The organism is Brucella pecoris (assembly GCF_006376675.1).
GTDB lineage: Bacteria > Pseudomonadota > Alphaproteobacteria > Rhizobiales > Rhizobiaceae > Brucella > Brucella pecoris.
This window is the reverse complement of record NZ_VEWK01000004.1, coordinates 54399-285084: the sequence shown is the minus strand read 5'-3', so window position 1 is coordinate 285084 and position 230686 is coordinate 54399. Positions and strand designations below refer to the sequence as shown.

Sequence of the window (230686 nt, the reverse complement as noted above, 5' to 3'; positions counted from 1 at the left end):
TTGCGGCGCAGGCGAACGATAATATCCACATTGACGATTTCCATGCCCTGTGGTGCTTCCGGCATGTTGGCAACCGTCGGCTGCCCACGCTCGCCATGCGGAATATCGAACACGACATTTTCGCCTTCGAGGAAGAAATGCTGGTGATCCGAGATATTGGTATCGAAATAAGTTTTCGAGCCCTCAACCGCGATAATACGCAGCATACCGGCTTCCGTGAACTGGTGCAGCGTGTTGTAAACTGTCGCCAGAGACACCGGCACGTCAGCCATCACGGCCTCTTCGTGGAGGTCTTCGGCAGCCAGATGGCGATCGCCCCGGGCAAAGATCAGGTTCGCAAGCGCAACGCGCTGACGCGTCGGGCGCAAGCCCGCATGGCGGAGCCGCTCTTCCATCGAGACCGTCGAGTGGGTATGTGAAGATTGCATATTCACCGTTGGTTCCGTCACAAGCTTGTAGCAAAATCATCAATCGTCAAACGGGCTGTTGCCCATTGCATACTGACATTGATATATGCCGTTGCGAAATAACTATCAATAGCTTTGGGAATTGCCCGCTTTTTCGGATAACCCCCCGAATAAACCCATTGCATGATTTTACTGCCGGAAACAGTCTGTGGTAGGGATGTTCCGGTGAAACCTACAATCTGGCCGGATTGCCGGTCGATACAGAATGAACCTCAAGGGAGGCGTAATGGCAGAACAGAAATCAAGCTACGGGTATGAAGAACTCCTGGCCTGTGCACGCGGCGAGATGTTCGGCCCCGGCAATGCTCAGCTTCCCCTGCCTCCGATGCTGATGGTCCATCGCATCACCGATATTTCCGAAACTGGCGGCGAGTTCGACAAGGGCTATATCCGTGCCGAGTATGACGTGCGCCCCGACGACTGGTATTTCCCGTGCCACTTCATGGGCAATCCGATCATGCCGGGCTGCCTCGGCCTCGACGGCATGTGGCAGTTGACCGGTTTCTTCCTCGGCTGGCTCGGCGAGCCGGGCCGCGGCATGGCTCTGTCCACCGGTGAAGTCAAGTTCAAGGGCATGGTGCGTCCGCATACCAAGCTTCTCGAATACGGCATCGACTTCAAGCGTGTCATGCGCGGCCGCCTCGTGCTCGGCACGGCTGACGGCTGGCTGAAAGCCGATGGCGAAACCATCTACCGGGCGACCGATCTGCGCGTCGGCCTGTCGAAGGACAACGAGGGCCAATAAGGCGCCTCAATCACCATCATCCACGAGCGCGACTGCAAAAAAGTGAACAGTTTTCATGCGGCCGCGCTCAAAACATGCGAAGATCGCACCTATGTAACCGCGAACAGGCGGCAGTCCGTATGACGGACACGTCGCTCACGGATCAGGTGTAAAGGAGAACGCGATGCGGCGTGTGGTCGTAACGGGTATGGGGATCGTATCCTCGATTGGTAACAACACCGAAGAGGTCACTGCTTCGCTGCGTGAAGCAAAGTCCGGCATCTCCCGCGCTGAGGAATATGCCGAGCTCGGTTTCCGTTGCCAGGTGCACGGTGCCCCGAATATCGACGTCGAAGCGCTGGTCGACCGGCGTGCGATGCGTTTTCATGGCCGTGGCACGGCCTGGAACCACGTCGCCATGGATCAGGCCATTGCGGATGCTGGACTTTCCGAAGAGGAAATATCCAACGACCGCACCGGCATTATCATGGGTTCCGGCGGTCCTTCGACCCGCACGATTGTCGATTCTGCCGACATCACCCGCGAAAAAGGCCCGAAGCGCGTCGGCCCGTTCGCCGTGCCGAAAGCCATGAGCTCGACCGCTTCCGCGACGCTGGCAACCTTCTTCAAGATCAAGGGCATCAACTATTCGATCTCTTCGGCCTGCGCGACGTCCAATCATTGCATCGGCAACGCGTTCGAAATGATCCAGTATGGCAAGCAGGACCGCATGTTCGCAGGCGGCTGCGAAGATCTCGACTGGACGCTTTCGGTTCTGTTCGACGCCATGGGCGCCATGTCGAGCAAGTATAACGATACGCCATCCACCGCATCACGCGCTTATGACAAGAATCGCGACGGCTTCGTGATCGCAGGCGGCGCCGGTGTCCTGGTACTGGAAGACCTCGAAACCGCACTGGCCCGCGGCGCCAAGATTTACGGTGAAATCGTCGGCTATGGCGCGACATCTGACGGTTACGACATGGTGGCTCCGTCTGGTGAAGGCGCGATCCGCTGCATGAAAATGGCGCTTTCGACCGTCAAGGGCAAGATCGACTACATCAACCCGCATGCAACCTCGACGCCTGCGGGCGATGCGCCGGAAATCGAAGCGATCCGCCAGGTCTTCGGCTCGGGCGATGCCTGCCCGCCGATTGCTGCAACGAAATCGCTGACCGGCCACTCGCTGGGTGCAACCGGCGTGCAGGAAGCGATCTATTCGCTTTTGATGATGCACAACAATTTCATTTGCGAAAGCGCACATATCGAAGAACTGGACCCTGCCTTCGCGGACATGCCTATCGTTCGCAAGCGCATTGACAACGCTCAGCTCAACACCGTGCTCTCCAACTCCTTCGGATTTGGCGGCACCAATGCGACGCTGGTTTTCCAGCGCTACCAGGGCTGAGGGAGAGGGAAATATGGAAGGTTTGATGAAAGGCAAACGCGGCCTCATCATGGGGGTCGCGAATAATCACTCACTCGCTTGGGGAATTTCAAAACAACTCGCAGCACAGGGCGCTGAACTGGCCTTTACCTATCAGGGCGATGCGCTCGGCAAGCGCGTAAAGCCGCTGGCCGAGCAGGTCGGCTCTGATTTCGTACTGCCTTGCGATGTTGAAAATATCGATTCGGTCGATGCGGTCTTTGCCGAAATCGAAAAGAAGTGGGGCAAGCTCGATTTCGTCGTTCACGCCATCGGCTTTTCCGACAAGACCGAACTGAAGGGTCGCTACGCAGACGTCACCACGCGCGAAAATTTCAGCCGCACCATGGTGATTTCCGCCTACTCCTTCACGGAAATGGCACAGCGCGCCGAAAAGCTCATGAAGGACGGCGGTTCGATCCTGACGCTGACCTATGGCGGTTCAACCCGTACGATTCCGAACTACAACGTCATGGGCGTTGCCAAGGCCGCGCTTGAAGCCATGGTTCGTTATCTTGCTGCCGATTACGGCCCGCAGGGCATCCGCGTCAATGCGATCTCGGCAGGGCCGGTGCGAACACTGGCCGGTGCCGGCATCGGCGACGCCCGCGCGATCTTCAGCTATCAGCGTCGTAACTCGCCGCTGCGCCGCACGGTCGATATCGACGATGTGGGCAAATCGGCACTCTATTTGCTGTCCGATCTTTCGAGCGGTGTCACCGGTGAGGTCCATTATGTGGATTCCGGCTACAACATCGTCTCCATGCCGACGCTTGAAGAGCTGAAAAGCTCGGATGCGGAACGCGGCGAATAAGCGTTACACGATTGGAGCGTCGTGCGTCCTCCCACCAGGCATACGGCGCTCTGACAATTTAAAACTGCTGCATAATTCCTTAGAGCGGTTCCGGTTTAAACGGAATCGTCGGAACCGCTCTATCTATTTGTTTTCACGCACTATCCGACGCAAAACCGCTTCGCACTTTTGCTGGAAATGCTCTAAACTGATTCAAGTTTAAGGAATTATGCTGTAAAAAAGCCGCCTTTCGAGGCGGCTTTTTTGTTTTATTTCTTTGCATCGAATATTTTGAAGCCGCTTGCCTCTTCGAGAAGCGTTACATTCTTGAACAGCCCCTTCAGCGTTGTCTCATAAGGCAATTGACGGTTTGCGACCATCAGCAGACGCCCGCCGATCTTAAGCCGCGAAGCAGCGGCGGCGATAAACGTCTGCCCAAGCGACAGGTCTGCCGCGCGCCCTTCGTGAAACGGCGGATTCATGATCACGGTGTCATAAATACCCGTCATTTTTTCACTGGTCACATCGAACCAGTTGAAGCCAATAGGAACCGATGCCCCTAACCGCTCCAGATTGCCGCGTGCGGCCTCCAGTGCCTCATAATCGGCCTCGAAAAGATCGATGGACTTGATGCGATCCGCAAACTTCAGGCATTGCGCAGCAAGATAGCCCCAGCCAGCGCCAAGATCGGCGACATTGCCAAAGACGATCTTCTCCATATGCGGCACGAGCAGCGCCGAGCCCTTGTCGATAACACCGTGCGAGAACATGCCGGGCTCGGTGCGAAACACATCGTCAATATCAGCCGCAAGCGGCTTCAATGCCGCGATGAAGTCATCGGTGAGATCGGCGGGCCTTCTCAGCCAGAAGACCACGGCATGGTTCTTCGACATGCGGTCGCTGATCTCGGCAATATTGCCGACCCATTTGCGGAAACTGTCGATGCCGAGCTTCTTGTCGCCAGACACTGCAATCCATCCGCCCGGCTCAACACGCGCCAGAAGCTCCGCAAACCACGCCTCATTGCGTCCGCGATGTTTTCCGAGCAGAAGTAGCCCGCCGGAAAAACGCCGCTCCTCGTCCAATCTGGAGCCCAACCTGGGAACGACATTGAGGTCTTCCTTATTGAGTGCCAGCCAGTCCGGGCGCCAGGGCTGCAGGAAGGTCAGCGCCTGCTTCCATTCATCCTCAAGACGCCGATCCGCAGAAAGACCGCAGGCGAGGAAGGATTGTCCTACTTCGGGCATGTCCAGAATGCCCTGATCGAAGGGGAGAAAGAGTGTTTGTTGTGCCGGTGTCATCATGCTTCACCCATGCCGATCAATTGTTCTACGCGCAACAAAAAAGCGCGCCCCAAAAACACCTTGGGGCGCGCTCTTTCTCAATTGATTACAGAGTACAACGCTTATTCAGCGTCTGCTTCTGCCTTCTTTTCAGCAACGACTTCCTTGCCAGTTTCCTGATCGACGACCTTCATCGACAGGCGAACCTTGCCACGTTCGTCGAAGCCCATGAGCTTGACCCAGACCTTCTGGCCTTCCTTGACCACATCGGTGGTTTTGGCAACGCGGTCGGAAGCGAGCTGCGAGATGTGAACCAGACCGTCACGCGGACCGAAGAAGTTCACGAAAGCGCCGAAGTCAGCGGTCTTGACGACCGTGCCTTCGTAGATTTCGCCGACTTCCGGCTCGGCAACGATCGAATGAATCCACTTCTTGGCGGCTTCGATTTCCTTGCCGTTCGACGATGCGATCTTGACCGTGCCGTCGTCTTCGATGTTGATCTTCGCGCCAGTCTTCTCGACGATTTCGCGAATAACCTTACCGCCCGAACCGATAACATCACGGATCTTGTCGGTTGGGATGTTCATCACTTCGATGCGTGGAGCGAATTCGCCCAGTTCTTCACGCGACGTGGAAAGAGCCTTGCTCATTTCGCCGAGGATGTGAACGCGACCGCCCTTGGCCTGCTCCAGCGCGACCTTCATGATCTCTTCGGTAATACCGTCGATCTTGATGTCCATCTGAAGGGCAGTGATACCGCTTTCGGTACCGGCTACCTTGAAATCCATATCGCCGAGGTGATCTTCGTCGCCGAGAATGTCAGAAAGAACAGCGTAACGCTCGCCTTCCTTGATCAGGCCCATGGCAATACCAGCAACCGGACGGGTAATTGGAACGCCTGCATCCATCAGCGCCAGCGACGTGCCGCAAACGGTTGCCATCGACGAAGAGCCATTCGATTCCGTGATCTCGGAAACAGCGCGGATCGTGTAAGGGAACTGTTCAGCAGCAGGCAGCATTGGATGGATTGCACGCCATGCGAGCTTGCCATGACCAACTTCACGACGGCCTGGCGAACCCATACGACCGGTTTCACCGACCGAATATGGCGGGAAGTTGTAATGCAGCATGAAGGATTCTTTGTACGTACCGGTCAGAGAATCGATCATCTGTTCGTCTTCGCCGGTGCCGAGCGTGGCAACAACGATTGCCTGCGTCTCACCGCGGGTAAACAGCGCCGAGCCGTGTGTACGTGGCAGAAGGCCGACTTCCGAAACGATTGCGCGAACGGTCGACAAATCACGGCCATCGATACGATTGCCGGTGTCGAGGATGTTCCAGCGAACAATCTTTGCCTGCAGGTGCTTGAAGACAGTTGCAAATTTTTCAGCCGAGAATTCCGGCTCTTCAACACCCTCTGGGAAGAAATGAGCCTTCGCCTTGGCCTTTGCAGCGTCAACAGCGACGTAGCGAGCCTGCTTTTCGGTGATCTTGTAGGCGTCGCGCAGGTCGTTTTCGACAACTGCGAGCATCTTGGCTTCGAGGTCCGACAGATCTTCCGGCTGGAAGTCACGCGGTTCCTTGGCAGCAACTTCAGCGAGCTTGATGATCGCATCGATAACGGGCTGGAAGCCCTTCTGACCGAAAACAACGGCGCCGAGCATAACTTCTTCGGAAAGTTCCTGTGCTTCTGATTCAACCATCAGAACAGCGTCAGCCGTACCGGCAACAACCAGGTCGAGCTTCGATTCCGGCATTTCGTCGATATTCGGGTTCAGAACGTATTCGCCGTTGATGTAGCCAACGCGCGCGCCACCGATCGGGCCCATGAAAGGAACGCCGGAAATGGTCAGCGCTGCAGAAGCTGCAACCATCGACAGAACGTCTGGATTGTTCTCAAGGTCATGCTGAATGACAGTCAGAACAACCTGTGTGTCGTTCTTGTAGCCATCGACGAAGAGCGGGCGGATCGGACGGTCGATCAGGCGCGAAACGAGGGTTTCGTTTTCGCTCGGACGGCCTTCACGCTTGAAGAAACCACCAGGGATCTTGCCGGCGGCATAGGTCTTTTCCTGATAGTTTACGGTCAGCGGAAAGAAATCCTGACCCGGCTTTGGTTCCTTGGCAGAAACGACAGTCGCCAGAACGACGGTTTCTCCATAGGTTGCCAGAACTGCACCGTCAGCCTGACGGGCGATCTTGCCGGTTTCGAGCGTAAGCGGACGACCGCCCCATTCGATTTCCACTTTATGGGTATTGAACATATCTTGTCCTCATATGGAGACGCCGCGCAAAGCGCTAGGGCATCTCCTGGGTTGGCAGACAGGCCACGGGCAAGACAACGGGAAGTTCGTTATGTGTCAGAACATTCATTCCCGAATATTCCCTGACACGAACTGCCTGCAATCCTGCCCCATGACTGGTCCAGGTCATGAGCCGTATGGCTCTTCATCGGCATGACGGAATGCACCTGGTGCGCCGTCTCATGCCAGCGGGCATTCGCCCGATAGGCGGGATGCACTCACATACGTTCGCGCTTCCGTTCTATCTGTTGGTTTTTCGCATGTCTTCGCCCCAAAACCGGTTCCCACTTTTGGGAGACATGCTCAAGTGTCGCATTTTGATCTGTCAGCGGCTATCCGCACGACAAAATGCTCGATAAATCAAACGGGCGACGTTTGAAGACGTCGCCCGATTTTACCGTTAGCGGCGCAGGCCGAGACGGCCGATCAGCGCCTGGTAACGTGCCTGGTCGATGCCCTTGACATAGTCAAGAAGACGACGACGCTGCGAAACCAGCTTCAGAAGGCCGCGACGCGAATGATTGTCATTCTTGTGGCCCTTGAAATGATCCGTAAGGTTGGCAATACGCTCGGAAAGAACGGCGACCTGTACTTCAGGAGAACCGGTATCGCCTTCCTTGGTGGCGTATTCCTTGATAAGTGCTTGCTTGCGCTCAGCAGTAATCGACATCGTACACCCTTTCTTGATGAGAGGAAAAAGAGACGCCCAGGCCGGGATGTCGTCCAGCGCGGGCCATTTACACGATCTGACATGCTTTCAGGCATGATCGATGAGGGGCATATAGTGTAAAATTGGCAGGAATGCCAGTCTCAATTCAATTGGCCGCCTCATCGCGATCTTCTGACGAAACGTCAGCTCGTCGTGAAAACGCGCTTCGGTTTGAACTGTCCATGCTCGATATAGCCGATGGCGAGCAATTTTCCGCGTGTCGTGACACAGGCTTCCTCGGCCTCCAGAGGCGCGTCGCGCCCACGCAGGATCACCGGATTGCCGAGACGCACGCGTTGCGCCTGATCGTCGGAAAGCGGTATCTGCGGTAGGCAGTCCAGTGCGGCGCCTGTGTCGATGACCAGCGCGTCAATCGCCGAAAAGTCGCGACGCGGTGCTGGTTCCACGATATTGCCGTCCTCATCCTTCGGCGGAAGCGGCGGCCATGCCTGTTCGAGTTCTGCCAGGGTGACGGAATCCTCTTCCGTGAACGGTGCCACTTCGATGCGGCGCAGTTCCGAAATATGCCCGTAGCATCCAAGATCGCGGCCCATGTCGCGGGCCAGAGAACGCACATAGGTGCCCTTGGAGCATTCGACCTCGAATTCGGTGCGGTCGGCATCCGGAATGCCTACAATCTCCAGCCGGTCGATCTCGACTTGGCGGGAGGGTATTTCGACGGTCTCACCTTCGCGGGCAAGATCGTAGGCCCGTTCGCCGTCGATCTTGATGGCGGAAAACTGCGGCGGCACCTGCGAAATGACGCCGGTATAATTCGGCAGCAATGCCTCGACATCCGCACTTGACGGGCGCTTGTCAGAGATTTTGGTCGGCTGGCCTTCCAGATCGTCCGTCGAACGTTCTTCACCCCAACTGACCGTAAAACGATAGATCTTGGTCCCGTCCATGACATAAGGTACAGTCTTGGTGGCTTCACCCAGCGCTATGGGCAACATGCCGGAAGCAAGCGGATCAAGCGTACCGGCATGACCGGCTTTTTCGGCGTTGAACAGCCACTTGATCTTCGAGACCGCCTCGGTCGATCCCATACCTTTCGGCTTGTCAAAAATGACCCAGCCGGAAACCGGACGGCCTTTTTTCTTGCCCCGTCTTGCCATGCTTTATTCGTCTCCATTGCGGGAAGCCTTGTCTGCCTCCCGGTCTTTTTCATCGTCATGCCCAAGATCGCGTGCGACTTCCGGCGAGCGGAGCAGTGCATCGATCTTGGAAAAATTGTCAAAGCTGGTATCTGCCCGGAAGCGGAATTCCGGCATGTACTTCATCTGGCTGAGGCTCGGAGCGATACGACCACGAATGAATTTCGCATTCGCAGCCAGCGCCTTGATAACGGCCTGCGTATCGGCATCGCCAAGAGGGGTGATGAAGCAAGTTGCGATCTTGAGGTCGGGTGACATACGCACTTCCGAGACGGAAATCACGGTGCGGGCGATAAGGTCGTCGCGGATTTCTCCACGCTGAAGCACCTGTGCCAATGCGTGACGCACCTGCTCGCCCACGCGAAGCTGGCGTTGGGAAAGGCCACCTGAGCCTTTTGGATCCGGAGAACGTGCCATAGCTATATCCTCGATAAACAGCCATTAATCGGCACCCAGCCCAATTGGCTGCCCGAAGAAACGGCTAAAACTGAACGGTGCAATTTACCACAGTTCAGACGGGAGTCAGACCCTCGGAACCGGGTAATGAAAAACCGGACCGCCCATGACAGGACGGTCCGGCATATAGGTATTAGAGAGTGCGCGTAATATGTTCGACGCGGAACGCTTCGATCGTGTCGCCTGCGCGAATGTCGTCGTAGTTTTCGAACGCCATACCGCATTCCTGGCCCATCGGCACTTCCTGCACTTCGTCCTTGAAGCGCTTGAGCGTCTTGAGCTTGCCTTCGTGGATAACCACGTTGTCACGGATGAGGCGGACGCCTGCACCACGTTCAACCTTGCCGTCGATAACCCGGCAACCGGCAACCTTACCAACCTTGGTGATGTTGAAGACTTCAAGAATCTCAGCATTACCGATGAAGGTTTCGCGGCGTTCTGGCGACAGAAGACCCGACATCGCTGCTTTCACATCTTCGATCAGATCGTAGATGATGTTGTAGTAGCGGATTTCGGTGCCCTGCTGGTCGGCTGCATCGCGTGCCTGCTTGTTGGCACGAACGTTGAAGCCGATGATTGCTGCATTGGAGGCTTCGGCCAGCGACACGTCGCTTTCCGTGATACCACCGGCGCCCGAATGGACGATGCGTGCACGCACTTCGTCGGTGCCGAGCTTGTCGAGAGCCGTAATGATCGCTTCGACCGAACCCTGCACGTCACCCTTGATGACGAGCGGGAATTCCTTCAAGCCGTTCACCTGAAGCTGGCTCATCATCTGCTCAAGCGAGCCACGCTGGCCAGTCTGACGGGCAACAGCCTTATCGCGAGCAAGGCGCTGGCGATAATCAGCAATTTCACGAGCTTTGGCTTCGTTAGCGACAACTGCGAAGCGATCGCCTGCCTGTGGTGTACCCTGGAGACCAAGGACTTCAACCGGCATTGCAGGTCCTGCTTCCTTGACGTGTTCGCCATGGTCGTTGACCAGAGCGCGCACACGGCCCCATTCGTTACCGGCAGCGATAATATCGCCCGGATGCAATGTACCCTTCTGAACCAGAACGGTTGCGACCGAACCACGGCCACGATCGAGCTGCGCTTCGATGACAACGCCTTCAGCGGTACGGGTCGGATCTGCCTTGAGATCAAGAATTTCTGCCTGCAACAGGACTGCTTCAAGCAGCTTGTCGAGGTTGATCTTGTTCTTGGCCGAAACTTCGACGTCGAGAACTTCACCGCCCATCGATTCCACGAAGACATCGTGCTGCAGAAGGGCAGTGCGAACCTTCTGCGGATCGGCAGCAGGCTTGTCGATCTTGTTGATCGCCACGATGATCGGAACACCAGCCGCCTTGGCATGGTTGATGGATTCAATCGTCTGCGGCATCACGCTGTCGTCAGCGGCAACCACCAGAATGGCGATGTCGGTCGCCTGCGCACCGCGGGCACGCATTGCGGTAAAGGCAGCGTGGCCCGGCGTATCGATGAAGGTGATCTTCTGGCCGTTCTGCTCGACCTGATAAGCACCGATATGCTGGGTGATGCCACCGGCTTCGCCTGACACCACATTGGCGTGACGGATCGCGTCGAGCAGCGAGGTCTTGCCGTGATCGACGTGACCCATGATGGTCACGACCGGAGGACGGGAAACCAGCGCGGCCTCGTTATCGGCGACACCGAAGATACCTTCTTCAACGTCCGATTCCGCAACGCGCTTGACGGTGTGGCCGAATTCCTCAGCAATGAGCTGTGCCATATCGGCATCGATCACATCGCCCGGCTTCATCATCTGTCCCTGTTTCATGAGGTACTTGATGATGTCGACAGAACGCTCGGCCATACGCTGTGCGAGTTCCTGAAGCGTGATGGTTTCAGGAACAGTCACTTCGCGAGAAATTTTCTCGCGTGTTTCCTGCATCTGCGAACGCTTGAACTTTTCCTGACGGCGACGCATCGCCGAAAGCGAACGCGAACGGCCTTCGTCTTCCAGATTGCTGGAGATGGTCAGCTTGCCACGACGCCGATCATCTTCGGTCTTAACCACTTTCGGTGCGCGGACTTCCGGCTTTGCCGGGACGCCACGACGAGCGGTCGACGGACCACGACGATCATCCTCATCACCCGTGGAACCAGGCTTGCGCTGCTGGCTCTGTGGAAGAGGCTTGTTTGCCGTTGGAATAACGTCTGCAATCGCTGGCGATGCAGGACGCTGTCCCTGACCGGGACGACCGCCCTGCGGAGGACGACCCGAATGCTGGGGGCGACCGCCCTGCGGTGCAGGACGGGAATCGCCGCGCTGCTCCGAACGGCCTTCCGACTGCGGCATGCGCTTGTTTGCTTCCGCTTCTGCGCGAGCCTTGGCCTCCGCTTCTGCCTTCAGACGTGCTTCTTCTTCTGCCTGGCGGCGAGCGGATTCTTCACGTTCCTTGGCACGGCGTGCATCTTCTTCTGCGCGGCGCTTTGCTTCTTCAGCAGCGCGAACGCGATCAGCCGCATCACGAACCTGCGCTTCTTCAAGCGCGCGGCGACGCGCATCCATTTCAGAGCGCGACAGCGTATTCAACACCATGCCGGAGCGATCAGACTGGCGTGGACGCTGCGACTGCTGGCCGGAACGCTGCTGATTACGCGGTTGCTGCTGCGCAACATGCGGCTTTGGCGTTGTCACAGGAGTTGCCGGAGCAGGTGCCTTTGGCTGTTGCGGTGCAGGCGCTGCTGGCGCAGTTGCCTGTGGAGCAACAGCCGCTGGAGCTGCCGGCGCGGGCGCCGATACAGCAGCCGCTGGTGCCGGGGTGGAGGCCACAGGCGCAGGAGCTGCTGGTGCCGCAGCTGCAGGCTGTGGGGCCGCTACCTCGACTTCCGACTTCTCGTCAGGCCGCGAGAATTTGCGCTTCTTCGTTTCAACGACGACAGCCTTCGTGCGGCCGTGGCTGAAATTCTGGCGCACGGTGCTCTGCTCGACGCCTGGCCGCTTCATGGTCAGCGTCTTCTTCGTATTAACGCTCAGCGTCTTGTCGTCGTTCGTTTTATCGCTCATTACGTTTCCGTTTCCTTCGCGGCTCCGGCCGCTCTACTCGAGCATTATCCAACGCGACCTAGTCATGTTGGATAAAGCTCCAGTCATCCGCTTCAACGCGCAATCCGATCCAGGGTCTGCCAAGCCCCTCTACAGTTGCGCTCTAATCCAGGCTCGATGCGCTTTCACCGCGATAGCGATGCAACATAAGCGCCCGCTTTACGAACCCGGCCGCCGCCTTTCCTTCAAGTACGGCTGCATGTATCACATTTCCGCCCCCAAATGCCAAATCCATTTCTTCCCCCGTAAAAAGGGTGAAGGCCGGGATTTCGGGGCCATCAAGATGCACCACAGCGCGGCGGGCCTGATCGAGCTTGCGCACGCCATCGGCTGCGGCTTCCTGAGCGTGCAGCACCATGGCGGCCGCCCCGGTGCGGATCGCCTGATCCACCTTGGTCGAACCTGTTACCACAGCGCCAGCCTTGCGAGCCAGAGCGAGGCTACCGAGAGCAGATTTCGTCAGCAACTGGTCCACCAGCGCGCCAAGATCCGCCTGCGGCGTCACACCTTCTTTCAGCGCTCGCGCAAAGAGTTTGCGCTTGACCGCTTCATCCACCAGACGACGCTCGGCTTTGACCCAGCATCCTCTGCCTGGCAGATTCCTTTTCAAGTCCGGCACCACGGAACCGTCGGGACCGGCCACGAAACGGATCAGATCATCGGCAGAACCGCTTTCGCGCGTGACGATACAGGTTCTGTCATTCATATCCTGCTCCACGCGAACTCCAGTTTTGCCATAACGGCAATATCGGGCGGCCATATCGGGGCCGCATTCCGAACTTGTACCAATGTCATAACCGGCTCGACTGCATCGCTCTTGCATGAGCGACGAAATTGCTGCGCGAGCACCAGTTTGGACCATATCCAACGCATCAGACCTGATGCGTGGCGCTGTACCAGAGCAAAAGCCCCACCACAACCCGTAAGATGGCCGGAACTTCATTCGAAACCCGAACTGGCCGATCAATTCAGATGAACGACGACCATTTTTCAGGGATCAATTGCGAGAGCCGCACAGCTTACGCCTGAATTGCCTCAGACGTAAGAAGCCATGCGGCTCTGCTATTCCAGCGCGCTTCTTAGGAAGCGGCTGCCTCTTCACTGGCTTCAGCTTCGGCTTCTTCTTCCTGAGCCGATGCCAGTTCTTCCTCCGTGATCCATCCTGCCTTCAAACGCGCAGAAAGGACCATCTGTTCCGCATCGACACGCGAAACGTCGAAGGAAGAGAAGATGCCGCTATGAGCGACGGTTTCGCCGTCCTTGCGTTCACGCCAGCCGACCAGATCATCGACGGCATAACCGGCAAAATCATCCATCGTCTTGACGCCGTCTTCACCAACTGCCACCAGCATCGCCGTGGTGATGCCCGGCAGTTCACGCAGTTCGTCCTCGACGCCCAGTTCCTTGCGGCGGTCATCCTGTTCGCTTTCGATGCGATCCAGATATTCCCGGGCACGTTCCTGGATTTCGCCGGCCGTATCCTCATCAAAACCGTCAATGGAGGCGATTTCACCCGACTCGACATAGGCCAGTTCTTCAACAGATGCGAAACCTTCGGAGGCCAGAACCTGACCGACCATCTCGTCAACGTTGAGGGCATCCATGAAGAGGGTCGAACGTTCGGTGAATTCCTTCTGGCGACGTTCGGATTCTTCGTCTTCCGTCAGGATGTCGATGTCCCAGCCGGTGAGCTGGGAAGCAAGGCGCACATTCTGACCGCGACGACCGATTGCAAGTGATAGTTGGTCATTCGGAACGACAACTTCAATACGCTCGGCGTCTTCATCGAGCACCACCTTGGCAACTTCAGCCGGCTGAAGCGCGTTGACGATGAAGGAAGCCGCTTCCGGAGACCACGGAATGATGTCGATCTTTTCACCCTGCAATTCGCCGACAACGGCCTGAACGCGGGAACCGCGCATACCGACGCAGGCACCAACCGGATCGATGGAAGCGTCACGCGACACGACCGCAATCTTGGCTCGGGAACCCGGATCGCGGGCAACGGACTTGATTTCGATGATGCCGTCGTAAATTTCCGGCACTTCCATGGTGAAAAGCTTCGCCATGAAGGACGGATGGGTGCGCGACAGGAAAATCTGCGGGCCACGCTGTTCGCGGCGCACATCGTAGACATAGGCGCGAATGCGGTCGCCGTAGCGGAAAGCTTCGCGCGGGATCAGTTCATCGCGGCGCACGATGGCTTCACCACGACCGAGATCGACAATCACATTTCCGTATTCGACACGCTTCACAGTACCGTTGACGATTTCGCCAACGCGATCCTTGTATTCGTCATACTGACGGTCACGCTCGGCTTCACGCACTTTCTGCACGATAACCTGCTTTGCCGACTGGGCGGCGATACGACCGAAATCCATCGGCGGTAGCTGATCGGCGATGAAGTCACCGACCTGCGCATCCGGATTGCGATCGCGAGCGGTGAAGAGCGAAATCTGCGTCGCGTAATCCTCGACATGCTCAACAACTTCGAGCAGGCGCTGCAGCTTGATCTCGCCAGACTTCGCATTGATGTCCGCGCGGATGTTGCTTTCCTGGCCGTAACGCGAACGCGCCGCCTTCTGGATCGCATCGGCCATGGCCGCAAGAACGATCTCGCGGTCGATCGACTTCTCGCGTGCGACCGCGTCGGCGATCTGCAGAAGCTCCAGCCTGTTAGCACTGACTGCCATTGGACTCTCCTTGGTGTCGCATCCGGCTCCTCAAGATACCGGACGCCTGAAACTTATTTCTTCTTTTCGGCTTCGCCCGATGTGGCTTCGTCAGACCCAGCTTCGCCGGACTGTTCGTCCATTTCGGCTTCCTGATCATCACCCAGATCGTCGCCGGGAATGCGGCCCTCGCGCAGGGCCTTGTCCTTACGCAGCGCATCGCGGATCAGGTCATCGGTCAGCACGAGACGTGCGTCCGAAATCAGATCGAATGGAATACGCACGACAGGTTCGTTGCCGTAGGAAATCTGATCGCTTTCAATGACAACGGTTTCCGCATCGCCCAGAACGATACGCCCGCGGAATTTCTTGCGGCCCTCGTGCACGATAGAGGTTTCCACCTTTGCGATATGACCGGCCCAGTCGGTAAAGTCCGACTTTCGGACCAGCGGTCGGTCGATACCAGGAGACGAAATCTCCAGATGATATTTTCCGCTGAGGGGGTCTTCCACGTCGAGAACCGGCGCAACGGTGCGGCTGACCAGTTCGCAATCGTCGACGGTCATCGTGCCATCGGGACGCTCGGCCATGATCTGCAAGGTCTGACCGTTCAGCCCCGAAAGGCGCACACGCACCAACCGGAAGCCCAGCGTATTGATGATGGGCTCGATGATAGAAGCCACTTTCGCATCGATGCCCGTCTCGCGAATGATGCGATCATTCACGCCTGCTGCTAGCGCCTCTGCTTCGTTTGCCTGAACCTGTTCCGTCAACCTAAAAACCTTTCGAGAGGCAGGAAAAGCCTCTTCAAGCAGGCCGTAAGTAACAAAAAAGAGCGGGACCGGGTGGACCCACTCTTGTTCAAACGACCAAGAATTTGAGACATATATACCAGTGGAAGCTGATTTTTTCAAGACCGCTTCTGACGTTCGATTGATGCGTTCTCTGCTGGCTGCTTCAACGGCGAATGAAAGTCAAATAGGCAGCGCGCCGACCTTCGCGAAAAGCCTTTGCTTCATAGCGCGTGCCTGGCCAGGCTTCATAAGCTTTGTTCCAGTCGGACGGGCCTTCGGCCTGCCAGTCGAATGCCGGATGACGGCGACAATGCTGGAGCGTCCAGTTGACATAATGCTCGATGTCGGAAGCAAAGCGAAATTTTGCACCGGGCTTCAACACGCGGGCGAAGCGGTCGAGATTGGCATCGCTGACGAAACGGCGTTTCCAGTGACGTCGCTTGTGCCACGGATCGGGATAAAAAAGATCAATGCCGGAAAGGGACGCATCCGGTAGCCAGTCGAGGACCGCCGTCGCATCCTCGTCATAGAGACGCAGGTTCGGGCGCGGTTCTTCATCGAGTGCCGCAAGCATCTTTGCCATGCCGTTGACGAAGGGTTCGACACCGATGAAACCCGTCTGCGGATAGCGACCTGTCTCATGGTGCAGATGCTCGCCGCCGCCGAAACCGATTTCCAGACGTACAGCGTCGACCTTCGTTTCAAAAAGCGCATGCAGATCCTGCGGTGCCGGGCTTTCGATGTCGATCTTGATACGCGGCAGAAGATCCTCGAACAGATTCTTCTGATGGCTCCGCAGGGGCTTGCCGTGACGACGGCCGAAAAAATTTCCGGCACCGCGCAGAGGATGAGATTCTTCGGTCATATTTTATCCGTCGGCGTCATAGTGAATAATAGAGCGCGTTTCGATCTGATTGAAGCAGATCGGCGCTCTATCTCTTTGTTCAGACGCACATCTTGTCCGAAAACCGTTTCACATTTTTCGGGATGCGCTGATAGCAGAAGAGCGCGATCCAAGACCGCGCTCCTCGAAATTTGTCGGGACACATAACGCCAAGCGGCGTGCGATGCAACTTTCCGGGGGAGAAGTTACGCCACTGCTGCCTTCAGCACCTTGGTGAGGTCGGTCTTCTCCCAGGAGAAGGAACCGTCGCGACCCGGCTTGCGACCGAAATGGCCATAAGACGAGGTCTTGGCATAAATCGGCTTGTTGAGGTCGAGATGCTTGCGGATGCCCGTCGGTGACAGGTCCATGACTTCGCGAAGCGCTTCCTCGACTGCGGATTCTGCCACTTTGCCGGTACCATGCAGATCGACGTAAACCGAAAGCGGCTGCGCCACGCCGATGGCATAGGAAAGCTGGATCGTGCAGCGGTCGGCAAGACCGGCGGCAACGACGTTCTTGGCGAGATAGCGCGCGGCATAGGCTGCGGAGCGGTCGACCTTGGTCGTGTCCTTGCCGGAGAATGCGCCGCCACCATGAGGAGCGGCACCACCATAGGTATCCACGATGATCTTGCGGCCAGTCAGTCCGGCATCACCGTCCGGTCCGCCGATGACGAACTTGCCGGTTGGATTGATATACCAGTTGCAGGTGGCTGCAATCGGGAGCTCGCCGAGCGCTTCCCGGATATAGGGTTCGACAACCGAACGGACTTTCTTTGAATCCCAGCTTGCATCCAGATGCTGCGTGGAAAGAACGATCTGCGTAACCTCAGCGGCTTTGCCGTTCTCGTAACGCACCGTGACCTGGCTCTTGGCGTCGGGGCCGAGCTTGCCCGCATCGCCTTCGCCCTTGTGGCGGGCTTCGGAGAGCTTTTCGAGGATCTTGTGCGAATAGTAGATCGGTGCCGGCATAAGGTCCGGGGTTTCGCGGCAGGCATAACCGAACATAATGCCCTGATCGCCTGCACCTTCTTCGCCCTGACGGTCAGCGGCATTGTCCACGCCCTGCGCGATATCGGCGGACTGCGGATGCAGAAGCACGTCGATCTTCACCGTCTTCCAGTTGAAACCGTTCTGTTCGTAACCGATTTCACGGATCGCCTTGCGGGCTGCCGAGCGGAAGCGCGAAGGATTGATCAGCGGATGTCCGGCCGCATCGTGGGCGACAGTGCCGTCCTTATTCTTCTTCAGGAAAGTATCCGGAACACGCACTTCGCCGGCAATGACCACGCGATTGGTGGTGGCAAGCGTTTCGCAGGCAACACGGACAGACCATGGATCGACGCCGGTACGGCGCGCTTCCTTGTAGATCATGTCCACGATTTCATCGGAGATGCGGTCGCAAACCTTGTCCGGATGTCCTTCGGACACAGATTCGCTGGTGAAGAGATAAGAACTGCGCGACACGGGTAACCCCTCTTGAAAATCCAACGGAGAATATCTCCGCCATGGAAACACAGTAGCGCCCGGAACAGGTTCCAGCGTTCCGGGCACAGTAATGTGTTAGCGAAGTTGGGATTAAACCGTCAATGCATATTCTTGTTGCGACAGCGCCTCAGCGGGAAAATTCGTTTCAGACAGCATTTCCTGCCGGTTCGGGTGCCGCAAATCGTAAGAACCCGGCGAGGCACGCCTATGTCCCGCTTTTTCTGCGCTTCTCAAGAACTGAAATCAGTCAGCGTCCGCAGCGAGCGACTTCACGAGATCGATGATCTTGCGGCGCACTTTCGGATCTGAAATTTTCGTGAACGCGCGAGTCAACTGCACGCCTTCATTGGAATTCAGGAAATCGACCACATAGGTCGCTTCATTGTCCTCTGCAAATCCAGCCTGGGTTGAGGAGCCTGGTGCATCTTCAAAAAAGAAGGAAACCGGGACATTCAGAATTGACGAGATCGCCTGAAGCCGGCTTGCACCGACGCGATTGGTGCCTTTCTCGTATTTCTGGATCTGCTGAAACGTAATTCCGAGGCTTTCGCCAAGCTTTTCCTGACTGAGGCCCAGCATGTTGCGGCGGAGACGGATGCGGCTGCCGACATGCACGTCAATGGGATTGGGCTTCTTTTTATTCTCAATCATACAATTGTCACTCCTCGCAACTGCGAGCTTTCATTCATGCTCTGTTCATCTGAACAGCGATAACAATAAGTTTTGGGAGGTAGTCTGACGATTTTTCCGCAAAAACCGTCGCCGCAGGGCCATAACAGCGTAACAATATTAGTCTGTCAATGAAAACGCCTGCCGAATGGCAGTCGGAAAGCCATGCTCACCACGAGTAAGGTTAACAGCGCTACCAGAGATTGCCGTGCACCCTGTGGCGTGCCCCAAAATGGTGCACGAGATGACGGTAGGTAAGCGTCGATTACCCCGACGGCATCATGGGCCAGCCCATCAGTGATTCGACCATAAGCATCAACGACAGCCGAAAGACCATTATTAGCTGCACGAATGAGCGGCAGGCCCTGTTCCACGGCGCGCACCTGCGCCTGTCGGAAATGCTGGTACGGGCCCGGTGTATCACCATACCATGCATCGTTTGTCACATTGAGGATGGCGCTGGCTTTTGGGCCCGTATATCCAAGCTCATCGGGAAAAATTGCTTCGTAGCAGATCAGCGGCAGAAAAGTCTGGCCGTCCTTCACGTTCAACGCGCGACGCGATGCGCCAGCGGTAAATCCACCGGGCATTTCCACCACTTCCTGAAGTCCGAGCCTGCGCAAGAAACTCTCGTAAGGGAGATACTCGCCGAAGGGGACCAGATGCACCTTGTCGGCAGCGTCGACAATGACACCACGGTCATCGATCGTATAAATCGAATTATAGTAGCGCGGTTCACCGCCGCCGGTCGCCTTCTCTTCGCGAACGGCGCCGGCCAAAAGCACCTGCCCGTCCTGCAAAACTTCACCTATGCGCGACAGAGCCTCGGGCGTCGAGGTGAGGATATAAGGAACCGCCGTTTCCGGCCATATGATCACGTCCGGCTTTGGCTTGCCTTGGGCAGGTGCCTCCCCCGTCAGCGACACCAATGTGTCGAAGATCGAGCGGCGCTCGGCATTGTCCCATTTCATGGTCTGGGCGATGGAAGGCTGTACGATACGAATCGCGAGCGTTCCTTTTTCCGCATCGATCGCCGGTGCTTGTGAAAGCGTCCAGGCACCAAAGCCGACGTGACCGGCGATAAGTAACAGGGCAAATGCGATGCCCGTCTTTGCAAACCGTCCACCGATCAACAGAGCCGGTGCGGCGAAGACAAACACCGCCAGGGCGCTCATTCCGATCAGGCCCAGCACGGCAACCGATTGCATCAGAAGCGGCGTCGGCATGACGGCATAGCCGATGGCGTTCCAGGGGAAACCGGTGAACAGGAAAAGGCGCAGCCATTCCGCCAATGCAAAGCCGAATGCAAGCGCGAAGATGCGCCCTAAGCCGTCCGACCAGAATATGCGCGCAACCATGGTTGCAAATGCATAGAACAATGCGAGAAATGCAGGCAGGCCCAGAACTGCGAGCGGCAGGGCCCATGCGAACTGGTCCGCATCAACCAGCAGCGCCGTACCGATCCACCACAGCCCGGAAATGAAATAGCCGAACCCGAACCACCAGCCAACCATGGCTGCGGGAAGAAGGCGGCGAACCGGTCCAGCGTTCGCTTTAGCAATAGCACCGTCGATCAGCCAGACAAGAATGGGGAAGGAGATGAAGCCCGCGACGAAAACATCAAATGGCGGCTGGGTCAGCGTGGCGAAGGCACCGCTCAGAAAAGCGGCCAGCGCCCGACGCCAGCCGCTCGAAAGAATGATCCTCCCCGCGAGCCTTTCGATCATCAGGCCTCTTTGGGATTGTCGGTTGCAGCTTCTGTCTCCGCGGACTGTTCTCCCGGCTTGGCCGATACGACCGCGCGCTGCTGGCGGCGGCGGTCAGCCGCGGAAAGCGGTACAATGCGCACTTTCTTCACCCGGCGCGGATCGACTTCCAGCACATGGAATTCATAGCCAGGAATAGCCTGCACGACTTCGCCGCGAACCGGAATACGCCCCAGAACCGAGAAGATGAGGCCGCCGACCGTGTCGACATCCTCGCCATGCTCGCCCACTTCGAAGGACGGGCCGATTTTTGCGGTCAGTTCCTCCAGATCGGCGCGCGCGTCGACAACGAACACGCCATCGGCCTCTTCGGCGATCATGATTTCTTCGTCATCATGTTCGTCTTCGATATCGCCGACAACCATTTCGACGATATCTTCCAGCGAAACCAGACCGTCCGTGCCGCCATATTCATCGATGACCAGCGCCATCTGGATGTGGGTCGCCTGCATGCGCGCCATCAAGCCGCTTGCCATCATGGATGGCGGCACGAACAGGACCTTGCGCATCAGATTGAGTTCACCGATCGTCTTGGTAAGATCGATACGGCTCATGTCGAATTTGGCGGCTTTGTCTTCCGCAGTCGCCTTGCGCGTGCTGCTGCGGCGCGTGGTCTTCTGACGGGCCTGCTTGGTGATAAAGTTCAGCACATCGCGGATATGGATCATCCCGCGCGGGTCGTCCAGCGTCTCGGCATAGACCGGCATACGCGAATGGCCGGATTTCTCGAAAAGTTCCAGCACTTCCCAGAGCGGCGTGGAAATTTCCACGGCCTCGACATCGGCGCGCGGAATCATCACGTCTTCGACGCGGATTTCGCGCAGGCGAAGGATGTTATGCAGCATCGCCTTTTCTTCAGGCGAGAATGCTGAATCCTGCTCGCTTGCCGTGCTGGAAAGGGCATCGGCCAAATCTTCGCGCAGCGAAGATGACTGGCGCGAGCGCATGAACGGGAAAATATTAGACAATAGGGAACGCTTCTCGGCCACTACGGGCCGCTGCGTACTTTGCCCTTCGGCGTCTTGGGTCTCGCTGCGATTCTCGCCAGCGGACGGAGGATGCGATGTTTGATCAGCCATGGTCAATCGTTGTTAGTGTCTTCATCGGATACAGCATAAGGGTCGGGGATGGCAAGAGCATGAAGGATTTCACGCTCGCGGCCTTCCATCACTTCCGCTTCCGCATCGGTTTCGTGATCGTAACCCAAAAGGTGCAAAAAGCCATGCACGACGAGGTGAGCGAGGTGATTTTCGAGCGGCTTTCCCTCTTCACGGGCCTCGCGCTCGACAGTCTCCCGCGCGATGATGATATCGCCCAGCATCGGCCCCGGCTGCGCTCCGGCTTTGAGCGGAAACGCCGGAAATGACAGCACATTGGTCGGCTTGTCCTTGCCGCGCCATTCTGCGTTCAAGGTCTGAATAGAGGGATCGTCGGTGAAAACCACACTCAGTTCGCTTTCAGCGTCCTTAAGGTTCAAATTGGCCCAAGCGGCCTCGACCGACTTCCTGACGAGACCTTCAAGGCTCGCTTCGTCCGGCCAGTTGCCGGCTTCAATCATGATATCAATGTGGATCGCGTTGTCTGACACGTTATGCAGCGGTCGCCTTCCAGCAGACCGCTTCGTCCTTTCAATTGTATGAAAGCTGCCTGCCCAAAGGACAGACAGCATTTTTTAAATCGTGATTCCGATAGGCAATTGCAAGATCAATCCGCGTGCTCGCATCATTCGGAACGGGCGTGCTGCTTGCCGTCGCGATCGTAAGCCCCGACAATGGCAGCCACCAGAGGATGACGAACGACATCCTTCTCGGTGAAGCGCACCTTGATGACGCCTTCGACATCGTCCAGCACACGAAGCGCTTCCACGAGACCCGACTTCTGGCCCGGTGGAAGATCGATCTGGCTCGGATCTCCGGTCACGATCATGCGTGATCCTTCGCCGAGGCGGGTCAGGAACATCTTCATCTGCATGGAAGTCGTGTTCTGAGCTTCATCGAGAATGACTGCAGAATGCGCCAGCGTGCGTCCGCGCATAAAGGCCAGCGGCGCGATCTCGATCACGTTCGCAGTGATGGCACGCTCGACTTTATCGGCGGGCATCATGTCGTAAAGTGCATCGTAGAGCGGACGCAGATAGGGATCGACCTTCTCCTTCATGTCACCCGGCAGGAAGCCCAATCGTTCGCCTGCCTCGACAGCCGGACGCGACAGGATGATACGCTCGACGAGGCCGCGTTCAAGCAACATCGCCGCATGGGCGACGGCAAGATAGGTCTTGCCGGTACCGGCAGGTCCGACGCCGAGCACCAGCTCCGACCGATCGAGCGCGCGCATATAGGCGTCCTGCGTCGGCGTGCGGGCAAAGATTGTCTTCTTGCGCGTGGAAATCTGGGCTGCCGAAAGCTTGCCCTTGTTTTCCATGGTCGGTAGCGTCAACTGGTCATCGGCAGCGATTGCCATGCGCAATGCTCCGTCGACATCCGACGTCGTCAGCTCATGACCCTTTTGCAGCGTTTCATAAAGATGATCGAGCGTACGCCGCGCCTGCTCGGTCGCGGTCGGCTCGCCCCTGATCGAAAGCTGGTTCCCCTTGGAGCGGACATCCACGCCAAGCTTCTGTTCGATACGGGCCAGATTCTCATCGAACTGACCGTAAAGCGCGCTGGCAAAACGGTTGTTGTCGAAGGTGAGCACGATGTGGGCCATATCCGAGGCGCCGGTCGTCGGGCTTTTTTGCGTTTGATTGGTTGGCTTGGCAGACTTCAGCTTTTCCGTAGCGCTCAACCGTATCTCCTTAAAGCAGAATCTTGAAAAGTTGCAGACTTTTCAGACCAGATTCTGCGTGAACACAAACCGTTCACGCATTGCAATCACCGTCTCGACAGGATTACCGGCAAGCGACTCAAAACGCCGAAATTTTCTGCCTCAACACCATCATGCCTTCAGGTCAGTTTTTGCGCAATAAGGCTATTGGTGCCTGTGGACGTGATTTTCACATGAATTATGTCGCCAACGCTGTCGCTGCTGCCGTCGATGACGACCGGCAGAAGCCAGGGCGAGCGCCCTACCATCTGGCCCGCCTCACGGCCCGGCTTTTCGATGAGCACGTCCATCTCGCGACCGATCATGGAAGCTTGAAACGCATATTGCTGCTCGGACAGAAGCGCCTGGAGGCGCTGGAGGCGCTCATCCTTGACCGCTTCCTCCACATGACCATCAAGATCGGCACCCGGTGTTCCGGGGCGCGGCGAATATTTGAACGAATAGGCTTGCGCATAATTGACCGCGCGCACCAACTGCATCGTATCTTCGAAATCCTGATCGGTTTCGCCGGGGAAACCGACGATGAAATCACCCGACAGCGCCATATCCGGCCTGACTTCGCGGATGCGTTCGATCAGACGTACATATTCATCCGCCTTGTGGCGACGGTTCATCGCCTTGAGAATGCGGTCCGAGCCGGATTGCACCGGCAAATGCAGATAGGGCATCAACTGGCGCAGGTCACGGTGGGCGGCAATCAGACTGTCGTCCATGTCGCGTGGATGGCTTGTCGTGTAACGAAGACGGGCAACGCCCGGGATGCGCGCTAAGCGAAACAGAAGCTCGCCCAGTCCCCATTCGCGACCATCGTCGCCAGCACCGTGCCAGGCATTGACGTTCTGGCCAAGCAAGGTCAGTTCGCGCACGCCGCTATCAGCGAGACGCTCGGCCTCAGCCACGATCTGCTTCACGCTGCGCGAAACTTCGGAACCGCGCGTATAGGGCACCACACAGAAGGTACAGAACTTATCGCAGCCTTCCTGCACTGTCAGGAAAGCAGAAACACCGCGCTTGCGGGTTTCCTCACGCTTTGGCGACGGCAGATGCTCGAACTTGTCCTCCAGGGCATATTCGGTCTCGACAACCTTTTCGCCGCCGCGAACCCGTGCAAGCGCGTTCGGCAGCCGGTGATAGGTCTGCGGACCGATGACGAGATCGACATTTGGCGCGCGGCGAAGGATTTCCTGTCCTTCAGCCTGCGCCACGCATCCTGCAACGCCAATGGTCAGTTCCTTGCCATTCGCTTCGCGCGCGTCCTTCATCTTGCGTAGCCGGCCAAGCGCGGAATAGAGCTTTTCCGACGCCTTCTCGCGAATATGGCAAGTATTGAGCAGAACCAGATCGGCATCGTCCGGCGTATCGGTTGCGACATAGCCTTCCGCTGCAAGGCTGTCGGCCATACGCTGGCTATCGTAGACGTTCATCTGGCAGCCATAGGTTTTTACGAAAACCTTGCGCACATTGGGGCGCTCTGCCGTTGGTTCAAGATCGGTGATATTGTCGCTCATGCGCGGCTATCTACAGCTTTTGTCGTCATTTTGAAAGGTGACATTCTAGCCAAGCGGCTGAACGCCTGATCGAGCGGCTGTTATTCTTCCGGAATCTCGCGCCCCAGCAACGCACTTTGCAAAAGTGCGCGCACCCGGTTTTCCATCGTACGGGCCAGTGCCTTGCGGTCGGTCTTGGCGGTCACGACGACCGGTTCGCCGAAACGCACCTCGACATCGATGGCGCCCTCGCGCAAAATACCTTTCAGGTGCGGCATCAATTCGACGTCGCCCGGCCAAGAGGCGATCGGGCGGAAATAACGGCCCATCGCCATGCCGTGAACACCCGTATAGGCAACGGCAACCGGCTGAACCACGACTTCGGGTACATTGGCTTCCTTGATCGCAGCGTGTGCGGCACCGAAAAGCGCCGTCTTGAATGGCAGGACGCGATTACCATCCGATGTCGTGCCTTCTGCAAACAGCACCATCGCATCATCGGTTGCCAGCCGTTTGGCGATTTCCGATGTTTGTTCAGCCGTCTTGCCCCGCCGTTCCCGTTCCACGAAAACGGTCCGTTGCAAAACGGCGAACATACCGAAAACAGGCCACTTTCTGACTTCCGACTTGGCGATGAAGGATACCTGACCGACCGTCGATAGAACGATGATATCACTCCATGAGGTGTGATTGGCAACGAGCAGAAGCGGGCGTCCCTCATGCATCTGGCCGACAGTCTTGATGCGGAAGCCAAACAGGCGCGCGACGGTACGATGGAAAAAAGTCGGTAGACGTCGCTTCCAGCCATTCTTCAGTTTCAGGAATAGATACTGGAGCGGAATGAGCGACAAGCTCAACAAGGCCATAGCCGCAACAACGAGAAAGATGCGGATCGCTCCGATCATCGCGGCCCCGCCGATGCACGGCTCAGGTCGCGACGCAATATCAGCGCGGCCGAATGCCCATTCGCCGTTTCGTAATAAGCGGGTCTGTCGCCAACTTTCTGGAAGCCAAGACGGCGATAAAGCGCCTGTGCGGCAATATTCGCCTCATCCACTTCCAGAAAAAGCGTTTCAGCGCGCTCCTGATAGAGATGCCGCAACACAGCATCCATCAGCACGCGCCCGACGCCCTGACGCTGTAGATCGCGAGCAACGGCAATCGTCAGTATTTCCGCTTCTCCCGCAACCAGACGAGCCAGTACGAAGCCACAGGCGTCTTTCGGCTTACCTTCCAAACGAGCAACGAAGCCGAAAACCGTATCCTGCGCGATCAGCGACCTGAAATCATCGGAACTCCAGCCATGATGGAAAGCAACGGCGTGGATGCGCTGGATCGCATGACTGTCCTGTGCGCTCAGCGGTTCGACTGAAACCTGTCTGCGGCCAAAACGACCGAACGGCAAGCCCATCATCGGCTATTCTCCAGCCTGCCGGCGTGGCAAGGCAAACCCGACCTGCGGCTTCGCATCGGGTCCGCGCATATAAAGCGGCTTCGGTGCATCGCCCGGCTGGCGCGTGTATGCCAGACGCGCATAGATGCCGATTTTCGCCGTCGGTTCCACCGGACCTAAGGCGAAACGACTGCCGATGGCTTCATTGATCGCCGGTGCTGCAGAACCCGCGAGAACCGTGTTCTCCGCTTGGGACACTGCAAGCGCCTCGGCCTCTTCCCGCGACAGGACCAGAGGCTTCAGGTTCGGCCCACCTTCCGCATCGAATGCTTGCGCATAAATCTCGCCGCGATGCGCATCGAGGAGGATCAGCGCCGGCTTCCCCGGCCATAGGGCCTGCGTTTCCGCCGCCAGCGCTTCGAAAGCTGTAATACCGATGGCGGGAACACCCAGCGCCAGTGCAAAACCACGTGCCGCCGAAACACCGATACGAACACCGGTAAACGATCCCGGACCGATATTGACCGCCACTCGATCCATATCGCGAAGCGATAGTCTCGCCTCTGTCACTGCACGTTCAACGTAGTCCATCAATACTTCCGCATGCCCCTTGCCGATGTTTTCGCTCACATCGGCAAGCACGACATCGCCATCGGAGTTGTAGACGGCAACGGAACACCACGAAGCGGCAGTATCAAGCGCAAGTATCTTCATGTGCAACCGGGTAAATCAGATTTTGCGTCGCGACAAGCCAAGTCTTGCCCAAAGGCCGGATCGTGTTCGTTTTTAGCCATTCTCTTGGAACAAAAGCCGGCGATATGCATTTCGTCATCGGGTGCGGGAATGTTTTTGTGTTGTCCTGACGGCGACAAAGGCCCATCCGGCAATCGAACCTCATAAGGATCTGGCGGGTTCGTTTGCGTTTGGAATAGCTGCCCGTGACTATGAGCGATACTCCCCCAGTCGCTTCAAGCCGGATCGAGCAAAAGGATATGAGGATAAAATGTCCAAGAAGTCGATGCATGCAACCCGCAACGATCTTCCTTCCAACACGAAGACGACAATGATCGCGCTGTTGAATGAAAACCTCGCCGCGACAATCGATCTTGCCCTCATCACAAAGCAGGCGCACTGGAACCTCAAGGGGCCGCAGTTCATCGCCGTCCATGAGATGCTCGACGGTTTCCGCGACGATCTCGACGAACATGTCGATACGATTGCCGAGCGCGCCGTACAGATCGGCGGGACGGCCTATGGCACCACGCAGGTCGTGGCCAAGGAAAGTAAGCTCAAGCCATATCCGACCGATATCTATGCCGTTCACGACCATCTGCTTGCCCTGATCGAACGCTATGGCGATGTTGCCAATCTCTTGCGCAAATCGATCAAGGATGCGGACGATGCAGGCGACGACGATACAGCGGATATTTTTACCGCCGCATCCCGCAGTCTCGACAAGGCATTATGGTTCCTGGAAGCCCATGTTCAGGAAAAGAACTGACCTCACAAATGCAATGAAAAGGCCGGGCAATTCCCGGCCTTTTCTGTTCCTCGATAGTTAGAGCATTTCCTGTTTTGATTGAATCATTGGAAATGCTCTATCCATTTGTTTTTACGCATGTCTTTATCCCGAAACCGGTTCCCACTTTCGGGAGACATGCTCTAGTTAGCCCATTCGCCGCTTCGCATCACCGGTTCGCGAGTTCCATTCGGGTTGATGCCATCGACGTCGATCTGGCCAGAGCCGATCATCCAGTCGATATGGATGAGACTTGAATTGCCACCTTGCGCCTTGATCTGTTCCGGCGTGAGGTTTGCGCCATCGACAAAGCATTTGGAATAGCACTGGCCGAGCGCAATGTGGCTTGCAGCATTTTCATCGAACAAGGTGTTGTAGAACAGAAGCCCGCCCTGCGAGATCGGCGAGGAATGCGGCACAAGTGCCACTTCACCCAGACGACGGGCGCCTTCATCCGTATCCAGCACTTTGTTGAGAACTTCTTCACCGCGACTGGCCTTCGCCTCGACGATCCGTCCGCCTTCAAAGCGAACCGCAATATTCTCGATCAGGGTGCCCTGATGCGACAGAGGTTTGGTACTCGTCACATACCCCTCGACACGCAGTGCATGAGGCGTGGTGAATACCTCCTCCGTCGGAATGTTCGGATTGCAGGTGATACCATTTTTCGCGGTGGAAGCACCGCCGTGCCATTCATGACCATCAGCAAGTCCGACCGTCAGGTCGGTGTTCGGGCCTTTGAAATACAAGGCGCTATAAGTCTTGCCGTTCAGGAAGCGGGTGCGCGTACGAAGCGCTGCATTGTGTGCCGCCCAGGCGCCGACCGGATCGCCAACATCGACACGTGAAGCCGCGAAGATTGCTTCGGCCAGCTCGTGGGTCGCAATGTCTTCCGGTTCGTTTGGAAACATGAGCTTCGCCCATGCCGGGTTGGGATAGGAGACGATGTTCCAGTTGATGTCGAAACCGGCGATCTTCTCGAGTGCCGGCTGATAAGCCTTCGAATTGGCGCGGTTGGCACGTGAAACCTTGGCCGGATCCTGGCTGGAAAGGAGCATGGGATTATCGGCTGCGATGGCCAGTCGAGCGGCACCATCCGAATAGGCCTTTGCCATGCCTTCATAAAGCCAGTTTGCTGCGCGGTCGAAACTCGCGTCAGGTGCGTTCTCGTAACGAGCGAGCGCCATTTCATCGTCCGCGAAGAATGGCGTTACCAAACCGGCGCCAGCCTTGTAGGCATGTTTGGCGATGAGGCGAACCAGCGGCAGCGCGACGACCGGTGCCGTGATGACGAGATCTTGTCCCTCGCGCAATTGCAGGCCAACGCGAACAGCGACTTCCGCCAGACGTTCAAGTTTCACCGGGTCGATGATTGGGTTCAGCTTTTCATGAGCCATGGGTGGAAGACCTCTTTGGATATGGAATCACTGATAGTTTATCAGACGGCATAATTTCACCACCTTTTTTCCTGCCATTGCGCTATAGTATTCATGCGGCCAGTTGCAGAAGAAAGCAGTTAGTAATGAATAAGAAAGTGCTTATCTTGCTGGGCATTACAGGTCTGCTTGCAGGCTGCGTGACCATGACGCCCGAACAACGCCGCGCCGCCGACGAACAGACCTGCCGCAGCTATGGTTTCAAGGCCAAGACCGACGCTTTCGCCAATTGCCTCATGCGATTAGACCTCGATCGCAGAGCCGATCGGCGCGCCTGGCAGAACCAGGTCGATTTCTACGACACACCGATGGTGATCTATCGTCCAATCTACCGGCCTTGAATCCAGCACCGGAAAGCGACGGCAGCCAGCCATGAAATCAAAACGCCGATCTGAATGAAATCAGACCGGCGTTTCAGTTTATCCGAGTATAAAAATGCTTCTTATAACGGTGCTTCCGGGCGGTCCTGAGACAGAAGGAGCGCGCCGATGGCGTCAACCTGCTTCTGGCTTGCAGGGGCATAGCCGAGTGATGTCGCCTGCGGAGCAGTCGTATCGAATTGCGACTGGTAGGAGGCCATCTGCACAGGCTGTTCCTGTTGAGGCGCTGCAACACCGCGATGGCGCGCCAGGCGGTCGCCACGAGCCTGCGGACCAGCACCGACATTCTGTTCGACGCTTTGAGCCTTTACAGCTTCCGCGAGCGCCACCTGAACGGTTGGTTCCGTTCCCGGAACCGGGCCAGTCTGCCGCAGGGTCACGTCATAAGACGGATCCTGCGGAAGGGACGGCGATTGTGGTGAATAGGCCAGAGCGAGGTTGTATGGATCCTGCGGAACCGGGCTTTGCAGCGAGCCGTCGCGATTACGCTTCTCGTAGAAGGAATTGCCACCCGCAACGAGCACATAATGCATGTTGTTATAGGGGAATTTCAGGCCAGCCGTGTGGAAGAACATGGCATTCTTCAACTTTGGATGCCGTTCTCCTTTGAGGACTGCGTCGGCGGCGGCCTGGACGTCCGGCAGCGCTTTGGAATTCATTTGGCGTGAAAGAACACCAGGTGCAAACTGGTTCTTCTGACCGACGACACCACAAATCGTATCCGGATAACGGCCCGATGCGAGGCGGTTCATGACAACCGTGCCGACAGCCAGAAGGCCATCGGAACTCGAACGGTTAGATTCGAAGAACATCGCACGCTCAAGACAATTCTTGTCCCGTGCGGTGTAGGTATAGGTCTTCACGCCATTGACGGTCTTGACGTGGCTTGCCGCCGTCTTTTCCGAATTGGCTTTTCCCGAGGTTCCGGTCGTCGTGCAACCGGTCACCACGAAAGGCGCAACCACTAGCCCGATAAGAACGGGCAATTTCCACTTCGCGGCGCGCGTCAATGGCTTAGTCTCATATTAGGACCCTTAACTGATCCAGTCATCCGTTCGGGCAAACACATCTGGAACGATGCGCTCGAACGTTTGACTGCGGTGCAAGTCAAAGAGGACGAAGATCAAAATCACACGCCCTACTGTCGCTCAATCGAATTCAAGGTTTTGGAATTTTTAGGCCAAAAAAAGGCGAAGGGTCAAATCCCAACAATGCTGAGAACGGCTGAAACGTCCGAAAACAATTCCGAATCGAGAGTGCGAATATGCCTACAAGCCCTTTAAATATATTAACAATTTCTTAACGTGACCTATCAATTCAGATAAGATATTGATTTAATGAGATTCAAAGTCTCGCAATACACGCCATATCGCTGCCTTAATTCGCTTTTGCTTGCGCAGTTTTTGCAAGCACATTCGTGGTGTTTCAAATGATCTACGGAATTTCTGTTCAGAGAGAGGTTCCGTTGCTCCATGTCAACTTTGGAAACAGATGTGTAACATCGCGTGAGATCGGGTTTTCGACGCCTGTTTCGACCGTCCCAATGCGAATCGGACGAGCCCGATCTGCGCATCACAACGCTTCGCCGCAAGCAAAGACGGTCCACCACGAGAGCCGTGGCGGACCGGATAAGTTCAATTCCTGAAATCGTGGATGACAGCGTCGATCAGCCGAAAGAATAACCGGCGCCGCGGACCGTGCGGATCAGATCAAGTGCGCGACCAACATTGATCGCCTTGCGCAACCGTCCGACATGAACGTCCACAGTGCGATCGTCCACATAGATATCCGGTCCCCATACTCCATCGAGAAGCTGGCTTCGCGAGAAAACACGACCAGGCGACATCATGAAATATTCGAGCAGGCGGAATTCCGTCGGCCCAAGGCGAACTTCCTTTTCCTTGCGATAGACACGATGCTGCTGGCGGTCGAGAACGAGATCCCCCACTTTCAGCACGTGAGAAAGAATGCTTGGATTGGACCGGCGCAGCATCGCCTTGACGCGCGCCAGAAGTTCCGGTGTCGAAAATGGCTTCACGACATAATCGTCCGCGCCGACGCTCAAGCCGCGAACACGCTCGCTTTCCTCGCCACGCGCCGTCAGCATGATGATCGGCAGACGCTCCGTTTCAGGCCATTGACGCAGGCGGCGGCAAAGCTCGATGCCCGATACGCCTGGCAGCATCCAGTCCAGAATGAGCAGATCCGGCACGTTCTCGCGCAAGGCGATTTCGGCCTCGTCGCCGCGCAGCATCGTATCGACCTGGTAGCCCTCAGCCTCGAGATTGTAGCGAAGCAGAACGCTCAGCGCCTCTTCGTCTTCTACCACAGCGATTTTGGGTGCCTGTGACATCCAGTATTTCCCTATCCAAATTCGGCGGGCGGTGGATACAATCCCCCAATCGACCGCGTGCCGCCGCGCTATTCACTCATTCTCAACCGCCGGACCGAAGTTCGGCCGACTGTGGTTCAGGGTTTACGCGCCTCATCCACGACTATGCCGTGGCTCAGGTCTTCCTTGGGCCGTTCGGCCGGCATTTGCAGGCCGGTCACAATGTAATAGACGGTCTCCGCGATGTTGGTCGCATGATCGCCGATGCGCTCGATGTTCTTCGCGCAGAATAGAAGATGCGTGCAGGCGGAAATATTGCGCGGATCCTCCATCATGTAGGTAAGCAGTTCGCGGAACAGCGACGTGTACATGGCGTCAATCTCGTCATCACGATCGCGAACGACATTGATCTGCTGCACTGACCGCGACGCATAGGCGTCGAGCACATCCTTGAGCTGGGTCAGCGCCAGTTCGGCCAGCGTTTCAAGCCCGCGATAGAGCTTTACCGGCTGGCGTGATTCCGAAACGGCGGCAACGCGCTTGGCAATGTTCTTACCCAGATCGCCCACGCGCTCCAGATCGGCGGAGATACGGATCGAGCCGATGATCTCGCGCAAGTCCACAGCCATGGGCTGACGCTTGGCGATAATCATCACGGCCTTGTCGTCAATCTCGCGCTCACTGGCATCGAGGATGAGATCGTCGGAGATAACGCGTTGTGCAAGCGCATTGTCCGCATTGACGATAGCGGCGACCGACTGCTCGACCATACGTTCCGCATGTCCGCCCATTTCGGCGATCTTATGGGTGAGAAACTTCAATTCCTCATCGTAGGAGCGAACGGTATGCTGAGACGGCATAGTAGACCTCGTAATATAAATTGCGGGGAAGCCGCACTGTCTATCTGTTTGAGCGCAGTTCCGGATTAGCCAAAGCGTCCGGTGATGTAGTCCTGCGTGCGCTTTTCGGTCGGCGCGGTGAACATGGTTTCCGTGTCGCCCACTTCGACCAGATTGCCGAGATGGAACATGGCAGTGCGCTGCGAAACGCGGGCGGCCTGCTGCATGGAGTGGGTGACGATCACGATCGTGTAGTTCTGGCGCAGTTCGTCGATCAGCTCCTCCACCTTGGCGGTAGCAATCGGGTCGAGCGCCGAGCAAGGTTCGTCCATGAGAATGACTTCCGGGCTCACTGCAATCGCGCGCGCAATGCAGAGGCGCTGCTGCTGGCCACCGGAAAGGCCCGTGCCCGCATCGTGCAGACGGTCCTTCACTTCCTCGAACAAGCTTGCCTTCTGCAGGCTCGTCACGACGATTTCCTCCAGATCGGCCTTGGTACGGGCCAGACCGTGAATGCGCGGGCCGTAGGCGACATTTTCATAAATCGACTTCGGAAACGGATTCGGCTTCTGGAACACCATGCCAACGCGGGCGCGCAATTCGACGACATCGATCTTCGGATCGTAGATGTCCTCATTGTCGAGCGTGATCTTGCCGCCGACCTTGCAGCCTTCAATCGTATCGTTCATGCGATTGAGCGAACGCAGGAAAGTAGACTTGCCACAACCGGAGGGGCCGATCAGCGCCGTGACCATCTGTTCCTGGATTTCCAGATCGACGTCGAACAGCGCCTGCTTCTCACCATAAAATACGCAGACCTTGTCGCCGCGCATCTTTATGGAATTGGCGTTGGCGTTCATTTTTTCTCCTACGGCTTTCTCGAGAGATCGTTCGGTCATCAGATTCATAGCTTTCGACTCCCGTTTACCAGCGGCGCTCGAAGCGGCGGCGCAGAATGATTGCTGCAATGTTCATCACGGCAAGGAACAGAAGCAGGACGATGATAGCGCCTGACGTGCGTTCCACAAAGGCACGTTCTGCTTCGTTTGCCCACATATAGATCTGGACCGGCAGAGCGGTCGAAGGGTCCATCGGTGTCGACGGAACGTCGGCAACGAAAGCCACCATGCCGATCAGCAGAAGCGGCGCGGTTTCACCAAGCGCATGGGCGAGGCCAATAATGGTACCGGTCAGAATGCCAGGTGCGGCAAGCGGCAGGACATGGTGGAACACCATCTGCGTTTTCGAGGCGCCAAGGCCAAGAGCCGCAGAGCGGATCGATGGCGGCACGGCGCGAAGGGCAGCGCGGGTCGCGATGATGATGGTGGGAAGCGTCATCAACGTCAGCACCAGTCCACCAACCAGCGAAGCCGAGCGCGGCAGGCCGAAGAAATTGATGAAGACCGCAAGTCCAAGCAGACCGAACACGATGGACGGAACCGCTGCCAGATTGTTGATGTTCACCTCGATCATATCGGTGAACCGGTTTTTCTTGGCGAACTCTTCCAGATAGATCGAAGCAGCAACGCCGATAGGCAGCGACAGGCCGAGAACGATCAGCATCATGTAGAGCGAACCGACCAGCGCAACGCCAAGACCAGACGTCTCCGGACGGCTGGAAGCGCCGAAGGTGAAGAGACCGGTGTTGAAGGCCTCCTTCATCACGCCTTCTTCCGAAAGCGTCTTCATCCAGCCAACCTGACGGTCCGAAACCTTGCGGCTCGTCTCTGGCACGGAGAGGTCGATCTGCCCTTTGAAGGCGGAATCGATGTCGGCGCCCGCCAGAACCGGAACGGTCTGGGTCGTGCCGATGAGCGACGGATTATCCATCACTATTCTGCGCAACTGAATGCGTACGCCGTCGGAATAGAAGCGGCCCAGATCGCGCATTGCCGGACGATCTGTGGTCGAAACACCGAGCTTTTCCGCAAGGGCGTCGCGCACCAGCAGCGGATAGTTGGCCGTGATCAGCACATTCGGATCGGTTGCGCGCTTGTTGCCCGGGTCGATGACCTGCTCGTTGAGCTTGACCGGCAGATAAAGCGTTGTCTGCCAGAAGGCCGTATAGCCCTTGGAAAAGACCGAAAACAGGAGCGCGCAGAGGAAGAACACGCCGATGGAAATCGCTGCAATACCGTAGTAGCGGAAGCGACGTTCAGCGGCATAGCGACGTTTGATTCCGATATCGCGGCGTGCCGGTCGTACCGTCGTGCCGCTGGTGTTGAGGGTCGTATCGGTCATTATTCGTACTGCTCCCGGTACTTGCGCACGATATGCAGCGCAAAGATATTCATAATCAGCGTCAGGACGAAAAGCGTGATGCCGAGCGCAAATGCCACCAGCGTTTGCGGCGAGTTGAACTCAAGGTCACCGGTGAGCTGGTTGACGATTTTCACCGTGATGGTGGTCATCGCCTCGAAGGGGTTGATGTTGATACGGGCCGCAACGCCTGCCGCCAGAACCACGATCATGGTTTCACCGATAGCGCGGGATGCAGTCATCAAAAGCGCACCGACGATGCCGGGCAGAGCAGCCGGAAGGATCACGCGCTTAATGGTTTCAGAGTGGGTTGCACCGAGACCGAGCGAACCGTCGCGCAACGTCTGCGGCACGGCGGTGATGATGTCATCGGAAAGCGACGATACGAACGGGATCAGCATCACGCCCATCACGAGACCTGCGGTGAGAACGCTCTGCGCCATGATAAAGCCCTGCCCTCCCGCAATGGCAATCGAAAGATCGCGCAGAAATGGCCCGACAGTCACAAGGGCGAAGAAGCCGTAGACGATGCTGGGAATACCGGCCAGAAGTTCGAGGACCGGTTTTACAACCGTGCGCACTCTTGGTGACGCATATTCTGCCATATAGATGGCCGAAAACAATCCGACAGGAACCGCGAACAGCATGGCCACAAGCGCGATATAGAGCGTACCGGCCAGAAGCGGGATGAGACCGAACTGGCCCGTTTCGCCACCTGAACCGGCAGCGGCAAAGCGTGGGTCCCAGACTGTGCCGAAGAAGAATTCCCACGGCGAAACGGATTGGAAGAAGCTGATCGTCTGGAACAGCATCGAGCAGATGATGCCGACGGTCGTCAGGATGGCGATGCCGGACGCGGCGATCAGGCCCCAGAGAACGATCCGTTCGACATTGTTGCGCGCGCGCATGCGGCGGCTGATCGTGGAAAGGCCGAAGATCAGGCCTGCAATGGCGATCACCAGGGAAACAGCAGAACCGATGGTGTGCGTCAGCGCTGTTGCCTTTTTCAGATAAAGCGCGATCGGCACCATGTAATCCTGGCCTTCGGTCGCGAGCGCCACGCCCTTGGATGCCAGAAGTGTGCGGGCGTCCTGATAAGTCGACGGAAAATTTTCCAGTTCGGCAGGCGTCAGCCGGTCAAGCCCGTTGGCGAGGCCCCGCACCATGCCGAGCTGCAGGCTGCGATTGGTAAAGGAACCGCCCTCGACGGCGTCCGGCAGACGCGCGGTCGCACTGTGATCGAGATAAACCGACGTTCCAACGGCCCAAACAGCGAGAAACAGAACTGCAGGCAATGCAGAAACGAGGAAAACCCACCAGCCATGATAATGCGGGCGGGAATGCATTTTCTCGGTCCGCGAGGCTTGCGCGGAAGCAGACTGGATCTTGTCCAGCGCAACGGCACGCTGCCGGCCTATGAAGAATCCAATCAGCCCGATTGCAACGATACTGACGAGAACCAGAAAGAAGGACATTCAATTTCCCCGGTTGCCCTGATGATTTGGACCAGCAGCAGGTGCAGCTTCCACCCTTATGCCGTTCCACGCGGATGCGCCTGTCTTAGTGCAAAGGCGCGAAAGGAGAAGAACGCGGAGATTTGTCATCCCCGCGTTCCACAGATTAAAACTTACTTCGCAGCCATCGTCTTGCCGTCGGAGAAGGCAGCGCGCTGTGCTTCACGTTCTGCATCCGGAGCTGGAACCAGGCCGTATTCGGCAAGCGGGCCGTCAGGACCGATCATCTGATCGTTCAGGAAGAACTCAACATATTCCTTGAGACCCGGGATAACGCCGAGGTGAGCCTTCTTCACGTAGAAGAACAGCGGGCGCGACACCGGATATTCACCCGAAGCGACGGTTTCAGCCGACGGCGTGATGTCGTTGACGGTGGCAACCTTCAGCTTGTCGGCGTTGTTTTCGAAGAAGTAGAGGCCGAAAATGCCAACGCCGGTCTTGTTGGAGTCGATGCGGGCCAGAGTTTCGGCATAGTCGCCGTCGATGTCGACAGCCTTGCCGTCCTTGCGCACTGCGATACAGGCGGAAGCGGCAGCCTTGTCATCGAGACCGGCCTTCTTGATTTCATCCAGAGCGCCGGAGTGCTCGCAACCATCGGCGAGAACTTTTTCTTCGAACACTTCACGGGTGCCGTGCTTTTCGCCCGGGATATACGCAGCGATATCCCAATCCGGAAGGTTCGGGTTGACCTGGTTCCACTTGGTGTTCGGATTGTCGACCAGCTTGCCGTCGACGACCAGCTTGGCTGCGAGAGCCTTGTAGACATCTTCCGGCTTCAGCTTCCAATCCGGACCCTTGGCGTCGGTCGCGAAGACGATACCGTCATAGCCGAAGCGCACTTCCTGAACGTCCTTGACGCCAGCGTCGATGCAGGACTTCAGTTCTGAGTCCTTCATGGCGCGCGATGCATTGGCGATATCGATGGTGTTTTCACCGACGCCCTTGCAGAATTCCTTGATGCCTGCGCCCGAACCGCCCGATTCAACAACCGGCGTCTTGAAGTTCGGGAAGGTTTCGCCGAACGTCTCGGCAACGATTTTTGCATAAGGCAGAACGGTCGAGGAACCGGCAACCTGAATCTGATCGCGCGCCTGAGCGGCGGAAACCGACATAACGGCAGCGATGGCAAGCGCTGCGGTCGAGGAAATCATCTTGTTCATGAGCTGCGGCTCCTGTTGTAAAAGACATATGACGATGTGGCGTCGTTAGCCCTCTACGCGCTCTATATTACATTCATATGACACTATTGTTACAGGTTTGTATCAGAGCCGCTTGCCAGTGATTTTGTGGGGTTTTGCCGGGCTTTGAACCGGCAAAGATTTCAACCTCTAGAAATGCGGCAAACGCGCACCCAGAGCCTCTATGCCGGAAACATCGACATTGGCGAAGGCAAAGCGTAGAAATGCCTCCTGCTCCTCACCGAAGAACTGGCCTGGCAAGGTGACGATGCCAAGCGACTTTGCAAGACGTTCGGCAACCTCGACGGACGAGACATCCGGATAGGGATGACGAACGAAAGCGAAATAAGCGCCGACCGCCTCCACATGCCAGCCTTCGAGATTAGCCATGACCGACCGCAACGCCGAGGCACGCCTTGCGATCTCGCCACGATTATCGTCACGCCAGCCGCTCAAAGGTTCTAAGGCGCGCGCGACAGCAATCTGCGGCGCGCGGCTTGCGCATATCTGCAAATTGTCCATGACTTTTGCGACATTCTCGACCATCGCCTCGCCCGCGACAATCGCGCCAAGCCGGTGCCCCGGAATGCAGAATGATTTTGAAAAGCTGTAAAGCTGGATCAGATGCGACGGCCAGTCCGCCTCGTCAAAAAGCCGGTGCGGGGGCTTATTGGCGTTGGCCAGAAAATCACGATAAGTCTCGTCAAGAATAAGCCATGTCCCATTGTCGCGGCAAAGCCGATAAATCTCGGACAAAAGCCCGACTGGATAAATCGCCCCGGTTGGATTGTTGGGAGAAACGAGCGCCAGTGCCGCGATGCCCGGACGGAGCGCAGCCCGGACGTCCTCCACGCTGGGGATGAAACCATTCTGGGCATGGCAGGGTACCGAGCCCGATGTGACGCCGAGCATTTCCAGTGACGAACGATGGTTGAAATAGAACGGATCGGTCGTCAGAACCGTATCACCGCTTTGCGCCACACACATGATGGCGGCGATAAAGGCCTGATTGCAGCCAGATGTAATGTGGACGTTGGATGGGGCAATCTGCGCACGATAAAGCTGGCCGACATGTGCTGCATAGGCTTCGCGCAGAATCCGTTCGCCCTCGATCGGACCGTAACCGGCGGAAGCGACCGAGCCTGCCGCCTCGCCGAGAAAGCGCAGCATATCGGGATGTGGGGGATAGCCGGGGACTGCCTGCGACAGATCAATCAGCGCACCATGCGAACCGTCATAGTTCCGCGCCCAGGCTTGTACCGCGGGAATGGGCGGCACGGAAAGACGATCGATCAGCGGATTGACGACAGGCAAAGACATTGGCGGCTCCCATTTTTGTTAGCCACTCTTATCGTGAACGCTTGCATGGTTGAAGGTATTAATCGCTTGGACGCGAAAGTACATAAGCAGCGGAACCGAGCATGAAGACCGTAACAACTGTGGCCAGCAGCCAGCCGGGTTTCGCCCCCCACCAGAACAGGCCATAACCGACCGTCATGCCGATACAGGCATAAAGCTTTGCGCGCGGCGGGATGGCTCCACGCTCGCGCCATTTAATGACCAGCGGACCAAAACGCTGATCGGCAAGCAGACGCGCTTCTAGTTTCGGCGATGATCGCGCAAAGAACCACGCGGCAAAAATGATGAAGATCGTGGTCGGCATAACCGGCAGGAAGGCACCGATAATACCAAGCCCCAGCATGAGGAAACCAAGACAAAGATAGAGTATCCGCTTACCCGTTGAAATTGCGGGCGAAGCGGTTTCGATCCTGTCTTTTTCCTGGTGATCCTGCATGGCGTTCCGTCGTCTGATCCGCACGCTTATAGCAGGAATTTCGCGCTTTCGTGCAGGTTCACAGCAGTCAAAGAAACGTCATCGCACCGTCACTCAACCCCTGTGGATAACTTTTGAGGCTCGGTAAGAATTTATGAAACACAGTCATAAATTGCAATCTTCCCCCAAAATGCCTTATTTCGTCAACTTTGGCACAATATCCCAAAACTTGCCTTACAAATAGAAATTGCAATTCGAACGCGCCAGACCGGCAACCGGCCAAGCAGATTTTCTTGCAATCAGCATGCGAAAACAAGGCATAGCAAAGGCTTATCGCTGATTCCTAACGAATCGTAAACGATTTTACAGCAACGAAGCTGAATCTTTCCTAATATTCCTTGGTTATGTTTATGTCTTTAAGTAAACAACGCTCAGTATAGGATGATTTTCCCGACGCGATATAGATTCAGATATCGTACAATGTTCTCATTCGAACCACGCCATCGCCACATTTAGATTCCAGTTCGCAATTGTCTTTCTCAGTAACAACTGTGGGACACCCCGTTAACAACTAGTGGATCTGGCATGACTTTCAAGACCCGTATGGCTATGCTTGCCGTTGCGGCAACCGGTCTTCTCGCGGCCACCGCAATCGAGGCTTCAGCACAGCAATGCGGCGGTGCCTCCTGGTACGCCCTCACTTCCCGCACGGCTTCAGGTGAACGTATGAACCCGTCCGGTCTGACCGCAGCGCACCGCACCCTGCCGCTTGGCAGCAAGGTCAAGGTTACCAATCAGAGAAACGGCAAGTCGCTCGTCGTGCGCATCAATGATCGCGGCCCGTTCATCAAAGGACGCGTCCTCGACCTGTCCAAAGGTGCCGCAGGCCGTCTCGGCTTCATCGGCGCAGGGCACACCAAGGTCTGCTTCACGCCTCTGTGATTTCAGCGAGGCTTCACCCGGCTGCTGGATCTAGAGCGGTTCCGGTTTAAATGGAATCGTCGGAACCGCTCTATCTATTTGTTTTCACGCATTATCCGACGCAAAACCGCTTCGCACTTTTGCTGGAAATGCTCTATTTTCGATCCAGCCGGTCGGTGAACCAGCGGGTCAGCTTGATCCAGACCTCGTCCTTTTCGGCGGCATCCTCGATCCCATGTTCAAGATTGGGATTGTCGTTGACCTCGATCACCACCACGCCATCATCCGTTTCCTTCAGATCGACGCCATAAAGTCCGTCGCCTATGCAGCGCGCTGCACGCAGCCCGGTTTCCAGAACCGGTGGCGGCGCATCTCCCAGGGCGTAGGAACGAAACCCGCCTTCCAGCGGCTTGCCGCCCGTATCGTGCTTGACGATCTGCCAGTGGTTCTTCGCCATCATATACTGGCAGATGAAAAGCGGTTTGCCATCGAGAACGCCGACACGCCAGTCGAACTTCGTCGGCATGTATTTCTGTGCCAGCAGAAGATCGCTATCCTCCAGCCATAATGTGGCGAGTGCTTTCAGCTCGGCAAAATCCTTCACCTTCTTCACGCCGCGCGAAAATGACGAATCCGGTATCTTGATGACCAACGGAAAGCCGAGCGTGTCGGCAGCCCGCTCCAGATCCTCCTCGCCCGCGATCATCACCGTCGGCGGAACCGCCACGTCGTTAGCCTGCATCAATTCGTGCAGATAAACCTTGTTGGTGCAGCGGATCATGGAAATCGGATCATCGATCACCGGCATGTTTTCCTGCTGCGCCCGCCTGGCGAAACGGTAGGTATGATTGGAGATCGACGTCGTCTCGCGGATGAACAGTGCATCATAATTGGCAAGTCGCGGCAGATCACGCTTGCCGATCGGTTCCACTTCCACACCAAGCCGGGCCGCAATCCTCGCCCAATGCTTCAACGTCGACACGGTCGATGGCGGCATCGCTTCCTTCGGATCGCACAGCGTCGCGAAGGAATAGCGTGCCGGGACCTTTGGGCGCGCCGCGCGCCACTCGCGCTGTGTATAGCGATCAAGCGCCTCTTCGAAGCGTTCCTTCTGAGTTTTGGAGAACTTGGTGATATTCGCAAAGGCGATCTTCTGGATCCGCGCCCATTCACCCGGCTTGACTGTGACCTCCAGCGACGGAGCGCGGAACCAGTCGAAGAGCAGCCGGCCAAAGCGCTCAAAATCAGGATTTTCGGCAAGGCCGAAATGCACATGGATCGTTTCCGGTGCTTTTTCCGGATGCTTGCCAAGTGCCTTGTTCAGCATGTCTTCGAGCTCGGGAATGGCGTTTTCATAAAGCCGCCGTTCCGACAGATCGATCATGGTTTCCACGGAGGGAATGATGCGATGTCCCCGCGCTTCGGCCAGAAGCGAAGCGTAATAGCCGCGGCTCTGATAGGCGTAGGAGCGCGACAGGTTGATGATGCGCGGGCGCAACTGTCCATTGAACAGCGCAGGATGCGCGAGATAGTCGCGCGTGGTCATGACCTTGTGCGGCGTCGCCCCATTATCGATATCCGAGAGGCGCCCTACCAGAATGACGCAGATCGTCATCAGTCCGTCCTTTTTTCCAGAATAACGGCTGCCCTGAGCCCATCACTGCCGAACCGCGCGATGCGGTCGAAAATATGGAAGGGAACAGGGACGTTTGCAGCATCGGCGATGGTTTCGCCGAGCTCTTCCTCCACCCAGGGGTCGTGAATGAGAATGTGGCGCCCGTCTTCACCATGGGCAAGCACCCAGTGCGGCACTTTCTTGCCGAACATAAGATAGCCGCTGATCAACACGATTACTGCCGCCCCGCGGCGCAGAGCGTCCAGAATGTCGTGCAGCGTGAAACCACGATAGTCCACCGCGATGGCATAGGCTTCCGTGCGCTGGCGAAAGTCGGTCTGGGCCAGTTGCATGATCTTGCGTTTTTCTTCCGAACGCACCGATTGCAGGAAAAGCATGTCCTCGATGGATACGATGATCGACGCTTTCAGACCGCGCTCATGCGCAGCGACCGCAAGTCCGAAAGGCTCGCAACCGCCCGGCCCCGACATCATATAGATCGTCGTTGCATCGCGCCAAAGGCGGACTTCCAGCACGGGATCGAGCCGCGTCTCCCGATTGTGTCGGGCAAGCACCATCATCAGGCAAGCCGCACCGCAGGTAAAATCGGTCGTCTGCTCGTAATAGGGAAAGGCTGTGACCGGTGAAATGTCGCCGCGAACCGTCTTTTCGAAACGCAGCGCATCCGAATGGTCCGCGTAGTAATCGAGATAGCGTCCGATGGGGCGGTAATCGTGCCGCTTGTAAAGCGAAATGGCACGTTCATTATCCTCGCGCACTTCCAGCCGCAGCAACGGACGATCGTGGTCGTAAGCTGCCGTTTCCGCCGCCTGCAGCAGGAGAGAGCCGACGCCCTTGACCTTAGCCTCCGGATCGACGGCTATCGAGTAAAGCCGTGCAAGCGCAGTGCCATGACGAAACAAGATCATCGCATAGCCGATGACCGTCCCGTCCATTGTTGCAACGATGGTTTCTGCGGTCGGTCGCGCGATGAGGGCGCGAAATGAACGGCGGGAAATTCGGTCTGTCTCGAAACAGCGCTCTTCGATGCGCAGGAGCGCATCTATGTCGTCTGCCGTGGCCTTGCGCGTGGTTGCGCCTGTCATCTTTTGGCCTTTGCAAAGGGATCGTTACGACCCGGTCGAACACCAACAATTGGCTTATTCGAGGCAAAAGACAAGCGCCCGGACCGTGGCAAAATTATGAGTGATTTTCACCGCCCGATCCGCTTCGAAAGGCTTATAAATTCAATTACTAATTGCATTTTTTAAGAGTACCCTCATTAACCATTAATTAAGAAGTCGGATGGTCCCGAGGCGAACTGAATTGACTCCGGAGTATTTCAGCCATTAACGTTTCGTTAATAAATGAGTAACTGGCGAAAGCCAAAGGGCGTTGAGTATGTTTTGCGTTGTTCGCTCGACCACAAAGATTATGGCAGCCGCCGGTTTCGCGGCCTCGCTGCTGATGGCAAGCTTTGGTGCACAAGCCGCCTCCGGCGACTTCATGCAGACCGGCAAGCTGACATCGCAGCCGATCGGACATTATGAATTCTGCAAGCGCGAAGCCAAGGAATGCGGCATCACCAGCCGCGACACCCGCGCGCTGCAACTCAACCATTCGAATTGGCAGCGCATCGTCGAGATCAATCTTGCGGTCAATGAAAGCATCAAGCCGATGACCGACATGGAAATCTACGGCGTTGAGGAATACTGGGCTTATCCGACCACCGTTGGTGACTGCGAAGATTACGTATTGCTGAAGCAGCGTGAATTGCAGAAGGCAGGCATCCCGATTACCGATCTTCTGATCACTGTCGTTCGCAAGCCGGACGGCGAAGGCCATGCGGTCCTCACCGTTCGCACGGATCGTGGTGACTTCGTTCTCGACAATCTGACCGACGAAGTCATGCGCTGGAACGAGACGGATTATACCTATCTGAAACGTCAGGCCGCCAGTGATACCGGTCGCTGGGTCACGATCGAAGGCCCGGACAATCTTCTCGTCGGCGCAGTGCACTGATATCGAAACGTCCCGATTGATTTTGAAGATGGTCCCGGAATGTGTTATTCATTCCGGGTCTAAAAAGGAGAGGTCGGTGCGGTTAGCCCGATCCCCGTTGCAAAGCGGGTCCTGGCCTTCGCAATTGCTTTCATTTCGGCACATGCGTCGAGTCCCTTGACCTTCCACTCCGATGCAATGGTGCATTGGAGAACAAAGGTCTTGGTCATGAAACAGCAAATCTCCGTCATTACACTTGGTATCGTCGATCTTGAGCGCTCGCGTCGCTTCTACGCCGAGGGTTTCGGCTGGGTGCCCGTTTTCGAGAATGAAGAAATCATCTTCTACCAGATGAACGGTTTCGTTCTCGGAACCTTTCTGAAAGCCTCCCTCGAAGTCGATATGAACCGCGGCGGTCTTCTGCAGCCCGGCGCATTTTCCCTAGCGCACAATGTGGAACAGAAAGCGGATGTTGCGCCGCTGATAAACCGGCTGGTTGAAGCCGGTGGCAAACTGTTGCGGTCTGCCGATGCACCAGTCCATGGCGGCTTTCGTGGCTATGTCGCCGATCCCGACGATCACGCCTGGGAAATTGCCTGGAACCCCGCCTGGGCCATAGACGAGAATGGCTTGGTAACATTCGGGATATAAACCCGATGAGATGACCACAGGGCGCTTTTCGCGCCCTGTGGTTCATAAAGATGCGACTATTGGGGACCGCATGACAAAAATCTATTTCATCTCGCATCCGGAAGTGGTGATCGATCCCGCAAAGCCTGTTCCGTCATGGAGCCTGTCGGAGCGTGGCATTGAACGCATGCATTTCTTTGCCAGCCAGCCAGAGCTGCAATCGATCAAATCGATCTGGTCCAGCAGCGAAACAAAGGCGATTGAAGCGGCTGAAATTCTGGCTGGCGCATTGGGACCGAGCCCATCAACGGACCACCGCTTTAACGAGATCGACCGCAGCGCCACCGGCTTCCTACCTGCCGAACAACACGAGATTGTCGCCGACCAATTCTTTTCAGCGCCTGAAACGAGCATTCGTGGTTGGGAGCGGGCCATTGATGTGCAAAGGCGCACCGTAGAAGGTTTCGAAGCATTGAAACGACCGACAGCCTCCGGGGATATCGCTATTGTCGGCCATGGCGGCGCCGGGACGATCCTTCTTTGCCATCTGGCCGGACTTCCGATCAGCCGCCAGTATGACCAGCCCTTTCAGGGTCATTGCTGGTGCTACTCATGCGAAGACAATGCCATCCTCCATCACTGGGTGCCGATAGCGCCACGCTGACTGCTCTGACCCCAGTTCAGGCTGCAGAAACCAGCCTCTCCGCGCCCATGCGATAGGATATGGCGCTGGCCAGATGGATGCGGCCGACTTGGTCGCACCCATCCAGATCGGCCAGCGTGCGGGCGACCTTGAGAATGCGATGATAGGCGCGGGCGGAAAAACGCATCTGCTCGCTTGCGTCGCGCAAAAGTGTGAGACCGCCTGCATCCGGCTCGGCGACTTCCTCTATCAGCTTCGCCGAACAATAAGCGTTGGTCATGGACGGTTCCAGACCACGCGCGGAATAACGCGCGGTTTGTATTGCGCGGGCACGGGCGACGCGTTGCGCGACCGTCTCGCTCGATTCCGATCGGGATGGCTTGATGAGATCGAAGGCGGAGACAGCAGGCATGTCCACACGCAAGTCAATACGGTCGAGAAGTGGGCCTGAAATGCGCGCCTGATAGTCGGCCTGACAACGCGGCCCGCGTGCGCAGACATGTCCGGGTTCACCGGCCATTCCGCAGCGGCAGGGATTCATGGCCGCGATCAGTTGAAAGCGCGCTGGATAGCTGGTGCGATGATTGACACGGGCGATGAGGCATTCGCCGGTTTCGAGCGGCTGGCGCAGCGAATCCAGAACCTGCGGCGAAAACTCTGGAAACTCGTCCAGAAACAACACGCCGCTATGCGCAAGCGATACCTCGCCGGGCCGCGCGCGCAGTCCGCCGCCAACCATTGCCGCCATCGAGGCCGAATGATGTGGCGCTCGGAACGGTCGGCGATCCGATAGTTTTCCACCCGAAAGTTCACCTGCTATTGAGGCGACCATCGACACGTCCAACAACTCGCGCGGGGAAAGGCGGGGCAGAATGGATGGCAATCGCTGGGCAAGCATGGACTTGCCTGATCCCGGCGGCCCGACGAGCAGCAGATTGTGATTGCCCGCTGCCGCGATTTCAAGCGCACGCTTGGCGGTCTCCTGCCCCTTTATGTCGGCAAGATCGAGTTCCGTTTCACCGGAAATCCGCATGGATGGTTCCGGCCGGGTCAGGACCTGCGTACCACGAAAATGATTGGCGAGGGCGATCAGGCTGCGCGGAGCCAATATGTCGATACCAGCGCCCGCCCAGGCCGCCTCCGGCCCGCAGGAATGCGGGCAGATGAGCCCTTTCTCATCCCGGTTCGCGCCGATTGCAGCAGGCAGAACACCTGCCACTGATGTTATCGAACCGTCGAGCGAGAGCTCACCCAGAACGAGATAGGACTGGATCGCATCCGCCGGAATGGCGCCGATTGCCGCCATAAGACCGACAGCAATGGGCAAATCATAATGCGACCCTTCCTTCGGCAGATCGGCAGGCGCCAGATTGACCGTCACCCGCTTGGTCGGCATCGACAGGCCAGAAGCATGCAATGCCGCTTGTACACGCTCACGGCTCTCTGCCACTGCCTTGTCTGGCAGTCCGACGATGGACATGCCCATCTTGCCCGGCGCAACCATCACCTGCACGTCGACAGGCACAGCCTCTATGCCTTGAAAAGCAACCGTTCCAACCCGCGCGACCATGTGCCCCCGCTCGCCACGCACCACATCTCTTAAGTGAGTAAATCCTCAAATACAACTTAAAGAGTTAAGCACGGACGAGCGGCAAGTTCAAGAACGTTAGGAGAACAAATTAACGCTTGGATTCGACCGCGTCCCAGAACAGGGCTGCAATATTGGTTCCGTCAAAGCGCTGGATTTCGCGGATACCGGTTGGAGAGGTGACATTGATTTCGGTCATGTAGTCGCCGATCACATCGATGCCGACCAGAATGAAGCCACGCTCTTTCAGTGATGGGCCGATGCGTTCGCAAATCTCGCGTTCCCGCGGCGTAAGCTTGCTCTGTTCGGCACGCCCACCGACATGCATGTTGGAACGGGCATCCGTTTCCGAAGGCACGCGGTTAATTGCGCCGACAGGTTCGCCATCGATCAGGATGATGCGCTTGTCACCAGCGCGCACGTCTTTCAGATAGCGCTGTGCAATGAAGGGTTCCCTGAAGAGCTGACCGAACATTTCCAGAAGCGAGGTGAGGTTACGGTCACCATCGGCCAGATGGAAGACGCCCGCACCGCCATTACCGTAAAGCGGCTTCAAAATGATGTCGCCGAACTCGCGACGGAAATCCATGACTTCCTGCGGATCCTTGGTGATGAGCGTTTCCGGCATCAGGTCAGGAAACTCCGTCACGAAGATTTTTTCCGGGCTGTTGCGCACCCATGCCGGATCGTTGACCACCAGTGTTTTCGGGTGAATCCGCTCCAGAAGATGGGTGGTGGTGATGTAGTTCATGTCGAACGGCGGGTCCTGACGCAGAAGCAACACATCCATTTCCGACAGATCACGGCGCACCGCTTCGCCCAGCGTATAGTGATCACCCTTTACGTCGCGCACTTCCATTTTTTCAACACGCGCGGAAACGACACCATCGCGCATTGAAAGCCGGTCGGGCGTATAATGATAAAGCTCATGCCCGCGTTTCTGCGCCTCGAGCGAAAGGGCGAATGTGGTATCGCCAGTGATATTCACCGTGCTGATATGGTCCATCTGGACCGCGACTTTGAGAGCCATGATTTCCTCGCGATTCGAAGTTGCGGGAAATCTAAAACGGAATGATCAGGCAACATAGTCCTTTCTCTCAATCCGCCTTGGACAGCGGCTGTGCTTTTCCAATGTGTGAAGTTCAACTGGATCGGCTTTCATCCGTTGTCTATGCTGGTTGTAATCGGTTCGTCCGTTTCGGGAGGAAAAATTGACCGTCGTTAAAACTACCCTGTTTGCTGATCATGTAGCGCAACTCGGCGAAGGCCCCGGCTATGATCCTCTGAGCGGAAACGTCTGGTGGTTCGACATCCTCGGCCAGAAACTGATCGAGAAAAACTGGGACAGCGGCGAAATCCACATCCACGCCCTCGGCATGAAAGCCAGCGCCCTTGCCGTCATCGATCGCGACCGGCAGTTGATCGTCAGCGAGCATGGATTGTTCATTCGCGAGCGCTCCAATGGGCGATTGTCCCTTCATTATCCGCTTGAAGCCGATAATGAAGTCACCCGTTCCAACGATGCGCGCGTACATCCATCGGGATCGTTCTGGATCGGGACAATGGGCAAAAAGGCCGAGACCGACGCAGGCTCGATCTGGTGGTATCGCGAGGGCCAGGTAAAAAAGCTTTTCTCCGGCATTACGATCACCAATTCGATCTGCTTTTCTCCCGACGGAAAAATCGCCTATTTCGCCGATACGGATCGCAATATCATCTGGCGGGTCGACACTGATCCAGAAACCGGATTGCCGATATCGGACAAAAGCGTCTTCCATCACCGGGCCGAAGAAGGTGGCGTCGACGGATCGGTTGTGGATGGAGAAGGCACGCTGTGGAATGCCTGCTGGGGCGGCAGTTCGCTCAATGCCTATTCACCGCAGGGGCACCTGATCCGTTCCGTTTCGCTGCCTGTCCGGCAGCCCTCCTGCCCGGCATTCGTCGGACCGGATGCAACGGTGATGATCGTGACGAGCGCCAATGAAGGGCTTGATGAAGAGGCCCGCCGTTCGGACCCTCATGCTGGGAAGGTGTTGCTGCTCGATCTCACACTTGCCGGGCGGCACGATCCGCCGGTCCGGCTTTAGAGTGCAATTAGAGCGCGTTTCGATCTGATATGATCAGATCGGCGCTCTAACTTCTTCTATTTCAAGCATAATCTTATCGATCCTCGTTTCACTCCGGTCGGATTATGCTCTAAAAAGGGCCCTTCCGGGCCCTATGATTTCAAACACCCTCGACGATCATGATCTCGCCGTCGGCAACCGTCTGGCGGATCGCCTTCGCCGCCTGATATTCCGGCGAATTGTAGCAATCGAGCGCGTGTTGCATGGTCTCGAATTCGATGATCACATTGCGAGCGCGGCCCTGCCCCTCGACCGCCTCAGCCTTACCGCCGCGCGCGATGAAATTTGCACCATAACGCTCAAACGCAGGTTTCGCCGTCGAAACATAGTCCTTGTATCGCTCGGGATCACGGACATCGACACGGGCAATCCAATAGGCTTTCGTCATACTCTCTCCTCCGATTTCTTTCACGCAACCGAGCGCATTTCGTCGAGAATGGCAAGGGCTGCGGCTTTGCGATCAACCGCACCGACGATCGGGCGGGCAACGACCAGATGGCTGGCACCGGCCTTCAAGGCGTCGGCAGGGGTCATGACCCGTTTCTGGTCGCCGACTTCTGCACCTGCCGGACGAATGCCAGGCGTCACGATAGCCATGTCAGACCCCACTGCCTGCCGAATGGCTGCCGCTTCGACGGCGGAAGCAACGATGCCGCCCATACCCGCCTCGCGCGCTTGGCGGGCGCGTTTCAGCACCAGCGTTTCCGCATCGTCAGAATAACCGGCTTCCTGCAGGTCGGCATTGTCCATCGAGGTCAGAACCGTCACGCCCAGAAGGCAGAGGTCCGATCCCTTTGCGGCTTCGACCGCTGCCCGCATCGCTTTCGGATAAGCATGCAGGGTGAGCATGGAAACACCCATCTTCGCAACATTCTCAACGCCCTTTGCAATGGTGTTGTCGATGTCGAGCAGCTTCATGTCGAGGAAGACTTTCTTCTTCGCCGCGACAAGGCTCTTTGCAAAGTCGAGACCGCCCGCAAAAACCAACTGATAGCCGATCTTGTAGAAAGAAACGGCATCGCCCAGCTCTTCGACGGCCTTCTCAGCCTCGGCAATGGTCGGCACGTCGAGGCCCACGATCAAATGATCGCGCAAGTGTGTCGTCGTCATGAGAGTCTCCGTGGTGATTTTTACTCTCTTCGCACAACAATGCCCGATACGAAAGATGACGGTGTGGCGAATCCGAAATTCGTATCACTTTAGAGCCGTGTTACGAAAGAAAGGGCATCAGTTTTTTGCTTCTTCCACCCGCTCGATAAGACTGCGGCAGACGGCAGAGAGCATTCTGGCGCTGCGCTCTTCTTTCAATGTTCCATCCTCGTTGAACGCTGCGGACGCATGCCCCACCGAGCATTGCTCGGTGACGATCTGCACACCGACATTCATCAGAACCGCACGCAAATGGTAAAGTCCACGCATCCCGGCGAACATGCCGTCAGAGCTGGAGCACAGACCGACCGTCAGACCGGCATAGGGCTTGAACGGCCTATCCCCGTCCCTGGAAATGCGGCTCACCCAATCGATGGTGTTTTTCAGAAGTGGCGGGATCGAGGCATTATATTCCGGCGAGCAGATCATCAGCCCGTCCTGTTCCGCGAACAGGCGTCCGAGGCGCATGGCGTTCTCGGGAACGCCATGCTCATTCTCCAGATTCTGATCCATGATCGGCAGCGGATAATCGGCAAGTGTGATGCGCGTGACCTGCGCCCCCTGTGCCTGCAGTTCCTTTTCAGCAGCATCCGCCATATGGCCGGAGAAAGCGCCTATGCGAACTGAACCCGCAAAAACGAGAATACGTGCGGTCATACCGGAACTCCGCAATGAAAAATCTAGACCAACGGACTGCGATAAACCCAAAGCTGAGCCGGTGGCACGTTCCGCACCACGAAATCATAGTGCTGGACAATATAATTGCCACGCCCAGCGGGAACCGGCGGCAAGGGACCATAGGTGATCTGTATCAGCGGACGTCCGCGCGGAACACGCGAAAGCAGGCTTTCCACCAGCTTAATGCGCTGATCCATCGGGAAATTGAGCATCGGCACAGCAGAGATGATGCAGTCGAATTTCTGGTCCTTCTTCTCGCCCAGCGCAGTGTCGAGATCGAATGCATCACCCTGAATGATATTGACCTCTGGAAAGGCCGTATTCAGGTGATCCACGAAGTCCTGCGAATATTCGATGGAATAAAGGTCGGCCGGTTTGACACCCTGTTTCAGGATCGCCTTGGTAATAACACCTGTGCCGGGTCCAAGCTCCAGAACCGGAAGACCGGAGCCGGTGTCGATGACGCTTGCCATACGGCGCGCGGTAATGGAGCTCGTCGGCAAAATAGCGCCGACCGCTTTCGGCCCGTCTATCCATCCCTTGAAAAAACGGATCTCCTCATCGAACTTAGCGGCCAGTTTCCTGCCGAGCTGTCCTGCCATGCTTGCTGCTCCCATTGTCGTTATTGGACAAGTTTATGCCGCTTTGAATTCCCTAAGCAAGGCGGGAATAAGGAAAAGAACAAAAAAGGGAGCCCAAAGGCTCCCTTTATTACTCTCCGATACCTTCGAAGAACTCTTTCATCCTTGAGAAGAACCCGGCTGATTTCGGGCTGTTCTCTTGCGAAGAAAGTTTTTCGAACTCTTCCAGCAGTTCACGCTGGCGTTTTGACAGGTTCTGCGGCGTCTCTATGTCGATCTGTATATAAAGATCGCCGACTGCCGCCTGTCGCAAAACCGGCATGCCCTTACCCTTGAGGCGGAACTGCTTGCCGTTCTGCGTGCCGTCCGGAACTTTGACCCGCGTCTGTGTGCCATCGAGTGTCGAAACTTCGAACTGCCCACCCAGCGCCGCTGTCGTCATCGAGATCGGCACCTTGCAATAAAGGTCGGAGCCGTCGCGCTGGAAAAATTCATGCGGCTTGACCGACAGGAAGATATAAAGATCGCCCGACGGACCACCGCGCGTTCCAGCTTCACCTTCGCCTGCGAGACGAATACGGGTTCCATCTTCGATACCAGCCGGAATGTTGACCGAAAGCGAGCGCTCCTGAGTCACACGGCCCTGACCATGGCACTTGCCGCAAGGGTCCTTGATGATCTGTCCGCGACCGTTACAGGTCGGGCAGGTACGTTCCACCGAGAAAAAGCCCTGAGCAGCGCGAACACGGCCCGAACCCGAACACATTGTACAAGTGGTCGGCTGAGAACCGGCTTTGGCACCGGAGCCAGAGCATTCGTCGCAAGTGATGGAGGTCGGAACGCGGATCTGCGCAGTCTTGCCGGAATAGGCTTCTTCCAGCGTCACTTCCATATTGTAGCGCAGATCGGCGCCGCGTTCGCGTCCACCATTGGAGCGACGGCGACCGCCGCCCATCATCTCGCCAAAAATATCTTCGAAAATATCGGCAAACCCACCGGCTCCACCGAAACCACCACCGCCAAAGCCGTTGCCCATGCCGCCATTTTCAAAGGCAGCATGACCGAAACGGTCATAGGCTGCGCGCTTTTGCGGGTCTTTCAGCGTTTCATAGGCTTCGCCGATTTCCTTGAACTTGCGTTCCGCATCCGGATTGTTCGGATTGCGATCCGGATGGTACTCCATGGCGAGCTTGCGAAAGGCGGTTTTGAGCACCTTATCGTCTGCAGTTCGCTCCACACCCAGAGCTTCGTAGTAGTCGATCTTCATCAGTTCGTTATCCCGGCGACAGGAACGCGCCTTTTGCTTTCACGGACATCGTATCCCGAAACCGGTCCCCAGATTCGTGCGACACGCCCCGAAGCGTTCAACACTTGTCAGGGGCCAGCGTTTCCAATTGTTCATTTATCGAAGCACCATCCGACACACTATGTCGGAGCGACACTCCGGGTTCCAGCATCAACACCCACTTTGCCCGAAACCGTCTCATGCTCATCAAGATGTATGCAGGCCAGAGCGACTTTTCAAACAGAAGCTGATTTTCCCGATACTTCCATCGGTCTTTTCACTGACACCGGCCAACATGCAGGCTTATACAAAACCTGCGAATATAAACATCTCAAAAATTGGCAAAAGCCCGGGGCAGAGCCCCGGGCTTGAGCGTATTGAGCTTAGAATTACGACTTCTTCTTGTCGTCGTCGATTTCTTCGTAATCGGCGTCGACAACATCGTCGTTCGAAGCCGCCTCTTCGCTACCGCCGGCAGTGCCGGTTTCAGCAGCCTGAGCGGCTTCATACATGGCCTGCCCGAGCTTCATCGAAGCTTCGGCGAGCGTCTGCGACTTTGCCTTGATGTCCTCGGCATCCTCGCCTTCAAGCGAGGCCTTGAGGCTTGCCAGAGCATCCTCGATGGCCTTCTTGTCGTCGGCCGAAACCTTGTCGCCATATTCGCTCAGCGACTTTTCGGTCGAATGAACGAGGCTCTCGCCCTGGTTCTTGGCTTCAACGGCATCACGACGCTTCTTGTCCGCCTCGGCATTCGCTTCGGCGTCCTTGACCATCTTTTCGATGTCGGCATCGCTCAGACCACCAGACGCCTGAATGCGGATCTGGTGTTCCTTGCCGGTGCCCTTGTCCTTGGCCGTCACGTTGACGATACCATTGGCGTCGATGTCGAAGGTCACTTCGATCTGCGGCACGCCACGCGGCGCGGGCGGAATGCCGACGAGGTCGAACTGGCCCAGCATCTTGTTGTCGGCGGCCATTTCACGCTCGCCCTGGAAGACGCGGATCGTCACGGCCGACTGGTTGTCCTCGGCGGTGGAGAAGGTCTGCGACTTCTTGGTCGGGATCGTGGTGTTGCGCTCGATCAGACGAGTGAACACGCCGCCCAGAGTTTCGATACCCAGCGAAAGCGGGGTCACGTCGAGCAGCAGAACGTCCTTGACATCGCCCTGCAGAACGCCTGCCTGAATGGCCGCGCCCATGGCGACGACTTCATCAGGATTGACACCCTTGTGCGGTTCCTTGCCGAAGAAGGCCTTCACGACTTCCTGAATCTTCGGCATGCGCGTCATGCCGCCGACCAGAATCACTTCGTCGATTTCGCCAGCCTTGAGACCGGCATCCTTCAGCGCTGCCTTGCAAGGCTCGATCGTGCGCTGGACGAGATCGTCTACCAGGCTTTCGAACTTGGCACGTGACAGCTTGATGGCAAGATGCTTCGGACCAGTCTGGTCAGCCGTGATGAACGGCAGGTTGACTTCGGTTTGCTGCGACGACGACAGTTCGATCTTGGCCTTTTCGGCAGCTTCCTTGAGGCGCTGCAGAGCGAGCTTGTCGTTCTTGAGGTCGATGCCGCTTTCCTTCTTGAACTCGGAAACCAGATATTCGACCAGACGCATGTCGAAGTCTTCACCGCCGAGGAAGGTGTCGCCGTTGGTCGACTTCACTTCGAAGACACCGTCGCCGATTTCAAGCACCGACACGTCGAAGGTGCCGCCGCCAAGATCATAAACAGCGATGGTCTTGCCTTCGTTCTTGTCGAGACCGTAAGCGAGTGCAGCAGCGGTGGGCTCATTGATGATGCGCAGAACTTCAAGACCGGCAATCTTGCCGGCATCCTTGGTTGCCTGACGCTGTGCATCGTTGAAGTAGGCCGGAACGGTGATAACCGCCTGCGTAACCGTTTCGCCGAGATAGGACTCAGCGGTTTCCTTCATTTTCTGAAGAATCATCGCAGAGACCTGCGACGGGGAATATTTCTTGCCGTGGACTTCAACCCAGGCATCGCCATTGTCGCCCTTGACGATCTGGTACGGAACCAGGTCCTTGTCCTTGGTAACCATCGGGTCATCAAAGCGGCGACCGATCAGGCGCTTGACCGCAAAAATGGTACCTTCCGGATTGGTGACGGCCTGACGCTTTGCAGGCTGACCGATGAGACGTTCGTCACTATCGGAGAACGCAACGATCGAAGGGGTTGTACGCGCACCTTCAGCATTTTCGATGACCTTCGCGTTCTTGCCGTCCATGACGGATACGCAGGAGTTGGTCGTTCCCAGATCGATACCAATTACTTTAGCCATATTTCTCTCCATTCAGCAAACCGCCAAGACCTCTACCGAGCGTTCCACGGGCGGTTCCTATAGGTTTCACAATGCTTGCTTCCAGATGCATGTCCAGACACCGAACCGGTTTCTGGCCTGACATCAATGCCCTGTGCGTGGCGTATATAAGAAACGCGGTTTTTTACTGCAAGTCACAAGAGCCAAGCTAATGCAGATTCCACACCCGGAAACCCTGACAGGGACCGTTCACTGTACAAAATTGGGGCCGCAGCACAACATAGTGCGCACCGGCCATCATACCATAGTCGATCCACCGTCTTTTGCCGCACGATAGATCGCGTCGATGAATTTCTGGTTCGCTTTCGAATTTTCAAGCGAGAAAAGCCGCGCATCTTTGTCGCCGCGCGCCGCCCGCACAAAGCTTTCGGCCTGAAGTTGATAATGATTGGCGTCACTGAACGACCATTCCGTCGCCTTCGTATGACCGGCATCGAAAAGCGCGATACTGCCATGACCGTATTTGCCGGTATTGAACGGTGCATAAACTTCGATGAAGCCTTTGTCGCCGTGGAAAACCATCGTCTGGCGAGCGCCAAGCTGCGTGGCGACGTAGAAGGTCAGGTCAAAGCCGTCGAAGCGGGCTGAAACATTGGCATAACGATCAGTGCCAAAAGCCGGGTCATATTCGACCGACGCCTGGACCGATACGGGTTCCAGGCCGGTGACCATGCGGGTTACCACGGTCGGATAGACGCCGATGTCCGGCAGAGCGCCACCACCCAGTTCCGGCTGGTTGCGCATATTGCCCGGATCGACATTGAAATAGGAAAAAGCGCCCTGCACATGGCGAAGCTTACCGATAGCACCTTCGGCCAGAAGTTGCTGCAGCTTGATCCACTGCGGATGATAATAGACCATGAAGGCTTCGGCCAGCGTGACCTTATGCTTGTCGCGCGCTGCGATGAGTTGGTCGATATCGTCGGCCTTGAGCGCGATCGGCTTTTCGCACAGGACATGCTTGCCCGCTTCAGCCGCCTTGAGGCTCCATTCGATATGCTGTGACGTCGGCAGCGGTATATAGACGCCATCGATGGCGTCGCTTGCCAGCAGTTCTTCATAGGAACCAAAGGCCAGCGGTGCACCAAAACGGTCGGCAACGGCGCGCGCCCGCGACTGGTCGCGGCTCGCAATGGCATGAACGACGCCATTATCGGAGGCGCAAAGTGCTGGAATCACCTGGGTGACACCGATCTTGGCGGTTGAAAGAATACCCCAACGAAACATGCTATTCCCTCTTTTATTCAAAGCAAAGATCCGGGCTCATTCCGGCGTATCCCAGCCCTGAACGATCAGTTCCGGCCAGAATTTCAGCGCGCGTTCCGCCTTGATTTCATGCGTTTCGCGGTTATCGATGGCACGATTGGGCCGAATGCGAAACGAAAAAATATCATCAAGGCCGAAAGGAGCGTGGATGAGCAGCCTGTAATCTGCCGGCTCGTTGTCTTTTGCCAGCCGTGCGCCCACGCAATGGGCAATCGTCGCATAGCGCTCTATCGATTCGGTCGCGGAACGAAGCGGAGCGTAGGGTTGTCCGAAGCGCTTTTCGAACCACAGATGCACCCGCGCCTGATTGCGAATCTCTACCGGAAGCGGAAAATCGCGGAAGACGTCTGCCCCGCGCGAGATGACCGCATCCTCCGCTTCCCAGGAAAGATCGCTGCCGTCGAAATAGATGATATCGAGATCCTTGAGCCCGTGTAGCACCGGTCGCCCGGTTAGCTGATTCCAAATGCTGTTGTAGAGCGCGCCTGAGACGAGCCAGAATTCGGATGCCTCTCCCTCCAGTTCTTGCAACCGTTGCAGTGCATCAGCCAGCATCGGATTTTCCAGAATCATCTGTGAAAAGATATTCCGCTGTTCCGCGAGCGACAAACCCGCATGACGCAAGTGATCCGGCATTTCCTTCACTGACCTTGTCCCGATACGTGGCGATAAAAATCGATGAATGCGCGCAGCGCCGGGCGCATCTGACGACGGCTTGGATAATAGAGATGAAGCCCGGCGAAGGGCTGGCACCAGTCTTCCAGAACCCGGACAAGCCGCCCTTCCGCCAACGCTTCGTGAACATAGTCTTCGAACAGATAGGCAAGCCCGGTACCGTTCAGAGCTGCTTCCAGAATAACCCTGTCGTCATTGACGATCAGCGGCCCCTCGATAGCGATTTCCTGCGCCTCGCCCACTCTTTCGAACTCCCATCGATAGGTTCGTCCGCTCGGGAAACGGTGGCGAATACAGGTGTGATGCAGGAGATCGCGCGGCTCGACCGGAACCGGGTGGTTCTCAAAATAAGCCGGTGCCGCGACGATTGCCGCACGAACATGCCCGGTGAGCCGCGTTGCTATCATATCCGCTTCAAGGCTTTCACCGAGACGCACCCCGGCATCGAAGCCCGCTGCAACAATATCGGTGAAGCCATTTTCCACCCGCAGATCGAGTGTAATGTCGGGATAAGCCCTGACGAATTCGCCGAGGCGTGGTGCGATGACCATCTGGGCAGCCACATAGGGCGCCGTGATTCGCAGTACCCCCGACGGGCGATCCCGCGAATCGACGGCGGCGCCCAGAGCCGCATTGATCTCTTCAAGCGCCGGTGCCAGCCTTTCCAGCAATTGTCGCCCGGCCTCCGTCGGTGCGACGCTGCGCGTTGTTCGGGCAAGCAGGCGCACACCCAGACTGTCCTCCAGCGTTGCTACCGCGTGACTGACTGCCGAAGGCGCAATCGCCAATTCCCGCGCCGCGCCACGGAAACTTCCATGGGCCGCGACAGCAGCAAGAACGGCAAGCTGTGACAGTTGGCTTCGATTCATTGTTATAAATTACAGAACAAGCTGTGAAAATAAATCGGTATTATCGAATTGATCGCCCCGTTTTATTGTTTGCGATATGGTCCTTGGCTCGAATGCAGCCACCATGAAGGCGCATTCTGCCAGAATCTCCTCCCGATTTTCCCTCACAATTTTCAGTACTTTCAATCAGTCATTCGAAAGGAACTACAATGCAACAGCGCAAACTCGGCCAGCACTTGAGCGTTTCTGCCCTTGGTTTCGGCTGCATGGGAATGACCTATGCTTATGGCGGACAGGATGAGCAGGATGCGATCCGCACGCTGCATCGCGCCGTCGATCTTGGCGTGACATTTTTCGATACGGCAGAGGTCTATGGTCCGTTCGAGAACGAGAAACTCGTCGGCAAAGCGCTTAAGCCATTCCGGGACCAGGTGACCATTGCAACGAAGTTCGGCTTCAAGATCGAAGACGGCCAGATGAAGGGTGTCGACAGCCGTCCCGAACATATCCGAGAGGTAGCCGAGGCCTCCCTGAAACGGCTAGGCATCGATGTAATCGATCTGTTCTACCAACACCGCGTCGATCCATCGGTGCCGATTGAAGATGTGGTTGGCACTTTGAAAGACCTGATCGATGAGGGAAAGATACGCGCCATCGGTCTTTCGGAAGCAGGTAGCACCACCTTGCGCCGCGCGCATGCGGTCCATCCCATCGCCGCGCTGCAAAGTGAATATTCGCTGTGGGCACGCGATCCGGAAGACAATGTGCTGCCGGTCTGCCGTGAACTCGGTATCGGTTTCGTACCCTATAGCCCACTTGGGCGCGGTATGCTGACCGGCACGTTGCGTTCACAGTCCGATCTCGCCGAAGACGATTTCCGCAAGACACTGCCGCGTTTCCAGCCGGGCAATCTGGAAGCAAACAACCGGCAGGTGGATCGCATCGTCGAGATCGCACAGGAAAAGCATGTCACGCCCGCGCAACTGGCGCTGGCATGGGTTTTGAGCCGAGGGGATTTCATCGTGCCGATCCCCGGCGTTCGCAAGATCCATCATCTGGAAGACAATGTGAAAGCCGTGGACATCGTGCTGACAGAGCAAGATCTCCAGCGTCTGGACGAGGTATCCGCGCCCGACCTGATCGCAGGCAAGCGTTACAACGAACAGCAGCTTGCTTTGACCGGTCTTTGATAAATGCTCCAAATAAAAGGGGAGCCCTAGGGCTCCCCTTTTTTACATCCTACGCAGAGCTGGTGGCGCGAGCGTCAGAAGTCCGACCAGCGTCATGGCAAAGCCGACCCATAGCGGCGCATGCAGGCCATAGCCGGCCTCCATTGCCTGTCCGCCAATCCACGGCCCAAACCCGAGGCCGATATTGATGACGGATGCATGCATGGCGTTCACAAGCGCTCCGGGATGCGCGATCCGCATTACCCGCGCGATGAAAGCCGGATTAAGCGCAATGCCCGTCAGGCCGATCATCACGATGGCAAGGATTACAGCCGGTTTCAGCTCTGCGAAAAGCGCGAAAATCAGCATGGCCGACAGCATCAACACGAGGCCGATGGCGATAGTCGGGATCGTGTGACGGTCGGCAAAGCGACCCGTGACATAGTTACCAACGATATTGGCACCGCCATAGACTGCAAGCAGCAATGGCACCTGCATCGCCGAGAAGCCCGCAAGCTGCACCGTGATCGGCGACAGATAGCTGTAGACGGCGAAGGACGAACCGATGACCAGCGCGCTGGTGGCATAGGCGGCCCAGAGCTTCGGCTTGCGCATCTCCTTCAGCTCCGAACGCAGATCGGCCTGCGGCGTATCGGGCGACGACTCAATCTTGATTGCGATGACAAGCGCACAAACTAGAATCAGGACTACAATGGCCCAGAAGCTCGCCCGCCAGCCGAACGCATTGGTGATCGCGGTCGCGATGGGCACGCCGAAGACTGTGCAGAGCATGAGGCCGGCAAAGACCAGCGATGAAGCCCGCCCGCGCAGTTCCGGTCCGACAAGCTGCGCTGTGATGGCAAGCATCAGCCCAAAGCTCGTTGCCGCCGCCATGCCGGTCAGAACACGCGCGATCAGCAGAACCTGGAAGCTGCTCGTGGACGCGGCCACGCTTTGCGCCGCCGCATAAAATACAAGCAGAATCAGAAGCCCCCGCTTGTTCTCGATCTTCAGTGCCAGAAACAGGACCGTGACCAGCGGCCCGCCAATCATCATGCCAAGCGCATAGAGCGAGATCAGATTGCCGATATCGGCGATGGAACGGTCGAATGCCACCTGAAGCGAAGGCAGCATGCCCGAAATCATGAGTTCGGAGGTCGTGAGCGCAAAGACGCCGAGACTGAGGCAATAGACGACCAGCGGGATTGCGCGCGCTTTTCTCGAAGACGCAGAAACCCCTTCCGCCGCAAGGGCGGATTCGCACGTATCGTTCATGGGACGAATCCTATTTATATAGTATAGACTACATAATTAATATCGCCTTGCCCGAAAGGGTCAAGAGAATTATATAAGGGTGATTACAGAAAGGGAGAAAAATGGTTCCACGCGGACGCCCGCGCAGCTTCGACCGCGATGCAGCGCTGGACAAGGTGATGAAGGTTTTTTGGGCCAAAGGCTATGAATGTGCCCAGATCAACGACTTCACGACCGCCATCGGCATCACGCCGCCGAGTTTCTATGCCGCCTTCGGCAACAAGGAACAGGCGTTTCGTGAAGCCGTCGACTATTATCGCCGCACCATCGGCGCGGCTCCTTTCGATGCACTGGAAAACGCGACCACCATTCATGAAGGCATGCGCCAATGGCTGGAACTGAGCGCGGACAGTGCTTTCGTCTGTCCGGCGGGCGGCTGCATGATCAGCGTCAGCTCAATCCAGTGCAAACCGGAAAACGTGCCTGTGAAGGAATTTCTCCAGGCTATCCGCCACGCCAATCATGACCGGCTTTCCAGGCGCTTGCAGCGAGCGATAGAGACGGGCGACCTACCGCCCGATTCCGATATTGCGCAAATGACCGAGTTCTATCACATGATCCAGCAGAGCATTTCCTTTGAAGCCCGCGATGGCAATTCACGCGCCGCTGTGCAGAAGATCATCGATATGGCCATGCGCGCCATGCCCGCCAAAGTAAAAAGCCCGGCTTGAAACCGGGCTTTTTGTTTCATGCCTATCCGCGAAGGACGCCGCCGGTCTGCTTGGCCACACTGGCCACGACCTGCTTCGACAGCGCTTCCAGATCTTCGTCTGTCAGAGTACGGTCCTGTGGCTGCAGCAGCACTTCAACCGCGATCGACTTTTTGCCTTCGCCAAGCGATGCGCCTGTGAAGATATCGAACACCTGAACGCCGACGATCAGTTTCTTGTCAGCGCTTGAGACCGCCTTCACGACATTCCCGGCCTCTACATTTGCATCCACCACAAACGCAAAATCGCGCTTGAGGCTCTGGAACTGCGACAGGTTGAGTGCAGGCTTGGTGCGGGTTGCCTTTGCTTTCGGCTCAGGGATCGCATCGATATAGACTTCAAAGCCGCAAAGCGCACCTGAAACATCAAGCGCTTCCAACGTGTCCGGGTGGAACTCGCCGAAAGTGCCCAAAACCACCTTCGGTCCAAGCTTCAGTGTGCCCGAACGACCCGGATGGAACCATTCAGGACCACCGGCTTCGATCTGGATACGATCAACCGGAGCACCGGCAGCTTCAAGGGCAGCCAAAGCATCAGCCTTGGCATCGAAGACGCCAACGGGTGCTGCATTGCCAGCCCAGAAACGGCCCGAACCTTCAACGCCAGCCGTGCCGCGACGAATGCCGCCAGCCACACGACGCTGCTGCTCAGGCTTGTCGCCTTCATAGATGCCCGACACTTCGAACAATGCCGTATCGCCAAAACCGCGATCCGCGTTGCGCTGTGCGGCAGCAAGCAGGCCCGGCAGAAGCGAAGGACGCATATCCGACATGTCGGCTGCAATTGGGTTTGCCAGCTTCAGTTCTGGCTTGCCGCCGCCAAACGCTTTGGCCTGCGCATCGGAAATGAAGGAATAGGTCACAGCTTCCATCATGCCGCGCGAAGCGAGTGTGCGGCGTGCCAGACGTGTACGGATCTGCAGTGTCGTCAGAATACGACCGTTGACCGTGCCAAGGCCCGGCAGCGGCTGTGGTTCGATCTGATTGATGCCGTGGATACGCATGACTTCTTCAACGAGGTCGGCCTTGCCTTCCACATCGCCACGCCATGTTGGCACGGTTGCTTTGATGACCTTGCCGTCACCTTCAACGTCGAAGCCAAGACGCTTCAGAATGTCGAAAGATGCGTCATAGGAAACTTCGATACCGGTAAGACGCTTCACTTCCGTTACCGGGAAATCGATGACGCGCGGCGCTGGCTTGGTATAGCCGACCACATCGAGCACCGTCGGCTGACCGCCGCAGAGTTCGAGAACCAGCTTGGTCGCAATCTCCGCGCCCGGCACCATCATTTCCGGATCGACGCCACGCTCGAAGCGATAGCGCGCATCGGTGACGATGCCCAGCTCGCGGCCCGTGCGCGCAATCATGCGTGCATCCCACAGAGCGGATTCGATCAGCACATCGACCGTGTTTTCGTCGCAGCCGGAATGCTCACCGCCCATGATACCGGCAATCGATTCGGGACCGTTTTCATCGGCAATCACATACATGCCCGGCTTGAACTTGTACTCGCGCTGGTCAAGACCGAGAATGGCTTCACCGTCCCTCGCCGCACGCACTGTCAGATTGCCCTTGACCTTGGCCGCGTCGAAGACGTGCAACGGACGGCCCTGATCGAAGGTCACGTAATTGGTGATGTCCACCAGTGCATTGATCGGGCGCAGGCCGATGGCCTTCAAACGCTGCTGCATCCATTTCGGGCTTGGGCCATTCTTGACACCCCTGACCATGCGCAGTGCGAAACCGGTGCAGAACGGGTTTTCGGCATCCTGATCCAGTATGACCTTGACCGGCGTTTCGCCTTCACCCTTGACTGCTTCCGGCAGCGTGTTCTTGAGCGTGCCAAGACCGGCAGCGGCCAAATCGCGCGCAATGCCGCGAATGCCAGTGCAATCAGCGCGGTTTGGCGTCAGGCCGATTTCGATGATCGGATCATCAAGGCCCATATAGGCTGCAAAGCTGGCACCGACCGGAACATCGTCAGGCAGGTCGATAATGCCGTTATGTTCGTCAGAGAGTTCCAGCTCGCGCTCGGAACACATCATGCCGAAGCTTTCGACACCGCGGATTTTGCCGACCGAAAGCGTGACATCGAGGCCCGGCACATAGTCGCCAGGACGGCCCAAAACACCGACGAGACCGGCGCGGGCATTCGGTGCGCCGCAGACGACCTGAACCGGCTGGCCTTCGCCCGTATCGACCGAAAGAACGCGCAGCTTGTCGGCATCCGGATGCTGAACGGCGCTCACGACCTTGGCGATCTTGAAGGCCTTGAAAGCAGCGCGGTCATCGACCGATTCCACTTCCAGACCGATATCGGTCAGCTTCTCGACGATCTGATCGAGCGTCGCATCGGTTTCAAGGTGATCCTTGAGCCAGGAAAGCGTGAATTTCATGTGTCTTGTCCCTTCCTGTCCTTACGCGCTCAGTCCGCCGAAAAGCGTCGGAATGTCGAGCGGACGGAAACCGTAATGTTCGATCCAGCGCACATCGGCATCGAAGAAGGCGCGCAAGTCAGGCATACCGTATTTCAGCATGGCGATGCGATCGATGCCCATGCCCCATGCGAAGCCCTGATAGACGTCCGGATCGTAGCCGGAAGCACGCAGCACGTTCGGATGCACCATGCCGCAACCCAGTATCTCCAGCCAGTCATTGCCTTCGCCGAACTTCACATGCGGACCGGAACGGTCGCACTGAATATCGACTTCAACCGATGGTTCGGTGAACGGGAAGAAGCTTGGACGCATGCGCATCTTGACTGAAGGCACTTCGAAGAAAGCCTTGCAGAACTCTTCGAGCACCCACTTCATGTTGGCGACGTTAGCCGACTTGTCGACGACCAGACCTTCGACCTGATGGAACATCGGCGAATGAGTGGCGTCAGAGTCCATGCGATAAGTCTTGCCCGGAATGACGATGCGGATCGGTTCGTCGCGGCCTTCCTTGTCGCGCAGCGCTGCAAACTTCTCCATCGTATGCACTTGCACGGGCGAGGTATGCGTGCGCAACAGCTTGCGCTCACCCTTCTCGTCTGCATTGAAGAAGAACGTGTCGTGCATTTCGCGTGCCGGATGGCCTTCGGGGAAGTTCAGCGCCGTGAAATTATAATAGTCGGTCTCGACATCCGGGCCTTCGGCAATCGAGAAACCCATATCGGCAAAAATCGCGGTGATTTCATCGATAACCTGTGAAATCGGATGGATGCGACCGCGCGCAGCAGCGCTTTCGCGTACCGGCAAGGTTACATCGACCTTCTCACGCTCAAGGCGCGCTGCAATGGCCTGCTTGCGCAGCTCTGTCTTGCGCTCGGTCAGCGCTTCAGTGACGCGGTTCTTCAGGCCGTTGATGGCTGGTCCCTGCGCCTGGCGCTCTTCCGGCGTCATGCTGCCCAGCGTCTTCAGCTTTTCCGAAACCGAGCCCTTCTTGCCAAGTGCTGCGACACGCACGGCTTCGATAGCAGGCTCGTCAGCCGCCGCCGCAATGTCTTCGAGAATTTGCCGTTCGAGTTGTTCTAGATCACTCATCATTTAAATCCCTGTCGTGCCTGCGGCACTCCACGCCTCTTGCTTTGAGTTCCCTGTCGCGCTTGCAGCACTCCACGCCTCTTGTTTTGAGTTCCCTGTCGCGCTTGCAGCACTCCACGCCTCTTGTTTTGAGTTCCCTGTCGCGCTTGCAGCGCTCCACGCCTCTTGTTTTGAGTTCCCTGTCGCGCTTGCAGCGCTCCACGCCTCTTGTCTTGGGTTCCCTGTTGCGCTTGCAGCGCTCCACATATTTCGCTTTGCAGCCAAAGAAGCGTTGTCGTCACTCTCTTTGGCCTGATTGGTGAGACGCATCAAGATTGGCGTCAAAAAATTCCATCGCCTGCAAAAGCCGTCTTCCGTCACCGCCTAAAAATATCCGACGGAGCAGCCTCAGCGGCGCGATGGTAAATCGGAAAAACCCGACGATTTTCTTCAGTTCAGGGATCACCGCAGACGGCGCCGCCGCGCGATAGGTTTCAAATGCCCTTTGCGGCGTCCCCGTAAGACGCGCCTGCGCGGTGATCTGGAAGAACAGGAGCCATACGTCGCGCGCCTGTGCGGCGGCAAGCGGCATCACCGTTTCCGGCTCCTCCTCGAAATCCAGAAAACCGGCAACGCCGTTCTTCTCGAAAAAATCGCGCGGATGCGGACGCCCATGGCAGAGCCCTGCCGCATGGGCCTCACCCAAAGCGCGGGCACAGTGGACGAGAAGCGCGTCATGGCCTTGCGGATCATCACGACGTAACTGGTCCAGCCTATCCTGAATGATCGGCGCAACATCGCTCAAAACCATCACCGCGCCCTGACGATAGACAATTCCAGGCACCTGAAAACCCGCCTTTAGAAAAGCGTGCATCTTACGCTCTTCACGGTCGGCCATGCCTGCTTCCCCCACCTCTTTCGGGCTGCGCAGGAACGGATAGAGAAGAAGCGGTGAAATCAGGCTGTGCAGGCGCTTCGCAAGTGGACGCCTTTCGGCATCGTAGCGTTTGATCCAGACGCGATGACCGCCAATGACAGCGCTGGAAATACGCTTGCCCTGGCTCTGAACAAGCAAAACCAGCAGGCTGCGAAGATCATCCGCATCCAGATCCAGTCTCAGCTTGCCCGGTTCATCCTTCATGCCCGATTGGAATCCCTAAAACGAGAAAACCCGCGCCAGCCGAGCCAGCGCGGGTCCCCAAATTATCGATACTGCTTGGGAAAGGCGGCTGGCTTAGCGGACAGCGCCTTCAAAAGCGTTCGGCGTCTCGGTGTTCTTGAGATATTCGAGAGCCTTCTTTGCCGATGCAACCAGCGCACCGAATGCATCCGGTTCGTGGATTGCGATGTCGGACAGAACCTTGCGGTCGATCTCGATACCAGCCTTTGCCAGACCGTCGATGAAACGGCCATAGGTCAGGCCCTGTTCGCGGACAGCAGCATTGATGCGCTGGATCCAGAGAGCGCGGAACGTACGCTTGCGATTCTTACGGTCGCGGTAAGCATACTGCTTCGAACGGTCAACTGCAGCCTTAGCGGTGCGGATGGTGTTCTTGCGACGACCGCGGAAACCGGCAGCCTGATCGAGAACTTTTTTGTGCTTGGCGTGTGAAGTAACGCCGCGTTTTACGCGTGCCATATTATGATCTCCTTAAAGGACAGCGGCTTAGAGGCCGTTAGGCAGGAACTGTTTTACGATCTTCGCATCTGCTTCCGAGAGCACCATGGTGCCGCGTGCATCGCGAATGAACTTGTTCGAGCGCTTGATCATGCCATGACGCTTGCCTGCAGCCGCAGCTACAACTTTGCCAGTGCCAGTGATTTTGAACCGCTTCTTGGCGGCCGACTTGGTCTTCATCTTGGGCATTTTGCTACTCCTTTGTTTAGTCCCCGTCGTGTCTGCGGCACTCCACGCCTCTTGCTTTAAGGGCGCTCGTGCCTGCGTCACACAGGAACAGTGTTTTTACTTCCAGACTGACCAAGCCTGAAAAGCATACGAAACCGCCACGGCATGCCCTGCCGGGCGGTTCGAACGCGGCCTTATAGGCTTAAAGACCGCAAAACGCAATGCCTGAATTGGGCTGAATCGCAGCCGAAACCTCAATAAAGTCGCAGAAGCACCGGCAGGACGTGGCTGTCCTGCAAATATTCCACGAACTCAAAGAACGGATAGGCGACGAAGAACACCAGACCGTCCGTAAAGGTGCGGTAGATCCGGTCAGGCCGGACGATCAGCTCCTTATCGTCGCGAAACAGCGAAAACTTCGGGAAGAAACGCGGCACACTCGCGCAATAGGCTTCATACGGCTGACCGAAATTCTGCTTGAGGAATTTCTCTTCCGTCCGGATGACAACCGAGAAAGCGAGATAGCACAGCACGCCGAATGCCGCAGCAATGATGATGCTGCCGGTCTGCGCGCCGATACCCATCGCACCGATGCTGCTGAAGACATAGAGCGGATTGCGCGTAACCGAATACGGCCCGCTCCGCACGATTTCCGCGCTCTTGCGCCCGCCGATATAGAGCGTGCACCACATGCGCCCGATAATGGCCGCAACGATCAGGCTAAGACCGAACGCCTCGATATACTCATGAAAATGCCCGGTCGATTGCGATCTCACGAAAAGCAGCGCCACGACCAAAAGTACTATAACGGCACCGATCGCAAGACGCCGACGCTGCTGATATTTACCCAGTTCGCCCAAAGTCTTCATTGAAGTTCCACGATCCCATATTTGTCGGGGCAAATGAAAAGCCGCCCGAAGGCGGCTTTTCCAAGGCATTTCGAAATGTTCAGCGCGGAGCGAGAACCATCATCATCTGACGGCCTTCAAGCTTCGGCTCGGACTCAACCTTGGCGATTTCGACCGTGTCTTCCTTGACACGCTGCAAAAGCTTCATGCCAAGTTCCTGGTGCGCCATTTCGCGTCCACGGAAACGCAAGGTAACCTTGACCTTGTCGCCTTCCTCGAAGAAACGCAGAGCAGCCTTCATCTTCACCTCATAATCATGGGTGTCGATGTTCGGTCGCATCTTGATTTCTTTGATTTCAACCGTTTTCTGCTTCTTGCGTGCTTCGGCGGCCTTTTTCTGATTCTGATACTTCAGCTTGCCGAGATCGACGATCTTGCAAACCGGAGGCTCTGCGTTCGGCACGATCTCAACGAGATCGAGGCCCGCTTCCTCTGCCATGGCGATAGCTTCCTGAATGGAAACATCGCCGTGGTTCTGGCCTTCGGCATCGATAAGCTGAACCCGGGGAACCCGGATATCACGGTTGGAGCGCGGTCCATCTTTCTGAACCGGCGTCGCTCTGAAGGGTCGGCGAATGGTCGTTATCTCCTGAATTGTTACGTCTCATGCGGTCGGATACTTGCTGCCAGACGGCATATCCCCGATCAAACCGCAGTTGATCGCGGAAATGTCGTCAAGCAGGCGGCGAAGTCAATAGCATCTTTGACAGGAAAAATCACCCCCGCGTGATAAACGTTCTTTTTGGCGTCATTTCGCGGGAGACAAGCGGCATATCGGTCACATTTGCCGTCATTTCAAGGGCCTCGCACCAGATGGCGGGTTTTCACTCAATTACGAACATGCCAAAACAATCCCGAAAATTGAGGAGATTTGAAATGAGCGCTGCGGGGCCGGAATTCATCGACGTGGACGGAGCGAAAATCGCCCTGCGTTACAGAGCCGGAAGCAAATCTCCGGGGGTAGTCTGGCTCGGCGGCTATCGTTCCGACATGCTGGGCACCAAGGCAGTCGTTCTCGACGAATGGGCAGAGCAGACCGGGCACAGTGCGCTCAGACACGATTATTCCGGCCATGGCGAATCCGGCGGCGATTTCAATCAGGGCACCATCTCGCGCTGGCTGAACGAAAGCCTCGCGGTCTACCGGCAATTTGCGACAGGCCCGCAGATTCTTGTCGGCTCCTCCATGGGAGGCTGGATCGCGCTGCGCATGGCGCAGGAGCTCAAGAAAGAAGGCAAGTCGCCTGCCGGTATCGTGCTGATCGCGCCGGCTCCCGATTTTACCGCCGTGCTCGTAGAGCCCACGCTTTCCGATACGCAGAAAAACGATCTTCAGGAAAAGGGCTATTTCGAAGAACCGTCCGACTATTCGCCCAATCCTTATGTCTATACCCGCGCATTGATTGAGGACGGGCGAAAGAATCTGGTTCTCAAAGGCATCATCGAGACCGGCTGTCCGGTTCATATCCTGCAGGGCGTGCAGGACCCGGATGTTCCTTACAAGCATGCGCTGACGCTTGTGGAACACCTGCCCGTCGATGACGTGACCCTGACGCTGGTGCGCGACGGCGATCATCGCTTGTCGCGACCACAGGATCTCGACCTTCTGATCCGCACCGTGTCCGGGCTGGCAGAACGCATCAGCGAAAAATCGTAACGGAGTACGGTCATGCGGTTTTCGGTTTTCGCTTCCTCGGCGGTTGCGGCCATTGTCGGTTTCGGTGGCACGCTGGCGCTCATCATTGCTGCAGCGCAGGTGCTGGGCGCCACGCAGGCCGAAACCGCAAGCTGGGTGACTGCGATCTGCCTTGCGATTGCCGCTTCCTCCGCCTGGCTCAGCATCCGCTACAAGATGCCGATCATCGCAGCCTGGTCCACACCGGGGCTGGCACTGATCGGCGCCAGTGCCGGCTTCACCATGCCGGAAGCGGTCGGCGCATTCATCGTGACGGCACTGGCACTGGTCGCCACCGGACTGATCCGCCAATTGTCGGTACTCGTTTCCCGCATTCCCGCCTCGGTCGCGTCAGGCATGCTTGCAGGTGTGCTGTTGAGTTTCGTCATTGCCGCGGCCAAAACAGTGCCCGGCGATCCGGTTTTCGTCCTGCCGCTGGTGGCGCTGTTTTTCATCATCCGCCTGTTCAACCCGTCGCTTGCCGTCATTGCCGTTCTGGTGACCGGCATGATCTTCGCATTGATCACAGGACGCTCACCCGCCCTGCCCGCGCCGGAAATCTCGACGCTTACCCTCATCTGGCCGGAATTCCACATGGGTGCGATGATCGGTATTGCGATCCCGCTCTATCTGGTGACCATGGCCTCGCAGAATCTGCCGGGCTTCGCCGTGCTGCGCGCTTCGGGCTATGAACCGCCAACCAGCGCCTGCCTGCGCGTGACCGGCCTGGCTTCTTTGCTGACAGCACCTTTTGGGGCTTCCACCACCAATCTTGCCGCGATCTCGGCAGCGCTCTGCACCAATCCCGACGCACATCCGGACCACAGCAAACGCTGGCTCACCGGACCGGTCTATGCAGCGATTTATGTCGTGTTTGCCCTTTTCGGCGCCTCGCTGGTCGCGATCTTTGCCGTATTGCCTGTAACGCTCATCGCCCTTGTTGCTGGTCTTGCCCTGACGGGCCCGTTCATCAATGCGATGTCGCTGGCGCTGAAGGACGAACATGAGCGTCTTGCTGCAACGATAACCTTTGCCGTGACGGCATCCGGCATGGCATTTTTCGGGGTTGGCTCCGCTTTCTGGGCGCTGATCGCTGGGCTATGCGTCACTTTTCTTGAACATCTTCGCAAAAAAATTTCGAGTTAATCACATTGGTTAGGCGAAACGCGGCCTGAATCCGCAGGTTGCATTCTTGAAAAGCCGCAATCTTTTCACCACGTCGAAGTCAAGCCGCCAGAAGAAAATGCCCGCATGGAGCGGGCTGGCAGGCCTTGGTTTCGCGCATGTTGCCGGACGATGTCGAACGGTTGAATGGCATGCGCTTTTCGACGGAGCAGACCATGACCAATACTGCATTGATCCGCCCGGCATGGACGCCAGCCACGATTGCGCTGATGGTGCTCGGCTTTTTCCTGTTCTGGCCGCTTGGCCTTGCCATGCTCGCCTATATCCTCTGGGGTGATCGCCTCGAAGGGTTCAAGCGCGGCGTGAACGAGAAGACCGATTCCATGTTTGGCTCGTTCCGCAACTGCCGCAAGGGCGAAAGCTTCAACTTCGGTAACACCACCGGCAACGAGGCTTTTGACGACTGGCGTCGCGCTGAGCTGGAACGACTGGCCGAAGAACGCCGCAAGCTTGAAGAGGCGCGCGCCGAATTCGAGGCCTATGCGGCAGAACTCCGCCGCGCCCGCGACAAGGAAGAATTCGACCGCTTCATGGCTGAGCGCCGTGCAAGCGCGAAGAAAACGCCTGCCCCGCGTGCAAAAGGCGGCAAGGATGACATCACCGATCTTTGATCGATGAAATTGCTTGCGAAATTATTGAACGGCGCGGCCATGTCCGCGCCGTTCCGGCTTTCTGACTACCTGCGAAGTCGTCACAACACTCTTTCTCACTTTTCGGGGTGCGCTCGAACGCGAATCGCTTATTCTTGAATGATGGGTCTTTCCTTTCTTCGGCAAATCAGCGGTAAAGGGGCATCCGCTGGGACAACGACCGTCCGCAGCGAACGCATCCATGCGGTCGCCGGACGAGAACTTCCCTTGCGTGTTTTCGAAAATCCGCGTGCCAAACGACTGACCTTGCGTATCGAAGCAGGTGGCAAGGGATTGCGCATCACGGTTCCGCCAGGGCTGCCCGAGCGCGACGTGCTGAGCTTCCTCAACCGTCACGAAGGCTGGATCGAAAGCCGCATCGCAAAACTGCCCGACCAGCCGGGCGTGCGCGCCGGTATCAAAATTCCCCTGCGCGGTGTGCCACATAAGATCGTGCATCAGCCGGGCCGCGGCACCACCCAGCTTCTCGAAGGAAATATCTTGCTCGTCCATGGTGACCCGGCACATCTGCCACGCCGCGTCGCCGATCACATCAAGCGCGAAGTGAAGCGCGAGATCGAGGCGCTTGTCGTCCGCCACACTGCCACGGTTGGCCGCAAGGCCAAATCCGTGCGCTTCAAGGACACGAAGAGCCGCTGGGGGTCCTGCACCTCGGACGGTGTCCTTTCCTTCTCCTGGCGGATCGGCATGGCTCCCGCCCCGGTGATCAACTATCTTGTCGCCCATGAAGTGGCTCATCTCATCGAGATGAACCATGGGCCGAAATTCTGGAAACTCTGCCATGAGCTTTGTCCCGACACGGAACGCTGCAAGGCTTGGCTGAAGCGCAATGGCAGCGCATTACAGGCAATCGACTTCACATGACTCCATCCATACTGACCGCCGCCAAGGTGCTGTGGGATTATCACTGCATCTATGATCCTCTGGAAACCGCCGATGTCATTATCGGGCTTGGCAGCTACGATCCGCGCGTTGCCGAGAGGGCAGCCGATCTCTTTTTGGCCAGCATGGCGACCTGGCTGGTGTTTACCGGCAAAAGCGGTCACTGGACGGACAAGCTCTATCAATCAAGCGAGGCCGAGGCTTTTGCCGAAATCGCAATCAAGCGCGGCGTGCCCGAAGAAGCGATCACCGTCGAACCCAATGCAACCAATATCGGCGAGAATATAAGGTTCAGTCGTGAACGGCTTGCGCCCGGCGCAATCAGCGCCATCCTTGTAACCAAACCGCAGACACAGCGCCGCGTTCTGGCGACCGTGGCCCGCCAATGGCCGGAAGCGCGCGCAAGCATCACTGCGCCGCTTGTTTCCTTCGAAGACCAGCCGACGGCAGATCATCCGGTCGAAATGCTTATCAATGAGATGACCGGTGACCTGCAACGCATTCTGGAATATGCGGCCAAGGGCTATCAGATTGCACAGGCGGTTCCCCTGGAGGTCATGGAGGCGTATGATTTTCTGATCGCACAGGGTCTTAATGGCCATCCGCTCTCCGAATAGATCGGCAACGGACGGAATAACTTGAGTAGCCCCCGGATTTATGCGACGGAAAACCATGGTTCTCGATATCAAGATATGCGGGCTCAAGACCCCCGACGCCGTTGCCGCCGCCCTCGATGGCGGTGCGACGCATATCGGTTTCATCTTCTTTCCCAAAAGCCCGCGCCATATACCCCCGCAGACAGCAGCCAGCTTGCGCGATGCGGTCAAGGGACGTGCGCTTGTCGTTGCCGTTACAGTTGATGCAGACGATGAAACGCTGGATGATATCGTGAAAACGGTGAAGCCAGATATTCTGCAGCTTCACGGCGATGAGACGCCGGAACGTGTTGCCTTCATCAAGGCGCGTTATGGCCTGCCGGTCATGAAGGCTTTTTCGGTGCGCGAAGCCCGCGATCTTGCCGCGATTGCAGCCTATAAAGGCATAGCAGACCGTTTCCTGTTCGATGCCAAGCCGCCGAAGGGATCCGATCTTCCGGGTGGCAACGGCGTGTCATTCGACTGGGAACTTCTGGCCGCGCTTGACGCGGATATCGATTACATGCTTTCCGGTGGGTTGAATGCGGACAATATAGCCGAAGCGCTGCAGAAGACCCAGGCGCAAGGCATCGATATATCGTCCGGTGTCGAGCACGCGCCCGGCGAAAAGGACGTGCGTCTCATCGAGAATTTTTTCCGGGCTGTCGCCGATGCGCGCCGATGCCCTGTATGACAGCCTGAACTGACGGAGTGGCAAGCGTTGAACAAGCCGGTTGAACCCAATTCCTATAAGACAGGCCCCGATGAAGAGGGCATGTTCGGTATTTTCGGCGGACGTTTTGTTGCCGAGACGTTGATGCCGCTGATCCACGAATTGCAGGAAGCCTATGAAACGGCCAAGAACGACCCTGAATTCAAGGCGGAGCTGAATGCGCTTTCCACCTATTATGCCGGTCGTCCTTCCAAGCTCTATTATGCCGAAGGCCTGACGAAACATTTGGGCGGCGCGAAAATCTACTTCAAGCGCGAAGACCTCAATCACACCGGCAGTCACAAGATCAACAACTGCCTCGGCCAGATTCTTCTCGCCAAGCGCATGGGCAAGACCCGCATCATCGCCGAAACCGGCGCTGGACAGCATGGTGTGGCTTCGGCCACCGTTGCCGCGCGTTTCGGCCTGCCCTGCGTGGTCTATATGGGCGCAACCGACGTTGAGCGCCAGAAGCCGAATGTGTTCCGCATGAAGCTGCTCGGCGCGGAAGTTATCCCGGTTTCGGCAGGCAACGGCACGCTCAAGGATGCGATGAACGAAGCCCTGCGTGACTGGGTGACGAATGTCGAAGACACCTATTACCTGATCGGCACGGCTGCCGGTCCGCATCCCTATCCGGAACTGGTGCGCGACTTCCAGTCGGTCATCGGCACCGAAGCCCGCCAGCAGATACTCGAACAGGAAGGACGCCTGCCGGATGTGATCGTGGCAGCGGTCGGCGGCGGCTCCAACGCCATTGGTCTGTTCCATCCATTCCTTGACGATGCCTCGGTGAAGATCGTCGGTGTCGAAGCAGGCGGGCGCGGTCTCGACGGCGAAGAACATTGCGCCTCGATGAGCGCAGGTCGTCCCGGCGTGCTGCATGGCAACCGCACCTATCTCCTCCAGAACGATGACGGTCAGATTCTCGAAGGCCATTCCGTTTCGGCCGGTCTCGACTATCCAGGCGTCGGCCCGGAACATTCGTGGCTGAAAGACAGCGGGCGCGTCGATTATGTGCCGATCCTCGACGATGAGGCGCTGGATGCATTCCAGCTTTGCACGCGCACTGAGGGCATCATCCCCGCGCTCGAATCCGCCCATGCCATCGCACAAGCCGTGAAAATGGCACCGACCATGGGCAAGGATCAGGTCATGATCGTCAATCTGTCCGGTCGTGGCGACAAGGATGTCCACACGGTCGGCAAGCTTCTCGGCATGGACATCTGACATGGGTAACGACGTCGCCGAAATCTCCGTCTACAAGCCGCGCGCCGCATGGTTCGACGGCCTGACGACGTGTGGTCCGGCGACGATCAAACTCAACATCATCGAAGCCGATCCGACCAATCCTGTCGCGGAGGCGGCTGTCGGCCTCGCCCGCAGACAGATCGAAACCGCTGCTGAAAAGCTCGCCGCCTTACCGCATCGGGGGGTCGGTTTCGCCGTTCTGCATCAGGGCGAGGAGGGTCTCTGGCTGCTTCTGCACTGGTGGCTGGAGGGCGGCATTGCCACCGAAATCCTCTGGCAGTCGGAACTCGGCGACGAGGTAGAATTCATGCCTGCACAGCGGCTGCTGATGGCCTGTGTGTGGGAACTCGGAATCATAGACTTTGAACGGCGTGCATGGATGGAAACGGCGATGGCGGGCAAGCCCGTTACCGACTATCTGGCGCGCACTTTGCCACGGGGCACGGTATGACTACTCGCATCGACACCAAATTCGCTGAACTGAAGGCCGAGGGCCGTCCGGCGCTCGTTACCTATTTCATGGGTGGCGATCCCGATCTGGAAACCTCGCTCAAGGTGATGAAGGCGCTGCCCAAGGCTGGTGCCGACGTGATCGAGCTGGGTATGCCCTTCTCCGATCCGATGGCGGACGGACCCGCCATTCAGGCCGCTGGCCTGCGCGCCCTTAATGCCGGTCAGACGCTCGCCAAGACGCTGCACATGGCAGCAGAATTCCGCAAGGAAGACGACACGACCCCGATCGTCATGATGGGCTATTACAATCCGATCTATATCTACGGTGTGGATCGCTTTCTGGCCGATGCTAAGGCTTCCGGCGTGGACGGGCTGATTGTTGTCGATCTTCCCTCCGAAATGGATGCAGAGCTTTGCATCCCAGCGATGAAAGTGGGCATCAATTTCATCCGCCTCACCACGCCGACCACGGACGACAAACGCCTGCCGAAAGTGCTGCATAATTCGTCGGGATTTGTCTATTACGTCTCGATGAACGGCATCACCGGCTCCGCCATTGCCGATACGACAAAGGTCGGTGAAGCCGTGCGTCACATCAAGAAGAGCACCGATCTGCCGATCTGTGTCGGTTTCGGCGTCAAGACGCCGGAGCAGGCAGCAGCCATCGCCACCCACGCCGATGGCGTCGTCGTCGGCACGGCGATTGTCAACGCGATTGCCGGTGAACTGGACGAAAATGGCAAGTCGAAGGGCGATCCTGTCGCTGCTGCAACCGGACTTGTCCACGCCCTTGCGGAGAGTGTGCGCGCCACACGCCTTGAAGCCGCCCAATAAATCGTCCATTTAAAGCGCATCCTAAAAAGTGCGAAGCGGTTTTTGGGCAAGATGCGCGTTAAGACTCTAAGCGGCTGAAGCTCTTTGCCGAAGAACAAGAAACGGAACCAAACGTCATGAACTGGATCACCAACTACGTCCGTCCGAAGATCAATTCGATGCTCGGCCGTCGTGAAATGCCGGAAAATCTCTGGATCAAGGATCCGTCGACCGGTGAAATGGTGTTTCACAAGGACCTTGAGAGCAACCAGTTTGTGATTCCGTCCTCGGGTCATCACATGCGCATCAAGGCAAAGGACCGTCTGCGTTTCTTCTTCGACAATGGTGAGTACACCACGCTTGAAGCGCCGAAAGTGCCCGTTGATCCGCTGAAATTCCGTGACGAGAAGAAGTATATCGACCGTCTCAAGGATTATCGCACGCGTACCGGCATGGATGACGCTGTCGTCAACGGCCTCGGCTCCATCGAAGGCCTGCCGATTGTCGCCACCGTTCAGGATTTCGGGTTCATGGGCGGCTCGCTCGGTATGGGTGCCGGCGAAGCGATTATCCAAGGCTTTGAAAAGGCTATCGAGCTGAAGCGTCCGCTGGTTCTGTTTGCCGCCTCCGGTGGCGCACGCATGCAGGAAGGTATCCTGTCGCTGATGCAGCTCCCGCGCACCACGGTTGCCGTGGAAATGCTGAAAGAGGCAGGCCTGCCCTATATCGTTGTCCTGACCAATCCGACCACCGGTGGCGTGACGGCTTCCTACGCCATGCTGGGCGATATCCACATTGCCGAACCCGGCGCACTGATCGGCTTTGCCGGACCGCGCGTCATCGAGCAGACGATCCGTGAAAAGCTCCCCGAGGGCTTCCAGAGCGCGGATTATCTCATGGAACACGGCATGATCGACATGGTCGTCTCGCGTCTGGAATTGAAGGGCACGATTGCGCGCCTTCTCAAGATCATGACCCGGCAGCCCGGCACCAGCGATGCGCCGGAACACGAAAAGACGGAAGCAACCGACAAGGCAGCTTGATTGTGACAGAAAAAGCCGCCGCCGCAATCGAGCGGCTTATGCAGTTGCATCCAAAGGGCTTCGATCTTTCCTTGGACCGCATCCGCGCTCTTCTGGAAAAGCTCGGTAACCCACATCTGAAACTGCCGCCGGTCATCCATATCGCCGGAACCAACGGCAAGGGATCGGCGACAGCTTTCTGCCGTGCGCTTCTTGAAGCGGGCGGCTTTGATGTTCACGTCCATACCTCGCCGCACCTCGTCAACTGGCACGAGCGCTATCGCCTGGCAGCGCCCGGCGGCGGCAGGCTGGTCAGCGACGATGTTCTGGCCGACGCGATAGAGCGCGTTGCAGCGGCCAATGAGGGCCAACATATCACCGTTTTCGAAATCCTGACGGCCGTGGCCTTTGTGCTCTTTTCCGAGCATCCGGCGGATGTCGTCGTCATGGAAGTCGGTCTTGGCGGGCGTTTCGATGCCACCAATGTCATTACCGAGCCTGCCGTCTCGCTCATCATGCCGGTTTCCATCGACCATCAGGCCTATCTTGGCGACCGCGTGGAGCTGATCGCTGCTGAAAAGGCCGGGATCATCAAGAAGGATTGTCCTGTCGTCGTCGGTTTCCAGCCCTTCGATGCGGCGCGGGAAGTTCTCGTCTCGACTGCAGATCGGCTCGGCTGTCCGGTTTCGGTTTACGGGCAGGATTTCCTTGCTTTCGAGGAACATGGTCGCATGGTGTTCCAGAACGAGGACGGCCTGATCGACCTGCCTTTGCCGCGCCTCCTCGGGCGCCACCAGATTTCCAACGCTGCCGCGGCAATTGAGGCTGTGCAGATGGCGGGTTTCAGCCTGACCGACAAAGCTGTCGAGAAGGCGTTGATGGTGGTGGACTGGCCAGCACGTATGCAGCGGCTGACCCATGGCGCGCTCGTGGATATGGCCCCGGCGGCATCTGAGATCTGGCTCGATGGCGGTCATAATCCGGGTGCCGGGACAGTCATCGCCGAGGCGCTCGGCGATTTGGAGGAGCGCAACGAGCGCCCGCTGTTCCTCATCACGGGCATGATCAACACCAAGGACCCGGTCGGCTACTTCGAAGCCTTTGCCGGTATGGCGCGGCATGTTTTCACAGTGCCCATTCCGTCCAGCGATGCGGGCATTCCCAATGATGAGCTGGCGGTCGCAGCCCAGAAGGCCAATTTGTCGGCAGAGCCTGTGCATTCGGTTGCCAATGCATTGAAGCTTCTGCGCGACACATGGCCATCAGATGAGGCGCCGCCGCGTATCCTGATTGGCGGCTCTCTTTATCTTGCTGGTGAAGTATTGGGAGAGAACAATACGCCACCAGTTTGATAAAATCAGATTTTGGATAGTAAAAAACAAAATCATACTTCCGCCTTCATCCATCAGTAAAAATCACCTTCCGTAATTTTTACTGATGGATATTTAAATGCGTAATAAATTTATTCTTTCTATTTTTCTTTTTCTGGGTTTTTCAGTTGCTCCCTCTTTGCCGCAGGCCATGGCGGAGCTGGTGGGGCCGGTGGCAAGGGAGCTAATGGTGGAATCGACGGACAACCTGGAAAACCCGGATGCGACGGCGGTGCTAAACCGGCTGCCGACGGAAAATTCTATCTTCCGGGTACACATCAGGAATGTAATCCGAGCGATGAAGACCGGGCTAACACCCAGAGAAAATCGAAATAAGTCCGAGCGGTTTCTGCGGACAAAGAAAAACCCGGCTCCAAGGCCGGGTTTTGCATTTCTTATGCTCGAAGTGATCAGGCAGCCGAAGCCTTGATCCAGTCGGCAAGACGGCTCTTCGGAGCAGCGCCAACCATATTGGCGGCGAGTTCGCCGTCCTTGAACATCAGAAGCGTCGGGATCGAACGCACACCGAACTGCGCGGCCAGTTCCGGGTTTTCGTCGATATTAACCTTGGCGATCTTGACCTGACCGGCCATTTCAGTCGCGATTTCATCCAAAGCCGGAGCGATCATCTTGCAGGGACCGCACCACTCCGCCCAGAAATCCACCACGACAGGCTCGCTCGACTGAAGAACGTCCGACTGAAAATTGCTGTTATCGACCTTAACGGTTGCCATAGGGCTATCCTCTTTTCTCACCAAGAACGGCAGACATCTTTTCAGACTCACAAAACGATCCGCTCTTTATTCGCTATATCATGTGGCGTGTCTGCTGCCATCCGTCAAGTTCTGGTTCGTCACCTTTCCTTGAGAGTCTTTCAGAGACTGCAGCGCTTCATCCAGAACGACATCCGGCAGCGGCATCAGATATGGGCCTTCGGTGAACAGAAGTGCTGTTTCGACAATCCGTCCCGGATAAAGCGGCGCCAGCAATTCGCGATAGAGTGCAAGCTGCGCCCGATAGGCGAAAGGAACCGCTTGAACAGTTTTCGGCGGCGGTCGATTGGTCTTGTAGTCGACGATCAGAACCCGGTCCTCGCCGACGCTGATGCGGTCGATCTGACCGGACACCGCATGATCGCGCCCGCCAAGCTCGATGGTGCCCATGATGGCCACTTCCCCGCGCGAGCCTTCTGCAAAGACGGGCGCATAGGTCGGATCGTCCAGAATGGTCCGCACACTTTGCCATGCTATCTGACGCTCCGTTTCCGGCCAGTCGGCAGCGATCCGATCAAGATAGTTGCGTGCCAGCGTTTCACGCCCATCCTGCGGTACATCCGGCAGATATTGCAGCAGCATATGGATCGCCGTGCCGCGCCGCAACGCAAAGGCCGATGTCCCATCGCCCGCCCCCAGTACCGGCGAAAACGTATCGAGCGGCGGTTCCTCGTCCGCCTCGATCAGCGCGGATGCGCCGGACGGCGCCAGCGGCCGCGGCAGTCCGGTTTCCGGCTTTATCGGTCGCAAATAGTCGAGCGGCAATGACGGCAGCGCATGGTCTTCGGTTCTATCCTGATCGACAATCTCGACCATTCCGCGCGGTGTATTGCGATAACGCCTTGCGGCAACACCCAGCACGGGGTGCACGAATGTCTCGGCCTTGGTGACCAGCGCGTCCTCGACAAGGCGGTGCCATGTCTCGCCGCTTTCGCGCATGCCGCGATAACCGCAGATGATGAGCCTATCCTCCGCCCGCGTCATGCCGACATAGAGCAGGCGACGATATTCCTCTTCGGCCCGCGTTTTCAGCTTCTCGATCTGTGCCGTCGTAAAACCGGTCTGGTATCCGGCATTCGGTTGCCAGAGATAGCCTTTCACCGACGGATTATCGTTCGAAAAGTCAAAAGGAATGAGCTTTGGCGCGCGACTGCCTGTCCAGACAGCACTTCCCGGATCAACAAGAAACACCACCGCCCCTTCCAGCCCCTTGGCAGCATGGACGGTCATGATGCGCACTTCATTGCGCCCCTGATCGAGTTCTCGCTTGATTTCCGGCGATGCCGCTTCCAGCGTTTCAAGGAAAGCCTGCAGGCCGGGCAGACCGGCACGCTCGGCAGAAAGCGCATAGTTCTGGAATTCATCGATGATGTCGCCAGCCTCCGGCCCCAACCTCGCCAGGAGTTTTCGCCGTGCACCGTCCGCACTCAATATCCGTGCATAGAATTCGAACACCGGCATCGTGTCGGCCATATTGCGCCAGCGGCTCAAGGTCTTGTGCACTTCGGCCAGCACGGCATCGCCACGCGAGACCTGATAAAGCCGCTCGAACAGCGTAAGGCTTGAACCGCGCGGATGGGCAAGCTCGAATAACCGGTCGTCATCCCAGCCGAATAGTGGGCTTTTCAACACTGATGCCAGCGAAAGATCGTCCGAAGGCTGAAGCACGAACCGACCGAGCGCCATCAGATCCTGAATGGCAATATGACTGGTGAGCCGCAGGCGGTCTGCACCTGCAACCGGAACGGACAGGTTTTTCAGCGCCCGCGACAGGGCGGGCATGAACTGGTCACGCTTCCGTACCAGAACCATGATGTCACGCGGCATGATCCGCCGGTTCTGCCCCGGAATAGGTTCGCCGCGATCCAGCCAGTGGCGAATGGTGGTGGCGATCTGATCCGCCAGCCGGACAGCGGGTGCTGCCAGATGATCGACCGGCTCGCGCCAGTCGTCCGGTTCTTCCACCACTTCCGGTGTCAGCATATCCCAGATTTCCACCTCGCCCGGCGCGTCGGAACGAATGGCTTCATGAACCGTTGCGCCCGCGAGGCCGCGATTGGCTTCCGGTCTCGCAAAAACCTCGTCTACTGCCTGCAGAACATCGGGAGCGGATCGGAACGAGAAATTGAGGCTGACACGCTCGAACTTCAGTTCCGCATCTCCCGCACGAAGACTGACGGAACGCCCCTGCGCCGCGAAATCCTCCGGCACCGCGCCCTGGAACGAGTAGATCGATTGTTTTTCGTCGCCAACGGCAAAGAGCGTGCGGCTGATATTGCGCTGGCCGAGGCCGGAGAAAAACTCTTCCGACAGCATGCGGATTACCTGCCACTGGTCGGGGCTGGTGTCCTGCGCCTCGTCAACCAGAATATGGTCAATGCCGCGATCGAGCTTGTACTGCACCCACTGCCCTGCCCCGTTGCGGGCGAGCAACGCCACGGTCCGGGTGATGAGATCCTCGAAATCGAGCAAACCGCGCCGACGTTTCAGGTCGTGATAGCGTTGCAGCAGATTGTCGATCAGCGTGAGCGCGGCCAGATTGAGCCGCACAAGCCGCAATTCCTTCAGCCGGTCGAGCCCCTGTTCGACACGTGCCGCTGCCGTGTCGAAATCCTCTTCGAAATCCGGCAGAAGTTTCTTGACCGCCGCCGAGCCAACATAGGAACCGGATTTCGGTTCGCCCGTGCTTTTCAGGAAGGCTGCGCGCAACACGGCTTCCCGGTCACGCTGGCTCGTCACTTTCTCGAAACGCCGGAGCTGCAGCGCAAAATCCTGTGCGCGCGACGCACCCTTCTGGATCAACATGATGAGGTCGAGCGCATCGTCGGAAAATTCCGGTATCGGCCAGAGATCGGCGACAAGTTCGTCTTCGCTGGTTTGCGGGTCGAAGCGGAAAGCCCGGTGCAGCGCTTCGCTGCGATGCGCCGCTACGCCCAGTTCGGCGATATAGGTCTGCAAGCCGTTGCGCCTGCTTACCGCCTCATCCAGAAGCGATTGGAGCCCCATCTCGCCCGATGCCTGCAAAACATCGGCAAAGGCCCCTGCGAGCTCAGTATCGCCGCCACCGTGCGCCGTTTCGAGGAGCTGGCGCCTGGCTTCACCCACAAGGGCTGCCTGCATCAGATCATCCATCATCTCGAAATGACCGGCAATGTTCGCCTCAAGCGGGAACTGGTGCAGGATCGCTTCGCAGAAAGCATGGATGGTCTGGATTTTAAGTCCGCCCGGCGTCTCGAGTGCGCGCGCGAACAGCCGTCGCGCTGCAGCAAGACGGGCATCCCCCGGTGTGCGCCCTTCCAGCGACTTCAGACGTTCGGCAAGTTCGATATCGGGTAGGACAGCCCATTCGGAAAGCCGCATGAACACGCGGTTCTGCATCACCGCCGCCGCCGCCTTGGTATAGGTGAGGCAGAGAATCTTCGAAGGATCCGTGCCCTCCAGCAGCAGGCGGATAACACGTTCGGTCAGAACATGCGTCTTGCCGGAACCCGCATTGGCCGACACCCAGACGGAAGCTGCCGGATTTGCTGCGTTGCTTTGCGCCCGCAGCGTTTCTTCCGGAATAATCGGTGCTTTTTTCACTCGCCGCCCTCCCCGCCCGTTTCACCGCCAGCAGACCATTCCAGCACCCGCGCCAGATGGTCGTAATCGCCTGTCAGGTCCGTCTCGCGAAACGGCAATGCGCGCGACAGATAGCCTTTTTCCGGTTTCTGATACTCGGCCAGTAGTTGCGCCAGCCGCTGCCAGGATTCCTCGCCAAGCGCCGGTGCGGTTTTTTCCGATGGCGGTCTTCCGATCTTGAGGATGGATTCCGGCCTTACCTCACCGCCCGCCTTGAGGCGCACATAGGTCAGATCGGATGCGCGGACCGAGCCCAATTCCCGGAATGCGCCGCGTGCCAGCAACGCTGCCTCCAGTGCAAGCTGCGGCGACAACAGCACATGCGCCTGTTTGGGCGATGGTGTCGATCCCGTCTTGTAATCGATGATCTCCGCTGTTCCGTCTCGCATCAGATCGATGCGGTCCGCACGACCGGAAAGCGTGATGCCAAGCCCTTCGACTTCGCGTTTATCGGATGAAATCTCCGCAAAGCGGGTCTGGACATTATAGGCGCGCTCGCGTTCCCAAGCCAGAAACTGCGGAATGAGCGCCGTGAAGCGCGGCCACCAAACGGCCTCGATTTCTGTCGGCAGATCCATGTCGGCAAAAAGAATGCGCCCCAGCTCCATCAATCGCTCTGCGGCATCGGGCGCCAGCGGATCGATTGCCTCTTGCGTGAAATGACCCAGAATATCGTGGAACAAAGTGCCGCGCTCGGCAGCGGCGGGGTCACGGATCAAAGGCTCCAGCGGCCGCAGTTTCAGTATCTTCTTGGCGAAGATAGCATAGGGATCGCGGCGCAGCGTTTCGATTTCCGTCACTGAAAAATGTTTCGGGCGTGCAAGGACCGGCGGTGCTGGTTCCGGGCGCTTGACGAAAGGTACATCGGGCGCCTGATCGATTTCGCGCGACCACTGGATGAAACGCGCCCCACGCTTACGCATTTCGGTCGTCACATCCGCGCCCAGCACCGTTTCAAGCCGCTGTAGCCACCGTGACGGCACGGTCGGCGCATTGTCGGAACGCTGCGAGCGCGTCAGCACAACATGATCCATGCCGAGCGCCATCTGGAAGTCGTGGGCGGCAAGGCCGGTACGGCGTTCGGGCGGATCGAGCGCGATCATCGACTTCATCGGGCGCGACATGAACGGATCATTGCGGGTGCGGGCGGGCCAGCTCCCCTCGTTGAGACCGCCGATCACCACCGTATCCATGGTTTGCAGGCGTGCTTCCAGCGCACCCCAGATGAAGAGACGCGGATGACCGCCGGGATGCGGTTTGACCGTCTCGCCCGCTATCAGGGCATCCAGCACAGCCGGCCATTCCGAAGCCTCGAAATCGAGCCCGGCTTCGCTCGAAACCAGACCGCGCAAAAAGGCAGCGAGCTGTTCTCCGCGTTCCCCGGAATAAAAAGGCGCGACGCTGGCCTTTTCATTGCGCGCAAGATTTTCCAATGCTTCGACCGTGGCGCGCGCGATTTCACCGATCTCCGTCCTGCGTCCGGTGATCACGAAAGGCACCAGCGGCGCTACGGCCTTCGACAGGCTTTCGCTAAGATTTCGGGCGGCGGCGATCATGTCCGGCGTGACCGTATCGTGCCATGCCGGTTGCCAAGGCTGGCTGGCGCTTTCCTCCAGCCGCCGGTCGAAAAATGCAGGAAGATCGAGCACAGAGGCGCGACCTGTACCACCGCGAAAGGCGATGAGTTCCAGGGTTTCGGCGGCACGGCGTCGATCGATACGAGGCGCTTCCAGCCGCAGCAGCGGATGCTTGACCAGCGCCAGCAAGGCCACCGGATCACCCGGACTAAAGACGGTCTCGACCAATAGCCGCAGCAAAGTCGTGGTCTCGACATCGCGTAGATGCCGCCCACCGGAATCATCGGCATCGATCCCGAAACGGGCGAGTTCACCCACCACGCGCCGTGCCAGGTTGCGGTCTGCCGTGACAAGCGCAGCCGTCTTGCCTTCATCATTGATCGCATCGCGCAGGACAAGCGCCACCGCAAGCGCCTCCTCCCGCTCATTGGCAGTTTCAATCAGATCGATCGTCTGCGCTGCCTGCCGCAAGGCTTCGGGCTGCATATCAGGATCTCGCGCAAGCTGCCCCCACGCATCGGTCGTTTCCGCCGGGCGAAGCGCTTCGCTGACTACCCGCTCGCGCAGGCGTTTGGAGGCGGACATATCGTCCAGATGTTCCACATCCGCACGCAATGTCTGCATTGCGTCGAGAAGCTTGCGCAACCCGAATTGCGGATGTCCGAAGATTGAGGGGTTGTCGGTTGCCGATGCCAGCATCTGCCAGGCGGCATCATCCAGATCGCGGTCCAGCCCCGGTAGCACCACCGCGCCATTCGGCAAGTCCGCAATAGCGGAAATGAGCTCTGCAGTCGCCGGTATGGAACCGGTGGAACCGGCAACGATAACCGGCCCGGCAGGCGGATGAGCGCGCAGGCGCTTCACTTCGCTCCAGATGAGATCGTTGCGATGCGCAGCGGGATTTGAAAGCCGGCGTTCCGCCAGAATATCCGGCCACAGATTGGTGACGATGTTGAGAAAGCCGAGCGTGACCTGCCACCAGTCGGCGAGGTCTTCCGGGGCAATTCCTGCAAGCTCGCTCCATTTAGCCCCATCGGTTTCGACCTGATCCATCAACCCCGCCAGATCGCGGGCAAGCCAGATCGCATCGGCAGTCGTGGCCGGAACGGAAACATCGTCAACGCCGAATAGAGCGCGCACATGGGAGGGTAGCGATTCCCGCCATGGACGGATCAATCGTGCCAGTAGCAGAAGCCGCTCCGCCGTACCGATCGGCGGATTAATATCGAAGACACCCAACGAACCCGCATTGAAGAAAGCGGCATTTTCGTCCACATCGCCAAGCGGTTTTATCGTCGGCAAAATAGCGCTTTTAGCCGGATTCCTATCGACCAGTATCGATCTCAACGCGCGCGCCGCACGGCGCGTTGGCACATAGATGGTTGCATTGGCCAATGCCAGCGGATCCGATGGATTGCCGGGAAAACCTTCGACCAGCCGCCCTTCCAGAAGCGCTTTTGCAAAAGCAGGCAGAAACGGCGTGCCGGGAGGAATTGAAAACAGGCGCTGTTTCCCATCTCTGGGCCGTCGTACGCTCATGCTTTCTACCTCCTCATGCAAATGTGGTAAGCGCTGCCTCCGCCTCGCCGATTGCGTCCGGCGTTCCGACGGTCAGCCAGTGCCCGGTCATTGGCATACCATAAAGGCGACTTGCTGCAATCGCTTCATCGAAATAGCGGTTGAGCGAGGACACACCCGGCAAAGCCTGATCAAAGATGCGGGGGTGGATGATCCCTGCTCCGGCATAGATCACCGGCTCGCCCGAGACATCGCGCGCGCGGCGCAAATGTCCGTTTTCGTCGGCAACGAAATCACCCTTGCCTTCATAGCCCGTTTCCTGATCGAGACGCGCCGTCATCAGGAGAATATCCATCCGCTCCGCGTCCCAGGCCTCAGCAAGCGCCGACAGATTGGGAGCTTTCTCGTCGCCGACCCAGAATGTATCGGCATTCAGAATAAAAAACGGCTCTGCTCCAAGCAGCGGCAGCGTCTTCACAATACCGCCAGCGGAATCGAGCAGCTCCTCACGTTCGTCCGAAATCACGATCTTCAGATTGCTACGCTGACGAAGATGATCCTCCAGTTGGTCGGCTAAATAGTGCACATTGACAATTGCCGTACCGATGCCTGCCCGCACTGCTGCATCGAGCCCCCAATCGATCAAGGGCTTGCCCGCCACCTTGACCAGCGGTTTCGGAATGGTTTCGGTGATGGGACGCATACGCTTGCCAAGCCCGGCGGCAAGAACCATAGCCGTCTTCGGGGCCATTTCAGGCATTTTCGCCATTTCAGGCATTTTCATCGCGCGGCCTCTTGCTGCATCAATCCCAATTCCTCGAACCACGCTGCCACCGGTGCCATGACCGGATGTTTCAGCACACGTCCCAGATAGTCGTAAATGCGCGGCAGGTGTTTTAGATAATCCGGCTTACCATCCCGCTCGTCGAGCCGCACGAAAAGACCGAGTAGCTTGGCATTGCGCTGTGCACCCATGGCCGCATAGGCTTTGCGGAACAAAGCCTCGTCGAACACATGCCCCTGTGCGCGACGCTCATCGCAATAGGCGGTGACAACAGCCTGTTCCAGTTCCGGCGAAATCGTCACACGCGCATCGAGGGCCAGTGAAGCCACGTCATAGGCTGCCGGTCCAATCATCGCATCCTGAAAATCGATGACACCGATCTTGTCTTCGGCATCTGGAAACCAGAACAAGTTCGGCGAATGATAGTCGCGCAAGAGCAAGCTCTTTTCGACATCCGCAATGTCGGCGATCACGCGATCCCATGCGGCTTCATAAGCTTGCTTTTCTGCGTCCGTGAGCTGCCTGCCCATCATGCGCGGCGCATACCACTGGCCGATCAGGCTGACCTCGATCATCATCGCATCGCGGTCAAAACCGGCGATGATGTGGTCGGGATACCCAGCCACCGGCGCATGCTCGGGCCAGGCAACGCCATGCAAGTCCGCCAGAAAGCGCCCGGCGGCTTCGTATCGTTCGGCGACGGGTTCACCGGAAGCCGCACGCACGCCTTCCGATCCGAGATTCTCAAGGATCAGAAAACCGGCATCGAGATCGGCAGCACGCATTTGCGGCACACGGAAGCCCTGCCCTGCAAGAAGCCTATCAATGGCAGCAAAGGCAAAAATGTTTTCCGCCAGATGCGCAATCTGCCGATAGGATTTTCCGTCCCGCAGCGGCGGATCGTATGGCATCTGCGGCGCATTCATCAGAATTTCAACGCCGTGAGCAGCGGTGCGGATCGTCTCATATTTACGTGGGGAGGCATCGCCCTGCAAATAGCGTCGCGTTGCGTCGGTGCGCCCATGAAGGTCCAGAAAAGCACGAATCGCCAAGCTGCGTTCCAGCCGCTGGATCGCGGCGACAGGTCCGGACACGGTAATGCGCCGCCCTGCCCCTTCATGGCTCAGTGTGACGGCAAAGGACGGCTCGGGCAGGAACCCCTCGCCCTGCTCCGGCCATTCGGCCAGAACCACGCCATCTTCCAGAAACTCCGGCAGTCCCAGCTCATCCAGCTCTTCGCCGTGTGAAATACGGTAAAGATCGGCATGAGCAACAGGAATGCGCAAAGTCTCATAGCTTTGCACCAGCGTGAAAGTTGGGCTCGGAACATCCAGTCCTTCATCATCGGCGATGGCCCGAATGATCGCGCGGGCAAGTGAGGATTTTCCCGCACCGAGATCACCGGAAAGCGTGACGAGATCGCCCTTCTGCAAGGCGAGGGCGAAATCCTCGCCGAAACGCCGCGTTGCGGCTTCGTCGGGCAAGAAATAGCTAATACTGGATTGTGAGGCGCTCATGGGCACCCTTTACCTTATTCGGCTGCGACGCGGAAGCTGCGTGTTTCCGACGGAAAGCGGCAAATGACCGTTGTTCCACGACCGGAACCCGTATCAATGTCGACCGACCCACCATGCAGCTCGACAAAGCTCTTGACGATGGCAAGTCCCAGCCCGGCACCCCGGCGGCGACCGCCATTCGGATAGGACTGGAAGCGCTTGAAGACCGTGTCGAGCACTTCTCCGGGCATGCCGGGACCGTCATCATGGACGGCAAAGACCACTTCTGATCCTTCACGCGCCACCTGTAGCTGGATGCTGGAGCCTTCCGGCGCATAGTTGGTGGCGTTGGATAGGAGGTTGAAAAGCACCTGCCGGACGCGATTCGCGTCGGCCTTGAATACATCCACATCGTCGGCAATGTCGATGTCGAGCCCGATATCATGGTCGCGCATGCGCTCGCCGACACGGGAGGCAGCAGCGGAAATCGCTTCCACAACGGAAACTTCGCCGACCTCCAGTTCCATGATGCCTGCATCGACGGTCGCCAGATCGAGAATGTCGTTGACGATGGTCAGCAGTACCGATGACGATGTGCTGATATGGTCGAGATATTCTATCTGGCGCTCGTTGAGCGATCCGAAAGCCGGCGTCTGCAGCAGTTCGGTAAAGCCGATGATGTTTGTGAGCGGTGAACGCAATTCATAGGAAACGTGCTGGACAAAATCGTTCTTGATCTGGTCGGCCAGCTCCAGCGCCTCGTTCTTTTCCTTGAGCGCCCGTTCGACGCGCACCGTGTCGGTAACGTCGATGAAGGTCAGCATGGTCTGGCCCTTCGGCAATGGCACGACTGCGAAGGAGAGAATGGCGCCGTCGTCCAGCTCCACCTGCCCCATGCGCCCGTCGCGCGTGTCCAGGAAGCCGGTGACGGTGGAGACGAAATCATCCCACAGACCGTTGCCGCCGCGTTCGCCGCAGATCTTGGCGATCGATGAAATATGCGTGCCTTCGACGATGAGCGGCATCGGCAGTGCCCAGAGATCGGCAAAAGACGGGTTGGAAAGCCGGATGCGCCCGTCAGAACCGAACACTGCCACTGCTTCCGCCAGATGGTCGAGCGTTTCGCCCTGCACCTTGATGAGCGTGTTGTAACGGCCTTCGAGTTCGAACTTTTCGGTCATGTTCTCGAAAAACCACGTCACACCGCCTTGCGGGTGCGGGTTGGAGACAACACGCATCGTCCGCGTATCGGGCAGATGCCACATATGTTCCTGCGGCTCGACAGCGCGATAGGCCGAAAGGACGGAATCCTTCCACTTGCGCCATTCCGGCTGTTCGGGCAGCTTGCCTTCCGAACGCAGGCGGTCGAGGATCAGCGTGTTGCTGGGCTGCGATTCCAGCCAAGCGGTATCGAGCGACCACAATTTCGCGAAAGCCTGATTGAAGAATTGCAGCTTCATCTCGGGATCGAAAATCGCCACTGCGGTCGAAAGCTGGTCCAGCGTTTCGGCATGGCTCTTCATCGTGCGGTTCAGCTCTTCACGCATAGCCTGCGCTTCGGTCTGGTCGAAGCCGAGCCCGACAGACCCCGTTTCCGCGCTGACATCCGTCACATCGAAAAGGCGGCGGTCACCGTGTACGACAGCCGTCAGTTGTTCCTGCAGGACAGGCTCGGCAAAGCGGTCGCGCTCCAGACGCTGGCGCGCTTGCGCGCCGAAAAGCTCGCGCCCTTCGGAAATGACCTGGCTTGCATTCGCCATATCGACAGCTTGCGCATAGGCGGCATTGACCCATTCAACACGCCCACTGGCGTCTCGCGCCCAGACAGGTTGGTCGATCCGGTCGAGAAGACGGCGGAAAAGCTCGATACGCTCAGAAAACTCACGGTTTTGCGCCTGTAATGCTGCACGTTCCGCCTGCACGCCTTGCAGACTCAGGAAACGGGCCACAGCAAAGCCGCCCGATGTGCGCCCACGCACGTCGAGCAGTGTGCCATTGACGGTTTCAACCGTCAGATCGAACGCCCGCGCCTGTTCGCGCAGCATTCCAATGGCGCGCTCAAGCGCCACCACTGATTGCGGACGCAGCCAGCGGCCAAAAGCCAGAAAGGTCGAACGATCCTGCGGGGCAGCACTGTCGTCCGGCAATAGCCCGACGACTTCAGCGCGTGTGCCGTGACCGTCCCAGACCACAATGCGCTGATCCTTGAGGTTGAGCAGGGCTTCATTGCGCTGGGCGACCAGATTGAGGTCGGCGAATTTGGAACGCAGTTCCTTGTTTTCTGCGGCAACGCGCGATCGTTCGCGGATCAGCCAGCCGGCAGAAAGAAGAGCTGCGCCCATCACGCCGAGGAACATGGAAAACTGGATGACCTCGAACGCGCCGATACTGCCGCCACCGAAGGGCAGGGCGATGCGCGCCGATTCCGCGCCCTGCGCAAAGGCGGGTACGGCTGTAAAAAGCGTTGCGAGGGAAACGGAAGCCTTCATCAGGGCTTTTTTCGAAGCAAGCCAGGCGAACGGCTTTGCAACATGGGCGGCAGGACGCCATTGCCTGCCAGTAACGATTGCGGAAACATTCCGCAAATTCCCCGTTGCGCCGAACTCTGGCATGTTGTCCTTTTCTCCGCCACCCGGCCATGAAAACCGCCATGAAGGCAGACTGGCCGTATTAAAACACTTCAATACACATCAAAGCCCGACCATACGCACGCCGCCACAGTGCACGATAGTCAACGCGTTTTCAGGTGTTTAGGGGATGAATCCACCTCTCGCTTCCCGCCACAACCGGCAAAAAACGCACAACGCAAATACCCGCTCAAACACCTTGATTCGCCTACACAATACCCTTCCAGCGAATCCACGTGAAGCATCTTGCACGCAAAAAGAAAGACCGGGCAGTTTGTCAACCGCCCGGTCTCAACATGTAGTGCAATGCTTAATGTATGGTTAATACCTGTAGTGTTCCGACTTGAACGGCCCCTGTGGAGTGACGCCGATATAGGCAGCCTGTTCCTCGGAAAGCACAGTCAGCTTGGCGCCGAGCTTGTCGAGATGCAGGCGCGCGACCTTCTCGTCGAGATGTTTCGGCAGCACATAGACTTCATTCTTGTAGGCGTCGGTACGGGTAAACAGCTCGATCTGCCCCAAAACCTGGTTGGTGAACGAAGCCGACATGACGAAGCTCGGATGGCCCGTCGCGTTGCCCAGATTGAGCAGGCGACCTTCAGAAAGCAGGATGATGCGCTTGCCGTCCGGGAACTCGATCAGATCGACCTGCGGCTTCACATTGGTCCACTTCAGGTTGCGAAGTGCTGCCACCTGAATTTCATTGTCGAAGTGACCGATATTGCCGACGATCGCCATATCCTTGAATTTGCGCATATGGTCGATGGTGATCACGTCCTTGTTGCCGGTCGTGGTCACGATGATATCGGCGGTGGAAGCGGCATCGTCGAGGGTCACGACCTCGAAACCGTCCATTGCAGCCTGAAGCGCGCAGATCGGATCGACTTCTGTCACCTTCACGCGGGCGCCTGCACCGGCGAGCGACTGGGCAGAGCCTTTGCCGACATCGCCGTAACCGCACACGACGGCAACCTTGCCTGCCATCATGACGTCGGTGCCGCGACGAATACCGTCGACGAGCGATTCCTTGCAGCCATATTTGTTGTCGAACTTCGACTTGGTGACGCTGTCATTGACGTTGATGGCGGGGAAGGGCAGGAGTCCCTTCTTCTGCAACTGGTAAAGACGGTTGACGCCCGTGGTGGTTTCTTCCGTCACGCCCTTGATGGCGTCGCGCTGGCGCGTGAAGAAGCCCGGCGTTGCGGCCATGCGCTTCTTGATTTGTGCGAACAGGACTTCCTCTTCTTCCGAACCGGGGTTCGACAGAACGTCCTCGCCCGCTTCGGCGCGTGCACCGATGAGGATATACATGGTGGCGTCACCACCATCGTCAAGGATCATGTTGGACGGTTCGCCGTCCGGCCACTGGAAGATCTTGTCGGTATAGGTCCAGTATTCTTCAAGCGTTTCGCCCTTGATGGCGAAAACCGGCGTGCCGGTTGCGGCAATCGCGGCGGCGGCATGATCCTGCGTCGAGAAAATGTTGCAGGAGGCCCAGCGGACTTGTGCGCCGAGCGCCTGCAGCGTTTCGATCAGAACGGCAGTCTGGATCGTCATATGCAGCGATCCGGAAATGCGCGCGCCCTTCAGCGGCTGCGATTTGCCGAATTCCTCGCGGGCAGCCATCAGGCCAGGCATTTCGGTTTCTGCGATATCGAGTTCCTTGCGGCCCCAATCGGCCAGGCTAAGATCCTTGACGACAAAATCTTGGCTTGCGGTCATCGCGTGCTCCAATCAAAGGCAGTTCAGGGGTGTTCCGGCTCGCCAAAGATGTAATCAGCGACCGGAATTGCATTCCAATGTGGAGCGGCTTTCCATGCGGGAAAAGCGCTCCGGCTGCCGCCTTGACTAGCAGATCGCAGCCAGAAGCACAACGCAATATAAAGAAATCTTTATACGTGCATATCAGGCAGGTTCGCGGGATATGGGCCAGATATGGGATTGACGACTGTCAAAGGAAGATCGATCTGCAATATTTCGAGCATACGGCGGAATTCGGCCACAGAATAGGTTTCACTTTCCGTCACAAGGGCAACCGTGCGACCGACGCCGCCCTTCGGTTGCGGAAGCGCAGCGATCACGTCGTCTGCCGGGTCGAAAAACTGCCATTCTGGACGTGCTGCTTCAAAAAATGATCTGAGCCACGGCAGGTGGGTGCTGGAAAGTGTCAGCGCGTCTGTGAGAGGGTGGCGCTCAGCAATATCATCACAAAATGCAGCGACCTTTTGCGCAGTCTCAAGCGGTTGCAGAAGAAAAGCTCCGTTTTCAACCAGTTCCACCATTGCCGACGCATTGATGAGAGCCACGTCTTCCGGACGATCCGTCTGGCTCCGAATAAAACGTGTAAGCTCTTCGCTCTCGATCATCGAGCGTACGCCCATAACGGCGATCTTTTGGCTGCGGCTTGCCGTAAGTGCAGCGCGAACCGGCGGCGCCACGCCATAAACCGGTATCGCGAAATCGTCCTTCAACGTGTCGAGGACCATGACGGAGGGCGCATTGGAAGCAAGCACGACCGTTTGAGCACCCAGGCTCGTCAGACAATGGATCGTGCGGCGCATGATGGAAAGCAACTGGTCACGACTTTTGGCGCCGTAGGGGAAATTGGCCCGATCAGCAAAATAGATGATGTCGCGTTGCGGCTGGCTGTGCCTGATCAGCTCAACCAGAGCGTAACTGCCGATGCCCGCATCGAAAACGGCCACCGGATCGTTGAGATCAGCCACGGTGGTCTTATTGTTCAGCATTCTTCGCCGAATTTGTCTGCGATGAGCGTCTGGAGTGCATCAAGTACCGCGCCCGCCTGTTCACCCGAAGCGCTGACGTCGATGCAGCAACCCGGCGATGCAGCGAGCATCATCAGGCCCATGATCGACGTGCCGCCAACAGTCATGCCGTCCTTGCTGACACGGACATGCGCATTGTAACCATCAACCAGTTGCACGAACTTCGCCGAAGCGCGGGCGTGAAGTCCGCGCTTGTTGACGATCTCGAAGGATCGGGAAACTGCGGTTTCGGGTTCGTATTCACCGGTGACGGGCACGCTGGAGTACATGAATTACTTTCCTGTCAGGACCTGGCTCGCAACATTGATATATTTGCGCCCCGCATCCTGCGCCTCACGCAGGGCTGTCTTGATGTCGCCCCCGATGCGGACGCTAGACAGCTTGATAAGCATCGGCAGATTGACACCTGCGATGACTTCGACCTTGCCTTCCTTCATGACGGAGATGGCGAGATTGGACGGCGTACCGCCGAACATATCGGTCAGAATGATGACCCCGCTGCCATTATCGGCGCGCTCCACCGCATCAACGATATCCCGCCGACGCTGTTCCATATCGTCTTCGGCACCGATGCAAACGGTCTCGAAATTGTCTTGCGGCCCGACTACATGCTCAACAGCATGCAAAAACTCTTCGGCCAATCTTCCGTGCGTGACAAGCACGAGTCCGATCATACTATAAAAGCTCCCGTCGCGTGCCCGCCGCATCACCCCGCCAGAGTGTCAGATGGCACTGAAACCACGCCGAAAAAGCACCGGCGAGTTGTGCATCTTGGCAGCGCAAATCTTGATAGCAAGTGAAAAATTCCCACGCTGCCATGAAAAAAGCAAAATGCCGCAGTGCTGCGAGAAGTTAATCGATTCGTAACGAAGCTCGTTTCAGCCTTCGTTCGAGGACCATCTATCATAGAACAAAGTGGCCTCAATCGCCCGCGAAAGCGCGTTGGAATCGCCATTCGAAGACAAAGCCGGCAAAAGAAGCCGGGGGAGTGAAACACCCTCGAAATCCCATGTTTCGCCGCTCGGATAGCGTTCAGCCTCATCACGATCCACAAGCCGGACGACGAGATAGAGTGGCGTCGCCGCAGCAAAAGCCACCTTGAAAAGCCCGGCGCCGCGAATCTCCACGCCGCCTGCAAGAACTGCCGGAACACTGGCGATCAGCGTGCCGCTTTTCACATGAAGCAATGTGCGGTCGTCCGCGACCAGCGAAGCAGCTTCGCCGCGAAGAAGGGCCCTTTCCACAAGTGTCAACGCAAGTTCGGTCTTGCCCGCGCCCGAACGCCCCATGATCATGACACCGCGACCGCGAACCTGAAGCGTCGTTGCGTGAAGTCCGCTTTTTTCCTCTTCAGGTGTCATGCGCTTGCAGGTAGGTCGACGATGAACCGTGCGCCCTTGAACTGATTGGGCCTTACCGGATCGACGATGTTTTCGGCAGTCAGCGTGCCACCGTGAGCCTCGATGATCTGGCGGCTGATCGAAAGGCCGAGGCCGGAATTCTGACCGAAAGCCTCCGAAGCCGGACGATCCGTATAGAAGCGTTCGAAGATACGTTCGATATTCTCGATCGGAATGCCCGGACCGTTGTCCTCGACAAGCACACGCAACCGGCTGCCTTCACCACTCAGCGTCACGACGATGCGCCCGGTATCATCGGGCACAAAAGAACGTGCATTTTCAATCAGATTGCTCACCACCTGACCAAGACGCAGATCGTGACCGGCGACAAAGAAACCCTTCTTTCCAGCAGGCAGTTTGCCGGTATTGAAGACGATTTCCGTCCCGACCTTATTGCGGCGCACTTCACGCGCTGCCATCACGAGACTGGTCAGAAGCGTCTTCATGTCAACGCGATCGATATATTCGCGCGCAAGTTCTGCATCAAGGCGCGAAGCGTCGGAAATATCGGTGATGAGGCGGTCAAGACGACGAACGTCATGCTGAATGACGTCGAGAAGACGTTTGCGCGATTCTTCGCTCTTGGCGAGCGGCAGCGTTTCGACCGCACTGCGCAGCGAGGTGAGGGGGTTTTTCAACTCGTGACTGACATCGGCGGCAAAGCTCTCGATGGCCTCGATGCGGGTATAGAGCGAATCGGTCATCTCGCGGATCGACGTGGAAAGGTGGCCGACTTCATCCTGACGTTCGGAAAAGTCGGGGATTTCCACACGGCTTTTCACACCATGGCGAACACGGTCTGCGGCGGCGGAAAGCTTGCGCAACGGACTTGCAATCGTCGATGCGAGGAAAAGCGACAGGATGACCATGACCAGCGACACGACGCCGAACACGCGGAAGACCGCCATGCGTTCGGCTTGCACGATCTTGTCGATGTCATCGCCTTCGGTCGATAGCAGAAGCACACCCAATATTGCGCGGGAACGCTGGATCGGGACGGCCACCGAGACAACCAGTTCGCCCTTTTCATTGCGCCGCTGCGCCGTTTGCGGTGAACCGGCCAGCGCCTTGACGATTTCCGGATAGGCGAGGCCGTTGCCGCCCGGCTGTTCCTGATAGACCGGCAGCCCTCCACCGTAGAACAGGCGCGAGATCCATGTTCCCGCCCGCTCCCAGAGCGTTGGGGTCTCTTCCTCGATGGGGGGCAGGTCGTAGCGAAGCACAGGCCCGGCCGAAGGAAAGCTTGGCGAATAGAGTGCGCGTGAATCGAGCAGCATATTGGCGTAGCGATCATAGATGCGCGCCCGCGTACTCGTCGGCGAAATCAACCGGCGCAGCAGCGGAGAAACCTTTTCCGGATTGATCGGAAACTCCCAATTGTCGGGCGAATCCGGTGAGGGCGTCAGACTTTGCCCTGCCTGCAGCTCCAGAAGCTTTTCCGGATCGATCATCAGTGAATTGGTGTCGATGGTCGCCGAAGCCGAGATGGCGCCCGCGATAATCTTGCCCTGGGTGAGCAGGCTTTCGATCTTCGCGTCGATCAGCCCCTCACGGAACTGATTCATGTAAAGAATGCCGGAAACAAGAACCGCCAGCGCCGCCAGATTGAGAAACAGGATACGGCGCGTCAGGCTCGAGAACAGATACTGGCCGAGAAACTTGCGCAGGGGCGCGAAGAAGCGACGCCAGAACACCGAGCGCTGCCGCCGGGCCCTGCGTTCGCGCAAATCCGATTTCTGGCCGACAAGGCCATCGTTCCGGGTTTCTGCGACCATCTCGCTTCTGTTTACTCACATTGGACCAATGCCGGGATATCGCACCCGGCATTGTAAATTTTACCGATCAGGCCTCGCGGAAGCGATAGCCGACGCCATAGAGCGTTTCGATCATTTCGAAATCGTCGTCAACCGCCTTGAACTTCTTGCGCAGGCGCTTGATATGGCTATCGATGGTACGGTCATCCACATAGACCTGCTCATCATAGGCCGCATCCATCAGGGCGTCACGGCTTTTCACGACGCCCGGACGCTGTGCCAGCGAATGAAGGATCAGGAATTCGGTGACGGTCAGCGTGACCGGTTCGCCCTTCCAGGTGCAGGTGTGGCGCTCCTGATCCATGACAAGCTGGCCGCGCTCAAGTGATTTTGCCTGCTGTCCGGTCGGCTTTGCCGTGCCATCGCGTGCAGCAACCCGGCGAAGAACCGCTTTGACGCGTTCGACCAGAAGACGCTGCGAGAACGGCTTGGTGATGAAATCGTCCGCGCCCATCTTGAGGCCGAAAAGCTCGTCGATTTCGTCGTCCTTGGAGGTGAGGAAGATGACGGGGAGGTCGGATTTCTGGCGCAGACGGCGCAGAAGTTCCATACCGTCCATGCGCGGCATCTTGATATCGAAGATCGCAAGATTGGGCGGGCGCGCCATCAGACCATCCAGCGCGGACGCGCCATCGGTGTAGGTTTCGACCCGATAGCCTTCCGATTCCAGCGCAATGGACACGGAGGTCAGGATGTTGCGGTCGTCGTCGACCAGCGCAATTGTCTGCGTTGCCGAGGCTTCCTTCATGCGAACCTTTCTCCTTCAACTAAGCCAACCGGAATCTCCGGCTGGTGACGTCGCTCAGCCGCCAAAAGGCAGGCAGGCTGTCAATCGAGCGCCTGATTACACATCGATACTATTATAATGTGCCTGCTTGTGCAGTACAAATTAGGTACAAAATGTGGCAAGGCTGGAAGAAGCCGTGAAACCGCGCGCACCGAATCGCGCTTTGGTTAATACCGGGCTTAGTGCCGCCCCTACCGTCTTTCCCCGAATCTCACAGCGCATAACACATAGATTAAACGATTTAAAAAAAATTCAAAAATTTTAAATCGATTAAATATTTGAATTGCCACGATTAATCTGTTTCTGACTGCCATCCCCTGTTTCGCGATCCATCTGGTGGGCGTGAAAAGAGACCGATTAATTGTCAAACCATATGGCGGAGACATCATGAGAGAGACCGGCATTCACAACACGGCCGCTTCCATTGCCACTTCAGGACTGAAGGAACTCTCCGCAGTCTTTTACAACCTCGGGCCAGCGCGCCTTTATGAGGAAACCGTCCGCCGGGGCGAAGCCGAACTGTCGGCGCAAGGTGCGCTTGTCGCACGCACCGGCCAGCATACGGGCCGCTCGCCGAAAGACAAATTCGTCGTGCGCGATGCAAACACCGAAGATCACGTCTGGTGGGACAACAATAAGCCGATGACGCCGGAAGCCTTCGAGCTTCTCTATGCCGATTTCATCGAACACGCGAAGGGCAAGGAGCTTTTTGTTCAGGATCTGATCGGCGGCGCCGATACCGACAACAAGATCAATGCCCGCATCATCACGGAATATGCATGGCATTCGCTGTTCATCCGCAATCTTTTGATCCGTCCGGAGCAGGAAGCGCTTGCTTCCTACGTGCCGGAAATGACGATCATCGACCTGCCGTCCTTCAAGGCCGATCCGGAACGCTATGGCGTGCGCACCGAAACGGTGATTGCGGTCGACCTGACCCGCAAGATCGTGCTGATCGGCGGCACCTCCTATGCCGGTGAAATGAAGAAGTCTGTCTTCACGGCGCTCAATTACCTCCTGCCTGCCAAGGGCGTGATGCCGATGCATTGCTCGGCCAATGAAGGCCCGAACGGCGACACCGCCGTCTTCTTCGGCCTGTCCGGCACCGGCAAGACCACGCTGTCCGCCGACCCGACCCGCACGTTGATCGGCGATGACGAACACGGTTGGGGCGAACACGGCATCTTCAACTTTGAAGGCGGCTGCTATGCCAAGACCATCCGTCTGTCCGCCGAAGCGGAACCGGAAATCTATGCGACCACGCAGCGTTTCGGCACGGTTCTGGAAAATGTCGTTCTCGACGAACACCGCCAGCCGGATTTCGACGACGGCTCACTGACCGAAAACACCCGTTGCGCCTATCCGCTCGACTTCATTCCCAACGCTTCGAAGACGGGCAAGGGCGGTCAGCCGAAGAACATCATCATGCTCACCGCCGATGCCTTCGGCGTGATGCCTCCGATTGCCAAGCTGACACCTGCACAGGCCATGTACCACTTCCTGTCCGGCTACACGGCCAAGGTCGCCGGTACCGAAAAGGGCGTAACGGAACCGGAAGCCACCTTCTCGACCTGCTTCGGCGCGCCGTTCATGCCGCGCCACCCTTCGGAATACGGCAATCTTCTGCGCAAGCTGATCGCCGAGCACAAAGTCGATTGCTGGCTAGTCAATACCGGCTGGACCGGCGGCGCTTACGGCGTTGGCAAGCGTATGCCGATCAAGGCAACCCGCGCTCTGCTCGCAGCCGCACTCGACGGCTCGCTGAACGAAGCCGAATTCCGCATCGATCCGAATTTCGGCTTCGCGGTACCGGTCGAAGTACCGGGCGTGGATACGTCCATTCTCGATCCGCGCTCGACCTGGGCCGACAAGGCTGCCTATGACGCACAGGCCAAGAAGCTGGTCGATATGTTCGTCACGAACTTCGAGAAGTTCGAAAGCCATGTCGATCACGAGGTCAAGGACGCGGCTCCGGCGATCCGTATCGCTGCGGAATAATTTGCTTTTACGCAATACTGAGGAGGAGAGAGCCCGGCCCCTGTGCCGGGTTTTCTTTTGGGCCAGGTTTTCTTTTTGACCTTTGTCACCGGAATTTCGTCTTCTGCCAAATCAGTGTATGCCTTCCGGCATGGAAGAGAACCGGAACATCATCCGCATCACCAATCGCCTGACGATCCATGAAGACGATCTGGAGGAGAGCTTTATCCGTGCCTCCGGGCCGGGTGGTCAGAACGTCAACAAGGTTTCCACTGCCGTACAGCTACGCTTTCATGCCGTGAGCGCTGGCCTGCCGGAAGATATTCTCAACCGGCTGTTCAAGCTCGCTGGACAGAAAGGCACCAAGGACGGCGATATTCTGATCGAGGCCAATCGTTTCCGCACCCAGGAGCGCAACCGCGAGGACGCGCGCGAACGGCTGATCGCGCTGATCGCCAAGGCTGCCGAACCACCACCGCCGCCTCGCAGGAAGACAAAGCCTACGAAAGGCTCCGTCGAACGCCGTCTCAAGGCCAAGTCCGGACGATCCGACATCAAGAAGGGCCGCGGCAAGGTTTCTTACGATTAAAGGGAACCACGGGGCGGAAACACTCCGCCATCAACATCCGGCAGATAGATTTCCGCCGCCATGAAGGTGACGGCCTTGCCCGCAAGCAGGACGCGGTCGTCCTTTAGTTCGCAAAGAAGATGTCCGCCACGTGCCGACACCTGCTGTGCATGCAGCCGGTTCCTTCCCAGTTTCCGGCTCCAATAGGGTACGAGCGTAGCATGAATCGACCCGGTGACGGGATCTTCGGGAATGCCCGCGCCCGGTACGAAATAGCGCGAGACAAAATCATGCGACACGCCCTTTGCCGTAACAACCAGACCGACGGGTCCCAGTTTCGCGATCTGTGGCAGGTCAGGGACGAAAACGCGTACGGACGCCTCGTCTGCAAGCTCAACGAAGATGTTTTCAAAATTGCAGAAGAACCGGCCCTTGTCCGATCTGTCAAAAAGCGGAGCGATGGAGGTCGGCAGTTCCGCCAATGGCTGCGGCGGAAAACACGGAATGTCGAGGACATAACCGCTGCTTGAGCGGGAAACCCGGATCGGGCCGACGCGGGTTTCAAAATCCATATCCCCTTCAACATCATAATGTGCGGCAAGGACATGCGCCGTCGCCAGCGTGGCATGGCCGCAGAAATCGACTTCCGTCGTTGGGGTGAACCAGCGCAGACGCCAGCCATCCCCATCGCGGCAGGCAAATGCCGTTTCCGCCAGATTGTTCTCGCCGGCGATTGCTTGCATCAGATGGTCGGACAGCCACGCGTCGAGAATGAGAACGGCGGCCGGATTGCCACCAAACAGGCGGTCGGTGAAGGCATCTACTTGATACATGCGCAACGTTTGCGGCATTGTCGTTACTATATCTTCCGCATTTATATTTTTCTGAGCGCCACTTCCTCGATCAGATGATCGCTGCCCTTGCGCAGGATCAGATCGGCGCGCGGACGCGTCGGCAAAATATTATCCTTGAGGTTCTTCAGGTTGATATTGTTCCAAAGCCCTTCGCCAATCGAACGCGCCGCATCTTCCGAAAGCTGCGAATAGCGATGGAAGAAGGATTCCGGATTGACGAAGGCGGTTTCCCGCAATCGCATGAACCGGTCGATATACCATTTGTGGATCAGCTTCGTTTCCGCATCGATATAGATCGAGAAGTCGAAGAAGTCGGAAACGAAGGGCACCATCTTGCCGTCTTCCGGCAGATCGCGCACCTGCAGCACATTGATGCCTTCGAAAATCAGAATATCCGGTTTGTCAACGATCTGGTATTCACCGGGCAGTACATCGTAGCTCAGATGCGAATAGAGCGGCGCACGCACCTGGCTCATGCCAGCCTTGATCGCCGACAGAAAGCGTAAGACCGCGCCGACATCATAGCTTTCAGGAAACCCCTTGCGCTCCATCATGTTCTGCTCGCGCAGGACAGCATTGGGGTAGAGAAAACCATCCGTTGTCACCAGATCGACCTTCGGGCTCGACGGCCAGCGTGCGAGAAGCTCTTTCAGGATACGCGCAGTCGTGGACTTTCCAACGGCAACCGAACCGGCAATGCCGATGATGAAAGGCGTCTTGAACGATTCCTCCATGTTGAGGAACTGCTTGCGCTGCTCAAACAGAAGCTGGCTCGCCTCCACATGCGCATAGAGCAGGCGAGACAGCGAGAGATAGATGCGCCGTACTTCGTCGAGATCGATGGGATCGCCCAGCGAGCGCAGCCGCTTGACCTCGTCATAGGTCAAGGTGAGCGGCGTGTCGGCGCGAAAGCCAGCCCATTCCTCAGCAGTGAAGAAGCGGTATGGCGAATAGCGCGACGGGGTGAGCTGATCGACTTTTTCCCACATGAATGTCTGCCCCTCAGGTCGTTGTCTGAGCATGATCTTATCCAGAAACCGGTTCCCGCTTTTCGGAATCATGCTTTTGGACGGCTGGCCTTTTCCGCCAGACCAGTCTGCGCCGTGCGATGCTGCAATTCCTGCAGAACCTCATCGAGCGGCACATCTGCAATCTTGAGGACCACCAGCAGATGATAAAGCAGATCAGCGCTTTCGGTGACCACGTCTGCACGGTTGCCTTCAACGGCAGCAATGACCGTTTCCACGGCTTCTTCACCGAGCTTTTTGGCGGCTCGTGTCTGTCCCTTGGCAACGAGGCTTGCAGTATAGGACGATCCATCCGTCGAATTTGCACGCTCCGCGACGATGCGTTCAAGGTCGGAAAGGGTGAACTCAGTCATCGGATTTCCTTCAGATTTTATACTCAACGGACTGGGTCGAGCCGCATCGGGATGCCAGCTTCGGCCATATAGCGCTTGGCTTCGCCAATTGTATAAGTGCCGAAGTGGAAGATGGATGCCGCGAGAACTGCCGTCGCATGGCCGTCGCGAATGCCTGCCACCATGTGATCGAGATTGCCGACACCGCCCGAAGCAATCACCGGAACGCGCACACTGTCGGCAACGGCACGCGTCAATGCCACGTCGTAACCGGCCTTGGTGCCGTCGCGATCCATCGAGGTCAGCAGGATTTCACCGGCGCCGAGGCTCACTACCTTCTGCGCGAATTCCACCGCATCGATGCCGGTCGTCTGGCGGCCGCCATGCGTAAAAATTTCCCAGCGATCGGCTTCACCAACGCCTGAAACCTTCTTCGCGTCGATGGCAACGACGATGCACTGATTGCCGAACTTGTCGGCAGCTTCGGCAACAAATTCCGGGTTCTTCACCGCAGCCGTATTGATCGAAACCTTGTCGGCACCGGCCAGAAGCAGCTTGCGAATGTCAGCCACCTGACGCACACCGCCGCCAACGGTCAGCGGCATGAAGCACTGTTCTGCCGTCCGCGCGACCACATCGAAAATTGTCTCGCGATTGTCCGAAGACGCCGTGATGTCGAGGAAGCACAATTCGTCTGCGCCCGCCGCATCATAAGCGCGGGCAGCTTCCACCGGATCACCGGCATCGATCAGATCGACAAAGTTCACGCCTTTGACGACGCGCCCGTCTTTGACATCGAGGCAAGGAATTACACGTGCTTTGAGTGTCATGCTGAAGCCCTCAGAACCGCTAGTGCTTCTGCCGGATCAATGCGGCCATCATAAAGCGCGCGACCGGAAATCGCGCCTTCCAGCTTGCGGGCATCAGGTGCGGCAAGACGTTTAATGTCATCCATCGAAGCGAGGCCGCCCGATGCGATCACCGGGATGGAAACGCTGTCTGCGAGACCGAGCGTCGAATCCCAGTTGATGCCAGCCAGAACGCCATCGCGGTCGATGTCAGTATAGATGATGGCGGCAACGCCTACGCCTTCAAACTTTTTCGCCAGTTCCACCACGCCGAGTTCAGAAGCTTCCGCCCAGCCTTCAACGGCGACATAGCCGCCCTTGGCATCGATACCGACGGCAACCTGACCCGGAAACGCCTTGCAGGCTTCGATCACCAGTGCGGGATCGCGCACGGCGACCGTGCCGAGAATGACGCGGCGCAGCCCCTTGGAAAGCCAGCTCTCGATATGCTGGAGCGTGCGGATACCGCCGCCGAGCTGCACCGGATTTTGGGTGGCTTTCAGGATCGCTTCCACAGCCTTGCCATTGACGCTTTCGCCCGCAAAGGCGCCGTTGAGATCGACCACATGCAGCCATTCAAAGCCCTGATCCTCGAAGGCCCTGGCCTGTGCTGCCGGGTCTTCATTATAGACGGTAGCCTGATCCATGTCGCCAAGCTTCAGGCGCACGCATTGACCGTCTTTCAAATCGATGGCGGGGAAAAGGATCATATCTTCAAGGCTTCCATTTCAGGAAATTGGCAATGAGCGAAAGGCCGAGAAGCTGGCTCTTTTCAGGGTGGAACTGGGTTCCCACCATATTGTCGCGACCGACAGTTGCGGTGACATCGCCGCCATAATCGGTCACGGCCAGCACTTCCGCCTTGTTCTTCGCATCGAACATATAGGAATGCACGAAATAGGCGTGCAATCCGTTCTCGCCGGTCTCGATACCGTCGAAGACCGGGTGAGAATGTTTCACGTGAATCCTGTTCCAGCCGATCTGCGGAATCTTGAGCATCGGGTCGGACGGCGTCATCTCACGCACATCGCCTGCGATCCATCCAAGGCCTTCAGTGACTTCCTTTTCAAGGCCGCGCTCGGACATGAGCTGCATGCCCACGCAGATGCCAAGGAAGGGATGCGCTTTTTTCAGAACCACATCTTCCAGCGCTTCCACCATACCCGGAACGGCATGGAGGCCGCGACGGCAATCGGCGTAAGCGCCAACACCCGGAAGCACGATACGGTCAGCCGTCGCCACGCGGTCGGCATCCGCCGTCAGTTCGATTTCTGCGGCGATATCGCTCTCATGTGCAGCGCGCTCAAAAGCCTTGGTGGCTGAGCGCAGATTGCCGGAGCCATAATCGATGATTGCAACACGCATTTTCAGTTTTCTCCGCGATGACCGACGAATCCAATCGTCGAGCCAAATGAGGAATAGGTGGGACGAGGGGCCTGCTGTGCCCATTCGGGCGCTGGCTTATCCGCGAGAGACGTTGCTGGCTGAGCCGCATCTTGGAGGCCGTAGAAATAGCGGATTTCTGCTTCTTCCTGATCGGATGCATCGATGACCGCTTTTTCAACAAAGCCTTGCCGCCTGAGCTTGGCGATTTTCCAGTTGACGCCTTCCAGCGCCACAAACAGCGATACGAGCAAGGTCAGCAGCGAAACCGCATCAGCTATGCCGAAGTACGCCCCTGCAAATCCGAGCAGGGTTGTGATGCCCAGAACGGCAAAAGCTTCAAACCACAGACGCTGGGTCAGAAGCCAGACGAAGGGAAGGACCAGCGCCAGCACATGGAATCCGTCGCGCACGAACACAGCCTTTTCAGCATCTTTACTGTCGTTCGGTTCCAGCACGACATATTGCGCCATGACCTGTCCTTTCGCTCGGGACCTATCCCTTTAACGAACCCTTTGTGGAGGGGATCGCATCCTTCTGGCGTGGATCGGTTTCAAGCGCCGTGCGCAGAACCCTGGCCACGGCCTTGAAGATCGACTCTGCAATATGGTGATTGTTGGCACCATAATGATTGTTGATATGAAGCGTGATACCCGCATTCATTGCGAACGCCTGGAAGAATTCGCGCACCAGCTCGGTATCGAACGTGCCGATCTTGGACGTCGTGAATTTCACGTTCCAGACCAGAAAGGCGCGCCCCGATACATCGACGGCAGCGCCGGTCAGCGTATCGTCCATGGCAAGATCCATCGAGGCATAGCGCACGATGCCGCGGCGCTCGCCAAGCGCCTTGGCAATGGCCTGTCCAAGCGCGATGCCCGTATCCTCAACCGTGTGGTGATCGTCGATATGCAGGTCGCCCTTGGCCATCACACGCATATCGATGAGCGAATGTCGGGAAAGCTGCTCCAGCATGTGATCGAAGAAGCCGACACCGGTGGTGATGTCGAACTTGCCAACACCGTCCAGATCGACGGAAACGGCAATGCTCGTTTCCTTGGTCGAGCGCTCGATGCTTGCCTTGCGGGTGCTTTCTGCAGTCATAAGCTTTCCTCATTCAATAGCTTGGAGGCGTTCTAGAACAGCTTGCTCCCTTTGCCAATTCCTTTTGCCGGTTTGGCAAGCTGCAAATCGGCATTTGCAATTCGTCCGTACGTTCTTAAATATTCTCAGCGAAGCACGATTCATCCGCCGATGGCTGGCCGAACCTGTTTCCCCATCAGATGAAGGGGCATCTGCAATTGCCTTCCGGGATTGCATGTGCCGCCAAAGGAGCATCCATGATCGAACATCATCCCACGACAATTTACGGCACGACCATCGTTACCGTGCGCAAGGACGGCAAGGTCGTCATTGCCGGCGACGGACAGGTTTCGCTCGGCAACACCGTCATGAAGGGCAATGCGCGAAAGGTTCGCCGCATCGGCAAGGGCAATGTGATTGCCGGTTTTGCCGGAGCCACCGCCGACGCCTTCACCCTTCTGGAACGCCTCGAAGCGAAGCTCGAACAATATCCAGACCAGCTCATGCGGGCTTCGGTCGAACTTGCCAAGGACTGGCGCACCGACCGCTATCTGCGCAAGCTGGAAGCCATGATGCTGGTCGCTGACAGCAAGGTGACGCTGGCGCTGACCGGCACCGGCGACGTACTTGAACCCGAACATGGCGTGATGGCCATCGGTTCGGGCGGCAATTATGCGCTGGCCGCCGCCCGCGCGCTGGTCGATACGGACAGATCGGCCGAGGAAATCGCCCGCAAGGCGATGGATATCGCCGCCGATATCTGCATCTACACCAACCACAACATCATCGTGGAAAGCCTGGACGCAGAATGAGCTCGCTGGCGCAGGCCTCTAAACCGAGTGCGCAACGCTGGGGCATGGGCGCCCTGATCGTTCTCGCCATAGTCGCGGTACAAGCCTTCTGGCTCTATCTCGACGGGCGGATTGCCATGTGCGAATGCGGGACCATAAAATTATGGTCGGGTTCGCTGAAATCGGAGAACTCCCAGCATATATCCGACTGGTATACGCTGTCGCATATCATCCATGGCTTTCTGTTCTACTGGCTGTTCACGGTCATCGCACCCAAAGCCCCGCTCGGTCTGAGGCTTGCAGCGGCGGTCGGCATCGAAGCGGTATGGGAACTGGTCGAGAATTCGAATTTCATCATCGAACGCTATCGCGCCAATACGTCCTCGGTGGACTATTTCGGCGACAGCATCGTGAATTCGGTTTCCGATACGCTCGCTGCCGCACTTGGCTTTCTGATCGCCGCCAAACTGCCAGCAAAGATAACCGTCGCCATCGCGCTGTTCATGGAAGTTCTGGCGCTGATCGTTATTCGCGACAACCTTACGCTCAACGTGATCATGCTGCTGCATCCGTTCGAGTTCATCAAGCAGTGGCAAAGTGGGTTATAATTATGAGTAATTTCTCTCCCCGTGAAATCGTATCGGAACTCGACCGCTTCATCATCGGCCAGAACGACGCCAAGCGCGCAGTCGCCATCGCTTTGCGCAATCGCTGGCGCCGCCAGCAGCTCGAAGGTCAGATGCGCGAAGAGGTCATGCCGAAGAACATTCTGATGATCGGACCGACCGGCGTCGGCAAGACGGAAATTTCCCGCCGCCTCGCAAAACTGGCCGGTGCGCCTTTCGTCAAGGTGGAAGCGACCAAATTTACCGAAGTCGGCTATGTCGGCCGCGACGTCGAACAGATCGTCCGCGATCTCGTCGAGGCAGCTATCACGCTGGTCCGTGAGAAGCGCCGCGACGATGTGAAGGCCAAGGCGCATCTCAATGCGGAAGAACGCGTGCTGGATGCGCTGGTCGGCAAGACCGCAAGCCCCGCCACCCGCGACAGCTTCCGCAAGAAGCTGCGCAACGGTGAAATGGACGACAAGGAAATCGAAATCGAGGTCGCCGACACCGGTTCCGGCCCGAGTTTCGAGATTCCAGGCATGCCGGGTGCCAATATCGGTGTCATGAACCTGTCCGACATGCTGGGCAAGGCCATGGGCGGGCGGACCAAGACGCGCAAGACCACGGTCAAGGATTCCTATCCGATCCTGATCAACGATGAATCCGATAAGTTGCTGGATCAGGACCAGATCGTTCAGGAAGCGCTCCGCGTTACCGAAGACGAAGGCATCGTGTTCATCGATGAGATCGACAAGATTGCATCGCGGGAAGGCGGCATGGGTGCCGGCGTGTCACGCGAAGGCGTGCAGCGCGATCTGTTGCCACTGGTCGAAGGCACGACGGTTGCCACCAAATACGGGCCGGTGAAGACCGACCACGTGCTTTTCATCGCATCGGGCGCCTTCCACGTATCCAAGCCGTCCGATCTTCTGCCGGAACTGCAGGGCCGCCTGCCGATCCGTGTCGAACTCAGCGCACTGACACGTGAAGACTTCCGCCGCATTCTGACGGAGACCGAAGCAAGCCTGATCAAGCAGTATATCGCCCTGATGGAAACGGAAGAGGTGACCCTTGAAATCACCGATGACGCCATCGACGCCCTGGCCGATATCGCTGTCGATCTGAATGCGTCGGTCGAAAATATCGGTGCCCGGCGCTTGCAGACGGTGATGGAACGCGTTCTCGATGAAATTTCGTACACCGCGCCTGACAAGACCGGAGCCAAGTTTGTCATCGATGCGGACTATGTGCGGGAAAAAATCGGCACCCTTGCAAAGAATACCGATCTGTCGCGTTTCATCCTCTAAAAGTGACCAGAAAGCCACGGCCCGAGTTCACTTTCGCAAATACTGCAAAAACCCCTCGACTTGCATCGGGGGGTTTTTTACTTTCCCCGCAACTTTTACCGAATATTCACCATATCAGGACCGTTTCCTCACAATGATCAGAATACCGGGGATCAGAATACCGGGCGCAAAATCACGGCGCATATTTGCTGGATTTGTCCTGGCTCTCAGCCTTGCCAGTCAGAGTGCCTATGCGGCAACGGTCGTGCCTCCGGGCAATCGCAGTGCTGAACAACCGCCGGTTCCCGGTGCCTCTGCCAAGCGCACGCGTGAACTGAGTACAACTTACGAGAAGAAGTATCAGAAGATCTACAATCTTCTGAAGAAGGATGCTTCGCTGCGTTCCAAGATCCGTTCAACGGCAGCGGCCTATGGTATCGATCCCATTCACATCGTCGGCGCGATCGTGGGTGAGCATACCTACAATGTCGACGTCTACGACCGGCTCCAGACCTATTACGTCAAGGCCATGTCCTATGTGAACCAGGGCGTGAGCTTCGGCTACAATGGCGAAAGCATCGGCCAGTTCATCAAGCGTCCGGAATTTGCCGATTGCCTGAAGCAAAAGGACAGCTATTCGCTGTGGTCCTGCCGCGAAAATGTCTGGAACAAAAATTTCCGCGGCAAATCGGTTGGTGGCAATGCTTATCCCAACAACCGTTTCAGCGCTGTCTTCTTCCAGCCTTTCTATGCCGGGCAGACATTCGGTCTTGGCCAGATCAATCCACTGACGGCGTTGCAGATGTCCGACATGGTGAACCGGGTTTCCGGCCTGCCCAAGCTCAATGCTGAAGACGGCAATGTGGTCTACAAGACGATCATGGATCCCGATCTGACGCTGCCTTACATCGCGGCGACGCTGAAACAGTCGATCAACGCCTACCGCCAGATCGCCGACTTCGATATTTCGAAGAATCCCGGCCTGACGGCCACGCTTTACAATACGGGCGGCGCAGAAGCACGCGCGCGGGCTTTGGCCAACGAAAATGCCAAGCGAAGGGCTGATGGTCAGGAACCTGTGCTGCCGCAGGAAAACTACTATGGCTGGCTGGTCAATTCGAAGCTCGATGAGCTGAAAGCGCTTTTCTAGAGCGCGTTTCGATCTGATTGGATCAGATCGGCGCTCTGATTATTTGTTTCTACGCGCATCTTTTCCGAAAACCGTTTCACACTTTTCGGGATGCGCTCTAATCAATTTGAACAGGCTTGATACCGCGGCGGCGCTTGCGCGCCGCCTCGATTTCTTCGCTCAGATGTCTGATCGTCTCGCGGTCGATGATGCGGATATTGCGCGCCAGAAGATTGGCGAGTTCCGTTGCCTGCGGTGACAGGCCCGACGTATCGATCACCACGCGCGGATGCGACACGGCAGCAAGGTTTTGCAACTCTTCCGCCTCATCCCAGATGATATTGAAATAGGTGATGATGCGCTGAAGCAAGTCCCAGGTCGGCTGGCCACGTCGGCCATGTTCCAGCGCCGACAAATAGGCGGGCGAAACCCGGAGCGCTGCCGCCATTTCCTTCTGTGTCACACCCCGTTCTTCCCGCAATTGGCGCAGGCGTATTCCAAATGGCGTCATCGCGGCCTGTTTCCTCCCGGCAATATCTGGCGTGGCATCTGTTGGGTCTGGCGGCGAAGCCTTACATAAAGAGCGCCATGCCCGCCATGATGACGCGCTGCATCCTCATAGGCACTCACCAGAAGCCGGAACAGCGGTGTGGAGAACCAGTGCGGTACGGCTTGCCGCAAAATCCCTTCGCTGCCGAATGAACGGCCTTTGCCGGTAATGACCATGACATGACGCAGGCCGCGTGCATGCGCGCTGACCAGAAATCCATAGAGCAGACCGTGCGCTTCTCCCTGCGTGAGACCATGCAGGTCTATGCGGGCTTCAATATCGACACGACCTTTGGCGATCTTTCGATGCGTCGGTTTGTCGAGTGACTGAATCTGCATCTCGCTGAGCGCCGACAAGCCTTTCTTCGGTTTGCTCGCCTCCAACGCAGGCTGGACCTTCGCCTTGGCAGGGCGTTTTTCTTCTTCCGCCATCAACGATTTGAAGTCGGGAAGCTCGTCCTGTTTCGCCGTTGGCTTTATCAACGGCTTTGCGGTTTTCGCGACCGTTTCCCACAGGATGCGGTCTTCTGGCCGCAGGTAATCTTTTTCCGGCTTGTCGGTCTCGCGCACCATCCCGTTCAAACCCCCAGGAGCTTGCGCGGCACCAGCGCATAGAAGTCCGCATCATCCTTCACACCACCGGCTATTTCGCCTGCCATATCGCCCGATCCGGCGAAAAGATCGCCACGAGCCGGGCCGACGATTGCCGTTCCCGTGTCCTGTGCGATCATCAGGCGTGCAAAGGGTTCGCCGTCAAAGACGGTGACTGTCGGAGCGCTGACATGGATCGGCGTTCCGAATGTGTGGAGCAATTTGTCGACGGCAAGCGAGCGCCCGGCAGTGAGCGGAACTTTTGCAGCGGCAATCGGACCGGCATTCGGATCATCCACCGGTGCTTCCCGGAAGAAAATATAGGAGCGGTTCTTCCAGATGAGGTCGTCTGCCTTATCCGGATGCTCGGCCAGCCAGCGACGGATCGACTGCATAGAAATTTCTGAAGCCGGAATTTCGTGATTTGCAACCAGAATACGTCCGATACCTGTAAACGGATGGCCGGATTTGGCCGCATAGGTAATGCGCAGCAACCCGCCGTCGCGCAATTTCAGGCGCGCGGCACCTTGCACATGTGCGAAAAAGGCATCGACCCGGTCTGCCACGAAAGCGATCTCCAGACCACGCCCGGAGAGGCTTCCCTGTTCGATCGTCCGGCGATCGTCATATTCCGCAAGACCGTTTTCCGTTCGGCGCGCAAAGGCAAAGGACGGATCGAGGCCCACCGGGCGATTTTCATCCGTCACTTTCACGAGGTCATCGGGCTGGCGCAGAAAGGGCACCTTGAACTGGCCGTCGGCCTGAAGGGAGGCTTCGATCTCCGGTTCGTAGAACGCGGTCACAAAACCTGTTCCCTGATCGGGAACAATCCGGCAGGGGATGAAATGCCGTTCGAAGAAAGCGCGTGCGTCGTCCACGCCCGTATTGTCGAGGGTGCGGGCGACGGCAAAGATCGGCTCCAGCGCTTCGAAACGGATGCCGAGACTGCCGCTCTTGTAGGTCTGCTGGACGGCATAATCGGCAGAGCGGCGAAACGCAGCGAAAGCTGCGGACTGATCGTCCCGGTTCCAGCCCGGACAATCGGAAAAAGCCACCGGGCGCAAAATCCTCGCCAAGTCGTTCATCGCCGCATCCGTTTAGCTATATATAAACAAAAAGGCCGCTGAGCTGGGTCAGCGGCCCGATTCATACGCTTTCTCTTAGTCTTCCGCCTCGGTCGCGACAAGCTTCCAATTTGGATCACGCGATCGTGTATCGCGGGCAAAGGTCCACAGATCCTTGATCTCGAGCACGTTTTCCGGGTCGCCGTCGATCAGCTTGCCGTCCTTGTCATAGGTGGAGGAAATCATCTGGCTGACGATATTGACCGTCACATGCGCTTCCGACCCCTTCATCTCGGCGCCGGTGATTTCCGCCTTGTCGATGCCGACAAAGGACGACCGCACGCTTTCGCCACGCGTCTCGCGTTCATCGATCGCCGAAACGAACCCTTCGAAAACATCCTTTGAAAGCAGATTTTTCAGGACCTTGCGATCACCATCGGCATAGGACATCACGATCATTTCATAAGCGATCTTTACGCCATCCACGAAACTGGCCGGATCGAAGGCCGGATCGACAGCATAAATGGCACGCAGACCGTCATTGATCGGCGTGCCGGCCGGAGCGGCCTTGTCGATGGCGGTGAAATCCTTTTCGCCCGGACGGCGCGGCAGGGAGACGACATTATCGGTCTCACCACTTGCCGGTGCAGCATCGGCGCTGCGGGCTGATGTGTAAGGATCGAAGGGCGGTTTTTCACTTCCGGTACGACGGCCAAGAACATTCCTCAGCTGGAGAAAGATAATCACCGCTGCGATGAAGAAGAATATCGTGCCAAAATCAAAAAATTCCATGCCGCCTGCCGCTGATTGAAGGATCAGGCATTTCGCCTTTCCCTATCCCTAGTTTGTATCTCATACATATAGATCGGCTTACGTCATCATTCAAATCCCGATCATGCATACCTATTTGATATTGCATGACAGACAGTTTCAATTTCGTTCCGAACCTGAAAAAGTTACAATTCAGGTTAGATTGAAACGCTGAAACCCAAACAACAAAGGTCGTAACTTACGTGTCCTCCTCTCTCGCCCCTCTCGTCATGCTGGCGATGCCTTTCATCGAAATTGCCGGTTTCGTCATCATTGGCAGCAAGATCGGTGTTTTTGCGACTTTGGGCCTTGTTATTCTCAGCGCAATGCTGGGCTTCTTTCTCCTGCGCGTGCAGGGGATCGGGCTTTTACAGCGCATTCGCACTGAAACGGCTGCCGGACGGGTACCTGATCGCGAAATGGTGCATGGCGCCATGATGGTCCTGGCGGCGATCCTGCTGATCGTGCCCGGTTTTGTGAGCAGCACCATCGGCATTCTGCTGTTTATTCCGTTCATTCGCGATTTCATGTGGGAAAAATTCATGCGCGGCCGCATGGTTGTCGCTACATCTGCGCGCTATTCGGACGGTTACGGGCAGCACCCAAGCCCCGGCCAGAGCCCGCACCAGAATCCTCGTCAGGATCATGTCATTGATCTCGACCCTGAAGATTACACCACCCGGCCGAATGAAAACTCACCCTGGAAAGATGATCGCAAAGATCATTGAATGTGCAAATACTAACCTAAAAAGCCTTTCTTGCCTCATGCCCGCGCACATGCTAGCCAAACACTCCGACCTTTCCGGGCAGGCTGCGGGCAGTTTGCGCTTGAGGGGGCAAAAATTTTAATCACCGATAGAAGGCATACCGATAATGAGCGATAAGGCCGCGGGCGAAGTAAAGAACGGCAATGGCGCGACGGCCGAGCCGTCCCTCAACATTCTGGCGCAATATGTGAAGGACCTGTCCTTTGAAAGCCCGGGCGCACCGCTGTCGCTGCGCCCGCGCGAGAAGGCACCGTCCATCAACATCAACGTCAACGTCAATGCCAATCCGCTTTCCGAAACGGATTTCGACGTTGTGCTGACGTTGGAAGCCAAAGCTGTTGACGGCAAGGACATCCTTTTCAACACCGAACTCGTCTATGGCGGCGTGTTCCGCATTCAGGGCATCCCGCAGGAGCACATGCTTCCGCTTCTGTTCATCGAATGCCCGCGTCTTCTGTTCCCGTTCGCGCGCCAGATCATTGCCGACGCAACGCGCAATGGTGGCTATCCGCCGCTGATGATCGACCCGATCGATTTCGCACAGATGTTCCAGCAGCGCATGGCCGAAGAACAGGCCAAGTCCGCTGTAAAAAGCTGATCGTTCGAATGATGATTGCAAAAGCCCGGTTTCGACCGGGCTTTTTCATATCCAGGTTTCGTTTCCGCGCCGTGTTCAGTACTTCTTCCAGATGGCCTTGCTGCCCAGCTTCTCCACAAGGGCTGCGTGGGCGACACGCTCGGCTTCGGAAATACGCGGGGCAAGCGGCTTTGGGCGCGCTGCAAGAATGATGGCGGCACTGCTCTCTCTGGTATTATTGCCGTTTTCGGTGCCACCCATGCTAAGCCCGAGCGCCGTCTGCTTGCCGCCGATCAGTTCGATATAGACTTCAGCCAAAATCTCGGAATCGAGCAAAGCGCCGTGAAGCGTGCGGTGCCCATTCTCGATGCCATAGCGCTTGCACAGCGCATCAAGCGAATTCGGACCCATCGGATGCTTGCGGCGGGCAAGTGCCAATGTATCGATGATGCGTTCCGACTGGATTTCAGCCTGTCCGAGCCTTGCCAGTTCCGCATTGATGAAGCCAAGATCGAACATCGCATTATGCGCCACCAGCTTGGCGCCGTCGAAAAACTCGAGAAACTCGTCCAGAATTTCTGCGAATGTCGGCTTGTCCAGCAATTGTTCATTGCTGATGCCGTGGACCTCAAGCGCCTCGGCATGAACCTGACGCCCCTGCGGGTTGATATACTTATGGAAAGTGCGGCCTGTGGGAAACTTGTTGATCAGTTCCACGCCGCCGATTTCGATCACACGGTCCTCGAGCCTCTCCAGACCGGTGGTTTCCGTATCGAAAACGATTTCACGCATTGAAGAACCTCTCGAAAATATCTTGAATAGATGTAACACAACACCCGCGACTATTCCGTCGTGACCGCTGGCTTTCCACTCAATTCCGCGACGATTTCGGTAATCTGGCGGCGCAGATTGTCGAAACTCCCGCTCGTATCGATAATGAAATCGGCGCGCGCGCGCTTTTCGGCGTCCGGCGTCTGGCGCGCGAGAATGGCATCGAGCTTTTCTTCTGTCATGCCCGGTCGTGCAAGCACGCGCGTGCGCTGTATCTCGGCAGGGGCTGAGACAACCACAATCTTGTCCACACGCTTGTCGCCACCGGTTTCGAAAAGCAGCGGAATATCGATCAGTGCCAGAGCGGCACCGGCTTCTTCCGCATTGTGGCGAAAGGCTTCTTCTTCCTCACGCACGAGGGGATGAACGATGGCTTCCAGCTTCTTCAAGGCTTCTGGTTTTCCGATGACGGCGGCGGAAAGTTTTTCCCGATTGACCGAACCATTTTCCACGGTGCCCGGAAACGCAGCCTCAATCAGCGGCGCCGCACGGCCGGAATAGAGCCGATGCACGGTATCGTCGGCGCTATAGATCGGCACACCGGCTTCGGCGAACATGTTCGCCGCCGTTGTTTTTCCCATCCCGATGGAACCGGTTAACCCAAGCACAATCATAGCGCGCCAGCCTTTGCCATATCCGCCAGAATATGCTCACGCAGCGCTTTCGTCACTTGCGGCCTTTTGCCGAACCAGCGTTCGAAACCCGGCACGGCCTGATGCAGCAACATGCCGAGCCCGTCCACAGTCACCAGACCCGCATCTTCAGCCTTTTTCAGGAACGGCGTCTTGAGCGGGACATAAACAATATCGGTGGCGACTGCTTTTCGCGACGCCTTGCCAAGATCGAGCGGAAACATTTCCTGCTCGTCATGGCCGCTCATGCCAAGCGATGTCGTATTGACGATCAGCTCAGCATTTGAAACCAGATTTTGCGCCGCGTCCCAACCATGCGCCGAAACACGCGGTCCGAAATGGTTTGCGAGATCTTGCGCCCGGCTCACCGTGCGATTGACGATGGCAACATTCGAAAAGCCGCGCGACAGAAGCGCATGAACGATTGCCCGGCTTGCACCACCGGCACCCAAAACAAGAGCGCTGTCAGCATTGTCCCAGCCGGGAGCCGATGCATCGAGATTGGCCGCAAAGCCATAGGCATCCGTGTTGCCGCCATGAAGCCTGCCATTTTCAAGCCAGAGCGTATTGACCGCACGAATAGCTTTGGCGGCCTCATCTAGACTTTCCACCGCAGCAAAGGCGGCTTCCTTGTGTGGAATGGTGACATTGCCACCGGCAAAACCGTTTTCGGCAAGCGATGAAGCAAAGGAGTCGAAAGCCTCGGGCTTCACTTCTATCGCCTCATAAGAACCGTCGATCCCGAGCTCAGCGAGCCAGAAGCCATGGATCAGCGGCGACCGCGAATGTTTTATCGGAAAGCCGGTGACAAACGCCTTCTTAGCCATCGATCAATTTTTCCTTCCGCAGTTCAGCCAGCAGCGGCAACAGCGGCAGACCGACAATCGTGAAATAATCGCCTTCGATCTTCTCGAAAAGCTGGATACCCGGCCCTTCGACCTGATAGGCACCGACGCTCGAAAGAGCGACGTCGCCCACACGACCGAGATAACGCCCGACAAAGCCGGGATCGAGATCGCGCATGGTCATGCGGGCAATCGAAACGTGACGCCACAGGGTTTTGCCGTCCTTCACCAGCACCACAGCACTGTTCAACTGGTGGGTCTTGCCGGAAAATTTCAGAAGCTGGCGGCGCGCGGCTTCCATATCTACCGGCTTGTGGAAAATCTCGTCGCCGAGCGACAATGTCTGATCGCAGCCGATGACCACCGCGCCTGGGTTTTTCTCGCTCACGTCGAGCGCCTTCGCCTCGGCCAGAACCTGTGCGACTTCTTCCGGTGTTGCACCCGTTTCATAAAGTGGGGCTTCCACCGTACGTTCGTCGATATCCGCGCTTGCCGTGGAAAATTCTACCCCGGCATTTTTCAGCAAAGCCGAACGGAAGGGGCTTTTAGAGGCGAGAATGAGTTTGTCCGTCATGGCTGGAACCTTGTTTAACCCTTTTCGCTATGAGCACGGAGCAATGCCAGAATGGCAGCCGCAGTTTCCTCAATCGACCGACGCGACACATCGATGATCGGCCAGCCGTGCCGATTGCATATATTACGCGCATAAGCCAGTTCTTCCGAGATGGAAACGCGATCCGTATAAAGCCCCGTATCCAGCGACGGCACATTGCCGAGCGGCCGGTTCTGGCGGATTTGCGAAATCCGTTCGGCAGTCGCAACCAGTCCCACGATCAGGGGGCGCTTTGCCGTGAACAGCACTTCCGGCAAGGGGATACCGAGTACAATCGGAACATTGGTGGCCTTGATGCCGCGATTGGCGAGATAGATGCTCGTCGGTGTCTTGGACGTGCGTGAAATGCCGACAAGAATGACGTCCGCTTCCTCGATGTCATAGGGTAATTGCCCGTCATCATGCTCCATCGTGAAATTGAGCGCGTCGATACGCCGGAAATAATCGGCATTCAGCACATGCTGCGCACTGGCACGGCGATGCGCAGGCGCGCCGAGATAGGATTGAAACGTATTCAGCACCGGTTCCAGCACTGAAACACTCGGCACACCCATTTCAGCGCAGGATTCGTCGATGATCGCCGCCAGTTTCTGATCGACAATCGTATAGAGGACGATGCCGGGTTCCGCATCGATGCCTTCGAGAACCTTACGCAACTGCTTTTCGGTGCGGATCAGCGGATAAATGTGCTCGATGGCACGCGCATTGGCATATTGCGCCGCCGCTGCTCGCCCCGCCGCCAGGAGAGTCTCTCCGGTCGCATCAGAAATCAGATGGAGATGAAAGTAGGAAAGCGGTCTGGTCACAGTTTTGTTGCCCTCCTGTTGACGACTGTGCGTAAAGGCCGAACGTCTTCCACAAGCCATGGCAGGCTGTGGGAAAATTGGCAAGTCATCCACAGCGGGCGAACATGTGCGAAGCTGTTTTCAACATATGTGGACAAGACTCATGAAAATGCGAAATCCTGTCGTAATTCCCAGCTTTTCCACAAATCAGCATGAACTGCGTCAATTGGTAACCCTTTATATTAAAAGAGGGAATTGAGTTTTCATTGTATTTGGTCAGACTATCGGTGAATGATTGCACAGGATGAGATGGCAATTTCGGAACTGTGGGGAAAAACGGGACAGACCTTAATCCCCGATTCCAACAGACTCTAAGAATCAAAAGATTCCTGAATCATCCTTTCTTTATGAGAACCGGACTGGATAACTTCAGGCCAAACCGGATCAGATAACCAACAGGGCGGATAAAAATCAGATGAAGCGCAAAGTCTTGAGAGTGATCGACGGTGAAACGGTCTTTCCACCTCCCATCTGGATGATGCGCCAGGCCGGACGCTATCTTCCCGAATATCGCGAGACGCGGAAAAAGGCGGGGAGTTTTCTCGATCTCTGCTATTCACCCGATCTTGCTGTCGAGGTGACACTTCAGCCGATCCGCCGGTTTGGCTTTGATGCAGCCATTCTCTTTTCAGACATTCTCGTCATTCCCCATGCGCTTGGACGCGACCTTCGCTTTGAAGAAGGCAAGGGACCTTTGATGACACCCATTGATGCCGACGAGATTTTCTGGCTTGAAACCGAAGGTGTCGCCAAAAGGCTGGAGCCGGTCTACGAGACGGTTCGGCTGCTGCGCGAGCAGTTGCCCGACGAAACGACGCTGCTGGGCTTCTGTGGCGCTCCCTGGACCGTTGCGACCTATATGATTGCCGGTCACGGCACGCCGGATCAGGCACCCGCCCGTCTTTTCGCCTATCGCTTCCCGGAAGCTTTTGAAAAGCTCCTGAACAATCTCGCCGATGTATCTGCCGAATATCTCATCGAACAGCTCGATGCCGGTGCCGATGCCGTGCAGATTTTTGATTCATGGTCTGGTGTTCTCGATGAGGACTGCTTTGAACGGTTTTGTATCCAGCCCGTCGCGCGGATTGTCCAGAAGGTGAGGGCGGTTTACCCCGAAGCCCGTATCATCGGCTTTCCGAAAGGGGCCGGGATGCTCTATGCAGGCTATCGCGAAAAGACCGGTGTGGATGCTCTCGGTCTCGACTGGTCTGTTCCCTTTTCCTTTGCCGCCGCCCTTCAGGAAGAAGGCGCAATACAGGGTAATCTCGATCCGTTGCGCGTTGTGGCTGGCGGCAATGCGCTGGATGAAGGTGTGGATACCATTCTCGAACGTCTCGGCCAGGGCCCGCTGATCTTCAATCTCGGGCACGGGATTACACCACAGGCACCGATCGAGAATGTGCATCGCATGATCGACCGTATTCGTGGAGGAAAATCATGAGCCAGACAGCTCCGGAAAATCGCGGCTCGGCAGTTGCCATTCGCACGATCGTCTCACTGGTCGTGGTGGCGCTCGGCGTCTGGGCATTGTTTCACGTGAATCCAGCCGATGCCTATCTCTGGGTCAAATCGCTTCACGTCATCGCAGTCATCGCATGGATGGCGGGGATGCTCTATCTGCCGCGCCTGTTCGTCTATCACTGTGCTGCAAAGCCCGGCTCTGAAACCTCGGAGACCTTCAAGGTGATGGAAAAGCGGCTGCTGCGCTTCATCATCAATCCGGCCATGATCGTGACCTGGATTGCCGGTCTATGGATGGCTTGGGAGATATTTGGCTTTCAGGGCGGCTGGCTTCATGCGAAACTGCTTCTGGTCGTTCTGATGTCCGGTCTGCACGGCTATCTGGCAAAATCCACGCGACTGTTTGCTGAAGACCGCAATATGCGCTCAGCGAAACACTGGCGAATCATCAATGAAGTGCCGACTGTGCTGATGATCCTGATCGTCATATTGGTGATCGTTAAGCCGTTCTGATTCAACAACAACAGTTCCGGCAGAGTAGGAAAAGGCTTTGCCGAAACTTTTTAGAAACAGGTAGTTAGAGCGATCTGGTTCTAATTGGCGTTTCTCCGGTATCGTGAACAATCAAACTCGCTCGCCGGTTTTCTGCCATTTTTCTGTTGCAGAAATTTCGCGCTATCCCTACATGAGACTTGCTCTGCATGCTGCAAATCAGTATGTAGAAAGCCTCTTCCCTTCAAGACAGCAGGCCTTCGATGCCGGTCACGACGTTCAGGTGGCCACCTTTCCGAACAACTGCATTTTCTCCTTACATTTTAAAAAGAGTTCCTCATCCATGCAGGAAATGAAACTACAAGAACTAAAGAACAAGACACCGGTGGAGCTGCTGGCTTTTGCCGAAACGCTTGAGGTCGAAAACGCGAGCGCCATGCGCAAGCAGGAACTGATGTTCGCGATCCTCAAGAGACTGGCGGCCCAGGATGTCGAAATTATCGGTGAGGGCGTCGTCGAGGTGCTGCTGGACGGATTTGGCTTCCTGCGCTCTGCTGATGCCAACTACCTGCCGGGTCCTGACGATATTTATATTTCTCCGTCGCAACTGCGTCGTTTTTCTCTCAAGACCGGTGACACAGTCGAAGGTCCGATCCGTGGTCCCAAGGAAGGCGAACGTTATTTCGCGCTGCTCAAGGTCAATTCGATCAATTTCGAAGATCCGGAAAAAATCCGTCACAAGGTTCACTTCGACAATCTGACGCCGCTCTATCCGAATGAGCGCTTCAAGATGGAACTGGAAGTTCCGACTTCCAAGGATCTCTCGCCACGCGTCATCGATCTGGTAGCGCCACTCGGCAAAGGCCAGCGCGGCCTCATCGTCGCTCCGCCGCGGACCGGTAAGACTGTTCTTCTCCAGAACATTGCTCATTCGATCACTGCAAATCATCCGGAATGCTATCTGATCGTTCTTCTGATCGACGAACGTCCGGAAGAAGTGACCGACATGCAGCGTTCGGTGAAGGGCGAAGTTATTTCCTCAACCTTCGATGAACCGGCAGCCCGTCACGTTCAGGTTGCCGAAATGGTCATCGAAAAGGCCAAGCGCCTTGTCGAACATGGTCGCGACGTTGTGATCCTGCTCGACTCGATCACCCGTCTCGGCCGCGCTTACAACACGGTCGTGCCGTCCTCGGGCAAGGTTCTGACTGGTGGTGTGGACGCCAATGCATTGCAGCGCCCGAAGCGCTTCTTCGGTGCCGCGCGTAACATCGAAGAAGGCGGTTCGCTCACGATCATCGCAACGGCGCTGATCGATACGGGCAGCCGTATGGACGAAGTGATCTTTGAAGAATTCAAGGGCACTGGTAACTCGGAAATCGTGCTCGACCGCAAGGTTGCCGACAAGCGCATCTTCCCGGCCATGGACATTCTCAAGTCCGGCACCCGCAAGGAAGACCTGCTGGTACCGCGCGCCGATCTGCAGAAGATCTTCGTTCTGCGCCGTATCCTTGCACCGATGGGCACGACCGATGCGATCGAATTCCTTATCGACAAGCTCAAGCAGACCAAGAGCAATTCGGAATTCTTCGATTCGATGAATACCTGATAATCAATCGGTCTATACCGCTGAAAAAACGCCGCTCCGGAAATGGATGCGGCGTTTTTATTTCAGGATGGTTTGCCAAGCAGTACTCGCAACGCATCGGCGTTTTCGACAGGCGGCAGACAAACATGTCCCTTGCAGAACCAGGCTGACGGATGCTCAGGCCTTGCTGTTCCTCCGGTTGGCAGCTCTATTGTCTTACCAGCCTCGAACCGCACAAACTTGTCCACGCGTCGCGGGTCGGGATTTCGATTCGCTGTCGAAACAAGGTCTCCGTCATCGTCTTCAGTGGCCACGACAAGAGAAAGCGGCTCTGCTGCAAAACGAGCCGCATTCAATATTCCAATCTGTCCATATTGCTGCGCGAAGGCGCGCCCAAGCGCCTGTTCGATCAGCTTCTCGTTGCTCTGATAAAGATCGATATTGCCCGTCGCCAGGAACAGTCTTGTCAGGGCTTCGATGATCTGGCTGGTCGCGCTCGGTATTGCTTCATCATAATCGCCATAGGCGTGCAGAATGACGTCATCGGCATCCAGTGCCGATAGCCGATAATTACCGGTGCCATCGCGGTGTCCCTCATCGAGCGCCTGTTTGAACTTCAATGCGTCATCAATGTAGGCCCACTCGCTTGTTGCTTCATAAAGAGCAATGGCTGCATTGATCATCGATGCATAATCGGTCGAAAGGGCGGGATAGAGAAGCGAATTTTCCATCCGGCAATGCGCTATGCGGCCATCCCGAACGCTGCTTACTATGGAGCGATAAGCACCGGTTGCGAGATCAATCCAGTCTTGTCTCCTGAAGTTCCGGCCCGCTTCGGCCAGTGCCCGGATAGCAAGGCCGTTCCAGTCGGTCAGCGCCTTTTCATCCCGTCCGGGGCGGACCCGCAGTTCCCGACGCGCCAGCAGCTTTTGCCGCGATGCTTCTATCATTGGGGGAAGGGTTGCGCTGTCATTGACCGCATGAAGGCGGTTCAGAATGTTTTGACCCTCCCAGTTTCCACCCGTTGTCACGTCAAAAAAGCTCTTGAAAGCTTCGCTATCGCTTCCGAGCACCTGGTCGATTTCCTGTTCGCTCCAGATGTAAAATCGCCCTTCCTCGCCTTCACTGTCTGCATCGAGACTGGACGCGAAACTTCCATCAGCCATGCGCATTTCACGGATCAGCCAATCAACAGTTTCTTCGATTCGTAAACGAAACAATTCATTTCCGGTTTCAGCGAAAGCGTAATTCGCGTGGCGGATGAACTGCGCATTGTCGTAGAGCATCTTCTCGAAATGCGGCACCAGCCAGTTGGTATCGGTGGAGTAGCGGCAAAGCCCACCACCCAGATGGTCGTAAATGCCTCCCTGCAGCATCATCTTGAGCGACAGGAGGAAATTGTCGCGATGCGTTTGGCTGTGGCTGTAGAGCCAGGAGAGCCACAGATTATCCATGAAAGGGGCGTTCGGGAATTTTGGCGCCCCCTCGATACCGCCGCGGACGGGATCGATCAGGCTATTGATACGTGTCGCGATCTCGTCAAATCGCTCTAATTCGTTTTGGACCGGCACATTTTGTGCTGCCAGACGGCCTTCGAGATGATCAAAGACAGCCTGGGCATTATGGTTAATTTTTTCCTTATCTTTATGCCAGAGATTGTTGACCGCATGCAGGACGTCCACAAAGCCCGGCATGTTGTGACGCGTGTGCCGGGGGAAATAGGTGCCACCCCAGAAAGGCTTGCCGTCCGGCTTTAGAAACATGGTGAGCGGCCAACCGCCTTGTTGCCCCATCGCTCCAAGCGCCGCCATATAGATCTGGTCTATGTCGGGCCGTTCCTCGCGGTCTACCTTCACATTGACAAACAGGGCGTTCATCACCTCGGCCACATCCGGATCCTCGAAGGATTCATGCGCCATAACATGACACCAATGGCAGGCCGCATAGCCGACCGAGAGCAGAATGGGCCGGTCCAGCTCCTTCGCGGCATCCAGTGCTTGCCTGTCCCAGGGCTGCCAGTGAACGGGATTATCTGCATGCTGGCGCAGATAGGCGCTCGGTTCTTGGGCAAGGCGGTTGCCGCCTGCAGGACGGTTGCGGTTTAACTCTGTCATGAGGCTTTTCTTTCACTGCATGATTGAATATGCCATTCCTTCAGCACCCCGTTTGGCTGCTTTCATCCTTATTGATTATAGGTCAGGAAATGCAATGAGCGAGATCGCTTCCCTTCAAGATACGATTTTTGCTTTGTCGAGCGGGCGTTTGCCCTCCGGTGTTGCTGTGGTGCGCATTTCGGGCCCAAAAGTTCGATTCGTACTCGAAACAATAATCAGTTCCGTACCAACGCCTCGATATGCCGCCTACAAACTATTCCGCAGCCGAAATGGTACTCCAATCGATCGTGGACTGGTGCTCTTTTTTCCCGGACCCAACAGCTTCACCGGAGAGGATTGCGCCGAATTCCATTTGCATGGTGGCAAAGCTGTGGTCGAAAAGCTCCTGTCGGAGATGGGGGAACTGGCCGGTTGCCGTATAGCGGAAGCCGGAGAGTTTACGAGACGTGCTTTTTCCAATGGCAAGATGGATCTGACCATTGCTGAAGGTCTGGCCGACTTGATCGCTGCTGAGACTGAAGGGCAAAGAAGACTTGCCTTGCAGGTCGCATCGGGTAAGCAGCGCGAACTCTACACGGAATGGCGACAACGCTTGCTGCGTGCTCGTGCCTTTATCGAAGCAGAATTGGACTTTGCCGATGAAAGCGATGTTCCAGGTTCTGTGTCGGAGCAAGTCTGGCAATCGCTCACGCTCCTGAAGAGAGAGATCGAGAACCATATAGCGAGTGGCAAACGTGCCTCCATGCTGCGCGATGGTCTGCATGTCGTTATCGTCGGTGCGCCGAACGCAGGAAAATCAAGTCTGCTGAATTTTCTTGCCGGTCGCGAAGTCGCGATTATCTCGGAAGAGGCCGGCACGACCCGCGATCTTCTGGAAGTTAAACTCGACCTTGGCGGTATTCCGGTTTACGTGACGGACACAGCAGGTTTGCGAGAGACAGAAAGTTCTGTCGAAAAGATTGGAATTGAACGCGCCCGTGCACGCATGGCCGACGCCGATCTGGTTCTCTTGCTGGAAGATATGAGCGATCCCATAGCTATCGCTTCCAACCAAGCGCCGGAAGTTCTATGGAAAATCGGAACAAAAGCCGATCTGAATGATGGATCATCCGATGAGTGGTCCCATCGTATTTCGACAAAAACCGGCGAAGGATTGGACAGACTGCTGAATGACCTTCAGAGCTTTGCGGAAACGCAGATAGGCCAGATTGAGGACGCCGTCCCCACACGACAAAGACATATTAGCCTCTTACGCTCCACAGTTGCAGAGATCGATAGAGCACTGGACGGCGCACATCTCCCACTTGAACTTCGTGCGGAGAATATGCGTCTGGCGTCACAGTATCTTGGGCGCATTACCGGAGACGTCGATGTGGAAGAAATTCTCGACGTCATTTTTTCACAGTTTTGCATCGGAAAGTGATTCACGTGAAACACGGACAATCGGCGTTGAAGATTGTTTCACGTGAAACATCTGTGGAATCTCGCTGGGGTAATTGACTCGCTGTCTTATCCGTGAATCGACCTGTTGCAGAGATTTGATCAGGCTGCCGGGCAGTTTGATCTTCCGTTTCAGGCACATTCGTGTCAAAGAGACATCTTTCAGAAACGGATTCGAGTTGCGTCAGGATGAACCCAATGAGTTCGACCGAAGCTACAGTCTTTGATGTCATTGTGATCGGTGGCGGCCACGCAGGGTGCGAGGCTGCGTCTGCAGCCGCGCGCGCAGGCGCCAGGACAGCGCTTGTAACGCATCGCTTTGATACTATTGGCGTTATGTCCTGCAATCCTGCCATTGGTGGATTGGGGAAGGGCCATCTTGTGCGCGAGATCGATGCGCTTGATGGTTTGATGGGACGCGTCGCCGACGAAGCAGGTATCCAATTCCGTCTGCTGAACCGTCGGAAGGGGCCTGCCGTTCGCGGGCCTCGAACCCAGGCCGATCGCAAGCTTTACCGGCTTGCCATGCAGAAGATGATCGCGGCGCAGGGCAATCTGTCTGTTGTCGAAGGCGGCGCGCACGATCTTCGGGAAGAAGACGGGCGCATTACTGGGGTTGTTCTGTCCGATGGCCGAACCCTGACATGCGGCGCCGTCGTTCTGACGACGGGCACGTTCCTGAACGGGTTGATCCATATTGGGGAGAAGAAGATTCCGGCTGGCCGCATGGGTGAAAAGCCAGCGCTTGGTCTTTCTGAACGGCTGACCTCGTTCGGCTTTGCGCTTGGCCGTCTCAAGACCGGTACGCCGCCGCGACTGGATGGGCGCACCATTGATTGGCAGAGCCTCGACATGCAGTCTGCCGATGAAGATCCAGTCCCTTTTTCTCTCATGACAGATCGGATCACGACGCCTCAGATTGATTGCGGTATCACGCGCACAACGCCGGAAACCCACGCTATCATTCGGGCCAATCTGCACCGTTCCGCGATGTATTCGGGCTCGATTGAGGGCATTGGTCCGCGCTACTGCCCGTCAGTGGAAGACAAGATCGTTAAGTTCGGTGACCGCGATGGTCACCAGATATTTCTTGAGCCGGAAGGGTTGGATGACGACACCGTTTACCCGAATGGCATCTCGACGTCGCTTCCAGAAGATGTACAGCTCGATATATTAAAGACCATACCGGGGCTTGAAAAGGCCACCATGCTACAGCCCGGATATGCGATTGAATATGACTTCATCGATCCGCGCGAGCTGAAACGCAGTCTCGAAACGCGCAAAGTCAAAGGTCTGTTTCTAGCTGGGCAGATCAATGGCACGACCGGCTATGAAGAAGCAGGCGCGCAAGGCCTGCTCGCGGGTATCAATGCCGCACGTCGGGCATCGGGCGGTGATCCGGTCATCATTCAGCGCACCGAAGCCTATATTGGTGTTATGGTCGATGACCTGACGTCTCGTGGTGTCAGTGAACCCTATCGCATGTTTACATCGCGCGCAGAATTTCGTCTTTCGCTCCGTTCGGATAATGCCGATCAACGCCTGACGCCCTTGGCCGACAAGCTCGGTATACTGGGACATGCGCGCAAGGAACGCTTTGAAAAGCGTGAGGCAGCTTTGAGTGAAGCACGAACGCTGACACAGTCATTGACAATTACACCCAATCTGGCCAGCCGTTACGAGCTCCGTCTCAATCAGGATGGCGTTCGCCGCTCAGCATATGATCTTCTTTCGTATCCCGATATCGATCTCGATCGTCTGAAAGTGATCTGGCCTGAACTTGAAGCCATCAATGCGGCAACGCGGGAAGCTTTGGAAATCGAAGCGCAATATGCGGTCTATATGGAACGCCAGAAGAGTGATATTGCGGTGATGGAGCGTGAGGAGCAACTGCTCATCCCGGCTGGGTTGGATATCGACGGAATCTCCGGCCTTTCCAATGAGTTGAAGCACAAGCTCAAGCAGCGCAAGCCGGAAACGATTGCAGAAGCTCAGCGTGTTGATGGAATGACACCGGCAGCACTGGCGCTGCTTATCGCGCAGATCAAGAAGTTTGGATACCGCCACCGCGCGGCTGTGGCGCTCTCTGAAGGGCAGGGCGCCGCATGAACGCCCATACCCGTCATGAAAGTCTGAAAGCAATCGTTCCCTCTGTTTCACGTGAAACAGTTGAGCGTCTGATTGCCTTTGAAGAACTGTTCCGCAAATGGTCGAAGGCGATCAATCTGGCATCGCCTTCCACCTTGGACGAGTTATGGACCCGCCATATCCTGGACAGCGCACAGCTTTTCCCATTGGCTAGCCATACCAGCCGTTGGCTGGATATCGGCTCCGGTGGCGGGTTTCCAGGTATTGTGACGGCCTGCTTTCTCGCAGAACAGCCTGGCGGCACTATAGATCTGATTGAAAGTGCGGGAAAGAAGGCGGCCTTTTTGCGCACTGCAGCCGGACATTTGCATGTACCGGCGCGGGTTCATTCGGCGCGTATCGAAGCGATGTGGCAGAAAATTGAAACGCCGCAAATAGTTACCGCCCGCGCATTGGCGTCGCTGAGCGATCTTTTTAGCCTGACCGAGCCATGGCTTACCACGGGCGCCAAGGCTCTTTTCCAAAAAGGTCGGGATTATCAGCGCGAGATCGATGAAAGCCGTGTCGGTTGGAGTTTTGATCTGGTACAACATCAAAGTGCTATCGATCAGGCTTCGGTCATACTCGAAATCAGCAATCTTCGGCGTAAGGCCGTTTGATGACTGGAAATTTCGATGGGGCGGACAGCAGCAAGGCGACGGTGATGAACAAAATGTCGAGGATCATAACCATTGCAAACCAGAAAGGCGGGGTGGGTAAGACAACCACTGCCATTAATCTGGCCACGGCATTGGCAGCAATCGGCGAGACCGTGCTGATTGTCGATCTCGATCCGCAAGGCAATGCCAGTACCGGATTGGGTATCGATCGTCGCAACCGCCCACTGTCATCCTATGATGTCCTGACTCAGGAATCGTCGGTTCCCGACGCCGCGATGCCGACAGATGTTCCCAATCTCTATATCGTGCCCTCGACGCTGGATCTGCTTGGTATCGAGATGGAGATTGCGCAATCCGCCGACCGTACGCGACGTCTGCGCGATGCCCTGCGTTTCGATTCCAGTGTGTCGGAACGATTCTCTTATGTGCTGGTGGATTGCCCGCCATCACTCAATCTTTTGACCCTGAACGCGATGGCTGCGGCCGATTCCGTTCTGGTGCCGCTGCAATGCGAATTCTTTGCACTGGAAGGCTTGAGCCAGCTTCTGCAAACCGTCGATCAGGTACGGACTTCGATTAACGCCGATCTTTCGATCCAGGGTATCGTGCTGACCATGTTCGATAGCCGCAACAATCTCGCCGCACAAGTGGTGGATGATGTTCGTGCTTTCATGGGCGAAAAAGTCTATCGTACCGTCATTCCGCGCAATGTGCGGGTATCTGAAGCGCCATCACACGGCAAGCCCGCCATTCTCTATGATCTGAAATGCGCTGGCAGTCAGGCCTATTTGCAGCTTGCATCGGAAGTTATCCAGCGTGAACGGCAATTGCAGGCCGCGTAAACCAATCGATTCGACGACGAAACAATTCAGGAATAAGCCGAACGATGAATGACGATCCTTCAAAGAAGCGCCTGGGCCGCGGATTAGCCGCTCTGATCGGCGAAATCGACCGCCCTGTCGAAGAGCGCAAGGCGCCGGTTCCTATCGAACGGAATGTTCCGATTGAGTTCGTGACGCGCAATCCGCGCAATCCGCGTCGTATGTTCTCGGAAGGCGAGCTGGAAGATCTGGCGCAGTCGATTAAAGAGCATGGCGTCGTGCAGCCTATCGTTGTTCGACCGGCGCCAGGGCAGCCTGATCATTTTGAGCTGATTGCCGGCGAGCGCCGCTGGCGCGCCTCGCAGCGTGCCGGTGTCGATACGATCCCGGTTATTGTCCGTGACGTTGATGACCGGGTTGCGCTTGAGATTGCGATTATCGAAAACGTGCAGCGCGCCGACCTGAACGCGGTCGAAGAAGCTATGGGATATCAACAGCTTATCGATAATCACGACTACACGCAAAATGATCTGGCGCAGGTGATCGGCAAGAGCCGCAGCCATGTCGCCAATACGCTGCGGCTGTTGAAACTGCCGCAGCCTGTGCAGGATTTTATCGCCGACGGCGCGCTTTCGGCAGGTCACGCGCGAAGCCTGATCACGATGGAAAATCCAACCGCTTTGGCGGAGCGGATCGTCAAGGACGGCTTGTCGGTACGCCAGGTTGAGGCGCTTGCGCAGGCCGAAGCACGCGGTGGTACGGAAGCGAAGCCCGGTAAAACAGCGCCCGTCGAGAAAGACGCTGACACCAAAGCGCTCGAAAAGCTGCTTTCAGATGTCACTGGTATGAAAGTAGAAATCAATCATCGTGATCGCGGCGGCGAGGTCAAGATACGTTATAGCTCTCTGGAGCAACTCGATGAGATTTGCCGCCGTCTTCAAAGTTAAGCTTGAAAATAATAGATAGACCTAAAGGCTCGTTGCATATCATTGTGACGAGCCTTTTCTCTTGCAGCAAAGGATTACTTGAAGTGACTGCTATTATCGGCGGGAATTTCGAAGGGACTCGACGCTGATTGCCAGCAGGCATTGGCGAATGATGGGGATGCCAAGGGCCGCATTCTGGCGGCTTTCGAGGACGGCGCGCTGCAGGCGCTCCATGACGCGCGCAAGGCTTTCACCCGTCCACCGGCTTACGGCATTTTCGACCAGCTTCTTGCGGTTGAAGAAGATCGGCGGGCGGGCTCCGGCCACAACGACCGATGCGCTTTTGCGTTCGGTATCGGCGATATGGCGCAAGGTCTGTACCTGCTGGAACTGACGCATCGCCGTATTGAGCAAGAGAAACGGTGCCGTACCGGATTTCACGACACGGTCGAAGGAGACTTCGAAACGCGGAAGATCGCCAGCCAGAACCGCATCGATCACTTCGTCGGTTGAAAGACCGGCAACATCACCGACAGCCTCGCGCACATCGTCACTATCGATGCGCTCCTTGCCGCGTGCGTAAAGGCATAGCTTTTCGAGCTCGCCACGTGTGGCGAGACGATCCCCGCCCAGACTTGCTCGCAGAAGCTGGCGACCGTCGAGCGTGATCTGCATCTTCCATTCTGCCAGCACATCGTCGATGACACCGTCGATCCCGCGGCTATCGTCGGAATAGCAGGGCAGGGCCATGCCCGCCGCAGCATTCTCAACGGCACTGCGCAAGCCTGCACCCTTCTTGAGGTCACCAGCTTCCACCAGCACGAATGTTTCTTGCGGCGGCTCTGTTGCGAGGAGCTTGATCGCCTCCGCAAGCTTCTTCTGGCCAGCGGCATTCTTGATCCAGATCAGGCGCTGCCCGCCAAACATCGAGATAGTACGGGCCTCGTCGGCGAGTTTTGCCGGGTCGGCTTCGATCTCGTCCGCTTCCATGCGAATGACGGCGAAGGGATCATCCAGGGGTAGCTTGCTTGCTTCGGCAAAACGGCGCGCACGTTCGCTTACCAGCCCTTTATCGGGACCGTAAAGCAGCACGACCGGGAACGAGCTCGTCGGTCTTGCCAGAAAACTATCGACTTCGTTTGCTTTCTTCTGCGCCATAGAATTTCACTAGCGCAATTCGCCTGCAAACGAAACAGCCGCCAGTCGAACTGACCGGCGGCTGCAAAACAAAGCTGTTTGCAACGCTTGTCCAGGGGGCTAAGATGCTGACGCATCACGCCCTGAAAATGCTCAATCGTCGCATGGGCTTAACCAAACCTCGATGAGTCGAGCTCATTGAGGTTGGGTATTACTCGATCAGCAGCGCATCGTCATCGAGGGTCTGCCCGCGCACTTTGCGGAACATTTCGATGAGGTCTTCAACGCCGAGCGTCTTGCGCTTGTCGCCGGTAACGTCGAGCAGGATCTTGCCGCCATGCAGCATGATTGTGCGGTCGCCGTAATCGAGTGCCTGACGCATGGAATGCGTGACCATGAGAGCGGTCAGCTTATTCTCTGCAATCAGCGTCCGGGTCAGCTCCATGACGAACTCGGCCATGCCGGGATCAAGCGCTGCCGTGTGTTCGTCGAGCAGCAGTACTTCCGAACCGGCAAGCGTCGCCATAATAAGCGACAGGGCCTGACGCTGCCCACCTGAAAGCAACTCCATGCGGTCCTGCATGCGGTTCTCCAGCCCCAGATTGAGGCTCGCCACACGCTCGCGAAACCATGCCCGACGGCTTGAATTGAGCGCATGGGTAAGACCGCGCGTCTTGCCGCGTGAAGCAGCCAGCGCCAGGTTTTCCTCGATTGTGAGCGTACCGCAACTGCCGGCAAGCGGATCCTGGAATACGCGGGCGACAAGACCGGCGCGTTCGGCCGTCGATTTGCGTGTCACATCCTGCCCGCTGATGACAACCTTGCCGGCCGTCGGGATAACATCGCCTGCAAGAACACCCAGCATGGTCGATTTGCCAGCGCCGTTGGACCCGATCACGGTGACGAAGGAGCCTTGCTCCATCGTCAGGTTGATCTTGTTCAGCACCTGCTTTTCCAGCGGTGTTCCGCGACCGAAGACGACCTCGAGATTGGATACTTCGATCATGACGATGCTCCCCCGCGACGCAGGCGCGGCAATATCAAGGCGAAGGTGACGAGAAGCGCTGTAGCGATGTTGAGGTCGGAAGCCTGAAGCCCGACGATATCGCCATTGGAAAGCGCGAGCTGGATGGCAATACGATAGATGATCGAACCGGCTACACAGCCAATGAGAATGACGAGGATAAGACGCGAGCGCAGCAGGGTTTCACCGATGATGACCGCCGCAAGGCCGACCACGATGGTGCCGACGCCGGAGGTCACGTCTGCAAAACCATTTGTCTGGGCGAATAGCGAGCCGCCAAGCGCCACCAGAGCGTTTGAAAGCGCCATGCCGAGATAGATCTGCCTGTCGGTGCGAACGCCTTGCGCGCGCGCCATTCTTGGATTGGCACCGGTCGCACGCATGGCAAGACCCATGTCGCTTTCCAGAAAGCGCCAGACGATGAAGACCGCAATGGCGACCAGCACGAACAGGAACAGCGGACGCACGTAATATTCAGGGATGCCATGGCCGAAGAACGGCGACAGCATGGTGTCCTGATTGATGAGCGCGATGTTGGGGCGTCCCATGACGCGCAGATTGACGGAGAACAGCGCGATCATGGTGAGAATGGAGGCGAGCAAATTGAGAATCTTGAAACGCACGTTCAGCGTCGCGGTCACAAGCCCGGCGGCCGCACCGGCAATCATGGCGACTGCCGCCGCCAGCCAGGCATTCACGCCCGCAATAATCAGCACGCCGGTTACGGCGGCGCCCAGCGGAAACGAGCCATCCACGGTCAGATCGGGGAAATCGAGCACGCGGAAAGCCAGATAGACGCCGATGGCGACAAAAGAGAAGACGAGGCCCAATTCGACCGCACCCCAGAAGGCGATCTGACTCACAATGTCATTCCTTGTTTCTCGCCGCGACCAAAACGACAGACCGCCGCTTCAGAGCGGCATCAATCGTCGGCGTTGCGAAAACCGCTTTCCGCTCGGCCAGCTTCAGTCACGACCGGTTTTGATTTGAGTTCGTCTGGCAGCCATCGGCTGCGTCAGATCATTCCCCGGTTGTTTATGCGAAACCGCATTTTTGCGGCTTTATATCTCAGGCGGGATACAACCCACAAGTTCCCGTGTGCAAGCAATATCGCCGGGCGAGCCCCGAAATGCGGCACTTTGTGGGGCATTTGCAACATAGAGCATTTCCAGCAAAAGTGCGAAGCGGTTTTGCGTAGGATAATGCGACGGAACAAATACTTAGAGCGGTTCCAGTGACTCCGTTTTAACTGGAACCGCTCTAGCAAAAAGGCGAAGCCCTTTTGAGGCTCCGCCTTCTCCTATTCTGCTTTCAGGCTCGATCAGTCGATCTTGCTGGTCGCGCGGTCTATAACGGCCTGCGGGAATTCAACGCCCATCTTCTTGGCAGCGCTGAGATTGATGACGAGATCGGTACCCTTGGCGATGTCGACCGGAATATCGCCCGGCTTTTCACCCTTGAGGATCTTGACCACGACGGCGCCCGTCTGCTTGCCGACATCGTAATAGTTGAAGCCGAGTGCGGCCAGTGCGCCGCGCTTTACGGAATCCGTATCGGCGGTGAAGAGCGGCAGCTTGCTTTCCTCGGCGACACCGACGGCGCTTTCCAGAGCCGAAACGATGGTGTTGTCGGTCGGAACATACATGGCATCCGCACGGCCGACGAGGGCGCGCGCTGCGCCTTGAACTTCCGCCGACTTGGTGGCAGCCGATTCAACGATTTCGATGCCTTCGGCGGAAGCTGCTTCCTTCAGCGCTGCCAGCAACGAGACCGAGTTGGTTTCACCGGAATTGTAGAGATAACCGAGCTTCTTGATGTTCGGCATCACTTCCTTGATGAGCTTGATATGCTCCACCACCGGCGACATGTCGGAAAGACCGGTGACATTGCCGCCCGGCTTTGCCATGTCCTTGACGAGCTGCGCACCGACCGGATCGGAAACAGCGGTAAAGACAATCGGAATATCACGGGTTGCCGAAACGACGGCCTGCGCCGACGGCGTGGAGATCGGAACGATCACATCCGGGCCGTCGGCAACGAACTGGCGGGCGATCTGTGCTGCGGTTGCCGGGTTGCCCTGCGCGGACTGATAGACGAATTTGAGATTTTCGCCTTCCTTGTAGCCTGCTTCGGCCAGCGCGTCCTTCACGCCGTCGCGTGCGGCGTCGAGGGCCGGATGCTCAACGATGGCGGTTACGGCAACTGTTACGTCTTTTGCCTGTGCCGAGGTGGCAATGGCCGTTGCGGCCAGCAAGGCCAGAAGCGTAGAACGCATGAAAATCTCCCCTGTTTTGGTGCGTTGCTTATCGGCAAACACCTTTTCTCCAATAACCTCAGATTGAAGGTTTATCCGCCAGATTTGAGGCTTAATCGGGTCCGGATAGACTGTCAACGTATCCGAAGGAAGCGCCCATATGGAATGCGAGAAAGCCGCAGGCACCGAATGCTGAACACAGTGTCAGTGTTCGGCACCCTTTCAATTCGGCTGCGCACTGCCATATTTGGCAGGAACCAATCTTTTGCCCGCAAGCAGGGAACATCATCATGAAGAAAATCGGCTTTCTTTCCTTCGGCCACTGGTCGCCGTCGCCGCAATCGGGAACCCGCTCGGCGAGCGATGCGCTTCTGCAGTCCATCGATCTGGCTGTTGCTGCCGAGGAACTGGGCGCAGACGGCGCCTATTTTCGCGTGCACCATTTTGCACGCCAGCTCGCTTCGCCCTTTCCGCTGCTCGCAGCCATTGGCGCCAAAACGAGCAAGATCGAGATCGGCACCGCTGTCATCGACATGCGTTATGAAAATCCGTTCTATATGGTTGAAGATGCCAGCGCTGCGGATCTAATCTCCAAGGGGCGCCTGCAGCTTGGCATCAGCCGTGGCTCGCCCGAACAGGTGATCGATGGCTGGCGTTATTTCGGTTATGCGCCGGAAGAGGGCAAGACCGATGCCGATATGGGTCGACAGCATGGTGAGGTGTTCTTTGAAGCGCTCAAGGGACAGGGCTTTGCCCAGCCAAACCCGCGCCCGATGTTTCCGAACCCTCCCGGTCTGCTGCGCGTTGAACCGCATTCGGAAGGTCTTCGGGATCGTATCTGGTGGGGCGCTGCATCGGATGCCACAGCCATCTGGGCTGCAAAGCTTGGCATGAACCTGCAGAGCTCGACCTTGAAGAAGGACGAGTCAGGCGAGCCGTTGCATATTCAGCAGGCCAAGCAGATCCGGGCTTATCGTGAGGCCTGGAAGGAAGCCGGACATATGCGTGAACCGCGTGTTTCGGTAAGCCGCAGCATCTTCGCGCTGGTCGATGATCGCGACCGGGCTTATTTCGGTAATGGCGGCAAGGAGCAGGACTCCATCGGCTATATCGAAGAAGATCTGCGGGCCGTCTTTGGGCGGTCCTATGCGGCAGAGCCTGATCAACTCATCAAGGAGCTTGCCAAGGACGAGGCGGTTGCCGAAGCGGATACGTTGCTTCTAACCGTGCCGAACCAGCTTGGTGTCGAGTACAACGCGCATGTGATCGAGTCGATCCTCAAGCATGTTGCACCGGGCCTTGGCTGGCGGTGAATACTCTTAAAGACAGGCGGTGCAAGCATGTCTCCCGAAAGTGGAAACCGCCTTCGCGGGGAAATCAGTTCACTGGACTGATTTCTGATCCCGCTACGACGGGATAAAGACATGCGCAGAAACAGACCACCGCCTGTCTTTAGGATATGCCATGGATAGCCAGAAGCTGCTTCATGCGGCGGATGGCGAGGTCTGGCTGGTCGAGCACGTTGGCCTGATCGGCGAGACGGAATATGTCGGCGTAATGCAAAATGCCTCGCGCCGACTGCATTCCGGCTGGCATGGTGAAATGGCTCTGGTGGCCATTGAGCCAGGCGAGGAACACGACGCCTGCCTTGTAATATTGCGTTGGCGCTTCAAAGATTTTCCGCGATAGCGGTACGGTTGGCTCGATGATGGCTCGAAAGCGGGCATTATCGCCCGCCGCCAGTGCCGAAAGCGCACTGGACGCTTGTGGAGCGACCGCATCGAAAATGCCGAGCAGCGCATGGCTGTGGTTGTTGCCGTCGCCTTCGATCAGCGGCGCATAGTTGAAATCGTCCCCCGTGAAACAGAGAACGCCGTCCGGCAAGCGGTTACGCAGTGCGATTTCATAACGCTTTTCCAGCAATGAAATCTTGATGCCTTCTACCTTGTCGCGATTGGCTTCAATGATGTCGATCACCGTATCAAGTGCATTGTCGAAATTTTCCGAACCCCAATAGCCTTGAAGCTGCGGATCGAACATGTCGCCCAGCCAGTGCAGCACGACCTTTTCGCGGGCTTGCGCAAGAATCCGGCCATAGACCTTGGCATAATCGTCCGGCGATCTCGCAATGCGCGCCAGTGCGCGGCTTGCCATCAGGATGAAACGCCCGCCATGTTTCTCGATGAAACCGGCCTGCGTCTCATAAGCCTTGATCACGTCATTGAGGTTTTTTGCTTCTGCCGGATCGAGATGATCGGTGCCGGCGCCGCTGGCAAGATCGGCGCCTGCTACCGTCTTGCTTTCCGCCAGTGAACGGCGGATCAGCTCCTGCGCGCCCGCCCAGTCCAGCCCCATGCCGCGCTGCGACGTATCCATCGCTTCCGCGATCTTGAAGCCGAGGCCCCACAGATGATGACGGAAGGCCATGGTCGCGTCCCAGTCTATCGCCGGTTCGTTCCATGGAAGGGTATCTTTCAGCGGATCGGAAACTACATGCGCAGCCGCATAGGCAATGCGATTGAACTGCGGTGTGCTTGTGGGGCGCGGGGTTGGCGTCCCGATCAGCGTGTAGGAACTCAGGCTTCCGTTGCCATCCGGCAAGATCAGTTGGTGGTTGGCCGTGCCCATAAATCATTCCTCCGCTTGAATAGCCGATTGTTAGTTTAGAACGTTCCAAATGGCAATCCGGGTAAAGATTGTGGCGGAAGTGTGATTTGAGCGCGTTTTGGCGTGAAACGTGATTTTCCGACAAAAGTCGATACTAAAAACAGGCTCAAATTATGGCAAACTGAAGGCAGGTGGCCTTTTCAGCCTCTGCTCTTGACAGTATTGGAACGTTCCAATTAAATCAGCAATCGAAACCGGAGCAGATCATGAGCAAGAGCAGCGTCACTGTTATCGACATCGCACGCGAGGCTGGCGTGTCGAAATCGACTGTGTCGCTGGTGCTGCGGGACAGTCCGCTGGTTCATGCCGAAACCCGCGCCAAGGTGCAGGCGGCAATCGAGAAACTCGGTTATGTCTATAACCGTTCGGCGGCCAATCTCCGGCAGTCGAAATCGAAGATTATCGGGCTTGTGGTCAATGATCTGACCAACAGCTTTTTTGCCGAGCTTGCCGTTGGTGTTGATCGCGTCATGCAATCGGCAGGTTATGTGCAGTTTCTCGCCAACACAGCGGAAAGCATTGATCGCCAGCGTGAGGTGATTGCTTCGATGCGTGAGCATGGCATTGCCGGGCTGATCGTTTCGCCTGCGCGTGGCACCGAGGCTAGTGATCTGAAACCATTGGCAAAAAGTGGCCTGCCGGTTGTGCAGATGGTGCGCGATGTGCCGGGTTCCGGTGTTTCGTCGATTCTGTCCGATAATCGTGGTGGGGTCGCGAAGGGCGTCGAACATCTGGTCGGTCTCGGTCACAGGAACATCGCCTTCATGGGTGGATATGCGGATACGGCGGTGTTTGCCGAGCGTGTCGCGGGCTATCGCGTGGGTCTTGAGCAGGCCGGTATCGCCTTTGATGATGCGCTCGTCTTCACCTCTCCTCCTTCGCGCGCAGGCGGTGTGGAGGCCCTTGAACATATGCTGCGTGCAGGCATGAAACCGACGGCAGCGGTGTGCTTCAATGATGCTGTGGCTTTCGGGGTCTGCGATGGTTTGCGCGCTGCAAATCTGGAGCCGGGCCGCGATTTCGGGGTGGTCGGTTTTGACGATGTGATCGAAGCGAAGACCGCTGTTCCGGCACTGACAACTGTGGCTGTTGATCCGCAAGGTTTGGGAGAACGCGCGGCGCAGCTTTTGCTGAAACAGATCAATTCGGAACGAGTGGAGGCGGAGGCGCAGCGCTTGTCGGTGCGTCTTGCGGTGCGTGCAAGTTGCGGTGCGCCGTTCAGAAAACAGGAGGAGAAACTCGAATGGCAAAGTGGGGCCTTATAGGCGCAAGCACCATTGCAAAAGAGTGGGTAATCGGAGCCATTCGCGCCACCGGTGGCGAAGTTGTTTCCGTTTACAGCACCAATGCCGCGCGTGGCGAAACCTATGCCCGTGAGAACGGGATTGCCCGTTCTGTGACAAGCCTTGATGCGCTGTTGTCTGATCCGGAAATCGACGCTGTCTATATCTCCACCACCAATGAACTGCACCGCGATCAGGCGATTGCCGCCGTCAAAGCAGGCAAGCATATTCTGTGCGAAAAGCCGCTGGCACTGACGATTGGCGACGCGCATCAGATGCTAAAAGCCGTGCGTGAAGCGGGCGTTGTGGCGGGCACAAATCATCACTTGCGCAATGCTGCAAGCCATCACGCCATGCGTGATGCTATCGCTGCTGGTAAGATCGGCAAGGCGCTTGGAGCACGGGTTTTCCACGCAGTTTATCTGCCGCCGCATTTGCAGGGCTGGCGCATTGAACGACCCGATGCGGGCGGCGGCGTCATCCTCGATATCACCGTGCATGATGCCGACACATTGCGCTTTGTGCTGGGTGAAAACCCGGTCGAAGCGGTGGCTTTCAGCCAGCAAGGAGGCCTGAGCGGCGCAGGGCTGGAAGACGGTGTGATGGGTGTGCTGCGCTTCTCCTCCGGCGCGATTGCCCAGTTCCACGATGCTTTCACGACCAAATATGCGGAAACCGGCTTTGAAGTGCATGGCAGCGAAGGCTCGCTCATTGCACGCAATGTCATGACGCAAAAACCGGTCGGCACCGTCATCCTGCGCGATCAAAATGGCGAGCACGAATTGCCGCTTAACCAGAAAAATCTCTACGAAACCGCCTTGCAGGCTTTCCATAATGCCATCGCAGGTAAAGGTCAGCCTTCCGCAACTCTGGAGGATGGCATCTGGTCGCTTGCGACCGGGCTTGCCGTGCTTGAGGCTGCAAAGACCGGTAAGGCAACTGCTGTTCATTCAGGATTTTGAGAGTTATGAGCAAACATATTTCATTTGCGGAAGCAGCATCCCTTATTCCCGACAGCGCTGTCGTGTCGGTTTCTTCATCCAGCGGCCTCGGCTGTCCGGATATGATGCTGAAAGCGATTGGCGAGCGTTTTGATGAAACCGGTCATCCGAAGAATATCACCACGCTGCATCCGATTGCTGCGGGCGATATGAGCGGGATCAAGGGTGTCGATTACATTGCCAAGAAGGGGCTTCTCAAGAAGATCATCGGCGGTTCCTATCCGTCGGGACCATCGAGCGCAGAGCCGCCGCTGATCTGGCAGCTGATCACCAATAACGAGATTCCGGCCTATAATATCCCGTCGGGCATTCTGTTCGACATGCATCGCGAAGCTGCTGCCAAACGCCCCGGTGTGCTGACCAAGGTGGGGCTTGATACCTTCGTAGACCCAAAGCGTCAGGGATCGGCAATGAACGACAAGGCGCGTGAAGAGCCGGTCGTCAAACAGGTCAGTTTTGAAGGTGAAGACTGGCTCTATTTCCCCAATATCGTGCCGCATGTGACGATCATCCGCGCCACCACTGCCGATGAACGCGGCAATCTCACCTATGAACATGAGGGGGCTTATCTTGGTGGGCTGGATCAGGCGCTGGCTGCACGCAACAATGGTGGCATCGTCATTGCGCAGGTCAAACGCATCGCCAAGGAAGGCACACTGAAACCGCATGATGTGCGCGTGCCGGGCGTTCTGGTTGACTATATTGTGGTTGATCAGGATCAGAAACAGACAACGCAGACACTTTACGATCCGGCAATTTCCGGCGAGATTTTCCGTCCGCTCGATACGTTCCGCTTGGCCGAATTCAATATTCAGAAGGCGATTGCGCGGCGTGTAGCGCAGGAGTTGCAAGCAGGCAGTGCGGTCAATTTGGGCTTTGGTATTTCTGCCAATGTGCCGCGCATTCTGCTGGAAGAGGGCCTGCATGGCGCAGTCACCTGGGTGATTGAGCAGGGTGCTGTTGGTGGCGTGCCGCTCCTCGACTTTGCCTTTGGTTGCGCATCCAATGCAGATGCCTATATGCCATCGCCCTATCAGTTCACCTATTTTCAGGGCGCAGGCTTCGACGCCTCGCTTCTGTCCTTCCTTGAGATAGGACGCGACGGCTCGGTCAATGTGTCGAAGCTGTCATTCCGTCCGCATGTGACTGCAGGTGCTGGCGGTTTTGTCGATATTACTGCAAGGGCCAAGAAGATCGTCTTCTCCGGCATGTTCAATGCAGGGGCGAAATTGTCGGTCGCTGACGGTAAGCTGGTGATCGAGAAGGAAGGCAAGCTCAAGAAGCTCGTGAATGAGGTCGAGCATGTCACCTTCTCCGGGCCGCGTGGTGTCGAACAGGGGCAAGACATCACCTATGTCACCGAACGCGCGGTCTTGAAGCTGACGCCGGAAGGCATTGTGTTGACCGAGATTGCGCCGGGTGTCGATTTGCAGACGCATATTCTCGATCAGGCTGAGTTCCCGTTGATTGTTTCGGATAAGCTTAAACTCATGGATGAGGCACTGTTCCGTGAACAGTCGATAGGCCTTTCATTGCCGCAAAAGCCTGCACGAAAGCTGGAGGCTTAAATGGCTCAACGGATAGAAATCTCGACCGAGAACCATATTGCGGTCATCACCATCAAGCGGCCCGAAAAGCTCAATGCATTTGATATCGAGCTTCTGCAGGAATTGTCTGCGGTCTGTGATCGGGTGGAAGCGGAGTGCACCGTGCGCGTTGCGATCCTGACCGGCGAAGGCAAGGCTTTTTCCGCAGGCGGCGATATCAAGGCCTGGGGCGGCATGGAACCGGCTGAATTCGGCCATGCCTGGGTGCGCTATGGTCATCGCGTGTTCGAGCGGCTTGCGACTTTGCGTGTGCCGCTGATCGCAGCAATGAATGGTCATGCTTTGGGTGGTGGTCTGGAACTGGCAGGTGCCGCCGATATCCGCATTGTCGAACGACAGGCAAAAATCGGCCTGCCGGAAACATCGCTTGGTATGATCCCCGGCTGGTCAGGCACACAGCGTCTCGTGCGCCGTTTCGGTGCGCAGATCGTGCGCCGCATGGTGCTGGGTGGCGAAATGTTCACGGCCGAGGAAGCGCTGTCGCACGGGCTGGTCGATCATGTGGTGGAGACAGGCGAGGCTTTAAAAGCCGCGCAGGACTATGCGGCGCGGGTGGCCAAGCGCGGACCGGCTGCGCTCGAAATTTCCAAACTGATGCTGTCGGTCGCCAATGGCGAGGATAATGGCACGGCAGTCGAGGCGCTGGGTTCCATTCTGGTCGCCAAGACCGGCGATCTGAAAGAAGGCGTGCGCTCGTTTACCGAAAAGCGCGAAGCAAATTTTGAAGGAAAATGGTGATGAGCGTAGTCGTAAAACCGCAGCCGCTGAACGGGCTTGAAGTTCGTGAATTCTCCATGCTGATCGATGGTAAATGGGTTGGAAGCCAAAGCGGCGAGACTATTGAACGTGTAGCGCCCGGCCATGGCGTGACGGTAAGCCGCTATCCTGCTGGCAATAAGGCCGATGTGGAACGCGCGGTTGCGAGCGCGCGTAAGGCTTTCGATGACGGGCGCTGGTCGTCTAAAACGGCATCGCAGCGTTCGCTGATTTTGCTGAAAGCCGCCGATCTGATTGAAGCGCGGGCCGAAGAGCTTGCCTATCTCGATGCAATTGAAGCCGGCAAACCAATTTCTCAGGTGCGCGGCGAAATTGCCGGTTCCGTGGATATCTGGCGCTATGCGGCAGCGCTCGCACGCGATCTGCATGGTGAAAGCTATAATAATCTGGGTGATGGCACCCTTGGTGTCGTGCTGCGCGAGGCAATTGGCGTTGTTTCTATCATTACGCCTTGGAATTTCCCGTTCCTGATCGTGGGCCAGAAGCTGCCATTTGCTTTGGCCGCGGGCTGCACGGCAGTCGTAAAGCCTTCGGAGCTGACTTCCGGATCGACATTGTTACTCGGCGAAATTCTGGCCGAAGCAGGCGTCCCTGACGGTGTCGTCAACATCGTCACCGGAACGGGCGCTGATGTCGGCCAGCATATGAGCGCGCATCCAGATGTGGACATGGTGTCGTTCACCGGTTCCACAGGTGTGGGCAAGCTGACCATGGCCAATGCGGCGCAAACGCTCAAGAAAGTATCGCTGGAGCTTGGTGGCAAGAACCCGCAAATCCTGTTCCCGGATGCGGATATGGACGCCTTTATCGACGCAGCCGTGTTCGGTGCATGGTTCAATGCAGGCGAGTGCTGCAATGCCGGTTCGCGGCTGATCGTGCATCGCTCGATTGTCGATGAGATTGTTGGGCGGGTCGCTGATCTGTCGAAGAAAGTCATCGTCGGCGATCCGCTTGATGTCAGCACGCAGGTGGGCGCGATCATCACGCCGCAGCATCTTGATAAGGTAGGTAGCTATGTCGATCAGGCCAGAAAGGCGGGCGCCGCAATTGCCCATGGCGGCGATGTGCTGGATCTCGGCCTTGGCCAATATATGGGACCGACCATCATTGCAGGCGTGAAAGCCGACATGGCCGTGGCGCGTGAAGAGGTGTTCGGGCCGGTTCTGTCGGTGCTGTCTTTTGATACGGTGGATGAGGCGATCTCGATTGCCAATGCAGTGGATTACGGGCTTTCGGCTGGTGTTTGGAGCCGCGATTTCGATACCTGCATGAACATTGGCCGCAAGGTGCGGGCTGGCACTGTCTGGATGAACACCTTCATGGACGGCACACCGGAACTGCCTTTTGGCGGTTATCGCCAGTCGGGTCTGGGTCGCGAGCTGGGCCGTCATGCGGTGGAGGATTATACCGAAACCAAGACGCTCAACATGCATATCGGCGCGCGCACCGGCTGGTGGATGCCGCAAGCAAAATAAGGAGTGACGGCTTTGGGAGGACAGCCGGATATCGTCATCATCGGATCGGGCATCGGCGGCGCGAGCATGGCCGCCGGACTTGCCGCATCAGGTGCTGACATTCTTATTCTTGAGGCAGGGGAGCACTTGCCGGACAGGCCGGAAAACCGCGACCCACGCGCCATTTTTCAGCGTGGTTTCTTTCGCCCCAAAGAGTTCTGGTATGAGACGGATGGCACGCCGTTCAATCCCGGAAATTATTACAATGTCGGCGGCAATTCCAAATTCTATGGCGCAGTGCTGGTGCGCTATCGGCGCGAGGATTTTGACGAGCTTGCGCATCTTGAAGGCGTGTCTCCGGCATGGCCCTTTGTCTATGATGAGCTTGAGCCCTGGTATTGCAAGGCGGAAGAGCTTTTTCAGGTGTGCGGTGAGTTGGGTGATGACCCGACAGAACCCTATCATTCAAAGCCCTATTCCTATCCGGCTATCCGTGATGAACGTCCGATTGCCGATGTGCGTGCGCGGCTGAAGAAGGCGGGGCTGCATCCGGCTTCCTTGCCATTGGGTGTTGATATTGAGCGCTGGCTGGCGAAGGCAAAAACGCCGTGGGACGCGCATCCCAACAGCAATGACGGCAAGATGGATGCGGAAACCTGCCCGCTTGCGGAGGCGCTCAAACATCCGAATGTCCGGCTGGAAACCTCGGCACGGGTGATGCGACTGGAAACTGGGCCGGATGGTAAAACCATTACGGCAGTTCATTATGTGAAGAACGGCGAGGCGCAAGTTCTGCGCCCCAAGCTGGTTATTCTATCTGCCGGTGCGGTGCAATCGGCAGCGCTTTTGCTGCGATCCGGATTGGCGAACCGTTCCGATCAGGTTGGCCGCAATTTCATGAACCACAATGCAAGTGCGGTGATCGGGTTTGATCCGCGCTATCGCAATGACAGCGTTTACCAGAAGACCTTTGGTTTCAATGATTACTATCTCAGCGATGGGGCAGGTGGGCCGCCGCTTGGCAATGTGCAATTGCTGGGGCGGGTGTCGGGCGCGATCCTGAAATCCAATATGCCTCGCGTGCCGGAATGGCTTTTGAACCGCATTGCCGGGCACACGATTGATTTTTACGCGATGAGCGAAGACCTGCCATCGCCGGAAAGTCGCGTGAGCGTGGATGGTGATCGCATCATTCTGCATTGGGTGCGTTCCAACTGGAAGGCGCATCTGATGCTGGTAGATAAGCTCAAATCCGCGCTGCGTGAAGCGGGCTTTCCAATTGTGCTGTCGCGGGCGTTCGACAGGCGAACACCATCGCATCAATGCGGCACGGTGCGGATTGGCAATGATGGAGCAGCAGCGCCGCTTGATCCTTATTGCCGTGCTTATGACCATCCCAACCTCTATGTGGTCGATGCGTCGTTTCTGCCGACCTCGGCGGCGGTCAATCCCGCGCTGACCATTGCGGCGCAGGCCTTGCGCGTATCCGACCATATTCAAAGGGAGATACTGGCATGAACCGTCAAAGACCCGTGGCACTGGTGACTGGCGGGCGGCGCGGGATCGGGCTTGGTATTGCCCGCACTCTGGCCGCCAAGGGCTTCGATCTGGCGATTACCGACCGCGAACGTGACGAGGCCGTCATCCATGAATTGCGCGAGCTTGGTGGAAGAGTGGCTTTCTTCGAAAGCGATCTGGCTGCCGTTGGAATGCATGAGGCAACCGTTGCCGCAGTGATGAAAGAATTCGGCGGTATTGACTGTCTCGTGAACAATGCAGGCATGGGCTCGGTCGAGCGCGGCGATTTTCTCGTACTGAAGCCCGAAAATTTCGACATGATCATGGATGTGAATCTGCGCGGCACGGTGTTTTTCACGCAGGCCGTGGTGAAGGCCATGCTGGCTGCAACAGAAGTGCGTTTTCCACGCAGCATTATAACGATCAGCTCGGTTTCGTCGGTGATGACATCACCCGAACGGCTTGATTACTGCATCAGCAAAGCGGGGCTGACGGCCTTCGTGCAGGGGCTTGCGCTGCGTCTGGCCGAAGCGCGGATCGGCGTGTTCGAAGTGCGTCCCGGTATCATCCGCACCGATATGACAGCGCGTGTTGCCGAGCGTTATGACGGACTGATCGACGGTGGTCTGGTGCCGATGAAACGCTGGGGCGAGGCCGGCGATGTCGGCGCGATTGTTGCCGGGCTTGCCGGTGGCGATTTCATTTTTGCGACCGGCTCGGCAATCAATGCCGATGGTGGTCTGTCGATTGCAAAATTATAAGGGTAGGGCGATGGATTACGATTATATCATCGTGGGTGGGGGGCCTGCCGGTTGTGTTCTCGCCAATCGTCTGAGCGAAGATGCATCGGTCAAAGTGCTGTTGCTGGAAGCTGGTGGCAGCGACTGGAATCCGCTGTTTCACATGCCTGCCGGGTTTGCAAAGATGACCAAGGGTGTGGCGAGCTGGGGCTGGGAAACCGTTCCGCAGAAACACCTCAAAAATCGGGTGTTGCGCTATACGCAGGCAAAAGTCATCGGCGGCGGCTCCAGCATCAATGCGCAGATTTATACGCGCGGCAATGCAGCCGATTATGATCTTTGGGCTGGCGAAGATGGCTGCACCGGCTGGGACTATCGCCATGTGCTGCCCTATTTCAAACGCGCCGAAGACAATCAGCGTTTCAACGATGATTTTCATTCCTATGGCGGGCCGCTTGGCATTTCGATGCCTTCTGCGACGCTGCCGATCTGCGACGCCTATATCCGCGCAGGGCAGGAACTGGGCATCCCGTATAATCCGGATTTCAACGGGCGCGAACAGGCAGGCGTCGGCTTTTATCAGCTCACCCAGCGCAATCGCCGCCGCTCGTCGGCATCGCTTGCTTATCTGTCCACGATCAAGGGTCGCAAGAACTTGACGATCCGCATGAATGCACCAGTGCGCAACATCGAGCTGGAAAAGACCCATGTAACCGGCGTTACGCTGATGAGCGGCGAGGTTTTGCGGGCAAACCGCGAAGTGATTGTTTCATCCGGCGCCATCGGTTCGCCGAAACTTCTGCTACAATCGGGTATCGGCCCGGCCGATCATCTTAAAGAAGCTGGCGTGAGTGTGAAGCATGATCTGCCGGGCGTGGGTGAGAATATGCAGGATCATCTCGACCTGTTTGTCATTGCCGAATGCACGGGCGATCATACTTATGATGGCGTGGCGAAGCTGCATCGGACGCTTGGCGCGGGGCTGCAATATCTGTTGTTGCGTTCCGGCCCTGTAGCGTCCAGCCTCTTTGAAACCGGCGGCTTCTGGTATGCGGACCCGGATGCCCGCTCGCCGGATATCCAGTTTCATCTGGGATTGGGTTCGGGCATTGAGGCAGGTGTCGAGAAGCTCAAGAATGCAGGCGTGACGCTCAATTCCGCTTATCTGCATCCGCGCTCGCGTGGAACCGTGCGGCTGGCTTCCAGCGACCCGGCTGCTGCACCGCTGATTGACCCCAATTACTGGAGCGACCCGCATGATCGCAAGATGTCGCTTGAAGGTCTGAAGATCGCGCGCGAAATCATGCAACAGGACGCATTGAAGCCCTATGTTATGGCCGAACGCTTGCCGGGCGCGAAGGTCGTCAGTGATGATGATCTGTTCGATTATGCCTGCGCCAATGCCAAGACCGATCATCATCCGGTCGGCACTTGCAAGATGGGTACGGATGCTATGGCTGTTGTCGATCTTGATCTGAAAGTGCGAGGGCTCGAAGGCTTGCGGGTTTGCGACAGCTCGATCATGCCGCGCGTTCCGTCCTGCAACACCAATGCGCCGACCATCATGATCGGCGAAAAGGGAGCGGATATTATTCGCGGCCTCGATCCGCTGCCGCCCGTTGTGTTTTCATGGGAGCGGAACGAGCGAAGGTCGATGAGGCGTTAATCGCTTTCAACCGGCTCGAAGCGCAGGTAGCCGACAATGCCTGAGCCGCGCCGTTCGGGATTATCGGACGGATGATTGACGCCGTCGGTCACGGGAACGACGGCGAAATCGAAAGGTGAGACGCCTTCCAGACAAGCCGCATTCACGCCGAACTGGTTCGGATTGGAGCGGCGCTGATGGTGCGTGTAGATCCCGCAGCGGGAGCAGAAATAGTGTTTCGCGAGGCCCGTATTGAATGTGTAGAGTGTCAGCGCGTCTTCGCCTTCGAGGATTTCCAGCCCACCCAGATCAGCCGAAACGGCCACCGCACCGCGCATCCGGCAATAGGAACAGGTGCAGCGCCTTGCCGTATGCAGGCCATCGGATAATTTGACGCGAAAGCGCACGGTTCCGCAGTGGCACGCACCATTGGCTTCCTTGATATCGGGATTCATTTTTCTCTCCTCGCATTCAGCCGAAAGATATTTTCTTTTTTGCCGATTTACCACCGCTGAAAACCAGTTAAGTTTATCGCCGAAAATAGGTCTGGGAGGGCGCTTGCATGGGTGAATTCGCGGTGGTGACGGGTGGCAGCACCGGCATTGGAAGACATCTTGTTTCTGCTTTTGCCGAGGCGGGCTACACGGTGGCCTTCAGCTACAAGCACGATGACGAAGCTGCACAATCGCTCGTAGAAGCCATAGAGGAGACTGGCGGTCAGGCGCTCGGGCTTGGCTGCGATGTCGGAAGGCGCGTCGAGGTCGAAGCCTTCTTCGATGAGGTTTGCGACTGGTTCGGCGATGCACCCGATGTGCTGGTCAACAATGCGGGCATCCAGACATGGGCACCCTTGCTGGAACTTTCTGAAGACGGTTGGGACGATGTCATTCGCACCAATCTGAAAGGCTGTTTCCTCAACACGCAGGCTGCCGCAAAGCGTATGGTTGAGGCCGACAAGGGTGGCGCCATCGTCAATATCGGCTCGGGCTGCAACAAGCTCGCCTTTCCCAAACTGGTTTCCTACACGGCATCGAAGGGTGGCATAGAGCAGTTCACCAAGGCTTCGGCGGTGGAGCTTGGGCCGCACGGAATTCGGGTGAATTGCGTGGCCCCCGGCGCGATCCTCAATGAACGCACAGCAGAAGAGCAGCCCGACTATGCGGGCACCTGGGCGCGCATCACGCCGCTGCGCAGGGTAGGAACGGCGGAAGACATTTCGGGTCCCGTCCTGTTCTTTGCGTCCGATGCGGCGCGTTTTGTGACCGGCCAGACGATCTGGGTCGATGGCGGTGTCTTTTCACAGGCCAATTGGCCGTATGAGGGGTGAGTTTCGATAGTGATCGATGTCTACTTGGGGATTAGTATTCATCTTACTCGTAGCTAAAGGCCTCGGCTTCAATGACGTCTGTCCCCGTTATCAACAATTGACCCACTAGATATAGGATGTTCTGCCTATGTCTCAGTGAATATCTATATATTGTGTTGCGGAGTTTCCCCTTTTCTATCAAAATTCTACTGTTGCTTGTGGGAATGATTCGCACGCAACAAAGGAGAAGGCCAATCTAGCAGCAACTAGATTGGCCTTGATAGAAACCGCCGGAAAGGGCGGAGATTTGTGATCACGAGGTGACCATGTTCGCATTCGCGATACAAGTCAAGGTTCTTTCCGGTTTTTGGAAAGATAAAACCTATGGCTTTACCCGCATACAAACTCACTTTCGAAGATGCCGTTCAGGTGCATTTGATGCTCATGAAAGGCGAATTGCAGAGCCGTGTCGCCGCTCTATTTGATACGAATGGCGGACGCATTTCCGAAATTAATACTGGAAAGCGTCATCCCGGTAGTAAGGATGAGGCTATTCGCCGCTTTCATTCTTAATCACTAAATAGTCGGGCGAGGAAGCTCGCCCGACTATTCATGAAAAAAACTAACTCTGTATTTTCAGCATACGCTTGTGCGATGTTTGGTTTGGACAATATTTGCTGAAATGGTGATCCCGACTGGATTCGAACCAGTGGCCTACAGATTAGGAATCTGTCGCTCTATCCTACTGAGCTACGGGACCAACCGATGAGCATCTGCCGCTGATTCCAGCCAGCCGACACTTTTCGAGACATAATGGTTTTCATAGCTGTCGCCAACCCCGCAAAAAGCGGGGCAGGCGGATTTATTCAGGCATCAGGCAGCAAGTGCTGTTTCCGCTACCGCCACGAAATAGCTGACCCCATAAGGAATGGCGTCGTCGTTGAAGTCATAGGCAGGGTGGTGAAGGCCGGGCGTGTCGCCATTGCCGAGGAAGATATAGGCGCCGGGGCGCGCTTCCAGCATGTAGGAAAAATCTTCCGCCGCCATCATCGGCTCGACATTTTCGTCCACCTTGCCTTCGCCCGCCACCGCGCTGGCGACGCGGGCGGCAAATTCCGTCTGCGCATCGTGATTGTAGGTGACCGGATAATTGTTCTTGTAGCGAACGGTGATTTCCGCGCCGGTGGCTGCTGCAATACCGGCCGCGGCTTCGCGGATACGGCGTTCGGCGAAGGCGCGGGTTTCTTTCTTTAGCGTGCGGACAGTGCCCGACAGTGTCGCCTTTTCCGGGATCACATTATAAGCCTCGCCGGCAATGAACTTCGTCACCGAGATCACAAGTGAATCGAGCGGATCGGTATTGCGCGACACGATGCCCTGAAGAGCAATCATCAACTGCGAACCCGTCAGGATTGGATCGATGGTGCGGTGCGGCTGCGCCGCATGGCCACCGCGTCCGGTAATGAAAAGATCGAACTCATCAGTCGCGGCCATGATCGGGCCTTTTCGCATCGCGAACTGACCGACCGGCAGGCCCGGCATATTGTGGACGCCATAGACTTCCGAAATATTGAAGCGGTCCATCACGCCGTCCTCGACCATGGCCAGGCCCCCGGCACCGCCTTCTTCGGCAGGCTGGAACAGAAGCGCGACCGAGCCGCGGAAATTGCGGGTCTCTGCGAGATATTGCGCCGCGCCCAAAAGCATGGAGGTATGGCCGTCATGGCCGCAGGAATGCGCCTTGCCGGGATTATGTGAGACCCATTCGACGCCACTGGTTTCGGTGATCGGCAGGGCATCCATGTCGGCGCGCAGACCGATTGCCGGGCCATCGCCGTGGCGGCCCTTGATGATGCCGACGACGCCGGTGCGTCCAACGCCTGTTTCCACAAGATCACAACCGAAGGATTTCAGCTTGTCTTCGACAAATTTTGCAGTTTCGTGCACGTCGTAGAGAAGTTCGGGATTCTGGTGCAGTTTTCGCCGCCATGCGGCAATTTCCGCTTGCGTTTCAACGGCACGATTCAACACTGGCATTTTCGGATGGCTCCCCGGATTGGGCATGATTTGAAGGAAACAGGATATGACGTTTCGATGAAAGCGGGCAATCCCTGTTTGCCTTTTCATCGCCACATGGCATAGATAAAGAAAGCGTTAATCTCCCATCAGGGCGGTTCCAGTTGATACAGAGTCACTGGAACGGCTCTACCTCTATGTTTTTATGCATTATCCGACGCAAAACCACTTCGCATTTTTGCTGGAAATGCTCTAGAGCGCAATTCGAACCCGCAGAAGTTGCAGGCTATTTCGATTGGAACTACGGAATGATGTCGAAATCATTGAAAATCTGGTTTGCAGCTGCTGGCATGTCCGCTACCGCGCTGGCGTCAGCTGCGGCTAATCCCTCGATTGCAGTGGATGTCGCAACCGGCAAGGTCTACCAGCAGCAGGAAGCTTTTCAGCGCTGGTATCCCGCTTCCCTCACCAAGATGATGACGGCCTATGTGGCATTCCGTGCGCTGCAGTCGGGCCAGATGACGCTGGATTCTCCGGTACGCATGACGGTTAACGCCGCCAAAGAACCGCCGAGCAAGATGGGCTACAAGCCGGGATCTGTCATGACGCTCGATACGGCGTTGAAGATCATGCTGGTGAAGTCGGCCAATGACGTTGCCGTTGCCGTTGCCGAAGCCGTGGGCGGAACGGAATCCGGTTTTGTGCAGCGCATGAATGAGGAAGCGCAGCGTATCGGTATGGTCGGGTCGCATTTTGCCAACCCGAATGGCCTGCACAATCCCAACAACTATACGACGGCGCGCGACCTCGCAGTTCTGGCCGTGCAGCTTCGCCGCGAATTTCCGCAATATGCGCATTATTTCGCGACCGAGGCGATCGATCCGGGTGCAGGCAAGAAGGTTCAGGCCAATTACAACATCCTGCTTGGCCGCTATGATGGTGCAGACGGTATGAAGACCGGTTTCGTCTGCGCATCCGGTTTCAACCTTGCAAGTTCGGCGACGCGCAATGGCCGGACTGTGCTGGCAATCATTCTCGGTGCCGACCGGCAGGAAGCGCGCGCGGTTCAGGCGGCACAGCTCATGACCGATGCGTTCCGCGCAAGTGCCGGTGGTGGCGCGACGCTGGCGACCTTGCGTCCCGCCGCGGGCGGCAATCTCGATCAGGCTGTCGACATGCGCAAGGCGATCTGCAGCCAGCAGGCCATGGCCGATCGCTGGGACGGACGCGATGTCGAAGGCAAGCTGAAAATCAATTCGCCCTATATCCATGCGATGGATCACGACCCGGTGGCGGTGAAGGTCGGTCTGGTTTCCGAACCGGGCCCGACGACCCGGCCGAGCCAGCTCGACATTTCGCAGATTCCGGTGCCGATGCCGCGTCCGCAGCGTTCCGCGGGTGCCAATACCACTGCGATAAACTGATATGCCGAATCCCATTCCCGTTTCCGTGCTGACCGGCTTTCTCGGTTCAGGCAAGACGACGCTTCTCAACCGGCTTCTGAAAGATCCGGCGCTGAGTGATACGGCGGTGATCATCAACGAGTTCGGCGAAGTCGGCATCGATCATCTGCTGGTCGAGCAGGCGAGCGAAGGCGTGATCGAGCTGTCCGACGGCTGCCTGTGCTGCACGGTGCGCGGCGAACTGGTGGATACGCTGGCCGATCTGATCGACCGCCTCCAGACCGGGCGGATCAAGGCGCTGAAGCGCGTGATCATCGAAACCACCGGCCTTGCTGATCCGGCACCAGTGCTGCATTCGATCATGGGGCATCCCGTGCTCATGCAGGCTTTCCGGCTCGATGGGGTTCTGGCGACGGTGGATGCCGTCAACGGCATGGCGACGCTCGATAATCATGAGGAAGCCGTCAAGCAGGCGGCGATGGCCGACCGCATTGTGCTGACCAAAACCGATCTTCCGGAAGCACAAGCAGGACTGGCTGCATTGAAGGCGCGTCTTCAAGCACTCAATCCTGGTGCGGACATTCTGGAAGCCGGTGAACAGCGCACAGGCTATGCGGCGCTTTTCGAATGCGGTCTCTATAATCCGGAAACGAAATCGGCGGATGTGCAGCGCTGGCTGAAGGCGGAAGCCTATGAGGACGATCATCATGACCATGCTCATGTATGCCGGCCGGATTGCGATCACGACCATCATCACCACGATCACCATCATGGCCACCATCATGGCCACGCGCATCATCATCACCATGACGATGCGATCCGGTCCTTTTCGCTGCGCCATGATGCGCCGATCCCGCTATCGACCTTCGACATGTTCCTCGATCTTCTGCGTTCGACCCATGGGGAGAAGCTTCTGCGCGTGAAGGGCATCGTGCAGATCGCCGAGGACCCGGATCGCCCGGTGGTCATTCACGGGGTGCAGAAGATTTTCCATCCGCCCGCACGCCTGCCGCAATGGCCGCAGGATAAACATGAAACGCTTCTGGTGATGATCGTGAAGGATCTGCCGGAAACCTATGTTCGCGAGCTTTTCGATGCGTTTTTAGGACGCCCGGCGCTGGACAGGCCCGACCGTGCCGCGCTGACCGAAAACCCGCTGGCTATTCCGGGTTTCTCGCCCCGGAGCTGATATTTACTTCTTGCGAATAAGGAAGCGCTGCAATGTCCCTCGACGCTCCTGTGCGACGAGGGCGTGGCCTTCCTGCGTGCAGAAATACGGGACGTCAATGCCTGACAGCGGATCGGTTGCCTCCACCCAGAGAAACGCTTGGCTCGGCATTTTTTCCAGACGATTGCGGGTTTTCAAAACCGGAAGGGGGCATTTAAGCCCCCTCAGGTCGTAGACAGGAATATCATCCTGCCGGGTCGTCAGTTCCCAATGATCTTCCACCATGGTTTTTTCGGTTCAGGGGCTGCGACAGGTGCCGGTTGTTCGACATTCTGCGCCACCGTGCTTGCGGTCGTCATTGGTGAGATTTGTGGAGCAGACGCTTGTGCGGGGTCTGCCGGATTCGGCTGCAGTGCGGGCACGGCTGCGGTCTGTGCTGCAGGAATGACAACCGGTTGCGGCGTCGCCGCAATGGCTGTCGGCTGTACGGACGGCGTTGCCGGGCGAATGTCCGGTGCGCCGGCCTTTTCTGCAGAAGCGGGAGAAAGTGACGGTGGTTCGCGCGTTACTTTCTCGCCGCGTGCACGCGCAGCACTCCAGGCGGAGACGAGCTTGGCTTCGGTAATGCCCTGAATGGACGGTGCCGGCGCCTTCTGGCTGGCGCTGAATGCCGACTGATAGGTCTTTTCGTAAGACGCGTAGGACATGGCCTCGCCGCCAGCCGATGGCGGGCAGGCATCCGTTGCAGACAGAGGCTGGCCGTCAGGCGTCGCAACGTTGAACACATAGCGCTTTTCGCAGACATCGACTTTCGGTGGTACCTTGGCGGTTTCGAAAGCGTCGTAGCCCTGCTTCAGCATCTTCCAGAACGAATAATTCGGATCGCTCTTGTAGCGCGCCATGTTGGCAGCCGTCATGCGGAACGGAAATGCCTGGATCTGGAAATCGCGCTGGCCGCCCTTGAAGGCGTCGCGACCGAAGGCGTAAATCTCGGCGACCTGTTCGTCGGTCATCGAGTAGCAACCCGACGACGAGCATGCGCCGTGCACCATCAGATGCTGGCCGGTGCGGCCATTGGCGCGGTCATAAGCGTTGGGGAAGCCGATATTGAACGAGAGATAATAGCTGGAATTCGGATTCATCTGGGCGGGGCGGACGGTATAGAAACCTTCCGGCGCCTGACGGTCACCCTCAATGAATTTCGGCCCGAGCTTGCCCGACCACTTGCAGATTTCGTAGGATGCAATCTGGTCGTACTTGCCGTTGTTCTTCTGCTTCCAGACCTCAAGTGTGCCTTCTTCTTTGAAAATGCGTACCATGATCGGCGAGGTGCGGGTCATGCCCTTCGCCTTCATCTTGGCAACGACCTTTTCGGGAAGCGGCTTCTCAGCCCGGAGGCTTAGATCGGATACGGACGAACCCTGACAGCCCGCGAGGAGCGCGGTTGCCATTACGGAGCCTAGAATTGCGGTTCTGATCTTCATGTCGCATCGAGTCTGTTAGAGCTACGCCAGAGACTTTATGAGCAAAAGCCAATTTCCTGAACGTGGAATTTTAAAACTGAAACCTTACGGTATCGTTTATAAATCCTTGCTCAGATAGCTAAAATCCAGCGCGTCGGCAATATGGCTGAATTTGCAGCATGATGCAAATCCGGGAGGTGCGAGGCCTCCCGGATGAATTATCTCTTTGTTTTGTACCGCGCATCTTGTTCCGAAAACCGCATTACGCTTTTCGGGATGCGCTCTTATTCGTGGTGAAAATCAGATGTTGCGACCGATTTCGAGGAACTTCTGGCGGCGTTCCTGCTTCAGCGTTTCACCGTCGACATCCTTCATCGAGCGCAGCGATGCGGTGATGATGTCGCCAGCCGCATCGATGACGGCTTCCTTGCCGCGATGTGCGCCGCCGAGGGGTTCAGGAATGATGCCGTCGATGATCTTGAGATCGAACAGGTCCTGCGCGGTGATGCGCATGTTGGAAGCGGCATCCTTGGCGCGGGTCGAATCATGCCAGAGGATCGAGGCAGCACCTTCGGGCGAGATCACCGAATAGATCGAATGCTCAAGCATATAGACGCGGTTTGCAACGGCGATGGCGATGGCGCCACCGGAGCCGCCTTCACCGATGATGATCGAGATGACAGGAACGCGCAGCCGCAGGCACTCTGCCGTCGAACGAGCAATGGCTTCGGCCTGACCGCGTTCCTCAGCGCTGACACCCGGATAGGCGCCTGCAGTATCGACAAAGGTGATGAGCGGCAACTGGAACCGGTCGGCCATTTCCATGATGCGGACGGCCTTGCGATAGCCTTCCGGGCGGGCCGAACCGAAATTGTGCTTCAGGCGCGTCTTGGTGTCGGAGCCTTTTTCCTGCCCGATGATCGCGACGGCCTGACCGTTGAAACGACCGAAACCGGCCTGAATGGCTTCGTCATTGGCGAATTTGCGGTCGCCAGCAAGCGGGGTGAATTCGGTGAACAGCCGGTCGATATATTCCAGGCAGTGTGGACGGTCCGGATGGCGGGCGATCTGCGCCTTCTGCCATGGTGTCAGCTTGCGATAGATGTCCTTCAGCGCATCGGCCGAACGCTTCTCGAGGCGACGAATCTCGTCGCTCATTTCGACGCTACCTTGTTCCTGGGCGAGCTTCTTCAGCTCAAGAATCTGGCCTTCAAGGTCGGCGACGGGTTTTTCAAAATCGAGATAGTTGTACATCGGGCCTGACTGTTCGTGCTTTTTCCAAAGGGATTAGCGCTATTGCGAGCCTGAAAAAGGCTGTTTTACGGCGCTTTACATATTCACTACTGGCTCATCTTGCAAATTTTTGATTTTCTCATAACCGGACAGAGGCTAATCGGCAAGCGGATGATGCTCGCTCACAAGCTTATGCAGTCTTTCCTCCAGAACATGCGTATAGATTTGTGTGGTGGAAATATCGGCATGGCCGAGTAATTGCTGCACGGTGCGCAGATCGGCGCCATTCTGCAGCAGATGGCTGGCAAAGGCGTGGCGAAGCACGTGCGGCGAGATAGCCGCCGCCGATAATCCTGCCCGCGCGGCAAGTCCCTTCAATTCGCGGGCAAAAACCTGACGCGCCAGATGGCCGCTTTCCGAAAAAGCCGGAAACAGCCATGGATTGTCATCGCTGCCGGGCAAGGAATCCCGCAAGGTGAGGAAGCGCTGTAGCGCTTCGCGTGCCTTGGGCGAAAGCGGAACCATGCGTTCCTTGGAGCCCTTGCCGCGCACTAGCAGAAAGCGGTGGTCGGTGCGCGCGACGGTGACGGGCAGGCCGACAAGTTCCGAGACACGAAGCCCCGTGGCATAGAGCGTTTCGAGAAGCGCATGAAGGCGCAAGGCTTTGATGTGGTCAGTCGGCTCGGCTGTCTCATTGGTTTCGAGCATTGCACGGTCGAGAAGTCGCGTGACATGTTCTACGCTCATGATCTTCGGCAGCGGCTTTTGCTTCTTGGGCGCATCGACCGTGCCGGTCGGATCGTCCTGCCGATAGCCTTCCGAATAGAGAAAGCGGAAGAACTGGCGCAGCGCTGACAGACGTCGGGCCTGCGATGTTGCGGCAAAGCCTTCGGTTGCCATGGCATCGATGGTACCGCGAATATGGTCTGGCCCGGCTTCAGCCAGATTGACGCCCTGGGCTGACAGTGCCTCTGCCACTGCCTCAAGATCGCGCCGGTAGGATTCAAGCGTGTTTTCCGCAGCACCCCGTTCGGCGCTCATCATTTCCAGAAAATTCTCAATCGCCAGCGATGCGCGCATCGTCACTCCTGCGGTGCCTGTGACGATTGGGGTGCCGTATCGACAGCTTCTGCCGCAGCAGGCTCGGCCGTGGGAGCTGCCGGAGGCGCAATCGTGACCGGTTTCAGCTTTGAAGCCGGTATTTCGACGGTGATCTCGCGTATGTCCGGCTCAACGAAATTGGCAAGCGCATACATCGCGCCATAAACGATGGCGGCAACAAGAGCGATAAACAGGACGAGGCGCGTCAACGTAGGCATTCATCTTTTATGCTGTGGCATTGAGACGAAAGCAAGGAGAGGGAGACGAAAGCAAGGAGAGGAAAATGAAAGAGGGAGCGAGCGTGCAATCAGGCAAAAAAGCCGTATTTCCGGTCCTGCATGCCCTGAAAACCAATCAAAGCAATTGACGTCGCGCTGTTTTTCATGTGGAACCGGAGCAAATGGACGAGGTCAATGAGCGGTACGACAAAACAAAACAATCTACATGAGAAAGCGGAGATGATCCGCGATCTGCTCGGTTCGAAAGTCGTGGTGCTTGTGGGGTTGATGGGGGCAGGAAAATCCACCGTCGGACGCAAGGCGGCAGCCTTGCTCGGACTGCCGTTTCGCGATGCCGATACGGAGATTGAAGCGGTTTCCCGCATGACCATTCCTGAATTGTTCGAAGCCTATGGCGAGGTCGAGTTCCGCGATCTCGAGCGCCGCGTCATCATGCGTCTGCTCGAAGACGGGCCGATGGTTCTGGCAACCGGTGGCGGGGCCTACATGAATGCCGAAACACGCGCGGCAATCGGTCGTGCAGGTGTCTCCGTCTGGCTCAATGCGGAAATCGATATTCTGATGGAGCGCGTATCGCGCCGCCAGAACCGCCCGCTGCTGAAGAACAGCGATCCGCGCGGCGTCATGCTGCGGCTGATGAACGAACGCTATCCCGTCTATGCGCTGGCCGATCTCCAGTTGATGACCCGCGACGACAAGAAGGAAGTGATCGCTGCCGAACTGCTCGATGTTCTGGCGGATCATCTCGAAAATTTAGAGGCTCAGTCGGTTCGGTAGAAGGAACCGCTGATTTCCCAGAGCATTTCCTGCTTTGCATGAGTCATTGGAAATGCTCTAGTTTTTGTTTTTACGCGCATCTTGTCCGAAAACCGCTTCGCACTTTTCGGGATGCGCTCTAGCCGCATGATATTGGAGACTACGCATGAATGCGCCTTTGACCGCCGATGCCAGTGTCACAACCGTTCCCGTCTCGCTTGGCGACCGTTCCTACGACATTCTGATCGGCAAGGGGCTGGTTGATCGTGCGGGCGAGGAAGTGGCAAGGCGTCTGAAAGGCGTGCGCGTGGCGGTGGTGACAGACGAAAATGTCGCCAACGCTCATCTGGAACGCCTCACTGCAAGCTTTGCCAAGGCCGGTATTGATGTAACGCCGATCATCGTTGCGCCGGGTGAGAAATCCAAATCCTTCGCCACGCTGGAAACCGTGACCGATGCTGTACTGGCAGCACGGCTCGAGCGTGGCGACGCAGTCGTGGCGTTTGGCGGCGGTGTGGTTGGCGATCTTTCCGGCTTCGTCGCCGGTATCGTACGGCGTGGCATGAATTTCGTGCAGATGCCGACTTCGCTTCTGTCGCAGGTTGATTCCTCCGTCGGTGGCAAGACCGGGATCAACACGGCACATGGCAAGAATCTTGTCGGTGTCTTTTATCAGCCCCAGCTTGTTTTGGCCGATACGGAAGTTCTCGATACGCTGAGCCCGCGCGAATTCCGGGCGGGTTACGCCGAAGTTGCAAAATACGGTCTGATCGATCGTCCCGACTTTTTCGAATGGCTGGAACAGAACTGGCAGGAGGTTTTCTCCGGCGGTGCGGCGCGGACGCAAGCCATCGCCGAATCCTGCCGTTGCAAGGCTGCTGTCGTTGCCCGCGACGAGCGCGAAACCGGTGATCGCGCGCTTCTCAATCTCGGCCATACGTTCGGCCATGCGCTGGAAACGGCGACCGGTTACGATTCAAGCCGCCTCGTGCATGGCGAAGGTGTGGCGATCGGCATGGCGCTGGCCCATCGCTTTTCCGTCAAGATGAACCTGTGCGGTATCGAGGATGCGGAGCGCGTCGAAGCGCATCTGAAGACTGTCGGCCTGCCATACTGCTTGCCGGATGTGCCGGGCGGATTGCCCCCGGCGGAAAAGTTGATGGACTATATTGCGCAGGACAAGAAAGTGGCGCGCGGTGCGCTCACCTTCATCCTGACGCGCGGCATCGGCCAGTCCTTTATTGCCAAGGACGTGCCGCCCGCAGCCGTGCTAGAGTTTTTGAAAGAACGTCTGGAAACGAAATAATACCAAGTCTCGGTGAGTTTGACTCATCGAGACTTGGTTAAGCCAGTGCGGCGATTGAGCAACTTCAGGGCGTGATGCGTTAGCATCTTAGCGCCCTGCTATAAGAGGACAAGGCGAATGGCTTTCGAGCTCTGGGTTATGTGCGGCATTATCCTGCTCTGCGTCATTCTCTCCGCGTTCTTTTCAGGGTCCGAAACGGCGCTGACGGCAGCGTCGCGCGCCCGCATGCTCACGCTTGAGCATAATGGAGACGACCGCGCAGGGCTGGTCCAGCGCCTCATTGGTCGCCGCGACCGGCTGATCGGCGCGCTTTTGATCGGCAATAATCTCGCCAATATTCTGGCTTCATCGATCGCCACCAGCATTTTCCTCAACCTGTTCGGCGATGCGGGCGTCGCCTATGCGACACTGGCAATGACGGTCATTCTGGTCATCTTCGCGGAAGTGCTGCCGAAATCCTGGGCGATTGCAGGCCCTGATCGGTTTGCGCTCGGTGTGGCGCGCGGCGTGTCGCTGGTCGTGCTGATCCTCGGCCCTGTTTCCAGTGTCGTGAACCGGATCGTGCGTGCGATCCTCAAGGCTTGCGGCATCAATCTTGCCGCTGGTCGTTCCATGCTGAGCCCGCAGGACGAATTGCGCGGCGCGGTCGAGGTGCTGCATCGCGACAAGTCGCTCATCAAGGAAGACCGCGACCAGTTGGGCGGCCTCCTCGACCTCAAGGAACTGGAGGTGAGTGACGTGATGGTGCATCGGACCTCGATGGGTACCGTCAATGCCGATGCTCCGGCGGATGAGATCGTGCGTGATATTCTTGCCAGTCCGCATACGCGCATGCCGCTTTGGCGCGACGATATCGACAATATTGTCGGCATCATCCACACCAAGGATCTGTTGCGCACACTTTATGATGTCGACAATGATTTTACGCGCATCGATATCATGAAGGTCGCGCGCAAGCCGTGGTTTGTGCCGGATACGACGACATTGCAGGACCAGCTCGACGCGTTTCTTCGCCGCAAGGCGCATATTGCCATCGTCGTCGATGAATATGGCGATGTGCAGGGGCTGGTGACGCTCGAGGATATTCTGGAAGAAATCGTCGGCGATATTGCCGACGAGCACGATATCGAAATCCAGGGTGTTCGCCTGCAGCCGGACGGTTCAGTGATCGTCGACGGCTCGCTGCCGATTCGCGATATCAACCGTGCCCTTGACTGGTCTTTACCCGATGAGGAGGCAACCACGATTGCTGGTCTGGTTATTCATGAGACCCAGACCATTCCCGAAGTGAAGCAGGCTTTCACCTTTTACGGGAAGCGCTTTTCCGTCCTGAAGAAGGAAAAGAACCGGCTGACACGGTTGCGTATCGTACCGCTCGATGCCGATGGCAAACCGGCCCCGATTGTCACGGCGCTGCCCCAATAACGGGTAATCCGCTGCAGGATTCTATTTAACATTCTGATTTTCAAATACTTTTCTGAATTCCCAAAGCTATTTTTTCGTCTGAAACCTTGGCCTGCAGCTTTGCGATTGCAGATTCCTCATAATATTTTCGAGTGCCTCTTATTAGATAAAACGAATAAAAAATGTAATAATTCCTAATATGCTAAATAAACAACCAGTAGACGTGAATAAAATATTGTTGAAATTATTGTAAGTATAATGTTATATAGAATTCATGGCATGTTGTGGCCATTGTGTATGGCTTATATTAGGATGCGAAAACTTCGGGTGAATTATTATTCTATTTGTTATTTATAATGAAGAGATAAAACCTTCTTTCGTTCGTTTATACTGGTTTCATTCCGGGAATTTCATTTCTCCGTAAAGTTCGATCCATAGTGTAAAGGTGCCTGCGAGGGCGCCTTTACACGTTTCTGGAATTGTCTCTCCCCCATCCGATTACGTGGCTAGTCATTCTCCCGTCAGTGACGGCAAGTCGAGGCTGGGGCGGGAAAGGCTAATCTGAAAATTATTCAACGCCGCGTCTGTTCATCGGGAGCCGAGGGCTCAAGCGCCAATGCGTGCACACCGCCGTCGAGCTCGTCCTTCAAAAGCGCATTGATGGCGCGATGACGCTCGATGCGACTCATTCCGGCAAAAGCCTCGGCAACGATGCGGATGCGGAAATGGGTTTCTCCGGTTCCGTCATAGACCTCGTGCTGGCCGCGTTCTTCGTGATGATGTCCGGCGTGGAGGTGGCTTTCATTAATGACTTCAAGCCGTTCGGCAGCGAAAGCCGTGGTCAGTTTGGCTTCCATTGCGCTTTGTTTGCTATTGTGAATGGACATTTGGACCACTTCTCCCCATATAGACGCTGTGCCTCATATAACGCTGCTTCGGTGGCAAAAGGTGGGGCAAATCCGCACAGGAAAGCCACCTGCTTCAAAATTTCGCCCAGTTGAAATGGCTCAAAGCCATACCGGACGAAATGTCAATTCTTGTTCAGCAACTCATAATCCGCATAATTCGATTCGATGACAACGAACTCAAAATTTTTCGACAGTATCCGTATCAAGCCCAAGAAGACCGCAGAAGCGAAGGCTTCGGGGCCTTGCTGCCAGTGGGACGGATGCGACAAGCCAGGCACGCATCGCGCGCCTGTCGGACGCATGCGTGAAGGCGAGTATTTCCGCTTCTGTGTTGATCACGTGCGGGAATATAACAAAAATTTCAATTACTTCTCTGGTCTTTCCGATGGAGACATCGCGAAATTCCAGAAGGATGCGATCACGGGCCATCGCCCGACCTGGTCGACGACTGCGAATTCCACCGCCAAACCGCGCACATCGCCGGATGTGGCCAAGATGCGCTCCGGCTCGGCCTCCTATCACAACCGTATCCGCGATCCCTTCAATCTTTTCAAGGAAGCCAAGGGACACGCGCCGGGTCAGAAGGCCCAGCGCAAACCGCGTACGCTCGAGATAAAGGCGCTGGCGACGCTCGGTCTTGAACCAAATTCGACTAGCGATAAGATCAAGGCGCGCTATAAAGAGCTGGTAAAGCAGCACCATCCCGATGCGAATGGTGGTGATCGCGGATCGGAAGAAAGATTCCGCGATGTTATTCAGGCTTATCAATTGCTCAAGCAGGCAGGTTTTTGCTAAAGCCTGTTTGGGCCTGACAGGCCGACTATGGGAGCCGTCGTCGATAGCTCCAACGGACATTCTTCTGCCGCGCGATTGCGTGGATGCAAGCACGGATGCCCGCAACGAATTACGGAAGGGGCATACCGTCCGGCTCGCCGGAAAATATGCCCACGGATGAAAGTTGAATGTCGCGGCCGGTCGCTGCCTGCCGCTCTGGAGGCATGATGAACAAGGTTGAGCGGGATATAGCCAATTTGCCGGATACAACGGTTTCGGTGCGTGACGTGTTCGGGATTGATTCCGACATGACCGTGCCGGCCTATGCGGCAGGCGATTCCTATGTGCCGGAGCTTGATCCGGATTATCTTTTCGACCGTCAGACGACGCTCGCGATCCTTGCAGGCTTTGCCTATAACCGTCGTGTGATGGTTTCCGGCTATCACGGCACTGGCAAGTCGACCCATATCGAGCAGGTCGCAGCGCGCCTCAACTGGCCGTGTGTCCGCGTCAACCTCGACAGCCATGTCAGCCGTATCGATCTCGTCGGCAAGGACGCCATCGTCGTGAAGGATGGCGTTCAGGTTACCGAGTTCAAGGACGGTATCCTGCCTTGGGCCTATCAGCACAATGTGGCGCTGGTGTTCGATGAATATGATGCCGGTCGCCCGGATGTGATGTTCGTCATCCAGCGTGTTCTGGAATCCTCGGGCCGCCTGACCTTGCTCGACCAGAGCCGTGTCATCCGCCCGCACCCGGCTTTCCGTCTGTTCGCGACCGCCAACACCGTTGGCCTCGGCGACACCACCGGCCTCTATCACGGCACCCAGCAGATCAACCAGGCACAGATGGACCGCTGGTCCATCGTGACGACGCTGAACTATCTGCCGCACGACAATGAAGTGAACATCGTTCTCGCCAAGGCCAAGCATTATCAGAATGCCGAAGGCCGCGAGATCGTGAACAAGATGGTGCGTGTGGCCGACATGACCCGCCAGGCCTTCGTCAATGGCGATCTTTCGACCGTCATGAGCCCGCGTACGGTCATCACATGGTCAGAAAACGCCGCGATCTTCAACGATGTCGGCTTTGCCTTCCGCCTGACCTTCCTCAACAAGTGCGACGAACTGGAACGCCCGATTGTGGCAGAGTTCTATCAGCGCGCTTTCGGCGTGGAGCTGCCGGAATCGGCAGCCAATATCGTTCTCGCCTGATGTGGAAGAAGCCTGCCGCCTGATAATTATCCGGCGGCAGAGCAATGTCTGATGCGGGGGCGGTCAGCTTCGCCCTTGCTTGAAAGCGAAGTCAGGATAGGCATATGTCGGGCCAGAAGTCAGGAATAGGCGATAATTCGCGCGAGCGTAAACCGGGACCGGTGGATTCCGAACCGTTCAAGCGTGCTCTAACGGCTTGCGTCCGTGCTATTTCCGGCGAGCATGAGCTGGAGGTGGCGTTTACCAATGATCGCCCGGCATTGAGCGCTAATCGCGCTCGTCTTCCCGACCTGCCGAAGCGTCCGACCGCACATGATATTGCCGTCACACGCGGCCTCGGCGATTCCATGGCACTGCGTCAGGCGCGTCATAATCCGCGCATTCACGCGAGCTTCGCCCCGGAAGGAAAGCAGGCGCGCGCGATTTACGACGCAGTCGAGCAGGCGCGTGTGGAAGCCATCGGCGCCCGCGCCATGTCCGGCATGGCGGACAATCTTTCCACCATGCTGGCCGATAAATATAGCCGCGCCAATTTTGCTGCCGTGACGGCCAAGGAAGATGCGCCGCTCGAGGAAGCCGTGTCGCTTCTGCTGCGCGAAAAGCTGACCGGGCGGGCTGCACCTGCGGAAGCGGGGCAGGTGCTCGAACTGTGGCGCGATTGGATCGAGCAGAAGGCGGCAGCCGACATTGCGCGGCTTGGCGATAATCTCGACGATCAGCAGGCTTTTGCGCGCACGGTGCGCGACATGCTCGCCTCGATGGACATGGCGGAAGAGCTGTCGCAGGAAGAGCCGAGCGACGACGAAGAGCAGAATGACGAGCAGACGCCGGATTCCGACGAAAACGAGGAAGGCGGCGACGAGAGCCAGGAAGGTTCCGATTCCGCCGAGAGCGAGGAATCCGACAGTTCGAGTGATGAAGGCGAGCAGGGCGAGATGGATGCCGCCGATGCTTCCGCCGATGAAATGGACGACAGCGACGATATCGACGCGGAAACGCCGGGCGATACACGCCGTCCAAACCAGCCTTTCGCTAATTTTTCCGAGCATGTCGATTACAAGGTCTTCGCGCGCGAGTTTGACGAAGAGGTCGAGGCGACCGATCTTTGCGACGAGGCGGAACTCGACCGCCTGCGTGGCTTCCTCGACAAGCAGCTTGCCAATCTGCAGGGCGTGGTCGGGCGTCTGGCCAACCGCTTGCAGCGCCGCCTGATGGCGCAGCAGAATCGCTCCTGGGATTTCGATCTGGAAGAGGGCTATCTCGATTCGGCCCGTCTTGTGCGCATCGTCATCGATCCGACACAGCCGCTTTCCTACAAGCAGGAGCGCGATACGGATTTCCGCGATACGGTCGTGACGCTGGTGCTGGACAATTCCGGCTCCATGCGCGGTCGTCCGATCACGGTTGCCGCGACCTGCGCGGATATTCTCGCCCGTACGCTGGAACGCTGTGGCGTGAAGGTGGAGATTCTGGGCTTTACCACCAAGGCATGGAAGGGCGGCCAGTCGCGCGAAGCGTGGCTTGGGCGCGGCAAGCCTGCCAATCCGGGTCGCCTCAATGATCTGCGCCACATCGTCTACAAGAGCGCCGATGCGCCATGGCGTCGTTCACGGCGCAATCTCGGCCTGATGATGCGCGAAGGTCTGCTCAAGGAAAACATCGACGGCGAAGCGCTGATCTGGGCGCATCAGCGGCTGCTGGCGCGTCCTGAACAGCGCAAGATCCTGATGATGATTTCGGATGGCGCGCCAGTCGACGACTCGACGCTTTCCGTCAATCCGGGGAATTACCTTGAGCGTCACCTGCGCGCTGTGATCGAGGAAATCGAAACGCGCTCTCCCGTGGAACTGATTGCCATCGGTATCGGCCATGATGTCACGCGCTATTATCAGCGTGCCGTCACGATTGTCGATGCGGAAGAGCTGGCCGGCGCCATGACGGAGCAACTTGCCTCGCTGTTCGAGGAACAGGGTGCTGCGGCGTCGGGCAAGGGCAGGCGACGGGCTGGCAGACGATAAAATGAAGGGGCCATCAGGCCCCTTTTTCATGCCTTTTCCGCCGTTGCCCGGTTTGGCGCGTAAAGTGTCGGAGCAAAGACGGCGAGAACCGCGCCATAGGGGATCAGCATCAGCGTTCCCATGATGACCTTCACGAAGAAGTCACCGAAAGCCAGCGACGCCCAGAGCGGCACGCCGAGGCCGAGGAAGGATGCCGGTTCAGCAAGTGACGAATCGGGCATTCCCGTCAGCCTGTCGATCCAGCCAAAACCGGCTGCGAAAGCAATCGAGAAGAACAGGATCGTATCCAGCACCGAGCCGAACATGGCGGCGGCAAAGGGAGCCTTCCACCAGGTCTTGCGACGCAGGCGATCGAAGACGGTGATGTCCATCAACTGTGCGAGAAGGAAGGCGGAACCGGAGGCAATCGCAATACGCGGGGTCGCGAGCCAGATCGACATGATGACGCCAAGCACGAAACCGGCATAGACGACCTTGCGCGCGGCAGCAGGGCCGAAGCGGCGATTCGTCAGGTCATTGACAAGAAAGGCGACGGGATAGGTAAAGGCGCCGTAGGTGAGCACTTCACCGAGGCCGAAATGCTGGAAGGGATATTGGACAAGTATGTTCGACGCGGCAACTGCCACGCACATGGCCAGTATCGCAGGCATAAGCCGGGAATAAGAAGGTGTCTCGATTGACATTTTTTTATCCTGGGTGATGGAACCAGCAAAAAAGGCCGACAAAAGCCGGCCTTTTTTGTCGAAATGTTTGGCCGGAAGCTTAGGCAGCGACTGCTTCAGCCTGCTTCTTTGCGATCTGACGCTTCAGCAGGCGAGCGCGCTGCGACAGTTCCTTGTCGTCAGACTTGACGAGGAACGCATCGAGACCGCCGCGATGTTCAACCGAACGCAGGGCGTTGGCAGAAACGCGCAGACGATAGCTCTGGCCGAGTGCTTCGGAGATCAGCGTAACATTGCAGAGGTTCGGCAGAAAGCGGCGACGCGTCTTGTTGTTCGCGTGGCTGACATTGTTGCCGTACTGGACCGACTTGCCGGTCAATTCACAAGCGCGGGACATTTTGGTCTCACCTTTAATTACGTTCTTTTCAGGCCCCGACCCGAATGTCCGAATTCAAGCAATCAACGCAGTTTGATGCTGCTGGCGCGCGATTTCGGACAGGCGGCCTATTGGGAAAGTCGCGTTTCTATAGTGACAGCAGCCGTTGCAGTCAAGTGAGATTCCGTATCCATCGCGCAAAGACGCGGTTTTCAGGCTTTCGCATGGTCTTCACGAAAGCTTGCGATCATAACTTCGCCGGTTTTGCCTGCTGCACAGATACTGTATCGAAGAATCTCACGCAACTTTGTGGCGTTCCAATGTGGTTGAAAACCATCGTGGAGACGCCGGACGAAAAACAAGTCGCAAGCTGGGATAAAGCGGATCTGCTTTGGGTTTTTGTCTTTACGCATGTCTCTATCGGAAAACCAGTTCCCATTTTTCCGAGATGTGCTTTAGCGGAAGGAATGCGCGCATGATCGAACCGTCGCATAAGTTGAAGCCTGTCTGGCACCGGCTAGCGCATTATGGTGTGTTGACCTTTGCAGGACTGGTCATTGCGAGCGGATCGGCCAACGCCAATGATCTTTATCGGACCGAATACGATATCTCCATTTTCGGGCTTTCGATTGCGCGATCGGCCATAGAAACCACGGTCAATGGCGCCAATTACAATCTCAACGGTCGCTTTCTGACTTCCGGTCTGGCGCGGGTATTCGACGATACGGATGGAACCGTACACGTTACCGGCAGTGCGGTCAGCGGTAAGGTCGTGCCCAGGAGCTTCGATCTGGCCTATAAGCATGGCCGCAAGAACAAGAGCACGACGATCCGTTTTGCCAATGGCAATGTGGTCGCGGCAGAAAACCAGCCGCCGGTTAAAAAGCGCGATCCCTGGGTGGAAACATCGCCGCAGGATCTTCTCAATGTCAGCGATCCGTTGAGTGCATTGATGATACCGGCAAAGAACGGCCGGGCGGTCTGCGACCGCTCGCTGAGTGTGTTCGATGGCCAGATGCGCGCGGAGATCAAGCTTGCCTTCAATGGCACCGAATCGTTTACGACCGACGGCTTCACCGGCGAATCGGTTATCTGCTCGGCAAAGTTCGTTCCGGTTTCCGGATATCAGAAGGGCAAGAAGGCCATCGATTATCTGAGCAATCGCAGCCGGATGACGATTTCCTTCGCATCGCTGGGCAATTCGGGCATTTATGCACCCGTTGTAGCGCGGATCGGCACGCGGATCGGCACGCTCAAGATCGAGGCCACCCGCTTTTCCAAGGTAAACTGACCAGCGGTCAGAATTCAATGCTTGGGATGTGCGCATTCCTCGTGGTTGCCGAGAATCTCTATAACGCGGCACTGGTCGATCCGGCCATGGGCAGTGCATTCCAGCATGCGTTGCAGTTCGGTTTTAAGCGAGAGCAGTTTTGCGATGCGATGTTCCACATCGCTCAAGCGTGCGCGCGCGATGGCGTCGGCCGCCGCGCATGACTGGTCGGGATTATCCTGAAGATCAAGCAGGGTGCGGATGGCATCCACCTCGAAACCCAGATCGCGTGCATGCCGAATGAAAAGCAGCCGCTGCACGTCGTTCTGGTCATAAAGGCGGCGATTGCCATTGCTGCGCGGCGGTGAGGATAGCAGGCCGATCTGCTCGTAATAACGAATCGTCGGCACTTTGACGCCGCTGGCCTTCGATGCTTCGCCGATCGATACATTCATGATCATTTTCCGCTTGCTCCTCTAGTCGCTAGAGGATGTAGACCTTGCTTGAGACAATTCAAGAGCGGTCATGAAAAGAGCAGATCATGAGTGAAACATTGAACCAGATTCGCTTTCGCATCGATGGAATGGATTGCGCATCCTGCGCAGCCAAGATCGATACTGCCGTGCGACGGGTGCGTGGTATCGAGGATGTGTCCGTTTCTGTCACGGCAGGGACGATGACTGTCAGCCACGATGGAACAGGCGATCTCGACAAGGTTGCGAGCAAGGTCCGCAGCCTCGGCTATGGTGTCGAACCGATTGCTGAGGAAACAAAAGGCGGGGAAAAAACCGTAGCGAAACATGAGCATTCGCACGATCATTCTCACCACGACCACGACCACGACCACGACCATAGTGCGTGCGGGGGGCATCATGATCATCACGATCACGCCCACAACCATGAAGCTCATGACAAGGTTATTGCCGTAACGGCCAACAGTTTCCGCTTTCAGGTCGATGGCATGGATTGCGCATCCTGCGCGGCCAAGATCGATACTGCCGTGCGGCGGGTGTCGGGCGTAACGGATGTGTCCGTTTCCGTGACCAATGGCGCGATGACCGTCAATCATGATGGAACGGCACAGAGCGGTGAAATTGCCGGAAAGGTGACAGCGCTGGGCTACAAGACCGCGCTTGCCGAAATGGCTCTCCCCGGTGCCAGTTCAGCGCGGAAGACAACAGCGCCGACAAAGCCACTGCCGTGGTGGCGCTCGAAAAAAGGCCAGATGATGCTTGCCTGCGGCGGCGGGCTGGTCGCGGCCTATATTGTCGGGCATCTTTATCCATCCATCGCGCTCTGGGCCTTCACGGCTGCGATGCTGATCGGTCTCGTGCCGATTGCCAAGCGCGCCTATATGGCGGCCATCAACGGCACGCCGTTTTCCATCGAGATTCTGATGACGATCGCTGCAGTGAGCGCGATGTTCATCGGCGCGACCGAGGAAGCGGCAGCCGTCGTGTTTCTGTTTCTGGTTGGCGAGCTCCTTGAAGGCGTTGCCGCCGGAAAGGCGCGCGCCAGCATTCAATCCCTGACCACGCTGGTGCCGAAGACAGCCTTTCTTGAGAAAAACGGGGCGACCACCGAAGTTGCCGCCGACAGCCTGGCGGTCGGCGATGTGATCTCCGTGCGTCCGGGCGACCGTATGCCTGCGGACGGCGAAATCCTGACGGGCGAAAGCGCTGTCGATGAAGCGCCGGTCACCGGTGAAAGCACGCTGGTCGGGAAGGCTGAAGGCGACACGGTTTTTGCGGGTACGATCAACGGCGACGGCGTGTTGCGGGTCCGGGTCACGGCTGCGGCGCAGGACAACACCATCGCCCGCGTTGTGCGGCTGGTCGAGGAGGCGCAGGAAGCCAAGGCGCCGACGGAACGTTTCATCAATCGCTTCTCGACCTACTACACGCCGGGCGTGGTGGTTGTGGCCGCACTCGTCGCCATTCTGCCGCCGCTTGTCGCGGGTGGCGACTGGAATGAATGGGTCTACAAGGGGCTTGCGATCCTTCTGATCGGTTGCCCCTGCGCGCTGGTCATATCTACGCCTGCTGCCATTGCAGCGGCTCTCTCGTCGGGCGCACGGCGCGGCCTTCTGATGAAGGGCGGTGCGGTGCTGGAAACTATCGGTAAAATCACGGCGGCCTGTTTCGACAAGACCGGCACGCTGACCGAAGGCAAGCCGAAGGTGACAGATGTTCTCGCTGGTGACCTGCCCGAAGATGAGGTGCTGCGTCTTGCAGCCTCTCTGGATGTGGGCTCAAGCCATCCGCTGGCGCTGGCGATTGTCGGTGCCGCAGAACAGCGCAGCCTGAAACTGTCCGTTATCACGCAGGGCAAGGCCCATGGCGGCAAGGGTGTTTCAGGGACGGTTGGTGAAATGGACCTGTTTCTGGGGTCGCGCCGCGCCGCCAATGATATTGCGGCCATTCCGGATGCGCTGGCGAGCCGTATTGCCGCCTGCAACGATGACGGCAAGACCGTCTCTGTCCTTGTTGCCAACGGCAAGATTGCCGGTGCAATCGCCATGCGTGATGAACCGCGCGCCGATGCGATTGCCGGTTTGCAGGAATTGAAGGCGGCTAATATTCGTACGGTTATGCTGACCGGCGATAATCGTCGTACCGCAGAAGCCATTGGACACGACCTTGGTATTGAGGTGCGGGCAGAGCTTCTGCCGGAAGACAAGCAGCGCATCGTCGGCGAGTTGCGTAAAGAGGGTCTGATCGTCGCCAAGGTCGGTGATGGCATCAACGATGCGCCAGCGCTGGCTGCCGCCGATGTCGGCATCGCCATGGGCGGCGGCACCGATGTGGCGCTGGAAACCGCCGACGCCGCAGTTTTGCACGGACGCGTTGGCGATGTGGCGGAAATGGTCGATCTTTCCAGGCGAACCATGCGCAATATCCATCAGAACATTGCCATAGCGCTCGGTTTGAAAGCTGTCTTTCTGGTGACCACTGTGCTGGGCATTACAGGCCTCTGGCCCGCGATTCTGGCCGATACAGGCGCAACCGTTCTCGTGACTCTCAACGCTTTGCGGCTTCTCAGGCAACCGGCGCGATAAACTAATTGCTCGCGCTCCGTCCCTCATCCTGAGGAGCGGCCCGAGAAATCGAGGGCCGTGTCTCGAAGGGCGAGGGACGGCTCCATTTTAGGTGATTAACTGTCTCCAATCTTTCGAGACGGTATCCTTCGCGAGCTCAGGATACCTCCTCAAGATGAGGCGATGGGCAATCGCCCGAAAATTTACTCGCCGATCAGAACGCGGATGCGCTCGCTATATTGCTTGCCGAAGGCGAGATGTTCGGGATTGATATCCTTCAATTCGTCCACCAACTGCGGCTCACTCTCGGCATCAGCGGCGGCAAGGCTGCTCATGAGGGCGAAATAGCCGAGAATATAGTCGTGCGGCGTAATGTTCTGGGCCTTGAGCACTTCAACCACCTGCGGGCGGGATTCGACGCTCTTCACCATCTTGTCGAAGGAAGGCGTGGCATCCTGTCCTTCCTCGTCAGTGGCGGAAAGTTCCATGCCGCCTAGCTGCTCCTGTACTTTTTCCATGCGTGACAGGAAATCTTCGCTCAGCTTGAAATTGTTGATTTCGGCAGGCGTCTGCTTCGGCGCGACATCAAGCAGGTCGTCGGCAAACGCGACGCCTGTGGAAACGGGCAGGGCGATAAGGGAAAGGCCGAGGAAAACGGCGCAGCCTGCAATCTTGAAACGGGAAAACACCGTCATTGTTCTATCCTCGAACTGTGGAACGATTCGCGCTCTCAAATAGTAATAACATATGTCAGAACATATCCTTGCGCTTGCGTATTTCGGCAAACACGGCTTCGTCGGGTGCATCCTGCAGGCCGAGGCGGCTGCGAATGCCAGCATCATGCCAGCGCAGGAAGGGGTTCGTCGCCATTTCAAGCGCGATGCTTGACGGCAATGTCATGCGATCCGCGGCGCGAAGCCGCGCAATCTCGGTGGCACGTTCCTTGAGCGCGGAATTGGCCGGGTCGATGGTGAGCGCAAAGCGGGCATTGCTTTCGGTATATTCATGGCCGCAATAGACCGCCGTGTCGCCGGGAAGCGCAATCAGCTTCTGCAATGACTGGAACATGGTGAGCGGCGTTCCCTCGAAAAGCCGTCCGCAGCCCAGCGCGAACAGTGTATCGCCCGTGAAGACGGCTTTCGCATCGGGAAGATAATAGGATACTTCGCCCGCCGTATGGCCGGGCGTCGCGATGACCTTCACCCGGAAGAGACCGAAGGTGAATTCGTCGCCATCTTTCACCGTGCGGTCGATACCGGGAATCTTTGTTTCTTCCGCCTTGGGACCGATGATGTTGACCCCGTATTTCGCCTTCAGCGCTTCATTGCCCTCAACGTGGTCGAGATGGTGATGCGTGGTGAAGATGAAATCGAGCGTCCAGCCGCGCCGCTTCAGCGCCGCTTCGATTGCCGCTGCATCAGGCGCATCGATGGATGCGGTCAGTGCGCTTTGCGGGTCGTGGATCAGGACGCCATAATTGTCGCTGCGGCAGATGAACTGTTCGATTTCAAGCCGTGGTGCGATACTATTCATGGCGTCCGTCCTCCTGTTATGATGCGGTCTTGTTGTCTTCCGTCAGTGTATGCTTCTGGATAAGCGGCATTTGTAAAAGCGTGAAGACAATGGTGATGGGCATAATGCCCCACACCTTGAACGATACCCAGGCATCGGTCGAGAAGTTCCGCCAGACAAGCTCGTTGACTACGGCGAGAAAGATGAAGAACAGGCCCCAGCGGAAGGTTAACTTGCGCCATCCCTCGGCATCCAGCTTGAAAGCCGAATCGAACACATAACCAAGCAGGGATTTGCCGAAGAAGAGGCCGCCGAGCAGAATCACACCGAACAGCGTGTTGACGATGGTGGGCTTCATCTTGATGAAGGTGTCGTTGTGCAGCCAGAGTGTCAGCGCGCCGAATACCAGCACGACGATGCCTGAGACAAGCGGCATGATAGGCAGCGTGCGCGTCATCACCCATGAAATGGCGAGCGCGATCACAGTTGCGGCCATGAATAGGGCGGTTGCCAGAAAGATCGGCGCGCCGATGGAAGCCAGCACCGGGAAACGCTCGATCAGGCTTTCTCCACGCGCATTGGCGAAAAAGAAGACAAGAAGCGGTCCCAGCTCCAGCGCAAGCTTGAGCAGCGGCGGGACTTCCTTGCGTTCTGCTTCGGTCTTTTGTGACGGATCGCGTTCGAAAACGGGATGCTCCATCAGGCAACTCCTGCGATGGCACGGGCAAAATCCTTGGCCGCAAAGGGTTCCAGATCGTCGACACCTTCGCCGACACCGATGAAATAGATCGGCAGTTTATGCTTGGCCGAGATGGCGACAAGAATGCCGCCCCGTGCCGTGCCGTCAAGCTTGGTCATGACCAGACCGTTGACGCCGGCAATATTCTTGAAGATTTCGACCTGATTAAGGGCATTCTGGCCTGTTGTGGCGTCGAGCGTCTGAAGCACTGTATGCGGTGCTTCCGGATCGTGCTTGCCCAGCACGCGCACGATCTTGGCCAGTTCTTCCATCAGTTCGGCCTTGTTCTGCAACCGTCCTGCCGTATCGATGATGAGGACGTCGCTGCCCGCTTCCTTGGCCTTTTCCCATGCATCATAGGCAAGCCCCGCCGCATCGGCACCGAGCTTGGAGGAGACGACCGGCGAACCGGTGCGTTCGCCCCAGATATGCAATTGCTCGATAGCGGCTGCGCGGAACGTATCGCCTGCCGCCAGCATGACCTTGAGGCCGCCCGCGGTCAGTTTCGCGGCCAGCTTGCCGATTGTGGTGGTCTTGCCGGTGCCGTTGACGCCGACCACGAGGATGACATGCGGCTTGTGCGACAGATCAAGCTCCAGCGGCTTTGCCACGGGGCTGAGAACCTTTTCGATTTCCGCACCCATGATGGTGCGCACTTCCTCGCCGGTCACGTCCTTGCCGTAGCGACCCGAGGCAAGTGCATCGGTCACGCGCATGGCGGTTTCAAGCCCGAGATCAGCCTGGATCAGCACGTCTTCAAGATCCTGCAGCGTGTCGTCATCAAGCTTGCGCTTGGTGAAAATGCCGCCGATGGATTCGCTGAGCGAATTCGATGAACGCAGCAAACCGCGACGCAGGCGCTCGAACCAGGATAGCTTTGGCTCAGGCGCTGCTTCAACCGGCGCTTTTTCCTGATGTTCTTCAACGGCCTTGGCGACCTTGACCTTTTTGGGCTTCACCGGCTCTGGCTGAGGTGCGGGTTCGACCGCTTCCTCTACAACCGATGCATCCGGAGCTTTTGCGACTTCCGGCTGTTCGGGTTCAGCGACAGGTTCCGGCTCGGGCTCGATTGCAGGTTCCGGCGCAGGTGCTTCAACCGCGATTGGTTCCATCACCGGAGGCTGTTCAATCGGAATTTCAATCTCGGCAACCGGATGCTCCGGTTCTGCCTTTTTGTCTTCAACCGTTTCAGTCGCAGGCTCTTCAATCGGCTCAGGCTCGCTGGCGATCACCGGTGCTTCCGGTTCGGAAATGACCACTTCAACGACGGTGTTTTCCGTTTCTTTGGGCGTTTCGACGGTTTCAGGAAGCTGTGTTTCCAAAGCCGTTTCAACAGCGTCGGGTGCCGGTTGTTCGACCGGCTTTTCCTCGACCTCCTTCTTGCCGAAGGAGAACATTTTCTTGATGAAACCCATTGCCATGAAATCTGATGCCCTTAAGCTTTAAGCCGCTTGCGGCTCTGCCTGACGGGTGAGGAGTTTTTCACCGTCATGGCCTGTCACGATACGTTCGATGATTTCGCCCGGTGCGCCACCGTCCACCGATGCCAGCGTAAAGCCTTCCGTGCGCGCAATGCCTTCCTTCTCGATCAACAGGCGCTGCGCAGTGCCGTTGAGAGAAGCGAGGTGCTTTTCATAAGCATGGTCGCCAACGGCACGCAAACGCGCTGCACGTTCCTTGACGATTTCGCGCCGTACTTGCGGCATGCGGGCGGCGGGCGTGCCTTCGCGTGCACTGTAGGGGAAGACGTGCAGGTGGGACAGTCCGCATTCCTCGACGATTTTCAACGAGTTTGCGAACATCTCTTCAGTTTCGGTCGGGAAACCGGCAATGATGTCCGCGCCGAAGACGATATCGGGGCGCAGCGAACGCACCGTTTCGCAGAAGCGGATCGAATCGTCGCGCAGATGGCGGCGCTTCATGCGCTTGAGGATCATGTCGTCGCCCGCCTGTAGCGACAGATGCAGATGCGGCATCAGGCGCTTTTCATTGGCAATCGCATCCATCAGATCGTCATCGGCCTCGATGGAATCGATGGAGGAAAGACGCAGGCGCTGCAGATCCGGCACCTGATTAAGAACCGTTTTCACCAGCTTGCCGAGACGCAGGCTTCCCGGAAGATCGGGACCGTAGGAAGTCATGTCCACGCCGGTCAGCACCACTTCGGCATAACCGTTGCCGACAAGGCGTTTGACCTGATCCACCACCGCGCCCATCGGAACAGAGCGGGAGTTACCACGTCCATAAGGAATGATGCAGAAGGTGCAGCGATGATCGCAGCCGTTCTGCACCTGCACGAAGGCACGCGCGCGGCCTTCGATGGCATCGACCATGTGGCTCGCGGTTTCGCGCACTTCCATAATGTCGTTGACGCGGACCTTTTCGAACTGGTTGACGCCGAAATCCGGCAGCATCCGGTAGGAATTGGATTTCAGTTTTTCTTCATTGCCGAGAATAAGATCGACTTCGTCCATGGCGGCAAAATTGTCCGCTTCGGTTTGCGCAGCGCAGCCGGTGACAATGATGCGCGCTTCCGGGTTTTCACGGCGTGCCTTGCGGATCGCCTGACGCGCCTGACGCACGGCTTCCGCCGTCACGGCGCACGTGTTGAAGATGATCGCGCCATCCTTCAATTCGCCAAGTCCGGCGGCATCGGCTTCGCGTTTCATCACCTCTGATTCATAGGTGTTGAGACGGCATCCGAATGTTACGACTTCCACCGACATCAGGCTGCACCCCTGTCAGTTGGCCTGTCATTCTGGGCGTCGCGGCTCCATTCGCCGGTTGCAGGATCGAAAGTGCCTGAGAATTCCCACTCGGCAGGGCCGGTCATCATGACGTGATCATCGTCGCGCCACTCGATCTTGAGCGGGCCGCCGGGAACATTGACGGTAACCGCGCGTCCGGTGCGGCGCGTACGCACTGCGGACACGGCTGCGGCGCAGGCGGCGGAACCGCAGGCACGGGTCGGACCGGCACCACGCTCCCATGTGCGCAGATCGATTGTCTCGGACGAAGTGACATGGGCAATCGAGATATTGGCGCGCTCCGGAAAGATCGGATGATGCTCCAGAAGCGGTCCGAACTTCTCCAGCTCATAGGACCAGACATCGCGGTCGACCCAGAAGATGGCATGCGGGTTGCCCATAGATGCGACCGAGGGCGAATGCAGCACCGGCGCGTCGATGGGGCCGACCTGCAGTTCGATCATGCGCGTATCGCGAAATTCTTCGGCAAGCGGAATGTCCTGCCAGTCGAAGCGCGGCTTGCCCATATCGACTGAAATCAGGCCGTCCTCATGCTCGGTCGCGGTCAGAATTCCGGCGCGGGTTTCGAAGGTGAAATCCTGCTTGCTGGTCTCGGCGGCCAGCGCCTGCACGACGCAGCGCGTACCATTGCCGCAAGCCTGCGCTTCCGTGCCGTCGCAATTGATGATCGCAATATAGTTGTCGGTTCCCGCCGTGCGCGGATCGTGGATCGCCATGATCTGATCGAAGGCGGTTTCGCTGTCGCCTGCAAGACGGATCGCGGCTTCAGGCGTAATCCGGTCGGCGCGACCGCGCATGTCGGCAACGATGATCTGATTGCCGAGCCCGTTCATCTTGGCGAAGGCTGCCCTGGTGGCCATAACTATCGTGGTTCCGTTTTCCTGTGGCTTTGGTCGATAAAAGCCTATGGGACAATTAGCGTCTATATGGCGGAAAAGCCCGCAAATTGCCAGTACCCGCGACAGATTGCGAAAAGTTGCGGCCTGAGTGTTCCTGCAGAACAGGCGCCATTATCGGAGAAACTGTGGCCTTCCTGTCCCAGTTTCAAGATTATTAAGCGGTTTCGAGCATTCTTGAAGAGTTTGGGAGGCAAAAATGACAGGTGCCGGTGTTGCTTTTTTAACCATATAGCCATTTTATCGGTCCAATATTGTCACAATGCAGGGCTTCGGTAGGTAGCCCGGGGCATCCCCACCCCAGATGAGAAATGCGGAAATGGAGAACCTGATGGGAATTTCGAAAGCAAGTCTGCTCGGCCTCGCGGCGGCTGGCATTGTCCTGGCCGGTTGCCAGAGCTCCCGGTTCGGCAATCTCGATACGGTTTCGCCACCACCGCCACCGCCGCCGGTCAATGCCGCTCCGGCAGGCACGGTGCAGAAGGGCAATCTTAATTCTCCCAATGCTTCGCAATTTCCGACGGCTCCGACCACGGACCCGAATGCGCAGCCCGGCACGCAGGTTGCAAGCCTGCCGCCGGCATCCGCGCCCGATCTGACGCCAGGCTCTGTCGCCGGTGTCTGGAACGCATCGCTCGGCGGCCAGAGCTGCAAGATCGCGACGCCGCAGACCAAATATGGTCAGGGCTTCCGCGCAGGTCCGTTGCGCTGCCCGGGTGAACTCGGCAATCTCGCTTCCTGGGCCGTCAACGGCAAGCAGCTCGTTCTCTATGATGCGAATGGCGGTACCGTCGCTTCGCTCTATTCGTCAGGACAGAGCCGCTTCGACGGACAGACGTCGGGCGGTCAGGCTGTTTCGCTTTCGCGCTAAGACATTCTTTCGCTTGGAGCGCATTTCGATCTGATTGAATCAGATCGAAATGCGCTCCAATTGTTTTGTTTGCCGCGCATCTTTCCCGAAAACCGTTTCACACTTTTCGGGATACGCTCTAAAGACAGGCGGATCATCGCGAGATGGTCCGCCGTTTTTGCAATTGAAAGGTTGAACGGAAGCAATCATGTCTTTCGACGGTAATCTGAAGGCGTTCCCCTCGGTTCGCGAACATTATGATGCGATGGTCGCGGCAGGTGATGTGGAAGCCGATCCCGCTCAACTCGAACTCACCGACCGTTACGACCGGCTGATCGAGGAAATCTGCACCAAACGCCTGTCACGCAAATCGAGCGCGCTCGGCTGGCTGTTCGGCAAGCGCAAGGAAGCAACGAGCATCATCAAGGGGCTTTACGTGCACGGCGAGGTCGGGCGCGGCAAGACCATGCTGATGGACATGTTCTTTTCGCTTCTGCCGGCGGAACGCAAGCGCCGCGCGCATTTCAACGACTTCATGGCCGATGTGCATGAGCGCATCTATGCGCATCGTCAGGCGCATAAGCGCGGCGAAACCAAGCAGGACGATCCGATCCCGCCGGTCGCCGATGCCTTGAGCCAGCAGGCGTGGGTTCTCTGTTTCGATGAATTCACAGTCACGGATATTGCCGATGCGATGATCCTGTCGCGCCTGTTCAGCGCCTTGTTCGCCCGTGGCGTGGTGCTGGTGGCGACATCCAACGTCGCGCCGGACAATCTTTATCGCGATGGGCTGAACCGGCAGCTCTTCCTGCCCTTCATCGGTATCCTCAAGCAGCATGTCGATGTGATCAACCTCGATTCGCGCACCGATTACCGCCTTGAAAAACTCGACCGCCAGCCAGTCTATCTGTCACCGCTGGGGTCTGAAACGACCAAGCGCATGGATGCGGCCTGGGCGGCGCAAAAGGACGGTGCGCACGAAAAGCCGGACGTCATCCGCATTAAGGGTCGCGACATCGAAGTGCCGCGCGCCATTTTGGGCGCGGCGCGCTTTACTTTCGATGCACTCTGTTCGAAGCCGCTTGGTGCCTCGGACTATATCGCTATCGTCAAGCACTATCCGACGCTGTTCATCGACGATGTGCCGGTGCTGGACTATTCGCGTCGCAATGAGGCCAAGCGCTTCATTCTGCTGGTTGACGTGCTCTATGATCACCACGCGCGCGTGTTCATTTCCGCTGAAGCCCAGCCGGAAAAGCTCTATCTTGCCAGCCAGGGCACAGAGGCGTTTGAGTTCGACCGCACCGCTTCCCGTCTCTTCGAGATGCAGAGCGCGGACTATCTGGCCGAACCGCCCGGCAAGGCCGGATAGATCATTCCCATATCAGGCTGGCCGATCATCAGATTGGCCGGTCATTAGATTGGCCCGTCATTAGATTGGCATAGTCTGGACTTATAAGCCCGGTGAGCTATGTTGCTCACGCAATTCATACTGGAACTGCGGCATGTTCGTGCCGGGTTTTGTTACAGCATCGGCCCAAAATCGGCCCAAAACCAGATTAAGGTCGGGCTGGTTTCGAACCGGTGGGCAACCTTGATGGAATTCGCAGCTTGCCGGTTGCTCCTTCACCGCTTCGTCGGGGATGGTTTGCAGCGGTAGGGAAGGGTGGATTTGCCTTGATATTGACAAATTATCTTACGTTTACGTAAGAACAGATAATTCTAACCGATTGAAAACATTAGTCGCAAAATAATGAGTTGAGTTTATCGCCAAAGAGTCCTATCTCGCAGTTCCAACGCTTGAGCGTTTCCGGGGAGGTTTCCGGATGGCTTGATGCGTTTCTGGATCAAAAGTGAGGAAAGAAACAATCATGGCACGCAACAAGATTGCCCTCATCGGCTCCGGCATGATCGGCGGCACGCTCGCCCATCTGGCTGGTCTGAAGGAACTCGGCGACGTCGTCCTTTTCGACATTGCGGAAGGCACCCCGCAGGGTAAGGGACTGGATATCGCCGAATCTTCTCCGGTTGACGGTTTTGATGCGAAATACACCGGCGCCAACGACTATGCTGCCATTGAAGGCGCAGACGTTGTCATCGTGACCGCAGGCGTGCCGCGCAAGCCGGGCATGAGCCGCGACGACCTTCTGGGCATCAACCTCAAGGTGATGGAACAGGTTGGCGCGGGCATCAAGAAATATGCGCCTGAAGCTTTCGTCATCTGCATCACCAATCCATTGGACGCCATGGTCTGGGCTCTGCAGAAGTTCTCCGGTCTTCCGGCGCACAAGGTTGTCGGCATGGCTGGTGTTCTCGACAGCGCCCGCTTCCGTTATTTCCTCTCGGAAGAGTTCAACGTTTCGGTTGAGGACGTCACCGCATTCGTGCTCGGCGGCCACGGCGACTCAATGGTTCCGCTGGCCCGTTATTCGACCGTTGCCGGTATTCCGCTGCCCGACCTCGTCAAGATGGGCTGGACCAGCCAGGAAAAGCTCGACAAGATCATCCAGCGCACCCGTGACGGCGGCGCGGAAATCGTCGGCCTGCTCAAGACGGGTTCGGCTTTCTACGCTCCGGCAGCGTCGGCCATCCAGATGGCTGAATCCTACCTCAAGGACAAGAAGCGCGTTCTGCCAGTGGCAGCACAGTTGACTGGCCAGTATGGCGTCAAGGACATGTATGTCGGTGTGCCGACCGTGATTGGCGCCAATGGCGTCGAGCGCATCATTGAAATCGATCTCGACAAGGACGAAAAGGCCGAGTTCGAAAAGTCGGTCGCATCTGTTGCCGGTCTTTGCGAAGCCTGCATCGGTATCGCTCCGTCGCTGAAGTAAAATTCCAGACAAGGCCGGATTGCCGCCTGCGGGCGGCTCCGGCCTTTTCCGGCTGTCAATCCGTAACGGTTCCGTCCAATTCCAATTGCGACGGACCGGGAATCCGCAGAGGACAACCAGATGAATATTCACGAATACCAGGCCAAGCGCCTGCTTCACACCTTCGGCGCACCGATCGCCAATGGTGTGGCTGTCTATTCCGTCGAACAGGCGGAAGAATGGGCAAAGACGCTTCCAGGCCCGCTTTATGTCGTCAAGAGCCAGATCCATGCTGGCGGACGCGGCAAAGGCAAGTTCAAGGAACTGCCAGCCGATGCAAAGGGCGGCGTGCGCCTCGCCAAGTCTGTCGAGGAAGTGGTTGCCCATGCGAAGGAAATGCTTGGGCATACGCTCGTGACCAAGCAGACCGGTGAAGCTGGCAAGCAGGTCAACCGCCTTTACATCGAAGACGGTGCCGACATCGACCGTGAGCTTTATCTCTCGATCCTGATCGACCGCACCGTTGGCCGTCCGGCTTTCGTCGTTTCGACCGAAGGCGGCATGGACATCGAAGCTGTTGCCGAAGAAACCCCGGAGAAGATCATCACTGTTGCTATCGATCCCGCCAAGGGCGTGACCGATGAAGACGCCAACAAGCTCGCCGACGCGCTGAAGCTTGAAGGTGCAGCACGTGAAGACGGCCTCAAGCTGTTCCCGATCCTCTACAAGGCCTTCACCGAGAAGGACATGAGCCTTCTGGAAATCAACCCGCTGATCGTCATGACCGATGGCCGCGTGCGCGTTCTCGATGCCAAGGTATCGTTCGACGGCAATGCACTGTTCCGTCATCCTGACATTCAGGAACTGCGCGATCTGTCGGAGGAAGACGAAAAGGAAATCGAAGCTTCCAAGCACGATCTCGCTTACGTCGCTCTCGACGGCAACATCGGCTGCATGGTCAATGGCGCTGGCCTTGCCATGGCAACCATGGACATCATCAAGCTCTACGGTGCCGAGCCTGCCAACTTCCTCGACGTTGGTGGCGGCGCTACCAAGGAGAAGGTGACGGCTGCCTTCAAGATCATCACCGCTGATCCGGCTGTCCAGGGCATTCTGGTCAACATCTTCGGCGGCATCATGAAGTGCGACGTCATTGCCGAAGGCGTGATCGCCGCAGTCAAGGAAGTCGGCCTCAAGGTTCCGCTGGTTGTCCGTCTTGAAGGCACCAATGTGGAACTCGGCAAGAAGATCATCAACGAGAGCGGCCTGAACGTCATTTCGGCCGACGATCTCGACGATGCGGCGCAGAAGATCGTCGCTGCAGTGAAGGGGAATTGAGGCATGTCCATTCTCGTTAACAAGGACACCAAGGTTCTCGTACAGGGCCTGACCGGCAAGACCGGTACTTTCCACACCGAACAGGCGCTTGCTTACTACGGCACGCAGATGGTCGGTGGCGTGCACCCGAAGAAGGGTGGCGAAACCTGGGAAGGTTCCAAGGGTGAAAAGCTCCCGATCTTCGCAACCGTCGCAGAAGCCAAGGAGCGCACGGGCGCCGATGCTTCCGTGATCTACGTTCCGCCAGCAGGTGCTGCCGACGCGATCATCGAAGCCATCGAGGCTGAGGTTCCGTTCATTGTCTGCATCACCGAAGGCATTCCGGTTCTGGATATGGTTCGCGTCAAGGAGCGCCTGGAACGCTCGAAGTCGCGCCTGCTCGGACCAAACTGCCCTGGCATCCTGACCCCTGAAGAATGCAAGATCGGCATCATGCCGGGCAATATCTTCAAGAAGGGTTCGGTGGGTGTTGTTTCCCGCTCCGGCACGCTTACCTATGAAGCAGTGTTCCAGACCTCGAACGAGGGCCTCGGCCAGACCACCGCTGTCGGTATCGGCGGCGATCCGGTCAAGGGCACTGAGTTCATCGACGTCCTGGAAATGTTCCTGGCCGACGACGAAACCAAGTCGATCGTCATGATCGGCGAAATCGGCGGTTCGGCTGAAGAAGATGCGGCTCAGTTCCTCAAGGACGAAGCCAAGCGCGGCCGCAAGAAGCCGATGGTCGGCTTCATCGCTGGCCGTACGGCTCCTGCCGGACGCACCATGGGCCATGCTGGCGCCGTGATCTCCGGCGGCAAGGGCGGCGCGGAAGACAAGATTGCCGCCATGGAATCGGCTGGCATTCGCGTGTCGCCGTCGCCTGCGCAGCTCGGCAAGACGCTGGTCGAAGTCCTCAAGGGCTGAGAACGCGTATCGATCTGAATATCCCGGCGGCGGCGAAAGCCGCTGCCGGTTTAGCATAACAGCGGGTCATACGATCCGGCTGAGAGCGCATCCCGAAAAGTGTGAAACGGTTTTCGGATAAGATGCGCGTTAAGACAAAAGTTTAGAGCGGCGATCTGATTTAATCAGATCGAAGCGCGCTCTAGAGGGACGGATATCCGTTCCGACGCGTAGAGTTTAGTCATGCCGGGGTCTGTAGCGGTTCCTCCCCGGCGGCGTGAGGGATGAAGTTTCGAACTTCCGGCCCGCGCAAGATGAGCCACTGACAAGGAGACGGAGCGCTGCTCCGGATAGGCTATGGCAAGGCAAGAACAAGCCAACGACGTTTTCGCCCTTACCTCATTCCTCTATGGCGGCAATGCCGACTATATCGAGGAGCTGTACGCCAAATATGAGGACGATCCGAATTCGGTCGATCCGCAGTGGCGCGATTTCTTCGCGAAGCTGGGCGACAATGCCGACGACGTGAAGAAGAATGCGGAAGGTCCGAGCTGGACCAGAAAGAACTGGCCGATTGCTGCCAATGGCGAACTCGTTTCCGCACTCGACGGCAACTGGGCCGAAGTTGAAAAGCATGTCACTGACAAACTGAAGGGCAAGGCTGCAAAGGGCGAAGCGAAGGGCGCAACCGGCGCGGCCCTGACCAGCGAAGAGATTACGCAGGCTGCACGCGACAGCGTTCGCGCCATCATGATGATCCGCGCCTATCGCATGCGCGGCCATCTGCACGCCAATCTCGATCCGCTCGGTCTCTCCGAAAAGCCGAACGACTATAACGAGCTGGAGCCGGAAAATTACGGTTTCACGCCTGCCGACTACAACCGCAAGATCTTCATCGACAACGTGCTCGGCCTCGAATATGCGACCGTGCCGGAAATGCTCGACATTCTGAAGCGTACCTATTGCGGCACGATCGGCGTCGAGTTCATGCATATCTCCGATCCGGCTGAAAAGGCCTGGATTCAGGAACGCATCGAAGGTCCGGACAAAAAGGTTGCCTTCACGCCGGAAGGCAAGAAGGCCATCCTGTCGAAGCTGATCGAAGCGGAAGGCTTCGAGCAGTTCATCGACGTCAAGTACAAGGGCACCAAGCGTTTCGGCCTCGATGGCGGTGAATCGCTGATTCCGGCCCTTGAGCAGATCGTCAAGCGCGGCGGCGCTATGGGCGTCAAGGAAATCATCTTCGGCATGGCCCACCGTGGTCGTCTGAACGTGCTTAGCCAGGTCATGGGCAAGCCGCATCGCGCCATCTTCCACGAATTCAAGGGCGGCTCCTATGCGCCGGACGACGTGGAAGGCTCGGGCGACGTGAAGTACCATCTGGGCGCTTCGTCGGATCGTGAGTTCGACGGCAACAAGGTTCACCTGTCGCTGACCGCCAACCCGTCGCATCTGGAAATCGTCAACCCGGTCGTGATGGGCAAGGCTCGCGCCAAGCAGGATCTGCTGGCTGGTCGCACCCGCGACGACATGGTTCCACTCGCAACGCGCGCCAAGGTTCTGCCGCTGCTCCTGCATGGCGATGCTGCCTTTGCCGGTCAGGGTGTCGTGGCCGAGTGTCTCGGTCTTTCGGGCCTGAAAGGCCATCGCGTCGCCGGTACGGTTCACTTCATCATCAACAACCAGATCGGTTTCACCACCAATCCGGCCTTCTCGCGTTCGTCGCCTTATCCGTCGGATGTAGCGAAAATGATCGAAGCGCCGATCTTCCACGTCAATGGCGACGATCCGGAAGCTGTGGTGTTTGCCGCCAAGGTTGCGACCGAGTTCCGCATGACCTTCCACAAGCCGGTGGTCATCGACATGTTCTGCTATCGCCGCTTCGGTCACAACGAGGGCGATGAGCCGTCTTTCACCCAGCCGCTGATGTACAAGGCGATCCGTGCGCACAAGACGACGGTTCAGCTCTATAGCGACAAGCTGATTGCGGAAGGTCTGATCAAGCAGGAAGAAATCGACCAGATGAAAGCGCAGTGGCGCGAAAATCTGGAAACCGAATTCGACGCCGGACAGAGCTACAAGCCGAACAAGGCCGACTGGCTGGACGGTGCGTGGGCTGGTCTGCGCACCGCAGACAACGCCGACGAACAGCGCCGCGGCAAGACCGCCGTGCCGGTGAAGACGCTGAAGGAAATCGGCAAGAAGCTGGTTGAAGTGCCGAAGGACTTCCACGTCCATCGCACGATCCAGCGCTTCCTCGACAACCGTGCCAAGATGATGGAAACGGGCGAAGGCATTGACTGGGCAACGGCAGAAGCGCTTGCTTTCGGTTCGCTGGTCGCGGAAGGCAATCCGATCCGTTTCTCAGGTCAGGATGTCGAGCGCGGCACCTTCTCGCAGCGCCATACGGTTCTCTACGATCAGGAGACCCAGAACCGCTACATCCCGCTCAACAATATCCAGAAGGGTCAGGCGATCTACGAGGTCATCAATTCGATGCTCTCGGAAGAAGCAGTTCTCGGCTACGAATACGGCTATTCGCTGTCCGAACCGCGTGCGCTGGTTCTGTGGGAAGCCCAGTTCGGCGATTTCGCCAACGGTGCACAGGTCGTGTTCGACCAGTTCATCTCGTCGGGCGAACGCAAGTGGTTGCGCATGTCCGGTCTGGTCTGCCTTCTGCCGCATGGCTATGAAGGTCAGGGTCCGGAACACTCCTCGGCTCGTCTGGAGCGTTATCTCCAGCTCTGCGCCGAAGACAACATGCAGGTTGCCAACGTTACGACGCCGGCCAACTACTTCCATATTCTGCGCCGCCAGATGAAGCGCGACTTCCGCAAGCCGCTCATCATGATGACGCCGAAGTCGCTGCTGCGCCACAAGCGCGCCGTTTCGACCTTGGCCGAAATGTCGGGCGAATCCTCGTTCCACCGCCTGCTGTGGGATGATGCGCAATATAACAAGGACGAAGGCATCAAGCTCCAGAAGGATGCAAAGATCCGTCGCGTCGTGCTCTGCTCGGGCAAGGTCTATTACGATCTCTACGAAGAGCGTGAAAAGCGCGGCATCGATGACGTCTATCTGCTGCGTGTCGAACAGCTTTATCCGTTCCCGGCCAAGGCGCTCATCAACGAGCTGTCACGCTTCCGCCATGCGGAAATGGTCTGGTGCCAGGAAGAGCCGAAGAACATGGGTGCATGGTCGTTCATCGACCCGTATCTGGAATGGGTGCTGGCTCATATCGACGCCAAGCATCAGCGCGTGCGCTATGCGGGCCGTCCGGCCGCAGCATCGCCTGCAACAGGTCTGATGTCGAAGCATCTTGCGCAGCTTGCTGCTTTCCTTGAGGATGCACTCGGTAACTGATCCGGGTTAGAGTTCTGGGGCAGTTTTTCGAAACTGCCCCAACCTGAATTGAATACAAAATCCAAAGTTTGAAGATCAACGGAAGAAGAAACCATGGCCACCGAAATTCGCGTTCCCACGCTTGGGGAGTCCGTTACTGAGGCAACCATCGGAAAATGGTTCAAGAAGGTTGGCGATGCCGTCGCCGTCGATGAACCGCTGGTGGAACTGGAAACCGACAAGGTGACAGTGGAAGTTCCGGCTGCTGCTGCGGGCGTCCTGGCTGAAATCACGGCCAAGGAAGGCGACACGGTCGAAGTCAATGCGCTTCTCGGTCAGATTTCCGGCGATGGTTCTGCCGTCGCTGCGGCTCCGGCTGCAAAGAAGGAAGAAGCCAAGCCGGCTGCCGCCGCACCGGCTGCAGCACCAGTCGCCTCGGCTTCGTCAGGCCCGGCGATGCAGCCGGCTCCGGCAGCTTCCAAGCTGCTCGCTGAAAACAACCTCTCCGCCGATCAGGTCGAAGGTTCCGGCAAGCGCGGCCAGGTTCTCAAGGGCGACGTTCTTGATGCAATCGCCAAGGGCGTACCGGCTGCTCCGGCACCGGTCGCTGTCGCTGCTGCACGTCCGGCATCGTCGGCTGGGGACGCATCGCGTGAAGAACGCGTGAAGATGACCCGCCTGCGCCAGACGATCGCCAAGCGTCTGAAGGATGCCCAGAACACTGCCGCCATGCTGACGACCTATAACGAAGTCGACATGTCCGCGGTCATGGAACTGCGCACTAAGTACAAGGACGTCTTCGAGAAGAAGCATGGCGTGAAGCTTGGCTTCATGGGCTTCTTCACCAAGGCCGTGACCCATGCGCTGAAGGAAATTCCGGCTGTTAACGCCGAGATCGACGGCACCGACATCATCTACAAGAACTTCGCGCATGTCGGCATGGCCGTCGGCACGGACAAGGGTCTTGTGGTTCCGGTCATCCGTGATGCCGATCAGCTTTCGATTGCTGGCGTTGAAAAGGAACTGGGCCGTCTTGCCAAGGCAGCGCGTGACGGTACGCTTTCGGTCGCTGACATGCAGGGCGGCACGTTCACCATCACCAATGGCGGCGTGTACGGTTCGCTGATGTCGTCGCCGATCCTGAACGCTCCGCAGTCGGGTATCCTCGGCATGCACAAGATCCAGGAACGTCCGGTTGTCGTCGGCGGTCAGATCGTGATCCGTCCGATGATGTATCTTGCCCTGTCCTACGATCACCGCATCGTGGATGGCAAGGAAGCCGTGACTTTCCTCGTGCGCGTCAAGGAAAGCCTCGAAGATCCGGAACGTCTGGTTCTCGATCTCTAAGGACAAACGATGGAGCCGGGCATCTTCTCCGCATCCCCGTTTCTGCCGCTGGTCGGCTTGAGCGTCGTCCTGCTGGTGGTTCATATCCTCCTGCAGGGCTTTGCGGCGACAAAGGAACTCGGCTCTCAATGGAATGCCGGTCCGCGCGATGAGGGTTTGAAACCCTCCGGCAAATATGCCGGTCGCGCGGAGCGTGCCTCCGCCAATTTCCGCGAGACCTATCCGGCTTTCGTTGGGTTGGCGCTGGCGCTCGTGCTGAAAGGCGACCCGTCGGGATGGGGTATCCTCGGGGCGTGGCTCTGGTTTTTCGGCCGCATCGTCTATATCCCGCTTTATCTGGCGGGCATTCCCTATTTCCGGTCCTTCGTCTGGCTCATTAGTCTGGTGGGGCTCGGTATCATGCTTCTGGCTTTGGTTCTGTGATGACAGCCTGCGCGTGAAACACGTGCAATGAAGGAAACGCGATGCATCCCTATCTGTTCGAACTTGCATCCCTGATGGCGATCTTCGTCTTTGCCATTGTTTCCCCCGGCGCCGATCTCGCGATGGTCATCCGGCAATCGCTGCTGCACGGCCGTCGTGAGGCGATTATCACGAGCTTCGGCATCGGTGCGGCGCTCATGATGCATGTCACCTACACGGTTCTGGGTCTCGGGCTCATCATTTCCAAGTCGATCTATCTGTTCAATATCGTCAAATGGTGCGGTGTGGCCTATCTGGTCTATATCGGCATCAAGGCGTTGCGCGCTGGAACGACGAAGATCGATGTGGAAGCGGCACCGAAGGAACCGCGCAAGCCGCAGAGCTTTGCCAAGGCGTTCGGCCTCGGCTTTGCCGCCAATGCGCTCAATCCAAAAGCTGTGTTCTTCTTTCTGTCGATTTTTTCGACGGTCGTTCATGCTCATACGCCGACCGAGGTTAAGCTTGGCTATGGCGTTGTGATGGCGACCGCACTGATCTCATGGTTCGTCGGCGTCAGCCTTTTCATGACGACGCCGAAGATGCGCGCCGCCTTCTCGCGCGCCTCGAAATGGATCGATCGGACCAGCGGTGTTGTCTTCATCGCGCTGGGGCTTAAACTTGCCACCGAAAAGGCTATGTAAAAAGCAACAGGTTCAGTTTGGCTGAATCTCGATTCGCTGCCGGAAGCACTCAGCCGGAACATTCAGGGAGAACCGACAGATGCACGCTGCAAACAAGCTTTTCAGGACTGCCGCCGTTTCGGTGCTTGCGCTCACCGTGTTCTCAACCGCGGTTCAGGCGGCCTGCACGCAGAACCGGGCGATTTATCGCGATCGCGACGATGCTTACACGCTGACGTTTCGCCCGGAGCAGTCGAACGACCTGAAAATGTCTCCGGCACCGACGAATGAATTCACCATCACCGCCAATGACAAGCCCGATTTCAAGCTGAGCGGCATGGTGATCTGGCCGGAAGAAGGCGTGGCGCGTCCCTATGCGTTGCTGACCTTCAACTGCAAGGGCGACGGCTCCAACCCGGAAGATCTCGACGATTGCAGCATCTGGCAGAGCGTCATCTATGCGCTGAAGGAAGGTGCAGAGGCCGATGTTCTGCCCAAGGCGGAAGAACCGGCGGCGCAGGCGATCCTGCTGCCCGATCTGGTGACGGCGCTCGATGGTTATGATTTTGGAGCGGCAAAACCCGAAAAGCCGCTGCAGTGGGAAGCATTCCGTTTTCAGGGATGTTCACCAGACGAGGAATGATCGGTAGCCCGCAGGCACTGATTGCATGTGAATAATTTCGAATGAAGGAACGGGCCCGGATGGACGGGGCGTTCGAAAAACGTTCAGGACAGACTGAAGAAGGATAGTTCAATGTCATACGATGTGGTTGTCATCGGTACGGGCCCCGGCGGTTATGTCGCCGCGATCAAGGCTGCACAGCTTGGTCTTTCCGTTGCTGTTGTGGAGAAGCGCAAGACCTTCGGTGGCACCTGCCTGAATATCGGCTGCATTCCTTCCAAGGCGCTTCTGCATGCGTCGGAAGTTTTCGCCGAAGCCGGTCATTCCTTCGACACGCTCGGCGTGGAAGTGACGCCGAAGCTCAATCTGGGAAAGATGCTGGCGCACAAGGACACGACTGTTAAGGCCAATGTCACGGGCGTTGAATTCCTGTTCAAGAAGAACAAGATCACGGCTTTCATCGGCACTGGCAAGATCGTCGGCAAGGGCAAGGTTTCCGTGACCGCCGAAGACGGCAAGGTCGAGGAGATCGAGGCAAAGAACATCATCATTGCCACCGGTTCCGATGTCGCGGGCATTCCGGGCGTGAAGGTCGATATTGACGAGAAGGTCATCGTTTCCTCGACCGGCGCGCTTTCCTTCGACAAGGTTCCAGGCAGCCTGATCGTTGTCGGCGGCGGTGTGATCGGTCTGGAACTTGGTTCCGTCTGGGCGCGTCTTGGTGCGAAGGTCACGGTCGTCGAATATCTCGACAAGGTGCTCGGGCCCATGGATGGCGAAGTGTCGAAGCAGTTCCAGCGCCTGCTCGAAAAGCAGGGCATTGCCTTCAAGCTCGGCGCAAAGGTGACCGGCGTGGATAAGGCAGGCAAGGGCGCGAAGGTGACGTTCGAACCGGTGAAGGGCGGTGCGGCTGAAACGCTTGAAGCCGATGCAGTTCTTATCGCCACCGGTCGTCGTCCTTATACGGACGGCCTTGGCCTTCAGGAAGCGGGTATCGCTGTCGATGATCGCGGCCGCGTTGCGATCGACGATCACTGGCGTACTAACGTCGAAGGCATCTATGCCATCGGCGACGTGGTTCAGGGCCCGATGCTGGCGCACAAGGCTGAAGACGAAGGCATTGCTGTTGCCGAAATCATCGCCGGCCAAGCCGGTCACGTGAATTTCGACGTTATCCCGAGCGTCGTCTACACGCAGCCGGAAGTCGCCTCGGTCGGCAAGACAGAAGAAGAACTGAAGGCCGCTGGCATTGAATACAAGGTCGGCAAGTTCCCGTTCACGGCCAATGGTCGTGCACGTGCCATGCTCCACACCGACGGCTTTGTGAAAATCCTTGCCGACAAGGCGACTGACCGTGTTCTGGGCGCGCATATCCTCGGCTACAATGCCGGTGAAATGATCCACGAACTGGCTGTTCTGATGGAGTTTGGCGGTTCGTCGGAAGATCTGGCTCGCACCTGTCATGCCCATCCGACGATGTCGGAAGCCGTGCGCGAATCGGCCCTGGCGACCTTCGCCAAGCCAATCCATATGTAATCGGTTGCAACCATGTGACTATAAAAAGCCCCGCAAAAGCGGGGCTTTTTTGATATTTAATTCTGCGCTGGCGGGTTGGCCGGTGGAGCTGGAGCAGGAGCTGGCGTTGCAGGCTCGCTCTGTGTTGCTGGCGGCGCGGGCGGCGGCGCCGCAGTATCGGTTCCGCTGCCGTTTCGGTAGAAGAAATAACCAAGGATGATGATCGCAGCCAAAAGCACTGCGCCAAGCAGATAGCCGCTTCCGCCGCGGCTGGGTGGAGGTGGTGGCATTCCCGACTGGCCAGACGGGTCCGAAAGACGCGGATCGGATGCAGCGCGCGGATCACTGTTTCGCGGATCAAGGGGATCAACCATAACGGGTTCCTCCAGTGGTCCCTTCCATCATCAAGGTGATAGTTGGGAAGCGATGGTTGCCGGGTATCAGCGGTCATTCATGAGCCAGTATGCGCTCCGACCACTCCTCTACGTGTTGCCCTGCATTGCGATAACAAACCCGGTGTATATCAATGCGAAAAAGAGCGAATAGTTCCGAAGTGGCTAATATAAGAAGGAACATGGGCTAATCGCTGTGCCAGGGCGACAGGCGAAGGTGCTGTTAACCCGAGCGAAACTGCGCATCGCTATGTATATTCAATCATTGAAGCGGTCTGGTGATCGGAATTATGTTCGATCAACTGGCTATCCGGGCCTTATCACTGTAAAGCACTGATAAAGCGGATCGTTGCAAGCGAACAGAAACGACGCCGAAATTTGAGGAACGACTTAATGCCGTCGAAAGAAAACCTGAAAACCATCGAGCGCTTCGAAAAGCTCTCATCGCTTTTGCGCGATGAGCAGTTCAAGCTTCTGGATGAAGCCGCCAGGGACGAAGCGCTTCCGGGAAAATCCATACTGAGACAGATTGCCGAGCTCGAACTCAATATTACCGCTATTGAAAACAGCATCAGCGATCTGAAAGCCGGTTAGAAATATTCAGACATATACTTCTATAGCGGGGTCACCCGATAGCCTTTTGCACGTAGCAATTCGATTACACCGTCCTTGCCCGGCAGATGGAGTGCGCCGACAGCAATAAACGCATTTCCCGCGTCGATGATCGGAACGGCACGATCCGCCATGACATGATTACGGTCGGAAATGAGATATTTTAGAAATAGCTCGTAGTCCTCTTCGGAAAGGCTGTCTGGAACGATTTTTCGGAGCGACGGCATGATTAGGCCAATCTCGCCCTTGAGGTAGAGCGCAGTCGTGGTCTCCATGGCATCCTCGACCTTATCGCCATAGTCGACGGTAGCCACGAGATTGCGGAGATGGAAGTCAATCGGCATCCGGTTCATCGCCACCAGTTGTTCTGCAGCGCTTTCCAGCCCCAAAACATTGCGGCCCTCGGCCTGCGCGTCGAGAGCCAGCCGTTCATCAAGCGATTTCTCGCCCTCGCTTTTGCGTTCCCTCTCGCATTTTGGAAGTGCGAGCAGGCTGGTCAGCACCCATGGCTTCATTTTCGCAACTGCGTCGAGAACGATACCGCGTTCTGCAAGCTTCTGCTCGATCTCCGCGCGTCGCTCGGGTGGAATATGCGACTTCAGGGTGCTGCCGTCAGTGAAGAGCAGCAGGTCGGGCTGTTCGAGCTTGAGACGCAGGAAAGCCTTTGGGTCCAGAATATCCGTCGTTTCGATGACGACGGTGCTTGCTGACCGATAAGCCTCATTGGCAGCTTTCGGCAATGTCAGGACGCGCGGATCGGAAAGATGGATCGTGCCGAAAAGATAGGAGGGCTCGACGCCGTCTTTATCAACTTTCCAGAGAAGCCCTTTGCGATTGGGCACAGCGTCGGCTGCGCGCTGCAATTCCTCCCAGCTTGCCGGATCGTTCTTCTCCAGCCCGTCGATGAGATTGACGCCGTGCACAGCGCAAGTGGCAGGCACATCGTCGGCGCGGGCGGAAGTTGCGCCTGCCAGGCAGGCATAGAGAAGAACGAGGAGCAGCTTTTTCATGAGAGTAATATAGGTGCGGTTTTTGCCGGTGCGAGACAAATTTCAGGCCCGGGGGTGAGCTTTGTCGTAGACTTCCAGGAGCCGTTCGGTATCCACGCCAGTATAGACCTGTGTGGTTGAAAGGCTTGCATGGCCAAGCAGCTCTTGAATCGTTCTGAGGTCACCCCCCCGCCCCAGAAGATGGGTCGCGAAAGAATGGCGCAGCGCATGCGGTGTCGCGCTGTCGGGCAAGCCGAGGCCGGCGCGTAGTTTCTGCATTTCGCGCTGGATGATCGCGGCATGCAGCATGCCGCCCTTGGCACCGCGAAAAAGCGGCTTGTCGACGGAAAGATCGAATGGGCAAAGCGCCCGATATTGGGCGACGGCGCGATGCACGATGGGTAGCAACGGCACGAGGCGGGCTTTGTTGCCCTTACCTGTAATGGGGATCGAACGGGCGGTGCTGTCGGATAATGCATCCCCCATCAGACCGAGCGCTTCGGAAATGCGCAGACCGCAGCCGTAGAGCAAGGTCAGAACGGCGGCGTTGCGCGCGGCGATCCACGACTCCTCCGCCATCTGCCCGTCGGCGGCAACCACGCGCCGGGCGTCTTCGGCTGTCAGCGGCTTCGGCAGTGATTTCGGCTGACGTGGCGCGCGCATGGCGCTTACGCCCGCTGCATTGGCAAGACCGCGCTTTTCCAGATGGCGCAGAAGCGAGCGCACACCGGCAAGACCGCGCCCCAGCGTCCTGGCACCGACACCTTCATTGCGACGGCTGGCCAGAAAGGAACGCAGATCGGCAATGCGCAGATTGCCGACATCCTTTAGTGAAGGCGGTTCCCCCAGATGACCGGTCAGAAAATTGAGAAACTGGCGCGTATCGCGCTCGTAGGCTGCAAGCGTATTTTCCGACAGGCGGCGCGCATCTTTCAGCGTCTTCAGCCATTCTTCACGTGCGGCTGCAAGGTCGGCACGGGCAGGGATCAGAAATTCGCTGTTCGTCGTCATGGGGCAGCCGCTCGTTAGTTCTAGGTGTTCGTTGGGTCGCATTATCCCACGCAAAACCGCTTCGCGCTTCTTCTGGAAATGCTCCAGGCTCCCGGACAGTCTGCCAGTGATAGGTTACCGGCTGGTTGTTCGCGGGATGAAAAGCACTATTCTTACGAATTGACGTGAAAAGGGCTGACGAAAGGGTTATTGAACGAAAAATAGTCCTATCCGAGCAGCAGAAACAAGGTTGGCAATGCCGCGTCCAGAAAACCCGATCCAGCTCGCCGTCATCGGTGCCGCCCATGGCACGCGCGGCGAAGTGCGAGTGAAGACCTTTACCGGCGATCCGCTGGCTATCGCCGAATATGGTTTGCTCTATGATGAACAGGGCAAGAGCTATGAAGTTTTGGAAGCGCGCCCTGCCAAGACGGTTGTGGTGGTGCGCTTCAAGGGCATCAACGACCGCAATGCCGCCGAGGCACTGAACGGAACGGAACTTTTCATAGATCGTGCCCAGCTACCGGATGACGAACTGGATGAAGACGAATTCTTCCAGACCGACCTGATCGGCTTGCTGGCGGTGGATGCTGAAGGCAAGACCTATGGCGTGGTGAGCGCCCTATTCGATTTCGGTGGCGGTGACCTCATCGAACTCAGCGAAAAGGGCAAACGCCCGATGCTTATCCCTTTCACGGAAGCAGCCGTGCCGGAAATCGATCTGGACAAGGGCACGCTGCTGGTCGAGCCCTATGCTGCCGGATTGATCGCCGACGATGAGGATGAGCGTCCGCAAAATGAAAAGAAAAAGCCGAAGAAGTCATGACCGAAGTTTCCAAGGTCGATGACGAAGCTGATTTCTTTGAGCCGGGTTTCTTTCATGCATCCGTGCTGACGCTTTATCCTGAAATGTTTCCCGGACCGCTCGGTACCTCCCTTGCAGGCAAGGCGCTCGGCGAGGGCAAATGGCAGCTCGATGCGGTGCAGATTCGCGATTTTGCGGAAGGGCGGCACCGTATGGTGGACGATACGCCCTCCGGCGGCGGGGCTGGCATGGTGATGAAGCCCGATGTTGTTGCCCGTGCCCTGGATTCTGTTGCCGACGGTCGTCGTCCGATGCTGTTGATGAGTCCGCGCGGGAAGCCGCTGACGCAGACACGCGTGCGCGAGCTGGCCGACGGACCGGGTGCGATCATTCTTTGCGGCCGTTTCGAGGGCGTCGACGAGCGCGTTATCGAGGCGCGCAATCTCGAGGAAGTATCGATCGGCGATTACATCCTGTCAGGTGGAGAAACTGCCGCAATCGTTCTGCTGGACGCCATCGTGCGGCTTCTGCCGGGTGTGATGGGTAATCGAGAATCCGGCGAGACGGAAAGTTTCGAGACCGGGCTGCTCGAACATCCGCATTATACGCGCCCGCAGATTTGGGAGGGACGGTCGATTCCAGAAATCCTGACCTCCGGCAATCATGGCGCCATCGATAAATGGCGGCATGAGCAAGCCGAGCGGATTACGAAGGAACGGCGTCCCGATCTTTGGGAAGCCTATTGCGAGGGCAAACACAAATGAACCTGATCCAGCGGCTCGAAAGTCTGTCTCTCGCTTTGCTGGCATTGGGTGCTTATTGGGTCAGTGGTTCAAGCCGGTGGCTTTTCGCGATATTCATTCTGGCACCTGATCTTTCGTTCCTAGGCTATCTCAAAGGTCCGCGCACAGGTGCAGTTGTCTATAATGTAGCTCATAGCTGGATCGGCGTTGTACTTCTCGCAGTGCTGGGTTGGGCGATGAACTGGCAAATCTGCATCGCCATGGCACTGATCTGGGCTGTGCATATCGGTGTTGATCGGGCGCTTGGCTTCGGTCTCAAATATGGATCAGGGTTTCAGGATACGCATCTTGGCCGGATTGGCCGGTAAATGAAAAATGCCCGGCAGATGCCGGGCATTTTTGTTTGCTATTGTCAGGCAGAATGTTGATTTGCGGGTCTGCGAAGTTCTCTTTGCGATCTGCGGAGCACAAAATAGACGCCGCCGCCAATCGCTACACCGAAGAACCAGCCATAGGTTGCCCACCAGGACGGCAGGAGATTGGTGGTCATCGGCAGGATGGACGAGAACAATGCGCCGATTGCAAAGGCGATGAAAGCCTTGACGTGCCAGCCGTTCTGGAACCGGAATTCACCGTTTTCCTGATATAGATCGGCCACGTTCAGTTCGCCGCGACGGAGCAGGTAGTAGTCAACCATCATGATTCCGAAGATTGGACCCATGGTGGAGCCGAGGAAGTTGACGAAATGCGCGGCACCCGTTTCCCACGGTGCGAACGGGTAGAGAAGCAGTGCGATCAGCGCTGCAACGACTCCGCCCCGCTTGAACGAGACTTTCTGCGGGAATGTATTCGAGAAGTCGAACGCGGCCGAAACGAAATTCGCCACCACATTGATGCCGAGTGTTGCGACGGTAAAGGTCAGTGCAGCCAGAAGTGCGAGAAACCAGCTATCGAATTTTGCCGAAATCTGGTCAGGGTGCAGAAGAACTTCGCCGTAAACAGTGAAGGCTGCGGTGGTGGTGACGCCCGCAACAAGGCAGAAGGCCATGAGGTTGATCGGCAGCCCCCACAGGTTGCCGCGCCGCAGGGATGCTTCATCCTTGGCATAACGTGAGAAGTCGCAGAAGTTCAGATAGAGCGCCGCGAAATAGGTGATCCAGGTGGCCGCAACAGCCGCGAGCGCTGCAAAGGACCCTGGCTCGCCCATGACACCCGCATCCCTCGTTTTCTCAAGCAGTACATCGCGCGGGATTTCGCTGCCGAAGGAGAAGGTGCCTGCTTTAATGACCAGATAAACAGCCAGGATAAGCATCATGATCCAGACGGCCGGGCCGGCCCAATCCTGAAACTTGCGTACGGTTTCCATGCCACGCTGGATGATGAGAAGCTGGGCCGCCCAAACCAGGACGTAGCAGATAACTTCCAGCGTCGAGTGGCCGAGAAGATGGCTGTTCTGGTGAAAGGACAGCATGCTCTCGTTGCGGATAAGCAGCGCGACGAGTGCGCCGGAGGCTGCGGCTGTCTGTGCGCCATACCAGAAACAGGCGACGACGCCGCGTACGAGTGCAGGAAAATTGGCTCCGAATGTGCCGAAAGATGCACGCGCCAGTACCGGGAAAGGTACGCCGGTTCGCACACCTGCATTGCCGACCAGGCTCATCAGGAAAAAGATGACCAGTGATCCCGCGCCGATGGCCAGAACAAAGTTCAGGAAGCTGCCGCACAGGAGAAACAGGCTTGCGGCAAGATAATAGCCCCAGAGACTATGAACGTCTGATGTCCAGACGTTGAAAATACTGAATGCGCCCCATTTACGCTCTTCGGCTGGTGCCAAATCCTCATTATACAATGAGGGTGATGGATTCTTGATTGTCATAGTGTCCCCATTTTAGCATTGTCTTTTAAAGTTGTTTACAATTGATGTTATATTGTTAACAATAACTCTGGCACAGTCTCACGCTGTTGGCTACGAAAATTTATGACAGGGCGTGACAAATCCTCCGAGATGCTGTATTGGCCCGTCAGTTCGGGAAAACCGACATTGTAATATCTCGTTCGGGCAAAGCCCGCGACGTCCGTAAACCAATAGATGGTGTACCGCTCCTGCCTGGTATTACAGGCATAGTCGCAAGGCCAAGGATTGCTTGGCGGCAAGTGCAGGGCGCTCTGACTGTTTGAGAAGAACAAAGAAGGAGTCAGACGATGACCGATATCATTCGTCAGCTTGAAGCCGAACAGGCAGCAAAGATCGAAGAAAAGCGCAAGCTTCCAGATTTCCAGCCGGGCGACACGGTTCGCGTTCAGGTTCGCGTTACCGAAGGTACGCGTACCCGTGTGCAGGCCTATGAAGGCGTGTGCATTGCCCGTTCCGGCGCCGGCCTCAACGAAAATTTCACCGTTCGCAAGATTTCTTACGGCGAAGGCGTAGAGCGCGTATTCCCGGTTTACTCGCCGATCGTTGAAGGCGTTGAGCTGGTTCGCCGCGGCAAGGTTCGTCGCGCCAAGCTTTACTACCTGCGTGGCCTTACCGGTAAGGCTGCTCGTATTGCTGAAAAGAAAGACAACCGTACCAAGGCTGAGCGCGAAGCCGACAAGGCTGCCGCTGCCAAGGCCGAAGGTGCCAAGGCTGCCGCTGAATAAGCTTCAGGGCATTCTGTTTGAAAAAGGCGGCCTTTGGGTCGCCTTTTTTATTTGCAAAAGCCAAAAGCCTGCGTAACATATCGCATAATTCTGCCAATATTCCGCAAGATTGTTACTGCGACACCCTGTTGCGGTTTGTGTTTCTTGACGAATTGCGGCGGCGGGTGCATATGACAGCCAAAGTTAAGAACTATTCAAAGGAACTCTCGCAATGAGCGCGCCGCGTACACTTTATGACAAGATTTGGGACGACCATGTAGTGGATCAGCAGGACGATGGTACCTGCCTCCTTTATATTGATCGCCATCTTGTGCACGAAGTGACGAGCCCGCAGGCTTTCGAAGGCTTGCGCATGGCGGGCCGCAAGGTGCGCCATCCTGAAAAGACGCTGGCCGTGGTCGATCACAACGTGCCGACCTCGAAAGATCGCGTCAACGGCATCAAGAACGAGGAAAGCCGCATTCAGGTTGAGGCTCTGGCCAAGAATGCCGCGGATTTCAACGTCGAATATTATTCCGAACGTGATCGCCGTCAGGGTGTTGTGCACATCGTCGGACCAGAGCAGGGTTTCACCCTGCCGGGCATGACCATCGTTTGTGGCGACAGCCATACCTCGACGCATGGCGCTTTCGGCTCGCTTGCGCACGGTATCGGTACGTCGGAAGTCGAGCATGTGCTTGCAACGCAGACACTGATCCAGAAAAAAGCCAAGAACATGCTGGTGCGTGTTGAGGGCGAATTGGCTGCAGGCGTCACCGCCAAGGACATCACGCTTGCCATCATCGGCGAAATCGGCACCGCAGGTGGCACCGGTTACGTGATCGAATATGCAGGCAGCGCCATTCGCTCCCTGTCGATGGAAGGTCGTATGACCGTCTGCAACATGTCGATCGAAGGCGGCGCACGCGCTGGCCTGATTGCACCGGACGAAACGACTTTCGCCTATGTGCAGGACAAGCCACGCGCACCGAAGGGTGAAGCGCTGGAACAGGCGGTTTCCTACTGGAAGACGCTGCATTCGGACGAGGGCGCACATTTCGACAAGATCGTCGAACTGGACGCCGCCAAGATTTCGCCAGTCGTTTCCTGGGGCTCATCGCCTGAAGACGTCGTATTCGTCACTGACATCGTTCCTAACCCGGACGAGATCAAGGACGAAACCAAGCGTGCCTCGAAGTGGCGCGCGCTCGACTATATGGGCTTGAAGCCGGGCACCAAGATGACCGACATCAAGATCGACCGCGTCTTCATCGGCTCTTGCACCAATGGCCGCATCGAAGATTTGCGCGACGCCGCACGCATGGCTGAAGGCAAGAAGGTTGCTGCTGGCGTCAATGCCATGATCGTGCCGGGTTCTGGTCTGGTGAAGGAACAGGCGGAAGCCGAAGGTCTCGACAAGATCTTCATCGAAGCCGGTTTCGACTGGCGCGAGCCGGGCTGCTCCATGTGCCTTGCCATGAACGATGATCGCCTGAAGCCGGGTGAACGTTGCGCTTCGACCTCCAACCGCAATTTTGAAGGTCGTCAGGGCTTCAAGGGCCGCACGCATCTCGTGTCGCCAGCCATGGCTGCCGCTGCGGCGATTGCCGGACATTTCGTCGACATTCGCGAGTGGAACTGAGGTTTCAGATCGGGAAACAACTGCATGAGGCATTTCTGAAATGCTTCCCGAAAGATCAGACCGCCGCTTCATGCCGGCGGTTTTTCTTTGGCTGTATATTAGCAGCTTTTTCACGCTTTGATTGTAGGAGGAAACAGGGTGGCTGGCGCCGGAGGCCTTGGAGTGCCGGCACGAGGAAGAGCATTGATGAATGGGGCCGACTTTATCCTCCTGATCAACATGACCGTTTCCGGTCTGTTTGCTCTCGCATTCCTCGGCATCGCCGTTTATGCGCGGGATAATGCGGCAGCGCCTGTCTTTGCCTTCGGCTTCATCTTTGCCATGCTCTACTTCCTGACAGAGCTTGCCATGCCTTCCATTCCCAATCCCCGTCTCGGTTATATGCTCGCCTTCACAACCTATTACCTGACATTGTCCTGTCTGGTCGTCGGTCTGGCTCGAATGTATGTCCGACCGGTGCCGTGGATTGCGCTCGGCTTGCTGACCATTACGTCCCTTGCCGTGGTCTACGGCATATATGACATTGCCCGCAGCCAGATGATCGGCATGCTGCTTTATCAGACGCCCTACTTCCTCATGCTCATGCTTGCGGTGTGGGTGATCCTGCGGGTGGATCGCAACGACATCGACACCTTGATGGCGGTGCTGTTCGGCATCAGCGCCGTGCATTTTTTGTTCAAGCCCGTCGTCGCCGCGCTGTCGGGAGGCACAGGTGCTGAACCGGCTGACTATATCGATACGACCTATGCGATGTTCTCGCAGTCGATGGGGGCTGCTCTTTCCGTTGCGGGCGGATTGCTTCTGCTTTTGAGCCTGATGCGGGAGCTGATCACCAATATGCTGATCCGCTCGGAAACGGACCAGCTTTCGGCGCTGCTCAACCGACGCGGCTTCGAGTTTCGTGCGGAAGCTGCAATCGAAAAATCGAAACGCATGCGACAGGCCCTGTCGCTTGTTCTGTGCGACATCGATCACTTCAAGGTCATCAACGACACGCATGGTCATGCGCTGGGCGATCGCGTCATTGCCGTTTTCTCTGCCGAACTGCGTAAGGCGGCCAGCGCCAAGGGTGGGATTGCCGCGCGCATAGGCGGTGAGGAATTCGCGGTCATCCTGCCGGGAAACACGATTCAATCCGCATGGCGATTTGCCGACAAGGCCCGGCTTGCCTGCCATGATATCCATATCCCCGGCAAGAACGGGGAGGCCGAATTCACTGTGAGCTTCGGGGTCGCGGAAATGGAATTCGACGATGTGTTTTCCGATCTCTACAAACGCGCAGATGGTGCGCTGTATGAAGCGAAAAAGGGCGGGCGCAACTGTGTCCGCACCGCCTTGCCGATACTGGTCGACGAAAACGTTCTGGAATTCCGCTCAATGACCGGGCGTTGAACGAAGCCTATTGATAGCTGCAGCCTGCATGGTCGAGAACCGGCGTTTCTCCACGATCGATCCCATACATGAAAGAGCGCCCATGTCGTACGACTGCACTTTCGCAATCGCTATTGGGTTTGGCGACGATATAGGCGACGGCGCGATCCCGCGGTGCGGAAATCACTTTGATGCGCTGTGGCGAATGGAAGGCTGTCTTCTGCGCCGCTCCGACCCGAATGATCTTCGCGCCATTATCTGGCATCTGAATGACAATATTTCCCGACGCATCGAAAGAGCGTATCGCGTTGTCGGCCAGTGCAGGACGGGTCAGTGCGGGACCGGCCAGCGCAAGAGCGCCGACGACAGCCAAGCCAAACATCGTCCGTTTGCGGTTTGCCATCGTTGATCGAGCCTCACCATGCATGATCCCAAAGAGAATGGTGGTCATCTTAACTCTTTCTTTACCTTTGTCATCCGTGCTGGCTAAAATCGAACCGGTCTTCCCGTGCGCTACTGCTTCGCAAGCTGCACGTGGGAGAGCTGGAAACGCCAAGGAACGTCCAATGACCAAAGATCATGCCGTCGATATTGCGCTCCTCCATCTGCGTGATGCCCACGAATTCGCACCGCTGCTGGCAAGCTATGCGCAGGCGCTGAAGCGCGGTGCCCCACGTCGCCCCGACGATTTTTATGCCGAGCATCTGCTTCAGGATCGCGCTGCTGAAACTCTGGGGGCCAGGGTTGACGGCAATTTGGTCGGTTTCGTGATCTTCTACGATCTGCCCGAGCCGGTGACGGGGCTGCGTGCGGGGCAAGTGGATCATATCTATGTGCATCACGATCATCGCGGTAAAGGCATAGCCAAGGCGTTGATCGACGTGCTTGCCGACAAGGCTGAAGAACGCAGTTGGTCCAAGCTGGTGCTCAATGCGCCGCGCGTGCCGGAAGACGGGCGCAAGCTCTATGAACAGATTGCCACGGCAGCCGACTGGTCGAGCTACGTGATTCGATTCGGTAATTAATCATTCTCCCAAAAGTGGATGAAATTACACATGTTTTTGCCGATTGCGGTCTTCAATCGTTTGAATGCCGCAATCACGCGAATGTGTCGCCCAGGTGCGACCAATTGTTAGTCTTTTCGTGAAAAAGCTTCTTTGACGTGATGGTAAAAGCGCAGTAGAAAGCGCCACATAGGGCCGTACGCCACGGTCCAGCCATATTTTACTGGGTCGTACCGGCGCGGGATCGTAAAGTCCGGTTCCCTGCGCTTTGGACGACGTCGAACCAGGGTTCGGGAGAATCCGCAACCTGGCTGCTTCGCTGATCGTCGTCAGCGGGGTGTGGCCGGGGAGAAACGTCAGGGAAGCCTACAGAGCCATGACACAACCGACTGTAACGCGCCAGCGTCCTTTGTCGCCGCACCTGTCCATCTACAAGCCGGTCATTACGATGACGATGTCCATCGTCCATCGCATCACAGGCGGCGCACTTTACTTCGGCACTTTGCTGCTGGCGGCCTGGTTGATCTCGGCTGCAGTCAGCGAAGAGTGCTTCAATTTCGTCAATGCATTGTTCTCGTCCTGGATCGGTCGCCTGATCCTGTTCGGCTATACTTGGGCGCTTCTGCACCATCTGGCCGGTGGCGTTCGTCACCTGATCTGGGATACGGGTGCGGGTCTTGAAAAGCACACGGCTTCGAAGATCGCCTGGACGACCGTCGTTTTCTCCGTCATCGCCACGATCCTCGTCTGGGTCGTTGCCTATTCGGTGCGCTAAGGGGAGCAGGTTTCATGAACGGTATGAACAATGATATGCGCACCCCGCTCGGCAAGGTCCGGGGTCTGGGATCGGCCAAGGAAGGCACTGGTCATTTCTGGTATCAGCGCTTGAGCGCGGTCGCTCTGGTGCCGCTGGTCATGTTTTTCATCGGTCTGGTCATTTCGCTCAATGGCGCAAGCTATGCGGAAGTCCGGGCTGCTCTCTCGCATCCCATTACAGCCATTGTCATGGCGCTGTTCGTTCTGACGGGCGTCTATCACATGCGTCTGGGTATGCAGGTCATTATCGAAGATTATGTGCATGGCGAAGGCATGAAGGTCGTGCTGGCAATGCTGAACACCTTCTTTACGGCGGTGGTTGGCTTTGCCTGCGTTTTCGCGATCCTCAAGCTGAGCTTCGGAGGTTGATAGCCCGATGGCTAGTGCAGTAAACAACGCGGCTGATGCCGCTGTGGCAAGCAAATATACCTATGTCGATCACAAGTTCGACGTGGTGGTGGTTGGAGCCGGTGGCGCGGGCTTACGCGCAACGCTCGGCATGGCCGAACAGGGCCTGAAGACGGCTTGCATCACCAAGGTTTTCCCAACCCGTTCGCACACGGTTGCAGCACAGGGCGGCATCGCCGCTTCGCTCAAGAATATGGGTCCGGATAGCTGGCAGTGGCATATGTACGATACCGTCAAGGGATCGGACTGGCTCGGCGACACCGATGCGATGGAATATCTGGCGCGTGAAGCGCCTGCCGCCGTCTACGAACTGGAACATTACGGTGTGCCTTTCTCGCGTACGGAAGAAGGCAAGATCTACCAGCGCCCGTTCGGCGGCCACATGCAGAACTTCGGTGACGGCCCTCCGGTTCAGCGCACCTGTGCTGCTGCCGACCGTACCGGCCACGCGATCCTGCATACGCTCTACGGCCAGTCGCTGAAGAACAACGCGCAGTTCTTCATCGAATATTTCGCGCTCGACCTCATCATGACCGACGGTGTGTGCACCGGCGTCGTGGCGTGGAACCTCGATGACGGCACGATCCATCGCTTCTCCGCCAAGATGGTGGTTCTGGCGACGGGCGGTTATGGCCGTTCCTATTTCTCGGCTACGTCTGCTCACACCTGCACCGGCGACGGTGGCGGCATGGCTGCACGCGCTGGCCTTCCGCTTCAGGATATGGAATTCGTTCAGTTCCACCCGACCGGCATTTATGGTGCGGGCTGCCTGATCACCGAGGGCGCACGAGGCGAAGGCGGTTATCTGGTCAATTCCGAGGGCGAACGCTTCATGGAGCGTTATGCGCCATCGGCCAAGGATCTTGCTTCGCGTGACGTGGTCTCGCGCTGCATGACCATGGAAATCCGCGCCGGTCGCGGCGTTGGCAAGAACAAGGACCACATCTACCTGCATCTCGACCATCTTGATCCGGCTGTTCTGCATGAACGCCTGCCGGGCATCTCTGAGTCGGCCAAGATTTTTGCGGGCGTCGATGTGACCAAGGAACCGATCCCGGTTCTACCGACCGTTCACTACAATATGGGCGGCATCCCGACCAATTACTGGGGCGAGGTGCTGAATCCCACCGAAGCTGATCCGGACCGTGTACAGCCGGGCCTGATGGCTGTCGGTGAAGCGGGCTGTGCTTCAGTGCACGGTGCCAACCGTCTCGGTTCCAACTCGCTGATCGATCTGGTGGTGTTCGGCCGTGCGGCTGCGATCCGTGCCGGTGAGGTTATCGATCGCAATACAAAGGTTCCAGACCTCGACATCGCTGCCTGCGACAAGATCATGGAACGCTTCGACCGCCTGCGTTTTGCCAATGGTTCCCAGCCGACGGCAGAACTGCGCGAGAAGATGCAACGTACCATGCAGGAAGACGCTGCCGTGTTCCGCACGTCGGAATCGCTCAAGCAGGGCGTCGAGCGCATGGAAAAGCTCTGGCATGAACTGCCGGATATCAAGGTCACCGACCGTTCGATGATCTGGAACTCCGATCTGGTCGAAACGCTCGAGCTGGAAAACCTGATGGCCAATGCGCTGACGACGGTTGTTTCGGCCGAAGCGCGTCACGAAAGCCGCGGCGCCCATGCGCATGAGGATTTCCCGGACCGTAACGATGCCGAGTGGCGCAAGCACACGCTGTCCTGGCTGTCGCCGGACGGCAAGGTCAAGCTTGACTACCGCCCTGTCCACCTCGATCCGTTGACGACGGAAGAGGAGGGCGGCATCAGCCTCGCCAAGATTGCGCCGAAGAAGCGCGTTTACTGATTAAGGGAAAGAGCAATGGTTGAACTCGCACTTCCCAAGAATTCGCGCCCGCAAGAGGGCAAGACCTGGCCGCGCCCTGATGGCGCCAAGCGGGTTACCGAATTCCGTATCTATCGTTGGTCGCCGGACGACGACGCCAATCCGAGCATCGATACCTATTATGTCGATCGTGACGATTGCGGTCCGATGGTCCTGGATGGTCTGCTCTATATCAAGAACAAGATCGATCCGACGCTGACGCTGCGCCGGTCGTGCCGTGAAGGTATTTGCGGTTCCTGTGCCATGAATATCGATGGCGCGAACACGCTGGCCTGCACCAAGGGCATGGACGACATCAAGGGCGCCATCAAGGTCTATCCGTTGCCGCACATGCCGGTGGTGAAGGATCTTGTACCGGACCTCACCAATTTTTACGCCCAGCACCGTTCCATCGAGCCTTGGCTCAAGACGGTTTCGCCGGAGCCTCAGAAGGAATGGCTGCAGAGCCATGACGACCGCCAGAAGCTCGACGGCCTTTATGAATGCATTCTGTGCGCCTGCTGCTCGACCTCGTGCCCGAGCTACTGGTGGAACGGCGACCGTTATCTCGGACCTGCCGTTCTGCTTCAGGCCTATCGCTGGCTGATCGATTCCAGAGATGAAGCCAAGGGTGAACGCCTCGACAATCTTGAGGACCCGTTCCGGCTCTATCGCTGCCACACGATCATGAATTGCGCGCAGACCTGCCCGAAGGGGCTGAACCCTGCCAAGGCAATTGCCGAGATCAAGAAGATGATGGTCGAGCGCCGCGTGTAATCGCGATATCGCCACTTTTTGCGATCCCCGTCGGCCTATACGGCTTCAGCGCCGCTTGTGCCGAGATCAAGGATAAAAAGGGGAAGGTGGTAACCTTTCCCTTTTTCTTTGTCTGAGAGCCTGTTCCAAAAGTCGCCACGCCGGTCTGCAAATGGCGCTTTTCTGCGTTCCGGTGCTCATGTACGTTCGGTGCATTGCGCTCCGGTACTCGAAAATCACCATTTTCGCCTCGGCCTGCCGCTTTTTGATTCAGGCTCTGAACCCTGGTTGTCTTCGCAGAAGGCTTGATCTTTGTAGCGACACCGATATCTCATTGGAGAACAGGTCCATTGGAGACAGGGCAATCATGCTCGATCACATCGGTTTCAATATTTCCAGCATGCCCAAGTCGCGGACTTTCTACGATGCGGCACTGGCCCCGCTCGGCATAAGCCGCGCCATGGAGTTCGGCGACTGGGTGGGTTACGGTCGCAACGGCAAGCCGGAATTCTGGATCGGCAAGCAGAAAGGCGCCAAACTCGACGGTGTGCTTCATGTCGCTTTTTCGGCTGGAACCCGCTCCGAAGTCGATCGCTTTTACGAAGCAGCCATCGCCGCTGGCGGCGCAGACAACGGCAAGCCGGGCCTTCGTACGAATTATCATCCCGATTATTATGCCGCCTTCGTGACCGATCCGGACGGTCACAATATCGAGGCTGTCTGCCACTTGCCCGAGTAAAAAGCGGGCTTGCGCCCGCTTATCTTTTCAGTTGGTCAATTTGCTCAGACTAGTTTTGCATCCAGTGTCACTTCAATCGCGCCGAGTGCTTTCGAGAGCGGGCAGGACTGCTTGGCCTTGTTGGCGAGCGCTTCAAAATCTTCGACCGAGATACCGGGGATCGTGGCATTGAGCGTGAGCGCACTGCGGCTGATTTCAAAGCCACCGCCTGCTGCGGGGCCGACGGTGACTGCCGCAGTGGCTTCCAGTTTTTCCGGTGGCGTTCCGTGTTCCGTCAGAAGTGCGGAAAGCTGCATGGCGAAGCAGCCTGCGTGAGCGGCGCCGAGAAGTTCTTCTGGATTGGTGCCGGAGCGACCGCTTTCGTCCTGAAAGCGTGCCTTGAAATCGTAAGGCAGATCCTTCAGTGCACCACTTTGCGTGTTAAGGGTGCCTTTGCCTTCCTTCAGCGTGCCTTGCCAGACGGCGGTTGCTTTTCTGTCCATGGGAAGCTCTCCTCTCGGTTTGGATTTCCGTTTCCGATATAGGGCACTTGACCGTGGCTTCCAGCAATCAGCCAGAACGCAGCCAGAATTCAGATCGCCTGTCCTTTTAACAGGCGTGGCGTATCGCCGGAAAGACCGGCTGCCTGTTTGATGAAGAAGGATTTCAGCGCCGGCACCCGGTCGACGAGTCCCAGACCGATATCGCGGATCGAGCGGACCGCCGGATGGTCGTTGGAGAAAAGCCTCGTCAGGATATCCGTCGTCACCCCCATCTGTACGGTGTCGAAGCGACGCCAGGACTGGTAACGTTCCAGAGCGGCAAATGATCCGATGTCGAGGCCGAGCCGGTCTGTTTCGACCACGACTTCCGCAATCGCTGCCGCATCTCGGAAACCCAGATTGAGACCCTGCCCGGCAATGGGATGGATGCGGTGCGCCGCATCGCCCACCAGAACGAAGCGCGGCTTCACGAATTCCCGCGCCAGCGTCAGTCCGAGCGGAAAGGCGCGGCGAGGTCCTTCGACATGCAGGGCACCCAGACGATGACCGAAACGCTGTTCCAGTTCCGCTTCGAACACGAAGTCGTCTTCGCGAATGAGGCGTTCGGCATCTGCTGTGCGCTCGGTCCAGACCAGGGAACTGCGATTGCCCTTCAACGGAAGGATCGCAAATGGACCGGCTGGAAGAAAATGCTCATCGGCCCGACCGCCATGCGGCAGTTCATGGGCAACATTGCACACGATACCCGACTGGCCGTAATCCCAGTTAACTGTCTTGATGCCAGCCAGATCGCGCAGGCGGGAACGTGCGCCGTCAGCCGCAATCAGCAGGCGCGTTTCAAGCGTATCGCCGTTGGAGAGCGTGACGGTCATCCCCTCGGGAAGAGTGTTGAAATTCTCCACGCTGGTGGCTTCAAGGAAGGTGATTCCGAGCGCTTCAGCCTTGTTGTGCAGGGCGGTGTTGAGGACGCGGTTTTCGACCATATGGGCAAAGGGTTCACCGGGTTCGACTTCGCCTTCGAAAGTGAGGAATACCGGACGCACGGGATCGGAGGTACGCGAATCGGTGATGACCATTTCCGTAATCGGTTGGGCGTCGGGAAGGATTTCCTGCCAGCAACCAAGTTTGTCGAGCATGCGTGAAGCGGCTGCAGCAATGGAGGAAGCGCGCGGGTCATTCTTCCAGGCGCCAGCCGGTGCGCCGTCAATCACGGTGACGGAAAGGTGTGGCGCTGCTGATTTGATCGCAACTGCCGTGACGAGCCCGACATAGCCGCCGCCTGCAATCACTACATCGTTACTGCGTGCTGCTTCCTGCTTCTTCCGGGCGGCCATTGTCATTTCCTTTCGAGAATCCATCTCACGAGCGCTGTTTTGGCATATATCGTTGTCCAAGAAACCCGATATTTTGCCGCGGTGCATATCGAAACGCGAGCTGTCGAAGCGAAGTATCCGGGCTTCTGCCAATACAGCTTTTCCCGCGCGCTTCTTGACAGGTTCCAATGCTCCGGCTCAAACAAGAAACCCAAGCATATATATGGTTGCAGGAGACAGGCTGTCCATGACTGATCAAGAAAAGCCCGCAGATGCTCAAACCGACGCAATGCGCGAGCTTCTTTCCATCCTCGATCTGGAAACGCTGGAGGTGGATTTGTTCCGCGGTAACAGTCCGCAGGTCGGCTGGCAGCGGGTTTTCGGCGGACAGGTGATCGGACAGGCGCTCATTGCGGCGCAGCGCACCGTCGAGCCTGAACGGGACGTCCACTCCCTGCATGCTTATTTCGTGCGGCCCGGCGATCCGTCGATCCCGATTGTCTATGAGGTGGATCGTATCCGTGACGGATCGAGCTTCAGCACCCGGCGCGTTCTGGCAAAGCAGCACGGCAAGGCGATTTTCTCCCTCTCGGCTTCGTTTCAGGTGGATGAGGGTGGACTTGATCACCAGCTTCCCATGCCGGAAGGATTGCCGATGCCTGAACAGCTTGTCGGTGATCGTGACATCAAGGAACAATATCTCCATATGGCGCCGCCCAATGTGCGCAAATATTGGGAGCAGGAACGGCCGATCGAAATCAAGCCGGTGTCGCTGACCCATTATTTCTCGCGTGAGAAGCTCGAGCCTGTCCAGCATGTCTGGGTCAGGGCGCGCGGCATTGTGCCGGATGATCGGGCCATGCAGGCCGCCATTCTCGCTTATCTCTCGGATATGACGTTGCTCGATACGTCCCTGCATCCGCATGGCCGCACGATTTTCGACCGTGATCTGCAGGTTGCAAGCCTTGATCACGCCATGTGGTTCCACCGCCCCTGCAGGCTCGATGACTGGCTGCTCTACACGCAGGATACGCCGAGTGCCTCCGGCGCGCGCGGTTTCAACCGGGGTGCGCTTTATACGCGTGACGGCGTGCTGATCGCATCGGTCGCGCAGGAAGGCCTGATCCGCGTTCATGACGAGAAGAAATGATTATTATTTAACCATGCTTAAAGTGCATGATTAAATATAAGGCATTTCACGATACGCAAGCGGATGTGTGTGGTGCAAAAGCCGAATTGAATAATCGCTTAAGCCGCCATTCCGCCATGAATTGCGCTGGTGGCATCTCTTCCACGGGGCTGCATTCGGGCCGCTGGCAGGCGGAATATCAGAAAATTTGAACTTAATTTGCCTGCTTTGGCCAACTGGCATGAATTTTGTTTGTCTCTGTTTGAACCGGTCTTTTCAGCGCAGCCGCGTTTGAAACCGCCCTTCGACGGAGATATTCGATGCTGATAACAGGAAGAAACAAGCAAACGGCCCTTCTGGCTACCCTGCCTGCGCTCGTCGCCATGGCCGGGACGGCAATGGCACAGGACGCCGCACCGACACCAACCCTCGATACGGGCGATACGGCGTGGATGCTGACTTCAACCGCGCTTGTGTTGATGATGACCATACCGGGTCTCGCGCTGTTCTATGGCGGCATGGTGCGCAAGAAGAACGTGCTGTCCACGGTGATGCAGAGCTTTGCGATTACCTGTCTGATGTCCATTTTGTGGATGGTTGCAGGTTATTCGCTCGCCTTCACCGATGGCGGCTCTCTCAATTCTTATATTGGCGGGCTTTCAAAAGCCTTCTTCTCCGGCGTCACGATGGAATCGCTGACGGGAACCATTCCCGAATATGTGTTCATCACCTTCCAGATGACCTTTGCCGTCATCACGCCCGCACTCATCGCCGGTTCGTTCGCCGAGCGCATGAAATTCTCCTCCATGCTGGTCTTCCTGACACTTTGGCTGTTCATCGTCTATATCCCGGTCGCACATTGGGTCTGGGGCGGCGGCTTCATGGCGTCGGATGGCGTGCTTGATTTTGCCGGCGGTACGGTTGTCCATATCAACGCTGGTGTCGCCGGTCTGGTTGCGGCCCTCATCATCGGCAAACGCGATGGTTACGGCCATACCAACATGGCACCGCACAATCTCGTACTCTCGGTCATTGGTGCTGCCCTTCTGTGGGTGGGCTGGTTCGGCTTCAATGCGGGTTCTGCTGCTGGCGCCAATGCACTTGCTGGCGTCGCCATGCTCAACACCCAGGTTGCGACCGCCGGTGCCGCGCTTGCCTGGATGTTCATTGAATGGGCGGTTGCCGGCAAGCCAAGCGTGCTCGGTATCATTTCAGGCGCCGTTGCGGGTCTCGTTGCTGTCACGCCCGCCGCTGGTTTCGTCAATCCGATGGGTGCGCTCATCATCGGCATCGTTGCCGGTGCGGTCTGCTACCTGGCGGCCGTGAAGATCAAGCATGCGCTTGGTTATGACGATTCGCTTGATGCATTCGGTGTCCATGGTGTCGGCGGTTTCGTCGGTGCGGTGCTGACCGGTCTTTTTGCTGATGCGGCAATCAACCCGGCCGGGGAAGGTGCGACCATCGGCAAGCAGTTCTTTGGCGCTGCCATCACGATTGTCTATACGGCTATCGCCACTGCGATCATTCTTTATGTGGTCAAGGCCATCATGGGTCTGCGACCCAGCAAGCAGGCTGAGATTGAAGGTCTCGACATCGCTTTGCACGGCGAATCCGTTCAATAGAGCGGGATTGTCTCAAGAGGAAAAAGGCGCGGGAAACCGCGCCTTTTTCATTTCATCAACGGATTTGTTTGAAGTCCCCTGCATGGTTAATGAGGAATTAACCATCCGACGATTAGGATCGGACCGATTCAGTGTGCCCGAAGCATTTCCGCTCAGGGGCCAGCAAAGATATTCGGTTCGGGACAGGCTATATGCGGCAAGGATATTCGCCCTCATACCCGCTGCGTGACGAGCGGGTTACGGAAGACAGGCTCAGACTGGCCAATCTCTTCCGCAGGCAGTTCTATATCTTGTTCGGGTTGGGGCTTATGGCGCTCACCGGCATGGCCGTCGGTGCGCTTGCGACGTGGAATGTTGCCGATCCGAGCTTCAGTCACGCGACAGACAATCCGGTAACCAACGCGCTCGGCTACCCAGGCGCCGTGTTCTCCGACATTGCCATGCAGTTTTTCGGTCTGGCGAGCGTTCCCGCTTTGCTTCCGCTTGCCGTCTGGTCGCTCCTGATGATGACGCGTGGCGGCATCGGGCGCATAGCCAAACGCAGTTTCGCGTGGCTCGGCGCTGCATTGCTGTTCGCAGCTATTGCCAGTTGCTTTGCCGTGCCTGAGAGCTGGCCCATGCCGATTGGCCTCGGTGGCGTCTTCGGCGATATGATCCTGAAGTTCCCGGGCCTTTTCATCGGTAGTTTCCCGCAGGGCGCGATAGCGTCGGGAATTGCGCTTATTCTCGCGATACCGGCTCTGTGGCTCTGCCTTTTTGCCAGCGGCATCATCGGTCGCGGGGCAGGAATCGTCAATCCTGCGCAACCATCGGCCCGTCGCGGTGCGGAGCACGATGATTTTGCCGGAGATGAGGAAGACGATGAAGCATCTGCCGGTGGCGGTTTCCAGCTTGTTGGCGCGCTCACCCATCTGGCATTGACCACGACCGCAAACTTCAGGCGTCTGACGGGGCTTGGACGCCGCCGCCCGCGCGAGGAAGATTTCGACGAAATGCGTGTTGTTCGCCGCAATGCGGAAACACGCAATGCGCCGCGCCGCGAACCCGGTTTCGGAGCATCTGCCCCAGCCGATGACGAGCCGCCTTTCGATATGGACGACACGGATGACGGCTCGCCGCTTGCCGGTCAGGAATGGCATGATGCGCCGCCAGCGCGAAGCCGCAAGGCTCGCGTGGAACAGGCCGCACCGTCGCCAAAGCCCGGAGCGCGCGCCCAGCGTGAGGCGCAGCCGTCCTTCCTCAAGGACAACGGCGTCTTTGAAATGCCGTCGCTGCATTTCCTTGCGGAACCGAAGCTGGTCCAGCGTGATCCCGCACTTTCCAAGGATGCGCTGGAACAGAACGCCCGTTTGCTTGAAGGCGTTCTGGAAGATTTCGGTGTGCGTGGTGAGATCATCAATGTGAAGCCGGGTCCGGTGGTCACACTTTACGAGCTTGAGCCAGCGCCGGGTATCAAGTCATCACGCGTTATTGGGCTTGCCGACGACATCGCCCGTTCGATGAGCGCGATTGCAGCACGTGTGGCGGTCATTCCGGGCCGCAATGCCATTGGTATAGAACTGCCCAATCCGAAGCGCGAAATGGTTTATCTGCGCGAAATGCTGGCAAGCCGCGATTTTGAACAGTCGAAGGCGAAACTGGCGCTGGCGCTCGGCAAGACAATCAATGGCGAGCCAGTCATCGCCGATATCGCCAAGATGCCGCATGTTCTCGTTGCCGGTACCACAGGCTCAGGCAAGTCGGTGGCGATCAATACCATGATCCTGTCGCTGCTTTACCGCATGACGCCGCAGGAATGCCGCCTGATCATGATCGATCCCAAGATGCTGGAACTTTCCGTCTATGACGGTATTCCGCATCTGCTGACGCCCGTTGTGACCGATCCGAAGAAGGCGGTCGTCGCGCTCAAATGGACCGTGCGCGAAATGGAAGACCGCTATCGCAAGATGTCCAAGGTCGGCGTGCGCAATATTGACGGCTTCAACCAGCGTGTCGGTCTGGCGCAGAAGAAAGGTGAACCGATCGCGCGTACCGTGCAGACCGGCTTCGACCGTAACACCGGTGAGGCGATCTACGAGACGGAAGAGCTCGATCTGGCGCCGATGCCCTATATCGTCGTGATCATCGACGAAATGGCCGACCTGATGATGGTCGCAGGCAAGGATATCGAAGGCGCGGTGCAGCGCCTGGCGCAGATGGCACGTGCGGCCGGTATCCATGTCATTATGGCGACGCAGCGTCCATCGGTGGACGTCATCACGGGCACGATCAAGGCCAACTTCCCGACCCGTATTTCCTTCCAGGTGACGTCGAAGATCGACAGCCGCACCATTCTGGGCGAACAGGGTGCCGAACAGCTTCTCGGCCAGGGCGATATGCTCTTCATGGCTGGCGGCGGTCGTATCCAGCGCGTGCATGGGCCTTTCGTCGGTGACGACGAGGTGGAACGCATCGTGCAGCACCTGAAGCTTCAGGGCGTACCGGAATATCTCGATGCGATCACCGAGGATGAAGAAGACGACGAAGGCGGTAGCGGCCCGGCTGGGACCTCCAATCTGGAGGATTCCGACGATCCGTATGATCAGGCGGTCGCCGTGGTGCTGCGCGACAAGAAGGCTTCGACTTCCTATATCCAGCGCCGTCTTGGAATTGGCTACAACCGGGCTGCTTCGATCATCGAACGTATGGAGGATGAAGGCATTGTCGGTCCGGCCAACCATGCGGGCAAGCGGGAAATTCTCGTCCCGACCGGTGACGATGATTTCTAAGCCGGGTGTATGACTGCGGAACGCCATACTCGCGCCCAACTGGCGGCGTAGTTCAACAGAATGATGAAAAGAGAAAGTTTGTCGATGATGTTCTCCCGTTTTTCCGCCATTGCGAAAGCTGGTCGTCTTGCAGCCGTGCTGGGAATGGGAGCGCTTGGTCTTGGCATGACGTCACTGGTTCTGGCACCGGTCGCCGCGATGGCACAAGGTGCTGGCGCTGGTGCTGCGGCAAAGCAGATTGCCGATCATTTCTCATCGGTTCGCACAATGACTGGCGAATTCGTCCAGTTCGGTCCGAAGGGCGACCAGACCGGCGGCACTTTCTATATTGAGCGTCCGGGAAAGATCCGTTTCAACTACAACAACTCGCCGATTCGGGTGATTTCGGATGGCGAATCGGTGGTCATCAACAATCGCAAGCTCGACACATGGGACCTCTATCCGCTTTCGAAGACGCCACTGAAGCTGCTGCTCGCGGACCGGATCGATCTTGGCGGCGGCCGTCTTCAGAATGTGAAGCAGGAGCCGGACATGACCACGCTGGTGCTGGGTGACAAATCGATCTTCGGCGATTCGAAGATCACGATGATGTTCGATCCGAAATCCTATGAGCTGAAGCAGTGGACGATTACTGACGCACAGAAGCTCGACACGACGGTGATGATCTTTAACGTGCGCAGCGGCGTTCGGTTCACCGACGATATGTTCAAGATCGACTATCAGCGTATCGCCATGAAGCGCAAAGGTCAGTAATCGTTAGTTTGTGATAGGCAATCCGTTTGCATTTGACGGATAAATGATTAGGTTCGCGGCATCTTTTTCGTTGCTGCGAGACCTATCTCTATGGCCTTTTCTGTTGCTACCTGGAACATCAATTCCGTTCGCCTGCGTATGCCGCTGGTCGAGCAGTTTTTGAGCGATTATCAGCCGGATGTTCTCTGTCTTCAGGAAACCAAATGTCCCGATGACCAATTCCCTTCCAAGGGCTTTCGCGCGCTTGGCTATGAGCACATCGCCATCAGCGGCCAGAAGGGCTATCACGGCGTTGCAACGATATCGCGTCGTCCACTGACGGGCGTGGAAAAGATCGGGTTCTGCGACATGGGCGATTGCCGTCATCTGAGCGCGGTGGTCGAAGCAGGCGGTAAAAAGCTTCGCATTCATAACTTTTACGTTCCTGCGGGTGGTGATGAGCCGGACCCGCAGATCAATCCGAAATTTGCACATAAGCTGGCTTTTCTCGAGGAGATGCGCGCCATCGTAGCCGACCGGCAGGATGGACATTCATCCGTTCTCGTCGGCGATCTCAACATCGCGCCGCTCGAAAATGACGTCTGGTCGCACAAACAGCTTTTGAAGATCGTTAGCCATACGCCCATCGAGACCGAAACGCTGGAAGATCTGCGTGTGAAGGGCGGCTGGAGCGACCTGATGCGGCAGCTCATTCCAGCAGACCAGAAAATCTATACCTGGTGGAGCTATCGCGCCAAGGATTGGGCCGAGTCAGATCGTGGTCGCAGGCTGGATCACGTCTGGGGTTCCGCCGATCTAGAAACACATATCCAGAGCCTGCAAATTCTTCGAGACGCGCGCGGCTGGGATCGCCCGTCCGACCACGTACCGGTTATTGCGACATTCGATCTGGATTGATCGTGTCGTAAGCCCTATATAGGGGGCAGTTTAGAGCGCATTTCGATCTGATTGAATCAGATCGACGCTCTAAATATCTGTTTTAACGCGCATTTTTTCCGAAAACCGTTTCACACTTTTCGGGATACGCTCTGAACAAGGAGAGAAGAACGATGGATCGGATTGCACTGTTTCAAATGACCAGTGTTTTCAACGTTTCCATGGTTCGCGATGTCTGCTCTTCTTACACTTCAGGATATTTCCTGCGTTACGGCTGATGGCCGTACTCTCTTCGAAACCATCAATTTCAGTATAACCGCAGGCCGCATCGGTCTGGTCGGGCGCAATGGCGTCGGCAAATCAACGCTGTTGCGCATCATGAGCGGGACGCTGCTTCCGACAAACGGGAATGTGACCGCGAACGGAAGCATCGGTGTGCTGCGGCAGAATGCCGGCGGCGATTGTGCCGAGGCACTGGCTGATCTTTTCGATGCACGGACAGATTTCGATATTCTGGCACGCGTCGAACAGGGGCTGGCCAGTGACCGCGATCTGAATGAGGCCGACTGGCTTCTGCCGCAGCGCTTTGCTGACGCACTACAGCAGCTTGGTTTGCCTGATATGGGTCCGGAAACACCCGTTTCCGCTTTGAGTGGAGGCCAGCAGACGCGCGCGGCGCTTGCAGCCCTCATCTTCCGCAAGCCTGACCTGATTCTTTTGGACGAACCGACCAATAATCTCGATCGCGCTGGTCGTCTGGCCGTCGTCGATTTATTGGCCGCCTGGCGCGGTGCAGCCGTCGTGGTCAGCCACGACCGTGAGCTGCTGCAGTCGATGGATGCGATAGCGGAATTATCGGCAGACGGGCTTCGAATCTATGGCGGGAGCTGGGATTTCTATCACGGGAAAAAGACCGAAGAACGCGAGACGGCGGCCCACGACCTCGCAATGGCACGACGCGAGGTCAAGCAGGTCGAGCGAAAGGCGCAGGCTGCAGCCGAAAGACAGGCGCGCAGCGATGCGCGCGGTAAGAAGTCACGAGCTGATGCTGGCATGAGCAAAATGCTGCTTGATGCCCGGGAAGATCGTGCGCAGCAGTCGAAGGGTCGAGGCAATGCGCTGGCGGAACGTCAGTCCGGCGGGGCCAACGAGCAGTTGCGGGAGGCCGAGGCAAAAGTCGAGCGGGTAAAGCCGATGCATTTCGATGTGGCTGGCGCGGTTCCGCCTTCCGGCCGCGTCATGCTGGATATGCAGCATGTCTCAGGCGGACCTCAAGCTGATTGTCCGGTGATCCGTGACCTGTCGATGAAGATTGCAGGAGCTGAGCGGGTGGTTGTCGCAGGGCCGAACGGCGCTGGCAAAACCAGTTTGCTGCGGTTGATGATGGGAGATCTTCAGCCTGTAGCCGGAACGGTTCTGCGTTCGGCGCGTGTCGTGATGTTCGACCAGCAGATAAGCCTGATGGATCGTAGTCAGACCCTTTATGAAAACTATCGGCGTCTCAATCCGGGATCGAACGACAATGATGCGCGCGCGGCGCTGGCGCGGTTTTCGTTCCGTGGGGAGGGGGCTTCGCGGCTTGCCGGTAGTCTCAGTGGCGGCGAATTGTTGCGGGCAGCACTTGCCTGCATACTCAGTGGAACGGAGCTTCCTGAACTCCTTATTCTCGATGAACCGACAAATCATCTCGACCTCGACTCCATTGAGGCGCTGGAAACCGCTCTCAATGCCTATGAAGGGGCGCTGATCATTGTCAGCCACGATCAGACGTTTCTCGACGCTATCAGGATGAAAAGGGTGATAGAGCTTTAAAGGATCTGCTGTAAATTTTCGTCAAGGATATTGATGACAGGATTCAGGCTTTACAACGCAACCTGACGCTGATGCGTCTATGATTGCGCCTTCCGCGATTTGTCACTGGATTCCCGAATGACACAATCGGCAAGCGTCTCCCGAAAGCTTTACTTCTTTATATCCCTGATCAACCTATCGGCCCACCACTGCGTCTGCCCGATCACCATCTCGCGATCGTCGCGAGCCGTCAGCGGCTGTAAATTCAATATTTGCAATAACCAAAGTTGGATCACCTCTCACTGTGACAACATACAGTTTAGTTAGTTGAGTTGTGTGTCATAATACAAATCGTGTAGAACTTCATAATAATGATGATTATACGTGATATTCTTAAAATAAAGGGATAGTTATAATGAATAAATTTCTTTGCGCAGCAGTAGTATTGTCAACTTTAATTCCCAGCTATGCATTAGCCGACCAAACTTATCAGGTCGTGTTCGTAAATAAGTCTTATGCGACATTGAGTATCGCACCGAACGGCTCAGCAGGAAAATGCTTTAGCTTGTGGAATGTGCCCTCACCAGCGGCGAATCTGACTAACAAAAGTGGAAATAATGAAACAACTGTTCGCGTAACAGATAAAAATTCTGGGAATTGCATCAATGCAGAGAAAAAGGCTGCATGGACCGTGACACCGGCAGGGAGCGTCGGTCAAGTAATTACCATGGATCATCAACACGCCAACTGGACAACTCAAGTAATCTCAAATGCTTATGACAAAGATCCAGCGAAAAACCAAAGCATCATAAAGAAAGCAACATGCCAGATTGGCGTTAATCCTTCCAGTTATGTTGATTGTTATAATAAGCCAGTATCCGGACTTCCAGAGGTCGGGACTATTATTATAGAATTTTAAATTTTAATTAATAGTAATATATTAACTAATAACAAAGCTATCTTTTTATGGTAAAATTTACTATATATTTATATAATAGTAAATATTATTAGAATTTATTTAATATAAAATAATATTATAATAAATTCATATTTATAATATTGGGTATATTTAACGATCGCTTTGATTTTATATTTATTAATAAAATATCAATTACATTATTTGGAGAGAAAATGACGGACATAAATATTATTGTTTACGATTTTGGTGTTAAAGGTGTTACGAGCAGTAGAGATGTTCAAGTCGCTAAGACGATTGACACCAATGTTGTCCTGACTTTTGCGTTGTGTGACCAATCTGGTAAGCCGATTGTTCTCGCAGTGCCAACTGAAAATTCAATTATTGAACAATGTTTCCAATTAACAGATTATTACAGTGGTTCGACTAGCATAGCAGGTTTCACGATTAATACTCCTGGTATTTCTAGTACCACTTTTAATTCATTTACGGTCAAATGGGTAGTTACTTGCACCGATTCTAGCGTGCGCCAAACCTTTGGATATATAATCGACACTCAGGGTTGGACTTCGCAAGGACGTGGGCAGGCTTATAATTTATCAATGAAAGGAGCTCAGAACGCTTTTTCATTATATGCTACGACAGTATAATTCTTACCTTTGAGAGTAAATCTAATAGGTAATTTATATTGAAAATTAATTTATCGCTCGACTGTTTCCGGATTTTGATGCGGTTGTGTGAATATGCGTGCCCGTCACCCACACGCAAAGCCTTCGGCTGCTAACTCGGCTGGTCTCATCTGAGTGCTCTTTCGCCCTGTTTTAAAGCACGTCCGAAAAGCGTGGAGCAGAGAAAACGATCCACTGGAATGATGCCCGATCCTGCTTCGGTCACATGAAAGCGCGTCTATACTAAAGGCAAGATCACCAATCGGATTCAATTGGATCGAAAAGCGTCCTGGTGGATTGGGTTTGACGTTTGAGGCCTGTTCGACATAGATCTCGTTTCAAATGTCAAATTCGAAAAATCTATTAGATTCATAAGCTTGCTAGTGGTCTTTTTGATTCCGACATTTGTCCGACGCCTGTAACCGAGGGATGCAAATGTCGGAATCAGACCGCTAGAAAAAAGAGCGCTCATGCGTTGGAGCAGGAACAGCCGGGTCTGATGAGCTGAGGTGAAGACGGGTTCAAAAGTCGGCGTGAGCTTGATCCCGCACGCCTCGTTTTTATTGATGGTGAGGCGGACGGGCAATCGATCCAGTGAATCGATTGCCCGTCGAACGGCCTGAATACGAAGGTCGCAAGGCTTTGTGGATAGTCTCAACGCGACGAAAGATGCCATGGAGGCGTTCCACATGGTCACTGGAAAACAACCATGTTCACCGGTGCGCTTCGTCTGTCAGGCAAGATGACACCGATGGTGCTTGAAGGCGCGATGAACACCGATGCTTTTCGTGCCTATGTTAATCAGGTTCTCGTGCCGGTCCTGACACTCGGTGACATTATCACCATGGATAATCTGTCCGCTCACAAGGTTGCGGGCATCAAGGACGTAATTGAGGCGGCAGGTGCTCAACTGCGGTATCTGCGTGCAAAAGTCGAGCGCACTGTCCAGGTCCTATGACATGCCGTCGGCCAAGTCGTAACACCACTGTTCGAGCCAACTGAGTGCGCAAATTACTTTGCCGACTGCGGTTATGATCCAAGATAAACGGATGCGCTCTAGATCGCGGAGTTATTTTAATGAATGCATATTCTCAAATTTATACAAAGGCCACGGATTTTGTCGGCGCGATTAAGGGTGACGTGGATCCACGCACCGGACAATTTACAATCAAGATCAGTCTTGGGTCGCTGATGGCCAATAATGGGCTGGGACCGAAGATTCCACTTGATCTCAGATACTAGCCGATGACACAGGCCAATCTCGGTTTCGGTGTCGGTTTCGGGTTTGGCTTTACCACCTACGATCAGCGATCCACTGTGCTGTCGCTTGGAGGCGGATCGACTTATAAAGTTCTGGAAAACGACGAAACTCTATCCCTGATCGACGCAAAGCTGCGTCAGGTCTCTGTCTCCAAGATCCCGCAACACTATTATAAAACGCTCTATAAGGACGGCAGTTTTGAGCTGCTCACCGCGCCCGAGGTCCTGAGCAGTTTGAAGGTTCCCGACACGATCGTATCGGCAAGTGGTCACTTTGTTACGCTCAACTGGGCGTTCGTGGATAACCAGTTCCGTCTTATGTCGATTGTCGATGAGAACGGTAGCACCCTGGTCAGTATCGACTACCCGGATGAGCAAAACCTGGCCACCCGGATCGCGGTTCTGCCCGACCGTCAGATCGCGACTGCGGGCTCGGACTACCCTGAAGGATACAATATCTATCTGTTCTTTGGCGACAGTCACCATTTGACCAGGATTACCTGTGACGCAGCGGACGATCTGGAATGGAATATCGGTTACACGAATCTGAATAGTATCGGTCCTTGGGGACAGGTGGCCTCCAGCATCACCTACCCGGATGGGCTTTACGAATATGCAAATTATTCCAGGAGCCGCGGACATCGTTTCGGCAGCACACGCCCCGACATGTCATCGAGCCTTTATCCCTACGTGAAGGAATTTACCCGCGTTCCTGGCGGCGGTCAGCCCATGATCACGAAGTCCTACGACTACGGCATAGTCGACGGGCATAATTTCCTTGGGCATACGGCGCCGGGCATTTTTGCACGCAATCCCACGCTGGATGCGCTTTATAATTGCGCAGACAGCACCTATCGCTACCATACGCTGGAAATCCATGTCGATGACAACGGCGAAGAGACGCGGATCGGGCGCACTTACAATTGCTTTCACCAGCTAGTTGAACAAAAGAGCACGACAAGCGATTGCTCGGTCACCCGGCGCACGGAGTATTATTCCGTGCCGGGTAGCGGTTTCGAGGCTCAGCCTGCGAATTTCCAGTGCCCCAAAACGAAGACCATAATCTGGAGCCGGACCGATCCGGTGACCGGGGCGGTTGTGTCCACGAGCGAGGCCGCTCAGAATTTTACGTATGACGACTACGGCAATATCTTGGAACGAAGCGGTATCTATACCGACGCGGCAGGCACAGAAACGGCGATTGGTACGCTAACCTATGAATATTATCCTGCTGAAACGGCCACTTCTTATGATCCGAACACAGGGTTTGGCTGTCCGGCTGATCCAAACAGCTATAACAAAGGGAACAAAATTCCACGGTTTGTGAAGAGCAAAACCTTCACACCGCACCAGTTCCACGGCGATGAACAGCCGAAAGAAATCCGGTACGCCTATACCCAATACGACCTGCCGGATGCAGTGAAGCAGCTACTTTCGTCCACCGATCCCGATTACAATAGCGCTTATGCGGTGTTGAAGTCCGAACAGCGGATCTATGATAATGGCGAGACGCTGCTGGAAAAAACCACTTATACTTATGCGGACAAAAACGCTGTTCTGGCAGGAACCGACATGCGCGAGTTCGGCCAATTGCTCGAGACCATCGATACGCATTATCCAAATGACGGTGTGGTGGTAGATCTAACGGTTCTGAAGACGGCTGCAAGCTTCGACACCACTACTGATACAAAGATCGAACTTGTCAACAGCAGCAATGACCTGAAGACAACCACAACCGTTACAACCTGGGACGGCCTTTCGACCTCGTCGAGCCAGACGAGTTCGCGTTTTACCGGTCGGATCAAGGAACGCGTTGATGAAATGGGCATCGTGATCCAGACGACATATGATGCGCTCGGGCGGGTAGTATCGGAAACGACCGCTGTTGGAACCGACTATGAAGACGAGCACACTCTACGTTATGTCATTGGCACCGCTACCACGACACCCTACGCGATCACCGCTGCGGACAGGTTGGGCAATCAGGCGAAAACAACCTTTGACGGGCTCGGCCGGGCTCTGACAGGCACGGTCAAGCTGGCGGCGGCGGGCGCAATCTGGCAAACGATGCAGAGCCGACAATATGACTGCTCCGGTCGATTGAGTGCCTCAACGAGCTATGACTATAAGGATGGAACGAAAGCCGATATCACCGGCGCTTACAGTACATTGACGTCGACGCAGCATTATGACAACTGGGGCCGGGTCGAGTATGTGACGGACGCGGAAGGCATTCGGCACTATAACGCCATCGATCCGATCGCCCTGACAAAAACGGCCTACAGCCAGAGTGCCGATGCTTCTGCTGAAACCGCAAGAACCGTTTTGACCGCGAATCCCGCCACCTGTTCCGCCAGCATGGAGCTCTTCAATTCAACAACAGCGCCCAGCAATAGCGGCGGACTGTATAGCACCGTAACCCAGAACTACGACGGCTGGAAGCAGTTGCGTAAAACCACGGATGAGCTGGCGCGCGACACGACATTCGACTATGACGTTTTTGGGCGCGTCACCACGACGACCTTGCCCATTGTGCCCAACCAGAAGGGTGACGGAAGCACTGTTGTAACGCGTCTCTACAGTCGCGATAGCGCATCCTCGACTGTAACGGATATCCAGGTGAACGGCACATCCATGGGCACCCGTGAAGTTGATAGCTTGGGGCGCGTGACAAAACAGACCGTGGGCGGGCGTGTCACGACCGCTGTTTATGATGAAAACTCTGGCAGTCTGACCGCACCTTTCCAGGTTACCACGCCTTATGGAACAACGGTTCAGTTTTTATATGAGGCAGCCCTTGGAGGGAAAATCGCTTCAAAAAGCCTGATGGTGGGCGGCCAAGCCACCGACACGGCGGTGTTTTCCTATTCCAAAAAGACGGATCAGACACAGATCGGTCGACTTTTGAATGCCGTGAGCACGGTCAACGCCCTATCAAATACCATCACCAACTCCTACGATCTTGCCGGGCGCCTGCTGACAGAGACCTTTGACGATGGATCGACGGCATCACACGAGCATACGGTTGCCGGTAAAGCCTGGAGCTACACCGATATTACGAGTCAGACATGGGCGGTGACGGAGGCCGACGTCTATGGCCGACCGACGACCGTGAACGATGGCGGCTACGTCCGGCTGAGCCTTTCCTATGACAATCTCGGTCGCACACAGAGCTGGACCACAACTGACAGCCTTTCGGCCAAAACGCTCATCACAAGTCTGACATGGGATGGCGTGGATCGGGAATTTGCCCGTACTATGGACAGCTCGCTTACGGGCCAGCGGACGCTCATTCAGCAGGACTATTTTAATAACCACCAGATCAGGGCGCGTACTCTCAAGCGCGGTTCGGTTTCCACGCTGCCCGAGAATCTTACAACCACCCGTATTGAGGACTATACCTACGACGAACGCAATCGTCTGAACACCTACAACGTCCAGAATCCGACAGGTCTGGACTGGATCAGAGATGACAAAAACAACATAGTTACGAGCGAGGCTTATGGCTCTGCTGGTGATCCAGGTTACGATGCCTTCAACAATATTCTGAAGGTTACCACGACCTTTCAAAATGGCCAGGATATTGCGACCTTCACATATGACACCACGGACATCACCCAGCTCGTCACTATAAATCACAGCAATGCCGCCCTCGGTAGCCAGATTGACCTGACTTATGATGGGTATGGTTGCCTGCAAAGTGACGAGAACGGTTCAGTGATGAGTTATGATCAGGGGATTAATTGCGGCTATATTCGTGGATTTCAGGCGCAGGGCTCCACTGATGATCCGAAAACATTTCAGTATGATGCGCTTCGACGCATCGTCAACGAAAGCGGCACCACCCTATTCTACAACGGCACGACACTTGCCGCTCAAAGACAGGGCAGCAATACAAGCCGGCTTATCTATGGCCCTTCCGGCGCCATTGCGCAGGTCGATAACGCCAATACGGTCTGGCTGAACGGTGCCGGTCTCGACGGCTCCATCCTCAGTGCTGACAGTCCCAACGGCGCGCAGCAACACTATGATGTAGCTTATGCGCCATACGGCCAGCAGACAACGCAGACAGGGCAGTCACCTGCCATCCTCGGCTATAATGGCGAGCGCAAAAGCAACCTGCTTGGCGGCTATCAGCTCGGAAACGGATACCGCCTCTATAAACCGTCCCTGCGCCGCTTCACATCACCTGACACCCTCAGCCCTTTCGGTGCCGGTGGCATAAATCCCTATGCCTATTGCGAAGGCGATCCGATCAACAATACCGATCCAACAGGGCATGTTCCGTTCAAGGAATTATTGATCGGTATAGGCGCCGGGTCGTTGGATGCTGTCCCCGGAGTTGGCGAAGTTGCAATGGGAGCAGAAGCGGCTGGAGCTGTTGGTGCAGAAGCAGCGGCTGCCGCCGCAGCCGGTGGAGAAGTCGCAGCGGATGCCGCCGCCGCAGGAGCTAACGCTGGTGCACAAGCAGTCGCAGCCGGAGGAGCGCAAGACGCAGTTAACAATAACTTCGACGAGTTTTATAGAATGGTAGACCGAAGCTATCAAGAAGTTCAGAATGATTATGCAGATTTTGACGATGCAGACAATGTGTTTGACGAGGAACTTAAGCGCTTAAAAAGTGGGGACCGTACATTCGATGGGGGGCTCAACTACGAGTGGGAATATGTTAAGGAATATATCCAGCCAGTAGATGATCAAGCACAACCAGGGCCAAGTCATGAGGCCGCACCGAGGCAGCCCCGGGATGCAAGAAGTCCGTCACCCAAACGTCTACTTGAAGACCAACCCCGGTCGCCGAGAGATGAGGGGCCGCGACCCAAGCGTGGAAGAAGAGGAAGTCCCGATCAAGAGATTAAAGATCTTCGGCAAACTTTTCCAGGTAGATCTACCGAAGATTTACAAAGAATCCGGGATTTTATTCAAGGAAAATCCGGAATAATTAAAACGCCAGAACTACGAAATAACTTCGTTGTTGATAGACTAGATGGCATGAGCAATGATGATCTTGTAAATAAGTACAATATATCCAAAAAGAATTTGAATAAAATTATTAATGATCTATGGATTGATCCTTAAAATATAGAATATTTCATTAAATATATCTATTAGATATTTAATTAATTTCAATTGGTTATTTTAAAAAACTTGTTTAGAATGAGGAGGATGAGTTGAATAAATATGAAATTACTTTTCCGTTATTTTGAACCATTGTTTGATTTGTGGCCGCTTCATTGAAGTGAAGACGCCTTGGTGCTTGCGCATCATGTGAATGGCGCTCGATGGCAGCCAAAGCGATACCGGCAGAGGCTTCGGACTTGAAGCTGAGCATGTCTTTATCCTGAAGCCGGGTCCCATGTTGGGGAGACATGTATTTGAGCGCGTTTCGATCTGATTGAATCAGGCTGGCGCTCTAATCGCCATTAAGGCGCGGCGCGACTTTTTCGATTTCGCTGATCAGTTCCAGCAAATTGCGACTGATATGGGAATGCAACGCCGCCGCCACTTCCGGATATTCTTCGAGGATGCGCCGGAAGATCGAACGGCTGATGCGGATAACTTCGGTTTCCGCTTCGGCGACCGCACCGGTGAGGCGCGAGGTCTGTGCGATCAACGCCATTTCTCCGATCATCGCACCTGGGCCGACGGGGCGGATCGCAATCCGCCCTTCGTCTTGTTCGTGAAACAGGGTGATGTTCCCGGAAACGACGATATAGGCGCAGTCGGCACTTTGTCCTTCACGGAAAAGCTCGCGCCCGGTTCTGAGAACGAGACGTTCTGCACCGAAGGCAAGCAACCGCAACTGTTCGGGCGTGAAAGACTCGAACAGGCCTACCGTGCCGAGAATGCGAATATCGTCATCAAGCGCCATGGATCGTCAATACACCTGCATCGGGCGCTGTCCATCATGGGACAAGCTTGTATCCCCCGCTTTCTGTGACCAGAAGCGCCGCATTGGACGGGTCTTTTTCTATTTTCTGGCGCAGACGGTAGACGTGGGTTTCCAGCGTATGCGTGGTCACACCCGAATTATAGCCCCATACTTCTTCAAGGAGCACATCGCGACCGATAACCTTGTCGCCGGCGCGATAGAGATACTTGATGATGGCTGCTTCCTTCTCGGTGAGACGAATCTTGCTGCCCTTCTCGTCGATGAGCAGCTTCTGGCCGGGCTTGAATGTGTAGGGGCCGACGATGAAAGTCGCGTCTTCGCTCTGCTCGTGCTGGCGAAGCTGTGCACGCACACGCGCCAGAAGCACCGCGAATTTGAATGGTTTGGTGACGTAGTCATTGGCGCCCGATTCGAGACCGAGAATCGTATCCGATTCCGTATCGTGACCGGTGAGCATGATGATCGGTGCCTTGAAACCGCCCTTGCGCAGCAACTTTACGGCTTCACGGCCATCCATATCCGGCAGGCCGACATCCATGATCAGGAGGTCTACAATGCCGTTTCTCGCAGTCTGGATGCCCTTGGTGGCATTGTCTTCCTGCAGAATCTGGAATTCTTCGCACAGCTCGAGCTGTTCGACGAGGATGGAACGGAGATCTTCGTCATCGTCCACAATCAGTATCGTACGGCCTGTCATGCCTGTCCTCGTTACTCTTTGATTTAAATGGCTCTTGGTGTTTTATGACATTTAATGGAGACAAGTTGAAGCGGCGAAACGCGAAACAGGTTTTTGCGCTCGCCGACAACGGTTTAAAACATGCATGACACGGAGGTGGGGGCTTGGCCAGATACGAAACTAGCCGGGGAATCGGCGTTATCGATGTACGGGCCAAACCGGGCCACAAGACTCGCGGCTTGCTTGTTGCCGGCAATCTGGTGCTGGAATGCGCTCTTGGCAAGGGGGGGATCAGCGCTTTCAAGCGCGAAGGTGATGGGGCGACGCCGCTGGCAACCATGCGGCTGCTCTATGGATATCGACGTGGCGACAAGGGTTTGCTGCCCTCATCACGACTACCGCTCGGGCGCATCCGCCGTCTGGACGGCTGGTGCGATGCATCGTCCGACGCCAATTATAATCGTCCCGTAAAGCTGCCTTATGCGGCAAGCCACGAGGATATGTGGCGGCGCGATGACCTTTATGATGTCTGCATTGTCATGGATTGGAACATTGTACCACGTCGTCGTGGATGCGGCAGTGCGATTTTCTTTCATCTGGTGCGACCCGGCTATACACCGACCGAAGGTTGCATAGCATTGAGGCGCGCCGACATGGCGCGCCTCTTGCCTCATTTGACGGATCGGACTGTGATCCGGGTTTTAAGGTAACCTGCTCAGTGTGCGGCGGCGACGACTCTGACTTCGTTGCCATCGGCATCGTAGAGCTTTCCGTTCAGGAAATAATCTCCGTCATGCAACTCCGAGATGTTGTGATGGCGGATGATGCGCTCCGTGCCTTCCGCAAAGACTGACATCTGATTGCTGTTGCCCAGCTTGATTTCGTTGAACATCAGGTTGAGCGCAATGGCCATCAACGCTGCCGAACTGATACCGGAATGGAAGATGGTTTCGAACCAGGTCGGGAAGTTGTGGTAGAACTGGGGCGCGGCGATCGGGATCATGCCAAAGCCGATCGAAGTTGCCACGATTATGAGATTGATATTGTTCTCATAATCCACTTTCGCCAGCGTGCGGATGCCGCTTGCGGCCACCGTGCCGAACAGGACAATGCCCGCTCCGCCCAGAACCGCCGGAGGAACGCAGGCAATCACCCGGCCCATCACCGGCAGGAGGCCGAGCGTGATGAGGATCAACCCGCCAGTGGCCACGACATAACGGCTTTTCACGCCGGTGACCGCAACAAGGCCGACATTCTGCGCGAACGCGCTTTGGGTGAAAGAGCCAACAATCGGTGACAGGATGCTTGAAAGCATATCCGCACGCAGGCCATTGGCCAGACGACGCGAATCCACTTTCGTACCGATGATTTCACCGACAGCCAGGATATCGGCGGAAGTTTCGACCAACGTGACCATGATCACGATGAACATCGAGAGCGTTGCTGCAAGGCTGAACACCGGCATGCCGAAGTGGAAAACTTCCGGCAGGGCCACCATCGCGCCTTCACCCACACGCGAAAAATCGGTCATGCCGAGCGCCCATGCGATAAAGGTTCCGATGACCATGGCGAGCAGGATCGAAAGCCTGGAAATCGTGGCATTGCCCATCTTGCTGAGAATGAGGACGATGACCAGTGTGAGGCCGGCGAGACCGATATTGGCCATGCTGCCGAATTCGGGACTGTTGCTGTCTCCGCCCATTGCCCAGCGCGCCGCAACGGGCATCAGCGTCAGGCCGATCGTGGTGATGACGATGCCTGTGACGAGCGGCGGAAAGAAGCGTGTGATGCGTGAGAATATCGGCGTAATGATAAGGCCGATGACGGCTGCCGTGATGACGGCTCCGAGCACGACCTGCAGACCTGCCTGCCCGGTCTGGCTTGACGTGACGATGGCCACCATGGTGGCGACGCCCGAAAACGAGACGCCCTGAACCAGAGGTAGCTGGCAGCCGAAGAAGGGAATGCCGATGGTTTGCAGGACGGTCGCAACACCGCCAGCAAATAGCGACGCGGTGATCAGCAAGCCGATTTCCGTCGGGCTGAGACCGGCTGCCTGACCGATGATCAGCGGAACCGCGACGATGCCCCCATACATGGTCAGAACATGCTGGAAGCCATAAGCCAGATTGGCAGTTGCTGATAGTTTTTCATCTTCGGGACGCGAAAGCGCATCCGCCCCGGACTGGTGCGTATTCAATGATACTCCCTCCCAGCAGGCGCAAGCTCATAGCCAGCCTGCTCTCTCGGTTCTCCCTGCGCTGGATCGTCGTGGCGGCATGTCTTTCGACACCGAACCGACGATGAAATGCGCGATGTCTCCTCCAAAGACATGTCGCAGGAGTATAACCGCAGCCGTCCGGATGACTGTGTCTGTTTTGATTGAAATTGTTTTCGATGCGGGAGCGCTAATGTTGAGGGAGTTTTTTAGCCGTCGATTTTGGTACGGGCTTCTCTCATCGCATCGCGCAGCACTGCGAAAATGTAAGGTTCCAGCGATTGCGCAACATTGAAGCGCAGAAAACCGCTTGCTGTCCGCGATGGACTGAAGACGTCGCCGGGTGCCAGCAGCACACCTTTCTCCAGAGCATGCCGGGCAATCTGGCCGGAGTCCAGTTTATTGGGCAATTCCGCCCAAAGGAACATGCCGCCTTGCGGTTCGGTCCACAAAGTGAGGCCTTCCGCTTTCAGGCGATTGGCAGTGAGCGTCATGGCGTCGGCCAGTTTTGCACGCAGGCTGTCGACATGGCGGCGATAGGTGCCGTCGGTCAGAAGTGCATGCACGATCTGTGGCGACAAGGCATTGCCGCCGAAGCTGGTTGCGAGTTTCAGGTCGGTGAGCCCGTCGATCCAGTCTCGGCGTCCGGCGATATAGCCGACGCGGGCGGCAGCGGACAGCGTCTTGGAGAAGCTGCCAATATGCAGGACGCGCTCGAACCCGTCGAGTTCGGCAAGCAGCGGAGCGGGCGAAGGATGAAAATCGCCGAAGATATTGTCCTCGACGAGCGTGACGCCATGCGCTTCGGCAAGCTTCAGCAGGCGGTGAGCGGTGGCCGGTGTCATCGAGCCGCCGGTCGGGTTATGCAATCCGGCATTGGATATATAGAGTTTTGGCGCGTGTTCGCTCGCAGCTCTCGCAAAGGCTTCGAGGTCCGGACCGGTATGGGTATAGGGCACGCCGACGAGTTTTACACGATGCGTCAGAAGCACCGCCTGAAAATTGAAGTAGCAGGGATCATCGACCAGAACCGTATCGCCCGGCTGCAGAAGATAACGGCAGATGAGATCTATGGCCTGGGTGCCGGAATCGGCCAGAAGTATTTCTCCGCTGGAGACGTCGATACCCTGTTCGCCGAGCCGGTGAGCAAGATGCTGGCGCAGAGGTCGGAAACCGAGCGGTTCGCCATAGGTGGCTAGATTGCTTGTCTCGTCGCGGGCAACCATGCGCATCGCCCGGCGGATCGCGTCCTGCGGAAGCCACGCGTCGGGCAGCCAGCCGCATCCGGGTTTGAGTGTGGCGTCGTCTGCCTCTAGTGATTGTCGCATGACCCAGAAAGGATCGATCTGGCGCTCCTTGTGCGGTGTGTTGGTGGCGAGCGAAAACGGCTGGCGTGCGCGCTCCGAAACATAGAAACCGGCGCCACGGCGCGACTGGATGATGCCTTCCGCCACCAGCCTGTCATAGGCTTCGACGACGGTTGATTTCGAGACATTCATCGTTTCGGCAAGGCGACGGATGGAGGGCAGTCGTGCGCCCGGTGCGAGGCTCATCGCGGTAATGCGCCCGCGGATAATGCCCATCACCTTTTCGACGAGTGGCGTCTTGTCGGCGGTAGCGTTTTCTTCGCCGCGCTCGATCTCTCCGCCAGCGTAAGCGGCTTCTACAGCTTCGAGGCTGCGCAGCAGGCCCGTCGAAATCATCTGTACTATCCTTTGTACCAGTACAGTTTGTCAGAATTGTCCGAAAACTGTCCCTGATTATTCGGGCAGTTTCGCGGCATTGTCTCACGAATCCTTATACGATTTTAGAGAAAGTCGAAAAGACACAATGCGTGAGAATGTTGGGAATAAGACCGCAGGATGGATTAACGGGTTCTTGGGCGTATTGATTTTTTCCGGGTCGCTACCGGCGACGCGGCTGGCGGTGATTGATATCGATCCGACCTTCCTGACGATGGCGCGCGCTTCGATTGCCGGTGTGCTGGGAATGGCTCTTCTGTTGGCATTCAGGGAACCTTTTCCACGCCGCAACGATGCCATCTCGTTGATTGTGGTGGCGCTTGGCGTGGTCGTCGGCTTTCCGCTTCTGACGGGCCTCGCCCTTCAGCATATGACATCCGCTCATGCGATTGTCTTTATCGGACTGCTTCCGCTCGCCACGGCAATCTTCGCTGTTCTGCGTGGTGGCGAACGCCCGCGTCCGATGTTCTGGCTGTTTTCAGTAGTTGGGAGCCTCATCGTCGCTTCCTATGCCTATGGACAGGGAAGCCAGTCCACGCTTCTGGGCGATGTGCTGATGTTGGCTGCCGTTATCGTTTGCGGGCTTGGCTATGCGGAAGGCGCGCAGCTTTCGCGCAGGCTCGGCGGCTGGCAGGTGATCTGCTGGGCGCTGGTGTTCGCGCTGCCGGTCATGTTGCCGTTGAGTGTCATGACACGTCCGGAGACATGGGCCGGCATCGGTACACCGGCATGGATGAGCCTTGGCTATGTCTCGCTGTTTTCGATGCTGATCGGTTTTTTCTTCTGGTATCGCGGCCTTGCACAAGGCGGTGCCGCCACTGTCGGCCAGTTGCAGCTTCTGCAACCCTTCTTTGGGCTTATGCTGGCCGCCGGTATTGCGGGAGAACCCGTCAGTATGGGAATGGTCGCAACAGCAGCGGTGGTTGTTATCTGTGTGGCGGGTGCCAAGCGGTTTGCTTAAATGAACGCCAAGACGGTCGTGCGCTTCACTTCCGCGTCTTCGAGGGCGCGGGTGACGGGCACGGTATAGACGGCAAGCTGATGCAGCCGCTCCTTGGGCAGATAGGCGCGACCCGGATCACCGACGATAATGCTCGCGCCGCGTTCGGCAAGTTTTGTGAACCAGGGAATAAGCCGGTCGGCGAGCGGCTTTTCATAAAAGACGTCGCCTGCCAGAACCACGTCCCAGCCACTGTCTTTCCCGATTAGGTCATCCAGAGAGGGAAAAACCGACACGCCATTGGCTGATGCATTGATCTCGATGGCGGGAAGCGCGAAGGGATCGATGTCCGAAGCCAGCACGCTTGATGCACCCGCCTGCATGGCGGCAATGGCGACGAGGCCGGAACCCGACGCGAAATCGAGCACGGTCTTGTCTTTCACTGTTTCGGGATGATCCAGAATATAGCGCGCCACGCCCTGACCGCCCGCCCATGCGAAAGCCCAGAAGGGCGGCGGCAGGCCGATCGTGGCAAGCTCTTCCTCTGTCTTGTGCCAGAGGTCGTGCGCTTCATCGGCCAAATGAAGACGAATTTCCGGCACATGCGGCGGCGCTTGCAGACT

Annotated in this window: 216 protein-coding genes, 1 tRNA gene and 1 pseudogene (2 of these 218 only partly in view); 99 read left to right on the top strand and 119 right to left on the bottom strand. The window is 56.9% G+C overall.

Translation table 11 applies throughout. From position 1 onward, the window contains the following. Positions 1-428, bottom strand: partial view of an iron response transcriptional regulator IrrA gene (irrA, locus tag FIB18_RS10335; RefSeq protein WP_140020623.1) — the 5' portion only. 10 nt of this gene lie to the left of the window's left edge; only the first 428 of its 438 coding nucleotides appear in the window; its start codon is at positions 426-428; the stop codon falls past the left edge of the window. A 265-nt stretch (positions 429-693) separates the two neighbouring features. Between irrA and fabA the strand changes: the two genes are divergently transcribed. The 3 genes from fabA (at position 694) to fabI (ending at position 3431) form a co-directional block, all read left to right on the top strand. Beyond that, positions 694-1212 (top strand): 3-hydroxyacyl-[acyl-carrier-protein] dehydratase FabA, encoded by a 519-nt coding sequence (gene fabA / locus FIB18_RS10330; protein WP_140020622.1) that lies wholly within the window; start codon positions 694-696, stop codon positions 1210-1212. A 163-nt stretch (positions 1213-1375) separates the two neighbouring features. Then, positions 1376-2599: a beta-ketoacyl-ACP synthase I gene (gene fabB / locus FIB18_RS10325; RefSeq protein WP_140020621.1), complete on the top strand. Its 1224-nt coding sequence runs from the start codon at positions 1376-1378 to the stop codon at positions 2597-2599. A 13-nt stretch (positions 2600-2612) separates the two neighbouring features. Beyond that, positions 2613-3431: an enoyl-ACP reductase FabI gene (fabI, locus tag FIB18_RS10320; RefSeq protein WP_140020620.1), complete on the top strand. Its 819-nt coding sequence runs from the start codon at positions 2613-2615 to the stop codon at positions 3429-3431. Positions 3432-3679: 248 nt separating this feature from the next. On the opposite strand, the gene FIB18_RS10315 is transcribed toward fabI, so the two are convergent. The 20 genes from FIB18_RS10315 to tsaB all read right to left on the bottom strand — a co-directional run bounded on the left by FIB18_RS10315 (position 3680) and on the right by tsaB (position 27082). Further along, a complete protein-coding gene (locus tag FIB18_RS10315) occupies positions 3680-4714 on the bottom strand; it encodes a class I SAM-dependent methyltransferase (protein WP_140020619.1) in 1035 nt (344 codons plus the stop codon). Between the two features lie 101 nt (positions 4715-4815). Continuing rightward, a complete protein-coding gene (gene pnp, locus FIB18_RS10310; RefSeq protein WP_140020618.1) occupies positions 4816-6957 on the bottom strand; it encodes a polyribonucleotide nucleotidyltransferase in 2142 nt (713 codons plus the stop codon). Positions 6958-7396: 439 nt separating this feature from the next. After that, positions 7397-7666, bottom strand: coding sequence for a 30S ribosomal protein S15 (rpsO, locus tag FIB18_RS10305; protein ID WP_024898336.1), 270 nt, complete (start codon positions 7664-7666; stop codon positions 7397-7399). A 182-nt stretch (positions 7667-7848) separates the two neighbouring features. After that, on the bottom strand, positions 7849-8823 hold the full coding sequence (gene truB / locus FIB18_RS10300) for a tRNA pseudouridine(55) synthase TruB (protein WP_140020617.1): 975 nt from the start codon (positions 8821-8823) through the stop codon (positions 7849-7851). A 3-nt stretch (positions 8824-8826) separates the two neighbouring features. Next, on the bottom strand, positions 8827-9279 hold the full coding sequence (rbfA, locus tag FIB18_RS10295) for a 30S ribosome-binding factor RbfA (RefSeq protein ID WP_140020616.1): 453 nt from the start codon (positions 9277-9279) through the stop codon (positions 8827-8829). Between the two features lie 172 nt (positions 9280-9451). Continuing rightward, positions 9452-12352, bottom strand: coding sequence for a translation initiation factor IF-2 (gene infB, locus FIB18_RS10290; protein WP_140020615.1), 2901 nt, complete (start codon positions 12350-12352; stop codon positions 9452-9454). Positions 12353-12494: 142 nt separating this feature from the next. Further along, positions 12495-13151, bottom strand: coding sequence for an RNA-binding protein (locus FIB18_RS10285; protein WP_140020614.1), 657 nt, complete (start codon positions 13149-13151; stop codon positions 12495-12497). A 319-nt stretch (positions 13152-13470) separates the two neighbouring features. Continuing rightward, on the bottom strand, positions 13471-15084 hold the full coding sequence (nusA, locus tag FIB18_RS10280) for a transcription termination factor NusA (protein ID WP_140020613.1): 1614 nt from the start codon (positions 15082-15084) through the stop codon (positions 13471-13473). Positions 15085-15137: 53 nt separating this feature from the next. Further along, positions 15138-15836 (bottom strand): ribosome maturation factor RimP, encoded by a 699-nt coding sequence (gene rimP, locus FIB18_RS10275; protein ID WP_140020612.1) that lies wholly within the window; start codon positions 15834-15836, stop codon positions 15138-15140. A gap of 184 nt (positions 15837-16020) precedes the next feature. Then, positions 16021-16722 carry a tRNA (guanine(46)-N(7))-methyltransferase TrmB gene (trmB, locus tag FIB18_RS10270; RefSeq protein ID WP_140020611.1) on the bottom strand — a complete coding sequence of 234 codons (702 nt, stop codon included), beginning with the start codon at positions 16720-16722 and terminating at the stop codon, positions 16021-16023. Positions 16723-16946: 224 nt separating this feature from the next. Beyond that, the gene (gene metK, locus FIB18_RS10260; protein ID WP_140020609.1) at positions 16947-18209 is read right to left on the bottom strand and encodes a methionine adenosyltransferase; all 1263 of its coding nucleotides are present in this window, start codon (positions 18207-18209) and stop codon (positions 16947-16949) included. 264 nt (positions 18210-18473) lie between these two features. Then, on the bottom strand, positions 18474-18881 hold the full coding sequence (locus FIB18_RS10255) for a helix-turn-helix domain-containing protein (RefSeq protein WP_140020608.1): 408 nt from the start codon (positions 18879-18881) through the stop codon (positions 18474-18476). A gap of 146 nt (positions 18882-19027) precedes the next feature. Continuing rightward, positions 19028-20626 carry an apolipoprotein N-acyltransferase gene (lnt, locus tag FIB18_RS10250; protein WP_140020607.1) on the bottom strand — a complete coding sequence of 533 codons (1599 nt, stop codon included), beginning with the start codon at positions 20624-20626 and terminating at the stop codon, positions 19028-19030. After that, positions 20626-21744: a hemolysin family protein gene (locus tag FIB18_RS10245; RefSeq protein ID WP_140020606.1), complete on the bottom strand. Its 1119-nt coding sequence runs from the start codon at positions 21742-21744 to the stop codon at positions 20626-20628. The genes lnt and FIB18_RS10245 overlap by 1 nt, the downstream gene beginning before the upstream one ends. A 2-nt stretch (positions 21745-21746) precedes the next feature. Further along, positions 21747-22253 carry an rRNA maturation RNase YbeY gene (gene ybeY / locus FIB18_RS10240; protein ID WP_140020605.1) on the bottom strand — a complete coding sequence of 169 codons (507 nt, stop codon included), beginning with the start codon at positions 22251-22253 and terminating at the stop codon, positions 21747-21749. Positions 22254-22387: 134 nt separating this feature from the next. After that, positions 22388-23449: a PhoH family protein gene (locus FIB18_RS10235; protein WP_174977410.1), complete on the bottom strand. Its 1062-nt coding sequence runs from the start codon at positions 23447-23449 to the stop codon at positions 22388-22390. 158 nt (positions 23450-23607) lie between these two features. Further along, entirely contained in the window at positions 23608-24996 is a 1389-nt protein-coding gene (miaB, locus tag FIB18_RS10230; protein WP_140020604.1) for a tRNA (N6-isopentenyl adenosine(37)-C2)-methylthiotransferase MiaB, read from the bottom strand. Positions 24997-25076: 80 nt separating this feature from the next. Continuing rightward, a complete protein-coding gene (locus tag FIB18_RS10225; protein ID WP_140020603.1) occupies positions 25077-25880 on the bottom strand; it encodes a lysophospholipid acyltransferase family protein in 804 nt (267 codons plus the stop codon). Continuing rightward, complete coding sequence (gene rimI, locus FIB18_RS10220) at positions 25877-26389, bottom strand: ribosomal protein S18-alanine N-acetyltransferase (protein ID WP_140020602.1); 513 nt, start codon at positions 26387-26389, stop codon at positions 25877-25879. The genes FIB18_RS10225 and rimI overlap by 4 nt, the downstream gene beginning before the upstream one ends. A 3-nt stretch (positions 26390-26392) precedes the next feature. After that, positions 26393-27082: a tRNA (adenosine(37)-N6)-threonylcarbamoyltransferase complex dimerization subunit type 1 TsaB gene (tsaB, locus tag FIB18_RS10215; protein ID WP_140020601.1), complete on the bottom strand. Its 690-nt coding sequence runs from the start codon at positions 27080-27082 to the stop codon at positions 26393-26395. 289 nt (positions 27083-27371) lie between these two features. On the opposite strand from tsaB, the gene dps reads away from it, so the two are divergent. Further along, positions 27372-27869 carry a DNA starvation/stationary phase protection protein Dps gene (gene dps, locus FIB18_RS10210; RefSeq protein WP_140020600.1) on the top strand — a complete coding sequence of 166 codons (498 nt, stop codon included), beginning with the start codon at positions 27372-27374 and terminating at the stop codon, positions 27867-27869. Between the two features lie 161 nt (positions 27870-28030). Here the strand turns inward: dps and FIB18_RS10205 are convergent, their stop codons facing one another. Continuing rightward, positions 28031-29284 (bottom strand): aminopeptidase, encoded by a 1254-nt coding sequence (locus FIB18_RS10205; RefSeq protein WP_140020599.1) that lies wholly within the window; start codon positions 29282-29284, stop codon positions 28031-28033. Between the two features lie 125 nt (positions 29285-29409). On the opposite strand from FIB18_RS10205, the gene FIB18_RS10200 reads away from it, so the two are divergent. Next, entirely contained in the window at positions 29410-29664 is a 255-nt protein-coding gene (locus FIB18_RS10200) for a hypothetical protein (protein ID WP_140020598.1), read from the top strand. 101 nt (positions 29665-29765) lie between these two features. Here FIB18_RS10200 and FIB18_RS10195 read toward each other — a convergent pair whose 3' ends face one another. The 9 genes from FIB18_RS10195 to FIB18_RS10150 all read right to left on the bottom strand — a co-directional run bounded on the left by FIB18_RS10195 (position 29766) and on the right by FIB18_RS10150 (position 39620). Continuing rightward, complete coding sequence (locus tag FIB18_RS10195) at positions 29766-30713, bottom strand: cell wall hydrolase (RefSeq protein ID WP_140020597.1); 948 nt, start codon at positions 30711-30713, stop codon at positions 29766-29768. A gap of 656 nt (positions 30714-31369) precedes the next feature. After that, the gene (gene phoB / locus FIB18_RS10185; RefSeq protein ID WP_105543056.1) at positions 31370-32056 is read right to left on the bottom strand and encodes a phosphate regulon transcriptional regulator PhoB; all 687 of its coding nucleotides are present in this window, start codon (positions 32054-32056) and stop codon (positions 31370-31372) included. Positions 32057-32172: 116 nt separating this feature from the next. After that, positions 32173-32895, bottom strand: a complete 723-nt coding sequence (gene phoU / locus FIB18_RS10180; protein ID WP_006468129.1) for a phosphate signaling complex protein PhoU — start codon at positions 32893-32895, stop codon at positions 32173-32175. Positions 32896-32960: 65 nt separating this feature from the next. Then, a complete protein-coding gene (pstB, locus tag FIB18_RS10175) occupies positions 32961-33734 on the bottom strand; it encodes a phosphate ABC transporter ATP-binding protein PstB (protein ID WP_168436390.1) in 774 nt (257 codons plus the stop codon). A gap of 64 nt (positions 33735-33798) precedes the next feature. After that, positions 33799-35115, bottom strand: a complete 1317-nt coding sequence (gene pstA / locus FIB18_RS10170; protein WP_140020594.1) for a phosphate ABC transporter permease PstA — start codon at positions 35113-35115, stop codon at positions 33799-33801. Beyond that, positions 35115-36608, bottom strand: coding sequence for a phosphate ABC transporter permease subunit PstC (gene pstC / locus FIB18_RS10165; RefSeq protein WP_140020593.1), 1494 nt, complete (start codon positions 36606-36608; stop codon positions 35115-35117). Before pstC ends, pstA begins: the two co-directional genes overlap by 1 nt. 152 nt (positions 36609-36760) lie before the next feature. After that, positions 36761-37807 carry a PstS family phosphate ABC transporter substrate-binding protein gene (locus FIB18_RS10160; protein ID WP_140020592.1) on the bottom strand — a complete coding sequence of 349 codons (1047 nt, stop codon included), beginning with the start codon at positions 37805-37807 and terminating at the stop codon, positions 36761-36763. Positions 37808-37975: 168 nt separating this feature from the next. Then, complete coding sequence (locus FIB18_RS10155; protein WP_174977417.1) at positions 37976-39139, bottom strand: aminotransferase; 1164 nt, start codon at positions 39137-39139, stop codon at positions 37976-37978. Between the two features lie 64 nt (positions 39140-39203). Then, on the bottom strand, positions 39204-39620 hold the full coding sequence (locus tag FIB18_RS10150) for a YbaN family protein (RefSeq protein WP_140020590.1): 417 nt from the start codon (positions 39618-39620) through the stop codon (positions 39204-39206). 564 nt (positions 39621-40184) lie between these two features. On the opposite strand from FIB18_RS10150, the gene FIB18_RS10140 reads away from it, so the two are divergent. Beyond that, on the top strand, positions 40185-40541 hold the full coding sequence (locus tag FIB18_RS10140; RefSeq protein WP_006468123.1) for a septal ring lytic transglycosylase RlpA family protein: 357 nt from the start codon (positions 40185-40187) through the stop codon (positions 40539-40541). Between the two features lie 133 nt (positions 40542-40674). Here the strand turns inward: FIB18_RS10140 and FIB18_RS10135 are convergent, their stop codons facing one another. Then, a complete protein-coding gene (locus FIB18_RS10135) occupies positions 40675-42135 on the bottom strand; it encodes a RimK family protein (RefSeq protein ID WP_140020589.1) in 1461 nt (486 codons plus the stop codon). After that, positions 42135-43241, bottom strand: a complete 1107-nt coding sequence (locus FIB18_RS10130; RefSeq protein ID WP_140020588.1) for a peptidase C39 family protein — start codon at positions 43239-43241, stop codon at positions 42135-42137. The genes FIB18_RS10135 and FIB18_RS10130 overlap by 1 nt, the downstream gene beginning before the upstream one ends. 295 nt (positions 43242-43536) lie before the next feature. Between FIB18_RS10130 and FIB18_RS10125 the strand changes: the two genes are divergently transcribed. The 3 genes from FIB18_RS10125 (at position 43537) to FIB18_RS10115 (ending at position 45430) form a co-directional block, all read left to right on the top strand. Beyond that, positions 43537-44157, top strand: a complete 621-nt coding sequence (locus FIB18_RS10125; RefSeq protein WP_109987061.1) for a transglutaminase-like cysteine peptidase — start codon at positions 43537-43539, stop codon at positions 44155-44157. A gap of 207 nt (positions 44158-44364) precedes the next feature. Continuing rightward, positions 44365-44787: a VOC family protein gene (locus tag FIB18_RS10120; RefSeq protein WP_140020587.1), complete on the top strand. Its 423-nt coding sequence runs from the start codon at positions 44365-44367 to the stop codon at positions 44785-44787. 70 nt (positions 44788-44857) lie between these two features. After that, the gene (locus FIB18_RS10115; protein ID WP_140020586.1) at positions 44858-45430 is read left to right on the top strand and encodes a histidine phosphatase family protein; all 573 of its coding nucleotides are present in this window, start codon (positions 44858-44860) and stop codon (positions 45428-45430) included. 16 nt (positions 45431-45446) lie between these two features. Here FIB18_RS10115 and FIB18_RS10110 read toward each other — a convergent pair whose 3' ends face one another. Beyond that, the gene (locus FIB18_RS10110; RefSeq protein WP_140020767.1) at positions 45447-46979 is read right to left on the bottom strand and encodes a YifB family Mg chelatase-like AAA ATPase; all 1533 of its coding nucleotides are present in this window, start codon (positions 46977-46979) and stop codon (positions 45447-45449) included. A 109-nt stretch (positions 46980-47088) separates the two neighbouring features. Further along, positions 47089-48027, bottom strand: a complete 939-nt coding sequence (gene gshB, locus FIB18_RS10105) for a glutathione synthase (protein ID WP_140020585.1) — start codon at positions 48025-48027, stop codon at positions 47089-47091. Positions 48028-48208: 181 nt separating this feature from the next. Between gshB and FIB18_RS10100 the strand changes: the two genes are divergently transcribed. Beyond that, positions 48209-49084: an SMP-30/gluconolactonase/LRE family protein gene (locus tag FIB18_RS10100; protein WP_140020584.1), complete on the top strand. Its 876-nt coding sequence runs from the start codon at positions 48209-48211 to the stop codon at positions 49082-49084. A 139-nt stretch (positions 49085-49223) separates the two neighbouring features. On the opposite strand, the gene FIB18_RS10095 is transcribed toward FIB18_RS10100, so the two are convergent. From FIB18_RS10095 to FIB18_RS10055, 9 genes are all read right to left on the bottom strand, one after another. Beyond that, positions 49224-49511, bottom strand: coding sequence for a DUF1330 domain-containing protein (locus FIB18_RS10095; protein WP_105543043.1), 288 nt, complete (start codon positions 49509-49511; stop codon positions 49224-49226). Between the two features lie 20 nt (positions 49512-49531). Further along, the gene (gene pyrF / locus FIB18_RS10090; protein ID WP_140020583.1) at positions 49532-50233 is read right to left on the bottom strand and encodes an orotidine-5'-phosphate decarboxylase; all 702 of its coding nucleotides are present in this window, start codon (positions 50231-50233) and stop codon (positions 49532-49534) included. Between the two features lie 117 nt (positions 50234-50350). After that, on the bottom strand, positions 50351-50929 hold the full coding sequence (locus FIB18_RS10085) for an NADPH-dependent FMN reductase (protein ID WP_140020582.1): 579 nt from the start codon (positions 50927-50929) through the stop codon (positions 50351-50353). 23 nt (positions 50930-50952) lie between these two features. Continuing rightward, complete coding sequence (pmtA, locus tag FIB18_RS10080; protein ID WP_140020581.1) at positions 50953-51552, bottom strand: phospholipid N-methyltransferase PmtA; 600 nt, start codon at positions 51550-51552, stop codon at positions 50953-50955. Between the two features lie 109 nt (positions 51553-51661). Further along, positions 51662-52798, bottom strand: a complete 1137-nt coding sequence (gene dnaJ, locus FIB18_RS10075) for a molecular chaperone DnaJ (protein WP_140020580.1) — start codon at positions 52796-52798, stop codon at positions 51662-51664. A gap of 407 nt (positions 52799-53205) precedes the next feature. Then, on the bottom strand, positions 53206-55116 hold the full coding sequence (gene dnaK / locus FIB18_RS10070; RefSeq protein WP_140020579.1) for a molecular chaperone DnaK: 1911 nt from the start codon (positions 55114-55116) through the stop codon (positions 53206-53208). 276 nt (positions 55117-55392) lie between these two features. Then, entirely contained in the window at positions 55393-56382 is a 990-nt protein-coding gene (locus tag FIB18_RS10065) for a Gfo/Idh/MocA family protein (protein WP_140020578.1), read from the bottom strand. Between the two features lie 36 nt (positions 56383-56418). Next, the gene (locus FIB18_RS10060) at positions 56419-57057 is read right to left on the bottom strand and encodes a nucleotidyltransferase family protein (RefSeq protein WP_210296086.1); all 639 of its coding nucleotides are present in this window, start codon (positions 57055-57057) and stop codon (positions 56419-56421) included. 5 nt (positions 57058-57062) lie between these two features. Further along, positions 57063-57965 (bottom strand): LysR family transcriptional regulator, encoded by a 903-nt coding sequence (locus FIB18_RS10055; protein ID WP_140020576.1) that lies wholly within the window; start codon positions 57963-57965, stop codon positions 57063-57065. Between the two features lie 188 nt (positions 57966-58153). Here FIB18_RS10055 and FIB18_RS10050 point away from each other — a divergent pair, with 188 nt between their 5' ends. Further along, positions 58154-59134, top strand: coding sequence for an aldo/keto reductase (locus FIB18_RS10050; protein ID WP_140020575.1), 981 nt, complete (start codon positions 58154-58156; stop codon positions 59132-59134). A gap of 42 nt (positions 59135-59176) precedes the next feature. Here the strand turns inward: FIB18_RS10050 and FIB18_RS10045 are convergent, their stop codons facing one another. Further along, positions 59177-60388 (bottom strand): MFS transporter, encoded by a 1212-nt coding sequence (locus tag FIB18_RS10045; RefSeq protein ID WP_140020574.1) that lies wholly within the window; start codon positions 60386-60388, stop codon positions 59177-59179. A 101-nt stretch (positions 60389-60489) separates the two neighbouring features. On the opposite strand from FIB18_RS10045, the gene FIB18_RS10040 reads away from it, so the two are divergent. Further along, a complete protein-coding gene (locus FIB18_RS10040; RefSeq protein ID WP_140020573.1) occupies positions 60490-61098 on the top strand; it encodes a TetR/AcrR family transcriptional regulator in 609 nt (202 codons plus the stop codon). A gap of 22 nt (positions 61099-61120) precedes the next feature. Here the strand turns inward: FIB18_RS10040 and pheT are convergent, their stop codons facing one another. From pheT to infC, 7 genes are all read right to left on the bottom strand, one after another. Next, entirely contained in the window at positions 61121-63535 is a 2415-nt protein-coding gene (gene pheT / locus FIB18_RS10035; RefSeq protein WP_140020572.1) for a phenylalanine--tRNA ligase subunit beta, read from the bottom strand. Between the two features lie 21 nt (positions 63536-63556). Further along, positions 63557-64666 (bottom strand): phenylalanine--tRNA ligase subunit alpha, encoded by a 1110-nt coding sequence (pheS, locus tag FIB18_RS10030; RefSeq protein ID WP_140020571.1) that lies wholly within the window; start codon positions 64664-64666, stop codon positions 63557-63559. Between the two features lie 277 nt (positions 64667-64943). Further along, on the bottom strand, positions 64944-65786 hold the full coding sequence (locus FIB18_RS10020; protein ID WP_140020569.1) for a BUD32 family EKC/KEOPS complex subunit: 843 nt from the start codon (positions 65784-65786) through the stop codon (positions 64944-64946). Positions 65787-65879: 93 nt separating this feature from the next. Next, positions 65880-66284, bottom strand: coding sequence for a 50S ribosomal protein L20 (rplT, locus tag FIB18_RS10015; protein ID WP_105543029.1), 405 nt, complete (start codon positions 66282-66284; stop codon positions 65880-65882). 27 nt (positions 66285-66311) lie between these two features. Further along, positions 66312-66512 carry a 50S ribosomal protein L35 gene (gene rpmI, locus FIB18_RS10010; RefSeq protein WP_024898386.1) on the bottom strand — a complete coding sequence of 67 codons (201 nt, stop codon included), beginning with the start codon at positions 66510-66512 and terminating at the stop codon, positions 66312-66314. 233 nt (positions 66513-66745) lie between these two features. After that, positions 66746-67360 carry a methyltransferase family protein gene (locus tag FIB18_RS10005; protein WP_140020568.1) on the bottom strand — a complete coding sequence of 205 codons (615 nt, stop codon included), beginning with the start codon at positions 67358-67360 and terminating at the stop codon, positions 66746-66748. A 79-nt stretch (positions 67361-67439) separates the two neighbouring features. Beyond that, the gene (gene infC, locus FIB18_RS10000; protein WP_012091035.1) at positions 67440-67976 is read right to left on the bottom strand and encodes a translation initiation factor IF-3; all 537 of its coding nucleotides are present in this window, start codon (positions 67974-67976) and stop codon (positions 67440-67442) included. 299 nt (positions 67977-68275) lie between these two features. Between infC and FIB18_RS09995 the strand changes: the two genes are divergently transcribed. From FIB18_RS09995 to FIB18_RS09940, 12 genes are all read left to right on the top strand, one after another. Continuing rightward, complete coding sequence (locus tag FIB18_RS09995) at positions 68276-69055, top strand: alpha/beta hydrolase (RefSeq protein WP_140020567.1); 780 nt, start codon at positions 68276-68278, stop codon at positions 69053-69055. A 12-nt stretch (positions 69056-69067) separates the two neighbouring features. Beyond that, a complete protein-coding gene (locus tag FIB18_RS09990; RefSeq protein WP_140020566.1) occupies positions 69068-70219 on the top strand; it encodes a benzoate/H(+) symporter BenE family transporter in 1152 nt (383 codons plus the stop codon). Positions 70220-70413: 194 nt separating this feature from the next. Continuing rightward, positions 70414-70869, top strand: coding sequence for a DUF2852 domain-containing protein (locus FIB18_RS09985; RefSeq protein ID WP_140020565.1), 456 nt, complete (start codon positions 70414-70416; stop codon positions 70867-70869). A gap of 141 nt (positions 70870-71010) precedes the next feature. Next, positions 71011-71772: a M48 family metallopeptidase gene (locus FIB18_RS09980; protein WP_140020766.1), complete on the top strand. Its 762-nt coding sequence runs from the start codon at positions 71011-71013 to the stop codon at positions 71770-71772. After that, positions 71769-72407, top strand: a complete 639-nt coding sequence (locus FIB18_RS09975; protein WP_140020564.1) for a YdcF family protein — start codon at positions 71769-71771, stop codon at positions 72405-72407. The genes FIB18_RS09980 and FIB18_RS09975 overlap by 4 nt, the downstream gene beginning before the upstream one ends. Before the next feature lie 55 nt (positions 72408-72462). Next, positions 72463-73119, top strand: a complete 657-nt coding sequence (locus FIB18_RS09970) for a phosphoribosylanthranilate isomerase (protein ID WP_140020563.1) — start codon at positions 72463-72465, stop codon at positions 73117-73119. A 27-nt stretch (positions 73120-73146) separates the two neighbouring features. Further along, on the top strand, positions 73147-74367 hold the full coding sequence (gene trpB, locus FIB18_RS09965; RefSeq protein ID WP_140020562.1) for a tryptophan synthase subunit beta: 1221 nt from the start codon (positions 73147-73149) through the stop codon (positions 74365-74367). Between the two features lies 1 nt (position 74368). Continuing rightward, complete coding sequence (locus FIB18_RS09960; protein ID WP_140020765.1) at positions 74369-74839, top strand: hypothetical protein; 471 nt, start codon at positions 74369-74371, stop codon at positions 74837-74839. Continuing rightward, a complete protein-coding gene (trpA, locus tag FIB18_RS09955; RefSeq protein WP_140020561.1) occupies positions 74836-75675 on the top strand; it encodes a tryptophan synthase subunit alpha in 840 nt (279 codons plus the stop codon). Before FIB18_RS09960 ends, trpA begins: the two co-directional genes overlap by 4 nt. 116 nt (positions 75676-75791) lie before the next feature. Continuing rightward, the gene (accD, locus tag FIB18_RS09950) at positions 75792-76697 is read left to right on the top strand and encodes an acetyl-CoA carboxylase, carboxyltransferase subunit beta (RefSeq protein WP_140020560.1); all 906 of its coding nucleotides are present in this window, start codon (positions 75792-75794) and stop codon (positions 76695-76697) included. A gap of 38 nt (positions 76698-76735) precedes the next feature. Beyond that, positions 76736-78028 (top strand): bifunctional folylpolyglutamate synthase/dihydrofolate synthase, encoded by a 1293-nt coding sequence (locus FIB18_RS09945; RefSeq protein ID WP_168436578.1) that lies wholly within the window; start codon positions 76736-76738, stop codon positions 78026-78028. 97 nt (positions 78029-78125) lie between these two features. Continuing rightward, positions 78126-78476 (top strand): hypothetical protein, encoded by a 351-nt coding sequence (locus FIB18_RS09940; protein WP_140020558.1) that lies wholly within the window; start codon positions 78126-78128, stop codon positions 78474-78476. Here FIB18_RS09940 and trxA read toward each other — a convergent pair. The 13 genes from trxA to FIB18_RS09875 all read right to left on the bottom strand — a co-directional run bounded on the left by trxA (position 78457) and on the right by FIB18_RS09875 (position 97190). Then, positions 78457-78780: a thioredoxin gene (gene trxA, locus FIB18_RS09935; protein ID WP_006473274.1), complete on the bottom strand. Its 324-nt coding sequence runs from the start codon at positions 78778-78780 to the stop codon at positions 78457-78459. The two genes, FIB18_RS09940 and trxA, sit on opposite strands and share 20 nt — an antisense overlap. 78 nt (positions 78781-78858) lie before the next feature. After that, positions 78859-82401 (bottom strand): double-strand break repair helicase AddA, encoded by a 3543-nt coding sequence (gene addA, locus FIB18_RS09930; protein ID WP_140020557.1) that lies wholly within the window; start codon positions 82399-82401, stop codon positions 78859-78861. Beyond that, positions 82398-85556 carry a double-strand break repair protein AddB gene (gene addB, locus FIB18_RS09925; protein ID WP_140020556.1) on the bottom strand — a complete coding sequence of 1053 codons (3159 nt, stop codon included), beginning with the start codon at positions 85554-85556 and terminating at the stop codon, positions 82398-82400. The genes addA and addB overlap by 4 nt, the downstream gene beginning before the upstream one ends. Before the next feature lie 13 nt (positions 85557-85569). Continuing rightward, positions 85570-86286, bottom strand: coding sequence for a nucleotidyltransferase family protein (locus tag FIB18_RS09920; RefSeq protein ID WP_407921854.1), 717 nt, complete (start codon positions 86284-86286; stop codon positions 85570-85572). Positions 86287-86315: 29 nt separating this feature from the next. Further along, complete coding sequence (gene tsaE, locus FIB18_RS09915; RefSeq protein WP_140020555.1) at positions 86316-87836, bottom strand: tRNA (adenosine(37)-N6)-threonylcarbamoyltransferase complex ATPase subunit type 1 TsaE; 1521 nt, start codon at positions 87834-87836, stop codon at positions 86316-86318. Positions 87837-87850: 14 nt separating this feature from the next. Next, entirely contained in the window at positions 87851-90304 is a 2454-nt protein-coding gene (locus FIB18_RS09910) for a sensor histidine kinase (RefSeq protein ID WP_235894875.1), read from the bottom strand. Positions 90305-90763: 459 nt separating this feature from the next. Then, positions 90764-92164, bottom strand: coding sequence for an adenosylhomocysteinase (ahcY, locus tag FIB18_RS09905; protein ID WP_140020553.1), 1401 nt, complete (start codon positions 92162-92164; stop codon positions 90764-90766). Positions 92165-92334: 170 nt separating this feature from the next. Next, positions 92335-93189: a glutamate racemase gene (locus tag FIB18_RS09900; protein WP_140020552.1), complete on the bottom strand. Its 855-nt coding sequence runs from the start codon at positions 93187-93189 to the stop codon at positions 92335-92337. Then, positions 93183-93497, bottom strand: a complete 315-nt coding sequence (locus FIB18_RS09895; protein ID WP_140020551.1) for an HPr family phosphocarrier protein — start codon at positions 93495-93497, stop codon at positions 93183-93185. The genes FIB18_RS09900 and FIB18_RS09895 overlap by 7 nt, the downstream gene beginning before the upstream one ends. A gap of 3 nt (positions 93498-93500) precedes the next feature. After that, on the bottom strand, positions 93501-93902 hold the full coding sequence (locus tag FIB18_RS09890) for a PTS sugar transporter subunit IIA (protein ID WP_006472522.1): 402 nt from the start codon (positions 93900-93902) through the stop codon (positions 93501-93503). 204 nt (positions 93903-94106) lie between these two features. Further along, on the bottom strand, positions 94107-94589 hold the full coding sequence (locus FIB18_RS09885; RefSeq protein WP_140020550.1) for an HPr kinase/phosphorylase: 483 nt from the start codon (positions 94587-94589) through the stop codon (positions 94107-94109). After that, positions 94586-96403, bottom strand: coding sequence for a stimulus-sensing domain-containing protein (locus FIB18_RS09880; RefSeq protein ID WP_140020549.1), 1818 nt, complete (start codon positions 96401-96403; stop codon positions 94586-94588). Before FIB18_RS09880 ends, FIB18_RS09885 begins: the two co-directional genes overlap by 4 nt. Before the next feature lie 67 nt (positions 96404-96470). After that, on the bottom strand, positions 96471-97190 hold the full coding sequence (locus FIB18_RS09875) for a response regulator transcription factor (RefSeq protein WP_006468074.1): 720 nt from the start codon (positions 97188-97190) through the stop codon (positions 96471-96473). 426 nt (positions 97191-97616) lie between these two features. Here FIB18_RS09875 and FIB18_RS09870 point away from each other — a divergent pair, with 426 nt between their 5' ends. Both FIB18_RS09870 and arfB read left to right on the top strand, forming a co-directional pair. After that, the gene (locus FIB18_RS09870) at positions 97617-99227 is read left to right on the top strand and encodes a phosphoenolpyruvate carboxykinase (RefSeq protein WP_140020548.1); all 1611 of its coding nucleotides are present in this window, start codon (positions 97617-97619) and stop codon (positions 99225-99227) included. A gap of 118 nt (positions 99228-99345) precedes the next feature. Beyond that, entirely contained in the window at positions 99346-99795 is a 450-nt protein-coding gene (gene arfB / locus FIB18_RS09865) for an alternative ribosome rescue aminoacyl-tRNA hydrolase ArfB (RefSeq protein ID WP_174977409.1), read from the top strand. Here the strand turns inward: arfB and FIB18_RS09860 are convergent. The 8 genes from FIB18_RS09860 to hisB form a co-directional block, all read right to left on the bottom strand. After that, on the bottom strand, positions 99792-100607 hold the full coding sequence (locus tag FIB18_RS09860; RefSeq protein ID WP_235894866.1) for a PhzF family phenazine biosynthesis protein: 816 nt from the start codon (positions 100605-100607) through the stop codon (positions 99792-99794). The genes arfB and FIB18_RS09860 overlap by 4 nt on opposite strands. Positions 100608-100648: 41 nt before the next feature. Beyond that, positions 100649-101617 (bottom strand): type I pantothenate kinase, encoded by a 969-nt coding sequence (coaA, locus tag FIB18_RS09855; protein WP_140020763.1) that lies wholly within the window; start codon positions 101615-101617, stop codon positions 100649-100651. 68 nt (positions 101618-101685) lie between these two features. Further along, a complete protein-coding gene (locus FIB18_RS09850) occupies positions 101686-102009 on the bottom strand; it encodes a phosphoribosyl-ATP diphosphatase (protein WP_140020545.1) in 324 nt (107 codons plus the stop codon). Positions 102010-102032: 23 nt separating this feature from the next. Beyond that, positions 102033-102818: an imidazole glycerol phosphate synthase subunit HisF gene (hisF, locus tag FIB18_RS09845; protein ID WP_140020544.1), complete on the bottom strand. Its 786-nt coding sequence runs from the start codon at positions 102816-102818 to the stop codon at positions 102033-102035. Then, positions 102815-103546, bottom strand: coding sequence for a 1-(5-phosphoribosyl)-5-[(5-phosphoribosylamino)methylideneamino]imidazole-4-carboxamide isomerase (gene hisA / locus FIB18_RS09840; protein WP_140020543.1), 732 nt, complete (start codon positions 103544-103546; stop codon positions 102815-102817). The genes hisF and hisA overlap by 4 nt, the downstream gene beginning before the upstream one ends. 4 nt (positions 103547-103550) lie before the next feature. Then, entirely contained in the window at positions 103551-104201 is a 651-nt protein-coding gene (hisH, locus tag FIB18_RS09835) for an imidazole glycerol phosphate synthase subunit HisH (protein WP_140020542.1), read from the bottom strand. A 2-nt stretch (positions 104202-104203) separates the two neighbouring features. Then, complete coding sequence (locus FIB18_RS09830; protein ID WP_140020541.1) at positions 104204-104692, bottom strand: DUF2628 domain-containing protein; 489 nt, start codon at positions 104690-104692, stop codon at positions 104204-104206. 22 nt (positions 104693-104714) lie between these two features. Next, on the bottom strand, positions 104715-105323 hold the full coding sequence (hisB, locus tag FIB18_RS09825) for an imidazoleglycerol-phosphate dehydratase HisB (protein WP_140020540.1): 609 nt from the start codon (positions 105321-105323) through the stop codon (positions 104715-104717). Positions 105324-105559: 236 nt separating this feature from the next. On the opposite strand from hisB, the gene hslV reads away from it, so the two are divergent. The 4 genes from hslV (at position 105560) to FIB18_RS09805 (ending at position 109137) form a co-directional block, all read left to right on the top strand. Continuing rightward, positions 105560-106114, top strand: coding sequence for an ATP-dependent protease subunit HslV (gene hslV, locus FIB18_RS09820; protein ID WP_140020539.1), 555 nt, complete (start codon positions 105560-105562; stop codon positions 106112-106114). Next, positions 106111-106701 carry a DUF2585 domain-containing protein gene (locus tag FIB18_RS09815; RefSeq protein ID WP_140020538.1) on the top strand — a complete coding sequence of 197 codons (591 nt, stop codon included), beginning with the start codon at positions 106111-106113 and terminating at the stop codon, positions 106699-106701. Before hslV ends, FIB18_RS09815 begins: the two co-directional genes overlap by 4 nt. Positions 106702-106703: 2 nt before the next feature. After that, entirely contained in the window at positions 106704-108008 is a 1305-nt protein-coding gene (hslU, locus tag FIB18_RS09810; protein ID WP_140020537.1) for an ATP-dependent protease ATPase subunit HslU, read from the top strand. A gap of 133 nt (positions 108009-108141) precedes the next feature. Continuing rightward, positions 108142-109137 (top strand): DUF1402 family protein, encoded by a 996-nt coding sequence (locus tag FIB18_RS09805; protein ID WP_140020536.1) that lies wholly within the window; start codon positions 108142-108144, stop codon positions 109135-109137. 97 nt (positions 109138-109234) lie between these two features. Here the strand turns inward: FIB18_RS09805 and FIB18_RS09800 are convergent, their stop codons facing one another. The 4 genes from FIB18_RS09800 to FIB18_RS09785 all read right to left on the bottom strand — a co-directional run bounded on the left by FIB18_RS09800 (position 109235) and on the right by FIB18_RS09785 (position 112112). Beyond that, positions 109235-109627 carry a helix-turn-helix domain-containing protein gene (locus tag FIB18_RS09800; protein WP_140020535.1) on the bottom strand — a complete coding sequence of 131 codons (393 nt, stop codon included), beginning with the start codon at positions 109625-109627 and terminating at the stop codon, positions 109235-109237. Beyond that, positions 109624-110238 carry a Smr/MutS family protein gene (locus FIB18_RS09795; RefSeq protein ID WP_140020534.1) on the bottom strand — a complete coding sequence of 205 codons (615 nt, stop codon included), beginning with the start codon at positions 110236-110238 and terminating at the stop codon, positions 109624-109626. The genes FIB18_RS09800 and FIB18_RS09795 overlap by 4 nt, the downstream gene beginning before the upstream one ends. Before the next feature lie 5 nt (positions 110239-110243). Next, entirely contained in the window at positions 110244-111341 is a 1098-nt protein-coding gene (gene mltA / locus FIB18_RS09790) for a murein transglycosylase A (RefSeq protein ID WP_140020533.1), read from the bottom strand. Positions 111342-111416: 75 nt separating this feature from the next. Beyond that, complete coding sequence (locus FIB18_RS09785) at positions 111417-112112, bottom strand: Tim44/TimA family putative adaptor protein (RefSeq protein WP_140020532.1); 696 nt, start codon at positions 112110-112112, stop codon at positions 111417-111419. Between the two features lie 221 nt (positions 112113-112333). On the opposite strand from FIB18_RS09785, the gene FIB18_RS09780 reads away from it, so the two are divergent. Together FIB18_RS09780 and secB are read left to right on the top strand one after the other, a co-directional pair. After that, a complete protein-coding gene (locus FIB18_RS09780) occupies positions 112334-112858 on the top strand; it encodes an FxsA family protein (RefSeq protein ID WP_140020531.1) in 525 nt (174 codons plus the stop codon). A 145-nt stretch (positions 112859-113003) separates the two neighbouring features. After that, a complete protein-coding gene (gene secB / locus FIB18_RS09775) occupies positions 113004-113495 on the top strand; it encodes a protein-export chaperone SecB (RefSeq protein WP_140020530.1) in 492 nt (163 codons plus the stop codon). Between the two features lie 75 nt (positions 113496-113570). Here the strand turns inward: secB and dnaQ are convergent, their stop codons facing one another. Genes dnaQ through FIB18_RS09750 form a run of 5 tightly spaced genes read right to left on the bottom strand, consistent with a single transcriptional unit; the run spans position 113571 to position 117201 of the window. Then, complete coding sequence (dnaQ, locus tag FIB18_RS09770) at positions 113571-114266, bottom strand: DNA polymerase III subunit epsilon (protein ID WP_140020529.1); 696 nt, start codon at positions 114264-114266, stop codon at positions 113571-113573. A gap of 50 nt (positions 114267-114316) precedes the next feature. Beyond that, positions 114317-114919, bottom strand: coding sequence for a dephospho-CoA kinase (gene coaE / locus FIB18_RS09765; protein WP_140020528.1), 603 nt, complete (start codon positions 114917-114919; stop codon positions 114317-114319). Beyond that, positions 114916-115764 (bottom strand): shikimate dehydrogenase, encoded by an 849-nt coding sequence (locus FIB18_RS09760; RefSeq protein ID WP_140020527.1) that lies wholly within the window; start codon positions 115762-115764, stop codon positions 114916-114918. Before FIB18_RS09760 ends, coaE begins: the two co-directional genes overlap by 4 nt. After that, complete coding sequence (locus tag FIB18_RS09755; protein ID WP_140020526.1) at positions 115757-116356, bottom strand: Maf-like protein; 600 nt, start codon at positions 116354-116356, stop codon at positions 115757-115759. Before FIB18_RS09755 ends, FIB18_RS09760 begins: the two co-directional genes overlap by 8 nt. Before the next feature lie 14 nt (positions 116357-116370). Further along, entirely contained in the window at positions 116371-117201 is an 831-nt protein-coding gene (locus FIB18_RS09750; RefSeq protein WP_140020525.1) for a pyruvate, water dikinase regulatory protein, read from the bottom strand. Positions 117202-117655: 454 nt separating this feature from the next. Between FIB18_RS09750 and hemE the strand changes: the two genes are divergently transcribed. The 3 genes from hemE (at position 117656) to rho (ending at position 120802) form a co-directional block, all read left to right on the top strand. Next, positions 117656-118681 (top strand): uroporphyrinogen decarboxylase, encoded by a 1026-nt coding sequence (gene hemE / locus FIB18_RS09740; RefSeq protein ID WP_140020523.1) that lies wholly within the window; start codon positions 117656-117658, stop codon positions 118679-118681. After that, positions 118678-119214 (top strand): protoporphyrinogen oxidase HemJ, encoded by a 537-nt coding sequence (gene hemJ, locus FIB18_RS09735; protein ID WP_140020522.1) that lies wholly within the window; start codon positions 118678-118680, stop codon positions 119212-119214. Before hemE ends, hemJ begins: the two co-directional genes overlap by 4 nt. Positions 119215-119536: 322 nt before the next feature. Then, positions 119537-120802, top strand: coding sequence for a transcription termination factor Rho (rho, locus tag FIB18_RS09730; RefSeq protein WP_140020521.1), 1266 nt, complete (start codon positions 119537-119539; stop codon positions 120800-120802). A 62-nt stretch (positions 120803-120864) separates the two neighbouring features. Here rho and FIB18_RS09725 read toward each other — a convergent pair whose 3' ends face one another. After that, a complete protein-coding gene (locus tag FIB18_RS09725) occupies positions 120865-122895 on the bottom strand; it encodes a thioredoxin domain-containing protein (RefSeq protein ID WP_140020520.1) in 2031 nt (676 codons plus the stop codon). Positions 122896-122989: 94 nt separating this feature from the next. Between FIB18_RS09725 and mnmE the strand changes: the two genes are divergently transcribed. The 5 genes from mnmE to FIB18_RS09700 all read left to right on the top strand — a co-directional run bounded on the left by mnmE (position 122990) and on the right by FIB18_RS09700 (position 128850). Continuing rightward, on the top strand, positions 122990-124318 hold the full coding sequence (gene mnmE, locus FIB18_RS09720; protein WP_140020519.1) for a tRNA uridine-5-carboxymethylaminomethyl(34) synthesis GTPase MnmE: 1329 nt from the start codon (positions 122990-122992) through the stop codon (positions 124316-124318). Positions 124319-124533: 215 nt separating this feature from the next. Beyond that, complete coding sequence (gene mnmG, locus FIB18_RS09715; RefSeq protein WP_140020518.1) at positions 124534-126444, top strand: tRNA uridine-5-carboxymethylaminomethyl(34) synthesis enzyme MnmG; 1911 nt, start codon at positions 124534-124536, stop codon at positions 126442-126444. After that, entirely contained in the window at positions 126441-127082 is a 642-nt protein-coding gene (rsmG, locus tag FIB18_RS09710) for a 16S rRNA (guanine(527)-N(7))-methyltransferase RsmG (protein ID WP_140020517.1), read from the top strand. Before mnmG ends, rsmG begins: the two co-directional genes overlap by 4 nt. A gap of 44 nt (positions 127083-127126) precedes the next feature. After that, entirely contained in the window at positions 127127-127924 is a 798-nt protein-coding gene (locus FIB18_RS09705; RefSeq protein ID WP_140020516.1) for a ParA family protein, read from the top strand. A 44-nt stretch (positions 127925-127968) separates the two neighbouring features. Continuing rightward, entirely contained in the window at positions 127969-128850 is an 882-nt protein-coding gene (locus FIB18_RS09700) for a ParB/RepB/Spo0J family partition protein (RefSeq protein ID WP_140020515.1), read from the top strand. 93 nt (positions 128851-128943) lie between these two features. On the opposite strand, the gene holA is transcribed toward FIB18_RS09700, so the two are convergent. The 4 genes from holA to FIB18_RS09680 form a co-directional block, all read right to left on the bottom strand. Next, complete coding sequence (holA, locus tag FIB18_RS09695) at positions 128944-129987, bottom strand: DNA polymerase III subunit delta (protein ID WP_140020514.1); 1044 nt, start codon at positions 129985-129987, stop codon at positions 128944-128946. A gap of 190 nt (positions 129988-130177) precedes the next feature. Further along, positions 130178-130972, bottom strand: a complete 795-nt coding sequence (locus tag FIB18_RS09690) for an ABC transporter ATP-binding protein (protein ID WP_140020513.1) — start codon at positions 130970-130972, stop codon at positions 130178-130180. Next, a complete protein-coding gene (locus tag FIB18_RS09685; RefSeq protein ID WP_140020512.1) occupies positions 130969-131853 on the bottom strand; it encodes an ABC transporter permease in 885 nt (294 codons plus the stop codon). Before FIB18_RS09685 ends, FIB18_RS09690 begins: the two co-directional genes overlap by 4 nt. 458 nt (positions 131854-132311) lie before the next feature. Further along, the gene (locus FIB18_RS09680; protein WP_140020511.1) at positions 132312-133265 is read right to left on the bottom strand and encodes an ABC transporter substrate-binding protein; all 954 of its coding nucleotides are present in this window, start codon (positions 133263-133265) and stop codon (positions 132312-132314) included. Positions 133266-133534: 269 nt separating this feature from the next. Between FIB18_RS09680 and FIB18_RS09670 the strand changes: the two genes are divergently transcribed. Then, complete coding sequence (locus FIB18_RS09670) at positions 133535-134557, top strand: LLM class flavin-dependent oxidoreductase (protein ID WP_140020510.1); 1023 nt, start codon at positions 133535-133537, stop codon at positions 134555-134557. A 139-nt stretch (positions 134558-134696) separates the two neighbouring features. Here FIB18_RS09670 and FIB18_RS09665 read toward each other — a convergent pair whose 3' ends face one another. Beyond that, the gene (locus FIB18_RS09665) at positions 134697-135872 is read right to left on the bottom strand and encodes a dihydrodipicolinate synthase family protein (protein ID WP_140020509.1); all 1176 of its coding nucleotides are present in this window, start codon (positions 135870-135872) and stop codon (positions 134697-134699) included. A gap of 245 nt (positions 135873-136117) precedes the next feature. Here FIB18_RS09665 and FIB18_RS09660 point away from each other — a divergent pair, with 245 nt between their 5' ends. Genes FIB18_RS09660 through FIB18_RS09625 form a run of 8 tightly spaced genes read left to right on the top strand, consistent with a single transcriptional unit; the run spans position 136118 to position 145957 of the window. Beyond that, complete coding sequence (locus FIB18_RS09660) at positions 136118-137176, top strand: LacI family DNA-binding transcriptional regulator (protein WP_140020508.1); 1059 nt, start codon at positions 136118-136120, stop codon at positions 137174-137176. Continuing rightward, positions 137155-138156, top strand: coding sequence for a Gfo/Idh/MocA family protein (locus FIB18_RS09655; protein ID WP_140020507.1), 1002 nt, complete (start codon positions 137155-137157; stop codon positions 138154-138156). Before FIB18_RS09660 ends, FIB18_RS09655 begins: the two co-directional genes overlap by 22 nt. A gap of 5 nt (positions 138157-138161) precedes the next feature. After that, complete coding sequence (locus FIB18_RS09650; protein ID WP_140020506.1) at positions 138162-139763, top strand: acyl CoA:acetate/3-ketoacid CoA transferase; 1602 nt, start codon at positions 138162-138164, stop codon at positions 139761-139763. Then, positions 139764-140540: an enoyl-CoA hydratase/isomerase family protein gene (locus FIB18_RS09645; RefSeq protein ID WP_140020505.1), complete on the top strand. Its 777-nt coding sequence runs from the start codon at positions 139764-139766 to the stop codon at positions 140538-140540. It abuts the gene before it with no gap. Beyond that, positions 140534-142054: an aldehyde dehydrogenase family protein gene (locus FIB18_RS09640; protein WP_140020504.1), complete on the top strand. Its 1521-nt coding sequence runs from the start codon at positions 140534-140536 to the stop codon at positions 142052-142054. Before FIB18_RS09645 ends, FIB18_RS09640 begins: the two co-directional genes overlap by 7 nt. A gap of 12 nt (positions 142055-142066) precedes the next feature. Then, positions 142067-143551, top strand: coding sequence for a GMC oxidoreductase (locus FIB18_RS09635; protein ID WP_140020503.1), 1485 nt, complete (start codon positions 142067-142069; stop codon positions 143549-143551). Next, positions 143548-144312 carry a 3-ketoacyl-ACP reductase gene (locus FIB18_RS09630; RefSeq protein WP_140020502.1) on the top strand — a complete coding sequence of 255 codons (765 nt, stop codon included), beginning with the start codon at positions 143548-143550 and terminating at the stop codon, positions 144310-144312. Before FIB18_RS09635 ends, FIB18_RS09630 begins: the two co-directional genes overlap by 4 nt. Positions 144313-144322: 10 nt before the next feature. Then, positions 144323-145957 (top strand): GMC family oxidoreductase, encoded by a 1635-nt coding sequence (locus FIB18_RS09625; protein WP_140020501.1) that lies wholly within the window; start codon positions 144323-144325, stop codon positions 145955-145957. Here FIB18_RS09625 and FIB18_RS09620 read toward each other — a convergent pair. Beyond that, positions 145954-146391 carry a GFA family protein gene (locus tag FIB18_RS09620; RefSeq protein WP_140020500.1) on the bottom strand — a complete coding sequence of 146 codons (438 nt, stop codon included), beginning with the start codon at positions 146389-146391 and terminating at the stop codon, positions 145954-145956. The two genes, FIB18_RS09625 and FIB18_RS09620, sit on opposite strands and share 4 nt — an antisense overlap. 107 nt (positions 146392-146498) lie before the next feature. On the opposite strand from FIB18_RS09620, the gene FIB18_RS09615 reads away from it, so the two are divergent. Together FIB18_RS09615 and FIB18_RS09610 are read left to right on the top strand one after the other, a co-directional pair. Further along, complete coding sequence (locus FIB18_RS09615) at positions 146499-147263, top strand: SDR family NAD(P)-dependent oxidoreductase (RefSeq protein WP_140020499.1); 765 nt, start codon at positions 146499-146501, stop codon at positions 147261-147263. Between the two features lie 363 nt (positions 147264-147626). Further along, positions 147627-147815: a hypothetical protein gene (locus FIB18_RS09610; RefSeq protein WP_140020498.1), complete on the top strand. Its 189-nt coding sequence runs from the start codon at positions 147627-147629 to the stop codon at positions 147813-147815. 110 nt (positions 147816-147925) lie between these two features. Here the strand turns inward: FIB18_RS09610 and FIB18_RS09605 are convergent. Together FIB18_RS09605 and FIB18_RS09600 are read right to left on the bottom strand one after the other, a co-directional pair. Next, positions 147926-148002: transfer RNA gene (locus FIB18_RS09605), tRNA-Arg, on the bottom strand. A 113-nt stretch (positions 148003-148115) separates the two neighbouring features. After that, positions 148116-149279, bottom strand: a complete 1164-nt coding sequence (locus FIB18_RS09600; protein ID WP_140020497.1) for a M20 aminoacylase family protein — start codon at positions 149277-149279, stop codon at positions 148116-148118. 287 nt (positions 149280-149566) lie between these two features. On the opposite strand from FIB18_RS09600, the gene FIB18_RS09595 reads away from it, so the two are divergent. Then, positions 149567-150682, top strand: a complete 1116-nt coding sequence (locus FIB18_RS09595) for a D-alanyl-D-alanine carboxypeptidase family protein (RefSeq protein WP_140020496.1) — start codon at positions 149567-149569, stop codon at positions 150680-150682. A 1-nt stretch (position 150683) separates the two neighbouring features. After that, entirely contained in the window at positions 150684-151850 is a 1167-nt protein-coding gene (locus FIB18_RS09590) for a CobW family GTP-binding protein (RefSeq protein ID WP_140020495.1), read from the top strand. 3 nt (positions 151851-151853) lie between these two features. Here FIB18_RS09590 and FIB18_RS09585 read toward each other — a convergent pair whose 3' ends face one another. The 5 genes from FIB18_RS09585 to FIB18_RS09565 form a co-directional block, all read right to left on the bottom strand. Next, a complete protein-coding gene (locus tag FIB18_RS09585; protein ID WP_140020494.1) occupies positions 151854-152114 on the bottom strand; it encodes a sulfurtransferase TusA family protein in 261 nt (86 codons plus the stop codon). Next, entirely contained in the window at positions 152090-153313 is a 1224-nt protein-coding gene (locus tag FIB18_RS09580; protein ID WP_140020493.1) for a L,D-transpeptidase family protein, read from the bottom strand. Before FIB18_RS09580 ends, FIB18_RS09585 begins: the two co-directional genes overlap by 25 nt. Before the next feature lie 279 nt (positions 153314-153592). Next, the gene (locus tag FIB18_RS09575) at positions 153593-154546 is read right to left on the bottom strand and encodes an acetyl-CoA carboxylase carboxyltransferase subunit alpha (RefSeq protein ID WP_140020492.1); all 954 of its coding nucleotides are present in this window, start codon (positions 154544-154546) and stop codon (positions 153593-153595) included. A gap of 135 nt (positions 154547-154681) precedes the next feature. Continuing rightward, the gene (gene xerD, locus FIB18_RS09570) at positions 154682-155605 is read right to left on the bottom strand and encodes a site-specific tyrosine recombinase XerD (protein WP_140020491.1); all 924 of its coding nucleotides are present in this window, start codon (positions 155603-155605) and stop codon (positions 154682-154684) included. A gap of 2 nt (positions 155606-155607) precedes the next feature. Then, positions 155608-155844, bottom strand: a complete 237-nt coding sequence (locus tag FIB18_RS09565; RefSeq protein ID WP_140020490.1) for a hypothetical protein — start codon at positions 155842-155844, stop codon at positions 155608-155610. A 195-nt stretch (positions 155845-156039) separates the two neighbouring features. Between FIB18_RS09565 and FIB18_RS09560 the strand changes: the two genes are divergently transcribed. From FIB18_RS09560 to FIB18_RS09550, 3 genes are all read left to right on the top strand, one after another. Further along, on the top strand, positions 156040-156642 hold the full coding sequence (locus FIB18_RS09560; protein ID WP_140020489.1) for a shikimate kinase: 603 nt from the start codon (positions 156040-156042) through the stop codon (positions 156640-156642). 145 nt (positions 156643-156787) lie between these two features. Beyond that, a complete protein-coding gene (aroB, locus tag FIB18_RS09555; protein WP_140020488.1) occupies positions 156788-157927 on the top strand; it encodes a 3-dehydroquinate synthase in 1140 nt (379 codons plus the stop codon). Between the two features lie 117 nt (positions 157928-158044). Then, positions 158045-159352, top strand: coding sequence for an HlyC/CorC family transporter (locus FIB18_RS09550; protein ID WP_140020487.1), 1308 nt, complete (start codon positions 158045-158047; stop codon positions 159350-159352). Between the two features lie 551 nt (positions 159353-159903). On the opposite strand, the gene FIB18_RS09545 is transcribed toward FIB18_RS09550, so the two are convergent. After that, positions 159904-160218 carry a BolA family protein gene (locus FIB18_RS09545; protein ID WP_140020486.1) on the bottom strand — a complete coding sequence of 105 codons (315 nt, stop codon included), beginning with the start codon at positions 160216-160218 and terminating at the stop codon, positions 159904-159906. Between FIB18_RS09545 and FIB18_RS25415 the strand changes: the two genes are divergently transcribed. From FIB18_RS25415 to cobT, 4 genes are all read left to right on the top strand, one after another. Further along, on the top strand, positions 160211-160408 hold the full coding sequence (locus tag FIB18_RS25415; RefSeq protein WP_140020485.1) for a hypothetical protein: 198 nt from the start codon (positions 160211-160213) through the stop codon (positions 160406-160408). The genes FIB18_RS09545 and FIB18_RS25415 overlap by 8 nt on opposite strands. Beyond that, positions 160405-161034 carry a J domain-containing protein gene (locus FIB18_RS09535; RefSeq protein WP_140020484.1) on the top strand — a complete coding sequence of 210 codons (630 nt, stop codon included), beginning with the start codon at positions 160405-160407 and terminating at the stop codon, positions 161032-161034. Before FIB18_RS25415 ends, FIB18_RS09535 begins: the two co-directional genes overlap by 4 nt. Positions 161035-161240: 206 nt before the next feature. Next, the gene (gene cobS, locus FIB18_RS09530) at positions 161241-162227 is read left to right on the top strand and encodes a cobaltochelatase subunit CobS (RefSeq protein ID WP_140020761.1); all 987 of its coding nucleotides are present in this window, start codon (positions 161241-161243) and stop codon (positions 162225-162227) included. A 104-nt stretch (positions 162228-162331) separates the two neighbouring features. Further along, positions 162332-164245 carry a cobaltochelatase subunit CobT gene (gene cobT, locus FIB18_RS09525; RefSeq protein WP_140020483.1) on the top strand — a complete coding sequence of 638 codons (1914 nt, stop codon included), beginning with the start codon at positions 162332-162334 and terminating at the stop codon, positions 164243-164245. Positions 164246-164271: 26 nt separating this feature from the next. On the opposite strand, the gene FIB18_RS09520 is transcribed toward cobT, so the two are convergent. Both FIB18_RS09520 and rpmB read right to left on the bottom strand, forming a co-directional pair. Next, entirely contained in the window at positions 164272-164928 is a 657-nt protein-coding gene (locus tag FIB18_RS09520; RefSeq protein WP_140020482.1) for a queuosine precursor transporter, read from the bottom strand. Positions 164929-165007: 79 nt separating this feature from the next. After that, positions 165008-165304, bottom strand: a complete 297-nt coding sequence (gene rpmB, locus FIB18_RS09515; RefSeq protein WP_078337585.1) for a 50S ribosomal protein L28 — start codon at positions 165302-165304, stop codon at positions 165008-165010. 44 nt (positions 165305-165348) lie between these two features. On the opposite strand from rpmB, the gene FIB18_RS09510 reads away from it, so the two are divergent. Together FIB18_RS09510 and FIB18_RS09505 are read left to right on the top strand one after the other, a co-directional pair. Next, complete coding sequence (locus FIB18_RS09510) at positions 165349-165762, top strand: hypothetical protein (RefSeq protein WP_140020481.1); 414 nt, start codon at positions 165349-165351, stop codon at positions 165760-165762. Next, positions 165759-166574, top strand: a complete 816-nt coding sequence (locus tag FIB18_RS09505; RefSeq protein WP_140020480.1) for a DUF3108 domain-containing protein — start codon at positions 165759-165761, stop codon at positions 166572-166574. The genes FIB18_RS09510 and FIB18_RS09505 overlap by 4 nt, the downstream gene beginning before the upstream one ends. Before the next feature lie 14 nt (positions 166575-166588). Here FIB18_RS09505 and FIB18_RS09500 read toward each other — a convergent pair whose 3' ends face one another. After that, the gene (locus FIB18_RS09500; protein WP_140020479.1) at positions 166589-167014 is read right to left on the bottom strand and encodes a MerR family transcriptional regulator; all 426 of its coding nucleotides are present in this window, start codon (positions 167012-167014) and stop codon (positions 166589-166591) included. Between the two features lie 80 nt (positions 167015-167094). On the opposite strand from FIB18_RS09500, the gene FIB18_RS09495 reads away from it, so the two are divergent. Beyond that, positions 167095-169611: a heavy metal translocating P-type ATPase gene (locus FIB18_RS09495; protein ID WP_140020478.1), complete on the top strand. Its 2517-nt coding sequence runs from the start codon at positions 167095-167097 to the stop codon at positions 169609-169611. Between the two features lie 182 nt (positions 169612-169793). Here the strand turns inward: FIB18_RS09495 and FIB18_RS09490 are convergent, their stop codons facing one another. From FIB18_RS09490 to dapF, 6 genes are read right to left on the bottom strand one after another with little or no spacing between them, the layout of a single operon-like run. Beyond that, positions 169794-170285 carry a hypothetical protein gene (locus FIB18_RS09490; protein WP_140020477.1) on the bottom strand — a complete coding sequence of 164 codons (492 nt, stop codon included), beginning with the start codon at positions 170283-170285 and terminating at the stop codon, positions 169794-169796. A gap of 55 nt (positions 170286-170340) precedes the next feature. Further along, positions 170341-171123: a hydroxyacylglutathione hydrolase gene (gene gloB, locus FIB18_RS09485; protein WP_140020476.1), complete on the bottom strand. Its 783-nt coding sequence runs from the start codon at positions 171121-171123 to the stop codon at positions 170341-170343. 16 nt (positions 171124-171139) lie between these two features. Continuing rightward, a complete protein-coding gene (locus FIB18_RS09480; protein ID WP_140020475.1) occupies positions 171140-171802 on the bottom strand; it encodes a septation protein A in 663 nt (220 codons plus the stop codon). Then, the gene (gene ftsY, locus FIB18_RS09475) at positions 171802-173262 is read right to left on the bottom strand and encodes a signal recognition particle-docking protein FtsY (protein WP_140020474.1); all 1461 of its coding nucleotides are present in this window, start codon (positions 173260-173262) and stop codon (positions 171802-171804) included. The genes FIB18_RS09480 and ftsY overlap by 1 nt, the downstream gene beginning before the upstream one ends. Positions 173263-173283: 21 nt before the next feature. Further along, a complete protein-coding gene (mtaB, locus tag FIB18_RS09470) occupies positions 173284-174567 on the bottom strand; it encodes a tRNA (N(6)-L-threonylcarbamoyladenosine(37)-C(2))-methylthiotransferase MtaB (RefSeq protein WP_140020473.1) in 1284 nt (427 codons plus the stop codon). After that, complete coding sequence (gene dapF, locus FIB18_RS09465; protein WP_140020472.1) at positions 174567-175469, bottom strand: diaminopimelate epimerase; 903 nt, start codon at positions 175467-175469, stop codon at positions 174567-174569. Before dapF ends, mtaB begins: the two co-directional genes overlap by 1 nt. A 367-nt stretch (positions 175470-175836) precedes the next feature. On the opposite strand from dapF, the gene FIB18_RS09460 reads away from it, so the two are divergent. The 11 genes from FIB18_RS09460 to lpdA all read left to right on the top strand — a co-directional run bounded on the left by FIB18_RS09460 (position 175837) and on the right by lpdA (position 189320). Beyond that, positions 175837-176376: a protease inhibitor Inh/omp19 family protein gene (locus FIB18_RS09460; protein WP_140020471.1), complete on the top strand. Its 540-nt coding sequence runs from the start codon at positions 175837-175839 to the stop codon at positions 176374-176376. A gap of 187 nt (positions 176377-176563) precedes the next feature. Further along, the gene (gene zapE / locus FIB18_RS09455; RefSeq protein WP_140020470.1) at positions 176564-177727 is read left to right on the top strand and encodes a cell division protein ZapE; all 1164 of its coding nucleotides are present in this window, start codon (positions 176564-176566) and stop codon (positions 177725-177727) included. A 499-nt stretch (positions 177728-178226) separates the two neighbouring features. Continuing rightward, entirely contained in the window at positions 178227-179189 is a 963-nt protein-coding gene (mdh, locus tag FIB18_RS09450) for a malate dehydrogenase (protein WP_105542887.1), read from the top strand. A 120-nt stretch (positions 179190-179309) separates the two neighbouring features. Continuing rightward, on the top strand, positions 179310-180506 hold the full coding sequence (gene sucC / locus FIB18_RS09445; protein ID WP_105542886.1) for an ADP-forming succinate--CoA ligase subunit beta: 1197 nt from the start codon (positions 179310-179312) through the stop codon (positions 180504-180506). Positions 180507-180509: 3 nt separating this feature from the next. Next, a complete protein-coding gene (gene sucD, locus FIB18_RS09440; RefSeq protein ID WP_140020469.1) occupies positions 180510-181412 on the top strand; it encodes a succinate--CoA ligase subunit alpha in 903 nt (300 codons plus the stop codon). A 336-nt stretch (positions 181413-181748) separates the two neighbouring features. Next, a complete protein-coding gene (locus FIB18_RS09435; protein WP_140020468.1) occupies positions 181749-184754 on the top strand; it encodes a 2-oxoglutarate dehydrogenase E1 component in 3006 nt (1001 codons plus the stop codon). Between the two features lie 93 nt (positions 184755-184847). Next, positions 184848-186080 carry a 2-oxoglutarate dehydrogenase complex dihydrolipoyllysine-residue succinyltransferase gene (odhB, locus tag FIB18_RS09430; RefSeq protein ID WP_140020467.1) on the top strand — a complete coding sequence of 411 codons (1233 nt, stop codon included), beginning with the start codon at positions 184848-184850 and terminating at the stop codon, positions 186078-186080. A gap of 9 nt (positions 186081-186089) precedes the next feature. After that, on the top strand, positions 186090-186503 hold the full coding sequence (locus FIB18_RS09425) for an MAPEG family protein (RefSeq protein WP_140020466.1): 414 nt from the start codon (positions 186090-186092) through the stop codon (positions 186501-186503). A gap of 41 nt (positions 186504-186544) precedes the next feature. Next, positions 186545-187183 carry a LysE family translocator gene (locus tag FIB18_RS09420; protein ID WP_140020465.1) on the top strand — a complete coding sequence of 213 codons (639 nt, stop codon included), beginning with the start codon at positions 186545-186547 and terminating at the stop codon, positions 187181-187183. A 79-nt stretch (positions 187184-187262) separates the two neighbouring features. Further along, positions 187263-187805, top strand: coding sequence for a hypothetical protein (locus tag FIB18_RS09415; protein WP_140020464.1), 543 nt, complete (start codon positions 187263-187265; stop codon positions 187803-187805). Positions 187806-187916: 111 nt separating this feature from the next. Next, the gene (lpdA, locus tag FIB18_RS09410) at positions 187917-189320 is read left to right on the top strand and encodes a dihydrolipoyl dehydrogenase (protein ID WP_140020463.1); all 1404 of its coding nucleotides are present in this window, start codon (positions 187917-187919) and stop codon (positions 189318-189320) included. Positions 189321-189376: 56 nt separating this feature from the next. Here lpdA and FIB18_RS09405 read toward each other — a convergent pair whose 3' ends face one another. Next, positions 189377-189673: a hypothetical protein gene (locus tag FIB18_RS09405; protein ID WP_140020462.1), complete on the bottom strand. Its 297-nt coding sequence runs from the start codon at positions 189671-189673 to the stop codon at positions 189377-189379. A 411-nt stretch (positions 189674-190084) separates the two neighbouring features. On the opposite strand from FIB18_RS09405, the gene FIB18_RS09400 reads away from it, so the two are divergent. After that, positions 190085-190285: a hypothetical protein gene (locus FIB18_RS09400; RefSeq protein WP_140020461.1), complete on the top strand. Its 201-nt coding sequence runs from the start codon at positions 190085-190087 to the stop codon at positions 190283-190285. Positions 190286-190305: 20 nt separating this feature from the next. Here the strand turns inward: FIB18_RS09400 and FIB18_RS09395 are convergent, their stop codons facing one another. After that, positions 190306-191313, bottom strand: coding sequence for a TraB/GumN family protein (locus FIB18_RS09395; RefSeq protein WP_140020460.1), 1008 nt, complete (start codon positions 191311-191313; stop codon positions 190306-190308). A 42-nt stretch (positions 191314-191355) separates the two neighbouring features. Then, on the bottom strand, positions 191356-192303 hold the full coding sequence (locus FIB18_RS09390) for a tyrosine recombinase XerC (RefSeq protein WP_140020459.1): 948 nt from the start codon (positions 192301-192303) through the stop codon (positions 191356-191358). Between the two features lie 235 nt (positions 192304-192538). On the opposite strand from FIB18_RS09390, the gene rimM reads away from it, so the two are divergent. From rimM to FIB18_RS09375, 3 genes are read left to right on the top strand one after another with little or no spacing between them, the layout of a single operon-like run. Continuing rightward, positions 192539-193108, top strand: a complete 570-nt coding sequence (gene rimM / locus FIB18_RS09385) for a ribosome maturation factor RimM (RefSeq protein ID WP_140020458.1) — start codon at positions 192539-192541, stop codon at positions 193106-193108. Beyond that, positions 193105-193851, top strand: coding sequence for a tRNA (guanosine(37)-N1)-methyltransferase TrmD (gene trmD, locus FIB18_RS09380; RefSeq protein ID WP_140020457.1), 747 nt, complete (start codon positions 193105-193107; stop codon positions 193849-193851). The genes rimM and trmD overlap by 4 nt, the downstream gene beginning before the upstream one ends. After that, on the top strand, positions 193848-194198 hold the full coding sequence (locus tag FIB18_RS09375) for a DUF4260 domain-containing protein (protein ID WP_140020456.1): 351 nt from the start codon (positions 193848-193850) through the stop codon (positions 194196-194198). The genes trmD and FIB18_RS09375 overlap by 4 nt, the downstream gene beginning before the upstream one ends. Positions 194199-194242: 44 nt before the next feature. Here the strand turns inward: FIB18_RS09375 and FIB18_RS09370 are convergent, their stop codons facing one another. Then, the gene (locus tag FIB18_RS09370) at positions 194243-195706 is read right to left on the bottom strand and encodes an NCS1 family nucleobase:cation symporter-1 (RefSeq protein WP_140020455.1); all 1464 of its coding nucleotides are present in this window, start codon (positions 195704-195706) and stop codon (positions 194243-194245) included. 326 nt (positions 195707-196032) lie between these two features. Between FIB18_RS09370 and rplS the strand changes: the two genes are divergently transcribed. From rplS to FIB18_RS09350, 3 genes are all read left to right on the top strand, one after another. Then, positions 196033-196470, top strand: coding sequence for a 50S ribosomal protein L19 (rplS, locus tag FIB18_RS09365; protein ID WP_140020454.1), 438 nt, complete (start codon positions 196033-196035; stop codon positions 196468-196470). Positions 196471-196681: 211 nt separating this feature from the next. Beyond that, the gene (gene leuC, locus FIB18_RS09355) at positions 196682-198091 is read left to right on the top strand and encodes a 3-isopropylmalate dehydratase large subunit (RefSeq protein ID WP_140020452.1); all 1410 of its coding nucleotides are present in this window, start codon (positions 196682-196684) and stop codon (positions 198089-198091) included. Between the two features lie 186 nt (positions 198092-198277). Beyond that, positions 198278-199483 carry a GGDEF domain-containing protein gene (locus tag FIB18_RS09350; protein ID WP_140020451.1) on the top strand — a complete coding sequence of 402 codons (1206 nt, stop codon included), beginning with the start codon at positions 198278-198280 and terminating at the stop codon, positions 199481-199483. Positions 199484-199490: 7 nt separating this feature from the next. On the opposite strand, the gene FIB18_RS09345 is transcribed toward FIB18_RS09350, so the two are convergent. Then, on the bottom strand, positions 199491-199913 hold the full coding sequence (locus FIB18_RS09345) for a hypothetical protein (protein ID WP_235894865.1): 423 nt from the start codon (positions 199911-199913) through the stop codon (positions 199491-199493). A gap of 115 nt (positions 199914-200028) precedes the next feature. Between FIB18_RS09345 and FIB18_RS09340 the strand changes: the two genes are divergently transcribed. The 6 genes from FIB18_RS09340 to FIB18_RS09310 all read left to right on the top strand — a co-directional run bounded on the left by FIB18_RS09340 (position 200029) and on the right by FIB18_RS09310 (position 205016). Then, entirely contained in the window at positions 200029-200487 is a 459-nt protein-coding gene (locus FIB18_RS09340; RefSeq protein ID WP_006470954.1) for a GNAT family N-acetyltransferase, read from the top strand. A gap of 355 nt (positions 200488-200842) precedes the next feature. After that, complete coding sequence (gene sdhC, locus FIB18_RS09330; protein WP_140020450.1) at positions 200843-201241, top strand: succinate dehydrogenase, cytochrome b556 subunit; 399 nt, start codon at positions 200843-200845, stop codon at positions 201239-201241. 14 nt (positions 201242-201255) lie between these two features. Next, positions 201256-201651: a succinate dehydrogenase, hydrophobic membrane anchor protein gene (sdhD, locus tag FIB18_RS09325; protein WP_140020449.1), complete on the top strand. Its 396-nt coding sequence runs from the start codon at positions 201256-201258 to the stop codon at positions 201649-201651. Between the two features lie 7 nt (positions 201652-201658). Beyond that, positions 201659-203503, top strand: coding sequence for a succinate dehydrogenase flavoprotein subunit (sdhA, locus tag FIB18_RS09320; RefSeq protein WP_140020448.1), 1845 nt, complete (start codon positions 201659-201661; stop codon positions 203501-203503). A gap of 15 nt (positions 203504-203518) precedes the next feature. Beyond that, complete coding sequence (locus FIB18_RS09315) at positions 203519-204298, top strand: succinate dehydrogenase iron-sulfur subunit (RefSeq protein ID WP_140020447.1); 780 nt, start codon at positions 203519-203521, stop codon at positions 204296-204298. Between the two features lie 346 nt (positions 204299-204644). After that, entirely contained in the window at positions 204645-205016 is a 372-nt protein-coding gene (locus FIB18_RS09310; RefSeq protein WP_140020446.1) for a VOC family protein, read from the top strand. A 44-nt stretch (positions 205017-205060) separates the two neighbouring features. Here the strand turns inward: FIB18_RS09310 and FIB18_RS09305 are convergent, their stop codons facing one another. Both FIB18_RS09305 and FIB18_RS09300 read right to left on the bottom strand, forming a co-directional pair. Beyond that, on the bottom strand, positions 205061-205498 hold the full coding sequence (locus FIB18_RS09305) for an OsmC family protein (RefSeq protein ID WP_140020445.1): 438 nt from the start codon (positions 205496-205498) through the stop codon (positions 205061-205063). Positions 205499-205587: 89 nt separating this feature from the next. Then, positions 205588-206832 carry a ubiquinone biosynthesis hydroxylase gene (locus FIB18_RS09300; RefSeq protein WP_140020444.1) on the bottom strand — a complete coding sequence of 415 codons (1245 nt, stop codon included), beginning with the start codon at positions 206830-206832 and terminating at the stop codon, positions 205588-205590. 226 nt (positions 206833-207058) lie between these two features. On the opposite strand from FIB18_RS09300, the gene tesB reads away from it, so the two are divergent. The 10 genes and pseudogenes from tesB (at position 207059) to FIB18_RS09245 (ending at position 223673) form a co-directional block, all read left to right on the top strand. Then, positions 207059-207961 (top strand): acyl-CoA thioesterase II, encoded by a 903-nt coding sequence (tesB, locus tag FIB18_RS09295; protein ID WP_140020443.1) that lies wholly within the window; start codon positions 207059-207061, stop codon positions 207959-207961. A gap of 299 nt (positions 207962-208260) precedes the next feature. Next, positions 208261-209562, top strand: coding sequence for an ammonium transporter (locus FIB18_RS09285; RefSeq protein WP_140020441.1), 1302 nt, complete (start codon positions 208261-208263; stop codon positions 209560-209562). A gap of 191 nt (positions 209563-209753) precedes the next feature. Next, positions 209754-212330, top strand: coding sequence for a DNA translocase FtsK (locus FIB18_RS09280; protein WP_140020440.1), 2577 nt, complete (start codon positions 209754-209756; stop codon positions 212328-212330). An 84-nt stretch (positions 212331-212414) separates the two neighbouring features. Then, entirely contained in the window at positions 212415-213083 is a 669-nt protein-coding gene (locus FIB18_RS09275) for an outer membrane lipoprotein carrier protein LolA (protein ID WP_174977408.1), read from the top strand. A 90-nt stretch (positions 213084-213173) separates the two neighbouring features. Further along, on the top strand, positions 213174-213980 hold the full coding sequence (locus FIB18_RS09270; RefSeq protein WP_140020438.1) for an exodeoxyribonuclease III: 807 nt from the start codon (positions 213174-213176) through the stop codon (positions 213978-213980). Positions 213981-214190: 210 nt separating this feature from the next. After that, the gene (locus FIB18_RS09265) at positions 214191-215771 is read left to right on the top strand and encodes an ABC-F family ATP-binding cassette domain-containing protein (protein WP_140020437.1); all 1581 of its coding nucleotides are present in this window, start codon (positions 214191-214193) and stop codon (positions 215769-215771) included. A gap of 394 nt (positions 215772-216165) precedes the next feature. Next, a complete protein-coding gene (locus FIB18_RS09260) occupies positions 216166-216669 on the top strand; it encodes a hypothetical protein (RefSeq protein ID WP_140020436.1) in 504 nt (167 codons plus the stop codon). Positions 216670-216881: 212 nt separating this feature from the next. Beyond that, positions 216882-217316 carry a hypothetical protein gene (locus FIB18_RS09255; protein ID WP_140020435.1) on the top strand — a complete coding sequence of 145 codons (435 nt, stop codon included), beginning with the start codon at positions 216882-216884 and terminating at the stop codon, positions 217314-217316. A gap of 457 nt (positions 217317-217773) precedes the next feature. Next, positions 217774-218379, top strand: a pseudogene (locus tag FIB18_RS25180) (transposase); the annotation flags it as partial. 200 nt (positions 218380-218579) lie between these two features. Next, positions 218580-223673, top strand: a complete 5094-nt coding sequence (locus FIB18_RS09245; protein WP_140020433.1) for an RHS repeat-associated core domain-containing protein — start codon at positions 218580-218582, stop codon at positions 223671-223673. A 73-nt stretch (positions 223674-223746) separates the two neighbouring features. Here FIB18_RS09245 and FIB18_RS09240 read toward each other — a convergent pair whose 3' ends face one another. The 3 genes from FIB18_RS09240 to FIB18_RS09230 form a co-directional block, all read right to left on the bottom strand. Next, on the bottom strand, positions 223747-223926 hold the full coding sequence (locus FIB18_RS09240) for a hypothetical protein (RefSeq protein ID WP_140020432.1): 180 nt from the start codon (positions 223924-223926) through the stop codon (positions 223747-223749). A gap of 81 nt (positions 223927-224007) precedes the next feature. Next, positions 224008-224466, bottom strand: a complete 459-nt coding sequence (locus FIB18_RS09235; RefSeq protein ID WP_140020431.1) for a cyclic nucleotide-binding domain-containing protein — start codon at positions 224464-224466, stop codon at positions 224008-224010. A 34-nt stretch (positions 224467-224500) separates the two neighbouring features. After that, the gene (locus tag FIB18_RS09230) at positions 224501-225184 is read right to left on the bottom strand and encodes a response regulator transcription factor (protein ID WP_006467959.1); all 684 of its coding nucleotides are present in this window, start codon (positions 225182-225184) and stop codon (positions 224501-224503) included. A gap of 143 nt (positions 225185-225327) precedes the next feature. Between FIB18_RS09230 and FIB18_RS09225 the strand changes: the two genes are divergently transcribed. Continuing rightward, the gene (locus FIB18_RS09225; RefSeq protein ID WP_140020430.1) at positions 225328-225873 is read left to right on the top strand and encodes a L,D-transpeptidase family protein; all 546 of its coding nucleotides are present in this window, start codon (positions 225328-225330) and stop codon (positions 225871-225873) included. Positions 225874-225878: 5 nt separating this feature from the next. On the opposite strand, the gene FIB18_RS09220 is transcribed toward FIB18_RS09225, so the two are convergent. Both FIB18_RS09220 and FIB18_RS09215 read right to left on the bottom strand, forming a co-directional pair. Beyond that, complete coding sequence (locus FIB18_RS09220) at positions 225879-227363, bottom strand: nucleobase:cation symporter-2 family protein (protein ID WP_140020429.1); 1485 nt, start codon at positions 227361-227363, stop codon at positions 225879-225881. 227 nt (positions 227364-227590) lie between these two features. Continuing rightward, entirely contained in the window at positions 227591-229084 is a 1494-nt protein-coding gene (locus FIB18_RS09215; protein WP_140020428.1) for an aminotransferase-like domain-containing protein, read from the bottom strand. A 127-nt stretch (positions 229085-229211) separates the two neighbouring features. On the opposite strand from FIB18_RS09215, the gene FIB18_RS09210 reads away from it, so the two are divergent. Beyond that, positions 229212-230084: a DMT family transporter gene (locus FIB18_RS09210; protein WP_140020427.1), complete on the top strand. Its 873-nt coding sequence runs from the start codon at positions 229212-229214 to the stop codon at positions 230082-230084. On the opposite strand, the gene FIB18_RS09205 is transcribed toward FIB18_RS09210, so the two are convergent. Continuing rightward, positions 230081-230686, bottom strand: partial view of a class I SAM-dependent methyltransferase gene (locus FIB18_RS09205; protein WP_140020426.1) — the 3' portion only. 51 nt of this gene lie beyond the right edge of the window; only the last 606 of its 657 coding nucleotides appear in the window; its start codon lies off the right edge, out of view — the gene reads right to left on this strand; it ends in the stop codon at positions 230081-230083. The genes FIB18_RS09210 and FIB18_RS09205 overlap by 4 nt on opposite strands.

Coding starts and splice junctions, on each gene's coding strand:
- fabA (WP_140020622.1), top strand. CDS start 694: ATGGCAGAACAGAAATCAAGCTACGGGTATGAAGAACTCCTGGCCTGT.
- fabB (WP_140020621.1), top strand. CDS start 1,376: ATGCGGCGTGTGGTCGTAACGGGTATGGGGATCGTATCCTCGATTGGT.
- fabI (WP_140020620.1), top strand. CDS start 2,613: ATGGAAGGTTTGATGAAAGGCAAACGCGGCCTCATCATGGGGGTCGCG.
- FIB18_RS10315 (WP_140020619.1), bottom strand. CDS start 4,714: ATGATGACACCGGCACAACAAACACTCTTTCTCCCCTTCGATCAGGGC.
- pnp (WP_140020618.1), bottom strand. CDS start 6,957: ATGTTCAATACCCATAAAGTGGAAATCGAATGGGGCGGTCGTCCGCTT.
- rpsO (WP_024898336.1), bottom strand. CDS start 7,666: ATGTCGATTACTGCTGAGCGCAAGCAAGCACTTATCAAGGAATACGCC.
- truB (WP_140020617.1), bottom strand. CDS start 8,823: ATGGCAAGACGGGGCAAGAAAAAAGGCCGTCCGGTTTCCGGCTGGGTC.
- rbfA (WP_140020616.1), bottom strand. CDS start 9,279: ATGGCACGTTCTCCGGATCCAAAAGGCTCAGGTGGCCTTTCCCAACGC.
- infB (WP_140020615.1), bottom strand. CDS start 12,352: ATGAGCGATAAAACGAACGACGACAAGACGCTGAGCGTTAATACGAAG.
- FIB18_RS10285 (WP_140020614.1), bottom strand. CDS start 13,151: ATGGCCGCCCGATATTGCCGTTATGGCAAAACTGGAGTTCGCGTGGAG.
- nusA (WP_140020613.1), bottom strand. CDS start 15,084: ATGGCAGTCAGTGCTAACAGGCTGGAGCTTCTGCAGATCGCCGACGCG.
- trmB (WP_140020611.1), bottom strand. CDS start 16,722: ATGACCGAAGAATCTCATCCTCTGCGCGGTGCCGGAAATTTTTTCGGC.
- FIB18_RS10255 (WP_140020608.1), bottom strand. CDS start 18,881: ATGATTGAGAATAAAAAGAAGCCCAATCCCATTGACGTGCATGTCGGC.
- lnt (WP_140020607.1), bottom strand. CDS start 20,626: ATGATCGAAAGGCTCGCGGGGAGGATCATTCTTTCGAGCGGCTGGCGT.
- FIB18_RS10245 (WP_140020606.1), bottom strand. CDS start 21,744: ATGGCTGATCAAACATCGCATCCTCCGTCCGCTGGCGAGAATCGCAGC.
- miaB (WP_140020604.1), bottom strand. CDS start 24,996: ATGAGCGACAATATCACCGATCTTGAACCAACGGCAGAGCGCCCCAAT.
- FIB18_RS10225 (WP_140020603.1), bottom strand. CDS start 25,880: ATGATCGGAGCGATCCGCATCTTTCTCGTTGTTGCGGCTATGGCCTTG.
- rimI (WP_140020602.1), bottom strand. CDS start 26,389: ATGATGGGCTTGCCGTTCGGTCGTTTTGGCCGCAGACAGGTTTCAGTC.
- tsaB (WP_140020601.1), bottom strand. CDS start 27,082: ATGAAGATACTTGCGCTTGATACTGCCGCTTCGTGGTGTTCCGTTGCC.
- dps (WP_140020600.1), top strand. CDS start 27,372: ATGTCCAAGAAGTCGATGCATGCAACCCGCAACGATCTTCCTTCCAAC.
- FIB18_RS10205 (WP_140020599.1), bottom strand. CDS start 29,284: ATGGCTCATGAAAAGCTGAACCCAATCATCGACCCGGTGAAACTTGAA.
- FIB18_RS10200 (WP_140020598.1), top strand. CDS start 29,410: ATGAATAAGAAAGTGCTTATCTTGCTGGGCATTACAGGTCTGCTTGCA.
- phoB (WP_105543056.1), bottom strand. CDS start 32,056: ATGTCACAGGCACCCAAAATCGCTGTGGTAGAAGACGAAGAGGCGCTG.
- phoU (WP_006468129.1), bottom strand. CDS start 32,895: ATGCCGTCTCAGCATACCGTTCGCTCCTACGATGAGGAATTGAAGTTT.
- pstB (WP_168436390.1), bottom strand. CDS start 33,734: ATGAACGCCAACGCCAATTCCATAAAGATGCGCGGCGACAAGGTCTGC.
- pstA (WP_140020594.1), bottom strand. CDS start 35,115: ATGACCGATACGACCCTCAACACCAGCGGCACGACGGTACGACCGGCA.
- pstC (WP_140020593.1), bottom strand. CDS start 36,608: ATGTCCTTCTTTCTGGTTCTCGTCAGTATCGTTGCAATCGGGCTGATT.
- FIB18_RS10160 (WP_140020592.1), bottom strand. CDS start 37,807: ATGAACAAGATGATTTCCTCGACCGCAGCGCTTGCCATCGCTGCCGTT.
- FIB18_RS10150 (WP_140020590.1), bottom strand. CDS start 39,620: ATGCAGGATCACCAGGAAAAAGACAGGATCGAAACCGCTTCGCCCGCA.
- FIB18_RS10140 (WP_006468123.1), top strand. CDS start 40,185: ATGACTTTCAAGACCCGTATGGCTATGCTTGCCGTTGCGGCAACCGGT.
- FIB18_RS10135 (WP_140020589.1), bottom strand. CDS start 42,135: ATGACGATCTGCGTCATTCTGGTAGGGCGCCTCTCGGATATCGATAAT.
- FIB18_RS10130 (WP_140020588.1), bottom strand. CDS start 43,241: ATGACAGGCGCAACCACGCGCAAGGCCACGGCAGACGACATAGATGCG.
- FIB18_RS10125 (WP_109987061.1), top strand. CDS start 43,537: ATGTTTTGCGTTGTTCGCTCGACCACAAAGATTATGGCAGCCGCCGGT.
- FIB18_RS10120 (WP_140020587.1), top strand. CDS start 44,365: ATGAAACAGCAAATCTCCGTCATTACACTTGGTATCGTCGATCTTGAG.
- FIB18_RS10115 (WP_140020586.1), top strand. CDS start 44,858: ATGACAAAAATCTATTTCATCTCGCATCCGGAAGTGGTGATCGATCCC.
- FIB18_RS10110 (WP_140020767.1), bottom strand. CDS start 46,979: ATGGTCGCGCGGGTTGGAACGGTTGCTTTTCAAGGCATAGAGGCTGTG.
- gshB (WP_140020585.1), bottom strand. CDS start 48,027: ATGGCTCTCAAAGTCGCGGTCCAGATGGACCATATCAGCACGGTGAAT.
- FIB18_RS10095 (WP_105543043.1), bottom strand. CDS start 49,511: ATGACGAAAGCCTATTGGATTGCCCGTGTCGATGTCCGTGATCCCGAG.
- pyrF (WP_140020583.1), bottom strand. CDS start 50,233: ATGACGACGACACACTTGCGCGATCATTTGATCGTGGGCCTCGACGTG.
- FIB18_RS10085 (WP_140020582.1), bottom strand. CDS start 50,929: ATGACCGCACGTATTCTCGTTTTTGCGGGTTCAGTTCGCATAGGCGCT.
- pmtA (WP_140020581.1), bottom strand. CDS start 51,552: ATGGCAGGACAGCTCGGCAGGAAACTGGCCGCTAAGTTCGATGAGGAG.
- dnaJ (WP_140020580.1), bottom strand. CDS start 52,798: ATGAAGATCGACTACTACGAAGCTCTGGGTGTGGAGCGAACTGCAGAC.
- dnaK (WP_140020579.1), bottom strand. CDS start 55,116: ATGGCTAAAGTAATTGGTATCGATCTGGGAACGACCAACTCCTGCGTA.
- FIB18_RS10065 (WP_140020578.1), bottom strand. CDS start 56,382: ATGTTTCGTTGGGGTATTCTTTCAACCGCCAAGATCGGTGTCACCCAG.
- FIB18_RS10060 (WP_210296086.1), bottom strand. CDS start 57,057: ATGCCGGATCACTTGCGTCATGCGGGTTTGTCGCTCGCGGAACAGCGG.
- FIB18_RS10055 (WP_140020576.1), bottom strand. CDS start 57,965: ATGAATCGAAGCCAACTGTCACAGCTTGCCGTTCTTGCTGCTGTCGCG.
- FIB18_RS10050 (WP_140020575.1), top strand. CDS start 58,154: ATGCAACAGCGCAAACTCGGCCAGCACTTGAGCGTTTCTGCCCTTGGT.
- FIB18_RS10045 (WP_140020574.1), bottom strand. CDS start 60,388: ATGAACGATACGTGCGAATCCGCCCTTGCGGCGGAAGGGGTTTCTGCG.
- FIB18_RS10040 (WP_140020573.1), top strand. CDS start 60,490: ATGGTTCCACGCGGACGCCCGCGCAGCTTCGACCGCGATGCAGCGCTG.
- pheT (WP_140020572.1), bottom strand. CDS start 63,535: ATGAAATTCACGCTTTCCTGGCTCAAGGATCACCTTGAAACCGATGCG.
- pheS (WP_140020571.1), bottom strand. CDS start 64,666: ATGAGTGATCTAGAACAACTCGAACGGCAAATTCTCGAAGACATTGCG.
- FIB18_RS10020 (WP_140020569.1), bottom strand. CDS start 65,786: ATGAAGGATGAACCGGGCAAGCTGAGACTGGATCTGGATGCGGATGAT.
- rplT (WP_105543029.1), bottom strand. CDS start 66,284: ATGGCACGCGTAAAACGCGGCGTTACTTCACACGCCAAGCACAAAAAA.
- rpmI (WP_024898386.1), bottom strand. CDS start 66,512: ATGCCCAAGATGAAGACCAAGTCGGCCGCCAAGAAGCGGTTCAAAATC.
- FIB18_RS10005 (WP_140020568.1), bottom strand. CDS start 67,360: ATGAAGACTTTGGGCGAACTGGGTAAATATCAGCAGCGTCGGCGTCTT.
- FIB18_RS09995 (WP_140020567.1), top strand. CDS start 68,276: ATGAGCGCTGCGGGGCCGGAATTCATCGACGTGGACGGAGCGAAAATC.
- FIB18_RS09990 (WP_140020566.1), top strand. CDS start 69,068: ATGCGGTTTTCGGTTTTCGCTTCCTCGGCGGTTGCGGCCATTGTCGGT.
- FIB18_RS09985 (WP_140020565.1), top strand. CDS start 70,414: ATGACCAATACTGCATTGATCCGCCCGGCATGGACGCCAGCCACGATT.
- FIB18_RS09980 (WP_140020766.1), top strand. CDS start 71,011: ATGGGTCTTTCCTTTCTTCGGCAAATCAGCGGTAAAGGGGCATCCGCT.
- FIB18_RS09975 (WP_140020564.1), top strand. CDS start 71,769: ATGACTCCATCCATACTGACCGCCGCCAAGGTGCTGTGGGATTATCAC.
- FIB18_RS09970 (WP_140020563.1), top strand. CDS start 72,463: ATGGTTCTCGATATCAAGATATGCGGGCTCAAGACCCCCGACGCCGTT.
- FIB18_RS09960 (WP_140020765.1), top strand. CDS start 74,369: ATGGGTAACGACGTCGCCGAAATCTCCGTCTACAAGCCGCGCGCCGCA.
- trpA (WP_140020561.1), top strand. CDS start 74,836: ATGACTACTCGCATCGACACCAAATTCGCTGAACTGAAGGCCGAGGGC.
- accD (WP_140020560.1), top strand. CDS start 75,792: ATGAACTGGATCACCAACTACGTCCGTCCGAAGATCAATTCGATGCTC.
- FIB18_RS09945 (WP_168436578.1), top strand. CDS start 76,736: ATGCAGTTGCATCCAAAGGGCTTCGATCTTTCCTTGGACCGCATCCGC.
- FIB18_RS09940 (WP_140020558.1), top strand. CDS start 78,126: ATGCGTAATAAATTTATTCTTTCTATTTTTCTTTTTCTGGGTTTTTCA.
- trxA (WP_006473274.1), bottom strand. CDS start 78,780: ATGGCAACCGTTAAGGTCGATAACAGCAATTTTCAGTCGGACGTTCTT.
- addB (WP_140020556.1), bottom strand. CDS start 85,556: ATGAGCGTACGACGGCCCAGAGATGGGAAACAGCGCCTGTTTTCAATT.
- FIB18_RS09920 (WP_407921854.1), bottom strand. CDS start 86,286: ATGGCCCCGAAGACGGCTATGGTTCTTGCCGCCGGGCTTGGCAAGCGT.
- tsaE (WP_140020555.1), bottom strand. CDS start 87,836: ATGAGCGCCTCACAATCCAGTATTAGCTATTTCTTGCCCGACGAAGCC.
- FIB18_RS09910 (WP_235894875.1), bottom strand. CDS start 90,304: ATGAAGGCTTCCGTTTCCCTCGCAACGCTTTTTACAGCCGTACCCGCC.
- ahcY (WP_140020553.1), bottom strand. CDS start 92,164: ATGACCGCAAGCCAAGATTTTGTCGTCAAGGATCTTAGCCTGGCCGAT.
- FIB18_RS09900 (WP_140020552.1), bottom strand. CDS start 93,189: ATGCTGAACAATAAGACCACCGTGGCTGATCTCAACGATCCGGTGGCC.
- FIB18_RS09895 (WP_140020551.1), bottom strand. CDS start 93,497: ATGTACTCCAGCGTGCCCGTCACCGGTGAATACGAACCCGAAACCGCA.
- FIB18_RS09890 (WP_006472522.1), bottom strand. CDS start 93,902: ATGATCGGACTCGTGCTTGTCACGCACGGAAGATTGGCCGAAGAGTTT.
- FIB18_RS09885 (WP_140020550.1), bottom strand. CDS start 94,589: ATGACACCTGAAGAGGAAAAAAGCGGACTTCACGCAACGACGCTTCAG.
- FIB18_RS09880 (WP_140020549.1), bottom strand. CDS start 96,403: ATGGTCGCAGAAACCCGGAACGATGGCCTTGTCGGCCAGAAATCGGAT.
- FIB18_RS09875 (WP_006468074.1), bottom strand. CDS start 97,190: ATGAAGGAAGCCTCGGCAACGCAGACAATTGCGCTGGTCGACGACGAC.
- FIB18_RS09870 (WP_140020548.1), top strand. CDS start 97,617: ATGAGAGAGACCGGCATTCACAACACGGCCGCTTCCATTGCCACTTCA.
- arfB (WP_174977409.1), top strand. CDS start 99,346: ATGCCTTCCGGCATGGAAGAGAACCGGAACATCATCCGCATCACCAAT.
- FIB18_RS09860 (WP_235894866.1), bottom strand. CDS start 100,607: ATGTATCAAGTAGATGCCTTCACCGACCGCCTGTTTGGTGGCAATCCG.
- coaA (WP_140020763.1), bottom strand. CDS start 101,617: ATGTGGGAAAAAGTCGATCAGCTCACCCCGTCGCGCTATTCGCCATAC.
- FIB18_RS09850 (WP_140020545.1), bottom strand. CDS start 102,009: ATGACTGAGTTCACCCTTTCCGACCTTGAACGCATCGTCGCGGAGCGT.
- hisF (WP_140020544.1), bottom strand. CDS start 102,818: ATGACACTCAAAGCACGTGTAATTCCTTGCCTCGATGTCAAAGACGGG.
- hisA (WP_140020543.1), bottom strand. CDS start 103,546: ATGATCCTTTTCCCCGCCATCGATTTGAAAGACGGTCAATGCGTGCGC.
- hisH (WP_140020542.1), bottom strand. CDS start 104,201: ATGCGTGTTGCAATCATCGATTATGGCTCCGGCAATCTGCGCTCAGCC.
- FIB18_RS09830 (WP_140020541.1), bottom strand. CDS start 104,692: ATGGCGCAATATGTCGTGCTGGAACCGAACGACAGTAAAGATGCTGAA.
- hisB (WP_140020540.1), bottom strand. CDS start 105,323: ATGACTGCAGAAAGCACCCGCAAGGCAAGCATCGAGCGCTCGACCAAG.
- hslV (WP_140020539.1), top strand. CDS start 105,560: ATGATCGAACATCATCCCACGACAATTTACGGCACGACCATCGTTACC.
- FIB18_RS09815 (WP_140020538.1), top strand. CDS start 106,111: ATGAGCTCGCTGGCGCAGGCCTCTAAACCGAGTGCGCAACGCTGGGGC.
- hslU (WP_140020537.1), top strand. CDS start 106,704: ATGAGTAATTTCTCTCCCCGTGAAATCGTATCGGAACTCGACCGCTTC.
- FIB18_RS09805 (WP_140020536.1), top strand. CDS start 108,142: ATGATCAGAATACCGGGGATCAGAATACCGGGCGCAAAATCACGGCGC.
- FIB18_RS09800 (WP_140020535.1), bottom strand. CDS start 109,627: ATGACGCCATTTGGAATACGCCTGCGCCAATTGCGGGAAGAACGGGGT.
- FIB18_RS09795 (WP_140020534.1), bottom strand. CDS start 110,238: ATGGTGCGCGAGACCGACAAGCCGGAAAAAGATTACCTGCGGCCAGAA.
- mltA (WP_140020533.1), bottom strand. CDS start 111,341: ATGAACGACTTGGCGAGGATTTTGCGCCCGGTGGCTTTTTCCGATTGT.
- FIB18_RS09785 (WP_140020532.1), bottom strand. CDS start 112,112: ATGGAATTTTTTGATTTTGGCACGATATTCTTCTTCATCGCAGCGGTG.
- secB (WP_140020530.1), top strand. CDS start 113,004: ATGAGCGATAAGGCCGCGGGCGAAGTAAAGAACGGCAATGGCGCGACG.
- dnaQ (WP_140020529.1), bottom strand. CDS start 114,266: ATGCGTGAAATCGTTTTCGATACGGAAACCACCGGTCTGGAGAGGCTC.
- coaE (WP_140020528.1), bottom strand. CDS start 114,919: ATGATTGTGCTTGGGTTAACCGGTTCCATCGGGATGGGAAAAACAACG.
- FIB18_RS09760 (WP_140020527.1), bottom strand. CDS start 115,764: ATGGCTAAGAAGGCGTTTGTCACCGGCTTTCCGATAAAACATTCGCGG.
- FIB18_RS09755 (WP_140020526.1), bottom strand. CDS start 116,356: ATGACGGACAAACTCATTCTCGCCTCTAAAAGCCCCTTCCGTTCGGCT.
- hemE (WP_140020523.1), top strand. CDS start 117,656: ATGAAGCGCAAAGTCTTGAGAGTGATCGACGGTGAAACGGTCTTTCCA.
- hemJ (WP_140020522.1), top strand. CDS start 118,678: ATGAGCCAGACAGCTCCGGAAAATCGCGGCTCGGCAGTTGCCATTCGC.
- rho (WP_140020521.1), top strand. CDS start 119,537: ATGCAGGAAATGAAACTACAAGAACTAAAGAACAAGACACCGGTGGAG.
- FIB18_RS09725 (WP_140020520.1), bottom strand. CDS start 122,895: ATGACAGAGTTAAACCGCAACCGTCCTGCAGGCGGCAACCGCCTTGCC.
- mnmE (WP_140020519.1), top strand. CDS start 122,990: ATGAGCGAGATCGCTTCCCTTCAAGATACGATTTTTGCTTTGTCGAGC.
- mnmG (WP_140020518.1), top strand. CDS start 124,534: ATGAGTTCGACCGAAGCTACAGTCTTTGATGTCATTGTGATCGGTGGC.
- rsmG (WP_140020517.1), top strand. CDS start 126,441: ATGAACGCCCATACCCGTCATGAAAGTCTGAAAGCAATCGTTCCCTCT.
- FIB18_RS09705 (WP_140020516.1), top strand. CDS start 127,127: ATGAACAAAATGTCGAGGATCATAACCATTGCAAACCAGAAAGGCGGG.
- FIB18_RS09700 (WP_140020515.1), top strand. CDS start 127,969: ATGAATGACGATCCTTCAAAGAAGCGCCTGGGCCGCGGATTAGCCGCT.
- holA (WP_140020514.1), bottom strand. CDS start 129,987: ATGGCGCAGAAGAAAGCAAACGAAGTCGATAGTTTTCTGGCAAGACCG.
- FIB18_RS09690 (WP_140020513.1), bottom strand. CDS start 130,972: ATGATCGAAGTATCCAATCTCGAGGTCGTCTTCGGTCGCGGAACACCG.
- FIB18_RS09680 (WP_140020511.1), bottom strand. CDS start 133,265: ATGCGTTCTACGCTTCTGGCCTTGCTGGCCGCAACGGCCATTGCCACC.
- FIB18_RS09670 (WP_140020510.1), top strand. CDS start 133,535: ATGAAGAAAATCGGCTTTCTTTCCTTCGGCCACTGGTCGCCGTCGCCG.
- FIB18_RS09665 (WP_140020509.1), bottom strand. CDS start 135,872: ATGGGCACGGCCAACCACCAACTGATCTTGCCGGATGGCAACGGAAGC.
- FIB18_RS09660 (WP_140020508.1), top strand. CDS start 136,118: ATGAGCAAGAGCAGCGTCACTGTTATCGACATCGCACGCGAGGCTGGC.
- FIB18_RS09655 (WP_140020507.1), top strand. CDS start 137,155: ATGGCAAAGTGGGGCCTTATAGGCGCAAGCACCATTGCAAAAGAGTGG.
- FIB18_RS09650 (WP_140020506.1), top strand. CDS start 138,162: ATGAGCAAACATATTTCATTTGCGGAAGCAGCATCCCTTATTCCCGAC.
- FIB18_RS09645 (WP_140020505.1), top strand. CDS start 139,764: ATGGCTCAACGGATAGAAATCTCGACCGAGAACCATATTGCGGTCATC.
- FIB18_RS09640 (WP_140020504.1), top strand. CDS start 140,534: ATGGTGATGAGCGTAGTCGTAAAACCGCAGCCGCTGAACGGGCTTGAA.
- FIB18_RS09630 (WP_140020502.1), top strand. CDS start 143,548: ATGAACCGTCAAAGACCCGTGGCACTGGTGACTGGCGGGCGGCGCGGG.
- FIB18_RS09625 (WP_140020501.1), top strand. CDS start 144,323: ATGGATTACGATTATATCATCGTGGGTGGGGGGCCTGCCGGTTGTGTT.
- FIB18_RS09620 (WP_140020500.1), bottom strand. CDS start 146,391: ATGAATCCCGATATCAAGGAAGCCAATGGTGCGTGCCACTGCGGAACC.
- FIB18_RS09615 (WP_140020499.1), top strand. CDS start 146,499: ATGGGTGAATTCGCGGTGGTGACGGGTGGCAGCACCGGCATTGGAAGA.
- FIB18_RS09610 (WP_140020498.1), top strand. CDS start 147,627: ATGGCTTTACCCGCATACAAACTCACTTTCGAAGATGCCGTTCAGGTG.
- FIB18_RS09600 (WP_140020497.1), bottom strand. CDS start 149,279: ATGCCAGTGTTGAATCGTGCCGTTGAAACGCAAGCGGAAATTGCCGCA.
- FIB18_RS09595 (WP_140020496.1), top strand. CDS start 149,567: ATGATGTCGAAATCATTGAAAATCTGGTTTGCAGCTGCTGGCATGTCC.
- FIB18_RS09590 (WP_140020495.1), top strand. CDS start 150,684: ATGCCGAATCCCATTCCCGTTTCCGTGCTGACCGGCTTTCTCGGTTCA.
- FIB18_RS09585 (WP_140020494.1), bottom strand. CDS start 152,114: ATGGTGGAAGATCATTGGGAACTGACGACCCGGCAGGATGATATTCCT.
- FIB18_RS09580 (WP_140020493.1), bottom strand. CDS start 153,313: ATGAAGATCAGAACCGCAATTCTAGGCTCCGTAATGGCAACCGCGCTC.
- FIB18_RS09575 (WP_140020492.1), bottom strand. CDS start 154,546: ATGTACAACTATCTCGATTTTGAAAAACCCGTCGCCGACCTTGAAGGC.
- xerD (WP_140020491.1), bottom strand. CDS start 155,605: ATGCGCGCATCGCTGGCGATTGAGAATTTTCTGGAAATGATGAGCGCC.
- FIB18_RS09565 (WP_140020490.1), bottom strand. CDS start 155,844: ATGCCTACGTTGACGCGCCTCGTCCTGTTTATCGCTCTTGTTGCCGCC.
- FIB18_RS09560 (WP_140020489.1), top strand. CDS start 156,040: ATGAGCGGTACGACAAAACAAAACAATCTACATGAGAAAGCGGAGATG.
- aroB (WP_140020488.1), top strand. CDS start 156,788: ATGAATGCGCCTTTGACCGCCGATGCCAGTGTCACAACCGTTCCCGTC.
- FIB18_RS09550 (WP_140020487.1), top strand. CDS start 158,045: ATGGCTTTCGAGCTCTGGGTTATGTGCGGCATTATCCTGCTCTGCGTC.
- FIB18_RS25415 (WP_140020485.1), top strand. CDS start 160,211: ATGGACATTTGGACCACTTCTCCCCATATAGACGCTGTGCCTCATATA.
- FIB18_RS09545 (WP_140020486.1), bottom strand. CDS start 160,218: ATGTCCATTCACAATAGCAAACAAAGCGCAATGGAAGCCAAACTGACC.
- FIB18_RS09535 (WP_140020484.1), top strand. CDS start 160,405: ATGACAACGAACTCAAAATTTTTCGACAGTATCCGTATCAAGCCCAAG.
- cobS (WP_140020761.1), top strand. CDS start 161,241: ATGAACAAGGTTGAGCGGGATATAGCCAATTTGCCGGATACAACGGTT.
- cobT (WP_140020483.1), top strand. CDS start 162,332: ATGTCGGGCCAGAAGTCAGGAATAGGCGATAATTCGCGCGAGCGTAAA.
- FIB18_RS09520 (WP_140020482.1), bottom strand. CDS start 164,928: ATGTCAATCGAGACACCTTCTTATTCCCGGCTTATGCCTGCGATACTG.
- rpmB (WP_078337585.1), bottom strand. CDS start 165,304: ATGTCCCGCGCTTGTGAATTGACCGGCAAGTCGGTCCAGTACGGCAAC.
- FIB18_RS09510 (WP_140020481.1), top strand. CDS start 165,349: ATGTCCGAATTCAAGCAATCAACGCAGTTTGATGCTGCTGGCGCGCGA.
- FIB18_RS09505 (WP_140020480.1), top strand. CDS start 165,759: ATGATCGAACCGTCGCATAAGTTGAAGCCTGTCTGGCACCGGCTAGCG.
- FIB18_RS09500 (WP_140020479.1), bottom strand. CDS start 167,014: ATGATCATGAATGTATCGATCGGCGAAGCATCGAAGGCCAGCGGCGTC.
- FIB18_RS09495 (WP_140020478.1), top strand. CDS start 167,095: ATGAGTGAAACATTGAACCAGATTCGCTTTCGCATCGATGGAATGGAT.
- FIB18_RS09490 (WP_140020477.1), bottom strand. CDS start 170,285: ATGACGGTGTTTTCCCGTTTCAAGATTGCAGGCTGCGCCGTTTTCCTC.
- gloB (WP_140020476.1), bottom strand. CDS start 171,123: ATGAATAGTATCGCACCACGGCTTGAAATCGAACAGTTCATCTGCCGC.
- FIB18_RS09480 (WP_140020475.1), bottom strand. CDS start 171,802: ATGGAGCATCCCGTTTTCGAACGCGATCCGTCACAAAAGACCGAAGCA.
- ftsY (WP_140020474.1), bottom strand. CDS start 173,262: ATGGCAATGGGTTTCATCAAGAAAATGTTCTCCTTCGGCAAGAAGGAG.
- mtaB (WP_140020473.1), bottom strand. CDS start 174,567: ATGTCGGTGGAAGTCGTAACATTCGGATGCCGTCTCAACACCTATGAA.
- dapF (WP_140020472.1), bottom strand. CDS start 175,469: ATGGCCACCAGGGCAGCCTTCGCCAAGATGAACGGGCTCGGCAATCAG.
- FIB18_RS09460 (WP_140020471.1), top strand. CDS start 175,837: ATGGGAATTTCGAAAGCAAGTCTGCTCGGCCTCGCGGCGGCTGGCATT.
- zapE (WP_140020470.1), top strand. CDS start 176,564: ATGTCTTTCGACGGTAATCTGAAGGCGTTCCCCTCGGTTCGCGAACAT.
- mdh (WP_105542887.1), top strand. CDS start 178,227: ATGGCACGCAACAAGATTGCCCTCATCGGCTCCGGCATGATCGGCGGC.
- sucC (WP_105542886.1), top strand. CDS start 179,310: ATGAATATTCACGAATACCAGGCCAAGCGCCTGCTTCACACCTTCGGC.
- sucD (WP_140020469.1), top strand. CDS start 180,510: ATGTCCATTCTCGTTAACAAGGACACCAAGGTTCTCGTACAGGGCCTG.
- FIB18_RS09435 (WP_140020468.1), top strand. CDS start 181,749: ATGGCAAGGCAAGAACAAGCCAACGACGTTTTCGCCCTTACCTCATTC.
- odhB (WP_140020467.1), top strand. CDS start 184,848: ATGGCCACCGAAATTCGCGTTCCCACGCTTGGGGAGTCCGTTACTGAG.
- FIB18_RS09425 (WP_140020466.1), top strand. CDS start 186,090: ATGGAGCCGGGCATCTTCTCCGCATCCCCGTTTCTGCCGCTGGTCGGC.
- FIB18_RS09420 (WP_140020465.1), top strand. CDS start 186,545: ATGCATCCCTATCTGTTCGAACTTGCATCCCTGATGGCGATCTTCGTC.
- FIB18_RS09415 (WP_140020464.1), top strand. CDS start 187,263: ATGCACGCTGCAAACAAGCTTTTCAGGACTGCCGCCGTTTCGGTGCTT.
- lpdA (WP_140020463.1), top strand. CDS start 187,917: ATGTCATACGATGTGGTTGTCATCGGTACGGGCCCCGGCGGTTATGTC.
- FIB18_RS09405 (WP_140020462.1), bottom strand. CDS start 189,673: ATGGTTGATCCCCTTGATCCGCGAAACAGTGATCCGCGCGCTGCATCC.
- FIB18_RS09400 (WP_140020461.1), top strand. CDS start 190,085: ATGCCGTCGAAAGAAAACCTGAAAACCATCGAGCGCTTCGAAAAGCTC.
- FIB18_RS09395 (WP_140020460.1), bottom strand. CDS start 191,313: ATGAAAAAGCTGCTCCTCGTTCTTCTCTATGCCTGCCTGGCAGGCGCA.
- FIB18_RS09390 (WP_140020459.1), bottom strand. CDS start 192,303: ATGACGACGAACAGCGAATTTCTGATCCCTGCCCGTGCCGACCTTGCA.
- rimM (WP_140020458.1), top strand. CDS start 192,539: ATGCCGCGTCCAGAAAACCCGATCCAGCTCGCCGTCATCGGTGCCGCC.
- trmD (WP_140020457.1), top strand. CDS start 193,105: ATGACCGAAGTTTCCAAGGTCGATGACGAAGCTGATTTCTTTGAGCCG.
- FIB18_RS09375 (WP_140020456.1), top strand. CDS start 193,848: ATGAACCTGATCCAGCGGCTCGAAAGTCTGTCTCTCGCTTTGCTGGCA.
- FIB18_RS09370 (WP_140020455.1), bottom strand. CDS start 195,706: ATGACAATCAAGAATCCATCACCCTCATTGTATAATGAGGATTTGGCA.
- rplS (WP_140020454.1), top strand. CDS start 196,033: ATGACCGATATCATTCGTCAGCTTGAAGCCGAACAGGCAGCAAAGATC.
- leuC (WP_140020452.1), top strand. CDS start 196,682: ATGAGCGCGCCGCGTACACTTTATGACAAGATTTGGGACGACCATGTA.
- FIB18_RS09350 (WP_140020451.1), top strand. CDS start 198,278: ATGAATGGGGCCGACTTTATCCTCCTGATCAACATGACCGTTTCCGGT.
- FIB18_RS09345 (WP_235894865.1), bottom strand. CDS start 199,913: ATGACCACCATTCTCTTTGGGATCATGCATGGTGAGGCTCGATCAACG.
- FIB18_RS09340 (WP_006470954.1), top strand. CDS start 200,029: ATGACCAAAGATCATGCCGTCGATATTGCGCTCCTCCATCTGCGTGAT.
- sdhC (WP_140020450.1), top strand. CDS start 200,843: ATGACACAACCGACTGTAACGCGCCAGCGTCCTTTGTCGCCGCACCTG.
- sdhD (WP_140020449.1), top strand. CDS start 201,256: ATGAACGGTATGAACAATGATATGCGCACCCCGCTCGGCAAGGTCCGG.
- sdhA (WP_140020448.1), top strand. CDS start 201,659: ATGGCTAGTGCAGTAAACAACGCGGCTGATGCCGCTGTGGCAAGCAAA.
- FIB18_RS09315 (WP_140020447.1), top strand. CDS start 203,519: ATGGTTGAACTCGCACTTCCCAAGAATTCGCGCCCGCAAGAGGGCAAG.
- FIB18_RS09310 (WP_140020446.1), top strand. CDS start 204,645: ATGCTCGATCACATCGGTTTCAATATTTCCAGCATGCCCAAGTCGCGG.
- FIB18_RS09305 (WP_140020445.1), bottom strand. CDS start 205,498: ATGGACAGAAAAGCAACCGCCGTCTGGCAAGGCACGCTGAAGGAAGGC.
- FIB18_RS09300 (WP_140020444.1), bottom strand. CDS start 206,832: ATGGCCGCCCGGAAGAAGCAGGAAGCAGCACGCAGTAACGATGTAGTG.
- tesB (WP_140020443.1), top strand. CDS start 207,059: ATGACTGATCAAGAAAAGCCCGCAGATGCTCAAACCGACGCAATGCGC.
- FIB18_RS09285 (WP_140020441.1), top strand. CDS start 208,261: ATGCTGATAACAGGAAGAAACAAGCAAACGGCCCTTCTGGCTACCCTG.
- FIB18_RS09280 (WP_140020440.1), top strand. CDS start 209,754: ATGCGGCAAGGATATTCGCCCTCATACCCGCTGCGTGACGAGCGGGTT.
- FIB18_RS09275 (WP_174977408.1), top strand. CDS start 212,415: ATGATGTTCTCCCGTTTTTCCGCCATTGCGAAAGCTGGTCGTCTTGCA.
- FIB18_RS09270 (WP_140020438.1), top strand. CDS start 213,174: ATGGCCTTTTCTGTTGCTACCTGGAACATCAATTCCGTTCGCCTGCGT.
- FIB18_RS09265 (WP_140020437.1), top strand. CDS start 214,191: ATGTCTGCTCTTCTTACACTTCAGGATATTTCCTGCGTTACGGCTGAT.
- FIB18_RS09260 (WP_140020436.1), top strand. CDS start 216,166: ATGAATAAATTTCTTTGCGCAGCAGTAGTATTGTCAACTTTAATTCCC.
- FIB18_RS09255 (WP_140020435.1), top strand. CDS start 216,882: ATGACGGACATAAATATTATTGTTTACGATTTTGGTGTTAAAGGTGTT.
- FIB18_RS09245 (WP_140020433.1), top strand. CDS start 218,580: ATGACACAGGCCAATCTCGGTTTCGGTGTCGGTTTCGGGTTTGGCTTT.
- FIB18_RS09240 (WP_140020432.1), bottom strand. CDS start 223,926: ATGCTCAGCTTCAAGTCCGAAGCCTCTGCCGGTATCGCTTTGGCTGCC.
- FIB18_RS09235 (WP_140020431.1), bottom strand. CDS start 224,466: ATGGCGCTTGATGACGATATTCGCATTCTCGGCACGGTAGGCCTGTTC.
- FIB18_RS09230 (WP_006467959.1), bottom strand. CDS start 225,184: ATGACAGGCCGTACGATACTGATTGTGGACGATGACGAAGATCTCCGT.
- FIB18_RS09215 (WP_140020428.1), bottom strand. CDS start 229,084: ATGATTTCGACGGGCCTGCTGCGCAGCCTCGAAGCTGTAGAAGCCGCT.
- FIB18_RS09210 (WP_140020427.1), top strand. CDS start 229,212: ATGCGTGAGAATGTTGGGAATAAGACCGCAGGATGGATTAACGGGTTC.